Below are 230,686 nucleotides of genomic sequence, written 5' to 3' on the forward strand. Positions count from 1 at the left end.
AGGGCAGCCGACATCCCGCACGACACCGGAGAACGTCGGCCGCCGGGCGCCGCCGACGCTCGCCCGCCGCGCGCCGGTGGCCGATGCCCGGCCCGTGGATGGAGATATCGCACACGCTCGGCGGCCGGCACTTGAATAGCGGGCGAAGGCGTCACCCCCCGGACGATCCGGCCGGCGCCCCCTCAGAAGTCGAAGGAATAGAACAGGTCGAGGGCGCTCTCCATGCCGCTCACCGCCTCCAGGTAGAGCCGCTCGGTGAGCTGGTATCGCAGGGTGAGGGTGTTCTCCGGGGAGAACACGCCGACGCCGTAGCGCACCAGCAGGTTCGGTGCCACATAGCCGCTCACCGCCACCTGCGTGTCCTGGCCGCTGCCCGCGGTCTCCAGCTGGAAGTCCTCCACGCCGAGCTGGCCGGCCAGCGAGCTGCCGATGCCGCGTCCGCCCATCAGGCCCAGCCCGAGCGCGGCCTGGGTCACGAGCTGGTTCTCGCCGGGCGTGCCGGCACCCGGGCCGCGACCGGTGATGAGGTATGACAGCGCGTCCGCCTCCGGCATGGACGGCTCGGAGAATACGCTCGCCTGCAGCGCCGAGGGCGGGCCCGTCACCCGCAGCCCGGCGATGACCTCGCCGGTGTCGCGCACCGCCTCCAGGTCGATCTGCGGCTCGGTGATGGGGCCGGAGAAGATGAACCGCCCCTGGCGGATCTTCAGCCGCTGGCCGTAACGCTCGAAGGTGCCGTCGACCAGACTGATCTCCCCGAAGGCCTCGGCGCTGCTGGTGCCGATCTGGCGCAGCTGCAGCGCACCGGCCAGCCCGGTCTCGACGCCGAAGCCCTGGAAGCGGACGTCATCGCCGAGCACGAGGTAGACGTTGGTCGAGAGCTTGAGACCCTGCTTCTGCCCGGTCTCGCCGTCCTCGTCACCGCGATTGACGATGACCACGTCGTCCGAGACCGCGACGGCGTTCTCGGGCAGTTCCTCCAGGGTGATCCGGCCCTGGGGCACTGTCAGCCGGCCGTTGACGCTGAGCGCGCTGCCATCGTAGGTAATGGTCATGGCCGGGCTCACCCGCACCCGCACCAGCGGCGGATAGGCCACCTCCAGCCCCTCGCCGGAGACGGCGACGTTGGCGTGCAGCCCGTCGCCCCAGGAGATGCTGCCGCCGAGGCTGGCGCTGCCCTCGCCGCTCTTGAAGCCGCCACTGAGGGTCGCACGGGTCCCCTGGATCCGGGCCGAGAGCGTCACCGACTCCAGCGGGATCGGCAGGGACTGCACGGCGACCACACCGTCGCGCAGGCGCACGGTGCCGTCGAAGGTGGGCGCGCGCAGCTGTCCCCCGAGGCTGCCGTCCACGGTCACGGTCCCCTCCAGGCGCCGCAGCTGCGGCAGGAAGGGCTGCACCAGCCCGAGGCGGATGCCGTCGATGCGCACGCGCCCGTCGAGGCCCGGCTGCGCCGCCCGCGGATCCGTGGATGCCCGGATATTCACCGAGCCGAGCTGCTCGGCGGTGAGCGCCAGCTCCAGCCGCGCGCCCTCATCGTCCAGGCCGGCATCCACCGTCAGCGAACGGTAGTCCAGCGTCACCGGCTCCTCCGTGTCGGCCCGCGAGGCGGTGATGCTGCCCACACCGGTACGCGCGCGGACCTCCACACGGGGCAGGCCGCTGCCCTGCCAGCGCACGCGGGCGTCCGCCTCCAGGGTGGCGGACCACGCCAGCCCCTCCGGCAGCCACGGCTTGAGTACCGCCAGGGGGAGATCGCTGATTCGCAGGTCGGCCCGGGCACCGCCGGCGCCGGCGACCAGCGGTTCGGTCAGGCACAGCCGACCCTGATCCCGTCGCCAGCAGTGGGCGTCCACATGGAGCTCGCCGGGGCCGGCACGCCAGCGCAGCGCCGGCCGGTCGACGAGCGTCCAGCGCTCCGGGCCGGCACTGACGGTGGCCTCGGTCAGGGTGCCGTTCCAGTCGCCGCTGTCGGCGGCCAGTCCGCCGTCGAGCCGCAGCGAGCCGGTGACCGGCCCGCCGCCTTCCACGTCCACCACCAGCTGGTGCTGTGCGCGCGTGCCGTCCAGGGCGGCGGTGACGTCGCCGAGTGCCTGCCCGTCCCGGACGACGCCGCCGGCGGACACGCGCAGGCGGCTGGCGCGGGTCATGAGCGCGGCGACGCTGCCCTCCACGGCGAGACGGTCCACGCGGATGTCCTGATAGGCGATGCCGGTACCGTCCAGCGAGGCGGTCACGTCCGGCGCGGTCATCGCGCCGCCGACGCGGACGTCGCCGTTCAGCGTACCGGTCAGCCCCGGCCAGAGGGCGGCCAGCTCGGGCAGATCGAGCCGTGCCCGGGCGTCCCAGCGGCCGTCTGCCAGGCCGCCGTCGACGGTGATCTCGTCCGGACCGCTGCGCAGGCGCAGGCCGTCGAAGGTCCAGCCGGCGCCGGGGGCACGGGCGACGTGGCCGCGGAGCGAGACCGGGTAGCCGCGCAGCCGCCCCTCCACGCCGGGGATCGCCAGGACAACGCTCAGATCGCTGCCGCGCAGCGTGCCGGTGGTCGCGACCCGGCCACCGAGGCGTCCATCCAGACCCGGCCGGTACTGTCCGGGGTCCAGGTCCTCGGCGGTGAGCGCTGCCTGCCACTCGAGCCCGTCCCGCCAGGCCACGTGCCCCTTCGCGGAGACGCTGCCGCCGAGCAGCGCCGCGTCCAGCCGCTCGATACGCGCCGAACCGGTGTCTCCGTCGGCGCTCAGCGCCAGACGCTTCACGGGTACCGGCAGGGGCACGGTGGCGTCGCCGGCGATACCGTCGGCCTCGATGCGTGCCTGCCAGTCCAGACCGTCCCCCCAGGCCACCCGACCGTCCCCGGAGACGGTACCGCCAAGCACCCGGCCGGTGAGCGTGCGGATCGCCGCATGGGCGGTGTCGCCCTCCGCGGCGAGCCGCCACTGCCCCTGCGGGATACCCGGACCATCGATTCCGGCGTCAAGGCTGAGCGACCAGCCCTTGAGACCACCGTCCGCCTGCAGGTCCACACCGCCGGCACGCACGGTCGGCTCTCCGGTAAGCGGCCAGGCCAGGGCGTCGGCCCGCAGCCGCAGCCGCGACGGCAGCCCCGGCGTGAACAGCGCGGTGTGCGCCTCCAGACGGGCGCTCACCGGCCCGCCGGCATCGGCGGTGACGTCGAGGTCCGCGAGGGAGCCGCCGGCGGTCAGCGTCAGGGTCTGATCCCCGCCGCCGGGATAGCGGCCGCTGCGGGCATCCAGGGTCAGCTGCACCGGCCAGTCGCCACCGAGCCCGACCTCCCCGTGGGCGTCGAGGTCCGCCGCCGGCGCACGCAGCGACAGCGCCTCCAGGCGGATCCGCTCGGTGGAGAGTGCACCGGCAATATGCAGCCGCGACAGGGTATACGCCGCCTCGCCGCGATGGATCGTCGCGTCGCGCAGGGTGACGCCGGCGAGCTCGACGATCAGCGGCAGCGGCACCGCGTCCGGGAGGGACAGCCGGAAGTCCTCCGGCGGGAACGCCGGCTCCGCCCCGCCCGCCGACGTCCCGCCGCCGTCCCCCCCGTCCGCCGGTGGGGCCGGGAGGTCGATCTGCAGCCCGTCCAGGGTCGTCTCGTCCATCGAAAGGCGGTTGCCCGTGGCGTCCGCCGCCGTGGTCAGCGAGGCGAGCTGCAGCCGGCGCCCGTCCACGCGCACCTGGGTGTCGTCCAGGACGACGCGGGAGACGGCGATGCGTACCGGCAGGGCGAATCCGCCATCGCCCGGCTGCGCCGTCGTCTCCCCTGCCGGCAGCTCGCCGGTATCGACGGCCACGTCGAGCCCGCGGGTAGCCAGCCGGTCCACGCAGACCGTGCCGTCCATCAGGCAGCCGGGCTGCCAGCGCAGGACCACCGCGTCGGCGGCCACGGACACGCCGGGCATGCCGTAGCGCAGGCCGTTGAGGCTCACACCCCGCCACAGGCTGCCGTCGACGACCTCGGCGCTGAAGCCGGGCACGAAGCGCTCGGCAAGCGCGACGGCCTGGCGGGCGCCGGTGGTCGTACCGGCCAGCCAGGCCAGGCCGAGCACAGCGAGCACCAGCACGCCGAGGACTGCGAGGAGGATGCGCCGGATCACAGCGGCGGCCCCAGCGAGATGTGGATACGGAACGGCGGGTTCGGTTCGCTCACGCCCCAGGCGAAGTCCAGCCGCACCGGGCCCACCGGCGAGAGCCAGCGGATGCCGAAACCGCTGCCCACCTTGAAGTCCGTGCCCGGCTCGTCGAAGGCGTTGCCGGCATCGGTGAACACCGCCGCCCGCCAGGACTCGGCGAAGCGATAGCCGTACTCGATGCTGCCGGTGGCGAGGTAGCGCCCGCCGAGCAGGTCGCCGTCGTCGTCCTCCGGGGACAGGGTGTTGTAGCCGTAGCCGCGCACACTGTTGTCACCGCCGGCAAAGAAGCGCAGCGACGAGGGGATGCGCTCGAAGTTGGAGGTGGCGATGGCGCCGAGGTCGGCGCGCACACTGATCTGGTGGCGCTCGAAATAGGTCCGCAGCCACTTCATGCCCACCAGCCCCCGGGCCATGGAGACGTCGGAACCCACGCCCTTCTGGGCGACCTCGATGCTGTAGCTCTGGCGGTCGCCCCAGTAGGGATCGACGCCGCCGCGGGAGCGGGTACGCGAGAAGCTCAGGCCCGGCATGAGCAGGGTCGTCGTCGCCTCCTGGTCCGCCTGGGTGAAGTCCTCGTGGAGCAGGCGCAGGGACTGCACCCGCTCCCAGCCGGAATCGAAGTGCTGGCGACGGCGCACGGCGAGCGTGGCCCGGCTGCTCCGGGTGTCCTCTATGTCCTCGCGCTGGAGTCCGGCCTGGAGCTGGAGCTCGTCGTTGAGCGGGTCGCGCAACGGGATGGTGTAGTTCCCCGAGAGGTTCTGACGCACCGCGGAGACGCGCAGCTCCGCGCCGGCGGTATGGCCCGAGGCGTTGACCCAGTGGCGCTGCCAGTTGATCCGCGCCCGCGGCCCCTCATCGGTGGAGAAACCGGCACCGAAGCCGAGCGTGTTGGGCTCGCGGGCGGTGGCGTTGACGGTGACGGGCACGGCGCCACCGGGCTCGGCGGCGTCGCGCTCGGGGGAGACCTGGACGTCACCGAAATAGCCGCTGTCGAGCAGGTTGCGGTTGAGCGCGGCGACGCGTTCCGCAGCGTAGGGGGCGCCGGTGTCAAAGGGCACCAGACGCCGCAGCAGCTCGTCGTTGAACGGCAGATCGCCCTGGAAGGTCACCTCCCCGAGCTCGTAGCGCGGGCCGGTGTCGTAGACCAGGGTGATGTCGGCAGTGCGCTGTTCCGTGTCCACGGCGATGCGGTGCTCGCCGAAGCCGCCGTCGAAGTAGCCGTTCAACAGTGCGGTGTTGCGCAGGCGGGTCTTGGCGGTCTCGTAGGCCCCGTGGTCGAGGGCGTCACCCTCGGCGAGGGGCAGGCTGGCAATCACCGTGTCGAAGAGCCTGGTACCCGCGCCCTCGCCGGTGACGCGCACGTCCAGCTTACGGATATGCACCGGCTCGCCGGGATCGATGCGGAAGGTCACGCGCCAGCCATCGTCCGCAGCGGCGACGTCCGTCTCGATGCCGGCGTTGTAGTAGCCCACCGCCTCGAGGGCACGGCGCACGGCATCCACGGTATGGCGGGCGTAGGCACGGGCCTCGCGTTCACTGCCCACCTCGGGCGGCTCGCCGAGGTAGGCCATGACGTTCTGCCGCGCCCGCCCTTCCGGCGCATCCACGTCCAGGTGCAGCGACGCCGCCGGCACGCCCTGGACCCAGAGCGCGAGCACCAGTGCCAGCCCGCAGCCGGCTTGAGAGATCGAGGATCGCGTCATTCGAGTTATTGCTAATCGTCTCAGAGGTCGTGTCACGCGTCAGCCGGACTGTGCATCGATGGGGCAAGGCACGAGCCGCACGGTGGTGCCAGACTACATGAGCGGTGGGCAACGCTGCCCTACCGCAACGCAGTCCGGCCCGGAGGGAGTGCGGGAGCGGTCCGGCGGCGGCATCGCACCTGCCTGACGTGAGCCCCGCCACGCCGGCGCGAACGCGCTCTGCCCCCGAACCGCCGCGGTGCCCTGACACGCGACAATCCCTCTGGGAAGATCGCTCCCCGGTCCCGTCACTGCATCGCCGATCGCGCTCGGGGACGGCCCGCCGGATCGGCATGATATTCTCCCATGTCGGACCTACGGCAAGCGAAGAAATTCCGATGCGTGCAAGCGACGACCAAGGCAACGAGCGGGACGGCGAGGAGCACCGCCTGCGCCTGCGGAACCTGCGGCTGTCCGACTACCCGGACGTCAAGCACATCATGGACCGCGTCTACAACACCCTCGGCGGGGCATGGTCGCGCAAGCAGTTCGCCGCCCAGGTGAACCGCTTCCCGGAGGGACAGATCTGCATCGAGGACAACGGCCGTGTAGCCGCGGCGGTGATCTCGATGATCGTCGACTACGACCGCTTCGGCGACAAGCACACCTATGAGGAGATCACCGGCAACGGTTTCCTCACCAACCACGACCCCAACGGCGACGTCCTCTACGGCGTGGACGTCTTCGTCGACCCGGACTACCGCGAGATGCGCCTCGGCCGGCGCCTCTACGACGCGCGCAAGGAGCTCTGCCGCAGCCTCAACCTCCGCGCCATCGTCGCTGGCGGGCGCATCCCGGGCTACCGCGAGCACGCCGGGGAGATGACGCCCGAGGAGTACATCGAGCTGGTCAAGCGCCGGGAGATCTACGACCCGATCCTCTCGTTCCAGCTCGCCAACGACTTCCACGTGCGCCGTGTGATCACCGGCTACATGCCGGAGGACCGCGACTCCCACGCCTACGCGACCCTGGTGCAGTGGGACAACATCTTCTACGAGGCCGAGCGCAGTCCGCTGATCGGCGGGCGCAAGTCGCTGGTGCGCGTTGGCACGGTGCAGTGGCAGATGCGCCGGGTGAAGACGTTCGACGACCTGATGACGAACATCGAGTTCTTCGTCGACGCCATGGCCGGCTACAACAGCGACTTCATCCTCTTCCCGGAGTTCTTCAACGCGCCGCTGCTCGCGCAGTTCAACCAGGACGAGCCCGCCGAGGCCATGCGCCGGCTCGCGCAGTACACCGAGGAGATCGTCGAGGCGATGTCCCGGCTGGCGGTGAGCTACAACATCAACATCATCGCCGGCTCCATGCCGTTGTACGACGAAGACGAGAGCGTGCTCTACAACGTTGCCTACCTGTGCCGGCGCGACGGCACCACGGACAGCCAGTACAAGCTCCACGCCACTCCGGACGAGCGCTTCTACTGGGGCGTCCAGGGCGGCGATGCCCTGCGCATCTTCGACACCGACGCCGGGCGTATCGGCATCCTGGTCTGCTACGACGTGGAGTTCCCGGAGCTCGGCCGGCTGCTCGCCGACCAGGGCATGCAGATCCTCTTCGTGCCGTTCTGGACCGACACCAAGAACGCCTACCTGCGGGTGCGCCGCTGCGCCCAGGCACGGGCCATCGAGAACGAGTGCTACGTCGCCATCACCGGCAGCGTGGGCAACCTCCCCAAGGTCGAGAACATCGAGATCCAGTACTCGCAGACCGCGGTGTTCTCGCCCTCGGACTTCGCCTTCCCCCACGACGGGATCGTGGCGGAGTCGACGCCCAACACGGAGATGACCCTGATCACCGATCTCGACATGGACCGGCTGATCCAGCTGCGTGCCGAGGGCTCGGTACGCAACACCCGCGACCGGCGCCTCGATCTCTTCCGCGTCGAGTGGCTGGACCAGTCCGGGGACTCGGACTAGCGGGGCATCCCCGGCTCCGCGGCACGAACCGGTAGAACGGGGGACCCGCCGGGCGGCCCACCGGGCGGCCGAACGGCGGTTCCCTTCCGGCCCGGCCGGCGCTATACGTTGTGGCTCCCCCCTCAGCCATGACTCGGAGCAACCCCATGGAGACCGGACCCGAAACCCCGTCAATGCCGCGCCCCGACTGGAGCGCGATGCTCACCCCGCAACGCGAGCTCATGGAGGCCTGGCTCGGCTTCGCCGAGCAGCTCACCCGGCTGCACATGGATACCGTGCGCCGGTGCATGGAGCTGGCGCTGGAGGAGACGCGCTGCATGATGGCGGTACACGACGAGCGCTCGCTGCAGGACTACTGGCAGCACCAGCGCGGCTTCCTCGAGGAGCTCGACACCACCATCGGCCAGGAGCTCCAGGGCGTGCGCAGCCTCGGCGAGCGCCTCGCCCGCGAGGTCACCCATACGGCTCCCGCCGGCGAGGGCGAGACCCGCGCCAACGACGCCGCCTGAACACGCCGGAGCCCCCCGGCGGTGAGACCGCACGGGCCGGCGGGCCTCCCCCGCCGGCCTTCCCGTGGTCCCCGCACTGACCGCGGCGGCCATCGTTGTCTGCCCCGCCCTATCCCGCCTACGATTAGCCGACGAATCAACGCTGCGTTCGCGGCCCGTGCCCCCATTTGCACGGGAAACCACTGCCACCACGGAGGAGCCATGCCACTGCAAGCCGTCGACACCCGGTGGATCGATATCGCCAGCCACGACGACCGGACCTTCAGGGGATACCTGGCACTGCCGCCGGCGGGCCGGGGCCCCGGCATCGTCCTGATCCAGGAGATCTTCGGCGTCAATCACCATATCCGCAGCGTCGCCGAGCAGTACGCGCTGGACGGCTATGTGGTGCTCGCCCCGGACGTATTCTGGCGCCAGTCGCCCGGCGTGGAGCTCGCCTACGAGGGCGACGACATGGAGACCGCCTTCCGGCTGGTCGGCGAGATCGACTTCTCGGTCGCGGTGAAGGACCTCGCCAGCACCGTCCGGGCGCTACGCCGGCGGCCCGAGTGCGACGGCAGCATCGCCTCGCTCGGCTACTGCATGGGGGGCATCCTCTCCTACCTCGCCGGTATCGATTCCGGTGTGGACCGGGTCGTGAGCTTCTACCCGGGGGGCATCCACCGGCACCTCGACAAGGCCGCCCGTCTCACCGTGCCGGCGCAGTTCCACTTCGCCGGCAACGACGGGCACATCACCGATGCCCACGTCGACGAGACCCGCCGGGCCTTCTTCGGTCGCGGCGACGTCGGGATCCACGTCTACGACGGGGCCGATCACGGCTTCAACTGCTGGGCACGGGGGGCGTATCACCGGCACGCGGCGGCGCTGTCCCACGGGCGGGTGCTGACCTTCCTGGAGGGCGACAGCCCCTAGGCCACCGCGGCGGACCTGACGGCCCGGGCGAGAACGGCCGGCGGGCGCTGCCCGCCGGCCATGAGGGGATCGGGCTGGATCAGTCCGCCTCGGGGACCGTCTGCGTCTCCACGAACTCGAACAGCCCCTCGATGCCGCCCTCGCGGCCGTAGCCGGACTGCTTCATGCCGCCGAACGGCGCCTCCGGCGTCGGGCCGGTGCCGGAGTTCAGCGCGGCGTGGGCGAAGTTCAGGCGCTCGATCACCCGGTGGCCGCGTTCGCGGTCGCCGGTGAAGATGTAGGAGGCGAGGCCGTACTCGGTGTCGTTGGCCGCGGCGACCACCTCGTCGTCGTCACGGAAGGTGATCATCGGGACCAGCGGCCCGAAGGTCTCCTCGACGGTGCACAGCGCGCCGGCGGGCACGTCCAGCAGCACGGTGGGCGCGTAGAAGGTGCCCGGCAGGCCGGAGACATTCAGCTCGGCGACCTTCCTGGCGCCCTTGTTGAGGGCATCCTGGACGTGGCGGCTGACCTTGTCGACGGCGTTCTCGTCGATGAGCGGGCCGATGGTCGTGCCCTCGGCGAGCCCGTCGCCCACGCGCAGGCCCTTCACACGCTCCGCGACCTTTTCCGCGAACGCCTCGGCGACACGCTCGTGGACGAACACGCGGTTGGCACAGACGCACGTCTGGCCACCCCCGCGGAACTTGTTCGCCATGAGGTTATCGGCGGCGGCGTCCAGGTCGGCATCGTCGAACACCAGGAACGGCGCGTTGCCGCCGAGCTCCAGGGTCAGACGCTTGATCCCCGGCGCGGCCTTCTCGATGAGCTCGCGGCCCACCTCGGTGGAGCCGGTGAACGAGAACACCCGCACCGACGGGTGCTTGAGCAGGGTGTCGGAGATCGTGCCCGCCGAACCCATCACCAGGTTCACCTTGCCCGCGGGCAGGTCCAGCTCCCGGTCGAGCAGGGTGAACAGCGCGATCATGGTCAGCGGCGTCTTCGACGACGGCTTGATCACGCTCGCGCAGTCCGCCGCCAGCGCCGAGGAGAGCTTCTTGGCGATCATGCCGATGGGGAAGTTCCAGGGCGTACTCAGCGCCACGACCCCCGCCGGACGCTGATGGACCGTCCAGGTGCAGTTCTTGGCGTGCTCGTCGATGGTGCGCGGGCGCAGCTCGTCGATGTGCTCGCCGCAGTAGCGGAAGAAGCCCGCGGCGTAGTCCACCTCGCCCTGGGCCTCGGCCAGCGGCTTGCCGTGCTCCATGGTCAGGATGCGGCCGATCTCCTCGCGGTTCGCGCGCAGCACCTCGTCGATCTTCAGCAGCCATTCCCGGCGCTTCTCGAAGCTCGCCCGCTGTGCCAGCGCCCCCTCGGCGGCACGCACCGCATCGAGGGTGTCGTTCTCGCCCATGCCCGGGAACTCCGCCAGGGTCTCTGCGTTGGCGGGGTTGGTCACGGTGATCGGGCGCGACTTGCCGTCGGTCCACTGACCGTTGATGTAGCCCGCGATACGGGGCAGTAACGGCGATTCGATCATGGTTTTGCTCCCTGGGTGGATGCCCGCGCGCACCGGCCGTGCACACGGGTGTATCTGGGCACTGACAGCGACAGTACTCACCGCCCGTCAGGCGCGTCAACATGCGCGTTGTGCGCATCGGAAAAGACCTATTGACCCCCCGTGTGAGGGGGGTCTAACGTCGAAGCGTTAAACCAACACAACAGGGGAGACGAGGCCGATGGTCAATCCGGTGGAGATGGACCAGTACGAGCACACCGCGGCACCGATGTTCAGCCCGGCGCTGCAGGCGATTCCCATGCCGGGTATCCGCCGGATGATCAATATGGCCGCGCAGATGGATGACGTCATCCATCTGTCCATCGGCCAGCCGGATTTCCCGACGCCCAAGCACATCGTCGACTCGTACGTGGACGCCCTGCGCGCAGGCCAGACCGGCTACACCCTCGACGCCGGCCTGCCGGAGCTGCTCACCGCGCTCAAGGACTACTACAGCGAGCGCTACGACCGCGAGCTGGTGGAGGAAAACTTCCTGGTTACCACCGGCGCCACCGAGGCCATGTACCTCGCGCTCACCGCCACCGCGGCGCCGGGACGGCAGTTCATCGTCGCCGACCCGACCTTCGTGCTCTATGCGCCGCTGATCCGGATGAACGGCGGCGAGGTGAAGATCATCCCCACGCGTGCCGAGAACGGCCACCAGATCGATCCCCAGGAGGTCATCGACGCGATCGGCTCGCGCACCTTCGCGATCGTGCTCAACTCCCCCAACAACCCCACCGGGACGGTCTACCCCAAGGAGACCGTCGAGGCGATCGTGCAGGAAGCGGCCTACCGCGGCGTATACGTGTTCGCCGACGAGGTCTATGACCACCTGCTGCTCGACGAGATGGACTTCCCGAGCGTGATCTCGTGCACCTCGGACCTCGATCACGTCATGTCCATCTCCAGCTTCTCCAAGACCTACAGCATGGCGGGGCTGCGCATCGGCTGGATCATCTCCAGCCAGGGCGCGATCAAGAAGCTGCGGCGCTACCACATGTTCACCACCACCGTGGCCAACACCCCGGCGCAGTGGGCGGGCGTGACGGCACTGACCGGCGACCAGAGCTGCGTGAACGAGATGGTGGCCGAGTACCGCCGCCGGCGCGACCGCGTGGTGGAGCTCGTCAACCAGACCCCGTATCTCAGCGGTTACGTGCCCCAGGGCGGGTTCTACATCTTCCCGTCGCTGCCCCCGCACACCGACGGCGGCCAGCTCGCGCTGCGCATGCTCGAGGAAATCGGGGTGTGCGTGATCCCCGGGGACGCCTTCGGCGAGACCACCTCCAACGCCATCCGCATCAGCTACTCCAACTCGATGGAGCAGATCGAGGAGGCGTTCGAGCGCATGATCCCCTGGCTCGCCGATCAGAAGCTCGGCCCGCGGTAATCGGGCTCATCAACGCCCGGCGGCACCGACCGCCGGGCGTCGTTACGACAGCCGGACAGCGCGTAGGTCGTGCGCCGCAGGCGTGCGACGTGCAGCCCCAGTCAGCGAAGACGTCGCACACGGCCCGTGGCCGTGCCCGACCTACCGCCCCGGGACCACCGGTAGGTCGGCTGCTCCTGGCAGCCGACATCAGCGCCAGCCGCCCGGCACAGTCGACCCGCCGGCGGGGACATCCCGCACGGCTACCTCCCCGGCATTCCGGTGTCACCACCACGGCTGTCGGTTGCCGGGAGCAACCGAGCTACCCGAGCGGCGAGACCACCGCCCACCACGCACCACCCGGCCCCCTACCGTCCGCCGGCGTGCACCACGACTGCCGGTCCGGCACGCCCTGAAGGTCGGTTGCTCCTGGCAGCCGACGATCACCGCCGGCCCGCGTGCACCGCGACGGCAGCGAGGAGCGAGGCGGCCACGACCCACGCGAGCAGGCCAGCGACCACATCCGTCATCGCCAGCCCGGCATCCAGCAGCATGCCCACGACCCCCGGCGCCAGCGCCGTCGAGAGCACCATGAACGACTGGATCAGCGCCCGGATCGCACCCAGGTGGCGGGTGCCGTAGAGCTCGACCCACAGCGCGCCGAGCAGCGTGCCGCCGACACCCATGCTGAGCCCGGCGCAGGCGAGGTACAGCGGCGCCCCCCAGAGCGCGTCCACGCCGATGAGCACCAGCAGTGCCACCGCCAGCGGCGCGAGATAGACCGGCAGCAGCCGCTGGCCACCGGCGCGGTCGACCAGGGGACCGGCGACCAGCAGCGAGAGCACGTGGCACGAGCCGAAGGCGAGGAAGCTGCTCGCCAGCCAGGCCAGCGGCCAGCCCTTCTCCGAGGCCAGGGGCACCTGGTGGATGAACAGAGCGGTCATGGTGAAGGGGGGCGCCAGCACCGCGGGCAGAACGCCGTAGAAGCGCGGGTCGCGCAGCATCTGCCGGCGGCTCCAGTCGCCGTCGCTGCCGGCGGCCGCGCGTTCGCGCTCCACTGCCTCCTGGGCCTCCTGACGGCGGCCGTGTCCCCGCAGCAGCCACATCGCCAGGGGCAGCACCACGGCGAGCAGCAGCAGCGCCATCGCCAGCCACGTCTGCCGCCAGCCCAGCACGGCGATCGCCGCGACCACCACCGCCGGGAACACCGCCTCGCCGGTGGGCAGCCCCAGCGTGGCGACGCTGATCGCCGTACCGCGGCGCTCGTGGAAATAGCGCGCCATGGTGGTCTGCGCGGTGTGCATCATCAGACCCTGTCCGCACAGGCGCAGCAGTAGCAGCGCGACGCCGAGGACGAGCACGTGGTTCACCCCCGCCATCAGCAGGCAGCCCAGGGCCGCCCCCACGAGCACGGCGGCGGAGAACACGCGCAGGTCCACCCGGTCGAGCAGCCGGCCGAGCCAGATCAGGCTGAAGCCGCTGATCAGCGTGGCGGTGGAGTAGACACCGCCGAAACCGCCGTTGCTGAGATTCAGGGTCTCGCGGATCTGGCCGCCGAACAGCGAGATGAGGTAGGTCTGGCCGTAGCCCGAGAGCACGGCCAGGAGGAAACCGAAGCCGAGAAAGCGGCGATTCTCGAGAATGAAGCGCAGGTAGTCCACGTCCGGGCCATTCGCTCCGTATGGGGTGGGTGAGGTCCGCGACCGCGCCGCGGACCACTCGGCCCACACCGGGACGGCGGGGGCCGCAACGAGAAGAGGGGCGTCGGCCCGCAGGCCGGCGCCCCTCCGGTGGCAGGGACGCTGCCCGTCGCTAGCGCGTCGCCTCCAGTGCCGCCTCGAACTGGTCCGCCGCCCAGTCGATCTGCTCGGCATCGACGATCAGCGGCGGCACCCAGCGCACGACCTGACCGCCCCAGGCACCGCACTTGATCAGCAGCAGCCCGCGCCGCTCGCACTCCTTGAGCAGCCGCGCCGAGCGGTCACCATCCGGCCGGCCCTGTCCGTCCACCATGTGGGTGCCGAGCATCAGGCCCATGCCGCTGACGTTGCCGATCTCCGGATAGCGGGTCTTGAGCTCCTCGAGCCGGGCCCGGAGCTGGGCGCCGCGCTCGCGGGCGTTCTCCACCAGGCCCTCCTCGCGGATGACGTCCAGGGTGGCGCTCGCCGCCGCACAGGCCACGGCGTTGCCGCCGTAGGTGCCGCCCTGGGAGCCCATCCAGCCCTTGGCCATCAGCGCGTCCGACGCGCCCATCACCGACAGCGGGAAGCCGCTGGCGATGCCCTTGGCGGTCACCACGACGTCCGGCTCGATGCCGAAGTGCTCGAACGCCCAGTACTTGCCGGTACGGCCGTTGCCCGCCTGGACCTCGTCGAGGATGAACAGGATGCCGTGCTCCCGGCAGCGCTCTTGGAGCCCCTTCATGAAGGTGGTATTCGCGGGGACGTACCCGGCCTCGCCCTGCACGGGCTCGATCAGCATCGCCGCCGTTTCCTTCGGCACGCTGATGGTCTGCAGGACGTAGTCCAGCTCCTTGAGGCAGAACTGGGCCGCGGTTTCCTCGTCCCAGCCGTACCAGTAGGTGTCGGGGAACGGTGCAAACGCGACCCCGCCCATCATCGGCTGCACGCCCTGGCGCACGGGCGAGCTCGAGCTCGTCGTCGACAGCGAGCCCATGGTGCGGCCGTGGAAGCAGCCCCGGAAGGCGATGATGTTCGGCCGCCCCGTCGCCTGACGCGCGAGACGGATGGAGGCCTCGACCGCCTCGGTGCCGGCGTTGGCGTAGAAGAAGCTGTCGATCGCCCCGGGCATCAGCTCGCCGAGCTTCTCGGAGAGCTCCAGGATCGGCCGGTGGCGGACGATGGCGTACTGCGCATGGACCACCCGGCCGATCTGGCGCTGGGCCGCCTCCACCACCTTGGGGTGGCAGTGGCCGGTGCTGAGCACGCCGATGCCGGAGGTGAAGTCGAGGTAGCGCTCGCCACTCTCGTCGTAGAGATACACCCCCTCGCCGCGCTCGGCGAGGACACCGCTGGACTGCTTGAGCAGCGGCGAGAGATGGCCTTCGTGTTCGCTCATTGATGCCTCCTCACTGCCTGCCGGCGCCCGTCCGGGGCCGGTCGTTGACCACGATCTCCCGACACTACGCCGGGCGGTTACGCGCTTTCAATCCAGGCGCGCAAGCACCGCCGCACCGACCTCGTCGGTGGGACGCACCCGCGTGCCGTGCTCGGCGAGGTCCGCCGCGACCGCTGCGCGCAGCCGCCGGCCCGCCTCCTCCGCCGCCGGGTCCTCCTCGCCCATCCAGTCCAGCATCATCGCGGCGGTGAGCATCATCGCCTGCGGGCCCGCGAGGTTGCGCCCGGCGATGTCCGGTCCGCTGCCGTGGGTGGGCTCGAACATCGGCGGCTGGCTCCGGTCCGACGGGTTGATGTTGCACGACGGCGCCACCCCCATGCCGCCGGAGAGCACCGCGGCGAGGTCCGTGAGGATATCGCCCTGGAGGTTGCTCGCGACCACCACGTCGAAGGCCCAGGGGCTGGTGACGAACTTCATGCACGCAGCGTCGACGAGCTCGTGGTGGGTGGCGATGTCGGGATAGTCGGCGGCGACCGTCTCGAACACCTCCGAATAGAGCTCACCCCAGTGGCGCAGCGCGTTGCGCTTGGTCACCAGGCACACCTGGGCCCGCGCGTCGCTGCCGTCGGCGGCGGTGAAATGACGCTCGCCGCGCTTGCCCTCGGCCCGTTCGGCGGCGCGCAGCCGCGCGCGCTCGAAGGCGTGGCGGATGATCCGCTCGGTCCCCCGGCGCGAGAAGACCTCCACCTGGGTGGCGATCTCGTGGGCGGTGCCCGGCGCAAGACGTCCGCCCTGGCCAACGTACTCGCCCTCGCTGTTCTCGCGGATCACGAGCATGTCGATGTCGCGGGCCCGCTCGTCGGCGAGGAACTGTGGCGCGCCGTCGAGCAGGGTCGCCGGGCGCTCGCACGCCCACTGGTCGAAGCCCTTGCGGATATCGAGCAGCGGCGACAGCGAGACGGCGTCCGGCAGCCAGTAGCGCTGTGGATCGTCACGCGGACCGGGATCGCCGAGGGCGCCGAGGAGGATCGCATCGAAACGCGCCAGGCGCTCACGCCAGTCGGCCGGCCAGAGCTCGCCGTGATCCCGGTGCCAGGCGGTGGAGGGCCAGTCGAACCGCTCCATCTGGAGATCGACGCCGCCGGAACCGGCAAGGCGCTCCAGCGCCGTCACGGTCTCCCGCATCACCTCGGGGCCGATGCCGTCGCCGGGGAGCACGGCCACACGCCAGGACGATCGCGCCATCTCGGGCCTCCTTCGCATGAAAGTAGATGGACCGCGTAACGATACCAGACCCCGGCCGACGAGCGGCGCCCAACGGATGTTGCGATGCACAAAAACCACTGCTATGTTGCACTGCAACAGCAACGGACAGTGGGAGGCTCCCATGTACGAGCAGATGATCAAGCAGATGTTCGACCAGATGAACGAGGCGGGCGAGCCGGCCCGGCGCTTCGCGAAGACGGCGATCGACCACGCCGAGAAGGCCGCCAGCCGCCAGATCGAGTCCGCGCGGACCTATGTCGGCCTCGGCGTCGAGCAGCTCCGGGCGGCCAGCGCGGTGCACGACGCCGCCAGCCTGCAGGACTACGTCGGTCGTCAGCAGGATATCGCGTCGCGCTTCGGCCGCCGCGTGACCGACGACCTCGAGGCCTTCGCCGGCATGGGCCGCGCGCTGGCCGAGTCCGCCGGCGGCTCCGCCCGTCGGACCCGGACGCGTCGCGGCAAGAGCACGACGGGTCAGGGCAAGTCCGCCGCGGCCTGAGGCGGACAATCGGCCCTGTGGCCGATTGGCGCAACCAGGCTCTCTCCCCTCCTTCGCCCCGTGCATCCCGCGGGGCGATTCTTTGTCCGCGCCCCGCATCGTCATCGAATCGTCACCGCTGCGTCATACAACGTGATGGCGCGAGGCGGCACCGGCGCGCATGCTTGCCGGCGATGATCCGGCCCGACACCAACCCCACCCTGTGGCTGATGCGCCGCGCGCTGCGCCGCTACGCCACCCTCGTGGCCACGAGCCTGCGGCCCGGCGCGATCGTGCGCCCCCGCCCGCGGCACCTGCTCACCCGCGGCGCCCTGCTGCTGGCGTTTCCGCCATTCTGGCTCTATCACACCGTCGGGCTGGCCCTCGACGAGGTCCTGTTCCGCGGCTACCGGCGCACGCCGGTGACGTCGCCGGTGTTCATCCTCGGCGTGCCGCGCAGCGGCACCACTGCGCTGCACGCGGCCCTCGCCGAGGACGGCCAGTTCACCACCTTCCGGGCCTGGGAATGCGTGTTCGGGGTGTCGGTGACGTGGTGCCGCTTCTGGGCGGCGGTGGGCCGCCTGGACCGCGGCCTCGGCGCACCGCTGGTACGGCTGCGCCGGCTGGCCGAGCGCCGGCTGTTCGCCGGACTGGACGACACCCATCCGGTACGCGCGGACGCACCGGAGGAGGACTACCTGGTACTGCTGCCGGTGCTGTGGTGCTTCGTGCTGGTGGTGCCGTTCCCGGATGCCGGCTGGCTGTGGCGCTTCGCGGCCTTCGGGGAGGCCCTGGACCGGGACGAACGCGCGGCGCTCGGCGGCTTCTACCGGGACTGTCTGCGCCGCCACCTCCATGCCCGGGGTGACGGCCGGCGGCTGCTGTCGAAGAACGCCGCCTTCGCGCCCCTGACCGACACGCTGCTCACGCTGTTCCCGGACGCCCGTATCATCGCCTGCGTGCGCGAGCCGGCCCGGGCCCTGTCCTCCCAGCTCAGCTGCCTGGAGCCGTCGCTGCGCGTCTGCCACGGCGATTACGACTCCGGGGCGTTCAACGCCCGGCTGGCGGCCCGTTTCGCCGGCTACTACGATCACCTGTTCGCGGCGCTGGGCCGTACCGCGCCCGGCACGGCGGTGTTCCTGCCGCTGCCCGCCCAGCGCACACGGATGGCGGCGAGCGTGCGCCGGGTCTACGCGCTCCTCTCCCTGCCGCTGTCACCGGCGTTCGAGGCCCGCCTCGACGCGCTGGACGGACGGGCACGCACCCACCGCTCCCGCCACCGGCACGACGCCGGTGACGGCGACGCGTTCACGGCCACGCTCTCGCCCACGGCGCGACAGTTCGACTACACGGCGACCGTCCCGATCCCGGCGCACGAGCTGGCTGATCACCGGAGGACGGCATGAGCGCGGTGCCGGCTGATGCCGCGCGGGCGCGCGTGGCCGTGGTCACCGACGCCGGTGCCGGGCGCAACGGCGTCGGCACCTACTACCAGGACCTCAGCGACGCCCTCGCCCCGCACCTCGATACCATCACCACCATCGGCCCGGACACCGGTAACGGTCTGCGCGAGTGGCTGTCGGTGCCACTGCCCGGCGACCGCTCCCAGCGGGTCGGCGTCCCCGATCCGCGGGCCCTCGCCCGGCGCCTCGCGGAGATCGCGCCGGAGACCGTGGTGATCGCCACGCCCGGCCCCTACGGTCTCCTCGGCGCCCGCGCCGCCCGCCGGCTCGGCGCCCGGGTGGTGTTCGGCATGCATACCCATTATGCCGCCCTGGGACGACTCTACTGGGGGGCGCTCCGCGGCACGGCGGGGCGGCTGGGCCTGCGTGCCTGCAACCGCCACCTCCTGCGCCGCGCCGATGCGGTCATGGCGGTCTCGGAGGGGATGCGGACACTGGCAGCGGCCGACGGCGCGCCGGCCGCGCGGGTGACGGGCACCCCCCTCGGCCCGCCTTTCCTGGACAGACCCGTCCGGCCGGCGAGCGGCCGGCTCGAGGCCGTGCTCTTCGTCGGCCGCCTGGCCGCGGAGAAATCGCTGCCCGAGGTACTGGCGGCGGCCCGTGCGCTGCCCGGCGTCCGGTTCTCCATCGCCGGCGAGGGGCCGCTTCGCACCCGGGTGGAGGCCGACGCCGCGGCCCTCCCCAACCTCGACTACCTCGGCTGGCTCCCGCGCGAGGCGGTGGCCGCCGCGCTGGACGACCACGACGCGCTCGCCCTGCCGTCACGGCTCGAGGCCTTCGGCACCGTTGCCCTGGAGGCCCTGGCCCGGGAGCGCCCGGCGGTGGTCTCCGCCGGCTGCGGCATCCGCGACCGCGCCGAGCTCGCCCCCGGGCTCCACGCCATCGCTGAGCATGAGGACCTGACGGCGGCCCTGCGGCGGCTCGACGGCATGGCGCCGGCCGTGCTCCGCCACCGCACCCGGGAGGCCCGGGCGGCGGTCTTGCGACTGCAGGCGCAGACGGTGGCGGACTGGCTCGCGGTGATCGCCCCGGGAGCGGGCCCGTGCGGGCCGTAGTCTCGATCCACGACGTGATGCCGGAGACCCTGGCGCCGGTGCGCGAGCAGCTCAGCCTGCTGGCGCACCACGACATCGCGCCGGTGACCCTGCTGGTCGTGCCGGGGCGTGACTGGTCCCCCGACGGGCTCGCCCGGCTTCGCGAGTGGCGCGCGCGCGGGCACGTCCTCGCCGGCCACGGCTGGCACCACCACGCCACGGCCGTCCGGGGCTGCTACCACCGCCTGCACGCCGCGGTGCTCTCCCGTCAGGCCGCCGAACACCTGGCCCTGGACGCCGCGGAGATACGTGCGCTGGTCCGCCGCTGCCGCGCATGGTTTGCGGACAACGACCTCGGCCGCCCGGCCCTGTACGTCCCCCCGGCCTGGGCCCTGGGTCCGATCCGTCCGGCGGGGCTCGCCGACCTCGGCTTCCGCTACCTGGAGACCCTCACCGCCGTGCATGACCTGCGCAGCGGTCGCCGGCGGCGGCTACCGGTCATCGGTTTCGAGGCGGATACGCCCGCCCGCGCGGCGGTGCTGCGCGCCCTGGACACCACATGCAGCCGCTGGCCGGGACCGGTGCGCATCGCGCTGCACCCGCGGGATCACCGCCTGCACCTGCGCGGGACCCTGCTGCGACGGCTCGCCACGGTACGCGAGCCCCTGGACTACGACGGACTGATGGCCGGACCGGATTCTGCATACCCGCACGCTGGGTGATAGAATTCCGACCAAACGAGTCCAGTTTCAGGTAGCGGAGGCCGTCATGCAGGCGCAACCCAACGAACCCGTGGTCTTCGAGCGCGACTGCGACGCCGCGCTGATCCCTTCCGGCGACACCGGCGTGATCCCGAAGGGCGCCGAGGGCATGATCACCCAGGCCCTCGGCGGCAGTTACACCGTCTATATCCAGGGCAATCTCTTCCGTATCGACGGCAAGGACGCGGACGCCATCGGCAAGGAGCCGGAGGCCGCCCCGGAGCTGCCGGACGACGCCTCGGACGCGGACGTCGAGCAGCTCGTCTGGGACCAGATGCGACGCTGCTACGACCCCGAGATCCCGATCAATATCGTCGAGCTCGGCCTTGTCTACACCTGTCAGGTGTCGCGCCGCGACGACGGCAGCCGCTCGGTGGCCATCGACATGACGCTCACCGCCCCCGGCTGCGGCATGGGCGATATCCTCGCCTACGACGTGCGCGAAAAGGTCCTGCAGGTGCCCACCGTGGAGGACGTGTCCGTGGAGATCGTCTTCGACCCGCCCTGGTCCTTCGAGATGATGTCCGAGGCCGCTCGTCTGCAGACGGGCATGATGTGATCCCCGACACGGAACCCAGGCGCCGATGGGATTGTCCTTGCAGGCGGGGCGGGTGACGACGCAAGGGGAGGAGCGCAGGCAATGAAACGCACGGTGATCAGTGCCCTCGTCACCATGGCACTGCTGGCCGGGGTGGCCGGCATGTCGGGGCTTGAAGGTCTGGACGCCCGCATCGCCCAGCTGCGGGAGAACTGGGTCGCCGCCCAGGCGACACCGAACGAGGAAGTCAAGGAAGCGAAGATATCCCGGCTCAACCGGGAGACGGCGAAGCTGGTGGCCCGCTTCCCGGACAACGAGACGGTGCTGCACTGGCACCGGGCCCTCGTGCACGCCGAGCGCCACTACATGCGCGGCGAGACCTGAACAGCAGACAGGGCGGGTGCCAGCGGCGCCCGCCCGGGACCCGTACTCATCCCCTGCCGGAGTGTACGTCCCGATCAGGCGTCTCGTTGCGGGACTGCCCGGCGAGATTCCGGAGCGTGCGCACGTCCTCCAGCGACAGCTCCTTGCCGTGACTGGCGATCCAGCCCCGCTCCTGGAAGCGGCGGAACAACCGACTCATGGTCTCCGGCGCCACACCCAGATAGTTGCTGAGCTCGGAGCGCGACATCGGCAGCCGGAACCGCCACGGTGACAGGCCGCGCCGCGCGAACCGCTTGGACAGGCTCAGCAGCACGATGGCGAGCCGTTCCTCGGCACTGCGATTGGCCAGCGCATGGAGCATCTCGTGATCCGAGAAGATCTCCTTGCTCATCAGCCGCAGGAGCTGACGCTGCAGGCCCGGGATACGCGTCGACAACGCCTCCAGACGCTCGAACGGCACCTCGCAGACCGTGGTGGTCTCCAGCGCCTGGGCGCCACAGGGATGGCTGCCCTCGTTGATGGCGTCGAGCCCCACCACCTCACCGGGCAGGTGGAAGCCCATGATCTGCTCCTCGCCGCCCTCGGAGAGCGTGTACGTCTTCAACGCTCCGGTACGGACGACGTAGATCGCGCCGAAACCGTCGCCGGTGCGGTAGAGGTGCTCGTGACGCTTGATGGGCCGACGCGGCTGCACGATCTGGTCGAGTTGATCGACGTCCGCACTGTCAAGGCTCACCGGCAGGCACAGCTGCACGAGCCCGCAATCGTTGCAGGCACTGCGCAGCCGCGCCACCCGGAACTCGCCGGGGTTGGGCTGGTCGCTCATGTCGCACCCTGGGTGAGTGGCAGTCCTTAATGTTCATCGTCAGCATACGACATCACCCACGGCGGAGCACAGCCCGTTCTGGGGGTATTGTCAGGCCTCAGCTTGCCTGTCTGCACTCGTGGCAAGGCGCGCTGAGCGATGTGTGGCGGCGCTACATGAGCGAAGCGCAACGCCGCCCACGGGCGCAGACGGACAAGCCCGAAGGGAGCCGCGGAGCGCTGCGGGGCTCTGAGACCTGAACAATGCATCCGGAACCGCTGTAAGGCGCACCGCACCGCTTCAGCCCAGCAGGGCCAGGGCGAGGTGCAGGCACACCGCCGCCGGCACGGCGGCAAGGACGTCGTCCAGCATGATCCCGAAGCCCCCGTGCAGGCGCCGGTCGAACACCCGTATGGGCCAGGGCTTGAGGATGTCGAAGACACGGAAGGCGACCACGCCCGCGGCCACCACTGCGGGGCTCTGCGGCGCCATCACCAGAGTCGCGGCCAGCCCTACGAACTCGTCCCAGACGATGGCGGGATGGTCGTCGACGCCCACCGCACGGGCGGTGACACCGCAGATCCAGCAGCCGACGACGAAGGCCGCCGCGAGCACCGTGACATAGGCCCACGCCGGCAGCAGCCCCAGTCCCCAGACCAGGGGCGCCGCAACGACCGTACCGGCGGTGCCCGGGGCCCGCGGAAGCAGGCCGGAACCGAATCCCAGGGCGAGGAACTGGCGTGGATCGGCGAGGCGGAACCCCCCGCTCATTTGCCATTCCCGTCGAAGTGCCGGTAGCCGGTGCGCCCTGCGACAAGTGGCGCTCCGTCCGCGCCGACGACGGTCACGGCCGCGGCACCGGCGGTAATCGCACCGATGGGCGTCACCGCCACGCCGGCGTCCGCCGCACGACACCGTACGGCCTCGCCGGCGTCCGCCGGCGCGGTGAACAGCAGCTCGTAGTCGTCGCCGCCGCTGAGGGCATAGTCCAGCGCGGCCCCGCCGCGCGCGGCCAGCGCCGGTGACAGCGGGACGTCGGCGCCACGCACCGTCGCCGCCACCCCGCTGCGCTCGCACAGGTGGGCGGCATCGGCAAGCAGCCCGTCGGAGACGTCCACCGCAGCGGTGGCGAGCCCGCGCAGTGCCCGCCCGAGGGCGATCCGGGGGGTCGGCCGGTGGAGCCGCTCGATCAGGGGGGCCACGTCGTCTCCGCGCTCGCCGGCCTGCCAGCAGGCCAGCCCCGCGGCGGCCTCGCCGGGCCACCCCGAGACCCACAGGACGTCGCCGGGGCGGGCGCCGTCACGGCGCAGGGGATTGTCCACCGGCCCGCCGACGAACAGCGATGCCGTCAGCCGCTCGCCCCGCGTGGTGTCGCCGCCGATGAGCGCCACGCCGTGGGTCCGCGCGAGCGCGTCCAGCCCGCCGCGCATGGCGGTGAGCCAGTTCTCGTCCACCGCCGGCAGGGTCAGCGCCAGCAGCGCCCAGGCAGGCTCCGCGCCCATCGCCGCCAGGTCGCTGAGGTTCACGGCCAGCAGCTTGTGGCCGATGCTCGCCGGCGGGGCGTCGGCGGGGAAGTGGACGTCCTCGATCATGGTGTCCACGGCCAGCGCGAGGGTCGTGCCGCCGACCTCGACCAGGGCGGCATCGTCGCCGCAGCCCAGGGTCACGTCGCCGCGCTCGGCCCCCAGGCCGGTGAAGAACCGCTCGATCAGCGCGAACTCCGAGAGGCTCATCCCTGCTCCGGCCGGAACCACTCGGGGTAGAGGGTGGCGATGGCCTCACCGCCGGCACGCCAGCCGTGGCAGCTGTTCATGAGCATCGGGCGACCGTCGCTGTCCGGCGGCGGATGGATGGTCTGGTAGGCGGTGGTGGCGATCGGGCGCAGCAGCTCGAAGAGGTGGGTGCAGCCCTCGACGCTCCCGATGCGTGAGCGAACCGCCTTCATCCAGCCGGGGCCGATGCGCACGCCCACCAGCGACTGGAAGGCAGCGGTCGCGCCGGGGCAGTCCGGGAACGGGGTCGCGTCCATGCTCGCGGCGACCTCGCGGATGGTGAGGTCGTCGTCCAGGGTGACGCGCAGCGCCATGTCGTGCACCGGCTCGCCGGGCGCGAGCTCACCGCGGAAGCGCAGCCGGAAAGCGCCGTCCTTGACGTCCGTTAGCCGGGCCTCGATCTCCCAGAGGCCGTCCTCGCGGCGGAAGCCGTCCAGCTCGATGCGGCGGCGGTGCAGGCGACGGCGCGGCGCGGGCTCGGGCAGGGCCATCAGCCTTCCCCGGCGCCGAGCTCGGCGCGGCGCAACGCGCTGTCGTGGCCGACGCGGTCGAGCACGCCGTTGATGAAGCGGTGGCTCTGCTCGGCGCCGAACGCCTTGGCGAGCTCCACCGCCTCGTTGAGCACCACCCGGTAGGGTACCTCCATGCGCTCCAGCAGCTCGTAGGCCCCCAGGCGCAGGATCGCCTTCTCCACGGGGTCGAGGGTGCGGAACGGGCGGTCCAGGTGCCCCTCGAGCGCCGCATCCAGGCGCGAGGCCGAGGCCGGGACGCCGTGGAGGAGCACGGAGAAGTACTCCAGGTCCGTGCGGCCCATGCGGTAATCCTCGAGGAACTGCTTCTCGATGGAGGCGATGTCCTGGCCGGCGACCTGCCACTGGTAGAGCGCCTGCAGCGCACGCCGGCGGGCCCGGCTGCGCCGGCGATAGTCCTCGTAACGCGGGGTTGGGGTCATCTGCGTCCTCAGTCGAGCCGCCGCAGCAGGCTGATCATCTCGAGCACGGACATGACCGCCTCCGCGCCCTTGTTGCCGGCCTTGGTGCCAGCGCGCTCGATGGCCTGCTCGATGGTGTCGGTGGTGAGCACGCCGAACGCCACTGGCACATCCGCACCCATCTGCACCTGGGCGAGGCCCTTGGTGCACTCGCCGGCGACGTAATCGAAGTGCGGCGTGCCGCCGCGGATCACGCAGCCCAGCGCCACGATGGCGTCGTAGCGCCCGGCCCCGGCCAGGCGCTGGGCCGCCAGCGGCAGCTCCCAGGCACCGGGCACGCGCACCAGGTCGATGCCGGCGTCGTCCACGCCGTGCCGGGTGAGGCAGTCGTTCGCGCCCTCGACGAGGCGGTCGACGATGAATGCGTTGAAGCGCGTCGCCACCAGGGCGATACGGGCGTCACGCGCGGTGAAGTCACCTTCTATCGTGTTCATTGGGTCCGGACCTGGCTGTCAGGGATGATGGCTTGGTTGCAGTCCTGGGGCTAGCGTTCGGGCTCGATGTACTCGACGACCTCCATGCCGAACCCGGAGAGGCCGTGCATCCGCTTCGGCGAGGAGAGCACGCGCATGCGGCGCACACCGAGATCGGTGAGGATCTGCGCGCCGACGCCGTAGGTGCGCAGGTCCTGGCTGGCCTCGCCCTCGGCGCGGCCGCCCTGGGTCTCGTCGATCTGGCCCGCCTGCAGGCGCTGGTAGTCGCGCATGCGCGCGAGCACGTCGGTGGCGTCACTGGGACGGCGCAGCATCACCACCACCGCCGTCTCCTCCTCGCCGAGCTGCTCCAGCGCCGGGCGCAAGGGCCAGCTCTGCTCCAGGCCGGTCGCGTCGAAGAGGTCGGAGAGGGTGTTCTGGATGTGCACGCGCACGAGCACCGGGTCCTCCGGGCGCGGACGCCCGCGCACCAGCGCGAAGTGCAGCGCCCCGTCGACCACGTCCTGGTAGGCGTACAGATGGAAGCGCCCGTGACTCGTGGGCAGCTCGCAGTCGGCGACCCGCTCGACGGTGCGCTCGTTGCGCACCCGGTAGGCGATGAGGTCCGCGATGGTGCCGATCTTGATCCCGTGCTCGCGGGCGAAGGCCATGAGGTCGTCGCGCCGCGCCATGGTGCCGTCCTCGTTGAGGACCTCGACGATCACCGCGGCCGGCTCGAAGCCGGCGAGGCGCGCAAGATCGCAGCCCGCCTCCGTGTGGCCGGCACGCGTGAGCACCCCGCCGGGCTGGGCCATGACCGGGAAGATGTGCCCCGGCTGGACGATGTCCTCCGGGCGTGCCTGGGGCGCGACCGCCGCCTGGACGGTGCGGGCGCGGTCGGCCGCGGAGATGCCGGTGGTCACGCCCCGCGCCGCCTCGATGGAGAGCGTGAAGTTGGTGCCGTGCTGGTCGCCGTTGTCATTGACCATCAGCGGCAGACGCAGCTGCTCGCAGCGCTCGCGGGTCAGCGTCAGGCAGATCAGTCCGCGGCCGTAGCGTGCCATGAAGTTGATGTCGTCCGGGCGGACCATGGACGCGGGCATGAGCAGGTCGCCCTCGTTCTCCCGGTCCTCGTCGTCCATGATCACGACCATGCGCCCCTGGCGCAGCTCGTCGATGATCTCTTCGGTGCTGTTGAAGGCCATTGATGTCGTTCTCCGATCCCGTGGGCGCGCCGTCAGCCGCCGAAGCCGTGACGGGCGAGGAACGCCCGGGTGATGCCGCCGTCGCCGTCCGCCCCGCCGCCGCTCATCAGGCGTTCCAGATAGCGCGCGATGATGTCCACTTCCAGGTTCACGGTGTCGCCGGCGGCCCGCCCGCCGAGGGTGGTGACCGCGGTGGTGTGCGGCACCAGGTTGAGCTCGAACTCCGCGCCCGCTACCGCGTTGACCGTGAGGCTCACGCCGTCGATGCAGATGGAGCCCTTCTCGGCGATGTAGCGGGCCAGGCGCTCCGGCGCGCGGAAGCGCCAGCGCTCCGAGCGTCCCTCCGGGCGGCGCCAGACCACCTCACCGAGCCCGTCCACGTGGCCGCTGACCAGGTGCCCGCCCAGCGGCGTGGCGAGCGTCAGCGCCTTCTCCAGATTCACCGGGTCGCCGGTGCGCAGCCCACCCAGGGTCGTGCGCTCCAGGCTCTCGGAGGAGACGTCCGCCTCGAAGCGCGGGCCGTCGATGCGCACCGCGGTGAGGCAGCAGCCGTTGACCGCGATGCTGTCTCCGATACCGACCTCCGCGAGGCCGAGCTCCGGGGCCTCGATGGTCAGCCGGCGACCGCCGTCCACGGCGGTCTGGCCGCCGACGCGGCCGAGGCACTGCACGATCCCGGTAAACATCCTTCTCAGCCCTCTCCCGCCGGCGCGAGCACCAGCCTCAGATCATCGCCCACCTGACGGCGGTCCGTCACCCGCAACGGGATTCTGTCCGCCATAGCCTCGAGTTCTGGCAGCACGAGCAGACCGCGGGCGGCATCGCCCATCAGGTGCGGCGCATAGTAGACGATCAGCTCGTCGGCGAGGCCGGCGGCGACCACCGCGCCGGCCAGGGTCGGCCCCGCCTCCACCATCACCTCGTTGACCCCGTCCCGCGCCATGGCGGCGAGCACGGCGGTCAGCACGGGGCGCCCCTCCGGGTCCGGCGGCAGCGGTACCACGCGGGCACCGGCGGCCTCCAGCGACGCCACCCGGGCGTCGTCCGGCCAGCTGCAGAACACCGTCACGCCGCCACCGTCGGTGACCAGACGGGCCGTCTCCGGCAGGCGCAGGGACGGGTCGATCACGTAGCGCGCCGGCTGCACCACCGGCGCATCGACGTCACGGACGGTGAGCGCCGGGTCGTCGGCGAGCACCGTGCCGATCCCCGTGAGCATGGCGCTGCTGCGTGCCCGCCAGCGATGGACGTCACGCCGGGCCGGGGCCCCGGTGATCCATCGGCTCTCGCCGGAGGCCATCGCGGTGCGGCCGTCCAGGCTCGCGGCAAGCTTCACCCGGACCCAGGGCATGCCTTCGGCCATGCGCCGGAGGAAGCCCGGGTTCAGCCCCCGCGCCTGCGCCGCCATCAGCCCGGCGGCTGTCTCCACGCCGGCGAGGCGCAGGCGCTCGAGCCCGCCGCCGGCCACCGCCGGGTTCGGGTCCGTGCCCGCGGCCACCACCCGCGCCACGCCGGCCTCCGCGAGCGCGTCCGCGCAGGGCGGGGTGCGGCCGTGGTGGGCACAGGGCTCCAGGGTGACATAGGCCGTGGCCCCGCGTGCCGCGGCCCCCGCCGCGCGCAGGGCGTGGACCTCGGCATGGGGCCCGCCGGCGCGTTCGTGCCAGCCCTCGCCGACGATCTCGCCCGCCCGGGCGATCACACAGCCGACGCGGGGATTCGGGTCCGTGGTGTACAGGCCCCGGCGCGCGAGCCGGATCGCCCGCGCCATGAGGGCGTGGTCCGTCGCGGAGAAGCTGCCCGGGCCCGGCTCACTCCCGCCGGTCATTGTCGCCGTCGCCCGTGTCCGCCGAGCGCTTCTCCAGCCCCTCGATGACCTCGCGGAAGGCACTGACGTCCTCGAAGCTGCGGTACACCGAGGCGAAACGCACGTAGGCGACCTGATCGAGCTCGCGGAGCTCCTCCATCACCCAGTCGCCGATACGGCTCGCCGGCACCTCGCGCTCGCCGGTGGACTGGATGCGCTTGCGGATCCGGTTGATCGCCGCCTCGATCGCCTCGGTGGCGACCGGGCGCTTCTCCAGGGCGCGGGACAGGCCCGTGCGCAGCTTCTCGTCCGAGAAGGGCACGCGCGAGCCGTCGCGCTTGACCACCCGCGGCATCAGCAGCTCCGCGGTCTCGTAGGTGGTGAAGCGCTCGCCGCAGGTGGAGCACTCGCGGCGACGGCGCACCTGGTCGCCCTCGCTCGCGAGCCGCGAGTCGATCACGCGGCTGTCCTGCGCCTGGCAGAAGGGGCAGCGCATCGGGTTGTGCTCAGCCCCGCCCGTAGACCGGGAAGCGGGCGCAGAGGTCCGTGACCTTGGCGCGGACCGCCTCGATCACCGACTCGTTGCCGAGGTCGTCGAGCACGTCGCACATCCAGCCGGCAAGCTCCTTCGCCTCCTTCTCGCCGATGCCGCGGGTGGTGATCGCGGGCGTGCCGATACGCAGGCCCGAGGTCACGAACGGCGACTGCGGGTCGTTGGGCACGGTGTTCTTGTTCACCGTGATGCTGGCGCGCCCCAGCGCGGCGTCCGCGTCCTTGCCGGTGACCCCCTTGTCGATGAGGTCGATGAGGAAGAGGTGGTTGTCCGTGCCGCCGGAGACGATGTTGTAGCCACGCTCGGCGAGCACGCCGGCCATCGCCCGCGCATTGTCCACCACCTGCTGCTGGTAGGCCTTGAACGCCGGGTCCAGGGCCTCCTTGAAGGCCACCGCCTTGCCGGCGATGACATGCATCAGCGGCCCGCCCTGGGTACCGGGGAAGATCAGCGAGTTGAGCTTCTTCTCCAGCTCCGGCTCGCCCTTGGAGAGGATCAGCCCGCCACGGGGACCGCGCAGGGTCTTGTGGGTGGTGGTCGTGACCACGTGGGCGTGGGGCAGCGGGTCCGGATAGACGCCCGCGGCGACCAGCCCGGCGACGTGCGCCATGTCGACGATGAAGTACGCCCCCACCTTGTCGGCGATGGTGCGCATGCGTGCCCAGTCGATGACCCGGGAGTACGCGGAGAAGCCACCGATGAGCAGCTTCGGGCGGTGCTCCTCGGCGAGGCGCTCGATCTCGTCGTAGTCGAGCTCACCGGTCTCGGCGTTCACGCCATACTGCACGGCGTTGAAGATCTTGCCGGAGAAGTTCGGCCTGGCACCGTGGGTCAGGTGGCCGCCGTGGTCGAGGCTCAGGCCGAGGATCGTGTCCCCCGGCTTGGCCAGCGCCAGATAGACCGCCGCGTTCGCCTGCGAGCCCGAGTGGGGCTGGACGTTGGCGAAGTCGGCGCCGAACAGCGCCTTGGCCCGGTCGATCGCCAGCTGCTCGGCGACGTCGACGAACTCGCAGCCGCCGTAGTAGCGACGACCCGGATAGCCCTCGGCGTACTTGTTCGTGAGCACGCTGCCCTGGGCCTCGAGCACCCGGGGACTGGTGTAGTTCTCCGAAGCGATCAGCTCGATGTGCTCCTCCTGGCGGCGATACTCGTCGTCCATGGCCTTGGAGAGCTCGGGATCGAAGCCCGCGATGGTCATATCACTGGAGAACATGCAATTTCCTCTCAACGCTTCGCAAAGGCAGTGCCCCGCGCACCACGGCTGCCGGGCGCAGCGGGCGATGTCACTGAATCGGACAGAATAAAGGATATCGACGGGTGTTGCATGAACGATGGCGACATCCGGACGTCCGGACAGGTAGCAGGAGGGACCGCCCGCCGGCCCGGCGGGCGGTCCAATGGCGCGCTAGGCGCTCCCGGAGGCGGCACCGGCCGGGGCCGGGGCCTCGCGTCCGGCGATATGGCGGTCGAACAGCCGGTTGGCGGCGCCCAGGGACATCAGGTGGGCGAAGACCCAGCCCAGGAACCCCTCGCGATGCAGGGCGAGGACGTCGTCGTCGCCGAGCGCACGGAAGGCCTCCTCGTCGATGGCCTGGAAGTCGTTGACGGTGAAGCGCTCACCCCCCGGGTGGCTGAGCTGGAGGGTGCGCGCACGGAGCAGGCCGAGATCCTGGAGGGTGCGCACGAATGCCTCGGTACGACGCATCTCCGCGGTAAACCCCCGCAGGAAGTCGACGACCTCGTCCAGGTAGGGCGTATTGGCGCCGTTGTCGTCGAACAGGGCCTCGCCCCCGGATTCGTTCCAGCCCTCGTAGGCGGCGTCGAAGCACACCGAGAAACGCTCCGCGTCGGTGTCGGCGAGCACGAACGGATAGCGGCGGATGAAGGCCGGGACATAGACGTTCGCCAGCCACTGACCGTCCTCGTCGAGGAACTCGTTACGCTCCGGCTCGAGGCCGAGCAGCGCGATGGGCACGGTCGGCTGCCCCTCGCCGATGAACAGGATCGGGTAGTCCCGCGCGGCCTGGTAGAACTCCTGACCGGCCAGCGGCACGAAGTGGGTGTTGGCGGCGAAGCGGCAGTCCCCGGTCGGCCTGATCCGCAGGCCCCGGTGACGCTCCCGGTTGAGCAGGGTGATCTCGCGGTAGAATAGCAGTGCACTCATCTCGGTTTTCCCCATGACGACGAATCGGGACACGCCTGGCTGGCCGCGCTCACCAGGGCCGCCAGCTCAGCTGAAGCAGGAGCTGGCCGGAATCCTGCCGGGGGACGACCTTCTTGAAGGCATGGGCGTAGACGGCCCTGGCCACGAGCGTGCGCCCCAGGCGGTACTGCAGCCCGACGCCGAGGCTGTAGATCGACGGGTTGTCGCCGTCGATGTCCACCGCCTGGCCGTAATCCGCGAGCAGCGATGCCTCCCAGCCGGGATGAAACGACCAGTGCGCCTCCAGCCCCAGGTCGAGCCCGTGAGGGGCGGCGAGGATCCCGGCGTCGTAGCCGCGCACGCTGCTCGGTCCGCCGAGCTGGTAGAGCAGTGACGAGGGCAGCCCGTCGCTGGCGGAGGCGTACTGCCAGCCGAACCGCCCGACCAGGCGGTAGTCCTCGCCGGCCTGCCAGCGCGTGAAGAAGTCGCCCTGCAGGCGCTGGTACTGCCCGGAGCGCCCGGTGGTGTCGTTGCGGTGAGTGGTGTAGAGCAGCCGCTGCTCGTAGCGCGCGTACCACGGCGCGTTGCGGTACTCCACGGACCCGGCAAGGGTGGCGGTGCCGTCGCGGGTCTCGCTGAGCGGGACATCCCCCTCCAGGGTGGTCTCCGAGCGGCTGAACTCGTAACCCGCGCGCCCGGTGGCGAGCCAGCGCCGGTCGAGCCACCAGGGCTGCTCGAAGCCGAGCTCCAGGACGCCCGAGGTGCCCTCGATGTCGAGATCCTCGAACGGCCCGCGGATGATGGACAGCGCGTTGCGGCTGGCGCTGGCATAGACCGCGCCGTTGTACCGGTTCACGGGGAAACGGTAGCGCAGGTTGCCGTAGGTCGTCCCCCGGCTCTTGAGCACCGTGCCGCTGAGGGTGTCGGCGTGGCCGGTGGGCGAGAACCAGGCCCCGCTCATGCCCACCTGGTAGGTCCCGCTGTTCTCGCTGCCGTAGTTGTTGGCGAGGACGCGCCAGACGAAGGGCTCCGGCTCGTAGACCTTGTAACGCAGCCGCGTCGTGCCGAAGGACTCGCCCGCGGCGAGGTCGGCGGAGAGCTGCGGCCCCGGCGTGGTGGCGTTGAGCCGCCGGATATCGGCGAGCAGCCGCGCGGTGTCGAGCACCTCGCCCGTCTCCAGCGGCACCCGCTCGGTGAAGAACGAGCGCGGCACCGTCTCCGGCGAGGACTGCCACTCCACCGCCTCGAGCCCGGCCTCCACCAGCACCACCCGCAGCGTTCCGTCCGCGACGCTCTGCGAGGGGATGATGGCCCGTGCGGTGAGCAGGTCGCGACGCTCGTAGCGGGCGTTAACCCGGCGCAGCAGCTCGTTGAGGTCGGCGAAGGTGACCGGGCGCCCGACGTAGTCCTGCCCGATGCCCTCCAGGGTGTCGGCATCGAGGAACGACGATGCGTTGAACCGGATGTTCTCCAGCCGGAAGCGCCGGCCGTCCTCGGGCAGCTTCTGGTCCTCCGGCGCGCCGCCGCGCAGGGCGGGCACCTCGGTGCGTGCCGCGCGCTCGCGCTGCTCCGAGTCGCGCTCCTGCTCCGCCTGGCGCTGGCGCTCCAGCGAGGGATCGTAGACCGAGGACGGCGGCACGGTGTCGGCGCGTGCCACGCCGGCGAGGACGGCGGCGAGCAGCGCCGTCAGGGCTCCGGCACGCCACCTCATAGTGTGCGCCCGTCGCCATCGCGCCCCTGCCCCCCGCCATCGGCGGGACGACCCTGGAGGTTGACCGGCGGCACGAACCCCGCGTCCCGCCCGGCCGCGCCACCGGCGAACTCCGGCAGCGCCGGCAGCGGCACGACGACCCGCGTCGGCCCGGCCGCTGCCCCCGCCGTCGCCTCCGTCTCGTGAAGCTGGCGCTCGACGTGCCGCTCCGCGGACGTGCCCGTGTAGTCCACGTTGCCCTCCTCCTCGTGGTCCTCGTAGTAGTTGGGGACGATCACCCTGTAGCCCGGCCGGGCGTGGACGACGTACGCGTCCGTGCGCGTCTGCCGGCCTGTCTGTGTGAGCCAGAACGCCCGGTCGAGCTCGCGGAGCTGGACGTCGGCGCCGGCGTAGCTGGCATCGAGATTGTCGACGACGATGGCCGCCTCCCCGGTGGTGGCCCGCAGGACGTCCACGTAGGCGGCGTCCTCGAGCATGAGGTCGGTGCCGGTCATGGCGAGCGTGGTGTCGTTGCTGTGCAGCCAGCGGCTGACGATGGCCGGGCTGTCGAAGCGTGCCTCCACCCGGGTCGCGGCCGGCCGCTGACTGCCCGCCACGTCCAGGGTGAGCGCGTCGTCGCCGGTGTAGCGCCCCTGCGCGATCCCGATGTACTGGCTGGCGATGTCCATGGCGTCCGAGGCGATCACCTCGTCGAGGTGCACGCTGGCGCCGGAGCGCAGGGTCAGCACGGAGCCGGCGAGACGGCCGATGGACAGATCGGAGTCCGGCGCGTAGGCGTCGCCGTCGGCGGTGCCGGCACGGATGGTCGCGGTCCGGCCCGCCACCGCACGCTCCAGGCCCAGGCTTGCGCCGGTGATCACGTCCATGTCCGAGCCCGCCTCCAGGGCCCGGGTGGTGAGCCGGCCGCCCACGTCGATGTCCAGGTCGTCCGCCTGCGAGGCGATCCGCTCGCCGACGTCGAGGTCGCCGCGCACGTCGAGGCGGGCCCTGCCGTCGGCCACCACCGCCGCGGCGACGCCCATGCCGCTGTCCACGTCCGCGGACAGCGTCCCGGCGGTCACGCTCGCCGCCGTGGCGTCGCCGGCCACCTCCAGGGTCATGGGCCCGCCGGCCTCGACCCGGGCGCCGACACTCAGATCACCGTCGGTCACGACGTCCATCCGGCCGCCGGCGTCGAGCTGTTCGGCAACCGTGATGTCGCCCTCCGCGGTGAAACGCATGTCGCGTCCGGCGGAGGCCCCGTCGAGGCGGATATGGCCGCCGGAGGTGATGGTCATGTCGCGGCCCGCCTCGACCTGTCCGGTGAGGTCGACATCGCCGCCGGTGCCCACCGTCAGGTCCCGTCCGGCCTTGAGCGACAGGCTGCCGCCATAGCGGGCGTCGTCCATGAGCAGGCGGTTGCCGGCGATGATGCCGAGGTCCCGGTGGGCGACGGCCCGGGCGCCGACCACGTTCCAGTCCGCGGTCAGCTGCACGTCCCGGCCGGTGCTGCGCACCTGGCCGAAGTGCAGGTTGTAGCCCGCCATGGCGAGATCGCGGGCCGCGCGGGCGTTGCCGCCGGTGACGTCGCCGGTGGCGTCGATAGTCAGGTCGCGCCCGGCGTCCAGGTCGATCCGGTCGAGGGGGACATCCGGGTCCGCCGGATAGCCGAACAGGATGTCGCCGCTGTCCGCGAGCGTATCCGCAGCCGCGTTGACCAGGCGCATGTCGCCGCCGGATTCGGCGTGACGCACGGTCATCGTGCCGCCCCCGGTGCGGAAGTCCGCGGTGGTGCCCGCGGAGGCCGTGCCCACCAGCAGGTCGCCGGCGGTGCTCGTCACGCTCAGCGGACCGGTCTCGGCCACGGCCTCGCCAACGGTGACGTCACCGCCGGCGCTGACGGTCACGGGGGCGTGCATGCTGCGCAGCCGGCCGGCGTCGATGCGTCCGCCATTCACGGTCACGCTGTCGCCGGCACGGGCACCGGTGCCGGCTATACCGTCGACGGCGGTGACGTCGAGCGTCCCGCCGGCGTCCAGCGCCCAGCCGCTGTCGCCCGCCTCGCCGAAGGCGATCTCCCCGGCACCGCGGTTATCGATGGTCATGGTGGTACCGCTGCGGGCACGGACGATGGCCAGATCGCCCTGCCCCTCGCCGGTCACGTCCAGCCGGCTGCCGGCATTCAGCATCCCCGCGTCGAGGTCGCCGCCGGTCACCGTGACCGCCAGGCCGGCCGGGTTGTCGTCCTGCTGGTCCGTACCGGTGGTCACCGTGCCCAGCGTCACGGGTCCATCGGTGCCGGTCAGGGTCGCGGTCGTGCCGGCCTCGGCCGTGTCCACGCGGAAGGCGCCGTGCTCGTTGCCGGCGGTCAGGGCGGTGGCGGTCACGACCTCGCCCAGCGTCAGCACCCCGCGGGTGTTCTCCACCGTGGCCGCGGTAGCGCTGAAGGCGTGGTCGATGGTGACGTCACCCCGGCCGCTGCCCGTGACGTCCAGCCGGCCGCCGGCGTCCAGCGTCCCGGCCTCGAGGTCGCCGCCGGTCACCGTTGCCTGCAGGCCGTGGCCCCGGCTGATCACCTTGCCGAGGGTCATGGCACCGCCGGTGTTGGTGAGCCGCACGCCCCAGGGATCGGCCGGCGTCGCGCCGGCACCGGCCTCGGCGTAATCGAGGGTGAAGACGCCTTGGGCGTTGTCCATCGCAAGTACGCCGCCGGAGACGATCCTGTCCACGCTCAGCGCGCCGCCCGCTGCCCCGCCGACGTTATTGGCGAGGGTCGCCGCGCCGCCGCTCCGGGCGTCTTCAATGGTGATATCGCTGCCCCCGGTGCCGGTCACGGTGAGCCCTGTGGCGGCATCGAGGGTAGCGGCATCCAGCTGTCCCCCGGCGATGGCGACGTTCAGCCCGGCCGTCCGGGTCGTCACCGTCCCCAGACTCATGTCACCACCGGTGTTCCCGAGCACCGCGGCATCCGCCACCGCCTCGTCCAGCGCGAAGACGCCGTCGGCGTTATCCGCAGTCAGCGAGGTGGCGGCATGCGCCGTGCCGATATCGAGCCCCCGCGCGGTGGTCAGGGTCACCGCATCGCCGGCGCTCACGGTCCCCGCGGTGAACGCGCCGAGATCGGCGGTCACCTCCCCCGTGCGGGCCGTCACGGTATCGGCATCGACGGCCTGATCGCCGTTGAGCGTGACCGTCCCGGCGGCCTCGATGCGCCCGCCGGTGGTATCGGACGTCCAGGTCAGATACGCATCCCCGCCCCCGGCCTCGATGCGCTCGAAGGTCGGCGCATTGATCGCGAGGGCCGAGTCCGCCGTGCCGATGGCCCCGCCGGCGTCCACGTCGACCCTGCCGCCGGACCAGGTCACGAGGTTGGGGGTGTCGCCGGCAATGGCGGTGATGTCGCCGGTGACGTCCAGCGCGAGGGTTGCATCGCTTTCCACGTCGATGGTCGCGACGCGGGCGTCGCCGTCCACCCCGAGGGTCACGCCGTCATCACCGTTGAGCCGGCTGCCGGCCGCCATGGTGAGGCTGTCCATGCGGGCGTTCAGCCCGTCTGAATAGAACCCGGTGTCCTCCCCGAAATGCCAGTCACCGGTGGTGACGGTGGCCGTCGCACCAGGCACGGAAATGCTCGCGTCCCGGTGCAGGCTCAGGCCGCCGGAGACCACGCTGAGGCCGCCCCAGGCGGTCATGCCGCCGTCTTCCAGGAAGGTCAGATCGCCGTCGCCCAGATTGAAATCGGCCTCCTCCCAGGCCGTGAACCCGCCGTCCCTGCCGACGGTGGTGGAGGCGGCGGTGAGCCCGAAATGCCCGTCGACGACGAAACGGGCATCGGCGGCGACATCCACCGCGGCGTCACCGCGCAGGGTAAGGGCACCGCCGATCCCGCCGTCACCGAGGGTCAGGGCATCCGGGCTGGTCAGCCAGGCGTCGCCGCCGCTGTCGGCGCCCAGGGTACCGTCCACGCCGGTGAGGCGGACGTCGATGGGCGCCCCCGCCCCGCCGATGGCGCCGTCGGCCTTGAGCGTCACCGACTGGCCGCTGACGTTGAGGTCGGAGACCGTGCGGTAGAGATCGCCCGCAACGGCGTCCAGGTAGACGCTGCCGTCCACGATCACGCGGCCGACGCCGAAGTCGCCGGTGAGCCACTCCAGCGCCACATCCCCGGAGGCGGAGACACCGCCGAGGGTCCCCGCGACATCCAGCGCCAGCGGGGCACCGTCGGCGTCGCCGATCGAGCCGTTGGAGGCACCGAGGGTGATGTCGCCGCCGACGGTGATCGTACCCGGCGCGCTGTCGGCCACGGTGATGCTGTCGTTGGCCAGGAGCCGGGCGTCATCGCCCACGTCGACGGTCCCGACGCGGATGTTGCTGAGCGCCTGGATATAGGCGGAGCCGCCGGCGGCGATGTCGAAGCGGCCACCGGCGTCCACGTACATGGGGATGGTCTGGTTCACCACCAGGGTGGCGATATCGCCGTCGTCGTCGTGCTCGATGGTCACGTCACCGGGCGCGCGGGCAGTGCCGAGCGCACCGATCTCCTCGTCGGTGAGGCTGCCGTCGAGCAGGTCCTGATAGTCGATGCGCATGGGATCGGCGACCTCGCCGATGCTCCCGCCGGCCTGCAGGGTGACGTCGCGGCCGCTGACGTTCGGGGCCTCGTCCACGGCGCCGCCCCCGCCCGTCTCCAGCGCGGCCACGTTGATGGAGCGGCGCAGCTCGTCGTCGGTCCACGCGGCGCCGTCGGTGAGCTGCGCGACCTGGCCGTCGGTGGCCTGGTAGTCGTAGTCCGCCTCGAAGGACTGGAAGGCACCCCGTGCCGACCAGTCTCCGCCGAGATTCTCCTCGAATACCCCGGTGACGCGCTGGTACTCGTCCGCCGCATAGGCACGCACCGCGGCATCGTCGTCGGACTGTCCGCGGGCGGCGAGCAGTGTGCGGTAGCGCTCGAGACCGGCGTCCGTGAGCTCGAATCCATCGCTGCCCGTGCGCCCCGAGCGCATGAGCTGCCAGTAGCTGCGATACGCCTGCTCGATGCGGTGCTCGAAGGCGGGTACCGAACGGCCGCGGGCATAGGATTCCGCACCGTCCTCGTCGCGGACCTTGAGCCGCTTCCAGATCGCCTCGCGGGTCTCGCGGCTGACCGCCTCGCTGTCGACACGGCGCCGGGCGTCGCGGATGCGCCCGTCCGGGGCGGCGAGGTAGACGTCGCCGAGGTTGGAGACGGCGCCGTCGAGCCAGAGGTCGCCGGAGCGGTCGCTGATGCCGATGTCACGCTCGGCGGTAACGTCGAGCACGCCGCCGGCGGCACCGCCGTCGCCGTTGTCGCCCTCGACGAGCTCGACGACCAGGGGCGAGCCGGCGCTGCCGACACCGCCCACGGCGCTGGTCACGGTGAGATCGCGGGCCCGGATGTGGGGGGCGTCACCGTCCCGGGAACCGGCCGCGAGCGCACCGCTGGCGTGGATGACGATGTCCTGCGCGCCGTCGGCGGCATCGATGCGCGTAATGCTCGCACCGGAGGCGAGGTCGAGACGGACCGCCCCCTCGGCGGCGTTCGCGGACAGGGCGCCGTCCCCGGTGAGCTCCAGGCCCAGCATACGGTTGCCGGTGCCGATATCCCCCTGGGCCTCCAGGGTCGCGGAGGCAGTGCGGATGGCGTCGCCGCCGGTGATGATGGCGCCGTCGCGGGAGGTCACCGACAGCGAGCCCGAGGGGTTGTCCACCCCGCCACCGAGGATCACGTCCCCACCGCTGTCGACGTCGATCCGCCCGCTGTCGTAGCCGGAGAAATCGATATCGATGGGGTAATCGACCCGGGCGGAGCGCTTCACGTAAAGCCCGGCCCTGCGAGGATAACGATAGAGCCAGCGGGTCTTGAAACCCTTGTCCTTGAACAGGACTTCCATGCCGTTGTCGCAGGTACCGCCGACCTCGTCCGGACATCCGTAGGAGTACCTGATCGGCCTGTCCTTGGTGTACCAGAACTCGGCGCTCATTTCCTGGTGGTAGACGGAATCGTCGTCCTGGTCACGTACCAGGTGACCGTCGACGGTGGTCCTCCAGGGATTGTCCGGATCGTCAAAGTGCCAGCGCCCCAGCCAGCCGACATTGTCATCGCCGATGGTGTCCCGGCCGAAGAAGGCCGAATCGGTCCACTCCCAGCGCGTCCCCGACTGCGGGGTGAAGCTGTCGGAGCTGCCGCTCGCGGCGACCTCCCGCGCGTTCTCGATGGACTGCCCGTCGGTACCGTCGGCGATGAATTTGCGTATGCCCTCGCCCTGGGTGTAGCGGTACCAGGCGGTCAGGTCCTTGAGCTCGTCGGCGATGATCACGGTACCCACCGCGCCGTCACCGGTGCCCAGGCGGTTGACGCGGAGGTCGTGGGCGGTCTGGTTGTCGATGTCGATGTGACCGTAACCGCTCTCGACGTCGATGCTGCCCTGGTCGGAGGAGCTGATGACCTTGCCCCTGAGGTAGAGATAGCCGCCGCCGGAGGCGCTCACGTCCTCGATCTCGATCTGGTCCGTGCCGAAGTCGTAGTAGGCCCGGATCGCCTCTTCGCTGGCGACGTTCGCATCGCCGAGATAGTCGAGATACAGGTGCGGGATCTCGCCCTTGCCGGATTTCACCCCTGCCTGGTTCTTCATCAGACCGACCCACTCATCGAGCTCCGGCGTGATCACCACGTTGCGTTCAGTGGTCCGGCCGGTGCTGATGGTGCCGTTGATGTCGATGACGTCGGCGTCTATGGCGACGGCCTCCGCACCCCGCCAGGTCTGCGTGCCCGTGTTGCCGTCGTCGATGGAGTCGGTCGTCCTGTCCAGGCTCCAGCCCGTGGGAACCACCGGCACGTGGGACTGGCGATCGGCATCGCCGTCGCCATCGATATCCATGATGTGGGTGACCAGTCCACCGGGGACCTCGTAGGACTCCGCCGTTCCCACCGTGCAGTTGGTCGTGGCCCCGCCTTGGTAGACACCCGGCAGACAGCCGCCAAACAGGATGGTGCTCTCGCCCGCCTGTTCGGACCCCCCCACGTCCGTGAAGCGGCCATCGTTATTGAGCAGGCCGTCGTTACCATCGTCGAGCCTGTCGCCGTAATAGGCGTTCGCGGCATAGATGACCGCGTCGACCACGTCGTACGGCAGACCGGCGTAGTCGTCCCAGACGTCTGACGGCCGCTGGCCCGGGGACCAGTACTCGGCCTCCTGCGGGGCGACGATCATCGGCCCCTCCACCGCCACCGAGACGTTGCGGCCCAGCACGCTGGCGAGCGACGCGAAGGCGCCGTTGGCCACCGAGATGTCGATGGTGCCGCTCACGTTGCTGACGGTGTCCTCCTGGAACAGCGCCGGGCCGTAGCCGGCGTTGTTCAGGGTGTCCTCCATGGTGTTGCGGATGCGCACGGTCGCATCGTTCCCGGCCCCGGCCGTGTCGACACCCACCGAACCGCCAACGCCGTCCGCCACGCCGGTATAGACGACGCTCCCACCGGGGTTGTCCGGGATCGTCACCGAGCCGAGGCGCAGGTAGCGGGCGCTGTCGTTGATCACGGAGATGGTCGGGCCGCCGTTGGCGTGGATCGCGCCGCTGCCGGTGATGCTCTCGGCGCGCAGGATCACGTCGCCGCCGGCGGCGAACAGGCCGTCGAGGAACCAGGCGTCGACGTCCCGGTCAACGATGCCCTGGTTGATCACCGCCGCGACCTTGGAGTCGATGTTCGAGGCCTCGATCAGCGAGGTGGGATTGAAACGCTGCTCCCGGCCGATGAACGGCGCCGCGTCGTCGTTGTAGGTGAGCTCGCCGTCCTCGTCGATGTGGATGTCGAGCCGATCGAAGATGCCGGCGGTGACGCTGCCGTCGACGACCACCGAGGCCGAGGACGAGGCCTGGCGGGAGGAGTCCTTGTCCTCGATCGGGATGAACCCGGCCTGGAAGCCCTTGGCCAGCCCCTCGACGGTGTTGTTGATGGTCTCGTTGTAGGCCGTGATCTCCACGTCCCGGCCCGCGCTCACGGTGGCGCCGGCGCCGATGTCCACGCTGGCGCTGGAGGACTGGTCGGCGGCCGCGGAGGCGTCCGCTATGGCAATGACCCCCTTCACCAGGCTGTTGGCGGTGGTGATGGTGGTCAGGCGATTGTCGCGGCCGAGGTCCGCCGCCTGCCCGGGCGCCAGGGTGAGGTAGCCCCAGGCGGTCAGGCTGGCGTCATCGGCGACGGTGATGGACTGATTGTCGCGGACCGTGGTCGTGGCGCTCGCATCGGTGGCGGCGGCACCGCCCCAGGTCCTCGCCGTGGCGTCGTGCACGACATTGGAGAAGGCGAGGGTGTTGACGCTGATATTCCCCCGCGAGGACAGCGTGGCCTCCCCGATGCTGACGTCGGTGTCCATGGTCGCGTCGATCGCGGAGGCCACGCCGCCGGCCGCGAACCCGCCGCTGGTGGCGAACACGGCGTTCTCCGCCGCCGAGAGATCGGTGACAGCCTCCAGGACCAGGTCGGGCGTGGAGCCGTCGTTGGACTGCTCGCCCACGGACAGGGTCGCGCCGTCCGCGACCTCCGTGGTCGTGGCGATGTCGAGCGTGGTCTCGTGGTCCGCGGCCTGGCCGGTGGCGACACCGCCAGACGCGGCATCGACGGTGGTGTCGTCCGGATGGCGGCTGCTCACGTCGCTCTTGGCGCGCAGGGTCGCGCCGTTGGCGACATGAAGCGTGCTGCCGCCGAAGTGCACGGTGCTGGAAGAGGTCAGCGTGGCATCGGAGAAGGCCCCGCTGACACCGACCAGCGAGGCGTTGACGCTGTCGGCACGACTGCCGTAATCGCCGTTGTAGGCGCTGACCATCTCGGCCTTCTCGGCGGTAACCGTGCCGCCGTCTCCCACCGCCGCACGGGCCGCCCCCCTGGCGTCGGTGTAGGCAGTGGCGGCGTTCCCCGAGACCGCCCCGCCGCTGCCGGCCACGGCGTCGGAGACGTTGAGCTGGTTCGCCGTGGCCTTCACCGTCAGGTCGCTCAGCGAGTCATCGGCCCCCAGCTCGAAGCCATCGCCCAGGCCTGCCGTGGTGTCGGTGTCACCGCTCGCCCGGGCCAGCGCGAGACCGACGGCGAGCGCGCCGCCGACGGAGTAGCCGCGGGCCTCGGCACGGCGTTCGCCATCGCTGGTCGCAGTCACCGACAGGGCGCCGCCCTCCATGCCCAGGCCGGTGCCGACGCCGGCGGTCACGGTGTCGGTGCCGTAGGCGAACGCCGCGCTCGCGTCGGCACCGACCAGGGCGCCGCCGCTGGCGCTGAACGAGGTGGCCGTGACGTCCGCACTGTCGTTCTCCGCGGGCGCGGCGGTGACCGTGAGGCCGTCACCGTCCCGCACCGAGACGTCGTCCCCCACGGTCGCGGCAACGTCCACCGCGCTGTCGGCAAAGGCCAGCGACGCCCCCATGGACACGCCGAGACTGACTGCGGCCCCCTGGGATTCGACGTCGAGGCCGCCGCCGTACACCGCCTTCACCGTGGCATCGGCGTTGAGGTTGACCCCGTCGCCGACGGACGCCGCGACGGAGGCCCGGTCGTTGCCATCGTCATCCTTCGGCGGCGCGAGATTGCGGCCGATGGCCACCGCGCCGTTGGCCGCACCACCGAGGCCCCCCGCAGCGCTGCGGGCGATCACGTCGGTGGTTCCGGTACCCTGCCCCGTGACAGTCAGGCTCCCGGCGGTCACCGTGCCGGCGGCGAGCACCTCCGCGGCGACCGCCGAGCGGCGCTCACCCGAGGCGATCGAGGCACCGGCCGCACCGATGCCGCCGATGCTCGCGGCATCGGCCTCGGAATCCACGCCGAGGGTGTCCTTGGCGGTGACGGTTATCGTGCCGTCATCCACGTCCGCGCTTCCGCCGAGACGGGCGGTGACACTGTTCTCCAGGCGCGCCACCGACACCGCGGCCCCGAGACCGGCGGCGAAGCCGGCACTGCCCGTGGCCGCCAGCACGTCCACCGCCTTGTCGTCGCCGTCGTCCATGGCGTCGGCCCTGACGGTCAGCGACGATGCGTCGAGCTCGCCGGTGTCCACCCCGGCGATCACCGCCGAGCGCAGGAAGGTCATGCCGGCCGCGGCGCCGATCGAGCCGCCGCCGGCCTGCACGTTGCCCGCCCGGTTGCTGCTGGCCAGCCTTTCGCTGGCATGAACGTCCACGGCGCCGCCGGCATTCACGCTGCCGCCGGAGATGGTCGCCGCCGTCTCCTGGGCGTTGTCCGCCATGAGGGCGTCGCTGACGGAGAAGGCGGCACCGTCATTCACCGCCTTGTCCTCGTTGTCGTCCGCGCTGTCGTGGAACACACCGCCGCCGGTGTCCGCGCCGGCGGCGACGTCCGCACGCTGCGTCATCGTCGTCGCGCTGCCGCCACCGATGCCGTCGAACTCGCTCAGGGTGCCGGCGCCGTCATGGTCGAGCTCGGAGCCGGCGGAGACGTCGACGGCGGCGTCGGCGTCCGACACGTCATCGCTGTAGCTGTAGACCGGAGAGCCCGGCCCCACCAGCAGCAGGCCGACGGTTCCGCCGATGGCGGCACCGCCGGGGGCCGCGCCGCCGTTGACCGTGAACAGCCCCGCATCGAGGGTGTGCTCGGCGGTGACGTTCACGGCGCCGCTGGTACGCACGTCCGAGCGGTCCACGAAGGCCCGGGTGGCGTTGTTGGTGACCACCACGTTGGCGCTCGCCCCGAGCACCGAGCCGGGCCCGGTGGCGACGCCGGCGGACCCGGCGTTGCCGGTCACGGCGGTGTCATCCTCGGCGAGTACCGACAGTGACCCGGCACGGGAGTCGGCGGCGGCGCTCGCGCCCCGGAGGGTCGCCCCCCGCACACCCGCGCGGGTCACGTTGCGGGCGAGCAGCACGTTGGCCGAGCCCGCCACGCCGCCGCCGGCGGTGAACGCGGCGGCGGCGGCATTCGCGACCAGGTCCGTGTCCGAGTGCGCCTTGACGTTTACCGCGCCGCCGGCGTTCACCGTCGTGGTCACGTATTCAGGCGGCGCGTCGTCGTTCTGGTCGGCGTCCGGGTCCTCGCCACCCAGCCAGGCGTTGACCGCGGTCTCGTTGATCCCGAGAGCGAAAGCCCCCCCGGCGGAGCCGCCGCCGGCCACGGCGCTGCCGGCGTTGGCGGACATCCGGGCGGTATCGTCCGCATCGATGGTCAGCGCGCGGACCGTGGCGGTGCCGCCGCGCAGGCGTGCCGTGGTCTCGCCGGCGAGCCGGATCGCCCCCATGGTGATCGTGCCGTTGCCGGCGGCGGCGCTGGCGCTGGTCACGAAGTTCGCCGCGCCGCGGGCGCTGTCCGCCTGGATACCGAGGTCGCCGCCGGCATGGATCGTCGCATCGTCGGCGTAGGCGCTCGTGGTGTGCTCGATGGCGGTCACGTCCAGGGAGCCGCTCAGCGCGGCGATACCGCTCACCGCACCGCTGAAGAGGTAGCCGATGCTGTAGACATTGCTCGCGGCAGCGATGTCCACGGTCTGGGCCGCGACGCCGCGTTGCCCGTTGATCGTCGCGGCGTCGACGTAGGCCGAGGTGGTACCGCCGAGCACCGACGTGTTGCCGACTCCGGCCATGGCGGCGGAGCCGGACGGGTTGGGCAGGGTCGCTGCACCGGCGGCCGAGAGCGAGCCCACCTGCTGGCTGGAGCTCGCGTTCACCGCGAGGCCGGAGACCCCGCGGGTGTCGCGCTCCAGCGCCGAGAACGGATCGAACGCGGACGCGTCGTCCCAGCCCGTGGGGTCCGGGGCGTCGTCTATGGCCGCGGCGTCCACCGTCAGCTTGTTATCCGCGTCGCCGTCGGCCTGCACCACCGTATCGGCCCCGGCGATATACGCCTCGGTGGTCGAGGTCAGCAGGTTGACGCCGAGGGCCCCGGCCGCGCCAACGCGCGTTCCGCCGATGGACAACGCCCCGCCGACGGTCTGGATGCGGTTGTCGTTGCGCGCCGCGATTCCCAGATTGCCGTCGGAGGCGACGTGGGCGCCGCCGTCGATGGCGGCGGTCACGTCGGCGTCGAGGATGTTCACCGCCAGCGACCCGGCGATCCCCGCCTTGCCTCCGCCGCCGATACCGACGGCCGCGCTGCGGATGGTCTGGTCCGCCAGTGCGTCGATGGTGATCCGCCCCGCGCCGAGCCCCTGCACGTCGCCCTGATCGTCCAGGGCGGCGCCGGTGATGGTCGCCGTGGTGGCGGTATCGATCCGGTTGACCGTGGATGCCTGGCCACCGCCGAGGGTCGATCCGAGCCCGGCGGAGATGGCGTAGGCGTAGACGGAGGAGGTGTCGTCGGCGTCGACGTCCAGGATGCCGGCATCGCCGTGGACGCGCCTGACGGTGACGGTGTTCGCCGAGGCGATACTGCCGCTGGCGGCGGCACCGGCGACCGCGGCCTTGTTGGCGAGCGCACCGGCAACGCCGAGACCGTAGACGGTGCCCCTCGAGCGCGAGGACAGCGTGGCGGTGCCGGCCACGTCCAGGCCGGTGTCGATGAGATCGACGCTGCGGGTCTGCGCGATGGTGCCCACCGCGGCGCCGCCGCCCACGGCCAGCGAGCCGCTGCCGTTGAGGTTGCCCGCCAGCGTGGCGATGCGGCTGGCCCCGCCGGTGTCGTCGACGGCGCCGTCCCGGACGCGGGCATTCAGGGTGTCCGCGCTCAGCGTGCCGCCCTCGACGTGCACGCCGGCACTGTCCTTGATGCGGTTGAACGACGCGGCTCCCCCGGCCGCGACCTTCTGCGCGGCCTGGCCGCCAACCGCCAGGGAGACGATCTCGTTGATGGCCGCGGAGTCCAGGGTGAGGGTACCATCTCCGGCGTCGATGGCGCTGTCCTCGACCCGGGTCTCGCGCGTGCCGTCGGTGAGGTTGATGGACACCGCCCCGCCCACCGCGGCCTTCCCGGAGGCCAGGACGCTGCCCGCCGCGGACCAGATGCTGCTGCCGCTGTCGGGCTGGGCGGTGGTGAGGGTCACATCGTCGGCGGTGATGCCGGCATCCTGCACCGTGGTCTTCACCGAGCCGCCGATACGGTTGTAGCTCAGCGCACCGCCGATGGCGGCACTCTTGGACACCGCCCCGCTGACCGCCGCCGCACGGATGGCCTCGCTGCGCTCGGCATCCACCGTCAGCCCGCCGCCGGCGTCGAGGTCGGTGCCCTCCAGACCGGCGTCGACGCTGCCGGCGACGTCCGTCACGCCGATCGCCGCGCCGGTGGCGGCCTTGCTGGCGGCGGAGAGCGCCCCGGAGAAGGCGTAGTAGCCGCCGCTGTGACTGGCACCGATATCCGCGTCGCCGGTCGAGGCGTCCAGGCGGGCGCCGTCGGCATCACCCACCAGGGCCGTCACCGTGCCGCGCTCCACCAGCGCGGTCGCCGAGCCGAGGACGGCGGCGGATTTCGAGCCACCGGCACCGGCCGCCACGCCCACCGTCTCGACACCGTTGACCGCGGAGACATCCAGTCCCCCGCTGAGCGTCAGCCCGTGACCGCCGCCGGGTGCGGCAAGGCCGCTGACGGTCGCGGTGTAGTCGGAGCCGCTGTAGATCACGCCGGCGGAGCCGCCACCGGACGCCTTGCCGCCGGCCGCGAGGTTGCCGGCAATCCCGATGACGAACTCGCCGGCGAGCGAGGCGTCGAACAGCGACCGGGACTCGGCGGTACTGTCGTCCTCGCGCAGGTCCTCCTTCTCGGTCTCCACGGTGGTGTCGAGGTCGCCGAGCGTCGCGCCGGTGAAATCCAGCCCTGCGCCATCGAGGCTGTCGCCGGCGGCACCGGCGAACAGCGGATCGAAATCGTCCATTCCGGTGACGCTGTGGGCGGCCACGTCGAGGGTCGCCGCATCGACGTGGGCGCTGCCCCCGCCGTCCACCCGGGCGGTCACGCGGTTGCCGAGGTAGACCATGGTCCCGGAGCCGGACAGCGCGGCCCCCTGCGCCCCGGAAACCGCCGCCCCCAGGGCGCCGGCGAGCACCCGGGAGCGGCTCGCGGCCTCCACCGTCACGTCGTCCGCTCCGGTCACCGTGGTACCGTCCAGCGCCGCGGTCAGGCTGTTGGCGACCGTGCCCACCGTGAGCGCGCCGCCGGCGCTGCCCCCCCGGCCACCGGTATTGCCCGCCAGGGCGCCACCGCCCAGGAGGCTGCGCGTGCGGTCATAGGCGCGGACGTTCACATCGTTTGCCGTATTCCCGTCATCCGCCAGGGTGAGGCTGCTGGCGGCCACGGCGGCCTCAGTGGTCTGCCCGTTCACGCCGACGGAGCCGGACATCGCCACCGAGAGGCTGTCGGACTGGCTGGTATCCACCGCGAGACCGGCGCCGAAGGCCACGTGGTCGCCACCGGAGACGGCGGCGACATCCAGCCCGCCGAGGGCGTCGGCGGAGATGGCGCTCACGGTTGCCCGGGTGCTGCCCCGGATCCAGTCGAAGGCCAGCGCACCGGACAGCGCCGAGCTGAACTTGTCGCGCTTGCCGCCCCCCATAGTGATGGCGCCGGCGCCGGAACCGCTATACTGCTGGATCTGGCTGAGCGCCGCCACGTCGACGTCCGGATCGGCGTCCGCGGTCTGCGCCGCGATGGTGACGTCGTTCAGGACCGCCCGCGTGCGCTGGTTGGAGACGTTGAATGTCGCCGACCCCGCACCGGAGAGCTTCGCCGGCAGCGAGCGGTCGCTCTGCTGGATGTCGTTGTCGGCGCCCTTGCTGTCGCCGTCCGAGGAGAAATAGCCCGCGAGGTTACCGCCCCAGGTGGAGAGCTCGTCCAGGGCCGGCTGTGCCTTGTCCGTGATGGTGCCGATCAGGCCGTCGCCACGGGACCGGGTGTCGTCGCTGCGTTTGGCGGTGTTGTCGCTGTCCTTGTTGCCGCTCGCCCGTGCCAGCGCCCCGGCCACGGCGAACGCGCCGTTCTGGCCGCGGGACTCCGCGCCGAGATTCAGACCGTCCACCGACCAGGTGGCGGCGGCGGCGGCGCCGGCGTCGCGGGCCGTGACCCAGCCCGGCCGCCACGCGGCGGTGTCACCGACCTGGGCCCGCACGTCGGTATCGACGTTGTTGAGTGCGAACCCCGCACCGATGCCCACGTTCTCGCTGAGCGCCACCGCCCCGACCGCGCTCCACTGGCCGAGGTCGTGGGTCGCGCCGATGTCCACCACGCCCGCGTTCACCGTGGTGGAGGCGTCGACCGCGGCGACCACGTCGCTCGCGACGTCGTTCACCGCCGCGGAGCCGTTGCCGGCCACGCTCTTGCCCTTGCCGGCGGAAGGCGAGACCAGCAGCCGCAGGTTGCGCTCGCTGGCCGCGACATCGAACGCCGGCGCGGTGACGGTGCCGTTGACCCCCATCCCGGCCGTCGCGCTGGAGTCGTGGGTCGCGATGTTCAGGCCGGCCCCGACCGAGCCGCCCTCCGCGCTGTTCCCGAAGAGCAGCGGCCCGAGGTTGCCCGCCACCGCGAGGCGTTCGATGGCGTTGTCGGCGTGGATGCCGACACCGCCGTCCCAGTCCTGCTCGGCGTCGGTCAGGGCATCCGTACCCTCGACCCGGCCGGACAGCAGCCAGCGCGCCGTGAGCGCACCGGTGTCGTCGTACTCGCGGTGGAGCACGCTGCTCCAGGGCGCCGGGTCGGCGGCGCTGGACGCCAGCGTCACGCCGTTGCCGACCCAGGCCTCGGCGTCGATGTCGGTCTCCATCACCGAGATCGCACCGGCCGCGGCGAGGTCGTCGGCCTCGCCGGAGGCCCGGGCGTACTGGCTCGGCAGGTTGTAGAGCGCGTCCCCCGCGTCGTAGACGTCCTTCGCCCGCTCGAGCAGCGAGAGGTAGCCGTCCCACTGGTCCATGTCCGCCAGGGCGTCGTCCAGGTCGGTCTGCAACGGCACCGCGTTGCGCGCGCCGACACCGATGTTCGCCGCGGTCACGGTGCTGTCGTCACCGACCCAGGCCCGGGTGTCGTGGGCGGTGTTGCTGTAGACCAGCGCGACGCTGAGCCCGACCGCCGCGTTGTCCTTGCGCTTGGCACTGGCATTGACGGCGCTGACCGCGTAGTTGCGCAGGTTCGCCTGGCGCTGCAGGGACTGGACGGCGACGTTGCCGTCCACGGTGACGTCCGCGCCACCGCCGGTGCCGAGCTCGGCGATCGCGGTGTGATCCGCGTCGGCGATCGCGACCGCGGACCCCAGGCGCAGCGGCGTGGAGCCGCTGCCGCCGTCGCTGGCGGCGAGATTGAACGCGCTGTTGATCCTGCGGGTGAGGAAGTCCAGGTACGGCGCCTGGAGCCGGTACGTCTCCCGCACGTCCCGGGCGAGCCAGTCCACGTAGCCGGCACCCGCCTTGGCCCGGGCGCTGTTACGCTGCGCATCCACCAGGTCCAGGGTCTGCACCGAGAGGTCCCCGCCGGCGGAGAGGTCGGACCGGAAGACCGCCCTGGTGGTGCTGTCGTAGTCGGCAACGGCGACGGCCGGTGCCGCGACGGCCCCCTTGCCGATGGCCGAAAAGCTGACGTCGTTCGTCAGCGACTGCCGGGTGAAGGCATTGACCAGGACATCGGAGTCGTTGGTGGTATTCAGCGTCACGCCATCGTCGACCAGCGCGGTGGTCTCGCTGCTGGTGACCGCCACACCCAGGGCGAAGCCCATGGTCGTCAGGGCGTTGCCCCCGGCGTCGTGCTGGTTGATCGCCTCCGCGCTCTGGCGGAGGGTGTTCTCGCTGCTGGCGGTGACGTCCAGGTCGCCGTCGACATTGACCGTCGCGCCGGAGTCGATGCGCGCGCTGGTGGTCCCGCCGAGCTCGCCGTAGGCCACGCCCATGTTGAACGGGATCGCCTTGTTGTAGGCACCGAAATCGCCGTCGGCGCCATTGTCGACCCGGCGCACGGCGTCCGCGTCGACGGACACGTCGCGCTCGGCGGTCAGGGTCGCCGTGCCCTTGACGGTGACCTCGGCGTCGGAGCGGGCGATGGAGACCGCCACCATGTCCTGCACGGCCTGGAGCTGGTCCGGATCATCGCTGGGAATGGCGTCCGCCAGACCGCTGAAGCCGTCGCGGCCATAGCCCTGGAGACGTTCGTAGAGCGACGAGAAGTTGCTGGCATCGTCAGTGATCTCGAGCACGCCGGACAGGAAGGACGGCGAGATCTCGGCGAGGCTGCCGGCATCGAGGGTGATATCCCGGCCCTTGAGTGTACCGGCCACGGTCACGGTGGCGCTGGCGTCCGCCTCGCCGGCAAGCTGGACGTCGCTGGCGGCGGCGGTGATGGTGAGATCCCCGGACGCCGACGCCTCCTGCGCATTGCGCGCGTTGACCAGTGCGCCCTCGGCCACCATGACGGTGGCCGCCGCCCCCCCGCCCGCGCCGACGGCGTCGGGGGTCTCCACGTCGGCAGCGGTGCCCCCGTTGCCGTCGCATACCGCGCAGACGTCAGCGGCATTGGCGGTGATCCGGATATCACCGGCCTGCTCGCTGTTGCCCGGGTCCGTGGTGATCTCCGCCGTCGCACCGACGCCGACATCGGGCCCGGCAATCTCGATATCGCCCGCGGCCACCTCGCCGCCGGCGGAGACCGCCGCGCCGTCATCGTCGCTCATCATGGCGGCGAGCCGGCCGTCGACCTCGACGCTGTCGCGGGCGTCGATGACGATGGAGCCGCGGGGCGCGTCAACGCCGTCGACGTTAACGGCGGACTTGAACACCGCCCAGCCCCCGCCGTAGCCGGTGTCCGTCTGCGCCGACAGCGACGCCCCCTGGGCGACGATGGCCTCGGCACCGAAGAGACTGATCGCGCCGTCGGCATTGACCTGCCCCTCGATGGTGATGCTGCCGTCGGCGGCGTCGTAGTCGCCCCGCATCAGCCTCGCGACACGCTCGTCCATCGCCCCGCCATCCACGGTGGCGTCGCCGACGGCCGCCAGCATGGCGTCCATCTCGGCCCCGGTGGGCGTGGTCACCACGAGGCTGCCGACGTTGACCACCCCCGAGGCCCCGACCACGAGGCCATGGGGGTCCGCGAAGACGATGTTGCCGCCGACACCGCCGCCCTCGCGGAGCCCGTTGAGGGTGCCGTTGATCCGGGCCCGGGCGTCGTGGACGAGGTTGACGAGGTTATCCGTGCCGTCGGGCACGTAGAGGTTCACCGTATTGCCGGTGCCGACCTCGAACCGCGCGAAGGAGTTGAAACCGGAGTCGCCCTTGACCGTGCCGGTGGTGACGTCGGTGGTCGAGCCGTTGACGTCGAGCCGGGTATCGGTGCTGCCCTCCAGATTGATCGTGTTGCCGGCCGCCCAGCCCACCGCGGGCACCAGTACGGCCGTCATTGCCGCTGTCAGTGCCGAAAGCCGGCGCGCCGCCGACGTGGTCTCGTAATGGCGGGCCGCCAGCAGCCCCCGCGCCGGTGTATACCCGTCACCCATCGTGCAACCGAACATCCTTATTGCCCTCGCTGAATACGGCAGCCGGGCCGGCACCACGGCTGCGGCGCGGTACCCTACTACCCGTTGCGTTAGTCGGCTGTTAGCCGCCCGGACCGGATACAGGCCACAGCCTTTCGCCCGCGGTGCCCATTGCCGGCGCGGGTTTCTTGTGGCTTTAAGTCTCTGCAGCGCGTGCGCAGGTCTCAATACGGCGGGATTTGATGCATAACAAACCGCGGCTGCAGAATAATCGTCGCCGCGGGACGCTGGCGGCCCCGGGAACAGACCGGGTCCCTTCCGTCCGGCACAGGGGGGTGACACTGATGAAATCCGGCGCAAGGACCGTCGAATGGATATTCGACAGCCCGGTCCCGCATGAGCAGCCGCCGAGCGTGGCCGAGATGCCGCTGCCGGGCGGGCACATGCGCTTCGAGACGGTGCAGACCGCGCACGGGGTGCGGGCCATCCTCGCCGACGGCCACACTGGCGCGGATCCGGTAAACATCCTGGCCGCCGACGAGAGCGACCTGCGCGAGATCGGCCTGATCATCCCCTGGGAGACCGCCTTCGAGGTGTTCATCCCCGGCGTCGACCAGCCCCGCACCATCCGGGACGGCCACTCGCACTGGCACATGCCCGCGGAACGCTGGGTGGATTTCAGGCTGCCGGCGCGAAGCCGGATCCGGACGGTCGGCATCACCCTCTCGAACGATCTCTTCGAGCGCCTCTCGGAAGGCGCCCACCTCCCGACGCCGGTGGCGGCGATCGGCCGGCGTCACGCCCCGGACGCGTTCGAGCTGCACCGGCGCATGGACGCGGCGTTACGCCCCGCCGTGGGGCAGCTCTTCTCCAGCCCCTACCACGGCGAGATCCGCCGCCTGTCACTGGAGGGCCGGCTGCTCGAGGTCGTCAGCGGGGCGTTCGAATCCCTGACCCGCAACGACTCGCCGGGCACGCACCTGAGCGCCTGGGAGGTGGCTCGCGTGCGCGACGCCGCCGCCGGGCTGCTCGAGCACCCGGCCTGCCCGCCCTCGATCGACGAGCTCGGGCGGGACACCGGACTGGGAGCGACGCGCCTGATGCAGGCGTTCAAGGCCCATTACGGCGTGCCGCCGGCGCAGTGGCTGCAGCAGCGCAAGCTGGAAATGGCCCACCAGCTGCTCGCAGACACGCCGCTGGGGATCAAGGAGATCGCCTTCCGCCTCGGCTACCGGCACGTGAGCAACTTCGCGAGCGCGTTCAAACGTCATTACGGCGTCACCCCGGGCAGCCTGCGCCGGCAACGGTAACCGCCCGGTTGCCAAACACCGCGTCAGCGCCAACACTGGGGCGTCATCCGCAACGGGAAACCGGGGGCATGAGCACACGCGCGCGACGCCGTAGCCGGCCGCGGCTCTGGGTGGGCTGGCGGGAATGGATCGGCCTGCCTCAGCTGGGCATCGAGGCGGTGAAGGCGAAGATCGACACCGGCGCGTCGACCTCCGCGCTGCACGCGGTCCACATCCACCGCTTCAGCGACAACGGCCGCGACCGGGTCGCCTTCGAGGTCCACCCGCTGCAGCGCCGCACCGACCGCACCGTGCACTGCGCGGCCGATGTGCTCGAAGAGCGCATGGTCACCAGCTCCACCGGGCACCGCGAACGGCGCATCGTGATCCGCACACCACTGCTCATCGCGGGACAGCGATTTCCCATTGATCTGTCACTGACCAACCGCGATACCATGGGTTTTCGCATGCTCATCGGTCGCCGCGCCATGAAACGCCGCCTGCTGGTGGATCCGGGGGCCTCGTACCTGGCCGGCGCGGCGGACAGCGAAGTCTGGGTACGTCGCCCGCCGCCGTCGCGGTGACCGGGCACGGGCCCGTACGCGCCAGCCGGGGGCATCGCCCGACGCCGGGGCGGATATCCGCCGCCCTCACCATCCGCAGTAGCCAGCGTGGAACGAGATACGAATGGCCGAGCCACTGCAGATCTATGTCCTCTCCCGTAACGCCCGCCTGTACTCGACGCGCCGCATCGTCGAGGCCGGGAAGGAACGCGGCCATACCATGCGTGTCGTCGACCCGCTGCGCTGCTATGTGAAGATCAGCGCGCACCGGCCGGAGGTGCACTACAAGGGCGACATCCTCGAGTCGCCGAACGCGGTGATCCCGCGCATCGGCGCCTCGGTGACCTTCTACGGCACCGCCGTGCTGCGGCAGTTCGAGATGATGGGCGTGTTTCCGCTCAACGAGTCCGTGGCGATCACCCGCTCACGGGACAAACTGCGCTCGATGCAGCTGCTCGCACGCCGCGGCATCGGCCTGCCGGTGACCGGATTCGCCTACTCGCCGGACGACAACGAGGACCTCATCAGCCTGGTCGGGGGCGCGCCGCTGGTGATCAAGCTCCTCGAAGGGACCCAGGGCAAGGGCGTGGTGCTCGCGGAGACCACCAAGGCCGCGGAAAGCGTGATCGACGCCTTTCACGGCCTGAACGCCTACTTCCTCACCCAGGAGTTCATCCGCGAGGCCGGCGGCGCGGATATCCGCTGCTTCGTGGTGGGCAACCGGGTCATCGCCTCGATGAAGCGCCAGGCGAAGGAAGGGGAGTTCCGCTCCAACGTCCACCGCGGCGGCGCCGCCACCCCCATCCGCATCACCCCCGAGGAGCGTCAGACGGCGGTACGCGCGGCCCGGATCATGGGACTCAACGTCGCCGGCGTGGACATCATGCGTTCCAACCACGGCCCGGTGGTGCTGGAGGTGAACTCCTCGCCGGGGCTCGAGGGCATCGAGACCTCCACCGGCAAGGACGTCGCCGGCGCGATCGTCCAGTTCATCGAGAAGGAAGGCAAGGCCGGCAAGACGCGCACGAAGGGCAAGGGCTGACGCGGCTTCCCGCCATACGGCGCCGGGCGGCCCGCGCACCGGGCCGCCCGCGGATAGTGGTCGGGGCTACTGGCCACCGCCCTGCTGCATCATCTCCCGTGGGTCCATGGGCTCGGCGGGCAGCTCGAAACGGCCGGCCGCCGGGGCGTCACCGGATATCTCCACGACCTCGAACTGCCCCTCCAGCCGGAGCAGCCCCAGGCCGCGCTCCTGCAGTCCGGACATCACGCCGCCCTCGTCCCAGTCGGCCCCCATGCTCCGGGCCAGCTCGCCCCAGGCATCGCTCAGGGACTGCGCCATGGGATCGTCGCTGAGCACGACACGGCCGGACTTCTCCTCACCCTTTTCGCGCCAGCGCATGCGATAGAGCTCGCCGTCGATCCCGGCCACGGTGGCGCTCCCGTCCAGGGCATCCAGGCCGAGCAGCGCCGTGCGCCCCGCGAGGCCGTCGCCCTTGGCCTCACCGCCACCCTTCTGCATCGCCGTGAGATCGAGCACCATGGCGTCGGCGCCACTGCCGCGCACCGCATAGGCGTGACCGTCGCGCACGAGCATGTAGCCCTGCTGACCGGGCACCTCCATGCGGACCTCGCCGTCGTCGCCCCACTCGAAGGTCATGGGCTTCATCGCCCCCTGGGGTCCGGCCTCGACGCGCACCCTGGCGGTACCCGCGGCAAACGCCGGCAGCATGACGAGCGCCAGCGCACCCGCGGTGATCACCGTAAACAGACGTTTCATGATCTCTTCCTCGTGTGTGGTGTGGTAGCCGTCCAATCGGCTTTATCCCTACCAGAGAACCCCTTACACTGCACTTAATCGTATTCCGCCCGCGCCCGCGGGCGCGATTCCGTCCCTGTACCCACTACGAGAACCCGATAGCTGCCAATGGCCCAGTACATCTACACCATGAACCGCGTGGGCAAGGTCGTCCCGCCCAAGCGGCAGATCCTCAAGGACATCTCGCTGTCATTCTTCCCCGGTGCCAAGATCGGCGTGCTCGGCCTCAACGGCTCGGGCAAGTCGACGCTGCTGCGCATCATGGCAGGCCTGGACACCGAGTACGAAGGCGAGGCGCGACCGCAGCCGGGGATCAACATCGGCTACCTGCCCCAGGAGCCGGAGCTCGACCCGGACAAGGACGTGCGCGGCAACGTCGAGGACGGCGTGGCCGAGACCAAGGCACTGGTGGACCGGTTCAACGAGGTCTCCGCCCAGTTCGCCGATCCGGACGCCGACTTCGAGGCCCTGATGGCCGAGCAGGCCAAGCTCCAGGACCAGATCGAGGCCGCCGGCGCCTGGGATCTGGACCGCAAGCTCGAGCAGGCGGCGGACGCCCTGCGCCTGCCGCCCTGGGAGGCCGACGTCACCACGCTGTCCGGCGGTGAGAAGCGGCGCGTGGCCCTGTGCCGACTGCTGCTGTCCAAGCCCGACATGCTGCTGCTCGACGAGCCCACCAACCACCTGGACGCGGAGTCCGTGGCGTGGCTGGAGACCTTCCTCACCGAGTTCGAGGGCACCGTGGTGGCGGTCACCCATGACCGCTACTTTCTCGACAACGCCGCCGGCTGGATCCTCGAGCTCGACCGCGGCGAGGGCATCCCCTGGCAGGGCAACTACTCGTCATGGCTGGAGCAGAAGGAGAAGCGCCTGGAGCAGGAGGCCCGCGAGGAGGCCGCCCACCGCCGGACCATGAAGAAGGAGCTGGAGTGGGTGCAGACCAACCCCAAGGGCCGCCAGGCGAAGAGCAAGGCCCGACTGCGCCAGTTCGAGGAGCTGCAGTCCCGCGAGTTCCAGAAGCGCAACGAGACCAACGAGATCTACATCCCGCCGGGTGAGCGCCTGGGCGACCTGGTCATCGAGGCCGCCCACGTGCGCAAGGCCTTCGGCGACACGCTGCTCATCGACGACCTCGACTTCAAGATGCCGCCCGGGGCGCTCGTGGGCATCATCGGCCCCAACGGTGCGGGCAAGTCCACGATGTTCCGCATGATCGTCGGCCAGGAGCAGCCGGACGAGGGCGAGATCCGCGTGGGCGAGACGGTCGATCTGGCCTACGTGGACCAGAGCCGAGAGGACCTGGACGGCGACAAGACCGTCTGGGAGGAGATCTCCGGCGGCCACGACATCATCAAGGTCGGCAACTACGAGGTGCCGTCCCGGGCGTACGTGGGACGCTTCAACTTCAAGGGATCGGAGCAGCAGAAGCGCATCGGCGAGCTCTCCGGCGGCGAACGCAACCGCGTCCACCTCGCCAAGCTCCTGCAGAAGGGCGGCAACACGCTGCTCCTCGACGAGCCGACCAACGACCTGGACGTCGAGACCCTGCGGGCACTGGAGGAGGCGCTGCTGGCCTTCCCGGGCTGCGCCATGGTCATCTCCCATGACCGCTGGTTCCTCGACCGCATCGCCACCCATATCCTCGCCTTCGAGGGCGACAGCCAGGTGACCTGGTTCGAGGGCAACTACACCGAGTACGAGGCGGACCGGCGGCGGCGCCTGGGCGACGAGGCTGCCCGCCCCCACCGCATCAAGTACCGGCGTCTGGCGGGCTGAGCCCGGCCACGTGTGCCGGCCCGCCCGGGCGGGCCGCACACTCGCGGAATATGCGCACCGTGCAGCGTGCGCAGGTGGCGTCGTCGAGGCGGGGGACCGTCTCGGCGATGGCCGTACCCGGATTCGCGCTCAGCCGCGGCTGCCCCGGACGATCCGCGTGGCCGGTACGGTGCAGCGCCCGGCGCACGTCGTCCTTGAGCGAGCAGATCACCAGGGCGCCCCCCATCCCCTCCAGCCGCTCGGCCTCCTCGGCCAGCATGCCGGCACCGGCGACATCAATCAGCGGAATGCCGCTGCCGATGACCAGAAGGTACGGCCGCTCCGGCCCCGTATGCGCCCGCACGGCATCCCGCACGTGCTCCACCGCACCGAAGAACACCGCGCCGTCGACACGAAGCACCGCGAACTGCGGGCAGACCGCCAGCTCGTGCTTGCCGGCGTTGCGGAGGTCCCGCCCCGGCCGGTCGGCCCGGGGCGCCACCTCCACGATGCGCGGGCGGGCGGCCTGGGCGAGGTAGACGAACAGCGAGACGACCACACCGATGAGCACGGCGTAGGCGAGCTCCAGGAACACGGTGGCCAGGAACGTGGCCACCAGCACCGCCGCCTCGCCCCGGCCGGCACGCAGGACCTCGCGAATGGCGGGCACGTCCACCAGGCGGACCGCCACCACCAGGATCACCCCGGCCATCGCCGGCAGCGGCAGCCACTGCCCCAGGCCGGGCCAGGCCAGGGCCACCGCGGCCACGGTCACCGCCGAGACCAGTGCGGCGACGCTCGTGCGTGCGCCGGCCTCCTGATTGGCGGCCGAGCGCGTGAACGAGCCAGTCCCGGGCAGGCAGCCCAGGAACGAGCCGACCAGGTTGGACACCCCCTGCCCGGTGCACTCGCGATCGGCGTCGATGCGCTGGCCGCTGCGCCGGCCCAGGGCTCGGGCGATGGCAGCGGCCTCCAGCAGGCCCAGCAGCGCAATCGCCGCGGCCCCCGGCACCAGCTGCGGCAGCCGGCCCGGCGAGATCACCGGATGGATCGCGGGCAGCGAGGCGAGGCTGAGCGTGCCCACGCGGGCGACATCGCCGCCCCCGGCCAGCGCCACGCCGGCACTGCCGGCCACCAGGCCGCCGAGCAGCGCGCCCCCGCGCAGGCCGAGACGGCGCAGTACCAGGATCGCCAGGATCACCCCCGCACCGGTGGCGACAGAGGGCCAGGAGGCCTGCTGGAGCATCGCCCCGGGACTGTTCGTCGAGCCGGCACCAAGCAACTCCGGCACCTGACTCCAGGCAATGAGCACGGCGGCGCCGGCGGTGAAGCCGACGATCACCGTGTGCGAGACGAAGTTCACCAGCCGCCCCAGTCGCAACAGGCCCACGGCGAGCTGCATCACGCCGGCCAGGGCCATCACCGTGACCACCAGCATCAGGTAGTCGCCGCTGCCGGGCTCGGCAAGGGGCGAGACCACGGCGAAGGTCAGCAGCGACAGCGCCGCCGCGGGGCCGGTGATCATCTCCCGGGAGCTGCCGGCAAGCGCGGCCACCGCCGTCACCACGACGGCGCTGCGCAGCCCCCACTCGGCGGGGACACCGGCGATCAGGGCGTAGGCGATGACCTGGGGTAGCGCGAGCAGCCCGCCGATGCCGCCGGCGACGGCATCGGCTCGCAGGGCCGCGAGAGTGAATCGGGGCCATCGGGCCACGCTGGCAGAGCTCCTTTATTCATCGGGCGCCGCCGGCGCGGGGCGACGCGGTTCAGCCGGCGTTATCCCACTCCGGGGCCAGGCCGGCAGGGTTGACGACGCGACCGTCCGCCCGGGCGAGCCCGCTGATGCGGCGCATCTCCTCGTCGGACAGCGAGAAACCGAGGATATCGAAGTTGGCGCGCACATGCTCGGCCCGACGGCTGCGCGGGATCGCCACCACGCCCGGCTGCTGGTAGTGCCAGCGCAGGATCACCTGGGCCGGCGTGCAGTCATGATCGCGGGCGATCGCGGCGATGGTGCCGTCGTTCAGCACACCGCCCTGCCCCAGGGGGCAGTAGGCCGTCAGCGCCATGCCGCGCTCGCGCAGCGCCTCGAGCAGCGGCGCCTGCGAGAGATAGGGGTGATACTCCACCTGGTCGGTGACCAGCGGCGCGGCGCTGAGCCCCTCGGCCTCGCGCACCAGCGCCACGGGGAAATTGCTCACCCCGATATGACGGGCCAGCCCCTGATCACGGACATCGTTGAGTGCGCCGATGGTCTCCCCGAGCGGGACGTCGCGGTTCGGCCAGTGGAGCAGCAGCAGATCGACGCTGTCCACGCCGAGACGCCCCAGGCTCTCGCGCACGGAGCGCTGCAGGTCGCCGTCGCGGAAACGGTCCACCCAGACCTTGGTGGTCAGCCAGATGTCTTCCCGGGGCACGCCGGCATCGGCGATACCCCGGCCGACACCGGTCTCGTTGCCGTACATCTGCGCCGTGTCGATGTGCCGGTAGCCCGCCTCCAGGGCGGTACGGACCATATCGCGGGCGTTGTCGTCATCGAGCTGGAAGGTGCCGAAGCCCAGCTTCGGGATGCGGGCACCGGCGGATTCGACGTACTCCATTGCCATGAGTCCCCCTTGGGTGGCGATCTTCGGGATTGCGGCATCGATAGCCTGCGAACGTTAAAGGGGATGACGCCTCATCACGTCCCTTTCAACCCCGGCGCTGCGGTACACTACGCGATCCCGTGCATCAGCCAGTGAAGGCAGCCACCCATGAGCACCGGCCCGCAGCGCACCGCGATCCTCCTCGCCCACTGCCCGGACCAGCGCGGCCTGGTCGCGGCGGTGGGCGATTTCGTCGCCCGCCACGGCGGCAACATCGTCTACTTCGACCAGCACGTCGACGACAGCCAGGGCGTGTTCTTCATGCGCGTCGAGTGGGCCCTGGACGGATTCCGCATCGCCCCGGAGGCCATCGGCGAGGCCTTCGCCGGCGAGATCGCCGGGCGCTACGGCATGGCGTGGCGGCTGCACTTCTCCGACGAGCGCCCCAGGCTGGCGCTGTTCGTCTCCCGGCTGCCGCACTGCCTCTACGACCTGCTCTCGCGCTGGCAGGGCGGTGAGTGGTCAGTGGACATCCCGCTGATCGTCTCCAATCACGAGGACCTGCGCCCGGTCGCGGAGCGCTTCGGCATCGACTATCACTGCCTGCCGATCACCCCGGAGAACAAGGCGGCGCAGGAGGCACGCGAGCTCGAGCTGCTCCGCGCCCACGAGATCGATCTGGTGGTGCTGGCGCGCTACATGCAGATCGTCGGCCCCGCGCTGATCGAGGCCTATCGCGAGCGGCTGATCAATATCCACCACTCGTTCCTGCCGGCCTTCGCCGGCGCGCGGCCGTACCACGCGGCCCATGCCCGCGGCGTGAAGATCATCGGCGCGACCAGTCACTACGTCACCGAGGAGCTCGACGCCGGGCCCATCATCGCCCAGGACGTCACCCCGGTGACCCACCGGGACGACGTCGACGAACTGGTGCGCAAGGGACGCGACCTGGAGCGGCTGGTGCTCGCGCAGGCGGTACACGCCCACCTGCAGCGCAAGATCCTCTCCTACGGCAACCGCACCGTGATCTTCGACTAGGGCGTGACCCGCTTGCAGCCCGGCCTGCGCCCGGACTCCTGCGCCTGGCGGTACAGGGACATGGCACGGGGCATGTCCGACTGGAGGCCGTCGATACGCGAGCCATGGGAGGGGTGGGTGGAGAGGAACTCCGGCGGCTGGGCCCCCTTGGACTCCGCCTCCATGTTCTCCCACAACGCGACGCTCTCCCGCGGGTCGAAGCCGGCGCGGGCCATCAGCTCCAGGCCGATGGTGTCGGCCTCGCTCTCGTGGAGGCGGCTGAACGGCAGCAGCACCCCCACCTCGGCACCGAGGCCGAGCAGGGCCAGGGCCTGCTGGCGGTCACCGTCGCCGTTGCCGGCGATGATGCCGGCGACGGCCAGCCCCGTGCCCACCGCAAACTGCTGGGACATGCGCTCGTTGCTGTGGTCGGCCATGACGTGTCCGACCTCGTGGCCGATGACGGCGGCGAGCTGATCCGGCGACTTCGCCACTTCCAGCAGCCCGCGATGGACGCCGATCTTGCCGCCTGGCAGGGCGAAGGCGTTGGCGCTGTCGAGATCGAACACGCGCACCTCCCAGTCGCCGTCGGGCTGGTAGCGCTGGGGCACAACGGCGGTGATGGCGTCGGCCACGCAGCGCACGTAGCCGGTCACCGCCTTGTTGTCGAGCACCGGCTTCTCGTCCTTCATCTCCTTGAAGGCAGCCACGCCCATGGCCTGCATCTGGCCGGCGGGGAAGAGCTGGAGCTGGCGCCGCCCCGTCGGCGAGGTCGCACAGGCGACGACGAGCAGGGCCACCACCGTGGCGATCGCGAGTTGCCGCAGCATGGGGTCTCCTCCCGGGCATCGACCATTCGCGCCGGCGGCACGCCGCCGGCTCATTCCGGCCCGCCGCCGGCAACCTCCTGGTAGCGCAGCCGCGCGGCGTTGGCCAGCACTGTGAGCACCGATAGTACCACCAGCACCGCCAGTACGCCCGGGGTCACCAGCCACCCGAAAACCGGCCATGCGAGCCCCGCGGCAACGGGTGCCAGCGCCAGCGCATACACCAGTGCACCAAAGGCGCCCTCGCGCATGTTGCGCACGGTGAGACGGCCGACGAGGACGGCGTCCGCCACCGCGTGGAGGGAATCACGCACCAGGGTCACGTCGGCGCTGTCGACGGCGACCTCGCTGCCCCGGGCCACCGCGATGCCGACATCCGCGCCCGCCAGCGCAAGGGTGTCGTTGACACCGTCGCCGACCATGCCGACCCGCTCCCCCGACTGCTGGAGGTAACGGATATGGCGGGCCTTGTCCTCGGCACGCACACCGGCGCGCACCTCGCCGATGGCCGCGTTCTCCGCGACCGCCCGGGCCGCGCGGGGCTCATCGCCGGTGAGCATCACCACCCGCAGGCCCAGCCGGCGCAGCCGGGTCACCGAGTCCCGGGCCTCGGGACGCAGCGGTGCCGCCAGTGCCAGCGCGCCGGCCAGGACCCCGTTGGCGGCGACGAACAGCGGCGTGCTGCCCTCGTCCAGAAGCTCCAGGCCGCGCTTGCTGAGCGGATTGTCTATTCGCGCCGCGGCCAGCGCCCGGTGTGTACCGACGACCACGTCGCGGCCGTCGATCCGGCCACGCAGTGCGCCGCCGGGCAGGCGCTCGACGTCCTCGGCCACCCCCGCCCGGATGCTGCGCTCCTGTGCGGCCCGGCTCACCGGCCCGGGACGTTCACCGGCCTCCACCGCCGCCGCCCAGCGGAAGATGTCACGGATGGCAACCCCGTCCACGGGCTCGACGGCGACCACCTCGGCGGCCGCGGCGGTGAGCGTGCCGGTCTTGTCCAGGGCGATCACCGACAGTCCCGCGAGGGCGTCCAGGACGTCCGGCTGGCGGGCGATTACGCCGAACTCCACCAGGCGTACGAGGCCGGCATTCAGGGCGAGGGGCACCGCCAGGGGCACCGCGGGCGACGCCGCGAGCACCAACAGTACGCACGCGGACAGCAGTGCCTGCCCGGGGGTCCCGTCGAGCAGCCACCAGCCGGCCAGGGACAGCACCGCCGCCGTCAGGGCACCGGCGAGCAGCCAGCCGAGGAGCCGGTCCAGGCCGTGGCAGGGACGGCGGCTCGGACCACCGGGACGGTGAACCCCCGCGATGATGCCGGCCAGCTCCCCTTCGCCGGGCGGCCGCGTCACCACCATCGTGAAGCCGCCGTCCCGGCACAGGGTGCCCGCGAGGACCCGGTCACCGGCCTCGCGGCTGACCACCCCTTCCGTTCCGGTAAACGCAGACTCGTCCACGCTCGCCCGTCCCGTCTCGATGCGGCCGTCGGCGGGCACACGTTCGCCGCCGTCGACATGGACCCGGGCCCCCTCCGTGAGCCGCGACGCCGGCACCCGCCGCCAGCCGCGGGCGGTATGCTCGGCGGCCGTGGCCGGCAGCAGCGCCTTCAGGCTGTCCACCGGGCGCGCGACCGGCCCCGCACCCCGGCCCATCAACGCGACCCCGGCCTGGTAGACCGCGAGGGCAAACAGCGGGAACGCCAGGTACCCGCCCTGCCCCTCCGGCACGAGCAGTGCCGGGGCGGCAAGCACCAGCAGCGCGTGTGCGACACTCGCGGCCACGCCGCCGCATACCAGCCCCAGTGCGGGGACGCACCGCGGCCGCTCCCGGGCCGCCCCGCGGGCCAGCGCCGCGGGCAGGGCCCGGACCGTCACCAGCGCGACCACCGCCACACCGGCCACGCGCCACGCGGGCCCCGCCCCCAGTGCCTGCGCATAGGTATCGATGATGAGGAGCACGACCCCGGCGAACGCGGCGGCCACGGCCAAGCGCCCGGTCCGCGGGTCCGCGTCGCGGGAGGGACCGGCAGCGATCACGGTATAGCCGAGCGGGGCCAGCACCGTAACGAGGTCCGTCTCGCTGACCTCGCCGCGCACGATCAGCCTTCGCTGCCCGGGCTTCAGCCAGACACCGCTGACGCCGCCGATACGGGCGACCGCCGCCTCCACGGCTGCCCGCGCGGCGGCCGGCACCGGCTCGCGGATCTCGAAGGAGCGGCAGCGGACCGCACTCCAGCACATGCTTATCTCCCCGTTTCGACACCGGCGGCATCCCCTGCGGACCGGGTCCCGCTGCTATGCTGAACACCGGACGTCACGGTTATCGAGGGTCCGGACCACGGGAGCGAAGGATGCCGCAGACGATTGTATTCGATGTAAACGAGACGCTGCTCGATCTGGGCGCGCTGGATCCGGTCTTCGAGCGGCTGTTCGGCGACGCCGGCGCCCGCCGGGAATGGTTCGCCCAGGTCCTGCAGAGCGCGATGACCGTCACGCTGACCGGCCGTTACGAGGACTTCAGCAGCGTCGGGGCGGCGGCACTGAGCATGGTCGCGCAACGGCGCGGTGTCACCCTGGAGCGGGCCGGCCGCCAGGATGTCGCCGCCGGCATGCGCCGGCTGCCGCCCCACCCGGAGGTTGCGGACGCCCTCGCCCGCCTGCGGGATGCCGGCTTCCCGCTGGTGGCCCTGACCAACTCCGCCCCGGAGGTGATGCGCGACCAGCTCGCCCATGCGGGGCTCAGCCCGCTGCTGGACGCGATGCACTCGGTGGACGCCGCGCGCGCGCTCAAGCCGGCACGCGCCGTCTACGACACCGCCGCCCGGCTGATCGGCGAGCGCCCGGCCGCACTGACGATGGTGGCCGCCCACGGCTGGGACATCGCCGGTGCCATGAGCGCCGGCTGGCAGGGCGCCTTCATCGCGCGCCCCGGCCAGGTCCCGGAGGCGCTGTTCCCGGCGCCGACGATCATCGCCGCCGACCTGGCGGAGGCGGCGGATGCCCTCATCGCCCGTGGCTGAGCCCTAGGCGCGCCGCCGCCTCAAGGCCTCGGCGACGTTGGCCCCCAGCATCAGCAGGCACGGCGTGAGCACCAGCGTGAGCGCCGTCGCGAAGGTGAGACCGCCGGCGATGGCGCTGGAGAGCTGGGCCCACCACTGGGTGGACGGGGCGTTGTACTGCACCTCCCGCCCGATGATGTCGACGTTGAGCTTCAGCACCATCGGCATCAGCCCGAGCACGGTGGTCACGGAGGTGAGCAACACCGGCCGCAGCCGCTGGGCGGCGGTCCTCAGCACCGCCTCCCGCGCCGCCATGCCTTCCCGGCGGAGGACGTTGTAGGTGTCGATGAGCACGATATTGTTGTTCACCACGATGCCGGCCAGCGCAATCATCCCCACCCCGCCCATGACGATGCCGAACGGCCGCTGGGTCGCCAGCAGGCCGAGCAGCACGCCGGCGGTGGAGAAGAGGATGGCGGAGAGCACCAGCACCGCCTGGTAGAGGCTGTTGAACTGGGTAACCAGGATCAGCGCCATGAACAGCACCGCCACGATGAACGCGTTCGAGAGAAAGGTCTGGGCCTCGCGCTGATCCTCGTCCTGGCCGGCGAATGCGATCTCGACGGACGGCGGCATGTCCGCCTCGCCGATGGCATCGCGCAGGCGCTGGACCTGGGTGTCCGCCAGCACGCCGGGGGCGACCTCGGAGGCGACAGTAAACGTCCGCCGCCCGTCGACGCGCTCGATGGTGCCGGTGCTCGGCCCCGGCCGCTGGGTCACGAAGTTGGCGATGGGCACCTGGCCCTGGTCGGTGGGCACACGCAGCAGACCCAGTGTCTCCAGGCTGCGGTCCTCCGGCGGGAACCGCACACGGATATCCACCTCCTCGTCCGCGTCGTCCGGGCGATAGTCATCGAGCAGCACCCCGTTGGTGACCAGCTGCACCGCATTGCCCACGAGCTGTACGTCCGCGCCGTAGCGGGCGGCACGTTCGCGGTCCACCTCCAGCCGCCACTCGACCCCGGGCACCGGGCGGTTATCCTCGGTGTCGCTGAACCCGCCGAGCTCGTCCATCAGCGTGCGCACCCGCTCGACCCCGGTGTTCAGCGCCTCCGGCCGGTCCGCGCTCACCCGCACCTGGATCGGCTTGCCCTGGGAGGGCCCCGACTCGGCCTTGCGGACCTCGACGCGAATGCCGGGCAACGGCGCGGTGACATCGCGGATCCGCTGCATGATCTCCGCCGCCGGTGCACGCTGGTCCCAGTCGCGGAACTCGAGCTGGATGACGCCCACGGTATCCGGCGAGACGTTCTGCATGCGCTCCGGGTCGCTTATGGTGCGGGCGTAGACGTGCTCGATGGACCCGAATCCGAGCAGACGCTCCTCCACCGCCCGGACCAGGGCATCGCGCTCCCATACCGACAGATCGCCGCGGGCATGGACCTGGACCTGGGCGAAGTCCGGCTCCACCTCGGGGAAGAACTCCACGCCGCGGCCGAACAGGCCGTAGGCGGCATAGGTCACCACCACCGTGGCGACCATGCCGGCCAGGACCAGACCCGGCCGGTCCAGGGCCCGCGAGAGCATGCGCACGTAGCCGCCGACAAAGCCGCGCAGGCTCGCGAGATCGCCGCGTTCCGCCGCCTCCAGCGCGGCGGCGTTGGCCGCGCTCGCCGGGTCGCGGCGTGCGATCAGCCCGCCGAGCACGGGAACGAACACCAGCGCCATGGCCAGCGAGGCGGACAGGGTCAGGAGCACGGTAATGGGGAGGTATTTCATGAACTCCCCGACCACGCCGGGCCAGACCGTGAGCGGCAGGAACACCGCCAGGGTGGTGGCGGTCGAGGAGATCACCGGCCAGGCCATGCGGGTAGCCCCGTGCAGGTAGGCGTCACGCCGCGGCCAGCCCTCGGAGAGCCGGCGTTCGGCGAGCTCCACCACCACGATGGCCCCGTCCACCAGCATCCCCACCACGAGGATGAGGCTGAACAGGACCACGATGTTCATGGTGTAGCCGATCAGGTACACGGCCAGGATGCCGGCGAGAAAAGACCCCGGAATGGCCATGCCCACCAGCAGCGCGGGCCGCCAGCCCAGCGCCGCAATGATCACCACCATCACCAGGATCACGCCGGCGAGGACGTTGTTCTGCAAGTCCCGCAGCATGGTGCGGATGTCTTCGGAGCGGTCCTGGAGGTAGGCCACCTGCAGGCTGTCGGGCCACTCCCCCCGGGCCTGCTCGACCACCTCCCGTGCCGCGGCGACGGTCTCAATGATGTTGGCCCCGACGCGCTTGGAGATCTCCAGGGTCAGGGCGGGCTGACCGTCGACCCGGGCGAACTCGTCGGGATCCTTGTAGGTGCGGCGGATACTGGCGACGTCGCCGAAGGTCACGACCCGGTCACCGCTGGTCTTCACCGGCAGGGTCATGACGTCGTCCAGGTCCTCGACCAGTCCGGGGACCTTCACCGCGAGGCGCCCCGCCCCGGTGTCCAGGGCTCCCGCGGCGACCAGGAGGTTATTGCCGCTCAGCACCGAGAAAAGCCGCGCATAGGAGACGCCGTAGGTCTCCATCACCCGGCGGTCCACGATGATCTCCATGACCTCCTCGCGGTCGCCACCGACATCCGCCTCGAGGATGCCGGGCAGGGCCTCGAGGCGGTCCTGCAACCGCGTGGCGACGTCCACCAGGGTGCGCTCCGGCACCGGCCCGGACAGCGCCACTGTGAGCACCGGGAACAGTGCGACGTTGACCTCCTGGACCGCCGGCTCCTCGGCCCCCGGCGGCAGGTCCGACTTGGCGATGTCCACCTGCTCGCGCACGTCGGCGAGGGCCCGGTCGGCGTCGAAGCCCGCCTCGAACTCCAGCACGATTGCGGTATAGCCCTGGGCCGCGGTGGTGCGCATCTCCTTGAGGCCCTCGATGGACTGGAGCTCCTTCTCCAGGGGCCGGGCCAGCAGCCGCTCGCCGTCCTCCGGGGAAATGCCCTCGTAGGCGACGGAGACATAGATGATGGGGATGGCGACGTCGGGCTCGGCCTCCTTCGGGATATCCCGGTACGCCTGCCAGCCCATCACGGTAATGATGAGCAGGAACAGCAGCACCGTGCGGCTGCGCCCGAACGCCGCGGCGATCAGCCGGCCCACGGCTCAGCCCGTCTCCGGCAACGGGGCGGCGGGCGCGGGGACACGCCCGTCGGGCTTCAGGGGCGAGTCCGCGGCGTCCACCGGGGTCACCGGCTCTCCGGCGCGCACGAACCCCTGACCCACCGTGATCACCCGCGCGCGCTCCGGCAGGCCGCTGATCCAGACCCCGTCGCGCTCGGCGCGGACCACCGAGACCGGGTGGAAGGCCACCCGGCCCTCATCATCGACGGTCTTCGCCCCCAGGGCGCCGTCGTCGCCCAGGGTCAGCACCGCAGGGGAGACGAAGTGCGCACTGACCCGGTCGGCGGGCAGCCGGACCGTCGCGCTGACCCCGGCAGGGACGTCGCCCCCGCCATTGGGCACCGCCACCTCCACACGGAACGTGCGGGTCTCCTCGTCCGCGGTGGCGGCGACGTAGTCCACCTGCCCCTCGCGCTCGACGCCGGTGGCAAAGCGCACCCGCGCCGGGGTGCCCACGGTCACGCGGGCGATGTCCTGCTGGGCGACGTACACCGTGACCCGGAGGGGATCGAGATCGACGACCTCCGCCACCTCGCCGCCGGCGGTGAGGTAATCGCCCTCCTCCACAGTGACGGACTCGAGGATGCCGTCGAAGGGGGCGCGCACGTCGGTGTTGGCGATCTCCTCGCGTATCGACGCCAGCTCGGCACGGGCGGACTCGAGCGCGGCCTCCGCCGCCTGGCGCTGGGTGGTGGACTGGTAGCCACTGTCGGCGAGACGCCGGGCGGCGGCCGCCTCGGCCTCGCGCTGGCTCACCAGCGCACGGGCCTCGGCCAGGCGCGCCTGACGATCGTTCATGGCGATGCGGGCGATGCTCGCCCCCGCGGCCACCGGACGGCCCTTGGTGAGCGGCGGCTCGGCAACCCGTCCGCCGGTCTCCGCACGCACGCTCACGCGGCGGTCGGGCCGGGACTGCCCCTGGAGGACGAGCCAGCGCGTGATGGTCCGGGCCTGCTGCTCGCTGACCTGCACGCGCATCGCCGCCGGTGCGTTCTCCGCCGGCGACGACGCCGCGGCCGGTTCGGCCCCGCCACGGGCCAGATAGCCGCTGGCAATCCAGCCCGCCAGTGCCACGAGCACCAGGACGGCGATCAGCCAGGGGCGCATGTGCCGTGTCACTCCTCGCCTCCTCAACACGGGGGGTTCGTGGGGGAATCGACCGGATTGACCTGTGTCAAAAGCCCTCCGGCCGTATGCGATAGCCTCTGCGATGGGGGTTACGGCCCGACACCATACCTCGCCGAAGCCTCATCAGGAGGATCCGGACCGACGATGGCAATCGAACTCTACAACGACGGCCACCATGCCTGCTATACGTTCGACTCGCTGGTTTCCGGCGAGCACGGCATCCAGTCCAACCAGTTCCTCATACTGGACGGGGACGCCGCAGCCTTGGTGGACCCCGGCGGCGATCTCACCTACACACCGCTGTCGGTGACCCTGGGCCGCCAGATCCGTCTCAAGGAAATGGACTACGTGTTCGCGTCCCACCAGGATCCCGACATCATCGCCTCGCTGGACCGCTGGCTGATGTACACGGACTGCAAGGTGGTGTGCTCGAAGCTGTGGACGCGCTTTCTGCCGCACCTGGTGCCCGGCTACCAGAGCGCACGCATCGTCGACCGCATCGTCGGCCTGGAGGACGAGGGCGGCAGGATCCCGCTGGGCGATTCCGTGATCAAGGCCGTGCCCGCGCACTTCCTGCACTCGGTGGGCAACTTCCAGTTCTACGACACCACGGCGCGGATCCTGTTCTCCGGGGACATGGGCGCCTCGCTGGTCGATGACCACCCCGGCGAACCGGTCGAGGACTTCGAGGCGCACATTCCCACGATGAAGGGCTTCCACCAGCGCTACATGGTGGCGAATCGCGCCTGCCGGCTGTGGGCACGCATGGTCCGGCAGATGGACATCGACTGGCTGGTGCCCCAGCACGGCCGGCCGTTCAAGGGCCGCGAGATGATCCACCGCTTCCTGGACTGGATCGAGAACCTTCCCTGCGGAATCGACCTGCTCGACGAGAGCAGCTACCGCGTTCCCCGCTAGGCGGCAACGCCGGCCACGCGCGCCGGGCGCCACCCGCCCGGCGCGCGGCGGACGTCGCGCGGGTCAGTCGTCGAAGAGATGGCCGAACTTGGCGGCCTTGGTCTCCAGGTAGCCGTGATTGTGGGGATTGCGACCGGCCTGCAGGGCGATGCGCTCGGCCACGTGGACGCCCGCCCCCTCGAGCCCGGTCACCTTGCTGGGGTTGTTGGTGAGCAGCCGCACGGACGTCACCCCGAGATAGCGGAGCATGTCCGCGGCGACGGTGTAGTCGCGGGCGTCGGCGGCGAAGCCCAGGGCCTCGTTGGCCTCCACCGTATCCGCGCCCTCGCGGTCCTGGACGGCGTACGCCCGGATCTTGTTCAGCAGCCCGATGCCACGGCCCTCCTGACGGAGATAGACCAGCACACCGCGGCCCTCGCGGCCGATACGCCGCAGGGCCTCCTCGAGCTGGGGGCCACAGTCGCAGCGCTGGCTGAACAGGGCATCGCCGGTGAGACACTCCGAGTGCACACGCACCAGCGCCGACTCCGCGCCGTCGACCTCGCCCATGACCAGGGCCACGTGCTCACGCCCGCCCCCCGGCTCCTCGAAGCCGTGGATGATGAACTCCCCCCACCGGGTCGGAAGCCGGGCCGCGCTGACGTGCACGGCACCGGGGCTGCTGGCTGCCTGTTCGCTCATGGTCCCGTCAATCGTGGATTGAACCCGTCACGATATCACGCCCCCCGCCCGTGCGGGGCCTCGAGGTCGATCTCCGGGCCCACGGGGATGACGCCGGTGGGATTGATCGTCGGGTGCGAGGTGTAATAATGGCGCTTGATGTGATCGAGGCTCACGGTCGGCGCCACCCCCGGCACCTGGTAGATCTCGCGGGTGTAGGCCCACAGGTTCGGATAATCCACCAGCCGGCGGATGTTGCACTTGAAGTGGCCGACGTAGACCGGGTCGAAGCGCACCAGGGTGGTGAACAGCCGCACGTCCGCCTCGGTCAGGCGGTCGCCGGCGAGGTAGCGCTGGCGCGACAGCCGCGCCTCGAGCTCGTCCAGGGCCTCGAACAGCGCCGTGACCGCCTCCTCGTAGGCCGCCTGCGCGGTGGCGAATCCAGCCTTGTAGACGCCGTTGTTGACCCGGTCGTAGACGAACGGGTTGATGGCGTCGATGGCCTCGCGGTAGCCGTCGGGATAGAGGTCGACGTCATCCCGGCCCCAGCGGTCGAATGCGGTGTTGAGCATCCGCACCAGGTCGGCGGACTCGTTGTTGACGATGGTGCCCTCGCGGGTGTCCCACAGGGTCGGCACCGTGACGCGCCCGGTGTAGTCCGGCCGCGCCCGGGTGTAGAGCTGGTGCAGATGATCGAGGCCGTGCAGGCGATCCCCGGTGGCGCCCGGGTAGTCGCCGAACGACCAGCCCTGATCCCCCATGTACGGATGGACCACCGACACCCCGAGGACGTCCTCCAGGCCCTTGAGGCGCCGGGTGATCAGCACCCGGTGGGCCCACGGGCAGGCCAACGAGACATAGAGGTGATAGCGCCCGGGCTCCGCAGCGAAGCGCGCCGCGGGATCCGGCGAGACCCAGTCGCGGAATACCGTCTCCGGGCGCTCGAAGCGCCCGCCGGTGCTGTCGGTGTCGTACCAGCGATCGTGCCAGACACCGTCGATGAGCAGACCCATGTTCGCCTCCTCTGGCAGTCCGCGCCCCGCGGCGGTGCCGCGGGGACCAGTGGCCTTAGGCCGCGAGCTTCGCCGCGATCTCGGTAACGTGGCGCCCCTGGGCACGGGCGAGCGAGCGCTCCTTGTCCGTCGGCTGACGCGAGCCGTCACCGCCGGCCATGGTGCCCGCACCGTAGGGCGAGCCGCCGCGGGGCTCGCTGATGTCGAACAGTTCCGGGGCCTTCGCGTACGGCAGCCCGACCAGCACCATGCCGTGATGGGCCATCGTGAACCAGGCACTCACGATGGTGGTCTCGTTGCCGGCCCCGGTCCCCGTGGAGGTGAACACGCTGCCCACCTTGCCGGTCAGCGCACCGCTGGCCCACAGCCCGCCGGTCTGGTCGAGGAAATTGCGCATCTGCCCGGCCATGTTGCCGAACCGGGTCGGCGTGCCGAGGATCACCGCATCATAGTCGGCGAGTTCGCCGGGGGAGGCGTGCGGGGCCGCCTGATCGAGCTTGGCGCCGGCATTGCGCGCCGCCTCCTCGGGCATGGTCTCGGGCACCCGCTTGACCACGACCTCGGCGCCGGGCACCTCGCGCGCGCCCGCCGCGACGGCGTCCGCCATCTGCTCGATGTGGCCGTACATGCTGTAGTAGAGAACCAGTACGCGTGTCATATCGGAATCTCCTTCGCCCTGCTGTTGAGTACGGTCTCAGGCTAACTGAAAACCTATCGGCGACAATCTCCTTGATTCCGAAAAAACTGTTTCCTATAAGTGAACGATCACCCTTGCCGGAGCCCCGCCATGGACCGATTCGCCGCCCTCGAGGCCTTCGTCGGCGTTGCCGAGGAGGGCAGCTTCACCGCCGCCGCGGAGCGTATGGACGTCTCCAAATCGGTGATCAGCAAGCAGGTCAAGGCACTCGAGCAGCACCTGGGCGTGCGGCTGTTCAACCGCACGACACGACGGCTGCACCTCACCGAGCCCGGGGCGCAGTTCCGCGACCGGGCCCTGCGCATCCTCGAGGAGCTGGGGGAGGCGGAACGTGCCGTGGGCGACCTCCAGGCCCGGCCCCGCGGCCTGCTGCGGGTCAATGTACCCGTCTCCTTCGCCCTGCAGCACCTCTCCGCCGTGCTGCCCGCCTTCCTGGCCCGTTACCCGGAGCTGTCGGTGGACGTGGTCCTCAACGATCGCTTCGTGGACCTGGTCAACGAGGGCTTCGACGTGGCGATACGGATCACCGAGCTCCAGGACTCCAGCCACATCGCCCGCCGCATCGCCCCCTGTGAGGGCTGGATCTGCGCGTCACCGGACTACCTGGCCCGCCACGGCCGGCCGCAGACGCCGGAGGCACTGGCCGAGCACGCCTGCCTGGTCTACGCCTACGCCCGCAACACCCGGGAATGGCGGCTGACGGGAGCGGACGGGCGCACCCACCGGGTCCCCGTACGCGGGCGCTTCCAGGCCAACAACGGCGAAATCCTGATAGACGCGGCCTGCGCCGGCACCGGGCTGGTGCTCACCCCGGATTTCATCGCCAACCGGGCAGTGGCCGAGGGCCGGCTCGAGCGGGTGCTCTGCGATTACCGGGCCCCGGGGATGGCCATCCACGCCATCTACCCCTACACGCACAACGTCTCGGCCAAGGTGCGCGTGTTCATCGATTTCCTGCGCGAGTGCTATGGCGACGGGCCGCCGCCCTGGGCGTGGGAACGGCTCAACGGGGCGTCGGACCGGGCGGACAGCTGATCCCCCAGGCACGCGAGCAGCCGGTCGCCCAGCACCTTCAGCCGGGACAGGCCCCGCCGGGCACGGCCGCTGTCGCCGCGCTCGTGAACGGCGAGCAGCGCGCGGGCGAAGCGGTGTACCCGGCGGTGCCGGCGGTCGAGTTCGTCCAGCGCCCCGGCCTCCGCGCCGCGGCGCATGCGCTCCCGGTCCAGCCACTGGCCGAAACGGCACTCCCGGTGATCCATTGCCGGCGGCACCGCCCGGCGGCCGCCGAGGAAGCCCTCCAGGGCCTGCATCCACAAACGGTGCTCGATGCCGGCGAGGTGCAGCGGCAACATCTCCGGCGGGACCGTCTCCTGGCCGCTCCAGCGGGGATACGGACGCCACCGGCGGCGCCAGTCCGCAAGTGCCTCCGGCGGCATCGGCCGGGCGATGGCGAAGCCCTGGGCCAGCTCGCAGCCGAGCTTGAGCAACAGCTCGCCCTGGGCCTCGTTCTCCACACCCTCGGCGACCACGTCGTGACCGAATGCCCGCGCCAGCCCCATGACGCCCTCGACGATGGCGAAGTCCTCCGCGTCCTCCAGGCTGTCGGCGACGAAGCTCCGGTCGATCTTGAGCTCGACCACGGGCAACCGCTTGAGGTAGGTCAGCGAGGCATAACCGGTACCGAAGTCATCCAGCGAAAAGTACACCCCGAGGCGGGCACACTCACGCATCACCCGGGTGACGTGGGCCATGTCCTCGAGCGCACTGGTCTCCAGGACCTCCAGCCTCAGCAGCCCGGGATCCACCGCCGGGTGCCCGGCGAGAATGTGATGCAGGCGCTCGGGGAAGTCGGGCTGCTGGAGCTGCAGCGCCCCGATGTTCACGCTCAGCGGCAGGGTCAGCCCCTCCGCCTGCCAGGCCGCGAGCTGGGCAAGCGCCCGGTGCAGGACACGCTCGCCGATCTCCAGCGAGACCGGGTGATTCTCGATCGCCGGCAGGAACCGGCCGGGCCCGAGCAGGCCGCGCTCCGGGTGTCGCCAGCGCACCAACGCCTCCGCGCCGACCAGCTCGCCGGTGCGCATGTTCACCTTGGGCTGGTAGAACACCGTGAGCTCGTCGTCCGCCAACGCCTGACGCATACGCGCCACATCCTCGTGGAACCCGCGCAGGTCCCGGTCCCGGGCGACGTCGAAGACATGGAGCCGATTCCGGCCCGCGAGCTTGGCCTGGTACATGGCCTGATCGGCCTGGCGCAGAAGCTGCTCGGCATCCACCGACTCGGCCTGGGGATAGCCGGTCACACCGAGGCTGGCGGTAAGACTGATCGAGCGCCCGTCGATCTCCACCGGTCGCGAGGCCACGTCCGCAAGCCGGGCGAGCATGCCCTCGTCGTCCGTCGCGGGGTCGATATCCGCGAGCACGGCCACGAACTCGTCGCCGCCGATGCGCGCCAGCGTATCCGTGGCCCGCAGCGCACGGCCGAGACGGCCGGCGATGGTGGTGATCACGGCGTCCCCGACCTCGTGGCCGTGGCTCTCGTTGACACGCTTGAAACCATCCAGGTCCAGGTACACCAGGGACAGGGAGTGGCCGTCCCGATCGGCCCGCGCCATTGCCTGGGCGAGCCGGTCGCTGAGCAGCACCCGGTTGGGCAGGTCGGTCAGGGCATCGTAGTGGGCGATGTGTTCGAGCTGGCGCTGGCGACGCTTCTCCTCGGTGACGTCGGAGAACAGCGCCACGTGATTGCACACCCGGCCGTGCTCGTCGCGCACCACGCTGATGGTAAGCATCTCGGCGTAGATCGCACCGTCACGGCGCCGGTTCCAGATCTCGCCACTCCAGTGACCGGACTCGTTGAGGCTCCGCCACATCGCGCGATAGAAGGCGCCCGACTGCCGCCCGGACTTGAGGAGGGCCGGGGTGCTCCCAAGGGCCTCCGCGCGGGAGTAACCGGTAATCCGGGTGAAGGCGTCGTTGACGTCGACTATCCGGTTGTCCGCATCGGTGATGGCGATCCCCTCGCGGGCGTGCGTGAAAACGCTCGCGTCCAGTGCCAGCCGCTCCTCGGCCCGCCGCCGCTCGGTGACGTCGTGGACGATGGTGAACAGCAGCTCCCCATCGCCCTCGCGTACCGGCGTCGAGTACACCTCGACGTCCCGCTCCTCGCCGTCGGCGAGGCGGTGCCGGAACTCGAAGTGATTGCGGCTCTGCCCCACCGCCCGGGCCAGCTGGCGTTTCAGCTCGGCCGGCGGCAGTGTGTTGATGGCGCCGATGGGCATCCCGACGAGCTCCCCCGTGGAATAGCCGTAGAACGCGCACGCCGCCTGGTTGGCGGCGATGATCCTGCCGCCCGCGGGGTCGATCATGAGCATCACCGAGGCGTTGCGCTCGAAGAACAGCCGGAAGCGCTCCGCCTCCGCCGAGGCCCGGGCCTCGGCCTCATGGAGGCCCGACATGTCCTGGATGGTGCCGATAACCTGGCCGTCGCGGTCACACGAGCCGCCGGCCCGGTGCCAGCGCTGCTGGACGTGGCGGAGACGTCCATCCGGCAGCACCAGCCGGTAGTTCAGCATCCCCTCGTCCGACGTCTCGCCGCCGCCCGCGGGGGTCGCCGCCACCTGCTCGCGGTCGTCCGGATGGACCCGCGAGAGCAGCGCCTGCGGCGAGGCCGGTGTCTCCGCCGGGTCCAGCGCGAGGATCCGGAAGACCTGCGACGACCACCAGTATCCGCGGCTGGGCTCCCCGCGGGACCAGCTGCCGATTTCCGCGATGCGCTGGGTCTCGGCCAGCAGCGCCTCGCTGCGATGCAGTTCGTGCTCCGCCTGCAGCTCGGCGCGTAACGCGCCCACCTCCGCCTCGCGGCTGGACAGGATATCCAGGAGGTCGTCGATGTGCCGGCCGTAGAGCTCGCGCACGATGTCGTGACGTGTCACCAGACCGGAGATGACGCCGTCGGCGCCGGTCACCACCAGCCGCCGGACGCCCGCCTCGTCCATGCGCGCGACGGCCACGGCCACGCTCGCCCCGGCAGCGACGGTGTGTACCGGCATGCTGGCGAAGCGCACCAGGGGCTCATCCTCCACCGCCCCGGCGGCGTCGGCCTCGATGCGCACCAGGTCCCGCTCGGTGAAGATACCGACGGGCCGGGCGCCGCGCTCGAGCACCACGCAGGACACCTGGTGGTGAACCATCAGCGCCACGGCGTCGGCCACCGTCGCGGTCTCGCCCAGGGAATGCACGCGGTGGGTCATGATGCCGGCGACGGCGGACAGGCCGGCAGACAACTCGCCGGCGAGCAGCTGCATGAACTCGCCGTCGCCGACCAGGCCGGCAAGCCGGCCATCCGTGTCGACCACCACGAGGTGACGGAGCTGGCGGTCCGCCACCAGGCGATAGGCCTCGCGGTAGTCCATGGACACCGGCGCCGTCACCGGATGGCGCGTCATCACGCCGGCAACGCTCACACCCGCGGTACGCCAGCCGCGATAGGCCAGCCGCACCGCATCGCGCTCGGTGAGTATGCCCACCGGCCGGCCGTCCTCGATCACGACGACGGCGTCCGTCGACTCGCGCCGCATGCGGGCCAGCGTCCCGGGCAGCCCTGCATCCGGCGCGACGGTCAACGCCCCGCCACGCGATACCATGTCGCCCAGCGTTCTCACCGCCACGACGGCACCACCCCCAATGTCGACGACCCGGGCTACGCGGCTCCGGCTGCCGTTTGGAATCGTATCGTTATTGCCGGCGACGATAGCACAGCAACGGGGTCGGCGGTCGGCCGCTGGATACGCCGGAACGTTGCAATCCGGCGCGCCCTGCCCCATCTATGGCCTCAGACGATGAATCGAGACTTCCAGAGGTGTCGCCCATATGCAGATGGACAGACTGACCACCAAATTCCAGACGGCCCTGGCGGAGGCACAGTCCCGCGCGGTGGGCCGCGACCACCAGTTCATCGAGCCCGAACACGTGCTCATCGCCATGCTGGACCAGGAGGGCGGCGGCATGCGCCAGCTCCTCCAGCAGGCCGGGGTAAACGTCAACTACCTGCGCTCCCGGCTCGGTGAGGCGCTCGACCGCATGCCGCAGGTGGAAGGCACCGCCGGCGACGTACAGCTCTCCAAGGACCTGGGGCGGCTGCTCAACGTCACCGACAAGCTCGCGCAGAAGCGCAAGGACGCCTACATCTCCAGCGAGCTGTTCGTGCTCGCCCTGGTCGAGGACCAGCGCGCCAACGCCGGCGAGATCCTGCGCCGCGCCGGGGCCGAGAGCTCGGCGATCGAGCGCGCCATCGAGGCGGTGCGCGGCGGCGAGAATGTCTCCGACCCCAACGCCGAGGACCAGCGCCAGGCGCTGGACAAGTACACCATCGACCTCACCGAGCGCGCCGAGCAGGGCAAGGTCGACCCGGTGATCGGCCGCGACGACGAGATCCGGCGCACCGTGCAGGTGCTCCAGCGCCGGACCAAGAACAACCCGGTGCTGATCGGCGAGCCCGGCGTGGGCAAGACCGCGATCGTCGAGGGCCTCGCCCAGCGGATCATCAACGGCGAGGTGCCGGACGCGCTCCGCGACAAGCGGCTGCTGTCGCTGGACATGGGCGCGCTGGTGGCCGGCGCGAAGTACCGCGGCGAGTTCGAGGAGCGGCTCAAGGCCGTGCTCAAGGATCTCGCCAAGCAGGAAGGCCAGGTCATCCTGTTCATCGACGAGATCCACACCATCGTGGGCGCCGGCAAGGCGGAAGGCTCCATGGACGCGGGCAACATGCTCAAGCCCGCGCTGGCCCGCGGCGAGCTGCACTGCATCGGTGCCACCACGCTGGACGAGTACCGCCAGAACATCGAGAAGGACGCCGCGCTCGAGCGCCGCTTCCAGAAGGTGCTGGTGGACGAGCCCAGCGTCGAGGACACCATCGCCATCCTCCGTGGCCTCAAGGAGCGCTACGAGGTCCACCACGGCGTGGAGATCACCGACCCGGCGATCGTCGCCGCGGCCACGCTCTCACAGCGCTACATCACCGACCGCCACCTCCCGGACAAGGCCATCGACCTGGTCGACGAGGCCGCGAGCCGCATCCGCATCGAGATCGACTCCAAGCCCGAGGAGATGGACCGCCTCGACCGCCGACGCATCCAGCTCAAGATCGAGCGCGAGGCGCTGAACAAGGAGTCCGACGAGGCGTCGCGCAAGCGACTGGCCGCGCTGGACGAGGAGCTCGGGGAGGTCGAGCGCCGCTACGCCGAGCTCGAGGAGGTCTGGAACTCCGAGAAGGCCGCCGTGGAGGGCACCCAGAGCATCAAGGAGGCCCTGGAGCAGGCGCGCCTGGACCTGGAGACGGCGCGCCGCGCCGGCGACCTCGGGCGCATGTCCGAGCTGCAGTACGGGCGCATCCCGGAGCTCGAGCGCCAGCTCGACATGGCCTCGCAGGTGGAGATGCAGGAGATGCGGCTGCTACGCACCCAGGTCACCGACGAGGAGATCGCCGAGGTGGTCTCGAAGTGGACCGGCATCCCCGTGGCCAAGATGCTCGAGGGCGAGAAGGACAAGCTCCTGCGCATGGAGGAGGCCCTCGGCGAGCGGGTGATCGGCCAGCAGGAGGCGGTCAGCGCCGTGTCCAACGCGATACGCCGCTCCCGTGCCGGCCTCGCCGACCCGAACCGGCCCAACGGCTCGTTCCTCTTCCTCGGCCCCACCGGCGTGGGCAAGACCGAGCTGTGCAAGGCACTGGCGTCGTTCCTCTTCGACACCGAGGAGGCCATGATCCGCATCGACATGTCGGAGTTCATGGAAAAGCACGCCGTCGCGCGGCTGATCGGTGCACCACCGGGCTACGTCGGCTATGAGGAGGGCGGCTACCTCACCGAGCACGTACGCCGCAAGCCCTACTCCGTGATCCTCCTCGACGAGGTGGAGAAGGCCCACCCGGACGTGTTCAACATCCTCCTGCAGGTGCTCGACGACGGCCGTCTCACCGACAGTCACGGGCGCACGGTGGACTTCCGCAACACCGTGATCGTGATGACCTCCAACCTCGGCTCGCACCTGATCCAGGAGAAGGCCGCCGAGGACTATGAGGGCATGAAGTCGGCGGTCATGGAGGTGGTCGCCCAGCAGTTCCGCCCGGAGTTCATCAACCGCATCGACGACGTGGTGGTCTTCCACCCGCTCGACCGACGCCAGATCCGGCGGATCACCGAGGTCCAGACCGCCTACCTGGACAAGCGCCTCAAGGACCGGGAGATGGCCATCGTCATCTCCGACGCCGCCCTGGACCGCCTCGGCGAGGCCGGCTTCGACCCGGTCTACGGCGCCCGGCCGCTCAAGCGGGTCATCCAGCAACGCCTGGAGAACCCGCTGGCCCAGCGCATCCTCGCCGGCGAGTACGGCCCGGGCGACGTGATCCGCGTGGACGTCGAGGGCGACGAACTCACCTTCGAGCGGACCCGGGAGGCGGCGGAGGCGTAACCGGCGCCTCGCACGGCCGCGGGGGGCATGACACCCCGCGGCCGTCCTCCTTGGTATAGTCGCGCAAACCACTGAGCCCCGACCGGCAAGGAGCCCCGACGATGACCAACCGCCTGATCACCCTCTGCGCCACCCTCCTGCTCGCCGTGACCACCGCCCACGCGGCGGCCCCGGGCGGTGTCACCGTCTCCGAAGCATGGGCACGCGCGACCCCTCCCGGCGCGCCCGCCGGCGCCGCCTACTTCAAGGCGACGGCGGCGTCCGGGGCGGACCGGCTGGTCGGCGTGGCCAGCCCCGTCGCCAAAAAAGCCACGCTGCACCGGACGGTGACCGAGAACGGCAACCGCACCATGAAGCATGTCGACGGCGTCGACGTGGGTCCCGACAACCCGCTGGCATTCGCCCCGGGCGGCTATCACGTCATGCTCATGGGTCTCGACCAGCCCCTGAAGGCCGGCGACCGCTTTTCCATGACGCTGACCTTCGAGAAGGCCGGCGACATCGAGGTCGACGTCGAGGTGCGCCCGATCACCGCGGGCGCGGACTGACGGCCAAGGGCGAGCGTCTATACTCCCCGCGTGGACCGCGGCGGCGCCCGCCGCCGGTCCACGTCTGCTATCGTGTCGTACGATTACCCGTCCGCACGCGGGTGCGGACCGATAACACACAAGGGGAGCCACCGATGCGCATCGTCAAAGGCCTCATGGCCGGACTGGCCCTGACCCTCGGCGCCGGCACCGCGGGTGCGGCCCAGTGGAACATGGCCACGCCCTATCCGGACGCGACCTTCCACACCCAGAACATCCGGCAGTTCGCCGAGGACGTGCGTGAGGCCACGGACGGCGACCTGACCATCACCGTCCACTCCGCCGGCTCGCTGATCAAGCACCCGCAAATCAAGCGTGCGGTGCAGACCATGCAGGTCCAGGCCGGCGAGGTCTTCATCTCGCTGCTCGCCAACGAGGACCCGATCTTCGCGGTGGACTCCATCCCGTTCCTCGCCACCAGCTACGATGACGCCGAGCGGCTGTGGGAGGCGTCCCGGGACGCGATCGAGTCCCGCCTCGCGGACGACGGCATCCAGCTACTCTACGCTGTCCCCTGGCCCGCGCAGGGGCTGTACACGTCCCGCGAGGTGGACGGCGTCGACGACCTTGAGGGCCTGAAGTTCCGGGCCTACAACGCCACCACCTCGCGGCTGGCGGAGCTCACCGGGATGGTGCCGACCCAGGTCGAGGTGCCCGACATCCCCCAGGCCTTCGCCACCGGCATCGTCGAGGCGATGATTACCTCGCCGTCCACCGGCGCGAACTCCAAGGCCTGGGACTTCGTCGACCGCTTCTACGACATCCAGGCGTGGCTGCCCAAGAACATGATCATCGTCAACCGGCGCGCCTTCGACGCCCTCGACGAGGACACCCGCCAGGCCGTGCTCGACGCCGCCGCCGAGGCCGAGAAACGCGGCTGGGAGATGAGCCGCAAGGAGGCCGCGGCCAAGAAGGCGGTCCTCGAGGACAACGGCATGCAGGTGCTCGACCCCTCCCAGGGGCTGATGGACGGGCTCACCGACGTCGGCCGGACCATGACCGACGAGTGGCTCGAGAAGACCGGCGAGGACGGCCAGGCCATCATCGAGGCCTACCGGCAGTGACGGCGGCGCCCGCAACGGCCGCCGCCTGAGCGATGCGGCGGCTGCTCGACGCCCTCTACCTGGTGAGCGGCGTGGCCGGGGCGGTGTGCCTCGCCGCCATCGGCGTGCTGGTGCTCGCCCAGACGGCGGGCCGGCTCGTCGGCGTGGTCGTGCCCTCGGCCAACGAGCTCGCGGGCTTCTGCGTCGCCGCCTCGGCGTTTCTCGCCCTGGCCCACACCCTCAACCACGGCGGCCACATCCGGGTGCGCGTGGTGCTCGAACACCTCGGCGGGTGCGCGGGCCGGGCCGTCGAGGCCGCCGCCCTGGTGGTGGCGCTGGCGATGAGCGCCTACGCGAGCTGGTGGGCCGTGGACCTGGTGCGCGGCTCCATCCGCTACGGCGACGTCTCCCCGGGCCTGCTCGCGGTACCGCTGTGGATCCCGCAGACCGGCATGGCCGCCGGCCTGGTGGTGTTCACCATCGCGCTCGCGGACAACCTCCTGAGGGTGCTCCGCGGGCGGCCGCCGCTCTACGCCGTGGAGGACTGAGTGGGCACGCTGGAAGTCGGCCTCGCCCTGATGGCACTGCTGTTCGTCCTGCTCGCCGGCGGCGTGTGGGTGGCGATCAGCCTCACGGTGGTGGCCTATGCCGGGCTCGCGCTGTTCTCCTCCGCCCCCGCCGGGCTGGTGCTCGGCTCCAGCCTCTGGGGCGCGGTGTCGAGCTGGTCGCTGGCGCCGCTGCCGCTGTTCGTGTGGATGGGCGAGATCCTGTTCCGCTCGCGGCTGTCCGAGGACATGTACGCCGGGCTCGCACCGTGGCTGCGGCGCCTGCCCGGACGCCTGCTGCACGTCAACGTGCTCGGCTGCGGCATCTTCGCCGCGGTATCCGGCTCGTCGGCGGCCACCGCCGCGACCATCGGCCGCATGTCCATCCCCGAGCTGCGCCGGCGGGGCTACGACGAGCGCATGATCATCGGCACCCTCGCCGGCTCGGGCACCCTCGGGCTGCTCATCCCGCCGTCGATCATCCTCATCGTCTACGGCGTCAGCGCCCAGCTCTCCATCGCCCGGCTGTTCATGGCCGGGGTGCTCCCCGGCGCGGTGCTGGTGGTGCTGTTCATGGGCTACATCGTCACCTGGTCGCTGCTCCACCCCGGGCGCAATCCGCCGGCGGACCCGGCCCTGCCCCTCGGCGAGCGGCTGCGCGCCTCCGCCCGGCTGGCCCCGGTGATCGCGCTGATCGCCGGCGTGATCGGCTCGATCTACGCCGGTATCGCCACGCCCACCGAGGCCGCGGCCATCGGCGTGGCGGGCGCGCTGGTGCTCTCCGCGGTGACCGGCGGGCTGACACTGGCGAGCTTCCGCGACGGGCTGATGGGCGCGACCCGGACCTCGTGCATGATCGTGTTCATCCTCGCCGGCGCCGCCTTCCTCACCACCGCCATGGGCTATACCGGCATCCCCCGGGCGCTGGCGGAGTGGATCGCGGCACTCGGGCTCTCGCCGGTAGCGCTGATCGCCGCGCTTACCGTATTCTTCGTGGTGCTGGGCTGCTTCCTCGACGGCATCTCGGTGGTGGTGCTCACCACGTCGGTGATCCTGCCCATGGTGAACGCCGCCGGCATCGACCCGCTGTGGTTCGGCATCTTCCTGGTGGTCGTGGTGGAGATGTCGCAGATCACCCCGCCGGTGGGCTTCAACCTGTTCGTGCTCCAGGGGCTGACAGGGCGCAACATCTTCCGCATCGCCGGCGCCTCGCTGCCGTTCTTCCTGGTGCTGCTGAGCGCCGTCGTCATCCTGGTGGTCTTCCCGGAGCTGGCGACCTGGCTGCCGCAGCAGATGGCGCGCTAGGGACGGACCCCGCCGACCCGCGCGACGGAACGCCTCCGACGAACCCGGCCGTACCGGTGTGCCACCCCCGCACCGGACGCCAGACGTACCATGACGGTCCCGGCCGGCAGGGCTCACCCGCCACCGGCCCGGTGACCGGATTCGACACACGCATCCGAGCCGAGCACAGCCAATGAACGACGACACAGCACATCACGGCAGCGGCCAGTGGCAGTTCTGGATCGACCGCGGCGGCACCTTCACCGACGTCATCGGTCGTCGCCCGGACGGGACCGTGCTCACCCGCAAGGTCCTCTCGGAGAACCCGGAGCGCTATCGCGACGCCGCCCTGCAGGGCATCCGCGAGCTGCTCGGTCTCGCCGACGGCGCACCGATCCCTGCGGATCAGCTCGAACACGTGAAGATGGGCACCACCGTGGCCACCAACGCGCTGCTCGAGCGCGACGGCGAGCGCACCCTGCTCGCCGTCACCCGCGGCTTCCACGACGCACTGCGCATCGGCTACCAGTCGCGCCCGGACATCTTCGCCCAGCACATCGAGCTGCCGGAGCTGCTCTACGAGCGCGTGGTGGAAATCGACGAGCGCCTGGGTGCGGACGGCGAGGTGATCGAGCCCCTGGACGAGGCCGCGGCGCGGCAGGCGCTGCAGGCGGCCTACGACGACGGCATCCGCGCGATCGCGATCTGCCTGGTCCACGGCTACCGCTACACCGACCACGAGGCGCGGCTCGCCGCGATCGCCGGGGAGATCGGCTTCACCCAGGTGTCGGTCTCCCACCGCGTGAGCCCGCTGATGCGCCTGGTCGGGCGTGGCGACACCACGGTGGTCGACGCCTACCTCTCACCGATCCTCCGCCGCTACGCCGACCAGGTCGCCGGCGAGCTCGGCGACACCCGGCTGATGTTCATGAAATCCGACGGCGGGCTCACCGAGCACCGCTACTTCGAGGGCAAGGACGCCATCCTCTCCGGCCCCGCCGGGGGGATCGTCGGCTGCGTGCGCACCGCGGCGATGGCGGGGTACGAGCGCGTCATCGGCTTCGACATGGGCGGCACCTCCACGGACGTCTCCCACTACGCCGGCGAGTACGAGCGCAGCTTCGAGACCGTGATCGCCGGCATCCGCATGCGCGTGCCGATGCTCCAGATCCACACCGTCGCCGCCGGCGGCGGCTCCATCTGCCACTTCGACGGCAGCCGCTACCGGGTGGGGCCGGACTCCGCCGGCGCCGACCCGGGCCCGGCGTGCTACCGCCGGGGCGGGCCGCTCACGGTCACCGACTGCAACGTCATGCTCGGCAAGCTCCAGCCCGAGTTCTTCCCGCGGGTCTTCGGCCCCGAGGCGGACCGGCCCCTGGACGCCGCCGTCGTCCACGAGCGCTTCGCCGAACTGGCCGGGCGGATCCGCGAGGCCACCGGCGACGAACGCAGCCCGGTGGCGGTGGCCGAGGGGTTCCTGCGCATCGCCGTGGAGAACATGGCCAACGCCATCAAGGAGATCTCGGTGCAGCGCGGCCACGACGTGACCGGCTACACCCTCAACTGCTTCGGCGGTGCCGGCGGCCAGCACGCCTGCCTGGTCGCCGATGCCCTGGGCATGACCCGGGTGCTGATCCACCCCCACGCCGGCGTGCTCTCCGCCTACGGCATGGGGCTCGCCGACCTCACCACCGTGCGCGAGATGCCCGTGGACGCGCCCCTGGATGACGCGCTCGCGACCCACGTCGCCGCTGAGCTGGACCGCCTCGCCGAGGACGGGCTGGCGGAGCTCGCCGACCAGGGCTGCCCGCGGGAGCGGGTGCGCATGCGCCGGCGCCTGCACGCCAAGTACGAGGGCACCGACACCACCCTGGAGGTGGACCTGGACGACGCGGCGCGCAGCCGCGCCGCCTTCGAGGCGGAACACCGCCAGCAGTTCGGCTTCGTCATGCCCCACAAGCGGCTGGTGGTGGCCGCCGCGACCGTGGACCTCACCGGCGAGAGCGGCGCCCTGGACGACGAGACCCCGGTGGCCGGACGCGACTCCGGCGCCCCCGGGGCCCTGGCCACGGTGACCACGCACATGGCCGGCGAGGACCACGAGACCCCGGTCTACGACCGCGAGGCCCTGCTGCCGGGGGACCGCATTACCGGTCCCGCGGTCATCCGCGACCCGGTCTCCACCATCGTGGTCGAGCCGGGCTGGGCGATCACCGTCTCGCCGCGCAACCACGTGGTCATGGAGCGCGTCGAGGCCCGGCCCCAGCGAGTGGCCGTGGGCACCGACGTGGACCCGGTGATGCTCGAGGTCTTCAACAACCTGTTCATGTCCGTCGCCGAGCAGATGGGCGTGACCCTGCGCAAGACCGCTTACTCCGCCAACATCAAGGAACGGCTGGACTTCTCCTGCGCGGTGTTCGACCCGGAGGCGAACCTGGTCGCCAACGCCCCCCACGTGCCCGTGCACCTGGGCTCCATGGGCGAGAGTGTGCGCGCCATCGTCGATCGCCGCCGCGAGGGCATGCGCCCCGGCGACGTATTCATGCTGAACGACCCCTACCACGGCGGCACCCACCTGCCCGACATCACCGTGGTCACCCCGGTGTTCGACGACGACGGCACGCAGGTGCTGTTCTATATCGCCTCCCGCGCCCACCACGCCGACGTCGGCGGCATCACCCCCGGCTCCATGCCGCCGGATAGCCAGCGCATCGACGAGGAGGGGGTGCTCATCGACAACTTCCACCTCGTCGACGCCGGCAGCTTCCGCGAGGCGGCCGTGCGCGAGCTGCTCACCGGCGGCGGCTATCCGGTCCGCGACGTGGAGCAGAACCTCAACGACCTGCGCGCCCAGATCGCCGCCAACGAGAAGGGCGCCCGGGAGCTGCGGGACATGATCGCGCAGTTCGGCCTGGCGGTCGTGCACGCCTACATGCACCACGTCCAGGACAACGCCGAGGAGCAGGTGCGCCGGGTGATCGACGTGCTCGAGGACTGCCGCTACGAGCTGCCCATGGACAACGGCACCGCCGTGCGCGTGGCGGTGACCGTCGACCGCGACGCGCGTACCGCGCGGGTGGACTTCACCGGCACCGACGACGCCCAGGCGAGCAACTTCAACGCCCCGGTGGCGGTCACGCGGGCCGCGGTGCTCTACGTCCTGCGCACCCTCGTCGCCGACGACATCCCCCTCAACGACGGCTGCCTCAAGCCCGTGGAGCTGGTCATCCCGGACGGCTCCCTACTCAACCCGCGTTACCCCGCCGCGGTGGTCGCGGGTAACGTCGAGGTCAGCCAGGTGGTGACCAACGCCCTCTACCTGGCCCTCGGCCGCCAGGCCGCGTCCCAGGGCACCATGAACAACCTGACCTTCGGCAACGCCCGCTACCAGCACTACGAGACCCTGTGCGGCGGCACCGGCGCGGGCCCGGAATTCGACGGCGCGAGCGCGGTGCAGTCGCACATGACCAACAGCCGCCTCACCGATCCCGAGGTCCTGGAATGGCGCTTCCCGGTACTGCTGGAGGGCTTCTCCATCCGCGCGGGCTCCGGCGGCGCCGGCCGTCACCGCGGCGGCGAGGGCGCGGTACGCCGGATCCGCTTCCGCGAACCCATGACCGTAGCGATCCTGTCCAACTCCCGGCGGGTGGCGCCGCCCGGGCTCGCGGGGGGCGAGCCCGGGGCGCCGGGCGAGCAGTGGGTGGAGCGTGCCGACGGGCGGCGCCAGACGCTGGCCGGCACCGACCGGACCGAGGTCACCGACGGCGACACGATTGTGGTCGCCACCCCCGGCGGCGGGGGCTACGGCCGGCCGGAGTGACGCTCCCTGCGTATCACGGGCGCCGCCAGCGGGCGGCGCCCGTCTCGATGCCCTCGAACACCCGGCCGAGGGGCGTGCGCACGATGACCAGTCCGAGGGCCACCCCGACGCCGTTGGCCGCGGCGTCCGCCAGCGACATCGTGCGCTCGCCGCCCAGTCCCTGCAGCCCCTCCAGGACCAGCCCGATCACGAACAGCAGCAGCGCCACGGTGGGCACCCGCCGCCGCCACGCCTGGGCGAACCACCAGGCGAGGACGGCGTAGGCGAGCGCGTGCTGGGCCTTGTCCCAGGACAGCCCCACCGGCGGGCTCGGCGGCGCCGGCGTCAGCGACAGCCATACCACCAACGCGAGCACCGCGAATGCGCCCGCACGCCAGAGCCGCGGATGACGCAGCCGCCCTGTCCTGAACCCGGAACCCTGCATATCGTCCCCGCAATCCTGAGAGCCTGTTTCAGTAGACCGCATGCATCGCGTTGCGTCTGAGCGTCCGCCACGCAAGGCGCGTGCGACGCGGTGTGGTCATTTCACATAAGGAACGCGCAACGCCGCGTGGTGGGCGCTCAGACCCAACCCTGTGGGGCGCTCGTCTGTGACCCCGGGGCGGTGTCAGGGCCTTCTTATGTACCGCCGGGCACACCGCGTCGGCCCATCCTGGCCCCGAAACCACACGCGAGCGCCGCGGCGTATGCGGCCTACTGAAACAGGCTCTTAATGACCGACACAGTCGTATACCACACCAGGGCCAGCGCGTGGGCAGTGTAACCGGAGGGTGACGGCATGCCCGGCGCCGATGCCGCGACGGGCGTCGATGTCGAGCGGGCCGGCCGACGCTGGCACTGCGACGGGCACGACGGCACAATGCCCGGACCATTCGTTGCGGAAAGGCCGATGAGCGAGCGACACGAGGCGATCCTGAGCTACTGGTTCGGCGGCGACGCCGCCGATCGGGACGACGGCGCCATCGCCGGGGAGCGCATGGACCTGTGGTTCCGTGCTGACGACACCGTGGATGCGGAGATCGAGGCCGAATTCGGCGCCCTGCTCCAGCTCGCCCGCCGCGGCGAGTGCGACACCTGGGGCGAGAGCCCGCGCGGACGGCTGGCGCTGATCGTGCTGCTGGACCAGTTCTCCCGCAATATCTTCCGTGACACCCCGGACGCCTTCGCCAGCGACCGCCTCGCCCTGGCGCATTCCCTGGAGGGCCAGACGCAGGACCAGGACCTCGCCCTGCGCCCGGTGGAGCGGCTGTTCTTCTACATGCCCATGATGCACGCCGAGTCACTGCCGGTGCAGGACCGCGCCGTGCAGCGTTTCGAGGAACTGGTCACCGCCGTACCCGAGCCCGAGCGCGCCCCGTTCGAGCGCTCGCTCAAGGCGGCCCGGGAACACCGGGACACCATCCTGCGCTTCGATCGTTTCCCGCACCGCAACCGCATCCTCAACCGCGATAGCACCCCGGCGGAGACGGATTTCCTGGCACGCGGGCAGCCAGCCGACGCCCCATGACCGGTCTCCGCGGCCCGGGCATCACCGCGGACACCCAGCTCCGGGACCTGCTCACCCTGCTCGCCGGCCCCGGCAGCCGCGCCTGGGCCGTGCGCGCCACGGCCACCGGCCACCTGTGTGTGGACGACACCGGAACCAGCCGCGTCCTCGCCCCCTCGCCGGGGCTGCGGACATGCCTGCGGGATTCGCTCCGGCGCCCCTGTCCCCTCCCCGCCCCGCTACTGGCCGAGCTGCCCGGTGCGGCCGCGATCGTGGGCGACGGCTGGATCGCGGCATGCACGAACCCCGGGGGCGACGACGAGTGGCTGGTCGTCGCCGGCCCGTCCGCCGGCGATAGCACCCGCATCGCCGCCGCGGCCCGCCGGCGCCGCCAGCACCGGCGCCTGGCCACCGCCGTGGACGAGGCCCAGACCGTCCTGGACGCCCTGCCCTTCCCGGTCTTCTACAAGGACGAGTCGTCCCGCTACCGCGGCTGCAACCGGTCGTTCGCCGAGGTGGTCTCCGGCGCCGGCCCCGCCGGCCTCGTCGGCTACCACCCGGACCGTTTCCTGAGCCAGGAGCACCTCGCCACCCACCACGAGATCGACCAGGCGCTGTGGCGCGGTGAGCACGAGGAACTGCCCTACGAGCTCGCCTTCGATGACGGCTCCGGCACGCCGCGCGAGGTGCGCTGCCACAAGCGCCTGACCCGGACCGGACACGGCGAGCGACTGATCGTCGGCGCCCTGCTGGACGTCAGCGACCACCGGCGCACCGAGCGCGCGCTGCAGGCGAGCGAGGCCCGGCTCTACCGATTCATCGAGGAGTCGCCGGACGCCTACTTCCTGCTGGACGAGACCGGTGTCATCCTGCGCGCCAACCGCGGCGCCACCCGCCTGACCGGCGCGGACGACGAGACGCTGGTCGGGGCACCGCTCTGGCCCTGGCTGGGTGCGACGGACCCCCGCGCCGAGCCCCCGGGCCCGGGCCTGCTGGACGCCGCCGGAGGGCCGCAGTGCCTGGAGGCGGTGCTGCGGCACGCCGACGGAGAGGCGATCCCGGTGGAGCTGCGCATCAGCGAGATCGCGGACGACGGCGCCACCCAGCGCCTGTGCGTGGCCACGGACATCCGCGAACGGCATCGTGCGCAGGCCCGCATGCGCCGCCACGAACGGATGTTCCGGGACGTCTTCGAGGCCTCGGAAGACGCCATTCTGATTCTCGACGGCGACCGTTTCGTGGAGTGCAACCAGGCGACACTGGACGTGCTCGGCGCGCGCCACCTGGAACGGGAGGCGGTGCTGCCGTTCACGCCCTGGGACGTCTCCCCGCCGACCCAGCCGGACGGCACCGACTCCCGGATCAAGGCGCAGCAGATGATCGCGCTCGCCCACTATCGTCACTTCCACCGCTTCGAGTGGCTGTGCCGCGGCTTCGACGGCCAGGATATCCCCATCGAGGCGACCATGACGACCATCGCCTACAACGGCCGCACTGCGCTCTACACGGTCTGCGTCGACATCAGCGAGCGGCGCCGTCACGAGGAGGAGGCCTTCAGCCTCGCCTACTACGACCCGCTCACCGGCCTGCCGAACCGCCGGCTGCTCCAGCGCCGCGCCGTGGACACGATCCGCGAGCACCAGGCCGGCGGGCGCAGCCTCGGCGTGCTCTACCTGGACCTGGACCGGTTCAAGGACATCAACGACACCCAGGGCCACAAGACCGGTGACGGCATCCTCGCGACCATCGCCGACCGGCTCGCCGACAGGCTGCGCCCGGGCGACACCCTCGCCCGGCTCGGCGGCGACGAGTTCGCCGTGCTCTGCCCGGACTGCGACGCGGCCGTTCTGGACGAGGTCGTCGACGACCTGGGACGGGCGTTCGAGTCGCCACTCCCCCTCGCCGGCGGCGAGGTGCGGCTGGACTGCAGCATCGGCGGCGTCCTCTGCCCGCAGGACGGCACCAGCCTGGACGCCCTGCTCCAGCACGCCGACATCGCCATGTACGAGGCCAAGGCCGCCGGCAGGCGCTTCATGCGCTACGCGCCGCACCACGGCGCCGCCGTGCAGGAACGCGTTCAGCTCGAACAGGCCCTGGCGCGGGCGGTGGAACAGGACGCCCTCACCCTCTGGTACCAGCCGCGGGTCTGCACCCGCAGCGGGCGCATCGAGAGCGTCGAGGCCCTGGCCCGCTGGATCCCGGCCGACGGCGTGGCGATCTCACCCGGGCGGTTCATCCCGCTGGCCGAGCAGACCGGGCTGATCGTCGCCATCGGTGCACAGCTGCGCCGCCGCGCCGCACACCAGGCCAGAGCGTGGGCGGAACAGGGCTATCCGCTGCGCATGGCGGTCAACATCAGCCCGCTGGAGCTGGAGGCGCCGCGTTTCGCGGAAGAGATACTGGCGACCATCGACAGCGGCGGACTCGACCCGGCCCAGCTGGAACTGGAGATCACCGAAGGGACATTCATGCGCGACCCGGAGCGCAACGCGGCCACCCTCTCACGGCTGCGCAGCGCCGGCGTGCACATCACCATCGACGACTTCGGGATCGGCTACTCGTCGCTCTCCCACCTCAAGTGCCTGCCGGTGGACACCCTCAAGCTCGACCGCAGCCTGATCAACCAGGTGGACGAGGACGCCCACGAGGCGGCGATCGTGCAGGCGGTACTGGCGCTCGCCGACCGGCTCTCGCTCAACGTCATCGCCGAGGGCATGGAGACGGCGTCCCAGGCGGCGGCGCTGGACGCCCTCGGCTGCACCCTCCACCAGGGCTTCCACTACGCCCATCCCGTCCAGCCGGAGGCATTCCCCCTCGGGCGGATCTACCGCGACCCGGACCGCTGAACCCGCTGCCGTGACCGCTGGCGGCGCGGGACGACCGTACGGCCCTACCCCCGCCACGCCCCCACCCCGGCCGCCAGGGCGGGCAGGACCTCGGCGCAGTCGCCGGTCACGCGGAAGGCGAGCTCGCCCTCGGCGCGGGTGACGCCGCGGCCGACCGCCACCACGGGGATGCCGCGGTCGACGGCGGCGCGCACGAACCGGTAGCCGGACCAGACCATGAGCGAGGAGCCGGCGACCAGCAGCAGACCCGCCCGCTCCAGGGCCGCCATCGCCAGCGTCACGCGCTCGCCGGGCACCCCCTCACCGAAGAACACGACGCCGGGCTTGAGGACGCCGCCGCAACGCCGGCAGGCGGGCACGCGGAAGGCATCGTAGTCCACGTCATCGAGGTCGGCGTCGCCGTCCGGGGCATGGCTCGCGGCGATACCCGCCCAGTCCGGGTTGTCGTGGAGCAGAGTTTCCTGGAAGGCGTGACGGTCGATCACCGCACCACAATCCAGGCACTCCACCCGGTCGAGCCGGCCGTGAAGGTCGACCACACCGGTGGCGCCCGAGCGCTGGTGCAATCCGTCCACGTTCTGGGTCACCACGCCGCTCAGCCGGCCGGCGACGGCCAGCGCCGCCACCGCCCGGTGGGCGTCATTGGGCCGGGCCGCGGCGACCCGCGCCCAGCCCACCAGGCTGCGGGCCCAGTAACGCCGGCGGTTGGCCGCACTGCCCACGAAGGCCTGGTACTGCATCGGCGCCCGACCCTTCCAGCGCCCGCGGTCGTCGCGGTAATCGGGGATTCCCGAGCCGGTGCTGCAGCCCGCGCCGGTCAGTACCAGGGCACGTGCCTCCGCCAGGCGGGCCACGAGGTCGGCAACCGTCCCCTCCTCCGCCGGCGGCAGCGGACGGCTGTCGGGTGCACGGGTACGCAGGGGGAGAACGGCGCCCATGATCGGGGACCCTCGGTCGACGGGACGTCCCCGCATCATACCCACCTTACGGCAGCGATTGTCAGGCATTGGCCGGAGGCCGCGCACCGATCGTCGGGCTTGAAGGGCCCGGATCTCGCCACCATAAAAGGTTGCATGCTAATATTCCCCGTTCTAACGCCCCGGCGGAATTCACCCGCCGGCGGCCAGCGGAGCCATCCATGACGCGAGCGACGATCAACGGCGGGCTGGGCCTGATACTCATCCTTGGCCTGCTCACGGCCTTCGGCCCCATGTCCATCGACTTCTATCTGCCCGGGCTGCCCGCCCTGGCGGACGAGCTCGGCGTGTCCGCGGCATCCGCCCAGCAGAGCCTGAGCGTATTCTTCATCGGGCTCGCGGCGGGCCAGCTCATCTACGGCCCCTTTTCCGACCGTTTCGGCCGCCGGCCGGTGCTGGCCTTCAGTATCGTGCTCTACCTGGTGGCGAGCCTGGTGTGCGCCGCCGCGGACAGCCTGCCGATGCTGCTGGCGGCCCGGGGTCTGCAGGGGCTGGGCGCCGGTGCCGGCCCGGTGGTCTCGCGCGCCATCATCCGCGACACCTACCGCGGCAGCCAGGCCGCCCGGATCCTGTCCTTCGTCATCCTGGTGATGGCGGTGGCACCGCTGCTGGCGCCGCTGGTCGGCGGCCAGATCGTCGCCGGGCTCGGCTGGCGCGGCATCTTCTGGGTGCTGGCCGGTTTCGCCGCGGTCTGCCTGGTTACCGTGGGCACCGCCCTGGCGGAGACCAACGGCCGCGAGCACCGCGACGGTGCGCCGCTGGCCGCGCACTTCGCCGCCTACGGCGTGCTCCTGCGCGACCGCCGGTCGCTGGCGTTCCTGATCTGCGGCGGCATGGCCTTCGGTGCGCTGTTCGCCTACGTCTCCAGCAGCTCGTTCATCTACATCGACGTCTACGGGGTCAGCCCCCGGGCCTTCGGCTTCTATTTCGCCGCCAACGTGGTCGGGCTGGTACTCGCGAACCTGGTCAACAGCCAGCTCGTGGCACGCTTCGGCTACCACCGGCTGCTCGCGGTCGGCTCAACGGTGACCTTTGCCAGCAGCGTGGTTCTGCTCCTCGACAGTCTGACCGGCTTCGGCGGGCTCGCCGGGATCGCCCTGCCGCTGTTCTTCGCGGTGGGCATGGTCGGGCTGGTCGGCGCCAACACCGTGGCCGGCCTGCTCGACGCCTATCCGAACAACGCCGGCGCGGCATCGGCCCTGTTCGGCTTCTTCCAGTTCGGGCTCGGCGCCCTCGCCGGCGGGATGGTCGGCGCCGTGGGCCTCTCCCCCGCGGTGGACATGGCGGTGGTGATGGTGCTGTGCGCCGCGGTGAGCTTCACCGCCGGGCGGCGCCTGCTCGCCGGCGAGGCCCGGGAGCGCAGCCGTGGCGGGGAGACCGCCGCGCGCTGCAGCGAGGCCGCCTGAGCGGCCGGGGCCGCGACAAGCACGCCGCCGGCGCACACCGCATCCGGCGCGTGACAAGGCCTCCGGGAGGATGGGTATGATCCCGGCTCAATCATGAGCCTGCCGGGGGAGGCCGGACATGCCGCGGCGATGGATACTGGCGGCCGCAGTCGCGGCCTGCCTGGTCACACTCACCACCCGGGCCGCCACCGGGACGGGCCCGGTGACACTGGTTCGGGAGGCCGTGGACGAAGGGCTCGTGTTCGTGCGCACCCACGCCGCCACCCTGGCCGACGAGCCCGCGTGCACGCGGGCGTTCATCGAGCGGCACTACCGCGAGCTCCTCGACCCCACGCTGGCGGCCCGGTTCGTGGCCGGACCGTACTGGGCCGACGCCCCTCCCGGGGCGCGGACGCGCTTCACCCGCGCCCTCACCGATCACCTCGTGGCGGTGTACGCCACCGCCGTCAGCGTGTTCGCACCACGCATCGTCGAGTTCGCGCGCACCGGCGACATCGGCTACCGGCTGATCCGGCAGGACGGGCGTCGTGCGGTGGTACGGGTTGCCCTGCGGCCGCAGGACCGGCGCGACGTCGACGTGGACATCCTGCTCCACCGCCCGGGGGAACGCTGGCTGGTGCACGATGCCCGCGTCGCCGGCATCAGCCTGCTCGCGATCTTCCGCCAGGCCTTCCGGCCCCGGCTCGCCCGAGAGGGGCTCGCCGGGGTCAGCGACGCGCTGGAACGTCACCGCCACGCGGGCGGGGGCCCGCCGGAGACGGCCCCCTGCCGCTGAGCGGTGCCGCAGTCACTCCCCGCCGCGGTACACCGAGTCCTTCCAGATGCCGCGTTCCTTCATCAGCCCGACCTGGTGGTCGATGACCTCGTGGCGGTACTCCGCATGGTCCATGGGCGCGCGGTCCATGTAGAGGTTGCTGGGGTAGACGTCGCTGTCGTATATCACCCGGGCGAGCTCGGAGCGCACGTCCTTGAGCCAGTTGGAGACCTGGGCCTTCTCGCGGTGGTGGCGCAGCTGCTCGATGTCGATCACGCCGGCCAGGTAGGTGGAGCCGGCGCCGTAATCCTGCCGGCCGACCACCGCGCCGCGGTGATTGACGATGTGCGAGCGCCCGCCGAACGTGTCGATGGGGAGATCCGAGTCGTCGAAGAGGTAGTACGTCCCCATGTTGGGGGCGACCACGTACATGTTGTTCTCCAGCGCCCGCGCCCGGGAGGAGATCTCGAAGAAATCGTTGCCGGTGTGCGGATGGGGAAAGGACGCCCGGTAGGCGACCTCGCAGCCGTTCATGGCGAGCCCGCGGCCGTTCTCCGGGTAGGAGGCCTCGTTGGCCATCATGATGCCGAGGCGCCCGATGTCGGTGTCCACCACCGGCCAGAAGGCCTGGAGGTTGCGCCCGTAGGTCTCCACCCACCAGTCGAAGATGTCCGAGGGCGTGAGCCCGTGTTCCACCGGGTAGAGGTTGGCGAGCTTGTAGTGGCGCAGGATGACCTCGCCGTCCGGGTCGATCACGAAGCCCACGTTGAAGAAGCGGTCCTTCCAGTCCGGGTGCCGGGCCTTGGCCTGGGCCATGACGTAGCAGTCGTACTCGCGGGCGAGCTCCCCCAGCGCCCGGGTCTCCGGGCCGGGGATGTCGATCGCGCACTCCCGGGCGAAGGCCACGTGATCCAGGTCGAGCACCTCGTCGTTGAACCCCTGCAGCGCGCCCTCGGGCAGCACCAGCAGCCGCACCGGGATGTCCAGGCTCGACAGCCAGGAGGCGGCCTTGGTGAGGTGCCGGATGTGCTCGATGTTGGTCATGATGTCGGCGCGCTTGCGTATCCCGCGTACCGTGGGCACGAGGCCGACGCAGTTATAGGGCTCGATCATTCCGGGGTCCTCCATCGTTTCGCTGTCAGGGCGGCTCGCCTGCGAGCCGGTTCGTGAATCGGTACGTGCGGCAGCCTCAGCGCACGGGGTGTTCGTCGCCCCCGCCATAGCCGGTCATCTCCAGGTAGCCGTGCCCGCCGACATCGTCGCCGGCCACCTCCACGGCGCCCTCCCAGTAACGGAAGGCGGTACGCATCTCCTGGTCGGCAACGACGGCGCGCACACCGACGTCGAGCCCCGCAGCCGGCACCCGCAGGCGCCAGCGCACGGGATAGCGCACCCCGGTTTCCGGACTGCGCCAGTAGGCCTGCGGCGTCAGCCGGAAACCGTCGGCATCGAGGCGGTGGCGCACGCCGTCCGGGCCGACCACCACGCCGGCGGAGTGGCGGTCGGTGGCGCCGTCGCGCCGGCGCAGCCGGTAGAGCATGACGTCGCGGCCGTCGTCGAGCTGTAGCGCGAACCAGTCCCATCCCGTCTGCTCCGGCCCCAGGGTGCTGGTACCCCATTCCCGGTCCAGCCACGCGAGGCCGTGCACGTCGTGACGCGCCCCGGCGACGCGTACGCTGCCCCGGGCCTCGATCCGGGTGTAGGAGTAGTAGCGCGAGGCGTTGCCGGGCGCGTCGCCCTTGACGCTGTAGCCCGCATCGCCCTGGAGGACGGGACCGCGTGCGTTGTCCAGCCGCAGCTCGACACGCATCTCCCCGGCCCCGGCGGTCAGGACCAGAGGGAAGAGCCGGCCGGATTGCTGCGAGCGCATCGACCAGTCGTCCAGCCAGACCTCGACGGCGGGCGCGGTCCGCGCGCCGGCGAGCCCGAGGGCACCGCGCTGGAAACGCTCGGCGAAGCGGTGCCCGCCGGCGGCCACATCGGTGACCGCCAAGTGGCCCATCCAGGCCTGGCGCGTGGCAAGGGCGGAGCGGCGCGGAGGCATCGACGGTGCGAGCGCGCTACGAAAGAAGGTGAGCTGCACGCCGAACGCACGGCCCGCAGCGTCGCGCAGGTTAGCGGTGACGTACCACCACTCGCTGCGGTAATCCGGATGGGCCCCGTGATCCCGCGGAAAGGACAAAGGCCGGGGGCCCGTGATCCGCGCGAAGCCGGATCCCTCGCCGCGCAGCGCGGCCATGGCCGTGTCGCCGGCACCGGGCTCCGGCGCGCCGGTATCGGCGAGCCAGACCCCGACGCCCACGCCGGCCGCCACGATGACGCCCAGCAAGGCAACGGCCCCCGGCACCCATGCTCGCCCCACGCGCACACCGACTCCTCCGATCACCGGTCATACGATCCCATACTGGCACAGCCCTGCGGCGCGGCGCTCACACGGACACCGCCCCGGACGCATCGCGACGATGATGCCCCATTTCCGAGGCCTGGCGCTCCAGGGCCAGTTCGAGACGTTCGAGCAGCCCGCGCAGCGGCGCCCGGCCTCGCTCGTCGAGGACGTCGTGATCGACCAGCGCGGCATCAAGGGTGCGCGCGGCCGCGGCCACGTCCGCCGGTGCGTGGCCCCGGGCGCTGGCGACGAAGGCGGCGGCCAGGGTGTCGAGCAATGCCACCAGGGCCGCACGGACCGGCGGCGGCGCCCCGTCCAGCCAGTGACGCAGCCGCAGTCCGGCGATACCGACGTCCAGGCCGTTGAGCCCGATCATGAGCAGGTGGCGGTGCGCCTCGTCGAGGAGGTCGTCGTGGCGGGCCAGCCGCAGGAGCCGGTCGGCCATGCGGCCGCTGAAGCGTGCCTCCACCTCGTGCAGGGGCGGCTGGGCCAACCGGTGGAGATCGACACCAATGGCGTGGATCAGCCGGCGCCGGCGCAGGGCCGCCCCCAGCCCGGGGACCAGGCGGAAACCCACGGTCGCGATCGCGAGCCCGCCGGTGACCGCCAGGGCCCGGTTAGCAAAGTTGTCGAAGGACAGGTCCATGCCGTTGCCGGGCATGGTCAGCAGGATATTGAAGATGGTGAACGGCAGGCAGTAGCCCACCAGCCGGCGATGCCCCGCCCCCAGCAGACCGATGAACAGCGGCGTGAGCACCAGCATCGCCAGCATCGGAAAGCCGCTGGCCCGTGCGAGCAGCACGTGTCCGAACAGGAAGGCGCTCGGCAGCGCCGCCAGCATGCCCTTGAAGAACATCGTGCAGATCGTCGCCGGGTTGTCCCGGTTGGCGAACAGCACAGACGGCAGGGTCGCCATCAGCACCGCGATCGGACCGCCGCTCCAGTGCGTGGCGATCCAGAACGCCGTCGTGGCGGCGAACGCCGCGCCGGCCCGCAGTCCGTTCACCGCCGCCTCGCCGTGGTCGCGATGCCAGGCGGGCACGCCGGAGCGGAGCTGGTGGCGGCCGGGATGGGCTATCGCCTCGCGCGCGTCGAGCATGACCATGGCGTGGCCGAGGATGGCGCGCAGCCCGGTGACCACCCGGCGCTGGAGCGGATCGAGACCGTCGTCCGGATACCGCCGGGCCTGCTCGCGCAGGGCCTGGAGGTGGCGCCGGGCGGCGGGGACACCACGGGCCGACTCCGCTTCACGGAAGCCCTCGGCCATCTCGCCGGCGAACGCGCCCAGCGGCGCGCCGATGCGCCCGGGGTGATCACGCAGGAGCTGCTGTATGCCGCCGAGGGCGGCGAACAGCCGCATCGAGCGCTGGGTGAGGACATGGGCGGCGCGGATGCGTTCACCACCCCCCGGCCCCTCGTAGCGGGCGGCCTGACTGTCCGCCTCGAGCACGTTCAGCGGCCCCAGGCTCGCGGTCAGCGATCGCTGCACCGTGGTCAGCGGCATGTCCGCGTCCAGGCGCTGGCCCGCGTGGGTGAACGCCGCGTTGATTGCCGCATCCGCCTGCTCGGCCAGGTGGTCGGTCACCCGTACCGGCCAGACCAGCGCACTCACCAGGGTGGCGCTGATCTCGCCGAGGCCGAGCTCGGAGACACGCGCGACGGCCACGTCGAACACGCGGTCCGGCTGGCTGAGCGACAGGAACACGACCAGCAGCGCGGTGATCGCGGCCATCACGCAGCCATAGGAGAAGTTGCCCCGCATCAGCGAGCCCGCGTAGGCGCAGGCCATCACCCACAGCGTGAGCACATAGAGCGCCGGCACCGCCGCCTGGGCCGAGAGCGCCATCACGACGATTCCGGCCACGGCACCGATCAGGGTCCCCCCGATCTGGCACAGCCCCTTCTCGATAACCATGCCGCTCATGGGGCGGATCTGCAGGAAGGCGGCGGCGATGAGCGCCCAGTACGGGCGCTCGAGATCGAACCACAGCGCCGCGTAGAGCGCGAGCAGCATCGCCAGGGTGGCCTTCAGCGCGAAGCGCAGGGCCTGGCGCGAGGGCGTGAGATACGCCTCCAGGAGCACCGGCACGGCGACTCAGTCCCGGTCGTCGACTATGCGGACCGTCGCCGTCATCCCCGCGCTCAGGCGGGTACCGGCGGGCACCTCATCCAGGGCGATGCGCACGGGGATGCGCTGGGCCAGGCGTACCCAGTTGAAGGTCGGCTGGACCTGCGGCAGCAGCTGGCCGTTGGGCGCGGTGTTGGTGTCGGCGATGCCGCGGCCGATGCCGGCGACATGACCGCTGAGGCGCGTATCGCCGCTCATCAGGATCACCTCGGCGGCGTCGCCGGCATGGATGCGTGGCATCTTCGTCTCCTCGAAATAGCCGGTGACGTAGTAGGAGCCCGACTTCACCAGCGCCATCACCGCGGTGCCGGCGCTGGCGTAGTCGCCCTCGGCGAGCTGGAGATTGAGGACATGCCCCGACGCCGGCGCGGTGACCGTGGTGCGCTCGAGCTCCAGCCGGGCCTTGTCGAGGTCGGCCTTCGCGCTCGCCAGCGCCGCCTCGGCGACCCGGGTATCGATACGTGCGGCCTCGCGGTCCTCCGTGCTGATCGCCTCGCGGCTCAGCCGGGAGCGGCGCTCGGCGACGTGGCGCTTGCGCTCGAGGCGGGCCCGGGCACTGGCCACCGCGGCCTTCGCCTCGTCGACGGCGACCCGGTAACGCGCACGGTCGATGCGGAAGAGCTCGTCGCCGCGCTCGACACCCTGGTTGTCGGCGACGCTCAGCGTGCGCACCCAGCCCGAGACATCCGGCGCCACGGTGATCACGTCGGCGCGCACCCGCGCGTCCCGGGTCCATGGCGAGTAGAGGTAGTAATGCCAGAGCCAGGCACCGGCGGCGACGGCCAGCGCGACGACGATGAGCGTGGCGAGGATGCGCAGCGCGGTGCCCATATCAGCCGCTCCCCGGCGCCGGCGCGCCCAGGTAGGCGACCGCGGCGGTCGCGATCACGAACAGTGCGGCGTCGAACCACGCCTCCTGCCAGGGCGCGCCGTGGCCGGCGAGCCGGTGCAGGAGCAGGCGCAGACACACCGTGACGATGAACCCCAGAAGTAGATAGACGAGCAGCGGACTGATGAATATGCCGCCGATGGCGATTTCACGAAGGCCCATGCGGTTGCGTTGCGTCCCCGATCCGATATTAGTTCATGTTGCGTATATTAGCACACGAACAAAATACCCGCACCGGTACGGCATCCCGCTACATGAGACTAATCGCCCCGCAGACCGGCCGCCGGGATCTGCCTGGCCAGTCGCCATGCGGGCCACGCCGCAGCGAGCACGGCGGCGGCCACCGCCAGCGCCACGCCCTGGGCCAGGGCGGCCGGCTGCAGCTCGAGGGCAAGCCCCCAGCCGAATGCACGGCGGTTGATGACCGCCACCAGAAGCCACGCCAGCACCAGGCCCAGGGGCACGGCCCATACCCCCGCCGCGACCCCGAGGAAGCCGCTCTGTGCCAGGACCTGGCCGGCGAGCCCGCGCCGGGTCAGCCCGAGGGCACGGAGCACGGCAAACTCCCGGACACGCTCGAGCTGGAGCGCCATGAGCGCGCCCAGCACGCCGACGAAGGCCACCACGGCCGCCAGTAGCTGGAGCACCCGGGTCACCCGGAAGGTCTGGTCGAATACGGCGAGCGAGCGCCGGCGCACGGTGGCGTTATCCACCAGCGTGGCCCCGGCCGGCAGACGGGCGCGCACCCGGGCGGCGAGGGCGTCGACGTCCGTGCCCGGCGCGGCGACCACGCCGATCCCGTCGAGCAGGGCCGCGCCCCAGAAGCGCCGGAACAGGCCCAGCCGCATGAGCACCGTTCCGCGCACATTCGCGTAATCGCGGTAGACCCCGGCCACCTTCACCGTCTCCGGGCCGTCGGGTGTCGGCAGGGTCAGCGCGTCGCCGGGGCCCAGCCCCTGACGGGCCGCGAGGGGCTCGCTGAGCAGCACCGCACGGTCCTCGCTGAATGCCCGCCAGGCCTCCGGGCCGCCGCGCACCATCGGATAGGCACGGCGGTCCGCCGCCGTGATGCTCACCCCGCGGACGGTGAGCTCGCCGTCCGCGACCGCGAGCCGTCGCCGCGCCCCCCGCGTGACCCGGGCGACCCCGGGCATGGCCGCGACGCGCTCCGCGAGCCCCGCCGGCACACCGGCATCGGCATCGATGTAGAGCTCCGAGCGCAGGCTGGCATCCAGCCAGTCGACCACGCTGGCGCGGAAGCTGCCGATCATGGTGGCGACACCGATGACCGTGGCCACGGCCACGGACAGCGCCGCCACCGCCACACCGGTACGGCTCAACGAGGCGGACGCACCACGCACGGCGAGTCGCCAGCCGAGCGGCCCTGCAGCGCCCCCGACGCGGGCCGCCAGGCGGACCCACGCCGGCGCGAGCAGTGCCGATCCCAGGATCACCGCGAACAGGCCGGCGAAGCCGCCGATCAGACCGGACGTCCGCAGGATGACCACCGCCCCGGCCGATCCGGCGAGGACGCCGACCGCCGCCATGCGGCCCGCGCTGCGCCAGGCACGCGTCTCCAGATGGGCCCGGGCCAGCCCCGCCCGCGGTGTGACGCCGGCGGCCTCCAGCGCGGCGGGGAGCGCCGCGGCCAGCGGGCCGGCAAGCCCGAGCAGCGCGCCAGCAACCAGCGCCGTCGGCTGCCAGGGGTTCACCGTGGGGATGCTGAGATAGAGCCGGTCCACGGTGGTGGCGACGAGGCCGCTGAGCCCCACCCCCAGGCCCGCACCGAGGGGCAGGCCCAGCAGCGTGCCCGCCGCGGCCAGGCGCGCGGCGTCCGCCAGCACCTGGACCACGACCTGGCCCCGCGTGGCTCCCACCGCGCGCAGTGTCGCCAGCATCCCGCGCCGGCGCACGACCAGGAAACTCATGGTGTTGAGCACCAGGAACAGCCCGACCGCCAGGGCGAGCAGCGACATGGCCCGGAGATTGACGTGAAAGGCGCGGGTCATTCCGGCCAGACCGGCCCGGCGCTGCCCTGCCGGGAACAGCCGGACGCCGGGCGGCAGCGCCCCGCGAACCCGTGCCGCGGTCGCCGCGTCGGCGATGAGATCGATGCGTGACAGACGTCCCACCCGGTCCAGCAGCTCCTGGGCGGCGGCGATGTCCGTGAGGATGACGCCGTCCAGGCGCCCTCCCACCGTGGCCAGCACTCGTTCGACGCGTACCCGGTGCCTGCCCCCCGCCGCGTCCAGCCACAGCACGTCCCCCCGGGCCACACCGAGCGCCCGTGCCGTGGCCGTGGTCACGGCAATCCGGTCACCGTGGACAAGCATGGGGGCCAGCGGCGCGTCCGCCTCCGCGCCGACGCCGGTCCGGAACGGCCCGGCCACCAGGGGGTCGATGCCGAGCAGGCGGTAGCGCCGCCCGGCCACGGTGACATCACCGCTCACGACCGGCATCGCCCGCGCCACGCCCACGCGGACCCGCAGCCGCCGGTACACGGACTCCGGCAGGTCGTCCCCCGCCGGGACGACCTGGTGGGTCGCCGCGCCGGCGACCCGGGTGACCGCGTCGTCCAGGGCGTCACGGGCGGCGCGGTTGGCCACGTCCACGGCGACCACCACGGCGACGCCGAGGGCGATCCCCGCCACCGCGATGAGCAGTTGCAAGGGCTCACGCAGCAGTGCCCGGCGCCCGGCGAGGAGCAGCCAGCGCATGCTCAGTCCGCCACCGGCACCAGGCGGCCACCGCGAATGGTCAGCAACCGGTCCGCGAGCCCGGCGACCTCACGGCTGTGGGTGACCATCACCAGCGTCCGCCCCGCCTCCCGGCAGAGCCCGTCCAGCAGCGCGACCACGGCACGGGCGTTGTCGATATCGAGGTTGCCGGTGGGCTCGTCGGCGAGGATGAGCTCCGGCTCGTGGATGAGCGCGCGGGCCACGGCAAGGCGCTGCTGCTCGCCGCCCGAGAGCTGCTCCGGCCAGGCGGTCCCGCGGTCCTCGAGGCCGACGCGGGCCAGCCACGACGCGACGCGGCCGTTGTCCGCCAGGCGGTTGAGCGCCAGCGGCAGGCGCAGGTTCTCTGCGGCGGTCAGGGTGGGGATGAGGTTGAACGACTGGAAGACCACGCCCATGCGTGCCCGGCGCAGGCGGGTCAGCGCCGCGTCGGGCAGCGTGAACAGCGCCCGCCCGTCGAAACGCACCGATCCTGCCGAGGGACGATCCAGCCCTCCGAGGATATTGAGCAGTGTGGACTTCCCCGAGCCGCTTCGCCCCAGGACGACCACGAACTCGCCCCGCGACACGCGAGCGCTCGCACCGGCGAGGACGACGCGCCCGGCGGCACCGCCGTAGCGCATGTGCAGGTCCTCGAACTCGATCAGCGCCACCGGCGCCTCCTCACGCTACCCCTCCCCGGCCGCCCGGATCAGGCGACGTCGCGCTCGTCGAGCACACGATCCCGGCCCGCCGCCTTGGCGGCATAGAGCGAGCGGTCGGCACGGGAATACAGGCTCGCGAAACTCTCTGCACCGTCTTCGGTACAGGCAAGCCCGATGCTGACGGTGCACCCCACGGGATCCGTCTCGCCCGCCTCGTAGCGCAGCCGCGCGACCGCCGCACGCAGACGCTCGCACAGCTCGCGGGCACCGTCGAGGCGCGTATCCGGCATGAGGATGCAGAACTCCTCACCACCGAGACGGGCCACGACGTCACTCTCGCGCACGAGTTGCGGCAACCGTGCACCGAGGGTGCGCAGCACCCTATCGCCGACGGGGTGGCCGTAACGGTCATTGATGAGCTTGAAGTGATCCAGGTCGATGATCGCCAGGCTGCACGGCAGACGGGAGCGGGCGGCCAGGGCCAGCACGTCGCGGGCCCGGTCCACCATCGCGCGGCGGTTGGCGAGGCCGGTGAGATAGTCCGTGACCGTGCGCTCGGTGAGCGCGCGCTTTTGCTCGCGCAGGAATCGTATCGCGACGATCAGGCCGATGATGAAGGCCAGTACCAGCCCCGCCAGCACCAGCAGTCCGACCTCCAGCCGGTCCATGAAACGCCGTTGGGCGGCGGAGCCCTGGAGCACACGGTCCAGCATCTGGCTGTAAACGTAGGCGATACCGTCCTGAACCGCGTACGCCCGGTCACGCACCACATCGGCGAGCGGGCCGCGCGCCGGATGATCGCCACGCACGACGGCCTCCAGCCGCTCCAGGGCCTGATCGAGATCCGTCATTGGTTCGCGCATACGCTCGATAAACGCCTCACCGAACGACAGCGCCGCCAGCGCGTGACGGGCGGTCTCCTGACGGTTGCGGATAATGGCGATGCGATCGAGCAGGGCCTGACGGTTGGTGGCATCCGGGCGATCCAGGAAATGCGTCACCGCGTGCCCCAGACGCGACTCCTCCTGCTGGGCACGCACGACCTCCGCGGCGAACGCGGTGTAGTCGGCGCCGCTGTCGCGCGAGGCGTTGGAGAAGAATACCGCGGTGAGGCCGACGACCGGCACCGCCGCCGCAAGGAAGAGCGCGATCTCGACCAGCCAGAGCCGGCGGATCGGGCTCATCGAGCGTGGATCTCGACGATGGACCAGATCCAGTCGGCCTGGGAGCGCTCGCCCTCGCGCACGGCGCGAGCCTGCGCCGGCACGAGAAGGCGCAACGGCCCCTTGTCCGAGATGTCCATGGGCGCGCCGTTGAAGCGCGTCGCCAACAGGTACGCGCCGTCATGGATCTCCGACGGGGTGAGGAACACCGTGTAGTCATCCGCCGCAATGAAGCGGATCCGTTGCGCGTCGTCGAGCCCGAAGGCCCGCATGAACGCCGCCAGCTTAACGCCGGTGAACCGGCCGGACATGCCCTCTGCGGTCGTCAGGGTCGTGTCATACAGCGACAGCCGCCCCTCGATATCCGCCAGGGACAGTTCGTGACGGCCATCCGGCGCGATCAGGGTCAGTACCGGCTCGTCATCGCGGGACGGTGTGACACCGCTGGGTTGCACGGTGGCCGCGGCGGCTGCCGTCGACACCATGACGAGCAGCACCGCAACCACAACCGGCAGGCAGCTCCGCACGGACATGCCCTCACCCTCCTCTGGCTCACCACCCCGAAGCACCAGGGCCCAAGCGTAGACAACGCGCCCCGGGGCGGCAATACGGGCGTCTACTCCACGGCCACCGGGATACCGCGGATACGCGCCTGCCACTCCTGCGGACCGCTGCGGTGGACGGACTCCCCGTCCGCGCTCACCGCCACGGTCACCGGCATGTCCTCGACCTCGAACTCGTGGATCGCCTCCATGCCGAGGTCCTCGAAGGCCACCACCCGGGCGCTGCGAATCGCGCGGGAGACGAGGTAGGCGGCACCGCCGACGGCGATGAGATACACCGCACCGTGCCTGTGGATCGCCTCCACCGCCTCGGGCCCGCGCTCCGCCTTGCCGATCATCCCGGCCAGGCCGGTCTCGCCGAGCATCATCTCGGTGAACTTGTCCATGCGCGTCGCCGTGGTCGGACCGGCGGGGCCGACGACCTCGTCGTCCACCGGGTCCACCGGGCCGACGTAGTAGATGAAGCGGCCGCGGAAATCCACCGGCAGCTTCTCGCCCCGGGCGAGCATGTCCTGGATGCGCTTGTGGGCGGCGTCACGGCCGGTGAGCACGGTGCCCGAGACCAGCAGGGTCTCACCGGGCTTCCAGCTCCGGGTCTCCTCCGGCGTGACCGTATCCAGGTTGACCCGGCGGACGTCGCCGGCGTCGCCCCAGGTCACCTCCGGCCAGTCCTCGAGCTTCGGCACCGGCAGCGCCGCGACCCCGGAGCCGTCCAGATCGAAGTGCACGTGCCGGGTCGCCGCGCAGTTGGGGATGATCGCCACCGGCTTGTTCGCGGCATGGGTCGGATAGTCGCGGATCTTGACGTCGAGCACGGTGGTCAGCCCGCCCAGCCCCTGGGCACCGATACCGAGCTCGTTGACCTTCTCGAAGAGCTCGAGACGCAGCGCCTCGGCGGTGTTCTGCGCGCCGCGGGCCTGGAGCTCATGGATGTCGATGGGCTCCATGCAGGCCTCCTTGGCAAGGCGCATGGCCTTGTCCGCGGTGCCGCCGATGCCGATGCCGAGGATCCCCGGCGGACACCAGCCGGCACCCATCTTCGGCACCTGCTCCAGCACCCAGTCGACGATGCTGTCCGACGGGTTGAGCATGGCGAACTTCGATTTCGCCTCGGAGCCACCGCCCTTGGCGGCCACCTCCACCTCGACGCGGTCGCCGGGCACCAGGTCCGTGTAGATCACCGCCGGGGTGTTGTCGCGGGTGTTGCTGCGTTTGCCCGCCGGGTCGGCGAGGATGGAGGCGCGCAGCTTGTTGTCGGGGTGGTTGTAGGCCCGGCGCACGCCCTCGTTGACCATGTCCTCGACGCTCATCTGCGCCTCCCAGCGCACGTCCATGCCGACTTTCAGGAAGACGGTGACGATGCCCGTGTCCTGGCAGATCGGACGGTGGCCCTCCGCGCACATGCGCGAGTTGACCAGGATCTGCGCCATGGCGTCGCGCGCGGCGGGGTTTTCCTCGCGCTGGTACGCCTCGTGGACCGCGTCGATGAAGTCCTTCGGATGATAGTAGGAGATGTACTGGAGCGCGTCGGCCACGCTCTGGATGAGGTCGTCCTGCTTGATGGTGGTCGTCATCGGCTACGCTCTCCGGCGTTGCGGGTGCGGGGTCCAAGCGGCCGCGGCGGCGGCCCGGGATTCGGCGCCTTGTTATACCACACCGCACCCGCCCGCCGCCCGTCCCGGGCGTGACGGGAATCCGCCCCACTCTTGATTCAGATCACGATCCGATGACAGCACGCTCGGCAGACTTGACGCCACGTTCATGCCATTTAATCACCAACAAGGAGCGTGTCATGGAGCGTGCCCAGAAAATCACCGCCCTCGCCGCCGCCGCACTGGCCGCGGGCATGGTCACGACCAGCGCGAGTGCCGCCAGCGCCGGCGACTGGATCGTGCGCGCGGGGCCGACCCTCGTCGCCCCGAACGACGACAGCAGCGATCCCTCCGGTCCGCTGGAGGGCCTCAACGGCGCGGTGAGCGTGGACAACGACACCCAGCTCGGCCTGACCGTCGGCTACTTCGTCACCAACAACATCGCCGTCGAGCTCCTCGCCGCGACCCCGTTCTCCCACGACATCTCGGGCGAGGACGGCATCGACGGGCTGGACGTCGGCTCCACCAAGCACCTGCCGCCGACCCTGAGCGTGCAGTACCATTTCGACACCGGCACCGCGTTCCGCCCCTACGCGGGCGTCGGCCTGAACTACACCATGTTCTTCGACGAGGACGTGGACAGCGACACCACCGCGGCCACCGGCTATGACGATCTGTCGCTGGACGACTCGTTCGGGCTGGCCGGCCAGGTGGGCTTCGACTACGAGCTCGGCAACAACTGGCTGCTGAACGCGGACATCCGCTACATCGACATCGACACCGAGGCGACCCTCTCCGGCGGCCCCAACCCGAAGAGCACCATCGACGTCGACATCGACCCCTGGGTCTACACCATCGCGGTGGGCTACCGCTTCTAGGCGGCAGCGACCCGGCGGGCGTGGCGATGCCGCGCCCGTCACGCTATCCTCGCCGTGGGTTTCACCCGCGGCGAGGATGTCATGTCCACTCCCTCCTCACCCGACAGCGGCCCGCGCGTCGAGCGCACCCCGGCCGGTGACGACCGTCCCCGCCTGACCTGCCCGGACTGCGGCTACATCGCCTACGAGAACCCGCGCATCGTCGTTGGCAGCGTGCCCCGACTCGGCGCGCGTTTCCTGCTCTGCCGCCGTGCCATCCCGCCGCGTGTCGGCTACTGGACACTGCCCGCCGGCTACCTGGAGCTGCACGAGAGCACCGAGGACGGCGCCCGCCGCGAGGCCATGGAGGAGGCGAACGCCGCGCTAGCACTCGACGGGCTGCTCGCGGTCTACAACCTCGTGCATATCAACCAGGTACAGATGATCTACCGCGCACGGCTGCTCGACCCCGCCGTCGCCGCCGGCCCCGAGTCCCAGGCCGTCGGCCTGTTCGTCTGGAGCGAGATCCCCTGGCAGGCGCTGGCCTTCCCGTCGGTGCGCTGGGCGCTCGAGCACGAGCGTGCCGCCGCCCGGACCCCGGTATGGCTGCCCGCCGGCAATCCGGAACCGCCGGGCGGGCACGGCGGACCGCACGACGCCGGCTGAGCCGGTAGGCCGGCACACACCCGGGCAGCACGGACCGTTCAGGTCCGGGACGCTGCCGGGCGCGGCATGGCGCGCCTGCCGCAGGGTGGCGTTACCTGTAACCGGCTTAGTAAGCTAAGCGGCAGATGACTTGGTACAGGGCAATGGAATGGCGGACGTGGACAGCCTCGACCCGGTGCTCCTCCAGCGACTGCTGGACGCCTCGAACGACGGCATTGTCGTTGCCGAGCAGGAGGGGGACGATCACATCCTCATCTACGTGAACGAGGCATTCGAGCGGCTGACAGGCTATCACCGCGACGAGATCCTGTTCCGGGACTGCCGCTTCCTCCAGAACGAGGACCGGGACCAGCCCGGACTGGCGACACTGCGCACCGCAATGGCGGCGGACAGGCCCTGCCGCGTCGTGCTGCGCAACTACCGCAAGGACGGCTCGCTGTTCTACAACGAGCTCTCCATCACTCCGGTGTTCAACGACGAAGACCGGCTTACCTACTTCATCGGCATCCAGAAGGACGTCACGGCACAGGTCGAGGCCGAGCGCGAGGTCGAGCGCCTGCGCCGCGAGCTCGAGCGGCGGGCGTCCTGACCCGGCGGATACGGAGCAGCCCCATGAGCGAGATGGACGACACGGCCCTGGCAACCCTTGGCGGCGGCTGTTTCTGGTGCCTGGAGGCCGTGTTCCAGGAGCTGCCCGGGGTCCGGTCGGTAACCCCCGGCTACGCCGGCGGCCACGCCGAAGCCCCCACCTACGAGGCGGTGTGCCGGGGCGACACCGGCCACGCGGAAGTGGTTCAGATCGCCTACGACCCCTCGGCGGTGGGCTATCGGGAGCTGCTGGGCGTGTTCTTCTCCGTCCACGACCCGACCACGCCCAATCGCCAGGGCCACGATGTCGGCCCGCAGTACCGCTCCGTCATCCTCTACCACGACGACGAGCAGAAGGCCGACGCCGGGGCCGCGATCGCCGAGCTGGAACGCGAGGGGGTATTCGCCGACCCGGTCGTTACCGAAGTGGTGCCACTGTCCCGCTTCCACCCGGCGGAGGACTACCACCAGAACTACTTCCGCAACCATCCGGAGCAGGGCTACTGCCAGGTGGTCATCGCCCCCAAGCTGGCGGCGTTTCGCCGGCGCTTCAGCGAACGCCTCGGGCGCTGACGCTGGCGTAGCGCTGGCTCAGCACCAGCCCGGCAAGCGCGACCACGGCGATCACCGCGACGGTCGGGGTCCAGCCCCAGCGTTCATAAACCAGGCCGGGCAGATACGAGCCCAGCACGCCGCCGAGGTAATACGAGGAGACGTAGAGCCCGTTGATCATGCCCCGGTGCGGGCTCTGCGAGCGGTTGACCTCGGCGGAGGCGATGGAGTGGACCAGGAACATCCCGCCGCAGAAGACGAACACCACCGCGAAGACGGCCCACAGGTTCGGGATCAGCGTGCCGGCCAGGGCGACGCAGTAGATCACGTAACCCAGCACGACCGCCCGCGCCCGCCCGCCCAGGCGGCGGATTACCCGGGGCGCACCCAGCGCCGAGACGATGCCCATGAGATAGCCCGCGTACAGCAGGCTGATCTGCAGCTCCGTGGCCGCCGGCGCCAGCGCCTTCACCCGGAACGGCAGGTAGTTGAGCAGGCCGACGAACACGAAGAACAGGCAGAAGATCGCGGTGAAGAGATAGCCGTTGCCACCCTCGCACCAGAGTGACCGGACGCCCGCCCAGCTCGGCGCCGGGCGCGGCTCCATGGCCCGCTGCGGCGCGCGGGACCACCACACCGCGCTGGCGATCAGTCCGAGCCCGAGGGCGAGGAAGAATACGTGCCAGTCCCACCACGTCGCGGCCGAGCCGGCCAGCAGCCGCCCCCCGAAGCCGCCCACGATGGTCACGGCCACGTACACCGACATGACCCGCTGCAGCCGCTCCGGGCTCGCCCGTCCGGCGATCGCCGTCATCAGCGCCGTCATCACGGCGGGTAACAGCAGCCCCTGGGCGAGACGGGCGGCGAGCATGACCGGGTACCGGGGCACCGCCATGAACACCAGCGCCGCCACGCCCAGCCCGGCCGTCCCGACACAGAGCACCCGCGTGGTCTGCCAGCGCCCGAGCAGTGCCCCGTAGGCGAGTGGCGCAACGCCCAGCGGCAACAGGGTTGCCGTCATCAGCAGGGCGATCTGGGACTCGCTCACGGCAAGGCTGTCGGCCAGCCGTGGCAACAGGGGCTGGGGGGCATAGAGGGAGAAATAGGCCAGCAGGGCGGTGATCACGGCCCGAATGGACAACTTGCGCCTCCGTGCAGCAACGGCGGCGCGCCGGCGCCACCACGAGGGATCAGCGGACTACCGGGAGATGCCGCGGCGGAGCGTGCAGGCGGCCGCACCTCGCCCGCGCCGGGCGGCCACGCCCCGGCCCCGCGGCAGATATGCCGCGATCATTCGCATGATAACAAATGCTGCGCCGCAGCGGAGACCGCGGCGCCGGGCAGGACGGGCTCAGTGCTCGTTGCCGGGGGGCTGATCCTCCTGGACCAGGACCCACGGCGGCACCACCACCGCCCAGAGCTCGGCGTCGACCGCCGCCCAGGCGCGCGCCTCGTCGTCGCTGGTGCGTGCAACACGGCCCTCTTCCAGCCACGCGGAAACATGGGCGGTGTCGTCCTCGACGAACCGCCGGGCCACCTCGACCAGGTCCAGGTCACGGGCCACGGTCACGGTGGCGCCACGGGCGAAGTGGCGTTCGAGCTCCGACCAGCGGATGCGGGCCGTCTCGGCGTTCAGACGCTCATGCAGCGAGGGTTCGGCGGTCATGGCGCACTCCTTCTCCAGCGGGGCCGGACATGTTACTAGCCCCGCCGCGGGTGGCGCACGACCAGCACGGAGCAGTGGGCCCGCTCCACCACCCGCGCGGCCACGGACCCCAGGAACACCCGCTCGGCACCGGTCTCGTCGTGGCTCGGCATAACGACGAGATCGGCACCGACATGCCTGATCTCGTCGAGGATACACCGGTGCGGCGGCCCCTCGGCGATATCGACCGTGCACGGGATTTCCGCGGGGATATGACGACCCGCCCAGTCCGTCAGGCGCCCGCGCAGGTCGTCGCGGGCACGCTGGAGGCTGTCCGCCGGGAAATAGGTGGACACCCAGGGCAGGCCGACGCCCGGGAAGACGCTCAGCACGTGGATCGCCGCACCATGGGTACGGGCGAGCCCGACAGCCAGGTCGGCCGCCTCGTCCCCCGAGCCCGTGTCGTCCTGAAGATCCACCGGTAGCAGCAGTTTCTTGAACACGTCAGTGCCCTCCGCGATGAGGCATTACGGTGCACCGGCTCACGCCGGCTGCTCCCCGGTGGACCCGGCGGGCTCGGGTTCGAGCGGCCGGCGCCGTCGCTGCAGCCAGGCGACGAGCCCGAGCAGGACGAGTGCGGGGATATACGTGAGCTCCTTGGGCGGGCGCTCATTGTCCACCTGCACCGACACGATCCGGTAGCCGAAGTCGAGGCCCGCCTTCTTCGCCGCGCTGCCAAAGCGCACGCGCTGGACCTGGAGTGCGCCGTCGCCGGCCTGCTGCAGGGTCAGCCCCGCCTCGCGCAGTCGGGCGGCACCGCTGTCGGCCTTGTCCCCGAGGGGCAGGAGGATGGTCTTGTCCACCTGCTTGCCCTCGATGGTCATGCCCCGCACCCGGATCGGGACCTGGCCGCCGGCGGGCTGGCGCGCGGCGACCGCCTCGAGCTGGGTCGGCTCCGCCTGGCGGTAGGGCGGGTAGATATCGTCCCACCAGAAACCGGGGCGGAAGAGCGTGAACGCGATCAGCAGCAGCGCCACCGTCTCGTACCAGCGGCTGCGCACCAGCCAGAAGCCCTGCGTCGCCGCAGCGAACAGCAGCATGGCGCCGACCGCGGAGGCGATGGTCACGATCAGATCGAACGGCCCGGTCAGCCCCATCAGCAAGAGCTGGGTGTTGAAGATGAACATGAACGGCAGGATCGCCGTGCGGATATCGTAAGTGAAACCCTGAACGCCGGTGCGTATCGGGTCGGCGCCGGATATCGCCGAGGCGGCGAAGGCGGCCAGGCCCACCGGCGGCGTGTCGTCGGCGAGGATGCCGAAGTAGAACACGAACAGGTGCACCGCGATCAGCGGCACCACCAGTCCCTGCTGCGCCGCCAGCTCCACCACCACCGGCGCCATCAGCGTGGAAACGACGATGTAATTGGCCGTGGTCGGCAGGCCCATACCGAGGAGCAGGCTGATGATGGCGGTGAACAGCAGCATCAGGATCAGGCTGCCGCCGGAGATGAACTCCACGAACTCGGTCATCACCAGGCCGATGCCGGTGAGCGTCACCGTCCCCACGACGATGCCGGCGGTGGCCGTGGCCACGCCGATGCCGATCATGTTGCGCGCGCCCTCGACCATGCCGTAGACGAGCTCACGGCCGCCTCGCACCACCTCGCCGCCGATCGCGCCACGACCCCGGAACGCCGAAAGCAGCGGCCGGTGGGTCACCGCGATGATGATCAGGAACATCACCGCCCAGAACGCCGACAGCCCGGGCGAGAAGCGCTCCACCATCAGGCACCAGACCAGCACCACCACCGGCAGCAGGAAGTACAGGCCCGCGCGCACCGTCGGCCCGGCCTCGGGGACACGGATGTTGCCGGTCTCCGGGTCCATCTCGAACTCGGAGGTGAGCTCCGGCTGACGCGCCGCGAGCCACACCAGCGCCACGTACACCAGGGCGACGAGCGCGGCGATGATCTCGAGCGACGCCGCCGGGAAGGCCGTCTTGATCCAGCCCACGCCGTAGTAGACGCCGAGGCTCAGCGCGCAGATCACGAACAGGATCCCTGCCGTGGTCGCCAGGCGCATGTACAGCGGCCCGCGGTTGCGCGTATGCATCGGCTTCATGCCGGCCTTCACCGCCTCCAGGTGGACCATGTAGATCAACCCGATATAGCTGATCAGCGCCGGCAGGATCGCGTGCTTGACGACCTCGATATACGGGATGCCGACGTACTCGACCATCAGGAACGCCGCCGCGCCCATCACCGGGGGCGTGAGCTGGCCGTTGGTGGACGCGGCCACCTCCACGGCACCGGCCTTGGTGCCGGGGAAACCGACCTTCTTCATCAGCGGGATGGTGAAGGTACCGGTGGTCACGACGTTGGCGATCGAGGAGCCGGAGATCACGCCGGAGAGCCCGGAGGCGACTACGGCGGCCTTGGCCGGTCCACCGCGCATGTGGCCGAGCAGCGCGAAGGCGACCTTGATGAAGTATGCGCCGGCGCCGGCCTGCTCCAGCAGGGCACCGAAGAGCACGAACAGGAACACGAAGCTCGTCGACACCCCGAGGGCGACGCCAAACACGCCCTCGGTCGTGAGCCAGTACTGCCCCATCGCCCGCTGCAGGCTCGCCCCGTCGTGGCTGATCACGTCGGGCATATAGGGGCCGGCGAACGTATAGGTGAGGAAGACCAGCGCGACCACCATCAACGGCGGCCCGAGCGAGCGCCGGGTGGCCTCGAGCAGCAGCACCATGCCGGTGACCGCTACGGCCACGTCGTACCAGGTATACAGACCCGGGCGCTGGGAGAGCTGCTGGTAGAAGAGGAACAGGTAGGCCGCGGTGAAGGCCGCGACCACCGCCAGTATCCAGTCCAGTGCGGGAATCCGGTCCCGCGGCGAGCCTTTCAGGGCGGGAAAGGCCAGAAAGGCCAGGAACATTGCGAAGGCCAGGTGGATCGCCCGCGCCTCCGTGGAATTGAACACCGCGAAGTCGAGCATGAACGGCAGCGGCGAGGCATACCAGATCTGGAACAGCGACCAGAGCAGCGGCACGGCGAAGAGCAGCTTCGCCGGGAAGCCGCCAGGATGCCGCCCGCCGGTCTCCGTGGCCAGCACGTCCTCGGTGCCGCCCCCGGCGCCGCCGCTGTTTTCCGTCTGCCCCGTCTCACGCGTATCCGCTGTCATCGACCTGCTCCCCCGGCGGTGGAGCCGCGGGGCACGGGGCCCCGCGGCCGACGGCCCCGATCACTCGATCAGGCCGGCCTCCTTGTAGTACTTCTCCGCACCGGCGTGCAGCGGCGCGCTCAGAGAGGCGTTCGCCATCTCCTTCTTCTTGAGCACCTGGAACGCCGGATGCAGCGAGGTGAACTGGTCGAAGTTCTCGAACACGGACTTCACCAGGGTGTAGACCGCCTTCTCCGAGGTGTCCGTGGTGGTGACGAACGTGGCACGCACGCCGAAGGTGGTCACGTCGTCCGGATTACCGCGGTACATCCCGCCCGGGATGGTGGCGAAGGAGTAGTAAGGACGCTCGTCCACCAGCTTCTCGATGGCCGGGTTCTTGACGTTCACCAGACGCGCATCACACGCGGTGGTCGCCTCCTCGATGGAGCCGGAGGGATGACCCACAACGTAGACGAACGCGTCGATGTTGTTGTCACACAGCGCCGAGGCCATCTCGGAGGCCTTCAGCTCGGAGGCCAGCGAGAAGTCGTCCATGCTCCAGCCCATCGCGTCCATGGCGATCTCCATGGTCGCACGCTGGCCGGAACCGGGGTTGCCGACGTTCACGCGCTTGCCCTTGAGGTCCTCGAAGTTGGTGATGCCGGAATCCGCCCGGGCCACCACCGTGAAGGGCTCCGGATGGAGCGAGAACACGGCGCGGAGCTTCTTGAACGGCCCCTGGTCGGAGAACTTGCTGGTGCCGTTATAGGCGTGGTACTGCCAGTCGGACTGGACCACGCCGAAGTCCAGCTCGCCGCTGCGCAGGGCGTTGAGGTTGTAGACCGACCCACCGGTGCTCTCCACCGAGCAGCGGATGCCATGCTCCGAGCGGCCCTTGTTGACCAGCCGGCAGATCGCCCCGCCCGCCGGATAGTAGACACCGGTGACGCCGCCGGTGCCGATGGTGACGAACTCCTCCTGCGCACTTGCACCCAGAGAGACGCCCATGGCCAGGGCTCCGGCCACGACGCCTGTCAGCAGCTTCCTTTTGTGCAACATCGTTTTTTCCTCCGTTGGTTGCTCATGCCGGCAGCCTGTTGGGCCGCCGCGCGTGGTGCCCTGTTGTCACTGTCACGCCCCGGGAGTATGGGCGCCGCCAGGCCACCTCTCCACCACCCCCGACTACAGCTCCACGTCGAGCGCCCCGATCAGGCGCTCGCGCGCCTGGAGCGCGGTGAGCGCGTCGTCCCCGAGCGCGCGTGCGACCAGCGCCAGAAGCCCCTCGATGAGGATCAGCGCCGCCCCCATGCTGTTGCTGAAGAAAAGCCCCGTCGCCGGCGCCACGAACGTGTGCCGTGCCTGCGCGGCGAGCGGCGAGGCATAGCTGTCCGTGATCGCGATCACGCCCGTGCCGCCCTGACGCGCGAGCCCCGCCGCGGTGACCGTCGCGCGGGTATAGGGCGCGAAGCCGATCGCCACGAGCACGTCCCCGTCGCGCATCTGCGCGAGACCGTGGGCGAGCCCGTGCTCCGGGTTGAGCGTGGTGACGTCGGACTTGAGCATGCCCAGCCCGTAGGAGAAGAAGCTCGCGAGCGGATAGGACTGGCGCATACCGAGCACGTGCACCCGCGTGGCGCCGACCAGCGCGGCGACCGCCTCCTCCAGGCCGGCCACGTCCAGGTTATTCAGCATCCCCTGGATATTGCCACGCTCCTCGCGCGCCACCCGGGAGAGCACCTCCAGGGTTTCGTGCTGACGGCCACTGACGTCGCGCAGCCGCGATACCTGGCCGCTGTAGAAGTGCCCGGTCTGCGCGACATGCCGGCGGAAGACCGCCTGGAACTCGGCGAACCCCCGATAGCCCAGGGCCTTGGCGAGGCGCGTCAGTGTCGACGGGTGCACCCCGAACGCCGACGCCAGCTCCGTGATGCTGTAGACCGCCGCCTGGCGCGGTGCGGCCACCATATCGGCGAGCACCGCCGCGGCCCGGCGGCCGAGACGATGCGCTTCTCCGCCCGCCTCGACGTCGGCGAGCACCGCCTGCAGCGCTTCCAGGGTGACCGGCGCGTCGCCGGCCGGGGGGGTGTCCTTCGCGCTCACCGCGCGCCCCCCCTGTCCACCACGGCGCCGCACGCCGGCAACAACCGCCGGGATCGCGGGCCGATAGCCCCCCCGCCCTGTTTGTGCAGCGCTGACGTCATATCGCGAGGATAGCAGTCGCCACATCGCACGCAAGCCAGAATTGCGGCCTTGATATTTTGCCGCAAATCTGGAAAGCCATGTTCACACCAGCAGGCCATAGCCTGCGAGGCCGATGCCGATCAGCGCCATCACCGCATGCAGCCAGACCATGAACAGCGGCGGTGCGGCGCCCTCGAGCCGGAACACGCCGACGAAGCCGCCACCGACCGCGGCGAGGCACAGGGCGAACGCACCGGTGTTGGCGGCGAGGGCCTGACCGCCGCCCCATAGCGCCGCCACGAGGCCCACCACCGCGGAGACCGCGACGACGCCGTGAACCAGCCCCGCCAGCGGCGCCACGCGCCGCCGGCGCAGGTGCCGGCTGAGCATCACCGCCCCCACGAGCGCCGCTGCCACCACGCCCCCCAGCCAGATAGCCGCCGTCATGTCACCTCCCGTCTCTCGCCCGCGCCTTGCCCGTCCGGGCGAATAGCCTACGCCGGCCGCCCTGGGGCGGCCATCCCGGCCGGGTAGTGACCGCAATGGGCGCGGCATGCCCCGGCGGGGTAGACTGGAATTGCCGACCGGGGCACGTAACCCGTGCCCCGGAGGGCGTGTCATCAGGCCGCCCTGCCCACAAGGCGGCGGCGGTGACGGGACTCCGGGCCGAACGCCCGGAACGACACCACAGGAGGAGATCCCCATGAGCGTGTTCGAGCACCGGGAATTCCGCGAACACGAGCGCGTGGTCTTCGGGCATGACCCGGACACCGGGCTGCGCGCCATCATCGCCGTGCACAGCACCCGCCTCGGCCCGAGCCTCGGGGGCTGCCGCATATTCCCCTACCCGGACGACGACGCCGCGCTAACCGACGTGTTGCGCCTCTCGCGCGGCATGACGTACAAGTCGGCGATGGCCGGGTTGCCGCTCGGCGGTGGCAAGGCCGTGGTCATTGCGGACCCTCACAAGGATAAAACGCCGGCGCTCATGCGTGCACTGGGTCGGCTCGTCGAGGACCTGAACGGCCTCTACATCACCGCCGAGGACTCCGGCACCGACGTCGACGACCTGCGTACCATCGCCGGGGTCACCGGCCACGTCGTCGGCATCGCGGACAAGCGCGACGCCGACGGCATCGTGCGTAGCGGCGATCCCTCGCCGGCCACCGCCCGCGGCATATTCGGCGGTATCCGAGCGTCGCTGCGCGCGGCGCTGGGCCGCGACGACCTCGACGGCGTTCGGGTCGCCGTGCAGGGCGTGGGCAACGTCGGTCATCACCTTGCCGCCATGCTCCATAACGCCGGCGCGCGACTCTGGGTCAGCGATATCGACGAGCCCGCGCTCCGCCACGCCGTCACCGCGTACGACGCCGAACCGGTGGACACCGCCGCAATCCACGCCGCGCCCGTCGACGTCTTCGCCCCCTGTGCCATGGGCGCCGTGCTCAATGCCCGGACGATCCCGGAGCTACAGGCCCGCGTGATCGCTGGCTCCGCGAACAACCAGCTCGCCGAGGACACCGACGGCGAACGCCTGCGCGAACGCGACATCCTCTATGCCCCGGATTACGTCATCAACGCCGGCGGCGTGATCGACGTCGCCGACGAATACGCCGGCTACGACGCCCTGCGCGTGCGCCGCCGGGTCGACGCCATCGCCGACACCCTCACCGAGATCTACGAGCGCGCCGCCCGCCAGGGCCTGGCCACCAGCACCGTGGCCGACCATATCGCCGAGGAACGGCTCGCCGCCGCCCGCCCCTAACCCCCTCTCCTGCCGCCGGTGCGGCATCCCAGCCGCACCGGCGGCCGTCACCACCCGGTGAGACAGGCCGTCCGGACGCGTCACCTGTTGCCAGTTCACAACTCAACATTAATTTTTCGTTACGCGTGCAACACACCTGTTGCTACAGCGCATCGTCCCACGTATTGTTGCGACCGATTCTCGTTGCGATTTATGTGACGGGAGTATTACAGCCAACCAACAGACGATGAGGACGCGACAATGAAGAAGGCCATCTCCGCCCTGGCGGTCGCCGCCGCCCTCGGCGCCTCCAGCGCCCACGCCGCCGAATTCCGGATCAACGAGGACACCATGTTCTCCGTGAATGGCTCGCTGGAGTACATGTATCTCACCGAGACCAATGACACCGGAGAGGACGAGTCCGAGTTCGGCGACAACGACTCCACCCTGACCTTCGAGGGTGAGCACGCCTTCGAGAACGGCCTCGAGGGCTTCTTCCAGATCGAGTACAACTTCGAGGCGGACGAGAGCGATAGCGTCGCCGACAACGACGAAGGCATCAACGACGTCGAGTCCGCCTACGCGGGCGTAACCGGCAACTTCGGTACCGTCCAGCTCGGGCGCTGGGACGGCAGCCTCTACGAGGACACCATCCAGGACCCCTGGGACGTCTTCGAGTACGGCGGCGCCACCAACCCGTCCATGACCGACGGCGAGGATTCCGTGGGCTATATCTCGCCGAACTTCAGCGGCTTCAGCTTCGGCGCCATGGTCTCCACCAAGGGCGACGGCGAGAGCCTCGCCGAGCGTAACCAGTCGACCGACTCCGAGACCGCCTATCAGCTCGTCGCCCAGTACGAGACCGGGATCTTCACCGTCGCCGCGGGCTATGACGATCGCGGCCGCGGCACGACCTACAACGGCGCGTTCTCCGACACCGACGCCACCTACGGCGTGATGGGCAGTGTCGACCTCGCGCCGGTGGTGCTCACCGCCCACGCGGAGACCGGCAACGACATCGATGCCACCGCCGCGGACGAGACCCAGACCACCTACGGCCTGCTCGGCACCTTCGACTACGGCATGGGCGAGCTCCGGGCCATGGTCAACCAGGTGGACGAGGACCAGAAGAGCGTCGACGACCGCACCGAGTTCCTGGTCGGCGCGACCTATGACGTCTCCAGCAACCTCTACGTCTGGGCCGAGACGGCCGTGATGGACCAGACCAAGGACGAGGGTGACTACACCGCCGTCGGCGCGTCCTACAGCTTCTGATCCCACGCTGTAGCGGATCGCGTTCAGGACGACGGGGCCTTCGGGCCCCGTCGTCCGCTCACCTTGGCGCTTATTGCCCCTCTCCGGCCGGTGTGCCAATCTCGAATCCACCCGACCCGGTAGCAGGGCAGGTCGCTTGGGGGCACGGGGCAGGTGACGAACGCGCAGACGAGCGAAAAACAATTCAGGGCACTATTCGAGGCCACCCCCCACCCTGTCCTGGTGTACGATCCGGGCACCCTCAGCATCGTGCTCGCCAACAGCGCTGCGGAGACGGCCTACGGCTACCGCACGGACGAACTCTCCCGCCTGACCCTCGACACCATCCACCCGGCGGAACAGCGTGCGGCGCTGCACCGTCACATCGCCCGCAGCCACAGCAAGCGCTATGCCGGGGTATGGACGCACCTCGCCGCCGACGGCACGCGCTTCGACGCCGAGGTCACCGGTAACGACGTCTGGCTCCACGGCCGCCGCCACCGACTCGCACTCGTCCACCCGGTCCACGACCGCCGCGCCGCCGAGCTCGCCGAGCAACGCCGGCTCCAGCGCGCCAACGCCCAGGAACGGGCCCTCTCCGAGCTGGCCAGCGACCCGCTGGTAAGCGACGGCAGCGACCTGCACACCGTTCTCCGCCACATCTGCCGCAGCGCCTGCGAGGCCCTCGAGGTGACGCGGGCGAGCGTATGGCGCATCCGCGAACATCCCCAGGCGCTGGTCTGCGAGGCCCTCCATGACGTCCGCGGCGACCTTCCCCATGCGCTGCCGAAGGTCCCCGGACCGGCGTGCCGCACCTATCTCGACTCCCTGCGGCGCTACCGCAGCATGGACGTTGAGGACGCCCTCGGCGACCACCGCACCCGCGAGCTGACCGCCGATTACCTCGCCCCGGCCGGGGTCGGCGCGCTGCTCGACGCCGGCATCCGCCTGCACGGCCGCCTCCATGGGGTGATCTGCCTCGAGCATGTAGGCGGCCCGAGACGCTGGCACCGCGACGAGGTGCGCTTCGCCGGCCAACTCGCCGACCAGGCCACCAACGCCATTATCCGCTCGGAACGCAACCGCCAGCAGCTACTGCTGCACTTGGTCGCCTCCGAGGTCGCTTCCGGCACCGGCGAAGACTTCTTCCGGCTGCTGGTCACACGGCTCGGCGAGGGCCTCGACGCCACCCTGGTACACATCGCCGAAACCCCCGACGGACGAGACAGCGAGTATGCCGGCATACTCGCCGGATGGCGCCGGGACGGCACCCGCCACGACGGCCACTATCCCCTCGCCGAGACCCCCTGCCGCCTCGCCCTGGACAAGGACACCTGCATAATCTCCCACGGCGTGACGGACGTCTTCCCGGAGGACGGGGTGCTCGCCGAGCTCGGTGCCCAGGGCTACATCGGAATCCGGTTGCGTGACAGCGCCGGCGAACCGGTCGGGCTGCTCACCGCCGTATTCGACCGCGCGCTGGACGCGGGCGACGAGTCCGCCTCGCTGATGCAGATCTTCGCCGCCCGCGCCGCCGCGGAGCTGGAGCGCCTGCGCGGCGAGACCCGCCTGCGGCTCGCCGCGGCGGTACTCGAGAACACCGGCGAGGGGATCCTCATCGCTGACGGCGAGGGCCGGATCGCCGAATCCAACCCGGCGTTCCGCCGGATAACCGCCCACGAGCCGGCCCTGCTGCACGGCAAGGACATCATGGAGGTGCTCACCGCTGGCGACCCGACGGTAGTCAGCGGGATCCGCCGTGCCCTCTTCCGGGCCGGCCACTGGGAGGGGGAGATCCAGTGCCCCCGCGCCGATGACGGCACCTTCCCCGCCTGGGCGAGCTTCTCGCGGCTCGCCGGCACCGAGGCCGACCCGCCGCGGCTGATCGCGATGATCAGTGACATCACCGAGCTCCACGAGAGCCGCGCCGAGCTGCGCTACCTCGCCCACCACGACCCGCTCACGCGGTTGCCCAACCGGGTGTCGCTGCGCGAGGCACTGGACCGCGCCCTCTCGGAGCGCCGGACCTCGGGCACGGGGGTGGCCGTGCTGTTCATCGATCTAGACGGGTTCAAGGACGTCAACGACAGCCTCGGACACAGCGAGGGCGATGCCGTCCTCCAGGTGGTCGCGCGGCGCCTGGCCGAATACGTCCACGGCAACGACCTGCTCGCGCGCGTGGGCGGCGACGAGTTCATGCTGCTCATCGCCCGGCGCGACGCCCGCCAGCGTTCGAGCGAGCTTGCCGGCGCCCTCCTCGAGGCGATGGACGCCCCGTTCGAGGCCGGCGGGCGCCCGATCTATCTCACCGCGAGCGTGGGCATCGCGCTGGCGCCGGAGCACGGCGAGGACGCCGAATCACTGATCCTGGCCGCGGACGCCGCGATGTCCCTGGCGAAGAACGAGGGACGAAACACCGCGCGCACCTTCCAGGCGGAGCTCAGCCACCAGGCGTATCACCGCATCGTCACCGCCGGTGCCCTGCGCTCGGCGATCGACGAGGAAGAGCTCTTCCTCGCCTATCAGCCGGTCCTCGCGCTCGACGACGGCGAACACTACGCCTGCGAGGCGCTGGTGCGCTGGCGCCATGACGACGGCAGCGTCGTGCCCCCCGGCGATTTCATCCCCGTCGCCGAACAGTCCGGGCTGATCGTGCCCCTCAGCCGCTGGGTGTTCCGCCAGGCCTGCCGCCAGATGCGCGAGTGGACGGACGCGGGACACGCACCCGGCCGGGTCGCGGTCAACGTCTCGCCCGCCCACCTGCGCGCCGGCGACCTCATCGGCGACCTCCGCGTCGCGCTCGCGCAGGCCCGCGTGGCCCCCGACCGCCTGATCATCGAGGTCACCGAGAGCACGATCATGCAGGCGCCGGAGACGGTCTCGCGCACGCTGGAGACGTTGCGGGCGATGGGTGTGGAGATCGCGGTGGACGACTTCGGCACCGGCTATTCCTCGCTCGCCTATCTCAAGCGCCTGCCGCTGTCGATCCTCAAGCTGGACAAATCCTTCACCCAGGATCTGCCCGACGATCTGGATAACGCCGCCATCGCCCGGGCCATACTGGCGATGGCCGCCTCCCTCGGCCTCCGCGTCGTGGCCGAGGGCATCGAGACCGAGGCCCAGCTCGCCTTCCTGCGCGCCGAGGGCTGCGAGCTCGGCCAGGGCTTCCTGTTCGCCCGGCCGGCCGAGCCGGCGACAGTGGCATAGCACTTCCTGCTATTCCCATTATCGCGCACCGGCCGGTTGGATCAGTCGCAACCGGGAATGAAACGCCCGGCAAGACGTCGCTGGGCTGCGATGGGGCCGGTACAGCCACAGCGTGATCACCGGTAGCGCCAGGGTAACGCACCCGCCTGTGGCGCGACCGTTACGGCAGTGCTACGGTTACAGGCCATCATCGTCGCGGCTATCTGCCGGGCAACATCCCCGGCCCGCGCACAGAACAACAAACGGGCACCGCGAGGGAGCCAATGGTGCGACGACCCCGTGATCCGGACCACCGTCGCCACGTCGGCGCGCATGGCGCCACCTGCCCGCCCGTGAGCACACCTCGACGCCCCACCCGGGCGTGGGTGTAATCGATCCCAACCGGAGGAGAGCCAGAACCATGAAACGACTCGTATCCCTTCTCACCAGCCTGGGCGTGGTGGCCGCACTCGCGGCATCCGCTACCGTCGCTGCGGCCGACAACAGCACCCTCGCCACCGTCAAGGAACGCGGCCAGCTCATCTGCGGCGTCAACAGCGGCCTGCCCGGATTCTCCGCCACCGACGCCGACGGCAACTGGGCGGGTCTCGACGTGGACTTTTGCCGCGCCGTCGCCGCCGCCATTTTCGACGATCCGCAGAAGGTGCGCTTCGTCCCACTGACCGCTAAGGAACGCTTCACTGCGCTGCAGTCCGGCGAGATCGACGTGCTCTCGCGCAACACCACGTGGACGCTCACCCGCGACGCCTCCCTGGGCGTGAACTTCGCGGGCACGACCTACTACGACGGCCAGGGCTTCCTGGTGAAGAAATCCCTGGGCGTCGACAGCGCCAGGCAGTTGAGCGGGGCGACCGTGTGCGTGCTCGCCGGCACGACCACGGAGCTCAACCTGGCGGACTACTTCCGCAAGAACGGTATGGAGTACAACCCACTGGTCCTGGAGAACTCGGACCAGACCATCAGCGCATTCAACGCCGGGCGCTGTGACGTGCTCACCTCCGATCAGTCACAGCTCAACGCCCTGCGCATCAAGCTGCCCGAGCCCTCGGCGGCGAAGGTGCTGCCCGAGGTCATCTCCAAGGAGCCACTGGGCCCGGCCGTTCGCCAGGGCGACGACCAGTGGTATGACATCATCAAATGGACGCTGTTCACCCTGATCAATGCCGAGGAGCTGGGCGTGAACTCCAACAACGTCGCGGACATGCAGGACGCGGACAACCCCACCATCAGGCGCATGCTCGGCTCGTCCGGCGACATGGGCGAGAAGCTGGGCCTGCCCGCGGACTTCGGCACCCGCATCATCAAGCACGTAGGCAACTACGCCGAGATCTATCGCCGCAACGTGGGCGCGGACAGCCCGCTCGAGCTCGAGCGCGGCGTGAATGCCCTGTGGACCGACGGCGGCCTGATGTACGCCCCGCCGATCCGCTGATCGCGGTCCGTTCGACGCCACCCCGGGGCGCGACCGACGCGCGCCCCGGGATAAACCCGGCCAGGCGGACCACGACCCGGGCACGACTCGATGAACACGACCACCGACACCACGCCACCGGCACGCAGACGCCCCTGGCGCGACCCGCGGGTGCGCGCCCTGACCTTCCAGGCACTGGCCCTGGCCGCTGTCGTCTGGTTCGGCTGGACGCTGCTCGACAACACGCTCACCAACATGGCCGAGCGCGGCATCTCCACGGGCTTCGGCTTTCTCGACGAACCGGCTGGCTTCGGCATCCTCATCACGCTGATCCCCTACGACGAGACCATGACCTACGGGCGCACCTTTCTGGTGGGCCTGCTCAACACCCTGCTGGTCTCGGGGCTCGGCATCGCTATCGCCACGGTGCTCGGCTTCACTGTGGGCATCGCGCGGCTGTCCTCCAACTGGCTGATCGCCAAGCTCGCGCTCGCGTATATCGAGATCTTCCGCAACATCCCGTTGCTGTTGCAGATCTTCTTCTGGTACTTCGCGGTGCTGCAGAACCTGCCCTCGCCGCGTCAGAGCGTGACGGTCGGCGAGGCGGTATTCGTCAACAACCGCGGCCTCTACCTGCCGGAGCCCATCTTCCAGTCCGGCGCCGGCTGGGTGGCAGCGGCGCTGGCGATTGGCATCGCGGCGACGGTGGTGCTGGCGCGCCTCGCCAAACGCCGTCAGGACCGCACCGGGAGGGGTCTGCCGGTCCTCTGGCCAGGACTGACGCTGATCATCGGCCTGCCGGCACTCGTCTATGCGCTCGCCGGCACCCCCATCACCTGGCAACTGCCGGCGCTGCAGGGCTTCAACTTCCGCGGCGGCATGGCGGTGCTGCCCGAGCTCGCCGCGCTGCTCACGGCGCTCGCGGTGTACACGGCCGCCTTCATCGCCGAGATCGTGCGCTCGGGCATCCTTTCCGTGGATCCCGGCCAGGTCGAGGCGGCGCGCGCGCTGGGCCTGCGCCCGCGCCTGACGCTGCGGCTGGTGGTCATCCCCCAGGCGATGCGGGTGATCATCCCGCCGCTGACCAGCCAGTATCTCAACCTGACGAAGAACTCCTCGCTGGCCACCGCCATCGGCTACCCCGACCTGGTGGCGGTGTTCATGGGGACCACCCTCAACCAGACCGGTCAGGCAGTGGAGATAGTGGCCATGACCATGGCGGTGTATCTCGTCATCAGCCTGTCCATCTCGTCGCTGATGAACGTCTACAATCGGGCGGTGGCCCTGAAGGAGCGCTAACGTGTCGGCCGCCTCGGAACACCACCCGGACCTGCCGCCGCCGCGCCGCCAGCTCGGCGTCCTCGGCTGGCTGCGCCGGAACCTCTTCTCCACCTGGTACAACAGCCTGCTCACCCTCCTCGCCGGCTATCTGCTGGTGCGCTACGCGATTCCGGTGATCAACTGGGCGCTGGTGGAGGCGCGGTTCGCCGGTGCCGACGCGAGTGCCTGTGACACCGAGGGCGCCTGCTGGCTGTTCGTGCGCGAGCGCCTCGGCTTCTTCATCTATGGCTTCTATCCGGAGGCGCTGCGCTGGCGGGTGAATATCGTATTCGTGCTGCTCGCCGCTGCCTTCGCACCCCAGCTCATCGAGCGTTTCCCCGGCCGGCGCTGGCTCGGGCTCTTCGGGCTCACCGCCTTTCCGGTGATCGCGCTGGTGCTCATCCGCGGCGGCGTACTCGGCCTCGAGGCCGTGCCCACCGCGGACTGGGGCGGGCTGATGCTGACCCTGGTGCTCGCCTACGGCGGCATCTTCGCAGCGCTGCCGGTGGGCACCGTGCTCGCACTGGGGCGGCGCTCCGACATGCCGGTGATCCGCGGGCTCTCGGTGGTGTTCATCGAGGTCTGGCGCGCGGTGCCGCTGATTACCGTGCTGTTCATGGCCTCGGTGATGCTCCCGCTGTTCCTCCCCGAGGGGGTGAACTTCGACAAGCTCCTGCGCGCGCTCATCGGCATCATCATGTTCCAGTCCGCGTACATGGCGGAGGTGGTGCGCGGCGGGCTGCAGGCCATTCCCCGGGGCCAGTACGAGGCGGCGGACGCACTCGGACTCGGCTACTGGCGGAAGATGGGGCTGGTGATCCTGCCCCAGGCGCTCAAGCTCGTGATCCCGGGGATCGTCAACACCTTCATCTCGCTTTTCAAGGACACCTCGCTGGTGCTCATCATCGGCCTGTTCGATCTGCTCGGCACGGTGCAGGCGACCATCATCGACCCGGCGTGGAGCGACGTGGCCACCGAGGGCTACGTATTCGTCGCCGCCGTGTTCTGGGTCTTCTGCTTCGGGCTGTCGCGCTACAGCCAGGATCTGGAACGCAAGCTCGACACGGGCCACCGCGAACGCTGAGGACACATGATGATCGATACCGCCACCACCGACCGTGGGCCTGTCGCCTCCTCCGCCGCCGGCGGCGACGCCATCATCCGTGTGCACGACATGCACAAGTGGTTCGGCGCCTTCCATGTGCTCAAGGCCATCGACCTTACCGTGAGCCGCGGCGAGCGTATCGTGATCTGCGGCCCCTCCGGTTCGGGCAAATCCACCTTCATCCGCTGCATCAACCGCCTCGAGGAGCACCAGCGTGGCCTCATCGAGGTGGACGGCGTCGAGCTCACCGAGGATGTCAAGCACGTGGAGACGGTGCGCCGGGAGGTCGGCATGGTCTTCCAGCACTTCAACCTCTTCCCTCATCTCACCGTCCTGGAGAACTGCTGCCTCGCGCCCCTATGGGTGCGCAAGACCCCGCGCCGCGACGCCGAGGCCACCGCGATGCAGTACCTGGAGCGGGTGCGCATCCCCGAGCAGGCGAGGAAGTACCCGGGCCAGCTCTCCGGCGGCCAGCAGCAGCGTGTCGCCATCGCGCGGGCGCTGTGCATGCAGCCGAAGATCATGCTCTTCGACGAGCCCACCTCTGCGCTCGACCCGGAGATGATCAAGGAGGTGCTCGATGTGATGATCGAGCTCGCGCGCTCCGGCATGACCATGCTCTGCGTGACCCATGAAATGGGCTTCGCCAAGACGGTCGCCGACCGCGTGATCTTCATGGACGGCGGCGAGATCGTGGAGCAGGCGCCGCCGTCCACATTCTTCAACGACCCGCAGGAACCGCGCACCCAGCGCTTCCTCCAGCAGATCCTGGCACACTGATGGAAAGGTACGGCTTCGAGCCCGCTCGTGCTCGGCCAGGGCTTTCCGTTCGGCCGGCCGAGCCGGCGACGCCGGCATAACGTTCCCGCACCCGACCACGGAGACAACCGAGACGATGACCCCCTCCATCGACCAAGTCCGCGAGGCCGCCGCACATATCGCCAACAGCATCGTGCGCACGCCGTGTGCGTTGTCGCGGACCCTCTCCGAGCTCACCGGCTGCGAGCTCTACATCAAGTTCGAGAACCATCAGTTCACGGCGGCCTTCAAGGAGCGCGGTGCCCTCAACCGCCTGCTCGCGCTCACCCCCGCCGAGCGCGAACGCGGCGTGATCGCGATGTCCGCCGGCAACCACGCCCAGGCGGTGGCCTACCACGCCCAGCGCCTGGGCATCCACGCCACCATCGTGATGCCGAAACACACGCCCAACGTGAAGGTCCGCAACACCCGGGCCTTCGGCGCAGACGTGCGCCTGCGCGGCGACGGCGTGGCCGAGGCGGGGGAATACGCGCGCAGCCTCGCCGAGGAACACGGCTACGTGTTCATCCACCCCTACGACGACGAGCGGGTGATCGCCGGACAGGGCACCATCGCGCTGGAGATGCTCGAGGAGTTCCCGGCCCTGGAGAGCCTGGTGATCCCCGTCGGCGGCGGCGGCCTGATCGCCGGCAACGCCGTGGCGGCGAAGGCCATCAACCCGGACATCGAGATCGTGGGCGTGCAGACCGAGCGCTTCCCGGCGGTCAGGCAGGCCCTCGCCGGCGAGCCCATCCACTGCGGTGCGGCGACCATCGCCGAGGGCATCGCCGTCAAGCAGCCGGGCACGCTGACCCTGCCGATCATCCGCGAGCTCGTCGACGACATCCTGCTGGTGGACGAGCCGGGGATCGAGCGCGCCATCCTGATGCTGCTCGAGATCGAGAAGACCGTCGCGGAGGGGGCGGGTGCCGCCGGCCTCGCCGCGGTGCTGGCCGAGCCGGAACGCTTCCGCGGCCGGCGCGTGGGCCTGATCCTGTGCGGCGGCAACATCGACCTGCTGCCGCTGTCCTCGGTCATCCAGCGCGGGCTGGTGCGCTCCGGGCGCATCATCCGGGTCCGCGTGGGCGTGCCCGACGTCCCCGGGGCGCTCGCCGACTTCACCCGGCTGCTCGCCGACCACCGCGCGAACGTCATTCAGATCGCCCATCAGCGCACCTTCACGGACCTGTCGCTGCGCGCCACCGAGGTCGAGGCGACCCTGGAGACCCTGGGCAGCGAGCACTCCACCGAGGTCCTCGCGGCACTGCGCTCGGCGGGCTACGACCCGGTGGTACCGGACAGCGAACCCCACCCGCATGAGCGCACCGAGCCCGCCTCGTGAGCCCACTGCCCCCGCGGCACGTGGCTTGACGGCCGCGCGAGCCCGGCCCATCGTTACCGGTCAGGAGAGTGGTCAGGCCACTCCCCACAAGGCAAGCCAAAAGGAGCCGATAATGTACAAACAATTACTTCGCGGCATCTCCATCGCCACCTGCATGGCGCTGACGCTGGGGCTCGCCGGCACGGCGGCCGCCCAGGACGACAAGCCCACGCTGCAGGCGGTCACCGACCCGAGCTTCGTGCCCTTCGAGATGATGGACAAGGACAGCGGCAAGATGGTCGGCTTCGACATGGACATCCTCGCCGAGGTCGCCAAGCGCGCGGGCTTCGACTACGACCTGCGAACGATGAACTTCAACGGCATCATCCCCGCACTGCAGACTGGTAACGCCGACGTCGCCATCGCCGGCATCACCATCACCAAGGAGCGCGGGCAGATCGTCGACTTCACCATCCCGTATTACAACTCCGGGCTGCGCATCCTCAAGCGCAGCGGTGACGAGTCCATCCAGACCGTCGAGGACCTCGAGGGCAAGAAGATCGGCACCAAGATCGGCTCGACGAGTTACAACTTCCTGAAAAAGACCCTGGAGGACGACGGCGGCATCACCCCCTACCCGGGCAGCTCCGACATGTACATGGCGCTGATGGGCGGCAACGTGGATGCCGTGCTCTACGATGCCCCGAACGTCGCCTACTTCGCGCGCACCAAGGGAGGCGAGCGCGTCACCACCGTCGGCCCGCTCTATGAAGGGCAGCAGTATGGCATCGCCTTCGAGCAGGGCAGCGAATGGGTGGACGACGCCAATGCCGCGCTCAAGTCCATGCAGGCGGACGGCACCTACACCGAGATCTACCGGAAGTGGTTCGGCGAGGCGCCGCCGGCCGCCTACCAGAAGTAGCGCCGCCGGCGGCAGCCGGTGAACGGGGGTCGCCCCTGGGGCGCCCCCGGCCCCACCCTGCACAGGAGCGACATCGGTGGAATTGACGTTTCAGTTCGACTGGCAGGCGGCGATCGAATCGATCCCCTACCTGCTGGCCGGCATCCCTTGGACGCTGCTCATCTCCTTCGGCGGCCTGGCCATCGGCTTCGTCATCGGCATCGTCTTCGGCCTGCTCAGCATCAACCCGCTGAGGCCACTGCGCTGGTTCGCCACCGCCTACATCGAGGTCTTCCGCGGCACGCCCGTGCTGGTGCAGGTGCTGTTCATCTTCTACGGGCTGCCCCAGGTGCTCGGTGGCCCCATCGACGCCGTGACCGCCGGCATCGCAGCGATCGCGCTGAACGCCGGGGCCTATATTTCCGAGATCGTCAGGGGCGCGGTGCAGTCCATCGACCGTGGCCAGCGCGAGGCGGGGCTGTCGCTGGGCCTCTCCGGGAGTCAGACCTTTTGGTTCGTGATCTGGCCACAGGCATTGCGGCGCATGATTCCGCCGTTGGGTAACCAGGCCATCGTCAGCATCAAGGACACCTCGTTGTTTTCGGTGATCGGTGTCGGCGAGCTCGTGCGTCAGGGCCAGATCTACATCGCCACGACCTTCACCGCCCTGGAGGTCTACCTGATGGTGGCACTGCTCTATCTCGTGATCACGCTGAGCCTGTCCTTTCTCCTGCGACTGTACGAACGCCGCGGCGCCGCCTCCGGCGTCTGACCAGGGAGCCGACCACCAGTGAGCGACGATACCAGCAACCCCATCGTGGTCATGGAAAGGGTGAACAAGTACTTCGGCAGCCTGCACGTCCTCCAGGACGTGGATCTGTCCGTCGATCCCGGCGAGGTGATTGTGATCATCGGCGCGAGCGGCTCCGGCAAGTCCACGCTCATCCGTTGCATCAACGGCTTGGAGCCCTTTCAGGGCGGCGCCATTGAGGTGGACGACCACCGACTCGTACCCGATGGCGGCGGCCGTAGCGCCCTGCAGGCCATTCGCACCGAGGTCGGCATGGTCTTCCAGCAGTTCAACCTGTTTCCGCACCGCAAGGTGCTGGACAACATCACTCTGGCTCCGGTGAAGGTCCGCGGCTGGTCCTGGGAGCGGGCCACCGAGAATGCCCAGCGCCTGCTCGAGCGCGTGGGCATTGCCGATCAGGCGGACAAATACCCCAGCCAGCTCTCCGGCGGCCAGCAGCAGCGGGTGGCCATTGCCCGCTCGCTGGCCATGGAACCGCGGGTGATGCTCTTCGACGAGCCCACCTCGGCGCTGGACCCGGAGATGATCGGCGAGGTCCTGGACGTCATGCGCGAGCTCGCCCGCGAGGGCATGACCATGCTGGTGGTCACCCACGAAATGGGCTTCGCCCGCGAGGTCGCCCACCGGGCGATCTACATCCACGGCGGCCGGATCGTCGAGCAGGGCAGGCCCGAAGCGGTGTTCGACAACCCGCAGAACGAACGCACCCAGGCTTTTCTCTCCCGGGTGCTCAAGCACTGAGGCGGCGGACTATGGCGCGCACCGCCGCGTTACCAAGGTCGGATACCCCGGCCGCCGGGAGCGGCGTCGCCGCGGGGGCGCCGGCGGCGTTGGCGCAGGGGCTGGTCAAGCGCTACGACGGCGTCACCGTCGTCGACGGTGTCGACCTCACCGTGGAGCGCGGCGAGTGCCTGGCGCTGCTCGGCCCCAACGGCGCCGGTAAGACCACCACCCTGCGGATGCTCCTGGGCCTGACCCCGCCGAGCGCCGGCGAGATCCGTGTGCTCGGCCACAGGGTGCCGGAGGATGCCCGCGCCATGCGCGCCGACACCGGCATCGTACCGCAGTTCGACAGCCTCGACCCGGACTTCACCGTCCGCGAGAACCTGCTCACCTACGGCAGCTACTTCGGCCTGTCCCGCCGCCAGGTGGCTGCGCGCATCGACGACCTGCTCGCCTTCGCGGAGTTGCGCGAACGTGCCGACGCCCCCATCAACGCCCTCTCCGGGGGGATGAAGCGCCGTCTCACCCTGGCCCGCGCGCTGGTCAACGACCCGGCGCTGCTGGTGCTCGACGAGCCCACCACCGGCCTCGACCCCCAGGCCCGCCAGCACATCTGGGAGCGGCTGCAGCGGCTCAGACACGACGGCCGGACACTGTTGCTGACCACGCATTACATGGAGGAGGCCGAACGCCTCGCCGACCGGGCGGCGGTGATCGACGGCGGGCGCCTCATCGCCTGCGACCGCCCGCGCGCGCTGATCGCCGCACACATCGAGCCTCACGTGGTCGAGCTGCGCGGCGATGCCGCCGCAGGCTGGCGCGATACGGACGCGATCACCACGGAACGGGTGGGCGCGACGGTGCTCCTCTACAGCGGCGAGCGCGACGGCCTGCTCGCCGCGGTCGAGCGCCACTGCGGCAACGACTACCTCTACCGGCCGGCGAACCTGGAGGACGTCTTCCTCCGGCTCACCGGCCGCCAGGTGCGGGAGTGATCGCGTGAGCGGGTATGCCGGCACCCTGGGCGCCCACCTGCGCCGGGCCCCGCGGCCGAGCCTGCGGTTCATACCGGTGTGGCGGCGCAACTTCCTGGTCTGGCGCAAGCTCATCGTGCCCTCGCTGCTCGGCAACTTCGCCGACCCGCTGCTCTACCTGCTCGTGCTCGGCTACGGCCTCGGCCGGCTGGTGGGCGAGGTGGAGGGGCTCGGCTACATGGCCTTCCTCGCCACCGGTATCGTCTGCTCGAGCGCGATGATGGGCGCCACCTTCGAGGCCCTGTACTCCGCCTATACCCGGCTGACCATGCAGCAGACCTGGGCGGCGATGCTCAACGCCCCGCTGTCGGTGGACGACGTGGTGATCGGCGAGATCGCCTGGGCGGCCACCAAGGCGCTGATCAACGCCGCCGCGATCCTGGTGGTGACCCTGATCCTCGGCCTCGCCGGCGGCTGGGGCGCGGTGCTCGTGCTCCCCGTGGTGCTGCTCGCCGGCCTGTGTTTCGCCGGCCTGGCGATGATCGTCACCACCGTGTCGCGCAGCTATGACTTCTTCCTCTACTACTTCACCCTCGTGATCACCCCAATGATGCTGGTCTCCGGCGTGTTCTTCCCCCTCTCGGAGCTGCCGGACGCGGTCGCCCGAGGGGCGATGGCCCTGCCCCTGGCCCATGTGGTGGCGCTGGTGCGGCCGCTGATGACCGGCGCCTGGCCGTCGCTGATCCCGCTACACTTGGGGGTGATCGCGGCCTACGCCGCCGCCGCGATCTGGCTCGCCTGCGCGCTGGCACGCCGGCGACTGCAAACCTAGAGCGCCATATCCGGCCACGACCCTCACGGCCGGCCTCACCACGGGTAACTGCCGCCCTGAGGGTGTGCGGGTACTCCGGCACCGGGCCCCGTGTGGGCGTCGCCGCACGACGACAGCGTCCCCGCCGAGCCCGGCCGGGGCCTGCGGACAGCCGGAGTGGCCGCCGCTGACGGGCGCTGGGTCTGCCGGGGTATACTCCCCGGCAGACCCAGACGCACGGCGGCCGCCACCGCCACGAGGAGCACCGAGCAATGACCGGCCTGGAGCAGCTCACCGCCACCATCGCCCTGACCCTGGGCGTCGGCTGGGCGAGCGGCATCAACCTCTACGCGGCGATCCTCGGGCTCGGTGTTATGAGCCAGCTCGGCCACGTGAGCCTGCCGCCGTCGCTGGAGATCGTCGCCGACCCGCTGGTGCTCACCGCCGCCGCGTTCATGTACATGGTGGAGTTCGTCGCCGACAAGACACCGGGCGTGGACACCGGCTGGGACGCGCTGCACACCTTCATCCGCCTGCCCGCCGGCGCGGTGCTTGCCGCCGCGGCGGTAGGGGAGGTCTCCCCCGCCGCGCAGATCGCCGCCGGCCTGGTGGGCGGCAGCATGGCAGCGGGCAGCCATGCGGTGAAATCCGGCGGTCGTGCCGTGATCAACCTCTCCCCGGAGCCGGTAAGCAACTGGACCGCGTCGGTGACCGAGGACGTCGCCGTCTTCGGCGGCCTGTGGCTCGCGCTCTATCACCCGGTGATCTTCCTGGTCCTGCTCGCCGGATTCGCCGCCCTGGCGATCTGGCTGCTGCCGCGCATCTGGCGCGGGCTGCGCCGGGTCCTGCGCGCGATCTCCGGCCGCGGCGCGCCGGAGCCGCCGCCGGAGCCCCCGACACCGGGGGGACCCTCGCCGCTGCCACCGCAGCTCGGGCGGGGCGAGGGATCGTGAACGCCCCGGGCCGATTCCTCGGCGGCGTCGCCGCGCTGATCGAGGACGGTGCCGGCCGCGTGCTGCTGATGCGCCGGGCCGCCGGCCGCGACTACGCGCCGGGCGTGTGGGAGTGCGTCACCGGCCGGCTGGAGCAGGGCGAGGGCTTCGAGACCGCGCTGCACCGGGAGGTCCATGAGGAGACCGGCCTTACCGTAACGGCCACCGCGCTGATCGGCACCAGCCACTTCCACAGGGGACGACCCTCCGCGGACACGGAGCTAATCGGGGTGGTCTACCGCTGCCGCGCCGCTGCCCCGGAGGCGCTACGGCTGAGCGCCGAGCACGACACGGCGCGCTGGATCGGCGCAGAGGCGGGGATGGCCCTTGCCGGCGGTAACCATCCAGCCGAGGCGTGGCTGCGCCGGCTACTGCTGCGCCGTCTCCACGACCCGGACGAAGGGGGCTTCGAGCTCGGCTGATCGCCCTACCGATACCGCGATGCCGGGTGCGCGCAACGGCCGGACCTCCACAATGGCTTCATGATCTGGCTTTACGGATATGGTTCAATCCTAGACTCACCCAACCCAGCGATCCGAGGAGTTACCGATATGTCAATCAGCACGAGGCTCGCGATTGGTGCCTTTACCCTCCTGCTAGCCGGCGGGGTTCAGGCCGCAATCGATAGTAGCCAACCTTCTTTCGACGACGACGCCGCAATGGACCTGAGCGACAGTAACGCAACTGCAGGGGATGCAGCTGGCGAGGCCGACGCGACGAACGAGAATAATGATGACACCGCTGATGACCGCGGAGATGACCGCGGAGATGACCGCGGAGATGACCGCGGAGATGACCGCGGAGATGACCGCGGCGATGACCGCGGAGATGATCGCGGCGATGACCGCGGCGATGACGGTGGTGACGACCATGGCGGCGGCGACGGCGGCGATGATGGCGGCGATTCGGACGATTGAGGTCGCCTGATCACTCGCCTTTCATAGCCCGTGCACGGCCGCAGGCCGTGCACGGGCCTACCGCACAACTACCCGTCGGACGGTTTCCCGGCCGTAGCGCCTATCCTCAGCGGAAACGGCTCGGCAGTCGCACGCCTGCGGCGCACGACCTGTCGCTCCACCCGGGCGGGGGCGCCATCATTGGGATTGCCGAGAGACTCAGAGCCAGCCCTTGCGCTTGAAGTAGAGGTAGGGCGCGACACCGGCGAGCACCATGAGCATGAGCGCGAACGGGTAGCCGAACGTCCAGTCGAGCTCCGGCATGACCCGAAAGTTCATGCCGTAGATGCTCGCCACCATGGTCGGCGGCAGGAAGACCACGGCGGCGATCGAGAAGATCTTGATGATCTGGTTCTGCTCGATATTGATGAAGCTGATCGCCGCATCCATCAGGAAGTTGACCTTCTCGAACAGGAACTGGTTGTGCGGCAGCAGCGAGTCCACGTCGCGCAGGAGTTCACGCACCCATTCGCGGTTCTCGGTATTGAGCCGGCCACGCCGCAGCAGGAAGGTCAGCGCCCGCTGACTGTCCATCAGACACAGCCGGATCTTGCCGTTGATATCCTCCTGGCGGGTGAGCTCGTCGATCGCCCCCTCCAGGTCGACGTTATCCTCGTCGGCAAGGACCTGCGCGCTCACCCGCTCGAGCTCGGTGTGTACCCGCTCCAGGCGATCCGCGAGGTTCTCGACCTTGGTCTCGAAGAGCCCGAGCAGCAGCGAGGTCTCGTCCTCGGCGAGGTCCGGCTCGCGACGGGCGCGCAGGCGCAGCAACCGGAACACCGAGAGGCTGTGCTCATGCAGGGTGAACAGGCGGTGGCCGCTGAGGATGAACGCCACCGTGGTGCTGGTGGGGCGCCCGTCGATGTCCTGGAGGAACAGCGAGTGCACATGCAGGCCATCCTGGTCCTCATAGTAGCGGGCGCTGGCCTCGATCTCCTCGACGTCCTCGACGTCGGGGAGATCCTGGCGGTAGAGCCGCTCGACCTGGGCGCGCTCGCCCTCATCGGGATCGATGAGATCGATCCACATCGCGCGGGAGAGCTCGACGCGGCCCTCGTCGTCCTCGGGGATGGCACTGAGGATGCCTTCCTGCAGCTCGAATGCATACAGCATGAAACCTCCGGGAATTCGGCGCCTGGAGCGCGATTGTCCGGCACAGTATAAGGGCTACGCCGCACGCCTCAGCGATCCGCGGCGTAGATCCCCTCGCGCACGAAACGCAGGTGGTTCTCAACGGCGCGAACCGCGGCATCCGGGTCGCGGGCACGGATCGCCTCGACCAGCGCGCGGTGCTGCTCGCGCAGGTTGACCTCCGCGTCGTGACGAGTGAACAGCGCCTCACGCGCCCGGCGGACGTGCTCGCGCATCACCGAGAACATGCCCCGCATGACATGCGCCAGCGCCAGATTGTGCGCGCCCTCGGCGACAGCCAGATGAAGGCGGGCGTCCCACTCCGCCGCCAGCGCGGCATCACCACACTGGTGGGCACGCTCCATGGTCTCGGCGGCCTCCGCCATGCGCTCGATGTCGGCGGGACTGGCGCGCATCGCCGCCAGTCCCGCCGCCATGGTCTCCAGCCCCTGGCGGAGCTCGAGCACGTCCGCGAGTGCCTTACCGTGACCCTCCATGAGGTGCAGCAGCGGGTCGGTGAGGCTGGGCGCGGTCACCTCCGCGACTGTGTACCCGGCATTGCGCCGCAACGCCAGTATCTTGCGCGCCTCCAGCTTGAGCAGCGCCTCGCGCAGCGAAGGCCGTGAAACACTCAGCTGCCGGGCGAGCTCGCGCTCCGCCGGCAGCGCATCGCCGGGGCGCAGCTCGCCTTCGACGATGGAGCGCTCGATCTGCTCGGCGATCGCGTCCGAAAGCCGGGCGCCGGTGGGCGCCTCGATACTCGAAAAAATGGAAGCCAAACCACCCTCCATTGCACCGGTCATCCGGCGGTCATCATAGCGTTAAAGCGTGAATGGCGGACAGGGGACCGTTCGCAGGGACGTCGTGCGGCTGTCGTGGCTGTTACACTGGGTACACCGGAACGAGGGACCCAAGCACCACGAATGAGCACGGCAGAAACGCCTTATGAAAAGGCCGCCGCCCAGGCGGTGGACCTCGGCAACCAGCTCGCCGACGCGGACCAGGAGGCGGATCTCTGGGATCTCGCCGACGGCCTGCTCGCCGGCGCGATTCAGTACTGGTTTTACGCCCGCCAGCCCTGCGGCGACCCCCAGTGCGAGGAATGCAGCCCGCTGTGTACGGCGGACCTGCGCCTGCAGGAGCTGCTCCGGATAGTTGAGGAGATGGCCCGCAGCAGCGAGTACTTCCACGCCCCCACCGACTTCGATGCCGGCCGCGCCTGACCGGGCCGCGGTGGCCGTGGGGCCGCCGAACGAATGCGGCTGCGCATCGTCACCTTCAACGCCGCGCTGAGCCGGCGGACACCCGGGGGCCTCGACGCGGATCTGGCCGCGGGCGACGCCCAGGCACTGGCCGTCGCCCGCATCCTGCGCCGCCTCCAGCCCGACGTGCTGCTCCTCAACGAGCTCGACTACACGCCCTGTGGCACCGCCCTGGTGCGCTTGCGCCGGGACTACCTAGCCGGCTCCGGCGTACCGGAACCGCCGCTGGTGTTACCCCACGCCTTCACGGCAGCGGTGAACACCGGCATCCCCTCCGGTCTGGACCTGGACCGCGACGGACGCCGCGACGGCCCGGCGGACGCACTAGGCTTCGGCGCATTCCCCGGCCAGTACGGGATGGCGCTGCTCTCCCGCCACCCGATCGCGACCGGCGCACGCACGCTGCGACGCCTGCTCTGGCGCGACGTACCGGGGGCATACCTCCCGCGGGATCCGGATTCCGGCCGGTCCTGGTACACGCCCGCCGCACTCGCGCGGCTGCCGCTGTCCTCCAAGAGCCACTGGGACATACCCGTCGACGTCGGCGGCCACCGGTTGCGCCTGCTCGCGAGCCACCCGACGCCCCCGGCCTTCGACGGTCCGGAGCGCCGCAACCACTGCCGTAACCACGACGAGCTGCGCCTGTGGCGGGACTACCTCGACGGTGCCGACTACATCGTCGACGACCGGGGCGACCCCGGTGGCCGGCCCGACCACGCGCCGGTTGTGCTGCTCGGGGACCTCAATGCGGATCCGCATGACGGCAACGGCGACGCGGCGATGATCGATGCCCTGCGCCACCACCCGACCCTGCAGGATCCGGCGCCCCGCAGCACCGGCGGCGCGGCTCGCACTGCACAGGCTAAGGGCGATCCAGCGCTGCACACCCTCGCCTCCGGCGGCTTCGGGCTGCGCGTGGACTACTGCCTGCCGGACCGGCGGCTGACGGTGCGGGACACCGGCGTGCACTGGCCGGCGCCAGGGGCGCCCGGCCACGAGCTGGTGGGCGATGGCCGCCGGGTGGTGAGCTCGGACCACCGCGCGGTGTGGCTGGACGTGGACTGGCCGCCGTGAGTGGGGCCGGCGCGCGGGACGACCGGCGGGCACCCCGCCGGCGTCACGAGCGGGACCGCACCCCATTCCGGGACTTCAGCTGAGGAACAGCCGGTAGCCCGGATTCCCGCTCTCGTCCCGGTAGGGATAGCCGAGCTTGTCCAGGCTCTCGCGGAAGCGCTCGCGCTGGGCCTCCGGCACCTGGATGCCCACCAGCACGCGGCCGTAATCGGCACCGTGGTTGCGGTAGTGGAACATGGAGATGTTCCAGCGCTTGCCGAGCCGGCGCAGGAACTTCAGCAGTGCTCCCGGGCGCTCCGGAAACTCGAAGTGGTAGAGGATCTCGTCGGTGACGTTCTTGCCGCGACCGCCGACCATGTGGCGCAGGTGGACCTTGGCCATCTCGTCGTCGGTGAGGTCGAGGACGTCGTAGCCCTGCTCGCGCAGGTCCCCGAGGACCGCGTCGCGCTCGGCCTGGCCGTCATTGAGGCCGATCCCCGCGAACACGTGGGCGTTGTCCGCATCGGCATAGCGGTAGCTGAACTCCGTGACCGCGCGGTTGCCGATGGTCTCGCAGAACTCGCGGAAGCTGCCCGGCCGCTCCGGGATGGTCACCGCGAAGACCGCCTCGCGGTGCTCGCCCACCTCGGCGCGCTCGGCGACGTGAGAGAGGCGGCTGAAGTTCATGTTGGCACCGGAGTTCACCGCCACCAGGGTCTGGTCCTCGATGCCATGCTCGGCGACGTACTTCTTGAGCCCCGCGACGCCCAGGGCCCCGGCGGGCTCCATCACCGAGCGGGTGTCGTCGAAGATGTCCTTGATCGCGGCGCAGACCTCGTCGGTGGAGACCAGCACGCAGTCGTCGACGAACTCCTTCGCGACCTCGAACGGGTGCTCGCCGATCTGGCGCACCGCCACGCCGTCGACGAAGATCCCGACCTCCTCCAGGGTGACGCGCTGGCCGGCACGCATGGCGTGATGCAGCGTGGGCGCGTCTTCCGGCTCGACGGCGATCACCTTGACGTCCGGGCGGAGCTGCTTGACGTAGGCGGCGATCCCGGCGATCAGCCCGCCGCCGCCCACCGGCACGAAGATCGCGTCCAGGGGCCGGGGGTGCTGGGAGAGGATCTCCATACCGCAGGTCCCCTGGCCGGCGATCACCTGCGGATCGTCGAAGGGCGGGATGTAGGTCATGCCGCGCTCGGCCACGAGCTTGTCCGCGTGGGCCTTGGCCTCGTCGAAGCCGTCGCCGTGGAGGACCACGCGGCCGCCGAGATTGCGCACCGCGTTGACCTTGATACCCGGCGTGGTGCGCGGCATCACGATGGTGGCCTTGATGCCCAGGCGCTGCGCCGACAGCGCCACGCCCTGGGCATGATTGCCCGCAGAGGCGCAGATCACACCACGTTCGAGATCCTCCGCCGAGAGCTGGGCGATCTTGTTGTAGGCGCCACGAATCTTGAACGAGAAGACGGGCTGGAGATCCTCGCGCTTGAGGAAGACCCGGTTACCAAGCCGTTTGGAGAGGTTCGCCGCCTCGTCGAGCGGCGTCTGGCGGGCGACGTCGTAGACGCTCGCGGTGAGGATCTGCTGCAGGTATGCCTTCATTCCGGGCCCGTGACGCTCCTTGAAAGTCAAGTGCTACAGTCTACAGCGCGCCCGTGGGACGAGGCCAGACGAAGGCTTTGCCACCGCCGGAGCGGGGGCTATCATGCCGGGACAACGCAATCACCGGAGACGGCCATGGACCCGGACGAGCTCAAGGCACAGGCGGCCCGCGCCGCGATTTCCTATGTCCCCGAGGGCAGTATCGTCGGTGTCGGCACCGGCTCGACGGTCAACCACTTCATCGACGGGCTCGCCGGGATCGGCGGACGTATCAGGGGCGCGGTATCGAGCTCGGATGCCAGCACCGAGCGGCTGCGCGCGGCGGGTATCGACGTCCGGGAGCTCAACGACGTCGATGACCTGCCGGTCTACGTCGACGGCGCCGACGAGATCAACCGCCACCTGCAGATGATCAAGGGCGGCGGCGGCGCCCTCACCCGTGAAAAGATCGTCGCCGCGGTGGCGAAGCAGTTCGTGTGCATCGCCGACGCCTCCAAGCGCGTGGACATGCTCGGCGGATTCCCCGTGCCGGTGGAGGTCATCCCCATGGCGCGCAGCTATGTCGCCCGGGAGCTCGTGGGCCTCGGCGGCCAGCCGGAGCTTCGGCGCGGCTTCACCACCGACAACGGCAACGTCATCCTCGACGTGCACAACCTCACCATCACCAAGCCGATCGAGATGGAGCGCACCATCAACAACATCGCCGGGGTGGTAACCGTGGGGATCTTTGCCCAGCGCCGGGCCGATGTGCTGCTGCTCGCCACCGATAACGGCGTCGAGACCATTACCGCCTGAACGCGGAGGGATGACGGTGCAGCGCCTGCTGATCGGACTCGGGATCGCGCTGCTGGTGCTCGGGCTGGTCTGGCCGTGGCTTAGCCGCCTGGGGCTGGGGCGGCTGCCCGGCGATATCCTCGTGCGCCGGGAGGGATTCACGTTCTACTTCCCCGTCACCACGTCGATCCTGGTGAGCGTGGTGGTCAGCATCCTCGTCTGGCTGTTCCGGCGCTAGCAGCGCGGTGTCAGCGGGCCGCTACGCACCGCCGTCGATGGGCAGCCACTGGACGATCCGCCCCGCAGGCACCGCGGTCTCCCCCGCGGGCACGTGCACTATCGCGTCCGCCACGCAGAGGTTGCTCAGCATGTGCGAGGCCTGGTGGGTCGCGGGCGTGACCGTGACCCGGGCCGCCTCGTCCATGCCCCGGCTGACGCGCACCCAGCAGGCCCGGGCGCTGTCCCCGGGGAGCTCGGCGGCGGTGACCGCCGGGCGCCAGCGCGGACCGGGATCGCTCATGCCCTGGGCGACGTCCAGCATCCGGCGCAGGTAGACCGCGGCGCCGACCAGGGTCGCGGCCGGATTACCCGGCAGGCCGAGCAGCGGCACGCCGGCGGCATTCACGCCCAGGAACAAAGGCTTGCCGGGCTTCTGCCGGACCCGCCAGAAGACCTCCTCGACACCGAGCCCCCGCGCCGTCGGGATGACCAGGTCGTGCTCACCGACCGACACCCCCCCGGTGCTCACCACGATGTCACCGGTCTCCAGGGCCTCGGCCATCGCCTCGCGCACGGCCCCGGCATCATCGTGGACGTAGCGCACGACGACATCCACCACCCCGCGCTCGGCGAGCCAGCCGGCGAGCATCGGGCCGTTGGCGTCGGGGACCGCGCCGGCAGGCAGGTCCGCCCCGGCGGGCACCACCTCGTCGCCGGTGACGAGCACGCGCACCCGCGGTGCCCGGCGCACCGCCACGCGGTCGATGCCAGCGGCGGCCAGGGCGGCGACGCGGGCGGCGCTGAGGCGTTCGCCGGCGGCGAGCAGCGGCGTGCCGCGGGGCAGCTCCTCACCGCGGGCGCGGACGTTATTGCCCGCGGCCACCGGCCCGGTGAATACCGCCTCGCCGCCGGCGGCCTCGACGATCTCCTGGCGGACGATGGCATCCGCCCCCTCCGGCACGAGCCCACCGGTGAAGATGCGCATGCACTGACCCGGCGACAGCCGCGGTGTCCCGGCCTGCACCGCGGCAGCGACCTCTCCGGCCAGGGGCAGCCGCACCGGATCCCGCTCCGTGGCCGCCGCCAGGTCGGCGGCCCGCACGGCGTAACCGTCCATCGCGCTCTGGGTGAACGGCGGGAGCATCAACGCGCTGGCGACGTCCTCCGCGAGCACCGTGCCGCGGGCATCGGACACCGCCACGGTCTCCACCGGCATCGCCGGCATGGTCCGCGTGCAGGCGGCGAGGGCCTCCTCGATCGGGATCACTGCGAACCTCCCTTGTCCTCCGCGCGCCCGCCGAGGCTGGTGCCGTCCTGCCAGGCGGCACCGCCGTCGTCGAAGAAGTCGTGCTTCCAGATCGGCACGCGTTGCTTGAGGGTGTCTATGGCGTAGCGCGCGGCGTCGAAGGCGTCGCCGCGATGCGGGGCGCGCACGACGACGATCACGCTCGCCTCACCGATCTCCAGCCGGCCGGTGCGGTGGACGATCCGGCAGACCGGCACGCCGAAGCGTTCCCGGGTCTCGGCCTCGAGGTCGGCCAGCTCCCGGCGCGCCAGCGGGGCGTAGGCGGTGTATTCCATCGCGCTCACGCCACGGCCGTCGTGATGGTCGCGCACCACGCCCTCGAAGACCACGAGGGCGCCGCAGCGCGGGTCGTCGGTCTCGGCGAGTACGTCGGCGAGGGACAGGGGCTCCTCGGTCAGATGGGTCATCGCCTCAGCCCCCGCTCACCGGTGGCAGCAGCGCCAGCCGCTCGTTGCCCTCCAGCACCGTCGCCCGCGGCACCAGCGTGTCTCCGACGGCGCAGGCAACCCGGGCCAGGTGGGGGGCCAGCTCGGGGACCTCCGCCCCGAGACGCTCCAGCACGTCCGCCACCCGTTCGCCGGGTGCCACGCCCAGCTCCATCCGCTCCCGGCCGGCGGCCTCCGAGAGGACGCCGTGCAGCTCCAGCTCCATGCCGCACTATCCTCCCAGGCCGTGCATCGTGATCGCACGCTGGACGTAGCCCGCGCTCTCGGCGAAGCCCTTGCCCTTGCGCCAGACCGCACCGCGGATGACATGCTCGAGGTCATCGTCACTGGCACCGTCGCGCAGCGGGGTCTTGAGGTCGGTGTTCATCGGCGAGAACAGGCAGGGGTAGATCTCGCCGGTCGCGGTCACGCGGACCCGGTCACACGTGGCGCAGAACGGGTTGGAGACCGTGGAGATCACGCCCAGGCTGTACGCCCCGTCCACGCGGTAGTAGGTCGCCGGCTCGCGGGTGCGTGGCGTCGCCTCCACCGAGTGGCGCTCGGCGAGCCGGTCGATGATCTCGCGCTCCGGCACCACGCGCTGGGGCTGCCAGCCGCCCCGGGCGTCCAGCGGCATGAACTCGATGAACCGCAGCGGCACGCCCTCGCCCATCGCCCACTCGGTGAGCGGCACGATGTCGTCCTCGTTGTCGCCGCGGATCACCACCGCGTTGAGCTTCATGCCCAGGCCGGCGTTCCGCGCGGCACGGATACCCGCCAGCACCGTGTCCAGCTCGCCGCCGCCGGTCATGCGCCGGAAGCGCTCCGGGTCGATGGAGTCGATGCTGATATTGATGTCGTCCAGCCCGGCGGCCGCCAGGTCCGCGGCATGGCGGCGCAGCGGCACGCCGTTGCTCGTCATCGAGATGCGCTCCAGGCCGAGCTCGCGCAACCCGTTGAGCTGTCCGACAAAGCCGGAGACGCCGCGGCGCATCAGCGGCTCGCCACCGGTGAGGCGGATGCGGTCGATGCCCAGCCGGGTGATGAACACCCGCGACACCCGCTCGAACTCCTCGAACGACAGCAGCTGCTCCCGCGGCAGCCACTCCGGGTCCTCCGGCATGCAGTAGTGGCAGCGGAAATTGCAGCGATCGGTGAGCGAGAGACGCAGCTTGTGCTTGCTCCGCTCGAAACGGTCCACCAGCGGGCCGGTCGCCGGCGGAAAGCCCTGTGGGGTGACCAGCTCGGACATCTCTTTCCCCGTCCCCGTCCCGGCCCCTGTCATGACAGGATGACGCGCCCGGAACGAAAGTTACCCTTTCGGTACAGGTTAACACCGGCGGGGACGGGTGCGTGAACCGTCTGTGTCAACGAATCAACAACGCGGCGAAGGCGCGCAGCTGAGTGAATGGGAGCGATCCCCGCCGGTGGGCGAAATCAGCTGGCCGGACCACAAAGAAAAAGGGCCTGCAGCGACGCTGCAGACCCTTTCTGTTGGCTGGGGGACTAGGATTCGAACCTAGGTTGACGGAGTCAGAGTCCGCTGTCCTACCACTAGACGATCCCCCAATAAAACCGTCTTTAACGCTTCGAGAACTGAGTCGCCCGACGCGCCTTGTGCAGGCCGATCTTCTTGCGCTCGACCATGCGGTCGTCACGGGTGACGTAGCCGGCACGACGAAGGGTCGGCTTGAGCTCCTCGTCGTAACGGGTCAGCGCATGAGTAATGCCGTGGCGGATCGCGCCCGCCTGACCCGTGGAACCGCCGCCGTTGACCGTAACATAGATGTCGAACTGGCCGGAAGTCTCGGTGAGCTCCAGCGGCTGGCGCACGATCATACGCGCCGTCTCGCGGCCGAAGTACTCGTCCAGATCGCGGCCATTGACGGTGATCTGGCCATTACCCGGGCGCAGGAACACCCGCGCGCTGGAGGTCTTGCGTCGACCGGTACCGTAAAACTGCTGTGCTGCCATGATTCTCTAACTTCCGTCCTTCAGCGCGACTCGCCGAAATCAGACCTCGAGGGCCTGGGGCTGCTGCGCGTGGTGTTGATGCTCGGCACCGGCGTAGACCTTGAGCTTCTTGAGCATCTGCCGGCCGAGGGGGCCCTTCGGCATCATGCCCTTGACGGCGAGCTCGATGATCTGCTCGGGGGAACGATTCTGGAGTTCCTCGAACGTAAAGGTCTTGCCGTTGCCGACGTAGCCGGTGAAGCGGAAATAGGTCTTGTCACGGCGCTTGCGCCCGGTGACCGCCACCTTGTCCGCATTGATCACGACGATGTAATCGCCGGTGTCGACGTGGGGCGTGAACTCGGGCTTGTGCTTGCCACGCAGACGATACGCGACTTCCGAGGCAAGGCGTCCCAGGGTCTTGCCCGCGGCGTCCACCACGTACCAGTCACGCTTGACGTCAGCGGGTTTGGCGCTGAAGGTCTTCATCGAAGCTGATCTCCGAAGCAGTCGCGTCCATCAAAAGACCGGCGATTCTAACCGACGCCGGAGCCGACCACAACCACTCGTTGGGAAACGAATACAATACACGGCCCCGTTGCCCGGGACGCCGCGTTCGATGGCGCGAGATTTTCGGCCCCGACGGCGCGCGTGTCAACCGCCCGCTGAAAGCGGCGCGTGCCGGGCGTAGAATAACGGCCACCGCACGCTGCAGACAGGGAGCGCCGCCATGCACGCACGCCACTACACGCCCGCCGACCGGCTCGTCGCCCACCTCGACCAGGCGCTGCGCACGGTGTTCGGCAATCCGCCCACGACGGGCCGCCCCTACCCCGCGAAAGGCGTTGAGGAAGGGGAGCTCTCCGACGCCGAGCGCCGACACGCCGCCGGGCTGATGCGGGTCAATCACTGCGGCGAGGTCTGCGCCCAGGCCCTGTACCAGGGCCAGGCACTCACGGCGCGCGACGCCACGGTCCGTCAGAAGATGGAGCGTGCGGCGGACGAGGAGAACGACCACCTGGTGTGGTGCCGCACCCGGCTCACGGAGCTGGACAGCCGCACCAGCCTGCTGGACCCGGCCTTCTACCTCGGTTCGCTGGCACTGGGCGTCACTGCCGGCGCCGCCGGCGACCGCTGGAGCCTCGGCTTCCTCGCGGAGACCGAGCGCCAGGTCGTCACCCACCTGAGCGGCCACCTCGGGCGCCTGCCGGAGGCGGACGCCCGCAGCCGCGCGGTCGTCGAGCAGATGCGCACCGACGAGGGCGAGCACGCAGGGATGGCGGTGGAGGCCGGCGCCCGCGAGCTGCCCCGCCCGATAAAGGCAATGATGCGGCTGACCTCGCGGGTGATGACGGCGACCACTTACCGCCTCTGAGCCGGACCGGCCTCCCGCCATTGCTGACCGCGCCCGCGCTTCGCGCGCGGTCAGCCGGGACGACGCGCCGGCGTCACACCTCCTGATCCGGCGAGAGGTTCCGCCCGGAGAAGATCTCGCTCATCTCCCGGCGGAGCTGACGGCGGATCTCGTCCCGGCGCTCCGGAGTGAGGTCGGCGGAGCGCTGGCCGAAGAGGTAGTCGTCGATGTCCCAGTCCTTGAGGAGCATCTTGGTGTGGAACATGTTCTCCTGGAAGACGTTCACGTCGATGGTGTGATAGCGCCTCAGGGTATCCTCGGCCAGGTAGTTCTGGATCGAGTTGATCTCGTGGTCGATGAAGTGCTTGCGCCCCTCCACGTCGCGGGTGAACCCGCGCACGCGGTAATCCATCGTCACGATGTCCGAGTCGAACGAATGGATCAGGTAGTTCAGCGCCTTCAGCGGTGAAATCAGCCCGCAGGTGGATACGTCGATATCCGCCCGGAAGGTGCTCACCCCGCGATGGGGATGGCTCTCCGGGTACGTGTGCACGGTGATGTGGCTCTTGTCCAGGTGGCCGAGCACGGTCTCCGGCAACGGCCCGGGCGACGCCGGCGCGGTGACGTAGGTACCGTCGTCGCTGTCACCGTCCTCCTCGGAGATGAGCAGGGTCACGCTCGCGCCCTGGGGCTCGTAGTCCTCGCGCGCGATGTTGAGGATGTTGGCACCGATAATGTCGGACACACCGGTGAGGATCTGGGTCAGGCGCTCGGCGTTATAGACCTCGTCGATGTACTCGATATAGGCCTGGCGCTGGCCCGGCGAGTCCGCGTAGCAGACATCATAGATGTTGAAGCTCAGCGACTTGGTCAGGTTATTGAACCCGTAGAGCTTCACGCGCTGCTTCGACTCCGCCAAATTTGCGCCCTCCTGAGACGACGGTTCACACATGATGATATGGCTATATCGCCCGGCAACCCGCGGGACCGGCCCCGAGCGGGGACACTGGCTCTAGGGCTGCGCCACCTCGAAATCATGGGTGATTTCGGCGGCCTGGCTGAGCATCAGCGATGCCGAGCAGTATTTCTCCGCGGATAACGACACCGCGCGCGCCACCACCGATTCACGCAGGTCTCGCCCGACCACGCGGTAGTGCAGATGGATACGGGTGAACACCTTCGGCGGCTCCTCGGCACGCTCGCCGTTCACCTCGACCACGCAGTCGACGACGTCATGGCGCCCCTTTCGGAGGATATGGACGACATCCACCGCAGAACAACTCCCGAGGCTGAGTAGCATCAGCTCCATCGGGCGGGCACCGCGCTCCTCGCCGCCCAGGTCCGGCGGACCATCCACCAGGACCTCGTGGCCACTACCGGTCTCGCCGCGAAAGGCCATCTTGCCGAGCCAGCTCACCGTCGCGTGCATGCCCATCGTGCGCTCCTGCCTCGCCGCCCAGATTAGGGGCGCCCAGAAAACGTGGTTTTCGGCGGGTAATCTTTTAGTTTATCACCCGGAAACCGAACCGAATAGGGTGACGCACTCGGTCACGCTCAGGACTTGCGAACTTATTCACAATGATCTACATATCGCTTATGGTGATCCCGCCATTCAACGGCTAGGTTGCACCAGCATGGTACGAGCGGTTACGGACAGCGAGCTCCCGATTCGGAATCTGCTCCCGCACTGCCACCGGCGACGCTATCCACCCAAGACGGTGGTGATCTACGCCGGTGACCAGGCGGACGCGCTGTACTACATCATCGAGGGATCGGTGAGCGTGCTCATGGATGACGACAGCGGCCACGAGCTGGTGCTCTCCTACCTCAACGCCGGGGACTTTTTCGGCGAGATGGGCCTGTTCGGCGGCACGAGCACGCGTAGCGCCTGGGTGCGAACACGCACGCACTGCGAGCTCGCCGAGATCAGCTACCCCCGATTCCGCCAGGCCGCCGAGGAGGACCCGCAGCTGCTGTCCCTGCTCGCCGGGCAGATGGCGGATCGGCTGCGCCGCACCAGCGCCAAGGTCCACGACCTCGCCTTCCTCGACGTGACCGGTCGTATCGCACGCACGCTCCTCGAACTGGCCCGGGAGCCGGATGCGCTGACCCACCCGGACGGCATGCAGATCCGCATCACCCGACAGGAGCTCGGCCGGATCGTGGGCTGCTCCCGGGAGATGGTCGGCCGCGTGCTCAAGGACCTCGAGGAGCGCGGCCTGATCGCGGTCAGCGGCAAGACCATGGTGATCCACAACACCCGCTGAAGGGTCCACGTCACGTGGCTTACCGGCCCCCGCTCGATTACGCATGTTCCGCACCCGTGCCGGCCCGAAACCGATCCGGCAAGGCGGAGCCCCCTGCCGGTCACGCCCGGTACGCCCCCAATCATCCGCCCCGGAACAGCTCCGCGAGCTTCTCACCGGGCTCAGGCACGCGCATGAACGCCTCGCCCACCAGGAACCCGTGTACGCCGTGACGGCGCATGTAGACCACCTCCTCGCGGGTATGGATACCGCTCTCGGTCACCCGGACCACCTCCGGCGGAATGGCGTTGCACAGATCGACGGTGGTGCGGATGTCGGTTTCGAAGGTGTGCAGGTCCCGGTTGTTGATGCCAATCAGCGCCGGGCGCAGGCGTAGCGCCCGCTCCAGCTCCGCGGCGGTGTGCACCTCCACGAGGCAGTCCATACCGAGCTCGCCGGCGAGGCCATGGAGCTCGGCCAGCCGCGTGTCACCGAGCGCGGCGACGATCAGCAGGATGCAGTCCGCGCCCAGCGCCCGGGCCTCGTAGACCTGGTACGGATCGATGATGAAGTCCTTGCGCAGCACCGGCAGTCCCGCCGCTTCCCGGGCCTGCTCCAGGTGGCGGTCGCAGCCCTGGAAGAAGTCCTCGTCGGTGAGCACGGACAGGCACGTCGCGCCGCCGCGTTCGTAGCTGCGGGCGATCGCCACCGGATCGAAGGGGTCACGGATAACGCCCTTGCTCGGCGAGGCGCGCTTGATCTCGGCGATCACACCGCAACGCCCGGCGGTGATCCCGCCGGCGAGGGCCGCGGCGAACCCCCGCGGCGCCGGTGCGTGCTCCAGGCGGTTGCGGAAGGCCTGCATGCCCACCTGTTCGCCGCGCTCGGCGACCACCTCCGCCTTGCGCTCGAGGATGCGCTTGAGGATGTCGGGGATGTCTCGCTGCTCCGCCATCGCGCCCTCCGTCACTCGAAGCGGTTGGTGTAGTGGACGAACTCGTCGAGCCGGCGGCCGGCCGCACCGTCGGCGAGCACGGCCCGGGCGCGCTCCACGCCGGCCCCGACGCTGTCGGCGAGCCCGGCGCAGTAGATCGACGCCCCGGCATTGAGCGCGAGCATGTCCGCCGCCGGGCCCGGTTCGCCGGCGTATACACGGCGGATAATGTCCAGGCTCTCCACCGCGGTATGCACCTTGACCGCATCCAGGGAGGCGCTGACGAGCCCGAAGTCCTCTGGGCGGATCGTGTACTCGCGGATCACGCCGTCGTCGAGCTCGGCAACGTGAGTCGGCGCGGCGATACTCACCTCGTCGAGGCCGTCCTCGGAGTGCACCACCATCACCCGCTCGCTGCCGAGACGCTGGAGCACCTCCGCGAGCGGGCGGACCCAGTGGTCGGCGAACACCCCGAGGAGCTGACGGCGCGCCCCGGCCGGATTGGTCAGCGGCCCGAGCAGGTTGAAGATCGTGCGCACCGCCATCTCCCGGCGCGCGGCCACGGCGTGGCGCATGGCGCTGTGGTGCCTGGGCGCGAACATGAAGCCCACGCCCACGCGGTCGACGCACTCGCCCACCGCCGCGGAATCGAGGTCGAGCTTCGCCCCGGCGGCCTCGAGCAGGTCGGCGCTGCCGGAGGAGGACGACACCGAGCGGTTGCCGTGCTTCGCCACCCGCCCCCCCGCGGCGGCGACGATGAACATCGCCCCGGTGGAGACGTTGAACAGGTCGGCGCCGTCGCCGCCGGTGCCGCAGATATCGACCAGGGCATCGCCCTCGACGCTCACCTTGGTGGCCAGCTCACGCATGACCTCGGCCGCAGCGGCGATCTCCGCGACGCTCTCGCGCTTCATCTGCAGCCCGACCAGGAAACCGCCGATCTGCGCGTTGGACGCCTCGCCGGTCATGATCTGGCGCATCACGGCGGTCATCTCGTCGTAGTCGAGATCCCGGCGGTTCATCACCGCCCGGATCGCTTCCTGAATGTTCATCTCAGACACCTCGATTCAAGCCGCCCGGGCGGGGCGCTCCAGGAAATTGCGCAACAGGTCGTGGCCGGCCGCCGTGAGGATGGACTCGGGGTGGAACTGCACCCCCTCAACGTCCAGGCTCACGTGGCGCACGCCCATGATCTCCTCGATACTGCCGTCCTCGTTCTCGCTCCACGCCGTAACCTCGAAGCACGGCGGCAGGCCCGAGCGCTCCAGCACGAGGGAATGATAGCGGGTCGCCTCCATGGGGTTGGGCAGACCGACGAACACCCCCCGGCCGCGATGATGCACCGCCGAGGTCTTGCCGTGCATCACCCGCCCGGCGCGCACCACCCGCGCCCCGAACGCCTGGCCGATGGCCTGGTGGCCGAGGCAGACGCCGAGCAGCGGCACACGCCCGGCGAAGCGGCGGACCACGTCCAGCGAGATGCCGGCCTCGTCCGGCGTGCACGGGCCGGGGGAGATCACGATGCGCTCCGGCGCCATCCGCTCGATGTCCGCCACCGATATGGCGTCGTTGCGATGGACCACCACCTCCGCACCGAGCTCGCCGAGGTACTGCACCAGGTTCCAGGTGAACGAGTCGTAGTTGTCGATCATCAGCAGCATGACGGCGCCCTCAGCTGTCCAGACCGGCTTCGGCCATGGCCACGGCGCGGAACAGCGCGCGGCCCTTGTTCAGGGTCTCCTCCCACTCCAGGCGCGGGACGGAGTCGTGGACCACGCCGGCGCCGGCCTGGACGTGGACCTCGCCATCCTTGACCACCGCGGTGCGGATGGCGATGGCGGTATCCATGTTGCCGGACCAGGAGAGATAGCCGACGGCGCCGGAGTAGACCCCGCGCTTGACCGTCTCCACCTCGTCGATGATCTCCATGGCACGGATCTTCGGCGCCCCGGAGAGGGTGCCCGCCGGGAAGGTCGCGCGCAGCACGTCCATGGGCGAGAGCCCCGGGCGCAGCCGGCCGCTGACGTTGGAGACGATGTGCATCACGTGGGAATAGCGCTCGATGGCCATCTGGTCGGTAACCCGCACGCTCCCCGTCTCGCAGACCCGGCCGATGTCGTTGCGGCCGAGGTCAATGAGCATGAGGTGCTCGGCACGCTCCTTGGGATCGGCGAGCAGCTCGGTCTCCAGCTCGCGGTCCTCCGCCTCGTTGCGCCCGCGCCGGCGGGTGCCCGCCAGGGGACGCACCGTGACCTCGCCGTCCTCCACCCGGGCGAGGATCTCCGGCGAGGAGCCCACCACCTGGAAGTCGCCGAGATCGAGGAAGTACATGTACGGCGATGGGTTCATGCACCGCAGCGCCCGGTAGAGGTCCAGCGGGCGGCCGTGGTACCCGGCGGTCATGCGCTGGGAGGGGACCACCTGCATGCAGTCGCCGGCGGCGATGTACTCGCGGATGCGCTCCACGCCATCCTCGAAGTCCGCCTGGCCGGGATTGGAGGTGAAATCCTCCTCCTCGACCTCCCGCGGCGCCCGCCCGGTGCGGTAGGCAAGCTCGGTGGCGCGCAGGCGCTCCGCGATCCCGTCGAGCCGGGCCTGCGCCCGCTCCCAGGCATCCGGCCCGGCCGGGTCGGCATTGACCACCACGTACAGCTTGCCGGCGAGGTTGTCGAAGACCAGAACCTCCTCGGCGACCATCAGCGCGATATCCGGCGCGCCGAGGGGGTCCGGGTTCGGACACTCGCCGAGGCGCGGCTCGATGTAACGCACGGTGTCGTACCCGAAGTACCCCACCAGCCCCCCGAGGAAGCGCGGCATGTGCGGGAATTCCGGCGGCGGGGCGGCCGTCACCCGGGCGTGCTCGGCCTCCACCCACGCGAGGGGGTCGTCCAGCGTCTGCGTGGACCGGACCTCGCCGTCCACCCGGGTCTCGAGGCGGTACCCGGTGATGCGGTACTGCACCCGCGCGGGCAGCCCGATGATCGAATAGCGCCCCCACTTCTCCCCGCCCTGCACGGACTCGAAGAGAAAGCTCCCGGGGCCCTCGGCGAGCTTGAGATAGGTCGACAGTGGCGTGTCGAGGTCAGCGAGGACCTCGCGCACGAGGGGGATTCGGTTACAGCCCGATCGGGCCAGCTCCTGAAACTGGATCTGCTCCATGGTCACCACCGGCATTGGGAAACTCGGACAATGGCGTCTGGGTTGCGATGTACCAGCCTCGCCATCGATGCCGGGGGTCGAGCGCCGTGGTGATCGCCATGCAGCGCGGACGCGCCGTCACTACGAAGGGGCGGCGGACCGTGCCCACGAGGACATCTCCGGCGACGGCCTCAGCCATGCCGGTGCGCCTGTGCCTTGTCAGTGACGGTCGATCCTGCTGTCTCATGCGCCTGTGCGATACCGATCAGGGACGGCAGGTCGGCCAGCGTGTCGACCACCGCCTCGGGACGAGCCTCAAAGATAGCATCCCCTTCCCGATAGCCATAGGGCACACAGGCGACCGGGATCCCCGCATTACGGGCCGCGGAGACGTCGGTGAGCGAATCGCCCACCATCAGGCAGTCCGCCAGCGCCACCCCCAGGAGCCCGGCGGCATGGGCCAGCGGCGCGGGGGCCGGCTTCTTCTCGGCCAGGGTATCGCCGCCGACCACGGCACCGAAACGCGCCGCCAGCCCCAGGGTTTCCAGCAGCGGCCGTGCCAGCCCCTCGGGCTTGTTGGTCACCACCGCCACCGGGATACCCGCTGCGGCCAGGGCGTCGAGGAGCTCGATCACCCCCGGATAGATCGTGGTCCGCTCGACCAGCCGCTCGCGGTAGAGGACCAGGAACCGCGCCAGGGCCGCCTCCGTGCCCGCCGGCTCCCCGTCGATCCCGCGCCGGCCGGCGAGCGCCCGCGCAACCAGGCGCCGGGCGCCGTTGCCCACCCAGTGACGGACCAGCGCCTCGCCCACGGGCTCGCGACCGAGCTCAGCGAGCAGGCGGTCCACGGCGGTGGCGATATCCGGCGCGCTGTCCACGAGCGTGCCGTCCAGATCGAAGAGCACGGCCCGCGGCCGGGACAGGCTCATGCGCCCCCCTCGGCGAGCCGGCGGCGCATCTCGCCGATCGCCCCGGCGTAGTCCGGCGCACCGAAGATCGCCGAGCCGGCGACGAAGGTGTCCGCACCGGCCGCCGCCGCGTCGGCGATGTTCGCCGCCTTGATCCCGCCATCGACCTCGAGGCGGATATCGCGGCCGCTCTCGTCGATGATCCGCCGCGCCGCACGGAGCTTGTCCAGCGAACGCGGGATGAAGGCCTGGCCGCCGAAGCCGGGGTTCACGGACATGATCAGCACCATGTCCACCTTGTCGATGACCCAGGGCAGGCAGTCCAGCGGCGTCGCGGGGTTGAACACCAGCCCCGCACGGCAGCCCTCGTCGCGGATGAGCTGGAGCGTGCGATCGACGTGTTCGCTCGCCTCGGGGTGAAAGGTGATCCAGCTCGCCCCCGCCGCGGCGAAGTCCGGGACGATACGGTCCACGGGCCTGATCATGAGATGGACGTCGATGGGCGCGGTGACGCCATGGCGGCGCAGCGCCTGGCAGACCACTGGGCCGAAGGTGAGGTTCGGCACGTAATGGTTGTCCATGACGTCGAAGTGGACCATGTCCGCGCCGGCGGCGAGGACGTCGTCCACCTCCTCGCCGAGGCGCGCGAAGTCCGCTGAGAGGATGGACGGGGCAATACGGAAATCGGTCATCGTCCGGGGCCTTGAGGCTGGTCGCGAAGCTGAGCACTTTACAATAGATGCCAGGGACGTAATAGGTAACGCCGTGCGGACGATGCCGGCAGGCAGCGATCCGTGACGGGCACCCGCGGCAACGGAGAGAGACGACGATGTTCTGGGAGATCCCGGTACTGATGGCACTGCACCTGATCGCAGCGGTGGTCTGGATCGGAGGTATGTTCCTCGCCTACACCTGCCTGCGCCCGGCGGCCGGCGCCCTCGAGCCATCCGTGCGCGGCCCGCTCTGGCACGGGGTACTGCGGCGCTTCCTGGCCGCGGTCTGGGTCGCCGTGGTGGTGCTGCCGGCGAGCGGATACCGCATGAGCGCGCTGCGCTTCGGCGGGCTCGCGGACGCACCGGCCTACGTGCACGCCATGCAGGCGATCGGCTGGGTGATGATCGCGCTGTTCGTCTACCTCTACTTCGGCCCGTACCGGCGGCTCGGCCGTGCGGTCGCCGACGGCAGCACCGGCGCCGCCGGCGCGGCGCTGGGGCGTATCCGCCGCGTGGTCCAGATCAACCTGGGGCTGGGCATGGCCCTGCTCGTGGTGGTCGCGGCCGGGCGTTTCTTCGCCTTCTGAGACCGCGGTTCAGGACGCGGCCCGGCGGCGGAGATAGTCGTAGGCGGCCTTGACCTCGCGGGTCCGCGCCCCCGCCTCGCGCAGGGTCGCCTCGTCCGCCCCCCGCGCCACCAGGCGGTCGGGGTGATGGCGGCTCAGCAGCCGCCGGTAGGCGATGCGCACGGTCTCCGCCGTCGCGCCCTCCTCCAGCCCGAGCACGGCATACGCCCAGGCCACGTCCATGCGGTCGCCCGAGCCCTGGGCCCGTCGGCGCACCGAGGCGTAGAGCCGGCGGTAATCCTCGTCATCGATGCGGAGCAGGCGCACGGCGTCACGCAGCCGGCGGAATACCGGCCCGGTGGGCTCGCCGTCCGCCAGCGCCACCCCGAGAAGCAGACGCAGCCAGCGCTGGGCGGGACGTCCGCCGCGGACCCGGCGCAGGCGTATGAGATAACGCCGCCACGGATAGCCGGGCTGCTTGGCCGCGGAGAACTGGCTGATGGCGACCCGGCGGGCGGCGCTGTCGAGGCCGAACTCGTTCATCAGGGCGCGGGTGGCGGCGATCTCGGCCTCGCTCACCCGGCCGTCACGCTTGGCGATATGCCCCGCCCAGCCGAACAGCGCCGCGAGGAAAACGCGCTCGCGCGGGTCCTCGCTCCATTGCCGCCAGCGCCCCGGGCGTAGCGGCGCGAAGTAGCGCCGGTCGTCACGCCACCATCCCAGCGCGGCGCCCAGCGCCACCCCGGCCGCCCCGGCCAGCCACAGGCCGATGAGCGCTCCTGCCAACCGGCCGGCATAGCGGCCTGAAAGACCCAGCCACGACGTCATTTATCGCTTCGATATCCGCTCTTGGACCCACGATGCCGCCCACGGCACCGCCCGGCACGAGAGTATACCGAAGCCCGCGGCACCGACTAATCCATGGCGGGACAAACAGGCTTCAGGCAACACGGCCGCACGCCGAGCCGCCCGGAGATGGAGAGGCATCGCGGACCGGGACCTGCCTCCGGGGGGAACCGTTCGCGCACCACCCCGTGCGCAACCCGCTCACTGCGCCCCGGCCGTGCGCAGGGCACCGCCGTCGCCCGCCAGCAGACGCGCCAGTGGCATGGGGGCGCCATAGAGATAGCCCTGGGCGAGCAGCTCCGGCCAGCGCGCCAGGAACCGCGCCTCCTCCTCACGCTCGACCCCCTCCACCACGACCTGCAGCCCCAGGTCTGTCGCCATGGACACGATGGCCTGCATGATCACCTGCCCCGCCGGGCTCTTCCAGAGCCCCTGGACAAAGGAACGGTCCACCTTGAGCACCTGCACCGGCAGCTCCAGCAGATAGGCCAGCGACGAATAGCCCGTGCCGAAGTCGTCCACGGCAAGGCGCACCCCGAGGGCGCGCAGCTCGCGCAGCGTGTCGATGATCGTGGAGTTGTCGCCGATCAGCCGGTGCTCCGTGATCTCCAGCGTCAGACGCCGCGGATCAAGCCCGGTGTCGCGCAGCACCGCGGCCACCTCGTCGACGAAGCCGCTCTCGTGCAGCTGCTCGACGGACACGTTCACCGCCACCTCCGGGACCCGTCCGCCGGGCGTGGTGGTAGCGACCAGCTCTTCGCAGGCACGCCGCAGCACCCATGCCCCCACCGGGCGGATCAGTCCGGTGTCCTCCAGCACGGGCACGAACTGGTCCGGCGGCACCGGCTGACCGTCCTCCCAGTGCCAGCGCAGCAGCGTCTCGACCCCGCACACCTCGCCGCTGCCGAGGGACACGATGGGCTGGTAGGCCAGCGAGAACTCATCCTCCTCCAGCGCCCGGTGCAGGGCGACCTCCAGCGCCACCGCCCGGGCCGAGTGGTGGTCCGGTGCCTGGGGCGGTTCGTCGTCGAACAGCACCCAGCAGCGCCCGAGACGGCGGGCCCGCTGAAGCGCGGCCTCCGCGGCCACCAGCGGCCCCTCGGCCTGGCCCGTCGCCGCCTTGCTCGCGGCGAACCCCGCGGAGACGGTCACCAGCAGCTCCCGCCCGTGGCAGAAGATCGGCCGGCGCATGGACTGGTCCAGGGCCTCGGCCATCTCCCGGGCGCGCGCCGGCGCGCCGGGACCGGTCATGACCACGCCGAACTCGTCGCCGCCGAGGTTCGCCACCCGTGCGCCGGTACCGGCGAGGCGCTGCAGCCGCCGCCCCACCTCGGCGAGCACGGTGTCGCCGCAGGCGTGACCGTAGCCGAGGTTGATCTGGCGCAGGCGGTCGATGTCGATGCACCCGACCGCCACCGGCGCGCCATTGCCCGCCGCGGTCTCGAGAACGGAGAGGAACTCGGCGCGCCCCAGCAGCGGTGACGGCTTCGAGCTCCGCGCGCTGTCCGCCTCGGCCTCCGCCTCCAGCTCAAGGGCGACGGCACCGGTGGGGTACGGCACCAGCCGCCCGGCAAAACGGGCGCCCGGGTCGCACACACCGCGCAGGCTCAGGTAGATGCCGGCACAGCCGGCGCGCAGCGCGGCCAGGCACAGCGACAGCGAGCGCGCCGGGTAGACCGCGTCGGTCAGCCAGCCGTCGACGCTGTCTCCCCGGGCCAGCCCGGCCAGTGCCTCCGGCAGCGCGGTCGCCACGGAGGTGACGCGCCCCTCGCCGTCGAGCATCAGGCGGTAGACCGGTGCCGCCGGCGGCGCCTGAACGGCCGCTAGGCTGGATTGATAGTTCGGCATGGCGCGTGGTACTCGAAGATCCAGCCACCGTCCTCCCGTCCATAGGCGGGCCGGGCACCTCGGCAACCATAGCGGGCCCGGCCGTCGTCGACCGGGAACTCGGCGTTGTGGACGGGCATCCCCAGAATGCGCTCCCGGGCCTGTCCGCCGGCGGCGCACACACGGTCGCTGACAGCCTCCAGGCTCAGGGCCTCGCCCGGGTCCACCAGGACGTAGTCGAACCACTCACTGGCGGCCAGCTCTTCCGCCTCGGCCAGTCCGCCGCACTCGCACACCTGCCACAGCGGCGACGCGAGCACCGCCTCGGCCAGCGGGTGGGTGCTGCGGCGCAGGTTCACGAACAGTAACCTCATGCCACGGCCCTCCCCGCTGGCGCGGCGGCAGCATCGGTGGCGGGCAAGGCGCCGAGGGCGCGTCCCAGGGCCTCGTCGATGCGCAGCCGGCAGGCCACCGAGAGCACGCGGCCGATACGCACCGCGGAGCCGTCGCCGAAGCGCGTCAGCTCCAGGCCCATCCCCCGGAGCATGCGCTCCACGGCGACGCTGGTCGCCATCACGTACTCGCGGATGCCGTTGCTGGCGCCGTAGCGGTAGCACGCGCGCATCAGCGACAGCGTCGTCTCGGTGCAGCTCGCCTGTACCCGCTCGCTGGCGTCCGAGGGCTCCACGGCGAAGCGCGAGAGCTCCCAGACATCGCTGGCACAGGGCACGGACTCGCCGCGCAGCAGCTCCGGGAACACGTCGCGGAGCATGTACGGGCCGGTGGTCGGCAGCAGCCGGAAGGTGCCGATCACCGTCTCACGGTGCTTATGGCAGGCAATGTAGACCGGGTCGAGATCGTCGTAGTCGTCACGCTCGCGGCCACGCACGCTCGTGACCTCCCAGCCCAGACGCTGGCGGAAGACACGGTGGCGGAAGCGGTAAATGCCATCGACCACCGACGGCGGGAGCGTCGCTTCGGACGGACGTCCGACAAGGATCTGAGCTTGCATGGGCCGGGCCTCTCGCAGTTGTTTGGGTCCGGCTCCCATTCAACGGCGCGCGCGGCCGCGAGGTAACTGTCAGTTCTTACAGGTTGTCAGCAGTGAATGAACGGCTTCACGCAAGCTGGGGGGCGATCAGGCCCTGAGCGATGGCGCGGGCGACCGCCTGCTGGCGCGAGGTGACATCCAGCTTGCGCGCCGCATTGTTGAGGTGGAATACCACCGTGCGCTCGCTCACCCCGAGGATCGCGCCGGTCTCCCAGGCGGTCTTCCCCTCCGCCGCCCAGAGCAGGCATTCGCGCTCGCGCGCGGTCAGGCTGGCGGGACGGTAAGGCAGCGCGCCGTGGTCGAGCAGCCCGCATACCGCCTCGTGGACGTAGCTGGAGAACATGAACAGGGCCGGCTGGGAGGCACGGATATCCCGCTCGACCGGGGTGCCCCGCCGCCCGGAGGAGAAGCTCAGCAGCCCGACCTCGCCGCGGCTGCCGCGCACGGGCAGGCATGTCCCGGTAACCAGGCCGAAGGCGGCGGCCTCGTGGAGCACCGCCAGATCCTCCGGACCGTACTCGGGACTGTCGAACAGCTCGCTCCAGCGCGCCGGGCGCACGTGGTTCACGCTGTGACGCACCGCCGGGTCGAGCTGGATGTAGTCCTCGGCCTGGTAGCGCTCGCGCCACTCGTCCGGATGGCCGCTGATGACGAGCATGAAGGGCCGGGTCAGCGAGCTGGGAAAGCGCGCGCCGTAGATGAAATGGTCGTAGCCGTAGAGCGCGGCCGCGCGGCTGCACACCGAGTGAAGGGCCTCGATGCTGTCCGCGGCGAGTGCCGCCTCGATGAGTTCGCTAAGACGTGGCTCCGGCATAGTCGCCCCACCCCCATTCGACGGCGCGTCCGTGCTGCCTCAGCCCACCAGGCGTTCGAGTCCCTCGCCCCGTTTCATGCCCAGCCCCTGACGCAGGGCCCGGAGGACCCCCTCGTAAGCCTCCGGCCCGCGCAGGCGCGCAAGCTGCAGCGCCCCCTGGGTCGCGGCCAGGATCTGGTGCGCCGTGTCCGCCACGTCGTCAACGTGGGGAATGCTGCCATCGGCGAGCCCGGCCTCGAGCGTCTCGATGAAGAAACCGAGGACGTCCTGCAGCAGCGCATCCGCCTCGCGGCACATTGCCGGCGGCAGGCCGGTACGCTCCACGCCGACGACCCCCAGGGGACAGACGCGGTCGGCGGCGACGTAGCGCCCGTCCAGCTCGAAGAACGCCTCCAGCCGTGCCGACGCGTCCGCGCCTCGCGAGCGCTGGCGCTCACACCACCAGCCGAAGTCCTCGCGCACACGGGCGAGCACGGCGAGGCCGAGATCCGCCTTTGCCGGGAAATGGTAGTGCACCGCGGCGGTGCGCACCCCCAGCGCCTCGGCGATGTGGTGATAGCTGAAACCGTTGAAGCCGCGCGCCTGCATCAGCCGCTGCGCGGTGGCCAGGATCGCCCGCCGGGTCTCGCCACGTGGTCGCCGGCTCACGCCCCGCCTCCGCCGTGATTGGCGAACAGCACCAGCTCCGCCAGGTTGCAGGGACGGTGACGCACGTCGAGCTGATCGGCCAGGATGGCGTCCCAGGCGGTACGGCAGGCCCCGGTCGAACCCGGCAGGCAGGCGATGAACGTATGGTTCGCGAAGCCCGCGAGGGCCCGCGACTGGATCGTGGAGCTGCCGATCTCGGCATGGGAGAGCTGGCGGAAGAGCTCGCCGAAGCCCTCGACCTCCGCATCGAGCAACGGGCGCACGGCCTCGGGGGTATCGTCCCGGCCCGTGAAGCCGGTCCCCCCCGTGGTAAGCACGGCCTGCACGGCCGGATCCGCAATCCAGCGGGAGAGCACGGCACGGATCCGGTAGCGATCGTCCGGCAGGATCTCACGCTCGGCAAGATGATGCCCCGCCGCCTGCAGGCGCTCGCACAGCAACGCACCCGAGCGGTCCTCGTCCACACCCCGTGTATCCGACAGCGTTAGCACCGCCATCGACAGCGGACGGAATTCCGGACTTGCCTCGTGCACGCTACCCCCTGCGTTGAACCGTCATACGTTACCGACTCCAATCCCGTCGGGCATTTTGTCCGGTGTCGGGGCACCTGCATGGGCTCAGGGCGCTCGATCCGCTCGGTCGCACCGGAGACACCCGCATCGCCCACTGCAGCGCAGACCGGTGACTCCGGTGATTATCGGCGTCCGGCACGGCCACGCCCCCATGCCTCTGACACGGCTAGTATTAGCATGATACCCGTCGCGGCGGCGACATCGAAGCCATATAAATGATAATGAGAATGCTTGCTATTTGTGATCGATTCCCCTAGACTCTCCCCTGTCGCGACGGCTTTCGCGACTTGCGGGTAGTTCAAGCCTTTCGGGGACGTCATCGCGACGTCCCCGTTTTCTTTCCGGCCCCTTCACCCCCTGATCACCCGTGCCACGGCGGGTTTAGCGTTTGCGTGACGCCACGTAGTTGTACAATACTTGTATTGTATATTTACGGGGCGATAGGTTATGGCACACAGACGCATCGCAGTGGTCGGGAGCGGCATCGCCGGGCTGGGAGCGGCCTGGCTGTTATCCCGCCGCCACGAGGTGGTGCTCTTCGAGGCGGACTCGCGTCTCGGTGGACACACACACACGGTGGACTGCGACCTCGCCGGCGGCCGGATCAGCGTGGACACCGGCTTCATCGTCTACAACGAGGCCAACTACCCGCACCTTACCGCCCTGTTCGCGACCCTCGGCGTACCGACCCGGCCATCGGACATGTCCTTCGCCTTCTCCGCCAGCGATATCGACCTGGAATACGCGGGCGACAACCTCAACACCCTGTTCGCACAGCGGCGCAATCTGCTGCGGCCCGCGTTCTGGCGCATGGCCGGCGATATCCTGCGCTTCAACCGCGAGGGCGCCCGCGCCCTCGCCACGGACGCGCTGGACCACGACGAGCCGCTGTCGGCATTCCTCGACCGTATCGGCCTCGGCGAGGCCTTCCGGCGCTACTATCTGCTGCCCATGAGCGCGGCAATCTGGTCCTGTCCGCCGGAGCGGATGCTGGCCTTCCCGGCGGCAAGCCTGCTGCGCTTCTTCGCCAATCACGGACTCATCCGCCTGTCGGGCCGGCCGCAGTGGCGCACGGTCACCGGCGGTGCAAGGCGCTACATCGAGGCGATGCGCCCGGACCTCGGCGAAGTGCGGACCGGCTCCCCGGTCACCCGGATCCGCCGCGACGGCACGGGCGTTCACCTGCACGGCCCGTCCGGCGGGCTCGGACGGTTCGACGACGTGGTCATCGCCGCACATGCCGACCAGGCCCTGGCGATGCTGGAGCAGCCGAGCCGCGGCGAACGCACGGTGCTCGGGCGTTTCCATTACCAGGCCAACGAGGCGTGGCTCCACCAGGACCCGGCACTGATGCCCCGACGCCGCACGGTGTGGTCATCCTGGAACCACCTCACCACGCACGCCGCCGATGGTTCCCGGCCGGTATCGGTGACCTACTGGATGAACCGGCTCCAGCGACCCGACACCGACGAGCCGCTGTTCGTGAGCCTCAACCCGGTACGCCCGCCGGCGCCGGACCGGGTGATCCGCCGCCTGAGCTACGATCACCCGGTATTCGACGGCGCCGCGATGCGCGCACAGGCGGCGCTTCCACGGCTGCAGGGTGATGGCGGCGTGTGGTTCTGCGGCAGCTACTGCGGCTACGGCTTCCACGAGGACGCCCTGGCCTCGGCGGTCGCGGTCGCCGGGCGCCTGGGATGCGCGCCGCCGTGGACGCACGCCGTGCAGCGGGACGGCGGAAACACGGGATGAGCGATCTGGCGCTGTATACCGGCACGGTGATGCACCGGCGGCTCGCCGAGCCCGGGTACCGGTTTCGGTACCGGACGTTCTCGCTGCTCGCCGACATCGACCGACTCGACGAGGCCGCCGCATCACGGCGATGGTTCTCCCACAACCGGCGCAATCTCGTGGCCCTGTTCGACCGCGACCACGGGCCCGGCGACGGCAGCCCGCTGCGCCCGTGGGCGGAGCGGGTGCTCGCCGGCAGCGGCATCGACCTCGCCGGCGGCGGCATCCACCTGCTCTGTCACCCACGGGTACTCGGCTACACGTTCAACCCGCTGTCGCTGTGGTTCTGCCGGCATCGCGACGGCACGCTGCTCGCCGTGATCGCCGAGGTGCACAACACCTTCGGCGACCGCCACGTCTATCTGCTGCACGAGCACGGCCGCGCCCTGCAGACGCCGGTCAGGGCCCGTCACGGCAAGGTCTTCCACGTCTCGCCCTTTCTGCCGGTGAGTGGCGAATACCGCTTCCGGATCAGCCCGCCGGAAGCGGCGCTGAGGATCGCCATCACCTACCACCGGGAGCCCGGCGGTGCGGTCACGCTGGCCGCCGTGCAGACCGGCGAGCACCGCGACGCCGGCGACCGCGCGCTGCTGCGCCAGGTACTCGCGATGCCGCTGATGACCTTCAAGGTCATCGCCGCCATCCACTGGCGGGCACTCGGAATCTGGCTGCGCGGCGGCCGCTATCACCGGCGACCGCCGCCGCCCAGCGAGGAGGTTTCACGATGAGCACCCCCACGGAATCGGCCCTCGAACTCCCCCGCCCGCTGCCCGCCGGCGCGGCGCTGCTGATGGGGCGGCTGCGGCGCCTCGCCCGCGGCGAGCTGCGGGGGCGCCTGCCCGGCGGCCAGCCCTACCGGATCCGTGCCGCCGGAGCCGGGCCCGCGGGGGTGCTCGACGTGCACGCCCCGTGGCGGCTGCTCGGGCGCTGCGCGCTGCACGGGGCGGTAGGCTTCGCCGAGGCCTACATCGCCGGCGACTGGGACAGCCCCGACCCGGCGGCACTGCTGGAGGTCATGGCCGTCAACGAGCCCGCCTTCTCCGCCCGCGAGCCACGGCTGCTGACCGCGCTGCAGCGTGCCGGCCATCTCGGCTGGCGGCGCAACACCCGGCGGGGCAGCCGCCGCAACATCGCCGCCCACTATGACCTCGGCAACGACTTCTACCGGCTGTGGCTCGACGAGACCATGACCTACTCGGCGGCGGTGTTCGAACGCCCGGAGCAGCCCCTCGCCGAGGCCCAGCGGGCCAAGTACGACGCCCTGCTCGACGCCCTGGACGCACGGCCCGGCGAGCGGGTGCTCGAGATCGGCTGCGGCTGGGGCGGTTTCGCGCTGCGCGCCGCCGGGCGCGGCCTGCATGTCACCGGCATCACCCTCTCCGGCGAACAGCTCGCCTGGGCCCGGCAGGCCGCCGCCCGGGCCGGCCTGGGCGAGCGTGTCGATCTGCGCCTGCAGGACTACCGCGACGTCACCGGCACCTTCGACCACGTCGTCTCCATCGAGATGCTGGAGGCGGTGGGCGAGGCCTACTGGGAGCGCTACTTCGACACCCTCGCCGCCCGCGTACGGCCGGGTGGCGGCATCGCGCTGCACGGCATCACCATCGACGCCGACAGCTTCGAGCACTACCGGCGCGAGCCGGACTTCATACAGCGCTACATCTTCCCGGGCGGCATGCTTCCCACCCGCGACCACCTGCTCGCCCTTGCCACGGAGCGCGGGCTCGGGGTAAGCGGCGACGAGCGCCTGGGCCGCCACTACGCGGAGACCCTGGCCCGCTGGAGCGCACGCTTCAACGCAGCGGAGGGAACCATGTCCGCCCAGGGCTTCGACGAGCGCTTCCGGCGCATGTGGCGGTACTACCTCGCCTACTGCGAAGCGGGCTTCCGCAGCGGCCGGATCGATCTGCAGCGCCTGGTGCTGCGGCGGCCGCCGGCGTGATCGCCGGCCGCCGGGTTCTCCTCGCCTATGGCGCGCCGGCACTGCCGCTGGCGGTGCTGGGCATCCCGATGTACGTCTTCCTCCCCGGGTTCTACGGCGAGCGCCTCGGCCTCGCCGGCGTCGGCACCGCCCTGCTGCTGGCGCGGCTGTGGGATGTGGTCACGGACCCGGCCATCGGTGCGCTCGGCGACCGGCTGCACACCCGCTGGGGCCGCCGGCGTCCGTTGATGGTGGTGGGTTCCCCGCTGCTTCTGGTAAGCGCCTGGCAGCTATTCCACCCGCCCCCGGACGTGACCATCGCCTGGCTGCTGGCCTGGGGGCTGGCCGCATACCTGGGCTGGACCCTGGTGGCGCTGCCCTACACCGCCTGGGGCGCCGAGCTGTCCCGGGACTACGACGAACGCGCCTCGATCACGGCGAGCCGCGAGGGGTTCATGATCCTGGGCACACTGGTCGCCGTCGCCTGGCCCGGCGTGGTGGGCGGTGGACGCACCGACGCGACCACCCTCGCCGGTCTGGCGTGGCTGCTGGTCGTGCTGCTGCCGCTGACCCTGGCAGTGACCCTGGCGCTGGTCCCGGAACCGCCGGCGGGCGCCGCCGCGGCCCCGGGGTGGCGGCGCGGCTGGCGGCTGCTGCGCGGCAACGCGCCGTTTCGCCGGCTGCTCGCCGCGTACGTGCTCAACGGGCTCGCCAACGGCCTGCCGGCCTCGCTGTTCACCCTCTATGCCGCTCACGTACTCAGCGCCCGCGGGGCCACCGGGGCGCTGCTGCTGATCTACTTCGCCGCCGGCATCGCCGCCCTGCCGGGCTGGCTTTGGCTGTCCCGGCGTGTGGGCAAGCACCGGGCCTGGGCCCTGTCCATGCTCTGGGCCTCGCTGGTGTTCGCGTGGGTGCCGCTGCTCGGTACGGGTGATGTGGCGGCGTTCGCCGTGATATGCGCCCTCTCGGGGGCGAGCGTGGCCGTGGACATGGCCCTGCCCGCGGCCATCCAGGCGGACCTCGTGGACCTGGACACCCACCGCGGCGGCGGTGGCCGGGCGGGCCTGTTCTTCGGCCTGTGGAACATGGCCACCAAGCTCGCCCTCGCCCTCGCGGTGGGGATCGCCTTCCCGCTGCTGGCGGCGCTGGGATTCGATCCGGCGGCGCCCGCCTCCGGGGACGGCCTCGCGCTGGCGCTGTTCTACGGCGCCGCGCCGATACCGTTCAAGCTCGCCGCTACCGCGCTGGTCTGGCGCTTCCCGCTGGACCGGGCCGCCCACGAGGCACTACGTGCTGGTACGGCGCCCGCCGCGCGGGGGACATGAGCGCCGGGTTCAGGGGGGCGTGACGGGCGCACTCAGGCGCCGGCGCAGCCAGCGCATGAGTGCCCCGAGCACCGGCAGGCGGGCGTAGAGCTGGCCGGCGGCGTCCCAGTAGTCCACGTGCTCGGCCACCCGGCCGTCGGCGGCGAAACGCACCCGCGAGACGCCGTCGATGGGCGGTAGCGCCCGGCCCCCGTTGAGCACGAGGTGGCCGCGCCAGCGCAGGTAGGCCACGTCGGCATCGCCGACGATCTCGGTGATCTCGAAGCGCACCCCCTCGCAGACCCGGAACATGTGCTCGAATACCCCGCGGACCGCGGCGACCCCGCGGACGTCGTTGAACGGATCGACGAAACGGGCGTCGTCGGTGAATACGGACTCGAAACGTGTCAGGTCCGCCGGCGTGAGCGCGGCGAAGAACGCCGCGTACTCCGGGGCGTTCACGCCAGCCTCCGCATCAGCGCGAAGTACAGCCGGTAGGGCAGCAGCCTCAGGAGCTTGAGCGTCCACCCGAGCCGCCTCGGGAAGAACACCTCGAAGCCGTTACCGTCGATACCGGCATGGATCGCCGCCGCGGCATCGGCGGGGTCCATGAGCTGGGGCATGCGGAAGTCATTGCGCTCCGTGAGCCGGCTCTTCACGAAGCCGGGACTGACCACGCGCAGTGCGATCCCGGCACGCTCCGCCTCGGGCCGCAGCGACTCGGCGAGGCTCAGCACCGCCGCCTTGGTGGAGCCGTAGGCGGCGGCCCGGGGCAGACCGCGGTAGGCCGAGAGACTGCCCATCACCAGCACCTGACCGCGCCCCCGGCGGCGCATCGCCGGCAGACAGGCGGCGAGACCGTTGACCGTGCCCAGGTAGTTGACCCGGATCAGGCGCTCGAATACCGCCGCATCGAGCTCGTCCAGACGCACGGGCTCGTAGTCGCCGGCGTTGAGGATCACTGTGTCGATCTCGCCATGATCGGCCTCCACGGTGGTCACCAGCGCGGCGAAGGCATCGGCGTCGGTGACGTCCAGGACCTGGGGGATGATCCGCCCCGGACCGGACGCCCGTTCCGCAAGGGCCTCCAGCGCGGCCCGGCGCCGGGCCGCGGCCACCACCCGCCAGCCGTGGGCGGCCAGGCGCACGGCCAGGGCCTCGCCGATACCGCTGCTGGCACCGGTGATCAGGGCCAGGCGGCCGTCTCCGGGCCGGTCTGTCTGGTTCGGCATGGCAACCTCGTGTTCGCTCGGCGCGGACAGTGGCCGGCGATGCCGGTCGCGGTCCGGCATGGCACCGGGATGATGTTGTACAATATTATTGTACAATCGGGTGCGTCATCCAGGGGGCACGAGTACGCATGTCACAAACGGAGCCGCAACAATCCGCCGTCGAACGTACCGGCGAGGGTCTGTACCCGATCCGTACGGTCTCCGCGCTCACCGGGGTCAATCCCGTGACGCTGCGCGCCTGGGAACGCCGCTACGGACTGATCCGGCCACAGCGCACACCCAAGGGCCACCGGCTCTACGCCGAGGCGGACATCGAGCGGATCCAGCACATCCTCCAGCTCCTGGACCAGGGCATCCCCATCGGCCAGACCCGCCGACTGCTCGACAGTGATGAGGCGCCCGTACCCATGCAGGCCGAGACCGGCGCAGCCGGCCCGTGGGAGGACTATCGTGAGCGCATGCGGCGCTCGATCGCCCGTTTCGACGCCGCTGCCCTGGAGGGGACGTACAACGAGGCACTCTCGCTGTACCCGGTCAACCTGGTCACCCGCGAGCTGCTCCAGCCCCTGCTCGCTGAGCTCGGCCTGCACCGGGACGGGCGCGAGGCGGTGACCGTGGCGGAGGAACGCTTCTTCCGGGCGTTCATCCGTAACAAACTCGGCGCCCGGCTCCATCATCAGGCCGGCCAGGCACGCGGCGCCCGCGTGATCGTCGCCGGTCTGCCCGGGGAGTGCGCCGAGACATCGCTGATGCTGTTCGCGCTCTCGGCCCTGGCCAGCGGCTACCGCGTGGTGCTGCTCGGCGCGGACACGCCGGTGGCACCACTCGTCGAAGTGGTGCGGCGCACGGACGCGCGGGCGGTGCTGCTGGTGGGCGAACACGCACCGGCGGATGACGTGGTACAGGCGGTTGCCGCGCTTGCGGAAACGCTGCCCTGCCCGGTTGCCGTCGGCGGCGACGCCGCCGAGCGCGTCTCGGATGCGCTGTCCGATGGCGGCGCCCACCCCCTCGGCAACCGTCCCGAGGAGGGCCTGGCCCACCTGCGCGAGCTGATGCATCCGTGACCCCGGTGATCGTCTGGTTCCGACGCGATCTGCGCCTGGCGGACAACCCGGCGCTGTCCGCCGCCGCGGAGGCCGGGCCGGTCTGCCCCGTCTACATCCACGACCCGGACGCCGACGGCGACTGGCGCCCCGGGGCGGCCAGCCGCTGGTGGCGGCACCACGCCCTGGCGTCGCTCGACGAGTCGCTGCGCGGACACGGCCTGCGGCTGGTGATCCGCCGGGGACCGGCCCTGGAGACGCTGCGCGCCCTCGTCCGCGAGACCGGGGCATCGGCGGTGCACTGGAACCGCCTCTACGACCCGGCGCCGGTGGCCCGTGACCGCAACGTCAAGCAGGCACTGCAGGCGGACGGGGTCGCCGTTCACAGCCACAAGGCCGCACTGCTCCACGAGCCCTGGACCGTGAAGACCGGCCAGGGCACGGACTACCGGGCGTTCACCCCGTTCTGGCGCGCCGCCCGCCGTGGCGGCGAGCCCGACTCGCCCCTGCCGGTCCCGGAACTCGCGGCCCCGGCGACGCTTCCGGCCGGCGAGCCTCTGGCGGCACTGGGGCTGCTGCCGCGGGTACGCTGGGACGCCGGCCTCGCCGGGCGCTGGCGACCCGGCGAGGCCGGTGCCCGGGAACGGCTGACGGCGTTCACACGGCACACGCTCGGGGATTACGGACGCGCCCGGGACTACCCGGGCGAGCCGGGCACGTCCGGGCTCTCGCCCCACCTCCACCACGGCGGCGTCAGCCCAAGACAGATCTGGTCGGCGGTCCGCAACGCGGATGACGGCGGCGGCGAGGCGGCAGAGGCGTTCCTCGCCGAGATCGGCTGGCGGGAGTTCGCGCACCACGTCCTCTTCCACCACCCGGAGCTGCCCGACGCGCCGCTCAACCCGCGCTTCGCGGCATTCCCCTGGCGGGAGGATCCCGGCGACCGGCTGCTCGGGGCCTGGCAGACGGGCCGCACCGGTTTCCCCATCGTCGACGCGGGCATGCGCGAGCTCTGGGTGACCGGCTGGATGCACAATCGCGTGCGCATGATCGCCGGCTCGCTGCTGGTCAAGAACCTGCGGCTGCCCTGGCAGGCCGGCGAGCGCTGGTTCTGGGACACCCTCGTGGACGCCGACCTGGCCAGCAACAGCCTCGGCTGGCAGTGGGTGGCGGGCAGCGGCGCTGACGCCGCCCCCTACTTCCGCATCTTCAACCCGGTCCGCCAGGGCGAGCGCTTCGACCCCGAGGGGGACTATGTCGCACGGTGGCTGCCGGCACTGGCGGCGCTGCCGCCACGCCATCGCCATGCCCCGTGGGCCGCGCCGGAGGGCGTGCTCCGTGACGCCGGCGTGCGCCTCGGCCGTGACTACCCCAGGCCGGTGGTCGACCTGAAGGCCAGCCGCGAGGAGGCCCTGGCGGCGTTCGAGCGGATCAAGCGCGGCTGAGCTGGTAGACTGGCGGCCCGCAAATCGGCACACGGGGCAGCGGCCCGGAGCGAGGACCATGGACACCCCCCACGCGCTATTCGAGAGCGATCTCCCCAGCCTGGAGCGGCTCGCCCGGGGCAAGGTGCGCGACATCTACGCCATCGACGACGAGCACCTGCTGATCGTCACCACCGACCGTATCTCCGCCTTCGACGTGGTGCTGCCGGACCCGATCCCGGGCAAGGGCGCCGTGCTCACCGCGCTGTCGCGGTTCTGGTTCGAGCGGCTGCGCCACATCGTCCCCAACCACCTCGCCGACAGACCCCTCACCGACGTGCTGCCGGACCCGGCGGAACGTGCCCAGGTCGAGGGCCGGGCGCTGGTGGTGCGACGCCTGGCGCCGCTGCCGGTGGAGGCCATCGCGCGGGGCTACATCATCGGCTCGGGCTGGAAGGACTACCAGGCGAACGGCTCGATCTGCGGCATCCCGCTGCCCGCCGGCCTGCGCCAGGCCGACCGCCTGCCGGAGCCCATCTTCACCCCCTCGACCAAGGCCGCGGTGGGCGAGCACGACGAGAACGTCGCCTTCGAGACCGTTGCCGGGCAGCTCGGTGCCGAGCGTGCGGCGACGGTCCGCGAAACGACGCTGCGCCTCTACACCGAGGCCGCGGACTATGCCCGCGAGCACGGCATCATCATTGCCGACACGAAGTTCGAGTTCGGGCTCGACCACGACGGTACGCTGGTGTGGATCGACGAGGCCCTGACCCCGGACTCCAGCCGCTTCTGGCCGGCGGATGCCTACCAGCCCGGCGGCTCGCCGCCAAGCTTCGACAAGCAGTTCGTTCGCGACTACCTCGAGACCCTGGACTGGGACAAGACCGCGCCGGCCCCGCACCTGCCGGCGGAGATCATCGAGCGCACTGCGGAGAAGTACCGCGAGGCCCAGCGCCGCCTCGGCGCCGGCTGAAACCGCGCCCCGCGCCACCCCGTCCCGACGCTGCGGCCGGGACGGGACCTCCGCCTCTTTTGCGCCGCGGCCGCCCTCACCACCCCCGGGCCGTCCCGTGCCCACCGGTATACGTCCGCATCACCACGCACTGCCCGCCGTCCCGGGGCATGCCGGTAGATTGCTAACGACTTGACCGGCGTCAACTGACACCCACGCGCATTCCGCCTATCGTTGACCTGGGTACACGAACACCCGGCCTCGCCGGAACAAGCCCCGTGGCGCAGCATTGCGCGTCAAAACAAGGAGAAGTGCCGTGTCTGCTGACCCCAACGCCCCGTCGCAGAAGGACCCGGAACTCACCTCTCGTTTCCCGACCGCCTATACCGTTCTCTTTCTTCTCATCGTCCTCGTGGCCGCGCTCACCTGGGTCATCCCCACGGGCAAGTACGAACGCACGATGAACGAGGCCGTGGGCCGCGAGGTCGCCGTTCCCGGCACCTACCAGGCCGTGGAGCCGAACCCGCAGGGCTTCGTCGACGTCATGCTCGCCCCCGTTGCCGGCTTCTACGACCCGGACAGCTATGCAGCGAACGCCATCGACGTGGCGCTGTTCGTGCTGTTCCTGGGGGGATTCCTCGGGGTCGTCAACGGCACCGGGGCCATCGACACCGGCATACGCGAGGCCATGCGCAAGCTTCAGGGTCACGAGATATGGATGATCCCCATACTCATGATCCTGTTCGCCATTGGCGGCACAACATACGGCATGGCCGAGGAGACGCTCGCCTTCTACGGCATCCTGGTCCCCGTCATGCTCGCCGCGGGCTACGACACCATCACTGCCGTCGCGGTCATCATGATCGGCGCCGGCATCGGTGTACTCGGCTCGACGATCAACCCGTTCGCCACCGTCATCGCCGCCAACGCGGCCTCGATCCCGTTCACCACGGGTATCGTGCTGCGCTTCGTCATACTCCTGGGCGGGCTGGCGCTGTGCATCGGCTACGTCATGGCCTATGCACGGCGCGTCAAGGCGGATCCGTCGCGCTCGGTCGTCGCCAAACAGCACGCCGCGCACAAGGCCTACTTCCTCAGGGGCGACGACGAGCAGAGCCATTCCTCGACGCTCACCACCACCCAGTCGATCGTCCTGGTGCTGTTCGGTCTCACCTTCGCGGTGATGATCTGGGGCGTGTCCTCCCAGGGCTGGTGGATGGCGCGGATGGGCGCGCTGTTCTTCGGCTCGGCGATCGTCATCGGCATCGTCGCGCGGATGGGCGAGAAGGAGCTCACCGGCCGCTTCGTCGACGGCGCCCGCGACCTGCTGGGCGTCGCCCTGGTGGTGGGCCTCGCCCGCGGCATCGTCGTGATCATGGACAAGGGCCTGATCGCCGACACGATCCTGCACAGCGCCGCCGAGACCCTCGGCGGACTCGGGCAGCTCGCCTTCATCAACCTGATGTTCTGGATCGAGGCGGCGATGAGCTTCTTCGTGCCCTCCTCCTCCGGGCTGGCGGTACTGTCCATGCCGATCCTGGCCCCGCTCTCGGATTTCGCCGGGGTCGGCCGGGAGCTCGTGGTCACCGCCTACCAGTCCGCGAACGGACTGGTGAACCTGATCAACCCGACCTTCGCCGTGGTGATCGGCGGCCTCGCCATCGGGCGCGTGCCCTACGACCGCTGGATCGCCTTCATCTGGCCACTGCTGCTGATGCTCACGATCTTCATCTCGGTCGTACTGAGTATCGGCACCTTGGTCTAGAGGGAAATCGACATGACCGCAACAACACTAGGCGTTCACTCGGAAACCGGCACGCTCCGGCAGGTCATCGTCTGCCGTCCGGGCCTCGCCCACCGCCGCCTGACGCCTTCGAACTGCGACGAGCTGCTCTTCGACGACGTCTTCTGGGTCAAGCAGGCGCAGAAGGACCACGACGTCTTCTCCGCCACCATGCGCGAGCAGGGTATCGAGGTCCTCGACGTCAACGAGCTGCTCGCGGAGACCCTCGACATCCCCGAGGCAAGGGCGTGGGTGCTCGATCACCGCGTCACCGCCGACCACATCGGCGTCGGCGCGCTCTCCGAGCTGCGCGCGTGGTTCGACGAACTGCCGGGCACCCGGCTCGCCGAGCACCTCCTCGGCGGGCTCACCGTCGACGAGGTGCCGTTCGAGCTCACCGGGCTGTTCGGCAGCTACCTGGGCCATCACGGGTTCCTTCTGCCTCCCCTGCCCAATGCCCTGTTCACACGGGACAACAGCGCCTGGATCTACGATGGCGTGACGGTGAACCCGATGTACTGGGCCGCCCGACGGCCGGAGACGCTGATCAACACCGCGATCTACCGGTATCACCCCACCTTCGCCGGCCGGGTGAACGTCCACTGGGGCGATCCGACACGCGAGCACGGGCTGGCGACCCTGGAGGGCGGCGATGTCATGCCGGTGGGCGACGCCACCGTGCTCGTGGGCATGGGCGAGCGTTCCTCGCCGCAGGCGGTGGGCCAGCTCGCGGTATCGCTGTTCGCCTCCGGCGCCGCGGAACGCGTGCTGGCCTTCAAGATCCCGCGCTCGCGGGCGTCGATGCACCTGGACACGATCTTCACCCTGTGCGGCGGCGATGTGGTCACCACGTTCAAGGAGGTCGCCGACGAGCTCGTGTGCTACGACATCCGCCCGGGCGCGGGGGACAAGCCGCTCGACTTCCGCCACGACCCGCGGCCGATCTTCGAGATCGTCGCCGAAGTGCTCGGCTACAAGCGCCTCCGGATCGTGCCGACCGGCGGCGAGTCCGAGGAGGAGCGCGCCCGCGAGCAGTGGAACGACGGCAACAACGTCCTCGCGCTGCGCCCGGGCGTGGTGATCGGCTACGACCGCAACGACGACACCAACGCCGCACTGAAGGCGGCCGGTGTCGAGGTCCTGGCGATCCCCGGCGCCGAACTCGGCCGCGGGCGCGGCGGCGGCCACTGCATGAGCTGCCCCACCGCCCGCGACCCGGCCTGAACAGCGAGGACCGAACCATGGCATTCAACCTCAAGAACCGGCATTTCCTGACCCTGCGCGACTATTCGCAAAAGGAGATCGCCTTCCTCCTGAAGCTGGCCGCCGACCTCAAGACGGCGAAGTACGCCGGCACCGAGGTGGCCAACCTGCAGGGCAAGGACATCGCCCTGATCTTCGAGAAGAATTCCACCCGAACCCGGGTGGGATTCGAGGTCGCGGCCTACGACCAGGGCGCACGCGTCACCTACCTCGGGCCGACAGGCACGCACCTCGGCAGCAAGGAGTCGGTGAAGGACACCGCGCGGGTGCTCGGCCGCGTCTACGACGCGATCGAGTACCGCGGCTTCGGTCAGAAGGTCGTGGAGACGCTGGCCGCCCACGCCGGGGTCCCCGTCTACAACGGACTGACCGACGAGTTCCACCCGACCCAGATCCTCGCCGACTTCCTGACCATGCAGGAGCACGCCGAGAAGCCGCTGCACGAGGTGAGCTACGCCTTCCTGGGCGACGCCGGCAACAACATGGGCGACAGCCTGCTCATCGGCGGTGCCAAGATGGGCATGGATGTACGGCTGTGCGCACCGAAGGCATGCTGGCCAGACGACGACATCCAGGCGGAGGCGAAGACCCTCGCCGCCGAGAGCGGCGCGCGGGTCACGGTCACCGAGAGCGTGGACGAGGCGGTCGAGGGCGTGGACTTCATCTACACGGACGTATGGCTGTCCATGGGCGAGCCGAAGGAGAAATGGGCCGAGCGGATCCGGCAGCTCTCGCCCTACCAGGTGACCACCGAGGTCCTGCGCCGCAGCGGCAACCCGCGGGTGCGCTTCATGCACTGCCTGCCGGCCTTCCACAACGCCGAGACCACCGTCGGCGCCGATATCGAGAAGGAGTTCGGCATGAGCGCGCTGGAGGTGACCGAGGAGGTGTTCGAGGGCCCGGCGTCGATCGTCTTCGACCAGGCCGAGAACCGCATGCACACCATCAAGGCGGTCCTGGTGGCCACACTGGGGGGCTGAGCATGCTGGTGGTGACCGCTCTGGGCGGCAACGCCCTGCTCGAACGCGGCGAGCCGCTAACCGCGGAGACCCAGCGCGCCAACGTCCGCCACGCCGCCGAGGCACTGGCCGGTATCGTCCGCGCCGGTCACGACCTCGTCATCACCCACGGCAACGGGCCCCAGGTGGGCCTGCTCGCCCTGCAGGGCGCGGCCTACAAGCCCGACGAGGCGTACCCTCTCGATGTCCTCGGGGCCGAGACCGAGGGCATGATCGGCTACATGATCGAGCAGGAACTGGAGAACATCCTGGATCACGACCGGCCGGTCGCGACGCTGCTGACACAGGTCGTCGTCGACGGCCATGACCCCGCCTTCGCCAGGCCGACCAAGTTCGTCGGGCCGGTCTACGACCGGGACGAGGCCGAGACCCGCGCGCAGGCTGCCGGCTGGTCGATCGCCCCGGACGGCGATAAGTGGCGGCGGGTCGTGCCCTCGCCCCGGCCGGTGGAGATCCCCGACCTCCGGGTGCTGCAGCTGCTCCTGGACCAGGGGGTGATCGTGATCTGCACGGGCGGCGGCGGCATTCCCGTCGTCCGCCGGGCGGACGGCGGGCTGGTCGGTATCGAGGCCGTGATCGACAAGGACGCGGCCAGCGCCCTGCTGGCACGGCAGCTCGGCGCCGACGCGCTGCTGATGCTGACCGACGTCGACGGGGTCTACCGGGGATTCGGCACCGACGGCGCGGAAAGGCTGGAACGGCTCACCGCCGCCGAGGCCCGCGCACTGGAACTGCCGGAGGGCTCGATGGCCCCCAAGGTCCGGGCAGCGTGCGAATTCGCCGAATCCGGCGGCCTCGCCGGCATCGGCCGCCTCCAGGACGCCGTCGCCATCCTCGAGGGCCGGGGCGGCACACAGATCCGCCCGGACACGTAGTCACCGCCCGTACCGGGGCGTCAGCCGGGTGGAGGCACCGGCCGGACCCAACGCCGTACCCGGCGTGGTCAGCCGGCCCGGGCCTCCAGCGCGGCGACGGCGGGCAGGGTCCGGCCCTCCAGGAATTCGAGGAAGGCACCGCCGCCGGTGGAGATGTAGGAGAGTTCATCACCGACGCCATAACGGGCGATGGCGGCCAGGGTGTCGCCGCCGCCGGCGATGGAGAACGCCGGGCTCGCCGCGATCGCCCGGGCCAGGGCCTCGGTGCCGTGGCCGAACTGCTCGTACTCGAACACGCCCACCGGCCCGTTCCAGACGATGGTGCCCGCGTCGCCCAGGTAGCCGGCGTAGCGCTTCGCCGTCTCCGGGCCGATGTCCAGGATCATCTCGCCCTCGGCCACCTCGGCCACCGGCTTCACGGTGGCGGCGGCACCCTCGGAGAGCTCGCCGGCCACGACCACATCCGTGGGCACGGGGATCTCACTGCCGCGCGCCCGCGCCGTCTCCATCAGCCGCCGGGCCTCGTCCACCAGGTCGGCCTCGTAGAGCGAGTCGCCCACCGGATGACCCGCCGCGGCGATAAAGGTGTTGGCGATGCCGCCGCCGACGATGAGCTGGTCCACCCGGGGCGCCAGTCGCTCCAGGACGGTGAGCTTGGTGGAGACCTTGGAGCCGCCGACGATCGCGACCATCGGCCGTGCCGGATGCTCCAGTGCCTTGCCGAGGGCGTCCAGCTCGGCGGCCAGCAGCGGTCCGGCGCAGGCCTCGGGGGCGAAGCGGGCGACGCCGTGGGTCGAGGCCTGGGCGCGGTGGGCGGTGCCGAAGGCATCCATGACGTAGACGTCGCACAACGCGGCCATGCGCCGGGCCAGGTCCTCGTCGTCCGCCTTCTCGCCGGCGAGAAAGCGGACGTTCTCGCAGAGCACGAGCTCGCCGGGGTCGACCTCGACACCGTCGATCCAGTCCCGCTCCACGCGCACCGGCCGGCCCAGCAGCTCACCGAGCCGCGCGGCCACCGGGGCCATGGAATCCGCCTCGCTGAACACGCCCTCCGTGGGACGGCCGCGATGGCTGACCACCATCACCCGCGCCCCGGCGGCCAGCGCCCCCTCCATGGTGGGCAGCGAGGCACGGATACGGGTGTCGTCGGTGACCACGCCGTCCCGTACGGGGACGTTGAGGTCCTCGCGAATGAGCACGCGCCGGCCGGCGAGCTCGAGATCCTCCATTCGCTTGACCGCGGCCATGCTTGCTACTCCCTGTCCGGATTCATGTCGGCATCCGCGCCTCGCCCGGCGCGGGTCGTAAGCTAGCGCCCCGCCATCAGCTCCGCGACGTCGAGCATCCGGTTGGCGAAGCCCCATTCGTTGTCGTACCAGGCACAGACCTTGACCAGCCGCCCGCCCGTGACCCGCGTGAGCGCCGTGTCCACGATGGCCGAACGGGGGTCGTGCATGAAGTCGGAGGACACCAGCGGCTCGTCGCTCACGCCCAGCACGCCCGCGAGCGCCCCCTCGGCGGCGTCGCGGAGCACCCGGTTGACGGCATCCACGTCCGTTTCCTGCGCGGCGAAGAAGGTGAAATCCACCATCGAGACGTTGATCGTCGGCACGCGCACGGCGTAACCGTCCAGCCGGCCGGCGAGCGCCGGCAGCACCCGCTCCACCGCCCGGGTCGCCCCGGTGCTCGTGGGTATCTGGTTCACCGCGGCCGCGCGGGCGCGCCGCGGGTCCTTGTGATAGACGTCGCTCAGGACCTGGTCGTTGGTATAGGCGTGGATCGTGCACATCTGCCCGCTCTCCACGCCGAAGGCCTCGTGCAGGGGCAGGACCAGGGGCGCCAGGCAGTTGGTCGTGCACGAGGCGTTGGAGACGATGCGTTCGTCGCCGCGGAGGCTGTCGTGGTTGACGCCGTAGACCACGGTCGCATCCACGTCATCCCCACCCGGCGCGGAGATCAGCACCCGCGACGCACCGGCATCGAGGTGGGCCGAGGCCTTCTCGCGGCCGGCGAAACGGCCGGTGCACTCCATCACCAGGTCCACCCCGAGGTCGCCCCAGGGCAGCCGGGCCGGGTCCCGTTCGCCGAGCATGCGCACGGCCTCGCCGTTGACCGTCAGCGCGTCCCCGGCGAGCGTCACGGCCCCCGGAAAGGGCCCGTGGGCGGTGTCGTGGCGCATCAGGTGCGCGTTGACGGAGGGCTCGCCCAGGTCGTTGACGGCCACCACGCGCAGCCGGTCGCTGCGTCCGGACTCGTAGAGCGCGCGCAGTACCGCGCGCCCGATGCGGCCGAAGCCGTTGATACCGATGGTGACCGCCATGGCCTCCCCTCCCTGACGGAGCGCCTCACAGCTGGGCGCGCGTGGCCTCCAAGACCGCGTCCGCGGTGATCCCGAAGTGCTCGTAGACGGCGCCGCCGGGGGCGGACTCGCCGAAGTTATCGACGCCGATCACCCGCCCGGTGGCCCCGACGAGACGCCACCAGGGATCCGGCAGCCCGGCCTCCACGGCAACCCGGGCGGTCACCGCCGGCGGCAGGACCGTCTCGCGGTAGTCCGCCGGCTGGGCCAGGAAGAGGTCCATGCAGGGCATGGAGACCACCCGCACACGGCGGCCCTCCTCGGCCAGGCGCGCCGCGGCGGCCGTCGCCAGCTCGACCTCGGAGCCGCTGGCGACGAGGATCGCCTCCGGCGTGCCGGCGCAGTCGCGCAGGACATAGCCGCCGCGCCGGATATCGGCGAGCTGGCCGGCATCCCGGGGCTGGTGCGCGGTCTTCTGGCGCGAGAGCGCCAGCGCGGAAGGCCCGTCGGTGCGCTCCAGCGCCGCCTGCCACGCGGCCATGGTCTCGGGCACGTCGCAGGGGCGCCACACCGCCAGGTTCGGGATCAGACGCAGGCTCGCCAGGTGCTCGACGGGCTGATGGGTCGGGCCGTCCTCACCCAGGCCGATGGAGTCGTGGGTGAAAACGAACACGTTGCGCTGCTTCATCAGCGCGGCCATGCGCACGGCATTGCGGGCGTAATCGGAGAACACCAGGAAGGTGCCACCATAGGGCACGAACCCGCCGTGCAGGGCGATGCCGTTCATCGCCGCCGCCATGCCGAACTCGCGCACGCCGTAGAAGACGTAGTTGCCGTCGCCGTCGGCGGCGGTCACCGGCGTGCAGTCCGCCCACCAGGTGTTGTTGGAGCCCGTGAGATCGGCGGAGCCGCCGAGGAGCTCCGGCATGTACGGCCCGACGGCATTGAGCGCGGCCTGCGAGGCCTTGCGCGTGGCCATCGAGTCGCCGGCCTCCTGGGCCTGGGCGATGGCCGCCTCCAGGTGCCCGGCCAGGCGCTCGGGCAGCTCGCCGGCCATGCGCCGGCGGAAGTCCCGGGCGAGCTCGGGATGAGCGGCCTCGTACGCGGCGAAGGTCTCGCGCCACTGCGCCTCGGCGCGCTCGCCCTCACTCCGGGCGTCCCAGCCGGCGTAGACGGTGTCCGGCACCTCGAACGGGCCGTACTCCCAGCCGAGGAACTCCCGGGTCGCCTGGATCTCGTCGTCGCCGAGCGGTGCGCCGTGCACCCCGTGGGTGCCGCAGACGTTGGGCGCACCGAAGCCGATGACGGTCTTGGCGCAGATCAGCGAGGGCCGGTCGGTGACCGAGCGCGCCTCCTCGAAGGCCCGCCGCACGGCCTCGGCGTCGTGGCCGTCGACATCGCGCACGACGTGCCAGCCGTAGGCCTCGAAACGCGTGGGGGTGTCGTCGGTGAACCAGCCCTCGACCTTGCCGTCGATGGAGATGCCGTTGTCGTCGTACACCCCGATGAGCTTGCCGAGCCCGAGGGTGCCCGCGAGCGAGCAGGACTCGTGGGAGACGCCCTCCATCAGGCAGCCGTCACCGAGGAACACGTAGGTGTGGTGGTCGACGATGGTATGGCCCGGGCGATTGAACTGCGCCGCCAGGACCTTCTCCGCCAGCGCCATGCCCACCGCGTTGGCGAGCCCCTGTCCCAGCGGACCGGTGGTGGTCTCGACACCGGGGGTGTAGCCCACCTCCGGGTGCCCCGGGGTGCGTGAGTTCAGCTGGCGGAACGACTTGAGGTCCTCCAGCGACAGATCGTAGCCCGACAGGTGCAGCAGCGCGTACTGGAGCATCGAGCCGTGCCCGTTGGAGAGCACGAAGCGGTCGCGGTTGACCCAGTGCGGATTGCCCGGATTGTGGCGGAGGAAGTCGTTCCAGAGCACCTCCGCGATATCGGCCATGCCCATGGGCGCCCCCGGATGCCCGGAGTTGGCGCGCTGCACGGCGTCCATGGCCAGGGCACGGATGGCGTTCGCGAGTTCGCGGCGAGAAGGCATGCGGTGAGGTCTCCCGGATCAGCTGGTGGCGCAGGGCCGGCGCCCGCCAGGCTCCGCGCCGGCGCACGCCGCAGGGCGGTAATTCTCGCCAAGTTCCCGCAATGTGGCAAGCCAACGCCGGGTGCCGACAAGCGGCGCAGGGACCGGCGGCAAAAGGCCCGGCGCGGGGCGCGCCGGGCCCGGGTAACCACATCGTCACGAAATCACCTTTGAAATTCATGACGTCCTGAACCACCATGTAGTGAATTCATAACGAACATGTCCCCGCTTCAGGCTGCAGGGCGGCTCGATGAACGCCGCTTATGGGTCTACACGTCGGCGGGGGCTTTAGGCGATAAGCCGTCTCTTCCGGCCACCGGCCGGCCAGCGAAAGAGCCAGCAGCGACAGGGACGACGTGGCGCGTGAACGTGCCGCGGTGAGGCAGCACAACGGGCGCTCCCCCCGTAGCGGGGACGGGCATGCCCGGCTGCCAAGCGCAACGACGAACACGTGGAGACCGAGTCCCCGGACCGGGGGCGGCCGGCGCCGCCCCGCGCGGACCGGGATTTCAACCGTCCACAGGAAGGGCCACGACCATGGCGACACAAGAGAAGCAGGACTTCGGGAACAACCCGATAGAGGTGAGGGAAAGCGAACACTATCAGCAGGAGTACATCGAGGGCTTCGTCGACAAGTGGGACGAGCTCATCGACTGGGACAGCCGCGCCGAGAGCGAGGGCGACTTCTTCATCGACCTGCTGCGCGAGCGCGGCGTGAAGAGCGTGCTCGACGTCGCCACCGGCACCGGCTTCCACTCCGTGCGCCTGCTCGAGGCCGGCTTCGAGGTCGTCAGCTGCGACGGCAGCCCCGAGATGCTCGCCAAGGCCTTCGAGAACGGCCGGCAGCGTGGCCACATCCTGCGCACGGTGCAGGTGGACTGGCGCTGGCTGAACCGCGACATCCACTGCCACTACGACGCGGTGATCTGTCTCGGCAACTCCTTCACCCACCTGTTCTCCGAGCACGACCGGCGCAAGGCCCTGGCCGAGTTCTACGCCACACTCAAGCACGACGGCGTGCTGATCCTCGATCAGCGCAACTACGACGCCATCCTCGACGTCGGCTACTCCAGCAAGCACACCTTCTACTACTGCGGCGACCACGTCTCGGTCTACCCCGAGCACATGGACGACGGTCTCGCCCGGTTCAAGTACGAGTTCAACGACGGCTCCGTCTACCACCTCAACATGTTCCCGCTGCGCAAGGAGTACACGCGTCGGCTCATGCACGAGGTCGGTTTCCAGCACATCGACACCTACGGCGACTTCCAGGAGACCTACCGGGAGACGGAGCCGGACTTTTTCGTCCACGTCGCCGAGAAAAGCTATGAACAGGAGGACGCGTAATGGCTGCGACCTACACGGCAGCGGTTGAGACCGCGCGCGAGTACTACAACAGCGACGACGCCGATAACTTCTACTACACGGTCTGGGGTGGCGAGGACATCCACATCGGGCTGTACAACAGCTCCGAGGAGCCGGTCTACGACGCCAGCCGGCGCACCGTCGCACGCATGGCCGAGAAGCTGCCGAAGATCGACGCGGAGACCCGCGTGCTCGATGTCGGCGCCGGCTACAGCGGCTCCGCGCGCTACCTCGCCAGGACCTACGGCTGCCACGTGACCGCGCTCAACCTCTCCGAGAAGGAGAACGAGCGGGCCCGGCAGAAGAATCGCGAGCAGGGCGTGGACCACCTCGTGGAGGTCATCGACGGCAGCTTCGAGGACCTGCCCTTCGACGACGCGAGCTTTGACGTGATCTGGTCCCAGGACGCGATCCTCCACAGCGGCGACCGTCCCAAGGTCCTGCGCGAGGTCGCGCGGGTGCTGCGCCCGGGCGGGCACTTCGTGTTCACCGACCCGATGCAGACGGACGACTGCCCGGAGGGCGTGCTCGATCCGATCTACGCGCGCATCCACCTCGAGACCCTCGGCTCCCCCGGCTTCTACCGCCGCGAGCTCAAGGGCCTCGGCTTCGAGGAGGTGGACTTCGAGGATCACACCGAGATGGTCGCGACCCATTACGGGCGCATCCTCAAGGCGCTCACCGAGCACGAGGCCGATGTGGGCAAGCGGGTCAGCAAGGACTACATCAAGCGGATGAAGACCGGCCTGCAGCACTGGGTCGACGGCGGCCACAAGGGCTACCTGGCCTGGGGTATCTTCGTCTTCCGCAAGGCGGACTGAGAATAGATCGCCGCGGGGCCCGGACGGCCCCGCGTTCGTTTCAACGGGCAAGGACCGTTAGAATGCCCGGTTCACCCATGACAGAGAGTGATTCATGAGCAAGAAGTATCTCTTTACCTCGGAATCCGTTTCTGAAGGCCACCCGGACAAGATGTGCGACCAGATCTCCGATGCGATTCTGGACGCCTACCTCGCCCAGGACCCGAAGGCGCGCGTCGCCGCCGAGTCCGTCGCCCAGACGGGCATGGTGCTGATCGCCGGCGAGACCAAGTCCTCGGCCACCGTGGACATCGAGAAGATCGTGCGCGACACGGTCGCCGAGATCGGCTACGACAGCTCCGAGAAGGGCTTCGACTACGCCACCTGCGCGGTGCTCAACGCGCTCGGCGCACAGTCCGAGGACATCAACCAGGGCGTCGACCGCAGCCGCCCGGAGGATCAGGGCGCCGGCGACCAGGGCCTGATGTTCGGCTACGCGTGCAACGAGACCGACACCCTCATGCCCGCGCCGATCGACTTCGCCCACCGCCTGGTGCGCAAGCACTCGGAGCTGCGCAAGAACGGCACGCTCCCCTGGCTGCGTCCCGACGCCAAGAGCCAGGTCACCTTTGCCTACGACGACGCCGGCCGGGTCACGGGCTGTGACGCCGTGGTGCTGTCCACCCAGCACGACGACGACATCACCCAGGAGCAGATCCACGAGGCGGTGATGGAGCACATCGTCAAGCCGGTGCTGCCGTCCGAGTGGCTGCACGGCGACACGAAGTTCCACATCAACCCGACCGGGCGGTTCGTCACCGGCGGCCCCCTCGGCGACTGCGGCCTGACCGGGCGCAAGATCATCGTCGACACCTACGGCGGCATGGCCCGTCACGGTGGTGGCGCGTTCTCCGGCAAGGACCCGTCCAAGGTCGACCGTTCCGCCGCCTATGCGGCACGCTACGTGGCCAAGAACGTCGTCGCCGCCGGTCTCGCCGACAAGTGCGAGGTCCAGCTCTCCTACGCCATCGGCGTGGCCGAGCCGACCTCCGTGATGCTCGAGACCTTCGGCACCGGCAAGATCGACAACAGCCAGCTCACCGACATCGTCCGTGAGATCTTCGACCTGCGCCCGTTCGGCATCCTCAAGATGCTCGACCTGGAGCGTCCGATCTACGCCGGCACCGCCGCCTACGGGCACTTCGGCCGCGTGGACATCGACCTCCCCTGGGAGAAGACCGACAAGGCCGACGCGCTTCGTCAGGCCGGCGGCAAGTAAGCACGACAACGCCCATGCCCTTTAAGGGCACGTCCGTTGCCGAGGAGCGCTGCAACCCCCGAAGCATCGTGGGGGCCAGGCTCGGCGGACGGACGCGACATTCGACAACGGCGCTCGGTGACCAACGGAGTGAACCATGAACGCAGTCGTGGACAACACCCGCACCGACCACCACGTTGCCGATCTCGCCCTTGCCGACTGGGGTCGCAAGGAGATCGCTATCGCCGAGACCGAGATGCCCGGTCTCATGGCGCTGCAGGAGAAGTACGGCAAGGAAAAGCCCCTCAAGGGCGCGAAGATCGCCGGCTCGCTGCACATGACCATCCAGACCGCCGTGCTCATCGAGACATTGGTCGAGCTGGGTGCCGAGGTCCGCTGGGCCTCCTGCAACATCTACTCCACCCAGGACCATGCCGCCGCGGCCATCGCCGACCAGGGCATCCCGGTGTTCGCCTACAAGGGCGAGAGCATGGAAGAGTACTGGGAGTTCACCCACCGAATCCTCGACTGGCCGAACGAGGACGGTCCGAACCTGATCCTCGACGACGGTGGCGACGCGACCGGCGTGGTCATGGTCGGCGCCAAGGCCGAGCAGGACCCCTCCATCCTCGACAACCCGAGCAACGAGGAGGAGCGCGCCCTCTTCCCCGCGATCAAGAAGCGGCTCGAGGAGCGCCCGGGCTTCTACACCCGCATCAAGGAGCAGATCCGCGGGGTCAGTGAGGAGACCACCACCGGCGTCAACCGCCTCTACCAGATCGCCCGCGACGAGGGCCTGCCCTTCCCGGCGATCAACGTGAACGACTCGGTGACCAAGTCCAAGTTCGACAACCTCTACGGTTGCCGCGAGTCGCTGGCCGACGGCATCAAGCGCGCCACCGACGTGATGGTCGCCGGCAAGACCGCCGTGGTCGCCGGCTACGGCGACGTCGGCAAGGGCTCCGCGCAGAGCCTCAAGGGCCTCGGCGCCCAGGTCTGGGTCACCGAGATCGACCCCATCTGCGCGCTGCAGGCCGCGATGGAGGGCTTCCGCGTGGTGACCATGGACTACGCCGCGGACAAGGCGGACATCTTCGTCACCGCCACCGGCAACTACCAGGTCATCACCCACGAGCACATGAAGGCCATGAAGAACGAGGCCATCGTGTGCAACATCGGGCACTTCGACAACGAGATCGACGTGGCCTCCCTCCAGCAGTACGAGTGGGACGAGATCAAGCCGCAGGTCGACCATATCGTCTTCCCCGACGGCAAGAAGATCATCCTGCTCGCCCAGGGCCGGCTGGTGAACCTGGGCTGCGGCACCGGCCACCCGAGCTTCGTGATGTCCAACAGCTTCTCCAACCAGGTGCTCGCGCAGATGGCGCTGCATGCCAACAAGGGCGAGTACGAGAAGGAGGTGTACATCCTGCCGAAGCACCTCGACGAGGAGGTCGCCCGGCTGCACCTGGAGAAGATCGGAGCCGATCTCACCGAGCTCAGCAACGAGCAGGCGGCCTACATCGGCGTCTCCAAGGAGGGGCCGTACAAGCCGGAGCACTACCGCTACTGATCCCGTAGCGGCTGCTCACGAGCCAGAGAGGGCGCGGCATCTGCCGCGCCCTTTTTCTTTGGTGCATCGCGAAGCAGCGACAAACACCGCCCGCCCCCACGGCCGTCATTCCTCCCCGACGACTGCCGGTTGCCGTCAAGCAACCGGGCTGCGGCGGCAACGGCGCCGTGCACGGCCGTGGGCCGTGGGCGACGTCCCCCAGCGAAACCATCGAGACGTCGCACACCTGCGGTGCACGACCCACGCGCCCCATCAGCCGTGACCCCGAGTAGCCCGGGTAGGTCGGTTGCTCCTGGCAACCGACAGCCATGACCATGGTTCTCGGTAGCCGACGACCGCCGCCCACCACCCGGCATACCCGACGATATCGCCGGCCGACGTGCACCACGACGGCGCCAGGTGCCCACGTAGGTCGTGCGCCGCAGGCGTGCGACATGCAGGCTCGGGCCAGCGAAGGCGTCGCACACGGCCCACGGCCGTGCACGACCTGCCGTTCCGGAGCGCGGGCAGGTCAACAGAACCCGGCGTGCCGACGTGGCACTCGTGTCCACGGTGCCTGTCGCCAGCTCAGGGATCCCGCACGCCTGCCCCCTGACACCCCCCGGACGCGCGTCAAGCGCCGGAATCACGCCTGTCCGGCGGAACGAACGAAACGCCTGGCCGCCGGCGACAGATCGCGGCCCGCCAATACGAGGTCGAAACCGGGGGCCGACCCCGGCAATGGCCGGTAGCTGATCCGATCCCCGCGAAAGCTGCTCATGCTCTCGGGAACGACGGAGACACCGGCGCCGACCGCCACCAGCGATAGCACCGCGTGCATCCCGTACGCCTCCTGGGCCACCTCCGGCACGAAACCGGCATCCGCGCAGAGCCGGATCACCTGCAGATGGAAGCCCCGACCTTCGACCAGCGGCCAGAGGATGAACGGCTCGTCGGCCATATCGGCGAGCGTCACGTCGGGCCGCCCGCTCAGGGGGTGGTCGTTCGGGATGGCCATGCACAGGCGATCGCTGTCGAACGGCGTCCGCCCGATGTCTTCGGCATTCGCCAGCGGCGGTATCAGGACCCCGACGTCCTGTGTCCCCTCGCGTAACGCGGCGACCTGAGCGGCGGTGGTCGCCTCACGCAACTCCAGGCGCACCTTCGGGTGCGTCGCCCGGAATTCGCGGACCACGTCCGGCAGCCGTCCATAGAGCGCGCTGCCGACATAGCCCAGGCGCACCACGCCGGTCCGACCCGCTGCCATGTCCCGCGCCGCGGTGACGGCGCGCCCCGCCTGGCGAAGGGTCTCCCGCGCCTCATCGAGGAATACCGCACCCGCCGCCGTCAGCCCGAGCACGCGATTGCCCCGTTGAATCAGTGTGGCGCCGAGCGCTTCCTCCAGCTTGCGGATCGCATTGGTGAGCGGGGGCTGCGACATGTTCAGCCGTTCGGCGGCACGATGGAAATGCCGTTCCTCCGCCACGGCGACGAACTGCTCCATCGTGCGCAGGCTGACGGGAAGGCGCTCATCTGCTGGCATGCATCCACTCCGCAATGTCTCCGGGCTTCACCACAGACGATACATAAAAAATATTGTGGACGCTTATAACCGGTATTAGATATATCGCGCAGCGGCGCGCACACTCCCCGCCCATGTCTTCACGAACAGGGCCTGAAGAATGGTGGACTTCGACGACCAAGTGGTACTCATCACCGGTGCGGGCCGCGGACTCGGTTTCGCGTACACCCGATACATCGGACAGCTGGGGGCAACGGTGCTGATTCAGGACAACGGAGCGGACACCGACGGCAGCGGTGAAGCCCCGCAGGTCGCGGAACGCGCGGCGGCGGAACTTCGCGCGCAGGGGCTGAACGTTCGGGCGGTCCCCGGGGACATCGGCTCGCGCGAGGGCTGCCACGCGCTCGTCGGGCGGGCCCTGGGCGCTGGCGGACGACTGGACGCCGTGATCCACAATGCCGGATGGGTGGGCTACGAGACCATCGAGGCCATAACGCAGCCGTCCTTCGATCACATGATGGCAGTCGCCGCCAAGGCGCCTCTGTGGCTGGCGCAGGCGGCCTGGCCCGCGATGAAGGCGGCCGGCTACGGCCGCATCGTCCTGACGACCTCCTGCCGGGCGCTCTATCCCCAGTACGTTCACCACGGGCTTGCCGCCTACGCCGCCGCGAAGATGGCCGCGGTGGGCATCGCCAACGTCCTAGCCGCCGAGGGCGAACAGCACGGCATCGTGGTCAACGCGGTCTCTCCGGTCGCCAAGACGCGCATGTGGGGGGTCGGGGGCGAGCCGGACGAGCTGCGCCCCGGTGAGGTCGCGCCGGGTGTGGCCTATCTGGCGTCCCGGGCATGCGCCGACGGCGGCTGGATACTCCGCGCCGCGAACGGCCAGTTCCACGCCACCCGGGCCGTGGAAGCGGAAAGCGTGGACTACCCCCGTGACCTGCGTGCGGTTCGAGCCGCAACGGCCGACGAGGTCGCAGCGAACTGGCCGCGGATCGCCGTCGCCGACGCAGAACCCCGCTCGTGAGCGCCGCACCGATTTTGTGCCCCGGCCATGCACCGGCTGGCGGGTCGTCATTCTCGCCGGTGGACACTTGCCTGACGGACCGGTGAGCAACCGGAAAAGCCCCGGCCCGGAACCACCGCCTGACCGCCCGGCTCAGACCCCGTCCGCGCCGACGCCGGGGCCGCGCAGGCACGCGGCCGGGTCGTTCGGGTCGAAATGCGCCCCGTCGAAGAAGCGGTCCGCGCCCATGGGGATCGGTGCCGTCGCCGTCTCCAGCTGCCACCCGCCGGCGTGGACGCCCTCCTCTTTCCAGTCCGCCTGCGGGGCGGGCAGGCCAAGGTCCGCGGCGGCCTCGCGGTAGAGGTCCGGGCGGTACGTCCGTGCCACCGCCTCGTCGACGGCGGCATCCATGTCGAGCTGTCCCCAGCGTTCCATCTGCATGGCGAACCACAGCCCGTGGGAGCGCCACGGGAAGTTCGCCGCGTAACGCGAGAACACGGTGAAGTCCGGGATCCTACGCGGCCGCGCGGCGATGCCGTCGCGGAACTCGCCGCCGAGGGTCGCGGCGAGGACGTCCTCGTCGACGCCCACGTACTCCGGACGTGCGAGCAGCCGGGCGGCGCTGCGGCGGTTGGCGCCGTCGGCGTCCAGCCAGCGGCAGGCGTGGAGCAGCGCCCGCAGCACCGCACGGTGAGTGGCGGGGTGGCGCTGCGCCCAGTCCTCGGTCACGGCGAAGACCTTCTCGGGGCCGTTGTTCCAGATCTCGTAGCTCGAGATCAGGCTGCAGCCCGCGCCGCGGGCGACGGCGAAGCCGTTCCACGGCTCACCGGCGCAGAAGCCGTCGATGCGGCCCTCCTCCAGGTTGGCGGCCACGAACTGCGGCGGGATCACGATCAGGCGCACGTCCCGGTCCGGGTCGATCCCCGCCGAGGCCAGCCAGTAGCGGAGCTGGTAGGTGTGACCGGAGACCGGGAACACCGTGGCGAAGGTCAGCGGCCCCGCCCCCTGCCGCCGGTCCGCCTCGATCACCCGGCGCAGGGCGTGGGCGGTGATCGGCCGCCGCGCCATCGCCTCCGGGTCGGTGCGGCAGAGGCGCTCGTAGAGGCGGCGGGAGACGGTCACCGCGTTGCCGTTGAGGTTCAGGGTCAGGGCCGTGACCATGGGCTTGCGCGGGCTCACCACACCGAGCGTGCCCGCCAGGGGCATGGGGCCGAGCATCTGTGCGCCGTCCAGGGCGCCGAGCTGGACCTTGTCCCGTACGTTCGCCCACGAGGCCTCCCGGGTGATGCTCACGTCCAGCCCCTGCTCGGCGAAGAAGCCCATCTCCCGCGCCACGACCAGCGGCGCGCAGTCGCTCAGCGGAATGATCCCGAGGCGCAGCTCCCGCTTCTCCGGCGGGGCGCCGGCCCCCGTTTGCCCTGATCCTGACGACATCGTGATCCTCCCTTCGCCGTCGCTTAGTCGAGCAGCTCGCGGGCCAGCTCGTAGAGACTGAGGCGCCGGTCCATGGCCATCTTGCGCAGGCGCTGGTAAGCGGCCTCCTCGCCGATGCCCTGGCGCTCCATGAGCAGGCATTTGGCGCGGTCCACCGCCTTGCGCTGCTCCAGGCTCTGCTGCACCCGCCCGAGCTCCGAGCGCAGCGCATCGTGGGCCTGGAAGTGCGCGATGGCGACGTTCACCAGCGAGCGTACGGTCGCCGGGGCCAGGCCGTCGACCACGTAGGCGCTGACCCCGGCCCGCGCCGCCTCCAGGCTGACCTGCGGGTCGTCCTCGTCGGCGAGCATGACGATGGGGCGCGGGAAGCGCCGGCCGAGCTGGGCGAGGTGCTCCAGGGTGTCCCGGCTGGGCAGCTCGGCGTCGACGATCACGGCATCCGGGGCGAGCTCGGTCATGCGCGCATAGAGGTCGTCGCGCTCATCGACGCTCGCCACGACCTCGAAGCCCGCGTCGGTGAGCGCCTGTTCCAGCGCCCGCGAGCGTCTGTCCTTGGCCTCTATGAGCAGGATGCGTGCGGCCATTGCCTGCCCCGTGACAGCGGATAGTCCATGCCCTGAAACCAGCAACTGTCATGCCACATTGCCCGGTGAACCCGCACCCCGCGGTGTGGCGCCGGCCAGGGCCCGCCGGCACTGCGCGACATGCCCCGGCAGCACCCGGATCTGCCCCGCTGCAGTGCAGCATTGCACCACGACGAAGCGTCACCCCGGTACGTCAGACGGGGCAATTCCTAACAAAAACTAAAAAAACAATTACTTATATAACTGGCACGGCCGTTGCAGCGTTCAGGGCGACGTGGACCAGGCCTGCCTGACGGTGGGTACGAGTGCGTCGATCAACGCCCTTCAACGGCGAGGGGCCGATCGTCCGTCATTCGTATCGAACAACCGGGGTAGCGTCATGGAGCTGCGTAACAAGGCAACGAAGATCAATCTCTTCGACCTCCGGTCCGTGCAGACACGGACCTTTCACCTCACCTGGCTGGCCTTCCACCTGTGTTTCTTCGGGTGGTTCGGCATCGCACCGCTGATGGCGGTGGTGCGCGACGACCTGAATCTCACCAAGTCCCAGGTCGGCTCCACCATCATCGCGTCGGTCGCGATCACCGTGCTGGTGCGGCTGCTGATCGGCCCGCTGTGCGACAAGTTCGGACCGCGGCGCACCTATGCCTGGCTGCTGTGCCTCGGCTCGCTGCCGGTCATGGCCATCGGCCTGGCGGACAGCTACGAGAGTTTCCTGCTCGCACGTCTCGCCATCGGCGCCATCGGCGCCTCGTTCGTCATCACCCAGTACCACACCTCGGTGATGTTCGCGCCCAACGTGGTGGGCACGGCCAACGCCACCACCGCCGGCTGGGGCAACCTCGGCGGCGGCACCACCCAGATCGTCATGCCGCTGGTCTTCTCCGCGGTGCTGATGTTCGGTGTCAGCGAGGCGGTGGGCTGGCGCGCGGCGATGGTGCTGCCCGGCGTGGTGCTCTTCGTCATGGGCCTCGCCTATTACCGCTTCACCCAGGACGCCCCGGACGGTGACTACCGCGAGCTTCGAGCCCGGGGGCTGATCCCCGAGGCCCGCAACGAGCACAGCGCCAGCGGCAGCTTCCTGGTCGCCGCGCGGGATCCGCGGGTGTGGGCGCTGTTCGTGGTCTACGCCGCCTGCTTCGGCGTGGAGCTGACCATCAACAACATCGCCGCGCTGTACTTCTTCGACACCTTCGAGCTCGGCCTCGCCACCGCCGGCTTCATCGCCGGGCTGTTCGGGCTGATGAACCTCTTCGCCCGGACCCTCGGCGGCATCTTCTCCGACCGCTTCGCCCGCGCCGCGGGCCTACGCGGGCGCGTGCGGTGGCTGTTCATCGCGCTGTTCTGCGAGGGCCTGGCGCTGATCGCCTTCTCCCAGATGGCGGTGATCGCCGCCGCGGTGGCGACCCTGGTGGTGTTCAGCCTGTTCACCCAGATGTCCGAGGGCGCCACCTACGGGCTGGTGCCGTTCATGCACAAGAAGGCGCTCGGGGCCGTCTCGGGCATCGTCGGCGCCGGCGGCAACGCCGGCGCGGTGGCCGCGGGCTTTCTCTTCCGCACCGAGGGCCTGACCTACGGCCAGGGCCTGCTCTACCTCGGCATCGCGGTGCTCGCGTGCTCGTTCTTCGCCTTCGCCGTGCGCTTCTCCCCGGAGACCCTGGCGGAGGAGGACCGCGCCTTCAGTGCCGCCGCCGCGGGCGACGAGTCCGTCGCCCCCGCCACCGCCTGACCCCTTCTGCAGACACGGTAACGGGGCGGCGGCACCGACCGCCGCCCCCTGAACGAGGTTCCGTCATGACTGAACGACTCGTCGTCATCGGCAACGGCATGGCCGGCATCCGCACGGTGGAGGAGCTGCTCAAGCTCGACGACAGCCGCTACGAGATCACCGTCTTCGGTGCCGAGCCCCACGTGAACTACAACCGCATCATGCTCTCGCCGGTACTCGCGGGCGAGAAGACCCTCTCGGACATCGTCCTCAACGACCGCGAGTGGTACGCCGACAACGGCATCACCCTGCACACCGGCGATCCGGTCGAGCGCATCGAGCGCGGGCGCCGGCGGATCGTCTCCGCCAGCGGCCGGGAGACGCCCTACGACCGGCTGCTGCTCGCCACCGGCTCGACCCCGTTCGTGCTGCCGGTCCCCGGCAACGACCTCCCCGGCGTGGTCAGCTTCCGCGACATCGGCGATGTGGAAACCATGCTGGAGGCCGCCCGCCGCCACCGCCACGCGGTGGTCATCGGCGGCGGCCTGCTCGGGCTGGAGGCGGCCAACGGCCTTATGAAGCAGGGCATGTCCGTCACCGTGGTGCACATCGCCGATAGCCTCATGGAGCGCCAGCTCGACCGCCCCGCCTCGGGACTGCTCCGGGACACGCTCATCGAGCGCGGCCTGGACTTCCGCATGGAGGCGGTCACCGAGCGCATCCTCGGACGCCGGCGAGTGAGCGGGGTGCGCTTCGAGGACGGCTCCGAGGTCCGGGCGGACCTGGTGGTGATGGCCGCCGGCATCCGCCCCAACACCGCCCTGGCCCGGGACGCCGGCCTGCACTGCGAGCGCGGCGTGGTGGTGCACGACACCATGCAGACCTTCGATCCGCGCATCTACGCGGTGGGCGAGTGCGTCGAGCACCGCAAGGCCACGTACGGCCTGGTCGCGCCGATCTGGGAGCAGGCCCGAGTCTGCGCCAACCACCTGGCCCAGTACCAGATCGGACGCTACGAGGGCTCGGTGGTCTCGACCCAGCTCAAGGTGACCGGCATCGACCTGTTCTCCGCCGGCGACTACGAGGGCGGCGAGGACACCGAGGACATCGTCCTCCAGGACCCGCGGCGCGGCGTCTACCGCAAGCTCGTCGTCCGCGACGACCGCCTGCAGGGCGCCGTGCTGTACGGCGACACCGACGACGGCCCGTGGTACTTCGACCTCATCAAACGCGGCGAGGACATCTCGGAGATCCGCGAGCGGCTGATCTTCGGCCGTGCCCAGGCGGAGGGCGGCGGCGACAGCGCCGGCGGACGCGCCGCACTGATGGGCGACGACGAGCAGGTCTGTGACTGCAACGGGGTGTGCAAGGGCGCCATCGTCGCCGCGGTGCGCGACGACGGCCTGACCAGCCCGGCCGCCGTGATGAAGGCCACCAAGGCCGGCACCTCCTGCGGCTCGTGCAAGTCCCTGGTCGGCGATATCGTCACCCTCGCCGCCGGCGCCGACGCGGTGACCGAGGACAAGCCCACAGTGTGCGAGTGCACGACGCGCTCCCACGACGAGGTCCGCGAGGCCATCCGCGAACGCCACCTCACCTCCCCGGCAGCGGTCCGCGAGGCCCTGGGCTGGCAGGAGCCGGACGGCTGCTCCAAGTGCCGGCCGGCGCTCAACTACTACTGCATCAGCACCTTCCCGGCCGAGGCCCGGGACGACGCACAGTCACGGTTCATCAACGAGCGCGCCCACGCCAACATCCAGAAGGACGGCACCTACTCCGTGGTGCCGCGGATGTACGGCGGCATCACCAACCCGCAGGAGCTGCGCGCCATCGCCGACGTCGCCGAGAAGTTCGAGGTGCCGACCGTGAAGGTCACCGGCGGTCAGCGCATCGACCTGCTGGGGGTGAAGAAGGCCGACCTGCCCGCGGTCTGGCGCGAGCTGCGCGAGCGCGCGGGCCTGGAGTCCGGCCATGCCTACGGCAAGGCGCTGCGCACCGTGAAGACCTGCGTGGGCCGGGAGTGGTGCCGCTTCGGCACCCAGGACTCCACCACCATGGGCATCGAGCTCGAACGCATGGCCGCCGGCTCCTGGACCCCGCACAAGGTGAAGATGGCGGTCTCCGGCTGCCCGCGTAACTGCGCCGAGTCCACCATCAAGGACTTCGGCGTGATCGCCAACGACAGCGGCTGGGAGCTGGTGGTCGGCGGCAACGGCGGCACTAGGCTGCGCGCCGCCGAGGTCCTCTGCCGGGTCACCGGCCACGAGGCGGTGCTCGAACACGCCGCGGCCTTCCTGCAGATCTACCGCGAGGAGGCGCGCTACCTGGAGCGGACCGCCCACTGGATCGACCGCGTGGGCCTCGACTACGTCCGCTCGCGGGTCGTCGACGACGCCGACGGCCGGCGCCGGGCCCACGAGCGCTTCCTGGAGTCCCAGCGGCACACCCAGGTGGACCCGTGGGCGCCCCGCTCCGACGCCAGCGCCCCGGACCCGGAATTCCGCGCCCTCCGGGCGACGGGCTGAGCGCCCGTACTACAGAGGAGACACGAGCATGTCAGCAGCCGTCGATACCGGCGAGTGGGTCGCGATCGGCCCCCTCGACGCCATCCCCCGCCGCGGGGCCCGCACGGTGGAGACGCCCGACGGGCCGGTGGCGGTGTTCCGCACTGCCGACGACACCGTCTTCGCCGTCGCCGACCACTGTCCGCACCAGGGCGGGCCGCTGTCCCAGGGCATCGTCTCCGGCGCGGCGGTCTACTGCCCGCTGCACGACTGGTGCATCGAGCTCGCCACCGGCCGGGCCCGGGCGCCGGACGAGGGCAGCACGCCCCGCTACCCGGTGACCGTGGAGGGCGGCACCATCCACCTGCGGCTGACCCCGGAGGCGTCATGAGCACCGCGGTCCGCACCACCTGCCCCTACTGCGGGGTCGGCTGCGGCGTGATCGCCGAGCCCGGCCCGCGGGGCGTGCACGTGCGCGGCGACCCGGACCATCCGGCCAACCACGGCCGCCTCTGCGCCAAGGGCGCGAACCTGGGCGAGACCGTGGGCGACGGGGGCCGGCTGCGCCACCCGGAGATCCGCGGTCGCCGGGTGAGCTGGTTCCGCGCCCTGGACGAGGTCGCCGACGGATTCCGCCGGGTGATCGACACCCACGGCCCGGAGGCCGTGGCGATCTACGCCTCCGGCCAGCTCCTCACCGAGGACTACTACCTCGCCAACAAGCTCATGAAGGGCTATATCGGCGCGGCCAACATCGACACCAACTCGCGGCTGTGCATGTCCTCGGCCGTCGCGGCCCACGAGCACGCCTTCGGCGAGGACGTCGTGCCCGGCGACTACACGGACCTGGACCAGGCCGACCTCGCCGTGCTCGTCGGCAGCAACACCGCCTGGTGCCACCCGGTGCTCTACCGCCGCCTGCGCGACGCGCGCGAGGCCGACCCGCAGCGGCGCATGGTGGTCATCGACCCGCGGACGACCGCAACGGCGCGGGAGGCCGACCTGCACCTGGCCATCCGCCCGGGCACGGACGCGTGGCTGTTCAACGGCCTGCTCGCCCACCTTGCGCGCACCGGCGCAATCGACCGCGACTGGGTCGAGGCCCATACCGGGGGACTGGACGCCGCCGTCGCCGCCGCCCGGCGCAGCGCGCCGGACACCACCGAGGTGGCCCGGGCCTGCGGGCTGGTGGAGGCGGACGTCGCCCGGTTCTTCGACTGGTTCGCCGCCACGCCACGCACGCTGACCCTGTTCTCCCAGGGGGTGAACCAGTCCAGCAGCGGCACCGACAAGGCCGGCGCCATCCTCAACTGCCACCTCGCCACCGGCCGCGTGGGCCGTCCCGGCGCGGGCCCGTTCTCGCTCACCGGTCAGCCCAACGCCATGGGCGGGCGCGAGGTCGGCGGGCTCGCGAGCACCCTGGCGGGGCACCGCGGCTTCGACGCCGCGGCCGCGGTGCAGGCGTTCTGGGGCAGCCCCGCCATCGCCGGCGAACCGGGACTCAAGGCCGTGGATCTGTTCGAGGCGATTCACGCCGGGCGGGTGCGTGCGGTATGGATCATGGCCACCAACCCGGCAGTGAGCCTGCCGGATACCGAGCGCGTGCGCGAGGCACTGCACCGCTGCGAGCTGGTGGTGGTCTCGGACATGACCCGCGAGACCGACACCGCGGCCTGGGCGGACGTCCTCCTGCCCGCCGCCGCCTGGGGCGAGAAGGACGGCACGGTAACCAACTCCGAGCGCCGCATCTCCCGCCAGCGCCCCTTCCGCGACGCCCCGGGCGAGGCACGGCCGGACTGGTGGATGATCGCCGCGGTCGCCCGGCGCATGGGCTACACCGGCTTCGACTACGCGGGCCCCCACGAGATCTTCGACGAGCATGCGCGGCTCTCCGCCCTCGACGGCGCGCCGCGTGCGTTCGACATCGGCGGCCTCGCCGGCCTGGACCGTGCCGGCTACGACGCCCTCGCCCCCCGACAGTGGCCGCTGCCCGCCGCCGGCGGTGCCGAACACCCGCGCCTGTTCGCCGACGGGGGCTTCCCCACCGCCGACGGCCGGGCCCGCCTGCAGGCCGTCGAGCCCCGGGCGCCGGCCCACGCGACGGACGCCGACTACCCGCTAAGCCTCAACTCCGGGCGGGTGCGCGATCACTGGCACACCCTCACCCGCTCCGCCCGTGCACCCCGCCTGTGTGGCCACACGCCGGAACCGCGGCTGGCGGTGAGTCCCGCCGACGCGGCCGCGCTCGGCCTCGCCACCGGCGGTCTGGCCCGGGTGGAGAGCGCCTGGGGCACCACCGTGGTGCGCGTGGAGATCACCCCGGAGCAGGCACCGGGGGCCGTGTTTCTGCCCATGCACTGGAGCGAGCAGTTCGCCAGCGGCGGCCGCGCCGGGGCCCTGGTCAACCCGGCGGTGTGTCCCCGCTCCGGGGAACCGGAGTTCAAGCACACACCGGTGCGCGTCACCGCCCTGGCCACGGCCTGGCAGGGCGTCGCCGTCGCCCGCGGGCGCTTGGACGTCACCGCCCTGGACTGCTGGACCCGCGTGCCCGGCCGGGGACACGAGCGCTACGAGCTCGCCCACGGCGAGGTCCCGGCGGACTGGCATGCCTGGGCGCGGACACTGCTCGACGACGGCACCGACGGTGACTGGCTGGAATACGCCGATCCCCGCGCCGGGCGTTACCGCGCGGCGCTGATCGGCAGCGACGGCAGCCTGCACGCCTGCGTCTACGCGACCCCCGACGAGGAGGGGCTGCCCGAGCGCTACTGGCTGACCAACCTGTTCGAGGCCGGTCCCCTGGACGGCACCGCGCGCTTCGCCGTGCTCGCCGGCCGGCCCTCTGCGGTGACCGGCTGATGGAGGCGACCATGACCCCGTATCGACCCGTCCCGGAGGGCGGCTGCGTCTCACTGGTGGGCTGCGGACCCGGCGACCCGGACCTGCTCACGATCCGTGCGGCCCGGACCCTTGCCGCCGCCGACGTGATCGTCCACGACCGCCTCATCGACCACCGCATCCTGGCGATGGCCCCGGAACATGCCCGGGTGATCGACGCCGGCAAACGCTGCGCCCGCCACACCCTGGCGCAGCCGGCGATCTGCGCACTGCTCGTCGAGCACGCCCGGGCCGGGCGCCACGTGGTGCGCCTCAAGGGCGGCGATCCGTTCGTGTTCGGCCGCGGCGGCGAGGAGCTGGCGGCGTGCCGGGCCGCTGGGGTGCCCTGCGAGGTGGTGCCGGGCGTGACCGCCGCCCTGGGCTGCGCCGCGGCGACGGGCATCCCGCTGACCCAGCGGGGACGGGCGTCGGCGGTCACGTTCATCACCGGCCACGGCCGCGACGGCGACCTGCCGGCCCAGGACTGGCGGGCACTGGCCGGACCGGGACGCACCCTGGTCTGCTACATGGCCACCCGCCAGTGGCCGCGTCTGCGCCGGGCGCTGCTCGACGCCGGGCTGGGACGGGGGCTGCCGGTGGCGGTAATCCACGGCGGCACCCGCGCCGACCAGTCGGTGTATCGCACGACCCTCGCCGACGGCCTGCCGCCCGTGCGCGACGAGCGCCCGGCGCTGGTGATCGTCGGCGAGGTCGCCGCGGAGACCGCCTGTGACGTGCCGTTGCCACCGGCGGTGGCGGCGGCGCTGCCTTGACGCGCCTACTCGCCGGCGGCGGGCACCGCGGCGGCGGTCGCGCCGCGCGGTCGCAGCAGGTGATTCACCCACAGCGCGAGCCCCATCAGCGCCCCGCCCAGGGCCAGACGCCCGAGGTCCGCATCGCGGTTCCAGATGAGCACATTCACGAGCAGACCCGCCGGGATCAGGGCGTTGTTCATCACCGCGAGGCTGCCCGCGTCGGTGAGCGCCGCGCCCTTGTTCCAGAGGAAATACCCCAGCCCCGAGGCCACCAGCCCCAGCCACAGGAGCACGCCCCACTGCACCGGGGTCGTCGGCAGCGACGAGGCATCGCCGAAGATCAGGAACGCCGGCACGCCCACGCACAGCGCGCCCACGTAGAACCACCCGAACGCCTGGAGCTGCGGGACGGCGGCCTCGACCTCGCCGGCGATGCGGCGGTAGGTGATCTGGCCGGCGGCGAAGCACAGGTTCGCGCCCTGGACCACCAGGAAGCCCGCCCAGATATCGCTCGACACGCCCTGGTAGCGGATCACCGCGGCACCCGCCACGGCGAGCGCCGCACCGGCCAGCGCACCGGGATTGACCCGGCCCTTGAGGGCGTCATCGAGCAGCGAGATGTACAGCGGCGTGAAGATGGTGAACAGCAGCACCTCGGGGACGCTGAGCAGCAGGAACGACTGGTAGAAGAACACGTACATGGCCCCGAGCTGCACCGCCCCGACGCCCATCAGCGCAAGGACGAGCCGCCCCGGCAGCCGCCCCGGGCGCAGCATCGGCGCAAACACCAGCGTTGCCAGACCGATGCGCACGAGCACCGCGAAGTAGCTGTCCACCTGGCCGGCGAGATAGACCCCGATCAGCGAGAAGGAGAAGGCCCAGACGACGGTCACGAACACCAGGTACGCCATCGCTCAACCCTCCCCGCCGGCCAGGGCCGGTTCGCGCTGCGGAGCCTCCACCTCCAGCCCCAGCCGGGCCAGCAGGGCGCGGTCCGCGGTCTCGTCCGGGTTCTCCGCGGTGAGCAGGACGTCACCGAAGAACAGCGAGTTCGCCCCGGCGAGCACGCACAGCGCCTGCACGGCGTCACTCATCTGCGTCCGCCCCGCCGACAGCCGCACCCGGGCCCGCGGCATGAGGATGCGCGCCACGGCGATGGTGCGCACGATGGCCAGCTCGTCCGGGGGCCCGGCCTCCGCCATGGGCGTACCCGGCACCGGGATGAGCTGGTTGATGGGCACGCTCTCCGGGTGGGCAGGCAGGTTCGCGAGGGTGCGCAGCAGCTCCGCGCGGTCCGTCTCGCCCTCACCCAGGCCGACGATCCCACCGCAGCATACCCGCAGCCCGGCATCGCGGACGTGCGCCAGGGTGCTGAGACGCTCGTCGTAGCGGCGGGTGGTGATGATCTCCGGGTAGTATTCGGGGGAGGTGTCGAGGTTGTGGTTGTAGTAGTCCAGCCCGGCATCGGCGAGCTCGCGGGCCTGCCCGTCGCTGAGCAGCCCCGCCGAGAGGCACACCTCCAGGCCCTGCTCGCGCACCGCGGCGATCATCTCGCGCAGCCGCGGCATGTCCCGGGCCTTCGGCCCGCGCCAGGCCGCGCCCAGGCACAGCCGCGCCACGCCGGCCTCGCGAGCGCGGCGTGCCGCCTCGCGCACCGACGCCACCGGCATCAGCGCATGGGGCTCGACGTCGGTCTGGAAACGCACGCTCTGCGGGCAGTAGGCGCAGTCCTCCGGGCAGGCGCCGGTCTTCACGGACACCAGCGAGGCGAGCTCCACCTGGGCGGGATCGAAGTACCGGCGGTGCACCTGCTGCGCGGCGAACAGCAGCTCCGTGAACGGTGCGTCGAACAGGGCCCGGACCTCGTCGGCGGACCAGTCGTGACGGATGTCACCGGTGGCGGGTACGGACATGGCAGTCGGCCTTCTTCTTCATGGATGGGCCGGGCCATTGTGCACGGACCGTAAACCTTTATTCAACTTTTAAGGTTTACGGCGCACGCGATTACAAAAGGCCTACCGCAAGGTAACGGGACGGCCCGGTCACGGACCGGTGCCTCCGCTCGGTGCGTCAGGCACGCGCCCCCTCCGGTAGGAGCCGATGACCCCTTTACAGGTTGAACCGGGCACCTGATTTACGGGTAGCGTTGCACCGACACGGACTTGTGGCACAGCTCGGGTAGATACCGTCTTACCCGTGTGCCTGCAAGCCGGTAGGTCGTGCACGGCCAAAGGCCGTGTGCGACATCCCCCGCCACCGCCCGAGACGTCGCGCGCCTGACCTGTGCCGGACGATACCCCATCTTCCGTAAGTCTATGTCGCACGCCTTCGGCGCACGACCTACCGGTGCTTGAGGGAGCCGTAGGTCGGCCGCTCTGGGCAGCCGACTTCCCCCCTCCGGTACGTCGGCATCGGGACGTTGGCTGCCAGAAGCAGCCAACCTGCCCGAGGCGGTACGACAACGCCCGGGATCCAGCCATACCCCGGGATGCCGCACACGGCCTGCGACCGTAAACAGACTGCCGGCAAGGTGCGGTGCCTCTGAAAAAGGGCCCCGATGGGGCCCTTCCAACAGATCTACGTCCGGTCCGGCTCGCCGGTGACCTGCGAGCGCACGATGAAGCGCACGCCCTCCGGGGCCTCCAGTGAGAAGCCACTGCCGCGGCCCGGAACGACATCCAGCACCAGGTGGGTGTGGCACCACAACTCGTACTGGCTCCCGCCGATGTAGAACGGCTCGCCGTGGACATCACCGAGATGGACGTCACGCTCGCCGACGCGGAACTCGTCACGGGGGTAGCACATGGGCGCGCTGCCGTCGCAGCAGCCCCCGGACTGGTGGAACAGCAGCGGTCCGTGACGGGTCCGCAACCGCTCGATCAGCTCGGCGGCTCCGGGGGTGACCGACACCCCCGGGGCCTGTTCGCCGGTCCCGCTCATGCCAGGTCCAGGACCACGCGCCCGTCGATATGGCCCTCGCGCATGCGGTCGAGCACGGCGTTGATCTCCTCCAGCGGCGCGGTGCTGACCGTGGCCTTCACCGCCCCCTCGCCGGCGAACCGGAGGGCCTCCTGGAGGTCCAGCCGGGTGCCGACGATGGAGCCACGCACGGTGATGCCGTTGAGGACCACGTCGAAGATCGGCAGCGGGAAGTCCCCCGGCGGCAGGCCGTTGAGGGCCACCGTGCCGCCGCGGCGCACCGCCCCCAGCACCTGGGAGAAGGCCTTGGGCGAGACCGCCGTGACCAGCGCGCCGTGGGCCCCGCCCACCGCCGAGTGGATGCGCTCACCGGGATCCTCCTCGGCGGCGTTGACGGTCAGCTCCGCCCCCAGGCGCTCGGCGAGCGCGAGCTTCTCGGGGGAGACGTCGATGGCGGCCACGTGCAGCCCCATGGCCCGGGCGTACTGCACCGCCACGTGGCCGAGCCCGCCGATGCCGGAGATGGCCACCCAGTCGCCGGGGCGCGTCTCGGTGACCTTGAGGCCCTTGTAGACCGTCACGCCGGCACAGAGGATGGGGGCGATCTCCGCAAAGCCGACCTTGTCCGGCAGCACGCCGACGTAGTCCGGGTCCGCGATCACGTACTCGCCGTAGCCGCCCTGCACCGAATAGCCGGTGTTCTGCTGGGATTCGCACAGGGTCTCCCAGCCGCCGATGCAGTGCTCGCAACGCCCGCAGGCGTTGTAGAGCCAGGGCACGCCGACACGGTCGCCCTCGCGCAGGTGGGTCACACCGCGGCCGACCCCCGAGACGTAGCCCACGCCCTCATGGCCCGGAATCAGCGGCAGGATCGGCTTGACCGGCCAGTCGCCCTCGGCGGCGTGCAGGTCCGTATGGCAGACCCCGGAGGCCTGGATGCGGACCTGGACCTCCCCGGGGCCGGGCTCGGGCACCGGCACCTCGTCGATCTCCAGCGGCTTCCCGAATTCGCGGACCACCGCGGCCTTCATCGTCTTACTCATGGCTTCTCCTCCTCCGTGTGGCTACCCGCCGTTCAGAACAGTCCCATCGGGGCGGGGTCGTAGCTGACCAGCAGGTTCTTGGTCTGCTGGTAGTGATCGAGCATCATCCGGTGGTTCTCCCGCCCGATGCCGGACTGCTTGTAGCCGCCGAACGCGGCGTGGGCGGGATAGAGGTGGTAACAGTTGGTCCACACCCGGCCGGCCTCGATGCCGCGGCCCATGGCGTAGGCGGTGTTCATCGCGCGGGTCCACACGCCGGCGCCCAGGCCGTAGAGGGTGTCGTTGGCGATCTTCAGGGCGTCGTCCCTGTCGTCGAAGCCGGTCACCGAGACCACCGGCCCGAAGATCTCCTCCTGGAAGATGCGCATGGCGTTGTCGCCCTCGAAGACGGTGGGCTGCACGTAGAAGCCGCCGGCGAGATCGCCGGACATCTCCGCCGGACCGCCGCCGGCGAGCACCCGCGCGCCCTCCTGGCGGCCCAGGTCCACGTACGCGAGGATCTTCTCGTACTGGTCGCGGGAGGCCTGGGCGCCGACCATGGTGTCCGTGTCCAGCGGGTTGCCCAGGCGCAGGGCCCGGGTGCGCTCCAGGGCGGCCTCCATGAAGTCGTCGTAGAAACGCCGCTGCACCAGCGCCCGCGACGGGCAGGTGCAGACCTCGCCCTGGTTGAGGGCGAACATGGCGAAGCCCTCGAGGCTCTTGTCGCGGAAGGCGTCGTCCTCGGCGAAGCAGTCGGCGAAGAACACGTTGGGCGACTTGCCGCCGAGCTCCAGTGTGACCGGGATCAGGTTCTCCGAGGCGTACTGCATGATCAGCCGGCCGGTGGTCGTCTCGCCGGTGAACGCCGCCTTGGCGATGCGCGGGCTCGCCGCCAGCGGCTTGCCCGCCTCCACGCCGAAGCCGTTGACCACGTTGACCGTGCCGGCCGGCAGCAGATCGGCGATCAGCTCCATGAGCACCAGGATGCTCGCCGGCGTCTGCTCGGCGGGCTTGAGGACCACACAGTTGCCCGCCGCCAGCGCCGGCGCAAGCTTCCAGATGGCCATCAGCAGCGGGAAGTTCCAGGGGATGATCTGGCCGACCACGCCCAGGGGCTCGTGGAAGTGATAGGCGACGGTGTTGCCGTCGATCTCGCTGATCCCGCCCTCCTGGGCCCGGATGGCGCCGGCGAAGTAGCGGAAGTGGTCGATCGCCAGGGGCAGGTCGGCGGCCAGGGCCTCGCGCACGGGCTTGCCGTTATCCCAGGTCTCGGCGACCGCCAGCGTCTCGAGGTTCTCCTCCATACGATCGGCGATGCGGTTGAGCACCAGCGCCCGCTCGGCCACCGGGGTGTTGGCCCATCCCCGGCGCGCGGCGTGAGCGGCATCCAGGGCGCGCTCGACATCGGCCGGACCGGAGCGCGCCACCTCGCAGAAGACCTCGCCGGTCACGGGGGTGGGGTTCTCGAAGTAGGCCCCTTCGACGGGCGGCACCCACTCTCCGCCTATGAAGTTCTCGTAACGGCTTCGGAAGTGTACGCGGGCACCGTCTGTTCCGGGCTTGGCGTAAAGCATCGGCTCTCCTCCTGGTTGTCGTTGAAAGGCCGTCCTCAGGGCGGCACCGCCATGAAGAGCAACGGACGTGCCAGTCCGGTGGCGCCCGGCCCGGGCCTTGCGCCGCGGGGGCTGGCGTAGCAGGCTCATGGGCGGAGGGTGCTCCACGGGTGTCGCGGGCGGGACAGGTGCCACGGGACACCCGTTGCAGAATGCGACACCCCGGACGGAGGAGAGAGGCCAATGACGGCGGATCACGCGAACGACTCCGCCTCGCTGCGCGAGGCAAGGCGGCGTTTCTTCGAGGGTGGCGACGCCGGCGCCGCACCGGTACTGGCGGAGACGGTGACCCGGTCCTGGCACCGGTGCCGTCTCGACGGCCTGGTGACCGACGCCCGCCCGCCGGGGGCGTGCTACTCGGAGAGCGAGCTGCGCGAGCGGCACGCGGGCAACCGCCGGCTCATAGAGGCGGCCCTCCCCGAGCTCGAGACCATCCACCGGCAGATCGCCCGGACCAACAGCGCCGTGATCCTCGCCGACGCGGAGGGCGTGCTGCTCCACCGCTACGGCGACCCCGGCTTCGACCGCCGGGCACAACGCGTGGCGCTCAGCCCGGGCGCCTGCTGGCTGGAATCGGAGAGGGGCACCAACGCCATCGGGACCGCCCTCGCCGAGGCCAGGGCGGTATCCGTCCATGGCCCGGAACACTTCCTGGACTGCAACAGCTTCCTGACCTGCGCGGCCGCGCCGATACGTGCGCCGGACGGACGCACCATCGGGCTGTTCGACGTCTCCGGTGATCAGCCGACACGCCAGCTCCATGCCCTCGGGCTGGTGCGCATGGCAGCGCTCATGGTGGAGAACCGCCTGCTCGAGACCGAGTTCGACGACGCCGTGTACGTGCACTTCCACCCGCGGCGGGAGTTCCTCGGGACCCTCGGCGAGGGGATCGCCGCGTTCGGCCCCGACGGCGCCCTGCTCGCGGCCAACGCCAGCGCCCTCGGCCACCTCGGCACCGCGGCCGGCGGGTTCAATGGCCTTTTCGACGCGGAGCTGGGCAACGCGGTGGCCCGGGCGAGCCACGGCACGACACTGCTGACCACCCGCTCCGGGCTGCAGGTCCACGCGCGCGTGAGTGTCCGCGGCGAGCGCGACCAGCCGGGCCGGACCATGGTGCCGGGTGCGGCAACCGTGGCAGACACGCCCGCGCTGCATCACGGCGACGACGCCGTCGCCGCCTGCGAGGCGCGTGCCCTGCGGGTTCACGCCCGGGGCATTCCGGTGCTCGTCGAGGGCGAGACCGGGACGGGCAAGGAGTACCTCGCCCACCGTATCCATCATCAGGGTCCAAGGGCGGGTGGACCTCTGGTGGTGGTCAACTGCGCCGCGATACCCGATGGGCTGATCGAGTCGGAGCTCTTCGGGTATGCGCCCGGGGCATTCACCGGCGCCCGTCGCGAGGGCGCCCGGGGCCGGGTGCACGAGGCGGACGGTGGGACCCTGTTCCTCGACGAGATCGGCGAGATGCCACAGGCCCTGCAGACCCGCCTTCTCCGCGTGCTCCAGGAGCAGCGGGTGGTGCCGGTGGGCGGCGGCCACGAGGAATCCGTGGATTTCGCCCTGATCGCGGCCACGAACCGGGACCTCGCACAGTGCGTGGCCGAAGGTACATTCCGCGCGGACCTCTACTACCGCCTCAACGGCCTGCGTGTGCGCCTGCCGCCGCTGCGCGAGCGCGCCGACCTCGAGGCACTGATCCGGCACATGCTGACCACGGAGAATGTAGCCACGGAACCGGAGCCGGGGTTCATGCAGGCGCTGCGCGAACATCACTGGCCGGGCAACCTGCGCGAGCTGCACAACGTCCTGCGCACCGCGGCGGCCCTGGTGGAGCCCGGAAGGCCTCTGCGCCGGTACGACCTCCCGGACGACCTCGCGACACCGTCGACCGGGGAGGACACCGTCTCGTCCGGCCTGCGCGCCCGCGACGAGTCGATGATGCGCGCCGCCGTGCAGGCCCACGACGGCAACGTCGCCGCCGCGGCCCGCAGCCTCGGGATCAGCCGGAGCACCCTTTACCGCCGACTCGGCCGCCACCCGGGGCGTTGACCCCGGCGGGGCCGGCGGTACCATCGTCGCGAGTCATCCGGCCCCGTTCACCACACCGGCGATCCGAGACCATGTCGCGCAGCGAGACCCGAATCCACCTCCCTGGCCCCCTGAGCGCCGGCACCACCATCAACGCGCCCGACGAGACGGTGCGCCACCTCCGCGCCCGCCGGCTGCGTGCCGGCGACGCCCTGACGGTGTTCGACGGCAAAGGCGGCGAATACGCCGCCCGTGTCGACACCCTGGAGCGGCGCGATGCACGGCTGACCCTGACGGAGCACCGCCTGCGCGAGAGCGAGCCGCCGCGCCCGTTCCTGCTTCTGCAGGGCGTCGCCAAGGGGGACCGCATGGACTTCGCGGTGCAGAAGGGCGTGGAGCTGGGCATGACGCGCATGATCCCGGTCATCACCGCACGCTCGACGGTCCGCCTCGGCGACGAGCGCGCCGCGCGCCGCCGCGCCCACTGGGAACGGGTCGCGATCAGCGCCTGCGAACAGTGCGGCCGCAACCGTATCCCCCGGATCGACACCCCCTGCACCCTGGAAACCGCCTGGTCGATGACGGCGGACCATTCCGGCGTTGTGCTCGACCCCGACGGCGGCACGAGCATTTCCGACCTGCCGGCCCCGGATGGCGGCATCGCCCTGCTCGTGGGGCCCGAGGGCGGACTCAGTAACGGTGAGGTGGAAGAGGCCGCCGGACAAGGCTTCGCACGCCTCGCGCTCGGCCCCCGCATCCTGCGCGCCGAGACCGCCGGCATCGCCGCGCTGACACTGCTGCAGGCCCGCTTCGGCGACCTCGCGCGGGGAGACCGGACCTTCTAGTTCTCCGGGAAGGCGGTCCAGCCTGCGGTCCAGTCCGCGCCGTCCCCCGGTGCCACCGCGCCGATGTAGGTGGTGGACTCGTCCCAGAACTCCGACTGCGGCGGTGCCACGCCGGCACCGGCAGCCGGGCTGGTGCCGAGCGGGGCATACCGCGGGGCGGTCACGCTGAACGCCCGGGGCGACAGACGCGGCTCCGCGCCCAGCGTGGTGGCCGGCGCGGTTTCGAGGAAATCCCGCTCGACGAAGCCGCCGTCGTCGTCGGCCTCGCCGGTCTCCGGCTGGAAGGCGGCCGCGACGGGCATGGCGATCATGGTGTGGTCGAAGCTCAGGTCGCCGGAACCCGCCAGCGAGGCGCTCGTCCCGCCCTGGACGTCGACGGCCTCCAGCGGGAACCCGGCCACGAGCAGGTTGTGGAAGTGGGCACCGGTACCGCGGCGCAGGGTCATGCCCCGCTGGCGGCCCTGCGCCTGCCCGGGGCCGAGCAGGGTGACGTTGTAGAGCGTCGGCCCGGAGCGCGGCCGCGCATCCGGCGAGCCCTTGAGGTTGTCCGCCTCGATCCCGTTATCGCCCCTTCCGGGATACTGCTGCACGATGACGTTCTGGACCCGGCCCTGCCAGCCCATGTCCCAGTCAATGCCGTCGTCGCCGGGCCCGGTGATGAGGGTCTGGGCGAGATCCGTCGTCCCGCCGAAGAACTCGATGCCGTCGTCCAGCCCGCGGTGGATCTGGAGGTGGCGGAGGATGGTGTTCCGGCCGCAGCCGCCGACGGTCAGGCCGTTGAGCTCGTTGTTGGCGAAGACCTCGTGACCGGCGAACTCGATGCGCACGTACTCCATGACCCCGCAGGAGTGCGCCGGGTCGTCCCCGCCGAAGGCCCCACGGGGATCATCGGCCGGGATGCCCTCCACGTGGGCGCCGTCGACGTTCACCGGCGCGCCCCCGAGCAGGACCACACCGCCCCAGTCGCCGGAACGGCGTTCGCCCGGCGGCTGCGCGCTCGTGAAGACGATGGGCCGGTCGGGGCGGCCGCTGGCCTGGATGTCCGCCCCGCGGGTAATCACCAGCGCGGCACCGAACGCGCCCTCTATCGTGGTGCCCGGCTCGATGGTCAGGGTGGCGCCGTCCTCCACGAAGACGGTATCCATCAGCCGGTAGGTCGTACCGGTGCTCCAGGTCGTGTCCGCGGTGATCGGCTCATCCAGGCGGACCGCACCGCCGTTGCCGGCGCCGGAAAGCCCGGCCACCGCCGCGACGGCACCGGCCACGACGAGACCGGCGAGCAACACCCCGGCGACGATACCCCACTGCCCGCGACGGCCGCCGCGCTCATCCACCGTGCCGCCCTCGCCCTCCGGCGGCGCCAGCTCAGCCATCACGGCCTCGGCATGGGCCACGGAAAGCCGGCCGCGCCGGATGTAGGTGGCGTAAACGCGCAGCCGGCCCCTCTCATCGAGCTCGCCATCGGCCTGCAGCCGGCAGACGTTGGCGTACAGCTCGTCACGCCAGTTCAGCGGTGCGACCCCGGCTCGCCCGCGGGTATCGCGTTCGATCGCGCTGGTGGTATCGGCGTCCAGGTGGCCGCGGCGCGCGAGGCGGTCCAGCCCCTCGCGGTCATCCAGCGAGAGCAGCTCGGCGCGGGCCAGCGCCGCCGCCACGGCCTCGGCGTATTCCTCGACCGGCCCACGCCTGCCCCCGGCCCCGCTGTCAGCGGAAGGCGGAAAAGACGCACCGCCGGGCGGGGCCTCGCCGTCCTCCGGGAGAGAGCGCTCCAAACGCCCCGCGAGATCGCGCAGCGCGGGATCACCGCTGTCCCGTCCCTCGCGCAGGACGTGCCGGAGATAGTCGCCATCCTGGACCAGACGGAGATAGGAAAGCGACTCTCCCGTGGCCGCCCGGTAGGCCGTGACGAAGGCCCAAAGCGTCGACTGGGTATGCTGACTCTCGCCCACGTGAATCCGTCCCTGCATTCCGGTCCCGCTTATGGTGGAGACGGAATGTGACACGACAATTGCCGTGCGAACGGCCTCTCACTCGGCAGCGACGGGCTCGGCGGGAGAACCGATAGCGGATGACGTCGTCAACCGCCCATCATCGCTCAGTTCCGGCCCCGTTGCCGCTGCGTCCTCGATAGCGTAGCGATGGAGAGGGCATATGGCCGCTGCCCGGTTAACCGCCATCTCAAGGGTCAGTCAGCTCGTCGAGAACTTCGTGCCGGTGCGGTCCGCGGCGCGCAACAGGTGATGGTGGACCATGTGCTCGGCGAGCAGGGGGTCGCCGCTGTCGATCGCATCGATGAGCATCTCGTGCTCCGCCACGGCCTCGGGCAGACGAGCGAGTGCGTACAGGGGCAGCGTCTGGCTCTCCAGTACCAGCGGCTGGTAGCGCGCCAGCACGTCCCGCATGATGGCGTTGCCAGCGATACCGGCGATGCCCATGTGGAACTCGTAGTCGTGCTGCGCGGCATCGCTGAGCCGACGTGTCTCCATGCAGGCGTTCAGTCGCGCGTTTGCCTCCCGCAGCGCACGAATGTCCCCCGCCGTGGCCCGCCTGGCGGCGAGGCGGGCCGTCTGCGCCTCCAGGGCGAAACGAAGCTGGTAGACCTCGACGTAGGAAAAGCCCTGCCCGCCCTGTTCTCCCTGTGCGCTCCCGGCCGACAGTGTCCCGTGCCGGAATGTCGTATCACCGACGTAGACCCCGCGTCCGGGCTGGACGTCCACCACCCCCATGAAGGAGAGCGTGGCAAACGCCTCGCGAAGGGAGTTCCGGCTGACGCCGAGCTCATGCGCCAGCTCGCGCTGGGAGGGCATCCGGTCCCCGGCGGCCAGCCCCTCGCTGACGATGTACTGCTGGATACGCCAGGCCGTCGTGTGGGTGACCGGTTTTCCTTCCGTCGCCATGACTACGCACCTTTTTCGCTCAGGGGCATCACCGCGGTGCACGCGCACGCACCAAAAGTCACCCGACAACAGCCCACTATGCACCAACAAGTTACTTTTCTACCCAGTTTCTGGATTTTCAGTAATTTTTATTGACGCTTCAAGCCCGCTCTGCTTCTTTTAACTTGTGTGGCAGGACCGGTCCTACCACAACCGGTTAACTGGCTTCTGGAGGCCATCATGTTCAAATTCAAGCACCTCGGTATGGGCGCTGCGCTGGCGGGCGCCGCCCTCGCACTGACGGGCACCGCCGCCGCGCAGGACAGCGGGCCTGTAAAGATTGGCGCCATCTTTTCTCAATCCCCGCCCGGATCCGTGGTTCAGGGAACCCAGGTGAAGGCCGGCCTGGAGATCGCCCGGGATATGCTCAATGAGCAGGGAGGCATCCTCGGCCGCAAGGTCGAGCTGGTGATGGAGGACGGCCAGGGATTGCCCGAGAAGGGGCGTTCCGCCGCCGAGAAGCTCATCACCAGGGACGGCGTGGTCGCGATCACCGGTGAGCACCAGAGCTCGAACGTGCTTGCCGAGATCGAGGTCGCCAAGCGCTACAACATCCCCTACGTCAACACCAACGGCTGGTCCGACGCGATCCGCGAGAAGGGCTACCGGCAGGTCTTCAACCCCGCCAACTACAACACCCGGGTCTCCCAGGCCATGGCCTCCGTGCTCGCGGACATGGACGTCGACTCGGTGGTGACGTTCGCCGAGAACACCGACTACGGCATCGGCCAGGCGGAGCTGCTGGGCAAGTATCTCGCCGAGAAGGCACCGGACATCGATTTCCGCTACGAGACGCTGGACCGCCAGTCGAAGGACTTCATGCCCGCCGTGCTGCCGCTCAAGGCGAATCCGCCGGACGTGGTCGTGAACATCCTCCTGCCGCCGGCCGCCTACATCCTGATGAACCAGCTCTACGAGCAGGGCGTCGCCCCGAGCGCGACCACCTGGCTATACGACGGCGCGGGCCTGGCGGACTATCCGGACTTCTGGGACAACGTCGGCGAGGCTGGCCGTACCCTGCTGGAGTTCGGCCTCTATCATCCGGCCATGTCGATGCCGCCGCTGGGCGAGAAGGTCAGCGAGGCGTACACCGAGCGTTACGGCAAGGAGCCGAACCGGCTCATCTTCCAGGCGGCCGACAGCCTGTTCCTGCTCGCCGAGGCGATGAACCGCGCCGGCACGACGGACGCCGACCCGGTCATCGAGACCCTCCAGGGCATCGAGTACACCGGCACTCGGGGCACCATCACCTTCTCCGACGAGCCCGGCTACAGCTTCCAGCAGTGGCTGGAGGTCCCCTTCGTGACCTACCAGCTCACGGAAACGGGTCAGCCGGTCAGCGAGGCCCCGCTGGTGCAGAAGGCCGGGCAGTCGCTGGACCCCGACCTGCTGGTCCGCCCGGGCGACTGATCCGAGCGAATCGTGTCGCACCCGCTGCGCCAGACCCGCTCCCGCCGGTATGGCGCAGCGCCTTCAACCCTGCCGGACACCACGATGACCCCGAGCGAAGCACGTGACCGCTACCTGACCGCCCTCGCCGCCCTGCGCGGTTACCCGTACCCGGAACGCCACGAGCTGTGGGGGGCCCGTTTCGACGTCAATCAGCCGGAGCTCGACGCCCTGGCGAACGCCCCGGATCCCTCCGCCCCTCCCTTCCACCCCGGCAGGCCCGCCGGCACGCCCCGCACGGGCATACCGGCCACATCGCTCGCGCCGGCGCACACGGCGATTCAGCGGTTCGACACCGCTCTCGCCCGGGTGAGCGAACAGCGCCAGCTCAACGCCTTCATCGGCCTGTGCCCACCGCCGGTCTCCCCCGTCAGCGGCCCCCTGAGCGGCATGCTCGTGGGCATCAAGGACATCATCAGCGTACGCGACATGCCCCGTACGGCCGGCAGTCTCGCCCTGACGAGCGAGCCTGCGGCCGAAGACGCCCCCTGTGTCGCCCGGCTGCGCGAGGCAGGGGCACTGATCGTGGGCACGCTGAACATGCACGAGCTGGCCTACGGCATCACCAGCGTCAATCCCCACTACGGCACCGTGGTCAATCCGCGCGCGCCGGCGCGCATCGCCGGGGGCTCCAGCGGCGGCTCCGCAGCAGCGGTCGCCGCGGGCATCGTCGACACCGCACTGGGCACCGACACCGCGGGTTCCATCCGTATCCCCGCCGCATGCTGCGGGGTGGTCGGCTTCAAGCCGACCTACGGCGCGGTATCCACCGAGGGCGTTCTGCCACTGGGCTGGTCGCTCGACCACGTCGGGCCGATCACGCGTAACGTGGCGGACGCGGCGGCCATGTTCGACGTCATGGCCGGGGGCCCGGCCGTCCCCACCGATGAGCCGGACGACCACCGCGGCTGGACGCTGGTACGGCCCGCGGACTTCTTCTTCGAGCGGCTCGCCCCTGCCGTGCGCGAGCGCCTGGAGCGGGTCCTCTCGCTGCTTCACAACCGCGGCATCGCAGTGGTGGAGCGCCCGCTGCCATTGCTCGACCACGCCGCGGGCGCCCAGTTCGCCACACTCTGCGTGGAGGCGACGCAGCAGCACATGCGGCTCATTGAACATCACCCCGAACGGCTCGGCGAGGATGTCCGCGTCCGCCTGGAGATCGGGCAGTTCATTCCCGGGGTCGACTACCAGCGCGCACAACGGCTGCGCGGCGAACTGGACATCGCCATGCACGCGGCACTGGAGCGGTGCGATGCCCTTGTTACGCCCACGCTGCCGGTGCCGGCACCACCGGTGGGCGCCACCGCCGTCGAGGTGGCCGGCCGAAGCATGCCGGTCCACACCGCCGCCACCCGGTGTACCGCACCGTTCAACCTCACCGGCATGCCCGCGGTGACTCTGCCCTGCGGCACGGACGACTCCGGCGCGCCCATCGGCCTGCAGCTCGCGGGGCGGCGCGGCGAGGACGCCCGGCTACTGCACCTCGCCCTGGAGGTCGAGACGCTGATCGGGGAATTCGACACGGGGGGATGGAGCTGATGCTTTACCTCGATCTGACGGTCACGGGCCTGATGACCGGCGTGTTCTACGCGCTGATGGCCATCGGGCTGACCCTGATATTCGGGATCCTGCGGGTGGTGAATTTCGCCCACGGGGAGTTCTACATGGTCGGGGCCTACACCTACACCCTGCTCAGCACCGCCCTCGGCGTTCCCGTGTGGCTCACCCTGCCGGCAGCGGTGCTCGTCGGCGCGGCCCTCGGCTGGGTGACGGAGCGGACGCTGATGCGCCCGCTCTACGCGGGCTACTCCAGCTGGGGGCTGATGAAGGACGAGTACGCGATCATCGTCACCTTCGGGCTGTCGCTGCTGCTCATCAACCTCGTCGACAAGGTCATCGGCCCCTACCCCTACCGCGGCCCCGAGCTCATCGACACGGCACGCGTGCACCTCGGTCCGGTGATCGCCGACGGCCACCGGCTGATGGCCACCGGGCTCGGCGTGGCGGTGATCGCGGGCGTGTTCGCGTTCATGCGTTTCACCGTCGCCGGCAAGCAGGTACAGGCGGTCGCCCAGAACCGCCTCGGCGCCTCCCTCGCGGGGATCGACCCCGGCCGGGTGAGTGCCGCCGTGTTCGCCGCCTCGGGGGGACTGGCCGCGTTCGCCGGGGGGCTGCTCGCGCCGATCATCAACGCCTCCCCGGACGTCGGCGTATTCACCGCGGTGAAGTCCTACGTGGTCGTGGTGCTCGGCGGGATGGGCTCGGTCGCCGGCGCCGTGGTGGCCGGGCTGTTCCTGGGCGTCGCCGAGAGCTTTGGCGCCGTGTTCATCTCCTACGGCTACCGGGACACCTTCGGCCTGGTCATCCTCATCCTGGTTCTCATGTTCCGCCCCCAGGGGCTGTTCGGCGAAAAGGGCAGGAGCGTCTGATGGGCAACTCGGAGCGCCGCCTGCGCGCGGAATTCCACGGCTCCCTCGTCATCCTGGCACTGGTCGCGGCCCTGCCGCTGGTCCTCACCAGCGTGTACTGGCAGGGCGTGGTCATCGTCAGCCTCTACTACGCCCTGCAGGCCATGGGCTGGAACCTGGTGACCGGCTACACCGGCCAGATGAACCTCGCGCCGGCGGCGTTCGCCATGGTCGGGGCCTACGGCGTGGGCCTGCTCAGCCATCACTGGGGGATATCGCCGTGGCTGGGGGTGCCGGTGGGCGTGGCCGCCGCTGCGGGCATCGGGCTGGTGCTGGGACGCATCGTGCTGCCCCTGCAGGGGGCCTACGTGGCCCTGACCACGCTGTCGTTCGCGGAGATCCTGCGGCTGGTGATCGGCAACTCGTATTCCGTCACCCGCGGCGACCTGGGCCTGAACGTGCCCACGGTCTTCGACGGGCGCCTGCCCTACTACTACCTGATGCTCGCGGTGGTCGTGCTGGTGCAGATCGCGCTCTACGCACTGATGCGCTCGCGCATGGGGCTGTTCCTCCAGGCGGTGCGCGACGACGAGGTCGCGGCGGCGAGCCGCGGGGTCTCCATCGTGTGGTGGAAGACGCTGGCCTTCGTGGTCAGCTCGGCGATCTGCGGGCTCGCCGGCACGCTCTACGCACCGTTCGCCGGGCTGATCAGCCCCGAGCTGGGGCTGATCCTCAATACCGGCCTGGTGGTAAGCATGGTGGTCATCGGCGGCATGGGCACGATGATCGGCCCCATCGTCGGCGCCCTGCTCGTCTACACCGCGGGCGAGATGCTGCGCGAGGTCGGCGACTACCACCTGATCGTCTTCGCGCTGCTCGTCATCGTCTTCGCCCGGTTTTTCCGCGGCGGCATCTGGGGACTGCTGCAGCTCGGCGCCGACCGGCTCCCGGGGCGGCGGGAGACCGGCGCGAGGGAGGGGTGAACGCATGACGTTTCTGAAGGTAAAGGGACTGGAAAAGCGCTTCGGCGGACGGCACGCGGTGGACTCGGTGCACTTCGACGTGGCGGCGGGGGAGCTGGTGGGCCTGATCGGACCCAACGGCTCGGGCAAGACTACCCTGCTCAACATGCTCAGCGGCCATCTGGCGCCGGACGGCGGCACGGTGACCCTGGAGGGGCGGGAGGTCACCCGGCTGCCGGTCCACCGGCGGGCCCGGGCAGGGATACTGCGCATGTTCCAGCTCACCCGCGTCTTCGACCGGGTCAGCACGCTGGACAACCTGCTCGTCGCCGGGCGCGGCCTGGGCCTGAACGCGCGGGACGCCCTGACCCGGGCCCGCGCACTGCTCGACGAGCTCTCCCTGTCACCGGTGGCCGCGCTCGACGCCGGCCGGCTCTCGGGCGGGCAGCGCAAGCTCCTGGAGTTCGGCACCTGCTTCATGGTGCCACCGCGCATCGCCCTGCTCGACGAGCCCTTCGCGGCCGTCCACCCGAGCATGCGCGAGATCATGGGCCGGTTCGTGCGGGAACGCCACGCCCTGGGACAGACGTTCCTTCTGGTGAGTCACGACATGCCCGTCGTCCGTGAGATGTGCGAGCGCAGCGTGTGCATGAACGCGGGCTCGATCCTCGCCGACGGTAACACGGAGGACGTCCTCAACGACCCGGCGGTGATCGAGGCCTACCTGGGCGGAGAAGCGGCATGACGGCACTGTTGCAGATCGAGGACGTGACGGCGGGCTACACCTCGGATATCGACATCCTGCGCGGTGTCTCCGTGACGGTGCCCCCCGGGTCGATACGGGGGCTGATCGGGCTCAACGGCGCCGGCAAGTCCACCGTCATGAAGACCGCCTGCGGCTTCCTCACCCCCCGCCGGGGCCGGGTCCGCTTCGACGGCGAGGAGATCACGGGCATTGCCACCCACCGCCTGCTCCGGCGCGGCATCAGCCTGATCCCGCAGGAGTCGAGCCTCTTCCCCCACCTCAGCGTCGAGGACAACCTCCGGCTGCCCCTGCGGGCCGCCCGCCGCGCGGGGCTGTCCAGCGACGACGCCCTGGAGCGCACCCTGGAGCGCTTCCCCGAGATCCACGGCAAGCTCCGCGCGGACGCCGGCTCGCTGAGCGGCGGCCAGCAGAAGATGGTGGAGTTCGCCAAGGCCCACATGCTCCGGCCCCGGCTGTGCCTCATCGACGAGCCGAGCATCGGGCTCTCGCCCAAGATCGCCGGCGAGGTGTTCGGCTGGATACGGCAGTTCGCGGACGAGGGCATGGCGATACTGCTCGTCGACCACAACATCCGCAAGGTCATCGAGCTCTCGGACCACACCTACGTGCTGACCCTCGGCGAGATCACCGCCGAGGGGCCGCGCTCCCAGTTCGAAGGCGACATGCACGAGCAGGTCCGCGAGTGGCTCGGCCTCAACTTCTGATATCCGGCCGCGCGGCGGCCGGGTACGCCGTCGCGCCCCGGCCGCCTCTCAGTGGGCGTCCGCCACCAACCCCGGCGACTCCCCGCCGCCGCAGCCGAGATAACGGGAGTGCTGGATCCAGCTCGCCTGCGGGTAGTACGCGAACAGGTACTGCCCGCCCTTGATGCTGTCGATCAGGGGCTCGGCCACCGCCGGGCGCACCGCCGGGCAGCCGTAGCTGCGCCCCAGTCGTCCGACCCGGCGGATGAACGCCGGGGTGGCGTAGTCCGCCCCGTGAACGACAATGGCCCGGCTGTAGGCGTGGTCGTTGACCCCGGGCTCCAGGCCCTTCAGGCGCAGCGAGTAGCCGTTGCGGCCGTGATAGCTGTTGAGGGTGCGGTACAGCCCGAGACTGGAGGCGTGGCTCTCGGGCACGTTGGAGAAGTGCTCGGCGCGATTGCCGCCGGTGGCCTGCCCGTGGGCGACCCACTCGCGAAACAGCAGCCGGCGGGCGTCGAGGTCGAACACCCACAGCCGCCGTTTCGTCGACGGGAGGGAGTAGTCGATCACCGCGAGACGGCCGGCCGCGGGCTGGCCGCGCTGAACGGCACAGCTCATGGCCTCGGCGGCCAGCGACAGGGCCCGGGGATCGGCCCCGGGGGCGAGCTGCTCGAGGGTGTCAGCCAGGGGAGCGGCCTGGACGGTGCCGGCGAGCATCAGCACAGCCAGCGCGACCCCGGCGAGGCGATACCGCCGGAGCGGAAGCATTCTCTGAAGAAAGGGCACGTCTCGGTCTTCCTCCGTGACAGCACGAGCGGCTACGCTGCTGGAACGAACCGTCCGCAGATCGCCGCCAAGGGCTCCATTATCGCGAAACGGGCGACGGTCACAACCGCAGGCGGATCCGGAGGGGGAAGTTGACCGTGCGCACAGGCCGGATCACCGCAACCATCGTACTGCTCGCCGGGCTCGTGACCGGTAGCCATGCCGCCCTGGCGGACGCGGTCGGGGATCCGCTCGGCGATCGGCTAGAGACACTGCTGGACGACCCGTCTCCACCGCTCTCCGGCGACCTGGCGCCCAGAATCGAGGCGTTCTATGCAGTCCGGGACTTTCGCCCGGCCTGGCGACGGCCCGAGGCCGTAACCGCATTCACGGCCGCACTCGACACCCTCGCTGACGACGGCCTGAGGCCTGCGGATTACGCCGCTGACCGGCTCGTCGCGGCCCACCACCAGGCCTACGCCGGGGAGGGGCCGGTAGACGAACGCGCGCGCTTCGATATCGCCGTCACCCGGCTGCTGCTCACTGCGCTCCGTCACCTGGACCGCGGCAAGGTCGACCCCGCCTCGCTGGAGGCGGACTGGGACGTCCCCCTCCCGCCCTTCTCGCCCGACGTGGCCGCTCTCTCCGACGACGTCGACGCCCTGGACTTCGAGACCGCCTTTGCCCGGGCCCGGCCGGACTACGCCCCTTATCGCCGGCTGCGCACGGCGCTCGCGCACTATCGCCGGATCCGCGACACCGGCGGCTGGCCATCCCTGCCACCGCTGGACACCGCGCTGCACCCCGGGGACCGGGCCCCGGCGGTCGCCGTGCTCCGCCGGCGACTCGCGGTCACCGGCGCACCAGTGGGGGACAGCGCGGCCCCGGCACTCTACGACGACGCCCTGGCCGGGGCGGTGCGGCATTTCCAGCGCCATCATTACCTGGAGGTGGACGGTGTCGTCGGCGCCGCCACGCGGACGGCGCTCAACGTCAGCGTGGACGCCCGCATCGACCAGATCCGGGTAAACCTGGAGCGCGCACGCTGGCTGCTCCACGGCCTGCCGCGCTCGTTCGTGCTGGTGGACATCGCCGGCTACCGGCTCACCTACTACCGCCCGGATCATAAGCCGTGGCACACGCGTATCGTCGTCGGCACGCCCTACCGGCGCACGCCGACGCTGCGCTCTGAGATCACGCATCTGACGCTCAACCCGACCTGGACGGTGCCCGCGTCGATCACCTGGCGTGAGCTGCTGCCCCGCATCCGTCGGGACCCCGGCTACCTCGCCCGCGAGCACCTGCAGGTCCTCACCCCGGAGGGTCGGGCGCTGGACCCGGCGGCGATCGACTGGAGCGATCCGCCCGCAGTGGTGCTGCGCCAGAAGGCGGGAGCGGACAACGCCCTGGGGCGGGTGGTATTCCGCTTCCCCAACCCCTACGCGGTCTATCTCCACGACACCCCGGCCCGGGCGCTGTTCAACCGCCCCCGGCGCGCGTTCAGCCATGGCTGCATCCGCGTCGAGCACCCACTGGAGCTGGCCCGCCTGCTCCTCGACGATCCGCAACGGTGGGACGCCACCGCCATCAGCGAAACCGTCGCCACCGGCGTCACGCTCAGTGTCGACCTGCCCGAGCCGGTCCCGGTCATCGTGCACTACTGGACGGTCAACATCGCCGGTGACGGCACCCTCGCGTTCAAGCCCGACATCTACGGGCGCGACCGTGCGGTCCTGGCCGCCCTCGAACGCCCCGCGGCGGCGGCCGGATCCGCGCTGCTCCGCCCGTGACGGGCGCGCCGGGACGCCCCCCGCGCGATTAACACCCCCGGCGTTGTATGCTAGTTTCCCGCTTTCGCCCGGCGGGCGCGCAAGGCCCGTAGCAACCCAACCCTGTTCGGAGAACACGCATGTCCCTGGATGCCTCAGCCGTGGCGCATATCGCGCATCTGGCGCGCCTGGGTATCGACGAGAGCGCCGTGCCCGACTACGCGCGCAACCTCAGCGAGATCATCGACTTCGTCGAGCAGCTCTCCGGCGTGGACACCGGGGACGTCGAGCCGCTCGCCCACCCGCTGGAGATGGGCCAGCGGCTGCGTCCGGACGAAGTCAGCGAGACCGACCAGCGCGAGCGCTTCCAGGCCATCGCCCCCGCCACCGAGGCGGGCCTGTACCTGGTGCCCCGCGTCATCGAGTGAGCCTCGCAACCACAGGGTCCGAACCGTCATGCACGAATACAGCATTACCGAGCTCGCCGCCGGCCTCGAGCGCGGCGACTTCACCAGCCGCGAGCTCACGGGGCACTATCTGGAGCGCATCCGCCGGCACGACGGCACGCTGAACAGCTTCATCAGCGTCACCGAGGAGGCCGCGCTGGCCCGGGCGGAGGCCGCGGACGCACGCCGCGCCCGCGGCGAGGCCGGGCCGCTGACCGGCGTGCCCATCGCGCACAAGGACATCTTCTGCACCGACGGTGTGCGCACGAGCTGCGGCAGCCGGATGCTCGACAACTTCATCGCGCCCTACGACGCCCACGTGGTCGAGCGCCTCGACGAGGCCGGCGCGGTGATGCTCGGCAAGACCAACATGGACGAGTTCGCCATGGGCTCGTCCAACGAAACCAGCTTCTACGGCCCGGTGAGCAACCCCTGGGACACCGCCGCGGTGCCCGGCGGCTCGTCCGGCGGCTCCGCCGCCGCGGTGGCCGCACGGCTGACCCCGGCGGCCACCGGCACGGACACCGGCGGCTCCATCCGCCAGCCGGCGTCCATGTGCGGCATCAGCGGGCTCAAGCCCACCTACGGCCGGGTCTCGCGCTACGGCATGGTCGCCTTCGCCTCCAGCCTCGACCAGGGCGGCCCCATGGCCCGCTCCGCCGAGGACCTGGCCGTGCTGCTCGGCGCCATGGCCGGCTTCGATCACCGCGACTCCACCAGCGTGCAGCGCGAGGTCCCCGACTACCGCGCCACCCTCGGCGACGACATCCGCGGCCTGCGCATCGGCCTGCCGGCGGAATACTTCGGCGAGGGCCTCGACGCGGGCGTGCGCGCCGCCATCGACGAGGCGGTCGCCGCGCTCCGTGCCGAGGGCGCCGAGATCACCGAGGTTTCACTGCCCAACACCCACCTCGCGGTGCCGGTGTACTACGTCATCGCCCCGGCGGAGGCCTCCTCCAATCTCTCGCGCTTCGACGGCGTGCGCTTCGGCTACCGCTGCGAGGACCCACGCGGGCTCGAGGACCTCTACACCCGCAGCCGCGGCGAGGGTTTCGGCGACGAGGTCAAGCGCCGCATCATGGTCGGCACCTACGCCCTGTCGGCGGGCTACTACGATGCCTACTACCTCAAGGCGCAGCAGGTCCGGCGCATGATCCGCGACGACTTCACCCGCGCGTTCGAGGACGTGGACGTGATCCTCGGCCCGGTGGCGCCGACCCCGGCGTTCGACATCGGCGAGAAGGCCGACGACCCGGTACAGATGTATCTCTCCGACATCTACACCCTGGCGGTGAACCTCGCCGGCCTGCCCGGGCTGTCGGTGCCCGCCGGCTTCGCCAACGGCCGCCCGGTGGGCATGCAGCTCATCGGCAACTACTTCGACGAGGCGCGGCTGCTCAACGTCGGCCACCGCTTCCAGCAGGCCACCGACTGGCACACCCGCGCCCCCGGCGATTTCGCCTGACGCGCGACGAACTGGCGGCGGCGCCCCGGCGCCGCCACGATCGACTACTTACGACTAGCGGGAACCCGTCATGGAGTGGGAACCGGTCATCGGACTCGAGATTCACGCCCAGCTCGCCACCCGGACGAAGATCTTCTCCGGGGCGTCCACCGCCTACGGTGCCGAGCCCAACACCCAGGCCTGCGCGGTGGATCTGGGGCTGCCCGGCGTGCTGCCCGTGCTCAACGAGCAGGCGGTGCGCTTCGCCGTGCGCCTCGGGCTCGCCCTGGATGCGGAGGTCGCCGGACGCTCCGTGTTCGCGCGCAAGAACTACTTCTACCCCGACCTGCCCAAGGGCTACCAGATCTCGCAGTACGAGCTGCCCGTGGTCGGCACCGGCCACCTGGACATCGACCTCGAGGACGGCACCACCAAGCGCATCGGCGTCACCCGCGCGCACCTGGAGGAGGACGCCGGCAAGAGCCTGCACGAGGGCTTCGAGGCGATGACCGGCATCGACCTCAACCGCGCCGGCACGCCGCTGCTGGAGATCGTCTCCGAGCCGGACCTGCGCTCGGCGAAGGAAGCGGTCGCCTACATGAAGAAGCTCCACTCGCTGGTGCGCTACCTCGGCATCTGCGACGGCAACATGCAGGAGGGGAGCTTCCGCTGCGACGCCAACGTCTCGGTGCGCCCGAAGGGCGAATCGGGCTTCGGCACCCGTGCCGAGCTCAAGAACCTCAACTCGTTCCGCTTCGTCGAGCGCGCCATCAACCACGAGATCGAGCGCCAGATCGAGCTCATCGAGGACGGCGGCGAGGTCGTGCAGGAGACGCGCCTGTACGACGCCGACAAGAACGAGACCCGCTCGATGCGCACCAAGGAAGAGGCGAACGACTATCGCTACTTCCCGGACCCGGACCTCCTGCCGCTGGAGGTGACCCGGTCGCTGATCGAGGAGATCCGCGGCGAGCTCCCGGAGCTGCCGGACGCCAAGAAGGCGCGCTTCGAGGCCGACTACGGCCTGCCCGCCTACGACGCCGGCGTGCTCACCGCCAGCCGCGAGCTCGCCGACTACTACGAGGCCACCGTGACCGCGGCGGACGGCGAGGCCAAGCTCGCCGCCAACTGGGTCATGGGCGAGCTCTCCGGGGCGCTGAACAAGGCCGGCCTGGACATCACCGACTCACCGGTGAGCGCCGCCGACCTCGGCGGGCTGCTGTGCCGGATCAACGACGAGACCATCTCCGGCAAGATCGCCAAGGACGTCTTCGAGGCCATGTGGAACGGCGAGGGCGACGCCGACACGGTGATCGAGTCGAAGGGGCTGAAGCAGGTCACCGACACCGGCGCCATCGAGGCCATGGTGGACGAGGCCATCGCCGCCAACCCCACCCAGCTCGAGCAGTACCGTGCCGGCAAGACCAAGCTCCTCGGCTTCTTCGTCGGCCAGGTGATGAAGGCGTCCGGGGGCAAGGCGAACCCGCAGCAGGTCAACGAGATCCTGCGCCGCAAGCTCGACGGCTGATCACCCGGCCGCCGCCGGGGGCGCGCCGCGTCCCCGGCCCATGCTTGAACACCCCCGCCACGCCCCCATCTCGAACGGTACAGCCGCGACGGGACCGAGCCTCATGAGTGACCGCCTCTACCGCTTTCTCTTCGAGAACGCCGACGTTCGCGGCGAGCTCGTCCAGCTCGACAGCGTCTACCGGGAGCTCACCCGGCGGGCGGACTATCCCCCGGTGGTGAACCGCCTGCTCGGCGAGGCGCTGGCGGCGGCGGCGCTGCTCACCGCGACGCTCAAGTTCCGCGGCCGGCTGGTGATGCAGATCCAGTCCAGCGGCCCGCTGACCATGCTCGTCGTCCAGGCCAGCAGTGACGGCGGCATGCGGGCGATGGCACGCTACAACGCCGAGGTACCGGACGCCACCCTGGACGAACAGGCCCGTGACGGCGCGCTGGCCATCACCCTGGAGCCCGACGACGACACCCAGCGCTACCAGGGCATCGTCGATCTCGCCCCCGGAAGCCTGGCGGCGGCCCTGGAGAAATACTTCCGCGAGTCCGAGCAGCTTGACACGCGGGTCTGGCTCTCGGCGGCCGAGGGCCGCGCCGGCGGTATGCTGCTGCAGCGCATCCCGGCACGCGAGGACGCCAACACGGACACCGACGCATGGGCGCGCAGCGGCCACCTCGCGGAGACGATTACCGCCCGCGAGCTGCTCTACCTGGACGTCTCCCAGATCCTGCGGCGCCTGTTCCACGAGGAGGACATCCGGCTGTTCGACCCCATGCCGCTACGCTTCCAGTGCCGCTGCTCGCGGGAGAACGTCGGCGCCATGATCGCCTCGCTGGGCCCGGAGGAGGTGCGCTCCATCGTCGCCGAGCAGGGCGGGGTGGAGGTCCACTGCGACTTCTGCAACGCGGCCTACCACTTCGACCCGGTGGACGCCGAGCAGCTGCTCGCCGACCCCAGCGCGCCGCCGCCCTCCGACACCCAGCACTGAGCCGGCATGGCGGCGCGCTCAGGCGCCGCGGCGCCGGCTCAGCCACTCGTCCAGCGCCTTAAGCCGCTCCGGCGTGCCGACATCCCACCACGCCCCACGGTGATGGGTCGCCCCGAGCCGCCCCGCCGCCGAGGCGTTGCGCAGCAGCGGCGCCAGCCGGAAGGCCCCGTCGTCGTGCCCGCGGAACAGCCCGGGCCGGTAGGTGCCGATGCCCGCGAACGTCAGCCGCGGCGGCGCCTCGACCGCCCGCCCGTCGCGGAGCCCGAAGTCCCCCTCCGGATGGTGGCCGGGGTTGTCCACGAGCACGATGTGCCCGTCGCCAGCCGGCTCCCGGGGCAGCATGGCCGGGTCGAAGTCCGTCCACACGTCGCCGTTGACCACCCAGAACGGGGCCTCGCCGAGCAGCGGCAGCGCCCGCCGGATCCCGCCGCCGGTCTCCAGCGCGCTGTCGCCCTCGTCCGAGATCGTCACCTCGAGGCCCCAGGCACCGCCGTCGCCGAGGTACTCCCGCAGACGTGCGCCCTGCCAGGCGACGTTGACCACCACGCGGGTCACACCGGCCCGGGCCAGGGCCGTGAGGTGCCAGTCGATCAGCGGCCGGCCACCCGCGCACAGCATGGGCTTGGGCCGGTCGTCCGTCAGCGGGCGCATGCGCTCGCCGCGCCCGGCGGCCAGGATCATCGCGTGCATCACCCCCCCTCCTCTCCCACGCGGTAGCGCGCGAAGAGCTCGAGCAGCGGCGCCAGCTCCGGCCACGCGGCGGCCTCGCGGCGCACGTAGCGTGCGAACCGCGGCAGCTCAGGGAGATAACGGGACTTGCCGTCACGATAGTGCAGCCGGGCGAAGACCCCCAGGACCTTGAGATGACGCTGCACCGCCATCCAGTCCAGGTCCTGGCGGAACGCCGCCTCCCCCGGCAACGCCAGCCCGGATTCGGCGGCGCGCTCGCGGTATAGCGCGATCCAGCGCGTCTCGTCCGCCTCCGGCCACTCCCAGAACGCGTCGCGGAGCAGGCTCGCGAGATCGTAGGTCAGCGGACCGACGACGGCGTCCTGGTGATCGATCACGCCGGGCAGCCGCTCGCAGTCCATGAGGTTGCGGACCATGAAGTCCCGGTGCACCCCCACCCGCGGCTGGGCCAGTGCGCGCCCGATGAGCCGCTCGCACACCGCCTCCCAGTCCCGGCGCTCGGCGTCGTCCAGACGGATGCCCCGGTGACGGCCCAGGTACCAGTCGACGAACAGCGACAGCTCCCGGGCAAGCAGGTCCCGGTCATAGGGCGGCAGCCCGTCGGGCAGCGGCGCGGCCTGCCAGCGCACCAGGGCGTCGATGGCCGCCGGCATCAACCGTTCGCCCTCGCCGGCGTTGAGCCCGGCGAGATAGTCCCGACCGCCGAGATCCTCCAGCAGCGCCCAGCCACGCCCGGCATCCGACGCCAGCACCGCCGGGGCATGCAGGCCAGCGTCGCGCAGCAGCCGGCCGGTCACCAGGAACCGCGCGAGCTGGGGCGAGTCCTCGCCCGCGACCATCAGCACGCACGTACCGGCCTCGTGAGCGACGCGGAGATAGCGCCGGTCACCGGCATCCCCGGTCATGGGTGCGAGCTGCACGCGGGCACCCAGCCGCGCCTCGATCCAGTCCTGCATCGCCGCCGTCGCGGTATTCGTGTCGCTGCCCTTCACGCCGGTCACGGCGCCTCCCCTGTGGCTGTTGGCAAAGGCGACGATGATACTACCAGCCCGCCGCCTCCCGGGACGCCCGTCGCCGGTCCTATGGCCGTAAAAGCGCCGGCGCGACGGGCAACGCCACGAGCGCGTTTGCGGCGGCGTGGGAGCTGTGCGAAGGTAGCGACGCCTTGCAGGAGAAGAACGCGTGACCCGGAAAACCCCACTGGTCCGCCTCGCATGGATTACCGCGCTCGCCACCCTGGCCCCCTCTGTCGCCGGGGCGGCCGACGGCCCGTGGGCGCTGTGCGGCCCGCCACTGACCCCGGCGCCCCTCGGTGATCCGGCCAAGCGCGACGACCCTGACACGCCCACGGAGGTGGACGCCGGCGCCGTACGCTACGACCAGGGACGCTACGTGCTCACCGGCGGCGCGGTGATCCGGCGCGCGGATCGCAAGGTCACCGCGGAGCGCATGGAGTACCGCACCGACCCGGAGCGCGTGAGCGCCAGCGGCGACGTCCACTACGAAGAGGCCGGTGCGGTGGTCACCGCGGATGAGGCGGAGATGAACCTGGACGCCGACACCGGGCGCTTCTCGGCGGTGACCTACCGGGTCGACGCCGGCCACCTCCAGGGCAGCGCCAGCCGCGCCGAGCGCCTGGGCCCCAAGCGCAGCCGTTACTACGACGTGAGCCTGTCCACCTGCAACCCCGGCGAGGAGGTGTGGTTGCTGCACGCCGGTACGGTCACCATCGACCGGGAGGAACGCCAGGGCACCGCGACCAATGCCTGGCTATCGGTCGCCGACGTGCCGGTATTCTATTCGCCGTGGCTGCGCTTCCCCGTCGGCAGCGAACGCATGACGGGCCTGCTGGCACCGAGCCTCGGCCAGAGCAGCAGCGGCGGCTTTCAGGTCGCCACGCCCTGGTACTGGAACATCGCACCCAACCGCGACGCCACCATCACGCCGACGTACTACAGCAAACGCGGCCTGATGCTCGGCGGCGAGCTCCGCTACCTGGAGCCCTGGGCCGCGGGCGAGGTCCGCGGCACCTACCTGCCCGACGACAGCGCCTTCGGCGACGACCGTTGGCTCGTCCAGCAGCACCACCGCTTCGCCGTCGGCCGGCACTTCAGCGGCGAGGTCGAGCAACGCCGCGTAAGCGACGACGACTATCTGGACGACTTCGGCACCGGATTCAACGACAGCGACTTCACCTCGTCCGAGAGGAATCTCGAAAGCTACGCCCGGGCGTCCTGGAGCACGCAGGACTGGCAGGTCACCGCCGACGCCCAAGACTGGCAGACGATCGACCCGCGCGTGGCCCCGCGCGACGAGCCCTATGCGCGCCGGCCCCGGCTGAGCTTCGACTACCGGCCGCTGATCACCGACCTGCCCCTGGACGTGTCTTTCGAGGCCGAGGCGGTGGATTTCGACCACCCCCATCCGGAGCAGCGCGTCACCGGCCAGCGCTTCGACATCAAGCCACGATTGGCCCTGCCGCTGCGCTCGCTTGCCTACCATTTCGAGCCGGCGCTGTCCTGGCGCTACACCAGCTATCAGCTCGACGCCCCGGACGGCGCCAGCCGCAGCCCCGAGCGCAGCGTGCCGATCTACAGCCTGGACACGGGGTTGAGCTTCGTGCGCTACACCTCGTGGTTCGGTCATGACATGACCCAGACCCTGGAGCCACGGATGTTCTACCTCTACGTCCCCGAGCGCGACCAGGACGACCTGCCCACGTTCGACACCGACGCCTCGGACCTCAGCTACAGCCAGCTCTTCCGGGAGGAGCGCTTCAGCGGCCCGGACCGCGTGGGTGACGCCAACCAGCTAAGCCTCGGCGTGACCTCGCGCCTGCTGGATCAGAACACCGGCCGGAACTACCTGCGCTTCTCCGCCGGCCAGATCTTCTATTTCGACGACCGCGAGGTCACGCTGGATGGCAGCGACGACACCGAGGAGCGCTCCGACTACTTCACCGAGCTCCGGCTGAATCTGCCCCTCGGGCTGAGCAGCACCATCAACTACAGCTGGGACGAGGCCGATTTCGGGAACCACGACCTCTACAGCCGGGTCCGATGGAACAATGGCGGCCCGCTGCTGCTCAACGTCAGCTACCGCGACCGCAGCGGCGAGGGCCGCAACCCGCTGGAGCAGGCGGAGACGAGCTTCGCGCTGTCCGTCTCGCCGCGCTGGTCGGTGCTCGGCGGCTGGAACCAGGATCTGCTCGAGAAGGAGACGGACGAGCGCTTCATCGGCCTGGAGTACGAGAGCTGCTGCTACGCGATCCGCGCGGTCTACCAGGCGACCCAGGACAACGCCCCCGGCGACAACCTGGAAAACCAGATCCTGCTCCAGTTCGCGCTCAAGGGCCTGGGTGGCCTCGGTGATACAATCCCCCAGTTTTTCGAGAATGCGGTGCCGGGCTACAAGGCCCGGCCAGGCTACTGACCGGACGCGGTGCCCGCGTGCACCGGGCGTCCCCACGACTGATCGAGGTATAGACCGTGTTGCGCATGAGCCTCTACCGGTGCATCGCCGCCGCCTTCCTGACGCTCGCCCTGGCGGGGCCGGCGGCGGCCCAGCTGCTGGACCGGATCGTCGCCGTGGTCAACGAAGACGTCATCCTGATGTCGGAATTCCAGGACGAGCTCGCCCAGGTCCGCTCGCAGCTGCAGCAGCGTGACATCGAGGCGCCGTCGGAGCAGGAGCTGCGCCAGCAGGTCCTGGAGCGCCTGGTCGTCGAGCAGCTCCAGATCGACGCCGCCAACCGGCGCGGCATCACCGTCGACCAGGCCACGCTCGACGCCGCGGTCCGCCGCGTGGCCGAACGCAACAACCTGGACCTGCGCGGCTTCCGCGACGCCCTCGTCAATCAGGGCATGTCCATGGACGGGTTCCGCGAGCGCCTGCGCCGCCAGATCCTTGTCCAGCGCCTGCGCCAGCGCGTCATGGATCAGCGGGTCAACGTCACGCCCCAGGAGATCGAGCAGTACACCGCGCGCCTCGCCGAGGACCAGCAGGAGTACCACCTCCGACACATCCTTGTGGCGCTACCGGAGGCGGCCTCGCCCGAGGCCATCTCCGACGCCCGCGACAAGGCCGAGGCCCTGCGCCGCCAGCTCACCGAGGGCGGCGCCAACTTCGCGACCCTGGCGGCGGCGCGCTCGGACGGGCGCAACGCGCTGGAGGGTGGCGATCTCGGCTGGCGCCGGGCCGGCGAGCTGCCGGGCGTTATCGCCGACCGCCTGAACGCCCTCGACCCCGGCGGGATCAGCGAGGTTCTGCGCACGCCCTCGGGCTTCCACCTGTTCAAGATGGAGGACCGCCGCGCCGCCGAGCGGCACGTCGTCACCCAGAGCCATATCCGCCACATCATGATCCAGACCAATGAGGTCGTCACCGACAGCGACGCCCGCAAACGGCTGCAGTCGCTGCGCCAGCGCATCGAGGGCGGCGCCTCGTTCGAGGCACTCGCCCGCGCGAACTCCGATGACAAGGCCACCGCCGCCGACGGCGGCGACATGGGCTGGCTCGGCCCGCAGGAGATGCCGCCGGCCGTCCGCCGCGCCGTCGAGGGCATGCAGGCCGGCAGCGTGAGCCGGGCGTTCAAGTCCCGCAACGGCTGGCACCTGATCCAGCTGGTCGAACAGCGGCGCAAGGACACCACCGAGGCCTACCGCCGCAACCAGGCCGCCGAGCAGCTGCGCCAGCGCAAAGAGGACGAGGAGCTCGAGCTGTGGCTGCGCCAGCTCCGCGAGGAGGCCTACGTGGACTACCGCCTCGACAACCCGGCAGGGGCCGCCAACTCGTGACCGCCCCCGCCCTGGCGGTCACCATGGGCGAGCCGGCGGGCATCGGTCCGGACCTGCTCGCCATGCTCGCGGCGAACCCGCCGGCCGACTGCCGCCCGGTACTGGTGGGCGATCCGGAGGTGATCGCCACACGGGCCCGGACTCTCGGACTGGATATCGAGCTCGTGCCCTACCGCCCGGACGCACCGGCCCCGGACCACGGACTGGAGATCGAGGCGGTCGCGATGCACAAGGCGGTGACCCCGGGACGGCTGGACCCCGGCAACGCCACCGCCGTGCTCGCCATGCTCGACGCCGCCCTGGGCGGCTGTCTTGACGGGCACTTCGCCGGCATGGTCACCGCCCCCGTGCACAAGGGTGTGATCAACGAGGCCGGCGTACCCTTCAGCGGCCACACGGAATACCTCGCCCACCACAGCGGCGGCGACCTGCCGGTGATGATGCTCGTCGCCGGCGGACTGCGCGTGGCGCTGGTCACCACCCACCTGCCCCTGCGCGAGGTCGCCGACGCGATCACCGCCGGGCGCCTGGAGCGGGTGACCCGCACGCTCGAGGACGAACTGCGCCGGCGCTTCGGCATCGCCGCACCCCGGATCCTTGTCGCCGGCGTCAATCCCCACGCCGGCGAGGGCGGCCACCTCGGAGGCGAGGAGATCGAGGTGGTCACACCCGTGCTCGAACGCCTGCGCGGCGAGGGCATGGCGCTCACCGGACCGCTGCCCGCCGATACCCTGTTCACCCCCGAGCACCTGGACCACGCCGACGCGGTGCTCGCCATGTATCACGACCAGGGGCTGCCGGTGCTCAAGTACGCGGGCTTCGGCGAAGCGGTGAACGTCACCCTGGGGCTGCCCGTGGTGCGCACCTCCGTCGATCACGGCACCGCCCTGGACCTCGCCGGCAGCGGCCGGGCGCGGGACGGCAGCCTCCGCGCCGCGATCGAGCTCGCCACCCGCCTCGCGACCGGGGGCGGCCGTTGAGCCACCGGCCCCGCAAGCGCTTCGGACAGAACTTCCTCCATGAGCGCGCCTACATCGAGCGCATGATCGCCGCCATCGCACCGGTGTCCGGCGAGGCCATCGTGGAGATCGGTCCCGGCCAGGGCGCGCTCACCCGGCCGCTGCTGGAGGCCGCCGGGGCACTCACGGTCATCGAGCTCGACCGCGACCTCATCGCCGGACTGGAGCGCCTCGACGCCGGCAGCAGCCGGCTGCGCATCATTCAGGGCGACGCCCTGCGAGTCGATCCGGCCTCGCTGGGCGAGGGGCCGATCCGCATCGTCGGCAACCTGCCCTACAACATCTCCACGCCGCTGCTCTTCCACCTCACCGCCGGTACCGCGCCCGTCTCCGACCTGCACCTCCTGCTCCAGCGCGAGGTCGTCGAACGCATGGCCGCGGCACCGGGGGGCGGCACCTACGGCCGGCTGTCGGTGATGATCCAGTACCGCTGCCGGGTGGAGCCGCTGTTCGATGTCCCGCCCGGGGCGTTCACGCCGGCCCCCCGGGTCACCTCGACCTTCGTGCGCCTGGTGCCTCATGCCGCCCCGCCGGTCGACGTGCCCGACGAGGAGCGCCTCGCCACCGTGGTTACCCGTGCGTTCGCGGCCCGGCGCAAGACCCTGCGCAATGCCCTGTCCGGGCTGCTCGAAACCGACGCCATCGCCGCGGCCGGGATCGACCCGCGGACACGCGCCGAAACGCTGAGCCTCGACGACTTCGCCGCGCTCGCACGCCGACTGGGCTGAAGCGGACACGGAGCGCTTCTCCACGGCGCGTGCGTGCATTACCCTGAGGCCATGCCTAATGCCGACGGGGAGGCCATGGCATGGAGGGGTATCAGCACATTCTGCTGGCCGCGGATTTCCAGGACGACAGCGCCTGTGTGGGCCTGCGCGCCCGGGACATGGCGGAGCGCTACGGCGCCCGGCTAAGCCTGCTGCACGTGGTGGAGAACATGCCGGTGGAGCCCGGCAACGAGCTCATGATCCCACCCACCGCGAACGTGGAGCAGGAACTGCTCGCCAATGCCGAACGCCGCCTGCGCGAGCTCGGGGAGAAACTGGGCGTCGCCGAGGACGATCGGGAGGTGCGGGTCGGACAGACCAAGCGCGAGATCATCGAACATGCGCAGGAATGCGGCGCGGACCTCATCGTGGTGGGCTCACACAGCCGCCACGGTCTCGCACTGCTGCTCGGCTCGACGGCGAACGCGCTACTCCACGGCGCGCCCTGCGACGTCCTCGCGGTGCGCCTCTAGCGGCAGCGCCCCGGGCGTGTTGCGCCTGCGGGCCTCAGAGGTAGGGGACGAACACCGAGGCCGCAAAGGCCACGGCGACGGCAATCGTCAGAGATGTCAGCAGATCGGGTTTTCGCATGATGGCTCGCTGTTTCCGGCGCCTGCGCCCCCGGCCGACGATACATGCCACCGGAAGCGAACGCGCTAGAGCGTAACACAACATGACCGCCCGCAACTTTGCGGAAACCCGGCAATATGCCGATTCCGCACCGCGGTCGGCCCCGGGGAGACGACGATCACGACCAACAGGGAAACCGGGATGAGCAACACCCCCCTGCACCACCTGCAACGCCTCGGCCAGAGCGTGTGGCTGGACACCATCCACCGCGGCCTCATCGACGACGGCGGCCTGCATGCCCACCTCGAACGTGACGCGGTCACCGGGGTGACCACCAATCCGACCATCTTCGACCAGGCGATCGCCGACGGCACACGCTACGACAGCGCGCTCCGCGCGGCGCTGGCGCGACATCCCGAGGCCCGGGCGGAAGACCTGTTCTTCGAGCTCGCGATCGCGGACGTGTGCGACGCGGCCGACATCCTCCTGCCCGTCTACGAGGCCACGGAAGGGCGGGACGGCTTCGTCAGCATGGAGGTTTCCCCGCTGCTCGCCGGCGACAGCGAGGCCAGCATCGAGCAGGCGTGCTGGCTGGTCGAGCGCATCGAGCGCGATAACCTCATGGTCAAGATCCCGGGCACTGAGGCCGGACTGGCGGCCATCGAGACCCTCACCGCGCGGGGCATCAACGTCAACACGACGCTGCTGTTCTCCCGCGAGCGCTACGCCCAGGTGCTCGAGCACTGGCTCCGCGGCCTGGAACACCGGCTCGACCGCGGCCTGGAGGTCACGGGCATCGATGCCGTGGCGAGCTTCTTCGTCAGCCGCGTGGACGCCGCGGTGGACCGGGAGCTTGAGGCCGCGGGCCCCGGTGCGCTGGAGGCCCTGGGCGGACGTGCCGCCATCGCCAATGCGGCAGCGGCCTACCGCCACTATCAGGAGATGCGCCACGGCGAGCGCTTCGCCCGGCTGGAAGAGGCAGGCGCTCACCCCCAGCGGCTGCTGTGGGCCTCCACGGGTACCAAAAACCCGGAATACAGCGATGTTCTCTATGTGGAGGGTCTCGCCGGCAGCGAGACCGTCACCACCCTGCCGCCGGCCACCCTCGAGGCGTTCCGGGACCACGGCCACGCCGCCGAGGGGCTGAGCGCGGCGATGGAAAGCGCGGATGCCGTGCTCGCCGGCCTCGCCGATCACGGCATCGTCCTGAACGCCATCACCGAGCGGCTGGAACACGAGGGCGTGGCGGCGTTCGAGCGCAGCTACGTCCACCTCCTCGAGACACTGGAGGACCGCCGCCGGGCACTCACCACGGCGACCTGACGCCCCGAATCGCGGGGTTTTCCTCGGCGTGCTGCTCTGCAACACTGCAGGGACGTGCCCGGGCCGGCACCCGAATCCATCGCCAGTGAGGAGGCCATCCGGTGGCCGTTTACGCAATCGGCGACATACAGGGCTGCTACGACGCGCTGCAACGGCTGCTCGAACGGATCCGCTTCGATCCGGCGGCGGACCGCCTGTGGTTCACCGGCGATCTGGTCAACCGCGGACCGCAGTCACTGCAGACCCTGCGCCTCGTGCGCGGGCTCGGTTCGTCTGCGGTGACGGTGCTCGGTAACCACGACATCCACCTCCTCGGTATCGCCGCCGGGTTCGCCCGCGCCAAACGCACGGACACGGTCACCGAAATCATCGAGGCCGAGGACGGCGAGGAGCTGCTCGAATGGCTGCGGCGCTGCCCGCTGCTGCACGAGTCGGCGGAATTCCCGGGCCGGGTGCTGGTGCATGCCGGCCTCTCCCCCGCCTGGAGCCTGGAGGAGGCCCGGGCGGCCGCCCGCGAGGTGGAGGCGGTGCTCGGCGGCGACGATCACCGGGCGTTCCTGCGCCATCTCTACGGCAACCGCCCCGACCGCTGGGACCCCGCCCTCGAGGGCTGGGAACGCCTGCGCTACATCACCAACGCCCTGACCCGGATGCGCTTCTGCAGCACCGATGGCCGGCTGCTGCTGGACTACAAGGGCTCGCCGGCACAGGCCCCGCGGGGATACTACCCCTGGTTCCGGGTTCCTCACCGGGCTCTCGACAAGGGCGGGCTGCAGGTGGTCTTCGGCCACTGGTCGACATTGGGACTGATCTCGGACGCCCGCGTGCTGTCGCTGGATACGGGCTGCCTGTGGGGTGGCTCCCTCACCGCGGCACGGCTCGACGACGGCGACGCGATAACCGCCGTCGCCTGCGAGGCCGCGCTGCAGCCCGGCCCCGGCCGCTGAGACCGCGACCGGCCGGGGGTTGCATCCGGGGGGGCATTCCTGCCTATACTCGCGCTGGGTGGTCAGACCAAAACAAGCATCCGCCAAGATGCCCTGACCCGTAACGAACCGGGGAGCGCGGCAGACGACACAAAGCCGCGCGGCCGTGGACCGGAGGGGAGCCATGACGACAACCACTGGCACGCCCATGCGCAGCGCGACCGTGGCAGGTCTCCCGTCCCTGTCTTCCCCGCCGTTCCCATCAATGTCCGGATACCCGGTATCCACCGGGCCGGCATATCCGCGGCACAACCGCGTGTATGCACCATAATCGGAGTGAAAAAACGACTCCAAAACCCTGCAAGGCGCCCCGGCGCAAGCAGTTCAGCGCACTTTACAGGAGGCAGAGTATGAAGTTCCCTTCCGGTATCACCCGTATCGCGGCGGCGGCTGTCGTCGGCGGTGCGATGACCCTCGGAGCGGTCGCGAACACGGCGCAGGCCCAGGACAGCGTGCGCTGGCGCATGCCGATTGCCTTCCCGTCGACCCTCCCGGGCCTGGCGTCGCCCGCACCCTGGGTCGCAAAACGGCTTAACGAAATCAGCGACGGCAGCATCCAGATCCGCGTCTCGGAGCCGGGCAAGATCGTGCCGCCCTTCGACATCCTCGACGCGGTCAGCGACGGCAAGGTCTCCGCG

General features: G+C 70.6%; 189 protein-coding genes, 1 tRNA gene and 1 riboswitch (1 of these 191 running past the window's edge). Of the genes, 97 read left to right on the forward strand and 93 right to left on the reverse strand.

All coding sequences use genetic code 11. From position 1 onward, the window contains the following. Positions 1-182: 182 nt before the first annotated feature. Both C516_RS0100200 and C516_RS0100205 read right to left on the reverse strand, forming a co-directional pair. A complete protein-coding gene (locus tag C516_RS0100200) occupies positions 183-3,614 on the reverse strand; it encodes a translocation/assembly module TamB domain-containing protein (RefSeq protein ID WP_425386803.1) in 3,432 nt (1,143 codons plus the stop codon). Positions 3,615-4,105: 491 nt separating this feature from the next. Next, positions 4,106-5,848: an autotransporter assembly complex protein TamA gene (locus tag C516_RS0100205; RefSeq protein WP_051088161.1), complete on the reverse strand. Its 1,743-nt coding sequence runs from the start codon at positions 5,846-5,848 to the stop codon at positions 4,106-4,108. Between the two features lie 377 nt (positions 5,849-6,225). On the opposite strand from C516_RS0100205, the gene C516_RS0100210 reads away from it, so the two are divergent. The 3 genes from C516_RS0100210 to C516_RS0100220 all read left to right on the forward strand — a co-directional run bounded on the left by C516_RS0100210 (position 6,226) and on the right by C516_RS0100220 (position 9,230). After that, positions 6,226-7,806 (forward strand): carbon-nitrogen hydrolase family protein, encoded by a 1,581-nt coding sequence (locus C516_RS0100210; protein ID WP_018716328.1) that lies wholly within the window; start codon positions 6,226-6,228, stop codon positions 7,804-7,806. Between the two features lie 146 nt (positions 7,807-7,952). Next, on the forward strand, positions 7,953-8,315 hold the full coding sequence (locus tag C516_RS0100215; protein WP_169509115.1) for a phasin family protein: 363 nt from the start codon (positions 7,953-7,955) through the stop codon (positions 8,313-8,315). A gap of 201 nt (positions 8,316-8,516) precedes the next feature. Next, on the forward strand, positions 8,517-9,230 hold the full coding sequence (locus C516_RS0100220; protein WP_018716330.1) for a dienelactone hydrolase family protein: 714 nt from the start codon (positions 8,517-8,519) through the stop codon (positions 9,228-9,230). Between the two features lie 79 nt (positions 9,231-9,309). Here C516_RS0100220 and C516_RS0100225 read toward each other — a convergent pair whose 3' ends face one another. Further along, positions 9,310-10,749 carry an NAD-dependent succinate-semialdehyde dehydrogenase gene (locus tag C516_RS0100225; RefSeq protein ID WP_018716331.1) on the reverse strand — a complete coding sequence of 480 codons (1,440 nt, stop codon included), beginning with the start codon at positions 10,747-10,749 and terminating at the stop codon, positions 9,310-9,312. 199 nt (positions 10,750-10,948) lie between these two features. On the opposite strand from C516_RS0100225, the gene C516_RS0100230 reads away from it, so the two are divergent. Then, positions 10,949-12,160 carry a pyridoxal phosphate-dependent aminotransferase gene (locus tag C516_RS0100230; RefSeq protein ID WP_018716332.1) on the forward strand — a complete coding sequence of 404 codons (1,212 nt, stop codon included), beginning with the start codon at positions 10,949-10,951 and terminating at the stop codon, positions 12,158-12,160. 422 nt (positions 12,161-12,582) lie between these two features. Here C516_RS0100230 and C516_RS0100235 read toward each other — a convergent pair whose 3' ends face one another. The 3 genes from C516_RS0100235 to C516_RS0100245 all read right to left on the reverse strand — a co-directional run bounded on the left by C516_RS0100235 (position 12,583) and on the right by C516_RS0100245 (position 16,462). Further along, entirely contained in the window at positions 12,583-13,800 is a 1,218-nt protein-coding gene (locus tag C516_RS0100235; RefSeq protein WP_018716333.1) for an MFS transporter, read from the reverse strand. A gap of 151 nt (positions 13,801-13,951) precedes the next feature. Next, positions 13,952-15,217 (reverse strand): aspartate aminotransferase family protein, encoded by a 1,266-nt coding sequence (locus C516_RS0100240; protein ID WP_018716334.1) that lies wholly within the window; start codon positions 15,215-15,217, stop codon positions 13,952-13,954. An 87-nt stretch (positions 15,218-15,304) separates the two neighbouring features. After that, positions 15,305-16,462 (reverse strand): isocitrate/isopropylmalate dehydrogenase family protein, encoded by a 1,158-nt coding sequence (locus tag C516_RS0100245; protein WP_018716335.1) that lies wholly within the window; start codon positions 16,460-16,462, stop codon positions 15,305-15,307. Positions 16,463-16,604: 142 nt separating this feature from the next. On the opposite strand from C516_RS0100245, the gene C516_RS20225 reads away from it, so the two are divergent. The 6 genes from C516_RS20225 (at position 16,605) to C516_RS0100275 (ending at position 21,141) form a co-directional block, all read left to right on the forward strand. After that, entirely contained in the window at positions 16,605-16,982 is a 378-nt protein-coding gene (locus C516_RS20225) for a phasin family protein (protein ID WP_018716336.1), read from the forward strand. 173 nt (positions 16,983-17,155) lie between these two features. Further along, complete coding sequence (locus C516_RS20230) at positions 17,156-18,367, forward strand: sulfotransferase (RefSeq protein ID WP_018716337.1); 1,212 nt, start codon at positions 17,156-17,158, stop codon at positions 18,365-18,367. After that, complete coding sequence (locus tag C516_RS0100260; protein WP_018716338.1) at positions 18,364-19,479, forward strand: glycosyltransferase; 1,116 nt, start codon at positions 18,364-18,366, stop codon at positions 19,477-19,479. Before C516_RS20230 ends, C516_RS0100260 begins: the two co-directional genes overlap by 4 nt. Then, positions 19,467-20,180 (forward strand): polysaccharide deacetylase family protein, encoded by a 714-nt coding sequence (locus tag C516_RS18045; protein ID WP_018716339.1) that lies wholly within the window; start codon positions 19,467-19,469, stop codon positions 20,178-20,180. Before C516_RS0100260 ends, C516_RS18045 begins: the two co-directional genes overlap by 13 nt. 46 nt (positions 20,181-20,226) lie before the next feature. Next, a complete protein-coding gene (gene sufT, locus C516_RS0100270; RefSeq protein ID WP_018716340.1) occupies positions 20,227-20,778 on the forward strand; it encodes a putative Fe-S cluster assembly protein SufT in 552 nt (183 codons plus the stop codon). Positions 20,779-20,859: 81 nt separating this feature from the next. Beyond that, positions 20,860-21,141, forward strand: a complete 282-nt coding sequence (locus C516_RS0100275; protein ID WP_018716341.1) for a hypothetical protein — start codon at positions 20,860-20,862, stop codon at positions 21,139-21,141. A 46-nt stretch (positions 21,142-21,187) separates the two neighbouring features. On the opposite strand, the gene fnr is transcribed toward C516_RS0100275, so the two are convergent. From fnr to C516_RS0100345, 14 genes are all read right to left on the reverse strand, one after another. After that, a complete protein-coding gene (gene fnr, locus C516_RS0100280) occupies positions 21,188-21,967 on the reverse strand; it encodes a fumarate/nitrate reduction transcriptional regulator Fnr (protein ID WP_018716342.1) in 780 nt (259 codons plus the stop codon). A 279-nt stretch (positions 21,968-22,246) separates the two neighbouring features. Then, a complete protein-coding gene (locus tag C516_RS0100285; RefSeq protein ID WP_018716343.1) occupies positions 22,247-22,717 on the reverse strand; it encodes a phosphatidylglycerophosphatase A family protein in 471 nt (156 codons plus the stop codon). Beyond that, entirely contained in the window at positions 22,714-23,679 is a 966-nt protein-coding gene (gene thiL / locus C516_RS0100290) for a thiamine-phosphate kinase (RefSeq protein ID WP_018716344.1), read from the reverse strand. Before thiL ends, C516_RS0100285 begins: the two co-directional genes overlap by 4 nt. Continuing rightward, entirely contained in the window at positions 23,676-24,209 is a 534-nt protein-coding gene (locus C516_RS0100295) for a DUF2889 domain-containing protein (protein ID WP_018716345.1), read from the reverse strand. The genes thiL and C516_RS0100295 overlap by 4 nt, the downstream gene beginning before the upstream one ends. Then, positions 24,209-24,670: a transcription antitermination factor NusB gene (gene nusB, locus C516_RS0100300; protein WP_018716346.1), complete on the reverse strand. Its 462-nt coding sequence runs from the start codon at positions 24,668-24,670 to the stop codon at positions 24,209-24,211. Before nusB ends, C516_RS0100295 begins: the two co-directional genes overlap by 1 nt. Positions 24,671-24,678: 8 nt before the next feature. Then, positions 24,679-25,143: a 6,7-dimethyl-8-ribityllumazine synthase gene (ribH, locus tag C516_RS0100305; RefSeq protein ID WP_018716347.1), complete on the reverse strand. Its 465-nt coding sequence runs from the start codon at positions 25,141-25,143 to the stop codon at positions 24,679-24,681. A gap of 50 nt (positions 25,144-25,193) precedes the next feature. Then, a complete protein-coding gene (gene ribBA, locus C516_RS0100310) occupies positions 25,194-26,327 on the reverse strand; it encodes a bifunctional 3,4-dihydroxy-2-butanone-4-phosphate synthase/GTP cyclohydrolase II (RefSeq protein ID WP_018716348.1) in 1,134 nt (377 codons plus the stop codon). 32 nt (positions 26,328-26,359) lie between these two features. Continuing rightward, complete coding sequence (locus C516_RS0100315; protein ID WP_018716349.1) at positions 26,360-27,013, reverse strand: riboflavin synthase; 654 nt, start codon at positions 27,011-27,013, stop codon at positions 26,360-26,362. A 5-nt stretch (positions 27,014-27,018) separates the two neighbouring features. Beyond that, on the reverse strand, positions 27,019-28,152 hold the full coding sequence (gene ribD, locus C516_RS0100320; protein WP_018716350.1) for a bifunctional diaminohydroxyphosphoribosylaminopyrimidine deaminase/5-amino-6-(5-phosphoribosylamino)uracil reductase RibD: 1,134 nt from the start codon (positions 28,150-28,152) through the stop codon (positions 27,019-27,021). Beyond that, a complete protein-coding gene (gene nrdR, locus C516_RS0100325) occupies positions 28,136-28,627 on the reverse strand; it encodes a transcriptional regulator NrdR (RefSeq protein WP_018716351.1) in 492 nt (163 codons plus the stop codon). The genes ribD and nrdR overlap by 17 nt, the downstream gene beginning before the upstream one ends. 10 nt (positions 28,628-28,637) lie before the next feature. Continuing rightward, positions 28,638-29,897: a serine hydroxymethyltransferase gene (gene glyA / locus C516_RS0100330; RefSeq protein ID WP_018716352.1), complete on the reverse strand. Its 1,260-nt coding sequence runs from the start codon at positions 29,895-29,897 to the stop codon at positions 28,638-28,640. Positions 29,898-30,089: 192 nt separating this feature from the next. After that, complete coding sequence (locus C516_RS0100335) at positions 30,090-30,848, reverse strand: SapC family protein (protein ID WP_018716353.1); 759 nt, start codon at positions 30,846-30,848, stop codon at positions 30,090-30,092. Positions 30,849-30,897: 49 nt separating this feature from the next. After that, a complete protein-coding gene (locus tag C516_RS0100340; protein WP_018716354.1) occupies positions 30,898-32,538 on the reverse strand; it encodes a ShlB/FhaC/HecB family hemolysin secretion/activation protein in 1,641 nt (546 codons plus the stop codon). Next, positions 32,535-50,927: a leukotoxin LktA family filamentous adhesin gene (locus tag C516_RS0100345; protein WP_020608222.1), complete on the reverse strand. Its 18,393-nt coding sequence runs from the start codon at positions 50,925-50,927 to the stop codon at positions 32,535-32,537. The genes C516_RS0100340 and C516_RS0100345 overlap by 4 nt, the downstream gene beginning before the upstream one ends. A 323-nt stretch (positions 50,928-51,250) precedes the next feature. On the opposite strand from C516_RS0100345, the gene C516_RS0100350 reads away from it, so the two are divergent. The 3 genes from C516_RS0100350 (at position 51,251) to rimK (ending at position 53,800) form a co-directional block, all read left to right on the forward strand. Further along, positions 51,251-52,216 (forward strand): helix-turn-helix transcriptional regulator, encoded by a 966-nt coding sequence (locus C516_RS0100350; RefSeq protein ID WP_018716355.1) that lies wholly within the window; start codon positions 51,251-51,253, stop codon positions 52,214-52,216. A gap of 68 nt (positions 52,217-52,284) precedes the next feature. Beyond that, positions 52,285-52,779, forward strand: a complete 495-nt coding sequence (locus tag C516_RS0100355) for an ATP-dependent zinc protease family protein (RefSeq protein WP_018716356.1) — start codon at positions 52,285-52,287, stop codon at positions 52,777-52,779. A 103-nt stretch (positions 52,780-52,882) separates the two neighbouring features. After that, entirely contained in the window at positions 52,883-53,800 is a 918-nt protein-coding gene (gene rimK / locus C516_RS0100360) for a 30S ribosomal protein S6--L-glutamate ligase (protein ID WP_018716357.1), read from the forward strand. Between the two features lie 66 nt (positions 53,801-53,866). On the opposite strand, the gene C516_RS0100365 is transcribed toward rimK, so the two are convergent. Beyond that, positions 53,867-54,538 (reverse strand): hypothetical protein, encoded by a 672-nt coding sequence (locus tag C516_RS0100365; RefSeq protein WP_156831082.1) that lies wholly within the window; start codon positions 54,536-54,538, stop codon positions 53,867-53,869. A gap of 147 nt (positions 54,539-54,685) precedes the next feature. On the opposite strand from C516_RS0100365, the gene ettA reads away from it, so the two are divergent. Then, positions 54,686-56,353, forward strand: a complete 1,668-nt coding sequence (gene ettA, locus C516_RS0100370) for an energy-dependent translational throttle protein EttA (RefSeq protein ID WP_018716359.1) — start codon at positions 54,686-54,688, stop codon at positions 56,351-56,353. On the opposite strand, the gene C516_RS18050 is transcribed toward ettA, so the two are convergent. Together C516_RS18050 and C516_RS0100380 are read right to left on the reverse strand one after the other, a co-directional pair. Next, the gene (locus tag C516_RS18050; protein WP_018716360.1) at positions 56,328-58,046 is read right to left on the reverse strand and encodes a SulP family inorganic anion transporter; all 1,719 of its coding nucleotides are present in this window, start codon (positions 58,044-58,046) and stop codon (positions 56,328-56,330) included. The two genes, ettA and C516_RS18050, sit on opposite strands and share 26 nt — an antisense overlap. A 52-nt stretch (positions 58,047-58,098) precedes the next feature. Beyond that, positions 58,099-58,932, reverse strand: a complete 834-nt coding sequence (locus C516_RS0100380; protein WP_018716361.1) for an aldo/keto reductase — start codon at positions 58,930-58,932, stop codon at positions 58,099-58,101. A 153-nt stretch (positions 58,933-59,085) separates the two neighbouring features. On the opposite strand from C516_RS0100380, the gene purU reads away from it, so the two are divergent. Next, positions 59,086-59,955: a formyltetrahydrofolate deformylase gene (purU, locus tag C516_RS0100385; protein ID WP_018716362.1), complete on the forward strand. Its 870-nt coding sequence runs from the start codon at positions 59,086-59,088 to the stop codon at positions 59,953-59,955. Here purU and C516_RS0100390 read toward each other — a convergent pair. Next, positions 59,952-60,764, reverse strand: a complete 813-nt coding sequence (locus tag C516_RS0100390) for a M48 family metallopeptidase (RefSeq protein ID WP_018716363.1) — start codon at positions 60,762-60,764, stop codon at positions 59,952-59,954. The genes purU and C516_RS0100390 overlap by 4 nt on opposite strands. A gap of 50 nt (positions 60,765-60,814) precedes the next feature. Beyond that, the gene (locus tag C516_RS0100395) at positions 60,815-63,001 is read right to left on the reverse strand and encodes a heavy metal translocating P-type ATPase (RefSeq protein WP_018716364.1); all 2,187 of its coding nucleotides are present in this window, start codon (positions 62,999-63,001) and stop codon (positions 60,815-60,817) included. Between the two features lie 110 nt (positions 63,002-63,111). Here C516_RS0100395 and C516_RS0100400 point away from each other — a divergent pair, with 110 nt between their 5' ends. After that, on the forward strand, positions 63,112-63,780 hold the full coding sequence (locus C516_RS0100400; protein ID WP_018716365.1) for a haloacid dehalogenase type II: 669 nt from the start codon (positions 63,112-63,114) through the stop codon (positions 63,778-63,780). A gap of 3 nt (positions 63,781-63,783) precedes the next feature. Here C516_RS0100400 and C516_RS0100405 read toward each other — a convergent pair whose 3' ends face one another. Then, positions 63,784-66,906, reverse strand: coding sequence for an efflux RND transporter permease subunit (locus tag C516_RS0100405; RefSeq protein ID WP_018716366.1), 3,123 nt, complete (start codon positions 66,904-66,906; stop codon positions 63,784-63,786). Positions 66,907-66,909: 3 nt separating this feature from the next. After that, a complete protein-coding gene (locus C516_RS0100410) occupies positions 66,910-68,046 on the reverse strand; it encodes an efflux RND transporter periplasmic adaptor subunit (RefSeq protein WP_026320833.1) in 1,137 nt (378 codons plus the stop codon). 153 nt (positions 68,047-68,199) lie between these two features. On the opposite strand from C516_RS0100410, the gene C516_RS0100415 reads away from it, so the two are divergent. Then, positions 68,200-68,973 (forward strand): oxygen-binding di-iron domain-containing protein, encoded by a 774-nt coding sequence (locus tag C516_RS0100415; RefSeq protein ID WP_018716368.1) that lies wholly within the window; start codon positions 68,200-68,202, stop codon positions 68,971-68,973. 63 nt (positions 68,974-69,036) lie between these two features. On the opposite strand, the gene ribA is transcribed toward C516_RS0100415, so the two are convergent. The 3 genes from ribA to wrbA are packed head-to-tail and all read right to left on the reverse strand — an operon-like array spanning position 69,037 to position 71,304. Next, complete coding sequence (gene ribA, locus C516_RS0100420; RefSeq protein WP_018716369.1) at positions 69,037-69,654, reverse strand: GTP cyclohydrolase II; 618 nt, start codon at positions 69,652-69,654, stop codon at positions 69,037-69,039. Between the two features lie 35 nt (positions 69,655-69,689). Next, positions 69,690-70,646: a glutathione S-transferase family protein gene (locus tag C516_RS0100425; protein ID WP_018716370.1), complete on the reverse strand. Its 957-nt coding sequence runs from the start codon at positions 70,644-70,646 to the stop codon at positions 69,690-69,692. 55 nt (positions 70,647-70,701) lie between these two features. Then, positions 70,702-71,304, reverse strand: coding sequence for an NAD(P)H:quinone oxidoreductase (gene wrbA, locus C516_RS0100430; protein ID WP_018716371.1), 603 nt, complete (start codon positions 71,302-71,304; stop codon positions 70,702-70,704). A 129-nt stretch (positions 71,305-71,433) separates the two neighbouring features. Here wrbA and C516_RS18055 point away from each other — a divergent pair, with 129 nt between their 5' ends. Then, the gene (locus C516_RS18055) at positions 71,434-72,378 is read left to right on the forward strand and encodes a LysR family transcriptional regulator (protein WP_018716372.1); all 945 of its coding nucleotides are present in this window, start codon (positions 71,434-71,436) and stop codon (positions 72,376-72,378) included. Here C516_RS18055 and C516_RS20720 read toward each other — a convergent pair. Beyond that, entirely contained in the window at positions 72,309-76,010 is a 3,702-nt protein-coding gene (locus C516_RS20720; protein ID WP_169509116.1) for an EAL domain-containing protein, read from the reverse strand. The two genes, C516_RS18055 and C516_RS20720, sit on opposite strands and share 70 nt — an antisense overlap. Before the next feature lie 202 nt (positions 76,011-76,212). Here C516_RS20720 and clpB point away from each other — a divergent pair, with 202 nt between their 5' ends. The 6 genes from clpB (at position 76,213) to C516_RS0100470 (ending at position 86,086) form a co-directional block, all read left to right on the forward strand. Next, entirely contained in the window at positions 76,213-78,807 is a 2,595-nt protein-coding gene (gene clpB, locus C516_RS0100445; RefSeq protein WP_018716374.1) for an ATP-dependent chaperone ClpB, read from the forward strand. A 101-nt stretch (positions 78,808-78,908) separates the two neighbouring features. After that, positions 78,909-79,355, forward strand: coding sequence for a copper chaperone PCu(A)C (locus C516_RS0100450; protein WP_018716375.1), 447 nt, complete (start codon positions 78,909-78,911; stop codon positions 79,353-79,355). Positions 79,356-79,489: 134 nt separating this feature from the next. After that, positions 79,490-80,458 (forward strand): TRAP transporter substrate-binding protein, encoded by a 969-nt coding sequence (locus C516_RS0100455; RefSeq protein WP_018716376.1) that lies wholly within the window; start codon positions 79,490-79,492, stop codon positions 80,456-80,458. A 32-nt stretch (positions 80,459-80,490) separates the two neighbouring features. Beyond that, positions 80,491-80,985 (forward strand): TRAP transporter small permease, encoded by a 495-nt coding sequence (locus tag C516_RS0100460; RefSeq protein WP_018716377.1) that lies wholly within the window; start codon positions 80,491-80,493, stop codon positions 80,983-80,985. Continuing rightward, entirely contained in the window at positions 80,986-82,287 is a 1,302-nt protein-coding gene (locus C516_RS0100465) for a TRAP transporter large permease (protein WP_018716378.1), read from the forward strand. A gap of 172 nt (positions 82,288-82,459) precedes the next feature. Next, positions 82,460-86,086, forward strand: a complete 3,627-nt coding sequence (locus C516_RS0100470) for a hydantoinase B/oxoprolinase family protein (RefSeq protein ID WP_018716379.1) — start codon at positions 82,460-82,462, stop codon at positions 86,084-86,086. A gap of 13 nt (positions 86,087-86,099) precedes the next feature. Here C516_RS0100470 and C516_RS18065 read toward each other — a convergent pair whose 3' ends face one another. Beyond that, positions 86,100-86,510: a VanZ family protein gene (locus C516_RS18065; protein ID WP_018716380.1), complete on the reverse strand. Its 411-nt coding sequence runs from the start codon at positions 86,508-86,510 to the stop codon at positions 86,100-86,102. A gap of 465 nt (positions 86,511-86,975) precedes the next feature. Here C516_RS18065 and C516_RS0100480 point away from each other — a divergent pair, with 465 nt between their 5' ends. Next, positions 86,976-87,593 carry a DUF924 family protein gene (locus C516_RS0100480; RefSeq protein ID WP_018716381.1) on the forward strand — a complete coding sequence of 206 codons (618 nt, stop codon included), beginning with the start codon at positions 86,976-86,978 and terminating at the stop codon, positions 87,591-87,593. Beyond that, positions 87,590-90,418, forward strand: coding sequence for a sensor domain-containing protein (locus C516_RS20235; protein ID WP_018716382.1), 2,829 nt, complete (start codon positions 87,590-87,592; stop codon positions 90,416-90,418). Before C516_RS0100480 ends, C516_RS20235 begins: the two co-directional genes overlap by 4 nt. A gap of 44 nt (positions 90,419-90,462) precedes the next feature. On the opposite strand, the gene C516_RS0100490 is transcribed toward C516_RS20235, so the two are convergent. After that, positions 90,463-91,356: an NAD-dependent protein deacetylase gene (locus C516_RS0100490; RefSeq protein ID WP_018716383.1), complete on the reverse strand. Its 894-nt coding sequence runs from the start codon at positions 91,354-91,356 to the stop codon at positions 90,463-90,465. A gap of 200 nt (positions 91,357-91,556) precedes the next feature. On the opposite strand from C516_RS0100490, the gene C516_RS0100495 reads away from it, so the two are divergent. Together C516_RS0100495 and C516_RS20240 are read left to right on the forward strand one after the other, a co-directional pair. After that, positions 91,557-92,801: a Bcr/CflA family multidrug efflux MFS transporter gene (locus tag C516_RS0100495; protein WP_018716384.1), complete on the forward strand. Its 1,245-nt coding sequence runs from the start codon at positions 91,557-91,559 to the stop codon at positions 92,799-92,801. Positions 92,802-92,919: 118 nt separating this feature from the next. Beyond that, complete coding sequence (locus tag C516_RS20240; RefSeq protein WP_018716385.1) at positions 92,920-93,576, forward strand: MlaC/ttg2D family ABC transporter substrate-binding protein; 657 nt, start codon at positions 92,920-92,922, stop codon at positions 93,574-93,576. 12 nt (positions 93,577-93,588) lie between these two features. On the opposite strand, the gene C516_RS0100505 is transcribed toward C516_RS20240, so the two are convergent. From C516_RS0100505 to C516_RS0100550, 10 genes are all read right to left on the reverse strand, one after another. Further along, on the reverse strand, positions 93,589-94,668 hold the full coding sequence (locus tag C516_RS0100505) for a nitrilase-related carbon-nitrogen hydrolase (RefSeq protein ID WP_018716386.1): 1,080 nt from the start codon (positions 94,666-94,668) through the stop codon (positions 93,589-93,591). A gap of 76 nt (positions 94,669-94,744) precedes the next feature. Beyond that, the gene (locus C516_RS0100510) at positions 94,745-95,917 is read right to left on the reverse strand and encodes a lipocalin-like domain-containing protein (protein ID WP_245558715.1); all 1,173 of its coding nucleotides are present in this window, start codon (positions 95,915-95,917) and stop codon (positions 94,745-94,747) included. 67 nt (positions 95,918-95,984) lie between these two features. Beyond that, entirely contained in the window at positions 95,985-98,030 is a 2,046-nt protein-coding gene (locus tag C516_RS0100515) for an FUSC family protein (protein ID WP_018716388.1), read from the reverse strand. 6 nt (positions 98,031-98,036) lie between these two features. Continuing rightward, positions 98,037-98,900, reverse strand: coding sequence for an efflux RND transporter periplasmic adaptor subunit (locus tag C516_RS0100520; RefSeq protein ID WP_018716389.1), 864 nt, complete (start codon positions 98,898-98,900; stop codon positions 98,037-98,039). Position 98,901: 1 nt separating this feature from the next. Further along, positions 98,902-99,120, reverse strand: coding sequence for a DUF1656 domain-containing protein (locus C516_RS0100525; RefSeq protein WP_018716390.1), 219 nt, complete (start codon positions 99,118-99,120; stop codon positions 98,902-98,904). Between the two features lie 98 nt (positions 99,121-99,218). After that, positions 99,219-101,675 carry an ABC transporter permease gene (locus tag C516_RS0100530; RefSeq protein WP_018716391.1) on the reverse strand — a complete coding sequence of 819 codons (2,457 nt, stop codon included), beginning with the start codon at positions 101,673-101,675 and terminating at the stop codon, positions 99,219-99,221. Positions 101,676-101,677: 2 nt separating this feature from the next. Further along, a complete protein-coding gene (locus tag C516_RS0100535) occupies positions 101,678-102,346 on the reverse strand; it encodes an ABC transporter ATP-binding protein (protein WP_018716392.1) in 669 nt (222 codons plus the stop codon). Positions 102,347-102,384: 38 nt separating this feature from the next. Further along, on the reverse strand, positions 102,385-103,521 hold the full coding sequence (locus C516_RS20245; protein ID WP_018716393.1) for a GGDEF domain-containing protein: 1,137 nt from the start codon (positions 103,519-103,521) through the stop codon (positions 102,385-102,387). Then, positions 103,518-104,033, reverse strand: a complete 516-nt coding sequence (locus C516_RS0100545; RefSeq protein ID WP_018716394.1) for a molybdopterin-dependent oxidoreductase — start codon at positions 104,031-104,033, stop codon at positions 103,518-103,520. Before C516_RS0100545 ends, C516_RS20245 begins: the two co-directional genes overlap by 4 nt. A gap of 83 nt (positions 104,034-104,116) precedes the next feature. Beyond that, a complete protein-coding gene (locus C516_RS0100550; RefSeq protein ID WP_018716395.1) occupies positions 104,117-105,637 on the reverse strand; it encodes a fumarate hydratase in 1,521 nt (506 codons plus the stop codon). Positions 105,638-105,855: 218 nt separating this feature from the next. On the opposite strand from C516_RS0100550, the gene C516_RS0100555 reads away from it, so the two are divergent. The 4 genes from C516_RS0100555 to msrA all read left to right on the forward strand — a co-directional run bounded on the left by C516_RS0100555 (position 105,856) and on the right by msrA (position 108,339). Then, positions 105,856-106,533, forward strand: a complete 678-nt coding sequence (locus C516_RS0100555) for an OmpW/AlkL family protein (RefSeq protein WP_018716396.1) — start codon at positions 105,856-105,858, stop codon at positions 106,531-106,533. 81 nt (positions 106,534-106,614) lie between these two features. Then, entirely contained in the window at positions 106,615-107,178 is a 564-nt protein-coding gene (locus C516_RS0100560) for an NUDIX hydrolase (RefSeq protein WP_040409074.1), read from the forward strand. A gap of 148 nt (positions 107,179-107,326) precedes the next feature. Beyond that, positions 107,327-107,767, forward strand: a complete 441-nt coding sequence (locus C516_RS0100565) for a PAS sensor domain-containing protein (protein ID WP_018716398.1) — start codon at positions 107,327-107,329, stop codon at positions 107,765-107,767. A gap of 23 nt (positions 107,768-107,790) precedes the next feature. Further along, positions 107,791-108,339, forward strand: a complete 549-nt coding sequence (gene msrA / locus C516_RS0100570) for a peptide-methionine (S)-S-oxide reductase MsrA (RefSeq protein WP_018716399.1) — start codon at positions 107,791-107,793, stop codon at positions 108,337-108,339. Here the strand turns inward: msrA and C516_RS0100575 are convergent. The 7 genes from C516_RS0100575 to C516_RS0100605 all read right to left on the reverse strand — a co-directional run bounded on the left by C516_RS0100575 (position 108,317) and on the right by C516_RS0100605 (position 115,755). After that, positions 108,317-109,459, reverse strand: coding sequence for an MFS transporter (locus tag C516_RS0100575; RefSeq protein ID WP_018716400.1), 1,143 nt, complete (start codon positions 109,457-109,459; stop codon positions 108,317-108,319). The two genes, msrA and C516_RS0100575, sit on opposite strands and share 23 nt — an antisense overlap. Before the next feature lie 210 nt (positions 109,460-109,669). After that, positions 109,670-109,984, reverse strand: coding sequence for a DUF2288 domain-containing protein (locus C516_RS0100580; RefSeq protein ID WP_018716401.1), 315 nt, complete (start codon positions 109,982-109,984; stop codon positions 109,670-109,672). A 35-nt stretch (positions 109,985-110,019) separates the two neighbouring features. Then, entirely contained in the window at positions 110,020-110,466 is a 447-nt protein-coding gene (locus C516_RS0100585) for a universal stress protein (RefSeq protein ID WP_018716402.1), read from the reverse strand. A 39-nt stretch (positions 110,467-110,505) separates the two neighbouring features. Continuing rightward, a complete protein-coding gene (locus C516_RS0100590) occupies positions 110,506-113,148 on the reverse strand; it encodes a TRAP transporter permease (protein WP_018716403.1) in 2,643 nt (880 codons plus the stop codon). Between the two features lie 60 nt (positions 113,149-113,208). Beyond that, the gene (locus tag C516_RS0100595) at positions 113,209-114,186 is read right to left on the reverse strand and encodes a TAXI family TRAP transporter solute-binding subunit (protein ID WP_026320838.1); all 978 of its coding nucleotides are present in this window, start codon (positions 114,184-114,186) and stop codon (positions 113,209-113,211) included. Positions 114,187-114,309: 123 nt separating this feature from the next. Beyond that, the gene (locus C516_RS0100600) at positions 114,310-115,227 is read right to left on the reverse strand and encodes a MurR/RpiR family transcriptional regulator (RefSeq protein ID WP_018716405.1); all 918 of its coding nucleotides are present in this window, start codon (positions 115,225-115,227) and stop codon (positions 114,310-114,312) included. A gap of 183 nt (positions 115,228-115,410) precedes the next feature. Next, a complete protein-coding gene (locus tag C516_RS0100605; RefSeq protein WP_018716406.1) occupies positions 115,411-115,755 on the reverse strand; it encodes a hypothetical protein in 345 nt (114 codons plus the stop codon). A 256-nt stretch (positions 115,756-116,011) separates the two neighbouring features. Between C516_RS0100605 and C516_RS0100610 the strand changes: the two genes are divergently transcribed. The 16 genes from C516_RS0100610 (at position 116,012) to C516_RS0100685 (ending at position 133,607) form a co-directional block, all read left to right on the forward strand. After that, the gene (locus tag C516_RS0100610; RefSeq protein ID WP_018716407.1) at positions 116,012-117,073 is read left to right on the forward strand and encodes a Glu/Leu/Phe/Val family dehydrogenase; all 1,062 of its coding nucleotides are present in this window, start codon (positions 116,012-116,014) and stop codon (positions 117,071-117,073) included. A 240-nt stretch (positions 117,074-117,313) separates the two neighbouring features. Beyond that, positions 117,314-118,327 carry a porin gene (locus C516_RS0100615; RefSeq protein WP_018716408.1) on the forward strand — a complete coding sequence of 338 codons (1,014 nt, stop codon included), beginning with the start codon at positions 117,314-117,316 and terminating at the stop codon, positions 118,325-118,327. A 153-nt stretch (positions 118,328-118,480) separates the two neighbouring features. After that, the gene (locus tag C516_RS20250) at positions 118,481-121,513 is read left to right on the forward strand and encodes a bifunctional diguanylate cyclase/phosphodiesterase (RefSeq protein ID WP_084594015.1); all 3,033 of its coding nucleotides are present in this window, start codon (positions 118,481-118,483) and stop codon (positions 121,511-121,513) included. Between the two features lie 400 nt (positions 121,514-121,913). Beyond that, on the forward strand, positions 121,914-122,945 hold the full coding sequence (locus tag C516_RS0100625; RefSeq protein WP_018716410.1) for an amino acid ABC transporter substrate-binding protein: 1,032 nt from the start codon (positions 121,914-121,916) through the stop codon (positions 122,943-122,945). A 90-nt stretch (positions 122,946-123,035) separates the two neighbouring features. Next, positions 123,036-124,223: an amino acid ABC transporter permease gene (locus C516_RS0100630; RefSeq protein WP_018716411.1), complete on the forward strand. Its 1,188-nt coding sequence runs from the start codon at positions 123,036-123,038 to the stop codon at positions 124,221-124,223. A 1-nt stretch (position 124,224) separates the two neighbouring features. Then, the gene (locus C516_RS0100635) at positions 124,225-125,328 is read left to right on the forward strand and encodes an amino acid ABC transporter permease (protein ID WP_018716412.1); all 1,104 of its coding nucleotides are present in this window, start codon (positions 124,225-124,227) and stop codon (positions 125,326-125,328) included. Between the two features lie 9 nt (positions 125,329-125,337). Beyond that, complete coding sequence (locus C516_RS0100640) at positions 125,338-126,129, forward strand: amino acid ABC transporter ATP-binding protein (RefSeq protein WP_084594039.1); 792 nt, start codon at positions 125,338-125,340, stop codon at positions 126,127-126,129. Between the two features lie 115 nt (positions 126,130-126,244). Continuing rightward, positions 126,245-127,489: a threonine ammonia-lyase gene (locus C516_RS0100645; protein WP_018716414.1), complete on the forward strand. Its 1,245-nt coding sequence runs from the start codon at positions 126,245-126,247 to the stop codon at positions 127,487-127,489. A gap of 112 nt (positions 127,490-127,601) precedes the next feature. Further along, on the forward strand, positions 127,602-128,390 hold the full coding sequence (locus tag C516_RS0100650) for a transporter substrate-binding domain-containing protein (RefSeq protein ID WP_018716415.1): 789 nt from the start codon (positions 127,602-127,604) through the stop codon (positions 128,388-128,390). A 76-nt stretch (positions 128,391-128,466) separates the two neighbouring features. Continuing rightward, complete coding sequence (locus C516_RS0100655) at positions 128,467-129,141, forward strand: amino acid ABC transporter permease (protein ID WP_026320842.1); 675 nt, start codon at positions 128,467-128,469, stop codon at positions 129,139-129,141. A gap of 18 nt (positions 129,142-129,159) precedes the next feature. After that, on the forward strand, positions 129,160-129,921 hold the full coding sequence (locus C516_RS0100660; protein ID WP_018716417.1) for an amino acid ABC transporter ATP-binding protein: 762 nt from the start codon (positions 129,160-129,162) through the stop codon (positions 129,919-129,921). A gap of 11 nt (positions 129,922-129,932) precedes the next feature. Next, positions 129,933-130,898, forward strand: coding sequence for an ATP-binding cassette domain-containing protein (locus tag C516_RS21355; RefSeq protein ID WP_084594016.1), 966 nt, complete (start codon positions 129,933-129,935; stop codon positions 130,896-130,898). A 4-nt stretch (positions 130,899-130,902) separates the two neighbouring features. Beyond that, positions 130,903-131,709 carry an ABC transporter permease gene (locus C516_RS0100670; protein ID WP_018716419.1) on the forward strand — a complete coding sequence of 269 codons (807 nt, stop codon included), beginning with the start codon at positions 130,903-130,905 and terminating at the stop codon, positions 131,707-131,709. 251 nt (positions 131,710-131,960) lie between these two features. Then, positions 131,961-132,641 carry a DUF4126 domain-containing protein gene (locus C516_RS0100675; RefSeq protein ID WP_018716420.1) on the forward strand — a complete coding sequence of 227 codons (681 nt, stop codon included), beginning with the start codon at positions 131,961-131,963 and terminating at the stop codon, positions 132,639-132,641. After that, positions 132,638-133,102, forward strand: coding sequence for an NUDIX domain-containing protein (locus C516_RS20255; RefSeq protein WP_018716421.1), 465 nt, complete (start codon positions 132,638-132,640; stop codon positions 133,100-133,102). The genes C516_RS0100675 and C516_RS20255 overlap by 4 nt, the downstream gene beginning before the upstream one ends. Positions 133,103-133,412: 310 nt before the next feature. Further along, positions 133,413-133,607, forward strand: coding sequence for a hypothetical protein (locus C516_RS0100685; RefSeq protein WP_156831084.1), 195 nt, complete (start codon positions 133,413-133,415; stop codon positions 133,605-133,607). Positions 133,608-133,795: 188 nt separating this feature from the next. On the opposite strand, the gene corA is transcribed toward C516_RS0100685, so the two are convergent. Together corA and C516_RS0100695 are read right to left on the reverse strand one after the other, a co-directional pair. Further along, positions 133,796-134,749, reverse strand: coding sequence for a magnesium/cobalt transporter CorA (gene corA, locus C516_RS0100690; RefSeq protein ID WP_018716423.1), 954 nt, complete (start codon positions 134,747-134,749; stop codon positions 133,796-133,798). Positions 134,750-134,817: 68 nt separating this feature from the next. Beyond that, a complete protein-coding gene (locus C516_RS0100695; RefSeq protein WP_018716424.1) occupies positions 134,818-135,546 on the reverse strand; it encodes a FadR/GntR family transcriptional regulator in 729 nt (242 codons plus the stop codon). A gap of 144 nt (positions 135,547-135,690) precedes the next feature. Between C516_RS0100695 and C516_RS0100700 the strand changes: the two genes are divergently transcribed. Both C516_RS0100700 and C516_RS18095 read left to right on the forward strand, forming a co-directional pair. Beyond that, positions 135,691-135,990: a hypothetical protein gene (locus C516_RS0100700; RefSeq protein ID WP_018716425.1), complete on the forward strand. Its 300-nt coding sequence runs from the start codon at positions 135,691-135,693 to the stop codon at positions 135,988-135,990. A gap of 33 nt (positions 135,991-136,023) precedes the next feature. After that, the gene (locus C516_RS18095) at positions 136,024-137,103 is read left to right on the forward strand and encodes an endonuclease/exonuclease/phosphatase family protein (protein WP_018716426.1); all 1,080 of its coding nucleotides are present in this window, start codon (positions 136,024-136,026) and stop codon (positions 137,101-137,103) included. A gap of 75 nt (positions 137,104-137,178) precedes the next feature. Here the strand turns inward: C516_RS18095 and ilvA are convergent, their stop codons facing one another. Continuing rightward, positions 137,179-138,690: a threonine ammonia-lyase, biosynthetic gene (gene ilvA / locus C516_RS0100710; RefSeq protein ID WP_018716427.1), complete on the reverse strand. Its 1,512-nt coding sequence runs from the start codon at positions 138,688-138,690 to the stop codon at positions 137,179-137,181. Positions 138,691-138,825: 135 nt separating this feature from the next. Between ilvA and rpiA the strand changes: the two genes are divergently transcribed. Together rpiA and C516_RS0100720 are read left to right on the forward strand one after the other, a co-directional pair. After that, a complete protein-coding gene (rpiA, locus tag C516_RS0100715; protein WP_018716428.1) occupies positions 138,826-139,485 on the forward strand; it encodes a ribose-5-phosphate isomerase RpiA in 660 nt (219 codons plus the stop codon). Positions 139,486-139,495: 10 nt separating this feature from the next. Next, positions 139,496-139,702: a DUF2905 domain-containing protein gene (locus C516_RS0100720; protein ID WP_018716429.1), complete on the forward strand. Its 207-nt coding sequence runs from the start codon at positions 139,496-139,498 to the stop codon at positions 139,700-139,702. 21 nt (positions 139,703-139,723) lie between these two features. On the opposite strand, the gene C516_RS18100 is transcribed toward C516_RS0100720, so the two are convergent. The 7 genes from C516_RS18100 to rplM all read right to left on the reverse strand — a co-directional run bounded on the left by C516_RS18100 (position 139,724) and on the right by rplM (position 143,856). Further along, entirely contained in the window at positions 139,724-140,950 is a 1,227-nt protein-coding gene (locus C516_RS18100) for a molybdopterin molybdotransferase MoeA (RefSeq protein WP_018716430.1), read from the reverse strand. Beyond that, complete coding sequence (locus C516_RS0100730; RefSeq protein WP_018716431.1) at positions 140,947-141,396, reverse strand: molybdenum cofactor biosynthesis protein MoaE; 450 nt, start codon at positions 141,394-141,396, stop codon at positions 140,947-140,949. The genes C516_RS18100 and C516_RS0100730 overlap by 4 nt, the downstream gene beginning before the upstream one ends. Before the next feature lie 4 nt (positions 141,397-141,400). Next, the gene (locus C516_RS0100735; RefSeq protein WP_018716432.1) at positions 141,401-141,640 is read right to left on the reverse strand and encodes a MoaD/ThiS family protein; all 240 of its coding nucleotides are present in this window, start codon (positions 141,638-141,640) and stop codon (positions 141,401-141,403) included. A gap of 6 nt (positions 141,641-141,646) precedes the next feature. Continuing rightward, entirely contained in the window at positions 141,647-142,666 is a 1,020-nt protein-coding gene (gene moaA, locus C516_RS0100740) for a GTP 3',8-cyclase MoaA (RefSeq protein ID WP_018716433.1), read from the reverse strand. Between the two features lie 243 nt (positions 142,667-142,909). Then, positions 142,910-142,983 (reverse strand) — tRNA-Gln (locus C516_RS0100745). A gap of 12 nt (positions 142,984-142,995) precedes the next feature. Next, positions 142,996-143,388, reverse strand: coding sequence for a 30S ribosomal protein S9 (gene rpsI, locus C516_RS0100750; protein ID WP_018716434.1), 393 nt, complete (start codon positions 143,386-143,388; stop codon positions 142,996-142,998). Positions 143,389-143,427: 39 nt separating this feature from the next. After that, a complete protein-coding gene (gene rplM / locus C516_RS0100755; protein ID WP_018716435.1) occupies positions 143,428-143,856 on the reverse strand; it encodes a 50S ribosomal protein L13 in 429 nt (142 codons plus the stop codon). Between the two features lie 241 nt (positions 143,857-144,097). Here rplM and coq7 point away from each other — a divergent pair, with 241 nt between their 5' ends. Then, a complete protein-coding gene (gene coq7 / locus C516_RS0100760) occupies positions 144,098-144,742 on the forward strand; it encodes a 2-polyprenyl-3-methyl-6-methoxy-1,4-benzoquinone monooxygenase (RefSeq protein WP_018716436.1) in 645 nt (214 codons plus the stop codon). Between the two features lie 73 nt (positions 144,743-144,815). On the opposite strand, the gene speD is transcribed toward coq7, so the two are convergent. Then, on the reverse strand, positions 144,816-145,640 hold the full coding sequence (gene speD / locus C516_RS0100765) for an adenosylmethionine decarboxylase (RefSeq protein WP_018716437.1): 825 nt from the start codon (positions 145,638-145,640) through the stop codon (positions 144,816-144,818). 93 nt (positions 145,641-145,733) lie between these two features. After that, positions 145,734-146,150 carry an OsmC family protein gene (locus C516_RS0100770; RefSeq protein WP_026320845.1) on the reverse strand — a complete coding sequence of 139 codons (417 nt, stop codon included), beginning with the start codon at positions 146,148-146,150 and terminating at the stop codon, positions 145,734-145,736. Between the two features lie 205 nt (positions 146,151-146,355). Between C516_RS0100770 and crp the strand changes: the two genes are divergently transcribed. Continuing rightward, entirely contained in the window at positions 146,356-146,988 is a 633-nt protein-coding gene (gene crp, locus C516_RS0100775) for a cAMP-activated global transcriptional regulator CRP (protein WP_026320846.1), read from the forward strand. 121 nt (positions 146,989-147,109) lie between these two features. On the opposite strand, the gene trpC is transcribed toward crp, so the two are convergent. From trpC to rpe, 6 genes are all read right to left on the reverse strand, one after another. After that, positions 147,110-147,922 carry an indole-3-glycerol phosphate synthase TrpC gene (trpC, locus tag C516_RS0100780; RefSeq protein ID WP_018716440.1) on the reverse strand — a complete coding sequence of 271 codons (813 nt, stop codon included), beginning with the start codon at positions 147,920-147,922 and terminating at the stop codon, positions 147,110-147,112. 11 nt (positions 147,923-147,933) lie between these two features. Then, positions 147,934-148,953 carry an anthranilate phosphoribosyltransferase gene (gene trpD / locus C516_RS0100785; RefSeq protein ID WP_018716441.1) on the reverse strand — a complete coding sequence of 340 codons (1,020 nt, stop codon included), beginning with the start codon at positions 148,951-148,953 and terminating at the stop codon, positions 147,934-147,936. A gap of 15 nt (positions 148,954-148,968) precedes the next feature. After that, entirely contained in the window at positions 148,969-149,562 is a 594-nt protein-coding gene (locus tag C516_RS0100790) for an anthranilate synthase component II (RefSeq protein WP_018716442.1), read from the reverse strand. Positions 149,563-149,572: 10 nt separating this feature from the next. Then, positions 149,573-151,075, reverse strand: a complete 1,503-nt coding sequence (trpE, locus tag C516_RS0100795; RefSeq protein ID WP_018716443.1) for an anthranilate synthase component I — start codon at positions 151,073-151,075, stop codon at positions 149,573-149,575. A 155-nt stretch (positions 151,076-151,230) separates the two neighbouring features. Beyond that, positions 151,231-151,968, reverse strand: coding sequence for a phosphoglycolate phosphatase (locus tag C516_RS0100800; protein WP_018716444.1), 738 nt, complete (start codon positions 151,966-151,968; stop codon positions 151,231-151,233). After that, positions 151,965-152,639, reverse strand: coding sequence for a ribulose-phosphate 3-epimerase (gene rpe, locus C516_RS0100805; RefSeq protein ID WP_018716445.1), 675 nt, complete (start codon positions 152,637-152,639; stop codon positions 151,965-151,967). The genes C516_RS0100800 and rpe overlap by 4 nt, the downstream gene beginning before the upstream one ends. 137 nt (positions 152,640-152,776) lie before the next feature. Between rpe and C516_RS0100810 the strand changes: the two genes are divergently transcribed. After that, positions 152,777-153,247 (forward strand): CopD family protein, encoded by a 471-nt coding sequence (locus tag C516_RS0100810; RefSeq protein ID WP_018716446.1) that lies wholly within the window; start codon positions 152,777-152,779, stop codon positions 153,245-153,247. A 9-nt stretch (positions 153,248-153,256) separates the two neighbouring features. Here the strand turns inward: C516_RS0100810 and C516_RS18105 are convergent, their stop codons facing one another. From C516_RS18105 to moaB, 7 genes are all read right to left on the reverse strand, one after another. Next, positions 153,257-154,054 carry a TerB family tellurite resistance protein gene (locus C516_RS18105; RefSeq protein ID WP_018716447.1) on the reverse strand — a complete coding sequence of 266 codons (798 nt, stop codon included), beginning with the start codon at positions 154,052-154,054 and terminating at the stop codon, positions 153,257-153,259. 219 nt (positions 154,055-154,273) lie between these two features. Continuing rightward, positions 154,274-155,920: a putative bifunctional diguanylate cyclase/phosphodiesterase gene (locus C516_RS18110; protein ID WP_051088163.1), complete on the reverse strand. Its 1,647-nt coding sequence runs from the start codon at positions 155,918-155,920 to the stop codon at positions 154,274-154,276. Beyond that, the gene (locus tag C516_RS0100825; protein WP_018716449.1) at positions 155,896-156,273 is read right to left on the reverse strand and encodes a hypothetical protein; all 378 of its coding nucleotides are present in this window, start codon (positions 156,271-156,273) and stop codon (positions 155,896-155,898) included. The genes C516_RS18110 and C516_RS0100825 overlap by 25 nt, the downstream gene beginning before the upstream one ends. Next, the gene (locus C516_RS0100830) at positions 156,270-156,911 is read right to left on the reverse strand and encodes an acyl-homoserine-lactone synthase (protein ID WP_205599734.1); all 642 of its coding nucleotides are present in this window, start codon (positions 156,909-156,911) and stop codon (positions 156,270-156,272) included. The genes C516_RS0100825 and C516_RS0100830 overlap by 4 nt, the downstream gene beginning before the upstream one ends. Positions 156,912-157,017: 106 nt before the next feature. Beyond that, positions 157,018-157,764 (reverse strand): LuxR family transcriptional regulator, encoded by a 747-nt coding sequence (locus C516_RS0100835; RefSeq protein ID WP_018716451.1) that lies wholly within the window; start codon positions 157,762-157,764, stop codon positions 157,018-157,020. 39 nt (positions 157,765-157,803) lie between these two features. Then, complete coding sequence (locus tag C516_RS18115) at positions 157,804-158,412, reverse strand: TetR/AcrR family transcriptional regulator (RefSeq protein ID WP_018716452.1); 609 nt, start codon at positions 158,410-158,412, stop codon at positions 157,804-157,806. Next, complete coding sequence (moaB, locus tag C516_RS0100845) at positions 158,409-158,945, reverse strand: molybdenum cofactor biosynthesis protein B (protein ID WP_256379696.1); 537 nt, start codon at positions 158,943-158,945, stop codon at positions 158,409-158,411. The genes C516_RS18115 and moaB overlap by 4 nt, the downstream gene beginning before the upstream one ends. 486 nt (positions 158,946-159,431) lie before the next feature. On the opposite strand from moaB, the gene C516_RS18120 reads away from it, so the two are divergent. The 4 genes from C516_RS18120 to C516_RS0100865 are packed head-to-tail and all read left to right on the forward strand — an operon-like array spanning position 159,432 to position 164,021. Next, positions 159,432-160,736, forward strand: a complete 1,305-nt coding sequence (locus C516_RS18120) for an NAD(P)/FAD-dependent oxidoreductase (RefSeq protein ID WP_018716454.1) — start codon at positions 159,432-159,434, stop codon at positions 160,734-160,736. Beyond that, on the forward strand, positions 160,733-161,503 hold the full coding sequence (locus C516_RS0100855) for a DUF1365 domain-containing protein (protein WP_018716455.1): 771 nt from the start codon (positions 160,733-160,735) through the stop codon (positions 161,501-161,503). Before C516_RS18120 ends, C516_RS0100855 begins: the two co-directional genes overlap by 4 nt. Then, positions 161,500-162,717 carry an SAM-dependent methyltransferase gene (locus tag C516_RS0100860; protein WP_018716456.1) on the forward strand — a complete coding sequence of 406 codons (1,218 nt, stop codon included), beginning with the start codon at positions 161,500-161,502 and terminating at the stop codon, positions 162,715-162,717. Before C516_RS0100855 ends, C516_RS0100860 begins: the two co-directional genes overlap by 4 nt. After that, positions 162,714-164,021, forward strand: a complete 1,308-nt coding sequence (locus C516_RS0100865; RefSeq protein WP_018716457.1) for an MFS transporter — start codon at positions 162,714-162,716, stop codon at positions 164,019-164,021. Before C516_RS0100860 ends, C516_RS0100865 begins: the two co-directional genes overlap by 4 nt. A gap of 9 nt (positions 164,022-164,030) precedes the next feature. On the opposite strand, the gene C516_RS0100870 is transcribed toward C516_RS0100865, so the two are convergent. Together C516_RS0100870 and C516_RS0100875 are read right to left on the reverse strand one after the other, a co-directional pair. After that, entirely contained in the window at positions 164,031-164,462 is a 432-nt protein-coding gene (locus C516_RS0100870) for a nuclear transport factor 2 family protein (RefSeq protein WP_018716458.1), read from the reverse strand. Next, the gene (locus C516_RS0100875; RefSeq protein ID WP_018716459.1) at positions 164,459-165,232 is read right to left on the reverse strand and encodes an SDR family NAD(P)-dependent oxidoreductase; all 774 of its coding nucleotides are present in this window, start codon (positions 165,230-165,232) and stop codon (positions 164,459-164,461) included. Before C516_RS0100875 ends, C516_RS0100870 begins: the two co-directional genes overlap by 4 nt. A gap of 128 nt (positions 165,233-165,360) precedes the next feature. On the opposite strand from C516_RS0100875, the gene C516_RS18125 reads away from it, so the two are divergent. The 7 genes from C516_RS18125 (at position 165,361) to arcC (ending at position 173,591) form a co-directional block, all read left to right on the forward strand. Further along, positions 165,361-166,296, forward strand: coding sequence for a MerR family transcriptional regulator (locus tag C516_RS18125; RefSeq protein ID WP_018716460.1), 936 nt, complete (start codon positions 165,361-165,363; stop codon positions 166,294-166,296). Next, positions 166,293-167,720, forward strand: a complete 1,428-nt coding sequence (locus tag C516_RS0100885) for a cryptochrome/photolyase family protein (protein ID WP_018716461.1) — start codon at positions 166,293-166,295, stop codon at positions 167,718-167,720. Before C516_RS18125 ends, C516_RS0100885 begins: the two co-directional genes overlap by 4 nt. Before the next feature lie 58 nt (positions 167,721-167,778). Continuing rightward, positions 167,779-168,672 carry a phosphoribosylaminoimidazolesuccinocarboxamide synthase gene (locus C516_RS0100890; protein WP_018716462.1) on the forward strand — a complete coding sequence of 298 codons (894 nt, stop codon included), beginning with the start codon at positions 167,779-167,781 and terminating at the stop codon, positions 168,670-168,672. A 295-nt stretch (positions 168,673-168,967) separates the two neighbouring features. After that, positions 168,968-170,416, forward strand: a complete 1,449-nt coding sequence (locus C516_RS0100895; protein WP_018716463.1) for a YfcC family protein — start codon at positions 168,968-168,970, stop codon at positions 170,414-170,416. 12 nt (positions 170,417-170,428) lie between these two features. After that, positions 170,429-171,658 carry an arginine deiminase gene (locus C516_RS0100900; protein ID WP_018716464.1) on the forward strand — a complete coding sequence of 410 codons (1,230 nt, stop codon included), beginning with the start codon at positions 170,429-170,431 and terminating at the stop codon, positions 171,656-171,658. A 17-nt stretch (positions 171,659-171,675) separates the two neighbouring features. Then, positions 171,676-172,677 carry an ornithine carbamoyltransferase gene (argF, locus tag C516_RS0100905; RefSeq protein ID WP_018716465.1) on the forward strand — a complete coding sequence of 334 codons (1,002 nt, stop codon included), beginning with the start codon at positions 171,676-171,678 and terminating at the stop codon, positions 172,675-172,677. A 2-nt stretch (positions 172,678-172,679) separates the two neighbouring features. Continuing rightward, positions 172,680-173,591, forward strand: a complete 912-nt coding sequence (gene arcC, locus C516_RS0100910) for a carbamate kinase (RefSeq protein WP_018716466.1) — start codon at positions 172,680-172,682, stop codon at positions 173,589-173,591. 68 nt (positions 173,592-173,659) lie between these two features. Here arcC and C516_RS0100915 read toward each other — a convergent pair whose 3' ends face one another. The 3 genes from C516_RS0100915 to tkt form a co-directional block, all read right to left on the reverse strand. Then, positions 173,660-174,838, reverse strand: coding sequence for a phosphoglycerate kinase (locus C516_RS0100915; protein WP_018716467.1), 1,179 nt, complete (start codon positions 174,836-174,838; stop codon positions 173,660-173,662). A 62-nt stretch (positions 174,839-174,900) separates the two neighbouring features. Continuing rightward, the gene (gap, locus tag C516_RS0100920) at positions 174,901-175,911 is read right to left on the reverse strand and encodes a type I glyceraldehyde-3-phosphate dehydrogenase (protein ID WP_018716468.1); all 1,011 of its coding nucleotides are present in this window, start codon (positions 175,909-175,911) and stop codon (positions 174,901-174,903) included. A gap of 25 nt (positions 175,912-175,936) precedes the next feature. Further along, the gene (gene tkt / locus C516_RS0100925) at positions 175,937-177,931 is read right to left on the reverse strand and encodes a transketolase (RefSeq protein ID WP_018716469.1); all 1,995 of its coding nucleotides are present in this window, start codon (positions 177,929-177,931) and stop codon (positions 175,937-175,939) included. A 576-nt stretch (positions 177,932-178,507) separates the two neighbouring features. Between tkt and C516_RS0100930 the strand changes: the two genes are divergently transcribed. The 4 genes from C516_RS0100930 (at position 178,508) to ahcY (ending at position 182,966) form a co-directional block, all read left to right on the forward strand. Continuing rightward, positions 178,508-179,317, forward strand: a complete 810-nt coding sequence (locus tag C516_RS0100930; protein ID WP_018716470.1) for a glycine/sarcosine N-methyltransferase — start codon at positions 178,508-178,510, stop codon at positions 179,315-179,317. Continuing rightward, positions 179,317-180,156, forward strand: a complete 840-nt coding sequence (locus C516_RS0100935) for a methyltransferase domain-containing protein (protein WP_018716471.1) — start codon at positions 179,317-179,319, stop codon at positions 180,154-180,156. The genes C516_RS0100930 and C516_RS0100935 overlap by 1 nt, the downstream gene beginning before the upstream one ends. Before the next feature lie 94 nt (positions 180,157-180,250). Then, a complete protein-coding gene (metK, locus tag C516_RS0100940; protein ID WP_026320849.1) occupies positions 180,251-181,414 on the forward strand; it encodes a methionine adenosyltransferase in 1,164 nt (387 codons plus the stop codon). Between the two features lie 35 nt (positions 181,415-181,449). Next, a riboswitch (S-adenosyl-L-homocysteine riboswitch) is annotated at positions 181,450-181,537 on the forward strand. 13 nt (positions 181,538-181,550) lie between these two features. Further along, complete coding sequence (gene ahcY, locus C516_RS0100945; protein ID WP_018716473.1) at positions 181,551-182,966, forward strand: adenosylhomocysteinase; 1,416 nt, start codon at positions 181,551-181,553, stop codon at positions 182,964-182,966. Positions 182,967-183,591: 625 nt separating this feature from the next. On the opposite strand, the gene C516_RS0100950 is transcribed toward ahcY, so the two are convergent. Continuing rightward, positions 183,592-184,488 carry a LysR family transcriptional regulator gene (locus tag C516_RS0100950; protein ID WP_018716474.1) on the reverse strand — a complete coding sequence of 299 codons (897 nt, stop codon included), beginning with the start codon at positions 184,486-184,488 and terminating at the stop codon, positions 183,592-183,594. A gap of 139 nt (positions 184,489-184,627) precedes the next feature. Here C516_RS0100950 and C516_RS0100955 point away from each other — a divergent pair, with 139 nt between their 5' ends. Then, the gene (locus C516_RS0100955) at positions 184,628-185,494 is read left to right on the forward strand and encodes an SDR family NAD(P)-dependent oxidoreductase (protein WP_018716475.1); all 867 of its coding nucleotides are present in this window, start codon (positions 184,628-184,630) and stop codon (positions 185,492-185,494) included. Positions 185,495-185,626: 132 nt separating this feature from the next. Here the strand turns inward: C516_RS0100955 and C516_RS0100960 are convergent, their stop codons facing one another. Next, positions 185,627-186,907: a CmpA/NrtA family ABC transporter substrate-binding protein gene (locus tag C516_RS0100960; RefSeq protein ID WP_018716476.1), complete on the reverse strand. Its 1,281-nt coding sequence runs from the start codon at positions 186,905-186,907 to the stop codon at positions 185,627-185,629. A 23-nt stretch (positions 186,908-186,930) separates the two neighbouring features. Further along, on the reverse strand, positions 186,931-187,491 hold the full coding sequence (locus C516_RS0100965) for an ANTAR domain-containing response regulator (protein ID WP_018716477.1): 561 nt from the start codon (positions 187,489-187,491) through the stop codon (positions 186,931-186,933). A gap of 379 nt (positions 187,492-187,870) precedes the next feature. Here C516_RS0100965 and C516_RS0100970 point away from each other — a divergent pair, with 379 nt between their 5' ends. From C516_RS0100970 to cobA, 5 genes are all read left to right on the forward strand, one after another. Further along, complete coding sequence (locus C516_RS0100970; RefSeq protein ID WP_018716478.1) at positions 187,871-189,220, forward strand: MFS transporter; 1,350 nt, start codon at positions 187,871-187,873, stop codon at positions 189,218-189,220. A gap of 65 nt (positions 189,221-189,285) precedes the next feature. Continuing rightward, positions 189,286-191,724 (forward strand): nitrite reductase large subunit NirB, encoded by a 2,439-nt coding sequence (gene nirB, locus C516_RS0100975; protein ID WP_018716479.1) that lies wholly within the window; start codon positions 189,286-189,288, stop codon positions 191,722-191,724. Positions 191,725-191,752: 28 nt separating this feature from the next. Further along, positions 191,753-192,094, forward strand: a complete 342-nt coding sequence (gene nirD / locus C516_RS0100980; protein WP_018716480.1) for a nitrite reductase small subunit NirD — start codon at positions 191,753-191,755, stop codon at positions 192,092-192,094. Next, complete coding sequence (locus C516_RS0100985) at positions 192,091-194,562, forward strand: molybdopterin oxidoreductase family protein (protein ID WP_018716481.1); 2,472 nt, start codon at positions 192,091-192,093, stop codon at positions 194,560-194,562. Before nirD ends, C516_RS0100985 begins: the two co-directional genes overlap by 4 nt. An 11-nt stretch (positions 194,563-194,573) precedes the next feature. Next, entirely contained in the window at positions 194,574-195,353 is a 780-nt protein-coding gene (gene cobA / locus C516_RS0100990) for a uroporphyrinogen-III C-methyltransferase (protein WP_211210548.1), read from the forward strand. A 5-nt stretch (positions 195,354-195,358) separates the two neighbouring features. Here the strand turns inward: cobA and C516_RS0100995 are convergent, their stop codons facing one another. The 5 genes from C516_RS0100995 to exaC form a co-directional block, all read right to left on the reverse strand. Further along, positions 195,359-196,246 (reverse strand): EamA family transporter, encoded by an 888-nt coding sequence (locus C516_RS0100995; protein WP_018716483.1) that lies wholly within the window; start codon positions 196,244-196,246, stop codon positions 195,359-195,361. A gap of 3 nt (positions 196,247-196,249) precedes the next feature. Next, positions 196,250-197,248, reverse strand: coding sequence for a biotin synthase BioB (bioB, locus tag C516_RS0101000; protein ID WP_018716484.1), 999 nt, complete (start codon positions 197,246-197,248; stop codon positions 196,250-196,252). 664 nt (positions 197,249-197,912) lie between these two features. Further along, positions 197,913-198,275: a DUF779 domain-containing protein gene (locus C516_RS0101005; protein ID WP_018716485.1), complete on the reverse strand. Its 363-nt coding sequence runs from the start codon at positions 198,273-198,275 to the stop codon at positions 197,913-197,915. Then, positions 198,272-199,297 carry an alcohol dehydrogenase AdhP gene (adhP, locus tag C516_RS0101010; protein ID WP_018716486.1) on the reverse strand — a complete coding sequence of 342 codons (1,026 nt, stop codon included), beginning with the start codon at positions 199,295-199,297 and terminating at the stop codon, positions 198,272-198,274. The genes C516_RS0101005 and adhP overlap by 4 nt, the downstream gene beginning before the upstream one ends. A gap of 32 nt (positions 199,298-199,329) precedes the next feature. Next, entirely contained in the window at positions 199,330-200,850 is a 1,521-nt protein-coding gene (exaC, locus tag C516_RS0101015) for an acetaldehyde dehydrogenase ExaC (protein ID WP_018716487.1), read from the reverse strand. Between the two features lie 222 nt (positions 200,851-201,072). On the opposite strand from exaC, the gene C516_RS0101020 reads away from it, so the two are divergent. Both C516_RS0101020 and C516_RS0101025 read left to right on the forward strand, forming a co-directional pair. Then, positions 201,073-202,938, forward strand: coding sequence for a sigma-54-dependent Fis family transcriptional regulator (locus C516_RS0101020; RefSeq protein ID WP_018716488.1), 1,866 nt, complete (start codon positions 201,073-201,075; stop codon positions 202,936-202,938). A gap of 71 nt (positions 202,939-203,009) precedes the next feature. Next, positions 203,010-203,762 carry a 16S rRNA (uracil(1498)-N(3))-methyltransferase gene (locus C516_RS0101025; RefSeq protein ID WP_018716489.1) on the forward strand — a complete coding sequence of 251 codons (753 nt, stop codon included), beginning with the start codon at positions 203,010-203,012 and terminating at the stop codon, positions 203,760-203,762. On the opposite strand, the gene C516_RS20260 is transcribed toward C516_RS0101025, so the two are convergent. Both C516_RS20260 and C516_RS0101035 read right to left on the reverse strand, forming a co-directional pair. Further along, positions 203,759-205,711: a hypothetical protein gene (locus tag C516_RS20260; RefSeq protein WP_018716490.1), complete on the reverse strand. Its 1,953-nt coding sequence runs from the start codon at positions 205,709-205,711 to the stop codon at positions 203,759-203,761. The two genes, C516_RS0101025 and C516_RS20260, sit on opposite strands and share 4 nt — an antisense overlap. Before the next feature lie 240 nt (positions 205,712-205,951). Further along, on the reverse strand, positions 205,952-206,659 hold the full coding sequence (locus C516_RS0101035) for a FadR/GntR family transcriptional regulator (protein WP_018716491.1): 708 nt from the start codon (positions 206,657-206,659) through the stop codon (positions 205,952-205,954). A gap of 219 nt (positions 206,660-206,878) precedes the next feature. Here C516_RS0101035 and C516_RS0101040 point away from each other — a divergent pair, with 219 nt between their 5' ends. The 6 genes from C516_RS0101040 to C516_RS0101065 all read left to right on the forward strand — a co-directional run bounded on the left by C516_RS0101040 (position 206,879) and on the right by C516_RS0101065 (position 212,987). Further along, positions 206,879-208,108: an ABC transporter substrate-binding protein gene (locus C516_RS0101040; protein WP_018716492.1), complete on the forward strand. Its 1,230-nt coding sequence runs from the start codon at positions 206,879-206,881 to the stop codon at positions 208,106-208,108. Between the two features lie 84 nt (positions 208,109-208,192). Beyond that, positions 208,193-209,686 carry an amidase gene (locus C516_RS0101045; protein WP_018716493.1) on the forward strand — a complete coding sequence of 498 codons (1,494 nt, stop codon included), beginning with the start codon at positions 208,193-208,195 and terminating at the stop codon, positions 209,684-209,686. After that, a complete protein-coding gene (locus tag C516_RS0101050) occupies positions 209,686-210,576 on the forward strand; it encodes a branched-chain amino acid ABC transporter permease (protein WP_040409129.1) in 891 nt (296 codons plus the stop codon). The genes C516_RS0101045 and C516_RS0101050 overlap by 1 nt, the downstream gene beginning before the upstream one ends. Continuing rightward, on the forward strand, positions 210,576-211,538 hold the full coding sequence (locus tag C516_RS0101055; RefSeq protein ID WP_018716495.1) for a branched-chain amino acid ABC transporter permease: 963 nt from the start codon (positions 210,576-210,578) through the stop codon (positions 211,536-211,538). The genes C516_RS0101050 and C516_RS0101055 overlap by 1 nt, the downstream gene beginning before the upstream one ends. A gap of 4 nt (positions 211,539-211,542) precedes the next feature. Then, complete coding sequence (locus C516_RS0101060; RefSeq protein WP_018716496.1) at positions 211,543-212,262, forward strand: ABC transporter ATP-binding protein; 720 nt, start codon at positions 211,543-211,545, stop codon at positions 212,260-212,262. Then, on the forward strand, positions 212,259-212,987 hold the full coding sequence (locus C516_RS0101065; RefSeq protein ID WP_018716497.1) for an ABC transporter ATP-binding protein: 729 nt from the start codon (positions 212,259-212,261) through the stop codon (positions 212,985-212,987). The genes C516_RS0101060 and C516_RS0101065 overlap by 4 nt, the downstream gene beginning before the upstream one ends. 48 nt (positions 212,988-213,035) lie before the next feature. On the opposite strand, the gene C516_RS0101070 is transcribed toward C516_RS0101065, so the two are convergent. After that, the gene (locus C516_RS0101070) at positions 213,036-213,752 is read right to left on the reverse strand and encodes a murein L,D-transpeptidase catalytic domain family protein (protein WP_245558718.1); all 717 of its coding nucleotides are present in this window, start codon (positions 213,750-213,752) and stop codon (positions 213,036-213,038) included. Positions 213,753-213,889: 137 nt separating this feature from the next. Here C516_RS0101070 and C516_RS0101075 point away from each other — a divergent pair, with 137 nt between their 5' ends. The 5 genes from C516_RS0101075 (at position 213,890) to hslO (ending at position 219,897) form a co-directional block, all read left to right on the forward strand. Continuing rightward, positions 213,890-215,521: a L,D-transpeptidase family protein gene (locus C516_RS0101075; RefSeq protein ID WP_245558726.1), complete on the forward strand. Its 1,632-nt coding sequence runs from the start codon at positions 213,890-213,892 to the stop codon at positions 215,519-215,521. Positions 215,522-215,640: 119 nt separating this feature from the next. After that, complete coding sequence (gene gatC, locus C516_RS0101080; protein ID WP_018716500.1) at positions 215,641-215,928, forward strand: Asp-tRNA(Asn)/Glu-tRNA(Gln) amidotransferase subunit GatC; 288 nt, start codon at positions 215,641-215,643, stop codon at positions 215,926-215,928. Positions 215,929-215,956: 28 nt separating this feature from the next. Further along, positions 215,957-217,411, forward strand: coding sequence for an Asp-tRNA(Asn)/Glu-tRNA(Gln) amidotransferase subunit GatA (gene gatA / locus C516_RS0101085; protein WP_018716501.1), 1,455 nt, complete (start codon positions 215,957-215,959; stop codon positions 217,409-217,411). A gap of 70 nt (positions 217,412-217,481) precedes the next feature. Next, positions 217,482-218,918 carry an Asp-tRNA(Asn)/Glu-tRNA(Gln) amidotransferase subunit GatB gene (gene gatB, locus C516_RS0101090; RefSeq protein ID WP_018716502.1) on the forward strand — a complete coding sequence of 479 codons (1,437 nt, stop codon included), beginning with the start codon at positions 217,482-217,484 and terminating at the stop codon, positions 218,916-218,918. Between the two features lie 103 nt (positions 218,919-219,021). Then, positions 219,022-219,897, forward strand: a complete 876-nt coding sequence (gene hslO / locus C516_RS0101095) for an Hsp33 family molecular chaperone HslO (protein ID WP_018716503.1) — start codon at positions 219,022-219,024, stop codon at positions 219,895-219,897. Positions 219,898-219,915: 18 nt separating this feature from the next. Here hslO and murU read toward each other — a convergent pair whose 3' ends face one another. Then, positions 219,916-220,587: an N-acetylmuramate alpha-1-phosphate uridylyltransferase MurU gene (gene murU, locus C516_RS0101100; RefSeq protein ID WP_018716504.1), complete on the reverse strand. Its 672-nt coding sequence runs from the start codon at positions 220,585-220,587 to the stop codon at positions 219,916-219,918. Then, positions 220,587-221,588: an aminoglycoside phosphotransferase family protein gene (locus tag C516_RS18135; RefSeq protein ID WP_018716505.1), complete on the reverse strand. Its 1,002-nt coding sequence runs from the start codon at positions 221,586-221,588 to the stop codon at positions 220,587-220,589. Before C516_RS18135 ends, murU begins: the two co-directional genes overlap by 1 nt. A gap of 181 nt (positions 221,589-221,769) precedes the next feature. Between C516_RS18135 and C516_RS0101110 the strand changes: the two genes are divergently transcribed. The 8 genes from C516_RS0101110 to C516_RS0101145 form a co-directional block, all read left to right on the forward strand. After that, on the forward strand, positions 221,770-224,019 hold the full coding sequence (locus C516_RS0101110; protein ID WP_018716506.1) for an LPS-assembly protein LptD: 2,250 nt from the start codon (positions 221,770-221,772) through the stop codon (positions 224,017-224,019). Between the two features lie 65 nt (positions 224,020-224,084). Beyond that, positions 224,085-225,383 carry a peptidylprolyl isomerase gene (locus C516_RS0101115; RefSeq protein WP_018716507.1) on the forward strand — a complete coding sequence of 433 codons (1,299 nt, stop codon included), beginning with the start codon at positions 224,085-224,087 and terminating at the stop codon, positions 225,381-225,383. Between the two features lie 23 nt (positions 225,384-225,406). Continuing rightward, positions 225,407-226,363, forward strand: a complete 957-nt coding sequence (gene pdxA, locus C516_RS0101120; RefSeq protein WP_040409132.1) for a 4-hydroxythreonine-4-phosphate dehydrogenase PdxA — start codon at positions 225,407-225,409, stop codon at positions 226,361-226,363. Next, positions 226,360-227,130, forward strand: coding sequence for a 16S rRNA (adenine(1518)-N(6)/adenine(1519)-N(6))-dimethyltransferase RsmA (rsmA, locus tag C516_RS0101125; protein WP_018716509.1), 771 nt, complete (start codon positions 226,360-226,362; stop codon positions 227,128-227,130). Before pdxA ends, rsmA begins: the two co-directional genes overlap by 4 nt. An 80-nt stretch (positions 227,131-227,210) precedes the next feature. Continuing rightward, complete coding sequence (locus tag C516_RS0101130) at positions 227,211-227,642, forward strand: universal stress protein (protein ID WP_018716510.1); 432 nt, start codon at positions 227,211-227,213, stop codon at positions 227,640-227,642. 298 nt (positions 227,643-227,940) lie between these two features. Further along, positions 227,941-229,062, forward strand: a complete 1,122-nt coding sequence (gene tal / locus C516_RS0101135) for a transaldolase (protein WP_018716511.1) — start codon at positions 227,941-227,943, stop codon at positions 229,060-229,062. Positions 229,063-229,163: 101 nt separating this feature from the next. Next, positions 229,164-230,009 (forward strand): symmetrical bis(5'-nucleosyl)-tetraphosphatase, encoded by an 846-nt coding sequence (locus tag C516_RS0101140; RefSeq protein WP_018716512.1) that lies wholly within the window; start codon positions 229,164-229,166, stop codon positions 230,007-230,009. Between the two features lie 389 nt (positions 230,010-230,398). Beyond that, a protein-coding gene (locus C516_RS0101145; protein ID WP_018716513.1) for a TRAP transporter substrate-binding protein crosses the window boundary here: on the forward strand, positions 230,399-230,686 show its beginning. It continues 819 nt past the right edge of the window; 288 of the gene's 1,107 nt are visible here — the first part of the coding sequence; its start codon is at positions 230,399-230,401; the stop codon falls past the right edge of the window.

The organism is Arhodomonas aquaeolei DSM 8974, from assembly GCF_000374645.1.
Taxonomy (GTDB): domain Bacteria; phylum Pseudomonadota; class Gammaproteobacteria; order Nitrococcales; family Nitrococcaceae; genus Arhodomonas; species Arhodomonas aquaeolei.

Coding starts and splice junctions, on each gene's coding strand:
- C516_RS0100200 (WP_425386803.1), bottom strand. CDS start 3,614: ATGGACGAGACGACCCTGGACGGGCTGCAGATCGACCTCCCGGCCCCA.
- C516_RS0100205 (WP_051088161.1), bottom strand. CDS start 5,848: ATGACGCGATCCTCGATCTCTCAAGCCGGCTGCGGGCTGGCACTGGTG.
- C516_RS0100210 (WP_018716328.1), top strand. CDS start 6,226: ATGCGTGCAAGCGACGACCAAGGCAACGAGCGGGACGGCGAGGAGCAC.
- C516_RS0100215 (WP_169509115.1), top strand. CDS start 7,953: ATGGAGACCGGACCCGAAACCCCGTCAATGCCGCGCCCCGACTGGAGC.
- C516_RS0100220 (WP_018716330.1), top strand. CDS start 8,517: ATGCCACTGCAAGCCGTCGACACCCGGTGGATCGATATCGCCAGCCAC.
- C516_RS0100225 (WP_018716331.1), bottom strand. CDS start 10,749: ATGATCGAATCGCCGTTACTGCCCCGTATCGCGGGCTACATCAACGGT.
- C516_RS0100230 (WP_018716332.1), top strand. CDS start 10,949: ATGGTCAATCCGGTGGAGATGGACCAGTACGAGCACACCGCGGCACCG.
- C516_RS0100240 (WP_018716334.1), bottom strand. CDS start 15,217: ATGAGCGAACACGAAGGCCATCTCTCGCCGCTGCTCAAGCAGTCCAGC.
- C516_RS0100245 (WP_018716335.1), bottom strand. CDS start 16,462: ATGGCGCGATCGTCCTGGCGTGTGGCCGTGCTCCCCGGCGACGGCATC.
- C516_RS20225 (WP_018716336.1), top strand. CDS start 16,605: ATGTACGAGCAGATGATCAAGCAGATGTTCGACCAGATGAACGAGGCG.
- C516_RS20230 (WP_018716337.1), top strand. CDS start 17,156: ATGATCCGGCCCGACACCAACCCCACCCTGTGGCTGATGCGCCGCGCG.
- C516_RS0100260 (WP_018716338.1), top strand. CDS start 18,364: ATGAGCGCGGTGCCGGCTGATGCCGCGCGGGCGCGCGTGGCCGTGGTC.
- sufT (WP_018716340.1), top strand. CDS start 20,227: ATGCAGGCGCAACCCAACGAACCCGTGGTCTTCGAGCGCGACTGCGAC.
- C516_RS0100275 (WP_018716341.1), top strand. CDS start 20,860: ATGAAACGCACGGTGATCAGTGCCCTCGTCACCATGGCACTGCTGGCC.
- fnr (WP_018716342.1), bottom strand. CDS start 21,967: ATGAGCGACCAGCCCAACCCCGGCGAGTTCCGGGTGGCGCGGCTGCGC.
- C516_RS0100285 (WP_018716343.1), bottom strand. CDS start 22,717: ATGAGCGGGGGGTTCCGCCTCGCCGATCCACGCCAGTTCCTCGCCCTG.
- thiL (WP_018716344.1), bottom strand. CDS start 23,679: ATGAGCCTCTCGGAGTTCGCGCTGATCGAGCGGTTCTTCACCGGCCTG.
- C516_RS0100295 (WP_018716345.1), bottom strand. CDS start 24,209: ATGGCCCTGCCCGAGCCCGCGCCGCGCCGTCGCCTGCACCGCCGCCGC.
- nusB (WP_018716346.1), bottom strand. CDS start 24,670: ATGACCCCAACCCCGCGTTACGAGGACTATCGCCGGCGCAGCCGGGCC.
- ribH (WP_018716347.1), bottom strand. CDS start 25,143: ATGAACACGATAGAAGGTGACTTCACCGCGCGTGACGCCCGTATCGCC.
- ribBA (WP_018716348.1), bottom strand. CDS start 26,327: ATGGCCTTCAACAGCACCGAAGAGATCATCGACGAGCTGCGCCAGGGG.
- C516_RS0100315 (WP_018716349.1), bottom strand. CDS start 27,013: ATGTTTACCGGGATCGTGCAGTGCCTCGGCCGCGTCGGCGGCCAGACC.
- ribD (WP_018716350.1), bottom strand. CDS start 28,152: ATGACCGGCGGGAGTGAGCCGGGCCCGGGCAGCTTCTCCGCGACGGAC.
- nrdR (WP_018716351.1), bottom strand. CDS start 28,627: ATGCGCTGCCCCTTCTGCCAGGCGCAGGACAGCCGCGTGATCGACTCG.
- glyA (WP_018716352.1), bottom strand. CDS start 29,897: ATGTTCTCCAGTGATATGACCATCGCGGGCTTCGATCCCGAGCTCTCC.
- C516_RS0100335 (WP_018716353.1), bottom strand. CDS start 30,848: ATGAGTGCACTGCTATTCTACCGCGAGATCACCCTGCTCAACCGGGAG.
- C516_RS0100340 (WP_018716354.1), bottom strand. CDS start 32,538: ATGAGGTGGCGTGCCGGAGCCCTGACGGCGCTGCTCGCCGCCGTCCTC.
- C516_RS0100345 (WP_020608222.1), bottom strand. CDS start 50,927: ATGGGTGACGGGTATACACCGGCGCGGGGGCTGCTGGCGGCCCGCCAT.
- C516_RS0100350 (WP_018716355.1), top strand. CDS start 51,251: ATGAAATCCGGCGCAAGGACCGTCGAATGGATATTCGACAGCCCGGTC.
- C516_RS0100355 (WP_018716356.1), top strand. CDS start 52,285: ATGAGCACACGCGCGCGACGCCGTAGCCGGCCGCGGCTCTGGGTGGGC.
- rimK (WP_018716357.1), top strand. CDS start 52,883: ATGGCCGAGCCACTGCAGATCTATGTCCTCTCCCGTAACGCCCGCCTG.
- C516_RS0100365 (WP_156831082.1), bottom strand. CDS start 54,538: ATGAAACGTCTGTTTACGGTGATCACCGCGGGTGCGCTGGCGCTCGTC.
- ettA (WP_018716359.1), top strand. CDS start 54,686: ATGGCCCAGTACATCTACACCATGAACCGCGTGGGCAAGGTCGTCCCG.
- C516_RS0100380 (WP_018716361.1), bottom strand. CDS start 58,932: ATGGAGTACGTCGAATCCGCCGGTGCCCGCATCCCGAAGCTGGGCTTC.
- purU (WP_018716362.1), top strand. CDS start 59,086: ATGAGCACCGGCCCGCAGCGCACCGCGATCCTCCTCGCCCACTGCCCG.
- C516_RS0100390 (WP_018716363.1), bottom strand. CDS start 60,764: ATGCTGCGGCAACTCGCGATCGCCACGGTGGTGGCCCTGCTCGTCGTC.
- C516_RS0100395 (WP_018716364.1), bottom strand. CDS start 63,001: ATGTGCTGGAGTGCGGTCCGCTGCCGCTCCTTCGAGATCCGCGAGCCG.
- C516_RS0100400 (WP_018716365.1), top strand. CDS start 63,112: ATGCCGCAGACGATTGTATTCGATGTAAACGAGACGCTGCTCGATCTG.
- C516_RS0100415 (WP_018716368.1), top strand. CDS start 68,200: ATGGCAATCGAACTCTACAACGACGGCCACCATGCCTGCTATACGTTC.
- ribA (WP_018716369.1), bottom strand. CDS start 69,654: ATGAGCGAACAGGCAGCCAGCAGCCCCGGTGCCGTGCACGTCAGCGCG.
- C516_RS0100425 (WP_018716370.1), bottom strand. CDS start 70,646: ATGGGTCTGCTCATCGACGGTGTCTGGCACGATCGCTGGTACGACACC.
- wrbA (WP_018716371.1), bottom strand. CDS start 71,304: ATGACACGCGTACTGGTTCTCTACTACAGCATGTACGGCCACATCGAG.
- C516_RS18055 (WP_018716372.1), top strand. CDS start 71,434: ATGGACCGATTCGCCGCCCTCGAGGCCTTCGTCGGCGTTGCCGAGGAG.
- clpB (WP_018716374.1), top strand. CDS start 76,213: ATGCAGATGGACAGACTGACCACCAAATTCCAGACGGCCCTGGCGGAG.
- C516_RS0100450 (WP_018716375.1), top strand. CDS start 78,909: ATGACCAACCGCCTGATCACCCTCTGCGCCACCCTCCTGCTCGCCGTG.
- C516_RS0100455 (WP_018716376.1), top strand. CDS start 79,490: ATGCGCATCGTCAAAGGCCTCATGGCCGGACTGGCCCTGACCCTCGGC.
- C516_RS0100460 (WP_018716377.1), top strand. CDS start 80,491: ATGCGGCGGCTGCTCGACGCCCTCTACCTGGTGAGCGGCGTGGCCGGG.
- C516_RS0100470 (WP_018716379.1), top strand. CDS start 82,460: ATGAACGACGACACAGCACATCACGGCAGCGGCCAGTGGCAGTTCTGG.
- C516_RS18065 (WP_018716380.1), bottom strand. CDS start 86,510: ATGCAGGGTTCCGGGTTCAGGACAGGGCGGCTGCGTCATCCGCGGCTC.
- C516_RS0100480 (WP_018716381.1), top strand. CDS start 86,976: ATGAGCGAGCGACACGAGGCGATCCTGAGCTACTGGTTCGGCGGCGAC.
- C516_RS20235 (WP_018716382.1), top strand. CDS start 87,590: ATGACCGGTCTCCGCGGCCCGGGCATCACCGCGGACACCCAGCTCCGG.
- C516_RS0100490 (WP_018716383.1), bottom strand. CDS start 91,356: ATGGGCGCCGTTCTCCCCCTGCGTACCCGTGCACCCGACAGCCGTCCG.
- C516_RS0100495 (WP_018716384.1), top strand. CDS start 91,557: ATGACGCGAGCGACGATCAACGGCGGGCTGGGCCTGATACTCATCCTT.
- C516_RS20240 (WP_018716385.1), top strand. CDS start 92,920: ATGCCGCGGCGATGGATACTGGCGGCCGCAGTCGCGGCCTGCCTGGTC.
- C516_RS0100505 (WP_018716386.1), bottom strand. CDS start 94,668: ATGATCGAGCCCTATAACTGCGTCGGCCTCGTGCCCACGGTACGCGGG.
- C516_RS0100520 (WP_018716389.1), bottom strand. CDS start 98,900: ATGGGCACCGCGCTGCGCATCCTCGCCACGCTCATCGTCGTCGCGCTG.
- C516_RS0100525 (WP_018716390.1), bottom strand. CDS start 99,120: ATGGGCCTTCGTGAAATCGCCATCGGCGGCATATTCATCAGTCCGCTG.
- C516_RS0100530 (WP_018716391.1), bottom strand. CDS start 101,675: ATGCGCTGGCTGCTCCTCGCCGGGCGCCGGGCACTGCTGCGTGAGCCC.
- C516_RS20245 (WP_018716393.1), bottom strand. CDS start 103,521: ATGAGCCCGATCCGCCGGCTCTGGCTGGTCGAGATCGCGCTCTTCCTT.
- C516_RS0100545 (WP_018716394.1), bottom strand. CDS start 104,033: ATGTCCGTGCGGAGCTGCCTGCCGGTTGTGGTTGCGGTGCTGCTCGTC.
- C516_RS0100550 (WP_018716395.1), bottom strand. CDS start 105,637: ATGACGACCACCATCAAGCAGGACGACCTCATCCAGAGCGTGGCCGAC.
- C516_RS0100555 (WP_018716396.1), top strand. CDS start 105,856: ATGGAGCGTGCCCAGAAAATCACCGCCCTCGCCGCCGCCGCACTGGCC.
- C516_RS0100560 (WP_040409074.1), top strand. CDS start 106,615: ATGTCCACTCCCTCCTCACCCGACAGCGGCCCGCGCGTCGAGCGCACC.
- C516_RS0100565 (WP_018716398.1), top strand. CDS start 107,327: ATGGCGGACGTGGACAGCCTCGACCCGGTGCTCCTCCAGCGACTGCTG.
- msrA (WP_018716399.1), top strand. CDS start 107,791: ATGAGCGAGATGGACGACACGGCCCTGGCAACCCTTGGCGGCGGCTGT.
- C516_RS0100580 (WP_018716401.1), bottom strand. CDS start 109,984: ATGACCGCCGAACCCTCGCTGCATGAGCGTCTGAACGCCGAGACGGCC.
- C516_RS0100590 (WP_018716403.1), bottom strand. CDS start 113,148: ATGACAGCGGATACGCGTGAGACGGGGCAGACGGAAAACAGCGGCGGC.
- C516_RS0100595 (WP_026320838.1), bottom strand. CDS start 114,186: ATGTTGCACAAAAGGAAGCTGCTGACAGGCGTCGTGGCCGGAGCCCTG.
- C516_RS0100605 (WP_018716406.1), bottom strand. CDS start 115,755: ATGACGGCGGCTATCTGGCTGGGGGGCGTGGTGGCAGCGGCGCTCGTG.
- C516_RS0100610 (WP_018716407.1), top strand. CDS start 116,012: ATGAGCGTGTTCGAGCACCGGGAATTCCGCGAACACGAGCGCGTGGTC.
- C516_RS0100615 (WP_018716408.1), top strand. CDS start 117,314: ATGAAGAAGGCCATCTCCGCCCTGGCGGTCGCCGCCGCCCTCGGCGCC.
- C516_RS0100625 (WP_018716410.1), top strand. CDS start 121,914: ATGAAACGACTCGTATCCCTTCTCACCAGCCTGGGCGTGGTGGCCGCA.
- C516_RS0100630 (WP_018716411.1), top strand. CDS start 123,036: ATGAACACGACCACCGACACCACGCCACCGGCACGCAGACGCCCCTGG.
- C516_RS0100640 (WP_084594039.1), top strand. CDS start 125,338: ATGATCGATACCGCCACCACCGACCGTGGGCCTGTCGCCTCCTCCGCC.
- C516_RS0100645 (WP_018716414.1), top strand. CDS start 126,245: ATGACCCCCTCCATCGACCAAGTCCGCGAGGCCGCCGCACATATCGCC.
- C516_RS0100650 (WP_018716415.1), top strand. CDS start 127,602: ATGTACAAACAATTACTTCGCGGCATCTCCATCGCCACCTGCATGGCG.
- C516_RS21355 (WP_084594016.1), top strand. CDS start 129,933: ATGGCGCGCACCGCCGCGTTACCAAGGTCGGATACCCCGGCCGCCGGG.
- C516_RS0100675 (WP_018716420.1), top strand. CDS start 131,961: ATGACCGGCCTGGAGCAGCTCACCGCCACCATCGCCCTGACCCTGGGC.
- C516_RS0100685 (WP_156831084.1), top strand. CDS start 133,413: ATGACACCGCTGATGACCGCGGAGATGACCGCGGAGATGACCGCGGAG.
- corA (WP_018716423.1), bottom strand. CDS start 134,749: ATGCTGTATGCATTCGAGCTGCAGGAAGGCATCCTCAGTGCCATCCCC.
- C516_RS0100700 (WP_018716425.1), top strand. CDS start 135,691: ATGAGCACGGCAGAAACGCCTTATGAAAAGGCCGCCGCCCAGGCGGTG.
- C516_RS18095 (WP_018716426.1), top strand. CDS start 136,024: ATGCGGCTGCGCATCGTCACCTTCAACGCCGCGCTGAGCCGGCGGACA.
- ilvA (WP_018716427.1), bottom strand. CDS start 138,690: ATGAAGGCATACCTGCAGCAGATCCTCACCGCGAGCGTCTACGACGTC.
- rpiA (WP_018716428.1), top strand. CDS start 138,826: ATGGACCCGGACGAGCTCAAGGCACAGGCGGCCCGCGCCGCGATTTCC.
- C516_RS0100720 (WP_018716429.1), top strand. CDS start 139,496: ATGACGGTGCAGCGCCTGCTGATCGGACTCGGGATCGCGCTGCTGGTG.
- C516_RS0100730 (WP_018716431.1), bottom strand. CDS start 141,396: ATGACCCATCTGACCGAGGAGCCCCTGTCCCTCGCCGACGTACTCGCC.
- C516_RS0100735 (WP_018716432.1), bottom strand. CDS start 141,640: ATGGAGCTGGAGCTGCACGGCGTCCTCTCGGAGGCCGCCGGCCGGGAG.
- moaA (WP_018716433.1), bottom strand. CDS start 142,666: ATGTCCGAGCTGGTCACCCCACAGGGCTTTCCGCCGGCGACCGGCCCG.
- rpsI (WP_018716434.1), bottom strand. CDS start 143,388: ATGGCAGCACAGCAGTTTTACGGTACCGGTCGACGCAAGACCTCCAGC.
- rplM (WP_018716435.1), bottom strand. CDS start 143,856: ATGAAGACCTTCAGCGCCAAACCCGCTGACGTCAAGCGTGACTGGTAC.
- coq7 (WP_018716436.1), top strand. CDS start 144,098: ATGCACGCACGCCACTACACGCCCGCCGACCGGCTCGTCGCCCACCTC.
- C516_RS0100770 (WP_026320845.1), bottom strand. CDS start 146,150: ATGCACGCGACGGTGAGCTGGCTCGGCAAGATGGCCTTTCGCGGCGAG.
- crp (WP_026320846.1), top strand. CDS start 146,356: ATGGTACGAGCGGTTACGGACAGCGAGCTCCCGATTCGGAATCTGCTC.
- trpC (WP_018716440.1), bottom strand. CDS start 147,922: ATGGCGGAGCAGCGAGACATCCCCGACATCCTCAAGCGCATCCTCGAG.
- trpD (WP_018716441.1), bottom strand. CDS start 148,953: ATGAACATTCAGGAAGCGATCCGGGCGGTGATGAACCGCCGGGATCTC.
- C516_RS0100790 (WP_018716442.1), bottom strand. CDS start 149,562: ATGCTGCTGATGATCGACAACTACGACTCGTTCACCTGGAACCTGGTG.
- trpE (WP_018716443.1), bottom strand. CDS start 151,075: ATGCCGGTGGTGACCATGGAGCAGATCCAGTTTCAGGAGCTGGCCCGA.
- C516_RS0100800 (WP_018716444.1), bottom strand. CDS start 151,968: ATGAGCCTGTCCCGGCCGCGGGCCGTGCTCTTCGATCTGGACGGCACG.
- rpe (WP_018716445.1), bottom strand. CDS start 152,639: ATGACCGATTTCCGTATTGCCCCGTCCATCCTCTCAGCGGACTTCGCG.
- C516_RS0100810 (WP_018716446.1), top strand. CDS start 152,777: ATGTTCTGGGAGATCCCGGTACTGATGGCACTGCACCTGATCGCAGCG.
- C516_RS18105 (WP_018716447.1), bottom strand. CDS start 154,054: ATGACGTCGTGGCTGGGTCTTTCAGGCCGCTATGCCGGCCGGTTGGCA.
- C516_RS18110 (WP_051088163.1), bottom strand. CDS start 155,920: ATGCCGAACTATCAATCCAGCCTAGCGGCCGTTCAGGCGCCGCCGGCG.
- C516_RS0100825 (WP_018716449.1), bottom strand. CDS start 156,273: ATGAGGTTACTGTTCGTGAACCTGCGCCGCAGCACCCACCCGCTGGCC.
- C516_RS0100830 (WP_205599734.1), bottom strand. CDS start 156,911: ATGCAAGCTCAGATCCTTGTCGGACGTCCGTCCGAAGCGACGCTCCCG.
- C516_RS0100835 (WP_018716451.1), bottom strand. CDS start 157,764: ATGCCGGAGCCACGTCTTAGCGAACTCATCGAGGCGGCACTCGCCGCG.
- C516_RS18120 (WP_018716454.1), top strand. CDS start 159,432: ATGGCACACAGACGCATCGCAGTGGTCGGGAGCGGCATCGCCGGGCTG.
- C516_RS0100855 (WP_018716455.1), top strand. CDS start 160,733: ATGAGCGATCTGGCGCTGTATACCGGCACGGTGATGCACCGGCGGCTC.
- C516_RS0100860 (WP_018716456.1), top strand. CDS start 161,500: ATGAGCACCCCCACGGAATCGGCCCTCGAACTCCCCCGCCCGCTGCCC.
- C516_RS0100875 (WP_018716459.1), bottom strand. CDS start 165,232: ATGCCGAACCAGACAGACCGGCCCGGAGACGGCCGCCTGGCCCTGATC.
- C516_RS18125 (WP_018716460.1), top strand. CDS start 165,361: ATGTCACAAACGGAGCCGCAACAATCCGCCGTCGAACGTACCGGCGAG.
- C516_RS0100890 (WP_018716462.1), top strand. CDS start 167,779: ATGGACACCCCCCACGCGCTATTCGAGAGCGATCTCCCCAGCCTGGAG.
- C516_RS0100900 (WP_018716464.1), top strand. CDS start 170,429: ATGACCGCAACAACACTAGGCGTTCACTCGGAAACCGGCACGCTCCGG.
- argF (WP_018716465.1), top strand. CDS start 171,676: ATGGCATTCAACCTCAAGAACCGGCATTTCCTGACCCTGCGCGACTAT.
- arcC (WP_018716466.1), top strand. CDS start 172,680: ATGCTGGTGGTGACCGCTCTGGGCGGCAACGCCCTGCTCGAACGCGGC.
- C516_RS0100915 (WP_018716467.1), bottom strand. CDS start 174,838: ATGGCCGCGGTCAAGCGAATGGAGGATCTCGAGCTCGCCGGCCGGCGC.
- gap (WP_018716468.1), bottom strand. CDS start 175,911: ATGGCGGTCACCATCGGTATCAACGGCTTCGGCCGCATCGGGCGCGCG.
- tkt (WP_018716469.1), bottom strand. CDS start 177,931: ATGCCTTCTCGCCGCGAACTCGCGAACGCCATCCGTGCCCTGGCCATG.
- C516_RS0100930 (WP_018716470.1), top strand. CDS start 178,508: ATGGCGACACAAGAGAAGCAGGACTTCGGGAACAACCCGATAGAGGTG.
- C516_RS0100935 (WP_018716471.1), top strand. CDS start 179,317: ATGGCTGCGACCTACACGGCAGCGGTTGAGACCGCGCGCGAGTACTAC.
- metK (WP_026320849.1), top strand. CDS start 180,251: ATGAGCAAGAAGTATCTCTTTACCTCGGAATCCGTTTCTGAAGGCCAC.
- ahcY (WP_018716473.1), top strand. CDS start 181,551: ATGAACGCAGTCGTGGACAACACCCGCACCGACCACCACGTTGCCGAT.
- C516_RS0100950 (WP_018716474.1), bottom strand. CDS start 184,488: ATGCCAGCAGATGAGCGCCTTCCCGTCAGCCTGCGCACGATGGAGCAG.
- C516_RS0100955 (WP_018716475.1), top strand. CDS start 184,628: ATGGTGGACTTCGACGACCAAGTGGTACTCATCACCGGTGCGGGCCGC.
- C516_RS0100960 (WP_018716476.1), bottom strand. CDS start 186,907: ATGTCGTCAGGATCAGGGCAAACGGGGGCCGGCGCCCCGCCGGAGAAG.
- C516_RS0100965 (WP_018716477.1), bottom strand. CDS start 187,491: ATGGCCGCACGCATCCTGCTCATAGAGGCCAAGGACAGACGCTCGCGG.
- C516_RS0100970 (WP_018716478.1), top strand. CDS start 187,871: ATGGAGCTGCGTAACAAGGCAACGAAGATCAATCTCTTCGACCTCCGG.
- nirB (WP_018716479.1), top strand. CDS start 189,286: ATGACTGAACGACTCGTCGTCATCGGCAACGGCATGGCCGGCATCCGC.
- nirD (WP_018716480.1), top strand. CDS start 191,753: ATGTCAGCAGCCGTCGATACCGGCGAGTGGGTCGCGATCGGCCCCCTC.
- C516_RS0100985 (WP_018716481.1), top strand. CDS start 192,091: ATGAGCACCGCGGTCCGCACCACCTGCCCCTACTGCGGGGTCGGCTGC.
- cobA (WP_211210548.1), top strand. CDS start 194,574: ATGACCCCGTATCGACCCGTCCCGGAGGGCGGCTGCGTCTCACTGGTG.
- C516_RS0100995 (WP_018716483.1), bottom strand. CDS start 196,246: ATGGCGTACCTGGTGTTCGTGACCGTCGTCTGGGCCTTCTCCTTCTCG.
- bioB (WP_018716484.1), bottom strand. CDS start 197,248: ATGTCCGTACCCGCCACCGGTGACATCCGTCACGACTGGTCCGCCGAC.
- C516_RS0101005 (WP_018716485.1), bottom strand. CDS start 198,275: ATGAGCGGGACCGGCGAACAGGCCCCGGGGGTGTCGGTCACCCCCGGA.
- adhP (WP_018716486.1), bottom strand. CDS start 199,297: ATGAGTAAGACGATGAAGGCCGCGGTGGTCCGCGAATTCGGGAAGCCG.
- exaC (WP_018716487.1), bottom strand. CDS start 200,850: ATGCTTTACGCCAAGCCCGGAACAGACGGTGCCCGCGTACACTTCCGA.
- C516_RS0101020 (WP_018716488.1), top strand. CDS start 201,073: ATGACGGCGGATCACGCGAACGACTCCGCCTCGCTGCGCGAGGCAAGG.
- C516_RS0101025 (WP_018716489.1), top strand. CDS start 203,010: ATGTCGCGCAGCGAGACCCGAATCCACCTCCCTGGCCCCCTGAGCGCC.
- C516_RS0101035 (WP_018716491.1), bottom strand. CDS start 206,659: ATGGCGACGGAAGGAAAACCGGTCACCCACACGACGGCCTGGCGTATC.
- C516_RS0101040 (WP_018716492.1), top strand. CDS start 206,879: ATGTTCAAATTCAAGCACCTCGGTATGGGCGCTGCGCTGGCGGGCGCC.
- C516_RS0101045 (WP_018716493.1), top strand. CDS start 208,193: ATGACCCCGAGCGAAGCACGTGACCGCTACCTGACCGCCCTCGCCGCC.
- C516_RS0101050 (WP_040409129.1), top strand. CDS start 209,686: ATGCTTTACCTCGATCTGACGGTCACGGGCCTGATGACCGGCGTGTTC.
- C516_RS0101055 (WP_018716495.1), top strand. CDS start 210,576: ATGGGCAACTCGGAGCGCCGCCTGCGCGCGGAATTCCACGGCTCCCTC.
- C516_RS0101060 (WP_018716496.1), top strand. CDS start 211,543: ATGACGTTTCTGAAGGTAAAGGGACTGGAAAAGCGCTTCGGCGGACGG.
- C516_RS0101065 (WP_018716497.1), top strand. CDS start 212,259: ATGACGGCACTGTTGCAGATCGAGGACGTGACGGCGGGCTACACCTCG.
- gatC (WP_018716500.1), top strand. CDS start 215,641: ATGTCCCTGGATGCCTCAGCCGTGGCGCATATCGCGCATCTGGCGCGC.
- gatA (WP_018716501.1), top strand. CDS start 215,957: ATGCACGAATACAGCATTACCGAGCTCGCCGCCGGCCTCGAGCGCGGC.
- gatB (WP_018716502.1), top strand. CDS start 217,482: ATGGAGTGGGAACCGGTCATCGGACTCGAGATTCACGCCCAGCTCGCC.
- hslO (WP_018716503.1), top strand. CDS start 219,022: ATGAGTGACCGCCTCTACCGCTTTCTCTTCGAGAACGCCGACGTTCGC.
- murU (WP_018716504.1), bottom strand. CDS start 220,587: ATGCACGCGATGATCCTGGCCGCCGGGCGCGGCGAGCGCATGCGCCCG.
- C516_RS0101115 (WP_018716507.1), top strand. CDS start 224,085: ATGAGCCTCTACCGGTGCATCGCCGCCGCCTTCCTGACGCTCGCCCTG.
- pdxA (WP_040409132.1), top strand. CDS start 225,407: ATGGGCGAGCCGGCGGGCATCGGTCCGGACCTGCTCGCCATGCTCGCG.
- C516_RS0101130 (WP_018716510.1), top strand. CDS start 227,211: ATGGAGGGGTATCAGCACATTCTGCTGGCCGCGGATTTCCAGGACGAC.
- tal (WP_018716511.1), top strand. CDS start 227,941: ATGAGCAACACCCCCCTGCACCACCTGCAACGCCTCGGCCAGAGCGTG.